This is a genomic window from Algibacter aquimarinus (assembly GCF_039543265.1).
GTDB classification, from domain to species: Bacteria; Bacteroidota; Bacteroidia; order Flavobacteriales; family Flavobacteriaceae; genus Algibacter_B; species Algibacter_B aquimarinus.
Genome location: NZ_BAABJK010000004.1, coordinates 922,143 through 1,152,828 on the forward strand (window position 1 = coordinate 922,143; position 230,686 = coordinate 1,152,828).

208 protein-coding genes and 1 tRNA gene (1 of these 209 running past the window's edge) are annotated in these 230,686 nt (G+C 31.9%); 89 read left to right on the forward strand and 120 right to left on the reverse strand.

Annotated features, from left to right (window positions below; all coding sequences use genetic code 11):
- On the reverse strand, positions 1-2,407 hold the 5' portion of the coding sequence (locus tag ABD939_RS06815; protein ID WP_345166121.1) for a leucine--tRNA ligase. The gene continues 644 nt to the left of window position 1, outside the view; 2,407 of the gene's 3,051 nt are visible here — the first part of the coding sequence; it begins with the start codon at positions 2,405-2,407; its stop codon lies beyond the left edge, outside the window.
- A gap of 140 nt (positions 2,408-2,547) precedes the next feature.
- Here ABD939_RS06815 and ABD939_RS06820 point away from each other — a divergent pair, with 140 nt between their 5' ends.
- The 7 genes from ABD939_RS06820 (at position 2,548) to ABD939_RS06850 (ending at position 7,676) form a co-directional block, all read left to right on the forward strand.
- Positions 2,548-3,462 carry a DMT family transporter gene (locus ABD939_RS06820; protein ID WP_345166124.1) on the forward strand — a complete coding sequence of 305 codons (915 nt, stop codon included), beginning with the start codon at positions 2,548-2,550 and terminating at the stop codon, positions 3,460-3,462.
- A gap of 86 nt (positions 3,463-3,548) precedes the next feature.
- Positions 3,549-4,427, forward strand: coding sequence for a cell division protein FtsX (locus ABD939_RS06825; RefSeq protein ID WP_345166127.1), 879 nt, complete (start codon positions 3,549-3,551; stop codon positions 4,425-4,427).
- A gap of 89 nt (positions 4,428-4,516) precedes the next feature.
- On the forward strand, positions 4,517-4,771 hold the full coding sequence (locus ABD939_RS06830; protein WP_345166130.1) for a DUF3098 domain-containing protein: 255 nt from the start codon (positions 4,517-4,519) through the stop codon (positions 4,769-4,771).
- A 56-nt stretch (positions 4,772-4,827) separates the two neighbouring features.
- Positions 4,828-5,622, forward strand: a complete 795-nt coding sequence (gene uppP, locus ABD939_RS06835; RefSeq protein ID WP_345166132.1) for an undecaprenyl-diphosphatase UppP — start codon at positions 4,828-4,830, stop codon at positions 5,620-5,622.
- Between the two features lie 3 nt (positions 5,623-5,625).
- Complete coding sequence (gene truB, locus ABD939_RS06840) at positions 5,626-6,321, forward strand: tRNA pseudouridine(55) synthase TruB (protein ID WP_345166135.1); 696 nt, start codon at positions 5,626-5,628, stop codon at positions 6,319-6,321.
- A gap of 35 nt (positions 6,322-6,356) precedes the next feature.
- Positions 6,357-6,896, forward strand: coding sequence for a hypothetical protein (locus ABD939_RS06845; protein ID WP_345166138.1), 540 nt, complete (start codon positions 6,357-6,359; stop codon positions 6,894-6,896).
- A 60-nt stretch (positions 6,897-6,956) separates the two neighbouring features.
- A complete protein-coding gene (locus tag ABD939_RS06850) occupies positions 6,957-7,676 on the forward strand; it encodes a hypothetical protein (protein ID WP_345166141.1) in 720 nt (239 codons plus the stop codon).
- On the opposite strand, the gene ABD939_RS06855 is transcribed toward ABD939_RS06850, so the two are convergent.
- Positions 7,660-8,277, reverse strand: coding sequence for a thioredoxin family protein (locus ABD939_RS06855; protein WP_345166143.1), 618 nt, complete (start codon positions 8,275-8,277; stop codon positions 7,660-7,662). The genes ABD939_RS06850 and ABD939_RS06855 overlap by 17 nt on opposite strands.
- A 218-nt stretch (positions 8,278-8,495) precedes the next feature.
- On the opposite strand from ABD939_RS06855, the gene ABD939_RS06860 reads away from it, so the two are divergent.
- The 4 genes from ABD939_RS06860 to ABD939_RS06875 all read left to right on the forward strand — a co-directional run bounded on the left by ABD939_RS06860 (position 8,496) and on the right by ABD939_RS06875 (position 12,817).
- A complete protein-coding gene (locus ABD939_RS06860; protein ID WP_345166146.1) occupies positions 8,496-11,015 on the forward strand; it encodes a PQQ-dependent sugar dehydrogenase in 2,520 nt (839 codons plus the stop codon).
- Positions 11,015-11,581: a DNA-3-methyladenine glycosylase I gene (locus tag ABD939_RS06865; protein WP_345166149.1), complete on the forward strand. Its 567-nt coding sequence runs from the start codon at positions 11,015-11,017 to the stop codon at positions 11,579-11,581. The genes ABD939_RS06860 and ABD939_RS06865 overlap by 1 nt, the downstream gene beginning before the upstream one ends.
- A complete protein-coding gene (locus ABD939_RS06870) occupies positions 11,571-12,059 on the forward strand; it encodes a hypothetical protein (protein WP_345166151.1) in 489 nt (162 codons plus the stop codon). The genes ABD939_RS06865 and ABD939_RS06870 overlap by 11 nt, the downstream gene beginning before the upstream one ends.
- A gap of 116 nt (positions 12,060-12,175) precedes the next feature.
- Complete coding sequence (locus ABD939_RS06875; protein WP_345166154.1) at positions 12,176-12,817, forward strand: DUF2490 domain-containing protein; 642 nt, start codon at positions 12,176-12,178, stop codon at positions 12,815-12,817.
- A gap of 11 nt (positions 12,818-12,828) precedes the next feature.
- Here ABD939_RS06875 and ABD939_RS06880 read toward each other — a convergent pair whose 3' ends face one another.
- The 4 genes from ABD939_RS06880 to ABD939_RS06895 all read right to left on the reverse strand — a co-directional run bounded on the left by ABD939_RS06880 (position 12,829) and on the right by ABD939_RS06895 (position 16,028).
- Positions 12,829-13,941: an adenylate/guanylate cyclase domain-containing protein gene (locus ABD939_RS06880; RefSeq protein ID WP_345166157.1), complete on the reverse strand. Its 1,113-nt coding sequence runs from the start codon at positions 13,939-13,941 to the stop codon at positions 12,829-12,831.
- An 82-nt stretch (positions 13,942-14,023) separates the two neighbouring features.
- On the reverse strand, positions 14,024-14,647 hold the full coding sequence (gene aat / locus ABD939_RS06885; protein WP_345166160.1) for a leucyl/phenylalanyl-tRNA--protein transferase: 624 nt from the start codon (positions 14,645-14,647) through the stop codon (positions 14,024-14,026).
- A gap of 88 nt (positions 14,648-14,735) precedes the next feature.
- On the reverse strand, positions 14,736-15,113 hold the full coding sequence (locus tag ABD939_RS06890; protein WP_345166163.1) for a DUF3127 domain-containing protein: 378 nt from the start codon (positions 15,111-15,113) through the stop codon (positions 14,736-14,738).
- 45 nt (positions 15,114-15,158) lie between these two features.
- A complete protein-coding gene (locus tag ABD939_RS06895; protein ID WP_345166165.1) occupies positions 15,159-16,028 on the reverse strand; it encodes a flavin reductase family protein in 870 nt (289 codons plus the stop codon).
- 122 nt (positions 16,029-16,150) lie between these two features.
- Here ABD939_RS06895 and ABD939_RS06900 point away from each other — a divergent pair, with 122 nt between their 5' ends.
- Complete coding sequence (locus ABD939_RS06900; protein WP_345166168.1) at positions 16,151-17,308, forward strand: sensor histidine kinase; 1,158 nt, start codon at positions 16,151-16,153, stop codon at positions 17,306-17,308.
- Positions 17,301-17,651: a hypothetical protein gene (locus tag ABD939_RS06905; RefSeq protein WP_345166170.1), complete on the forward strand. Its 351-nt coding sequence runs from the start codon at positions 17,301-17,303 to the stop codon at positions 17,649-17,651. The genes ABD939_RS06900 and ABD939_RS06905 overlap by 8 nt, the downstream gene beginning before the upstream one ends.
- Here ABD939_RS06905 and ABD939_RS06910 read toward each other — a convergent pair.
- Positions 17,646-18,035, reverse strand: coding sequence for an HIT family protein (locus ABD939_RS06910; RefSeq protein WP_345166172.1), 390 nt, complete (start codon positions 18,033-18,035; stop codon positions 17,646-17,648). The two genes, ABD939_RS06905 and ABD939_RS06910, sit on opposite strands and share 6 nt — an antisense overlap.
- Positions 18,036-18,083: 48 nt before the next feature.
- Entirely contained in the window at positions 18,084-18,557 is a 474-nt protein-coding gene (greA, locus tag ABD939_RS06915) for a transcription elongation factor GreA (protein ID WP_345166174.1), read from the reverse strand.
- Between the two features lie 223 nt (positions 18,558-18,780).
- Here greA and ABD939_RS06920 point away from each other — a divergent pair, with 223 nt between their 5' ends.
- On the forward strand, positions 18,781-19,209 hold the full coding sequence (locus tag ABD939_RS06920; RefSeq protein ID WP_345166176.1) for a Rieske (2Fe-2S) protein: 429 nt from the start codon (positions 18,781-18,783) through the stop codon (positions 19,207-19,209).
- 48 nt (positions 19,210-19,257) lie between these two features.
- Here the strand turns inward: ABD939_RS06920 and ABD939_RS06925 are convergent, their stop codons facing one another.
- From ABD939_RS06925 to ABD939_RS06960, 8 genes are all read right to left on the reverse strand, one after another.
- On the reverse strand, positions 19,258-21,504 hold the full coding sequence (locus ABD939_RS06925; protein ID WP_345166178.1) for a TonB-dependent receptor: 2,247 nt from the start codon (positions 21,502-21,504) through the stop codon (positions 19,258-19,260).
- Positions 21,505-21,839: 335 nt separating this feature from the next.
- Positions 21,840-22,247, reverse strand: coding sequence for an alternative ribosome rescue aminoacyl-tRNA hydrolase ArfB (arfB, locus tag ABD939_RS06930; RefSeq protein ID WP_345166180.1), 408 nt, complete (start codon positions 22,245-22,247; stop codon positions 21,840-21,842).
- Positions 22,247-23,794, reverse strand: coding sequence for a DUF4301 family protein (locus tag ABD939_RS06935; RefSeq protein ID WP_345166182.1), 1,548 nt, complete (start codon positions 23,792-23,794; stop codon positions 22,247-22,249). Before ABD939_RS06935 ends, arfB begins: the two co-directional genes overlap by 1 nt.
- Entirely contained in the window at positions 23,794-24,363 is a 570-nt protein-coding gene (locus ABD939_RS06940; RefSeq protein WP_345166185.1) for an AAA family ATPase, read from the reverse strand. Before ABD939_RS06940 ends, ABD939_RS06935 begins: the two co-directional genes overlap by 1 nt.
- Entirely contained in the window at positions 24,324-24,956 is a 633-nt protein-coding gene (gene pnuC / locus ABD939_RS06945) for a nicotinamide riboside transporter PnuC (protein ID WP_345166188.1), read from the reverse strand. Before pnuC ends, ABD939_RS06940 begins: the two co-directional genes overlap by 40 nt.
- Entirely contained in the window at positions 24,940-25,200 is a 261-nt protein-coding gene (locus ABD939_RS06950; RefSeq protein ID WP_345166190.1) for a thiamine-binding protein, read from the reverse strand. Before ABD939_RS06950 ends, pnuC begins: the two co-directional genes overlap by 17 nt.
- A gap of 4 nt (positions 25,201-25,204) precedes the next feature.
- Positions 25,205-25,930, reverse strand: a complete 726-nt coding sequence (locus ABD939_RS06955; protein ID WP_345166192.1) for a phosphoglycerol geranylgeranyltransferase — start codon at positions 25,928-25,930, stop codon at positions 25,205-25,207.
- Positions 25,931-26,557: a 4'-phosphopantetheinyl transferase family protein gene (locus ABD939_RS06960; protein ID WP_345166194.1), complete on the reverse strand. Its 627-nt coding sequence runs from the start codon at positions 26,555-26,557 to the stop codon at positions 25,931-25,933. It lies immediately after the preceding gene.
- A gap of 131 nt (positions 26,558-26,688) precedes the next feature.
- Here ABD939_RS06960 and ahcY point away from each other — a divergent pair, with 131 nt between their 5' ends.
- Positions 26,689-28,005, forward strand: coding sequence for an adenosylhomocysteinase (gene ahcY / locus ABD939_RS06965; protein WP_345166196.1), 1,317 nt, complete (start codon positions 26,689-26,691; stop codon positions 28,003-28,005).
- Positions 28,006-28,419: 414 nt separating this feature from the next.
- Here the strand turns inward: ahcY and ABD939_RS06970 are convergent, their stop codons facing one another.
- A complete protein-coding gene (locus ABD939_RS06970; RefSeq protein WP_345166198.1) occupies positions 28,420-28,689 on the reverse strand; it encodes a hypothetical protein in 270 nt (89 codons plus the stop codon).
- A 94-nt stretch (positions 28,690-28,783) separates the two neighbouring features.
- Here ABD939_RS06970 and ABD939_RS06975 point away from each other — a divergent pair, with 94 nt between their 5' ends.
- Positions 28,784-29,254: a DUF1569 domain-containing protein gene (locus ABD939_RS06975; RefSeq protein ID WP_345166200.1), complete on the forward strand. Its 471-nt coding sequence runs from the start codon at positions 28,784-28,786 to the stop codon at positions 29,252-29,254.
- Positions 29,255-29,261: 7 nt separating this feature from the next.
- Here ABD939_RS06975 and ABD939_RS06980 read toward each other — a convergent pair whose 3' ends face one another.
- The 5 genes from ABD939_RS06980 to ABD939_RS07000 form a co-directional block, all read right to left on the reverse strand.
- On the reverse strand, positions 29,262-30,266 hold the full coding sequence (locus ABD939_RS06980) for a phytase (RefSeq protein WP_345166203.1): 1,005 nt from the start codon (positions 30,264-30,266) through the stop codon (positions 29,262-29,264).
- A gap of 7 nt (positions 30,267-30,273) precedes the next feature.
- Complete coding sequence (locus ABD939_RS06985) at positions 30,274-33,126, reverse strand: TonB-dependent receptor (protein WP_345166205.1); 2,853 nt, start codon at positions 33,124-33,126, stop codon at positions 30,274-30,276.
- Between the two features lie 221 nt (positions 33,127-33,347).
- Positions 33,348-33,608 (reverse strand): 50S ribosomal protein L27, encoded by a 261-nt coding sequence (rpmA, locus tag ABD939_RS06990; protein WP_345166207.1) that lies wholly within the window; start codon positions 33,606-33,608, stop codon positions 33,348-33,350.
- A 39-nt stretch (positions 33,609-33,647) separates the two neighbouring features.
- Complete coding sequence (gene rplU, locus ABD939_RS06995) at positions 33,648-34,328, reverse strand: 50S ribosomal protein L21 (RefSeq protein WP_345166210.1); 681 nt, start codon at positions 34,326-34,328, stop codon at positions 33,648-33,650.
- Positions 34,329-34,405: 77 nt separating this feature from the next.
- Positions 34,406-34,858, reverse strand: coding sequence for a DUF4199 domain-containing protein (locus tag ABD939_RS07000; RefSeq protein WP_345166213.1), 453 nt, complete (start codon positions 34,856-34,858; stop codon positions 34,406-34,408).
- A 164-nt stretch (positions 34,859-35,022) separates the two neighbouring features.
- On the opposite strand from ABD939_RS07000, the gene ABD939_RS07005 reads away from it, so the two are divergent.
- Positions 35,023-35,517 (forward strand): heavy-metal-associated domain-containing protein, encoded by a 495-nt coding sequence (locus ABD939_RS07005; RefSeq protein WP_345166216.1) that lies wholly within the window; start codon positions 35,023-35,025, stop codon positions 35,515-35,517.
- Between the two features lie 48 nt (positions 35,518-35,565).
- On the opposite strand, the gene gldD is transcribed toward ABD939_RS07005, so the two are convergent.
- From gldD to mutY, 5 genes are all read right to left on the reverse strand, one after another.
- Positions 35,566-36,168 (reverse strand): gliding motility lipoprotein GldD, encoded by a 603-nt coding sequence (gene gldD / locus ABD939_RS07010; RefSeq protein ID WP_345166219.1) that lies wholly within the window; start codon positions 36,166-36,168, stop codon positions 35,566-35,568.
- A 17-nt stretch (positions 36,169-36,185) separates the two neighbouring features.
- Entirely contained in the window at positions 36,186-36,914 is a 729-nt protein-coding gene (locus ABD939_RS07015; RefSeq protein ID WP_345166221.1) for an FISUMP domain-containing protein, read from the reverse strand.
- A gap of 21 nt (positions 36,915-36,935) precedes the next feature.
- Complete coding sequence (locus tag ABD939_RS07020; RefSeq protein WP_345166226.1) at positions 36,936-38,240, reverse strand: gliding motility-associated protein GldE; 1,305 nt, start codon at positions 38,238-38,240, stop codon at positions 36,936-36,938.
- 53 nt (positions 38,241-38,293) lie between these two features.
- Positions 38,294-38,740, reverse strand: coding sequence for a single-stranded DNA-binding protein (locus ABD939_RS07025; protein WP_345166228.1), 447 nt, complete (start codon positions 38,738-38,740; stop codon positions 38,294-38,296).
- Between the two features lie 88 nt (positions 38,741-38,828).
- Positions 38,829-39,869, reverse strand: a complete 1,041-nt coding sequence (mutY, locus tag ABD939_RS07030; protein ID WP_345166230.1) for an A/G-specific adenine glycosylase — start codon at positions 39,867-39,869, stop codon at positions 38,829-38,831.
- 141 nt (positions 39,870-40,010) lie between these two features.
- Here mutY and ABD939_RS07035 point away from each other — a divergent pair, with 141 nt between their 5' ends.
- Both ABD939_RS07035 and ABD939_RS07040 read left to right on the forward strand, forming a co-directional pair.
- The gene (locus ABD939_RS07035; protein ID WP_345166235.1) at positions 40,011-40,301 is read left to right on the forward strand and encodes an HU family DNA-binding protein; all 291 of its coding nucleotides are present in this window, start codon (positions 40,011-40,013) and stop codon (positions 40,299-40,301) included.
- Between the two features lie 345 nt (positions 40,302-40,646).
- A complete protein-coding gene (locus tag ABD939_RS07040; RefSeq protein ID WP_345166238.1) occupies positions 40,647-42,194 on the forward strand; it encodes an Rne/Rng family ribonuclease in 1,548 nt (515 codons plus the stop codon).
- Positions 42,195-42,247: 53 nt separating this feature from the next.
- Here the strand turns inward: ABD939_RS07040 and ABD939_RS07045 are convergent, their stop codons facing one another.
- The 3 genes from ABD939_RS07045 to ABD939_RS07055 form a co-directional block, all read right to left on the reverse strand.
- Positions 42,248-43,279, reverse strand: coding sequence for an aldo/keto reductase (locus ABD939_RS07045; protein WP_345166239.1), 1,032 nt, complete (start codon positions 43,277-43,279; stop codon positions 42,248-42,250).
- Between the two features lie 117 nt (positions 43,280-43,396).
- Positions 43,397-44,356, reverse strand: coding sequence for an OmpA family protein (locus tag ABD939_RS07050; RefSeq protein ID WP_345166240.1), 960 nt, complete (start codon positions 44,354-44,356; stop codon positions 43,397-43,399).
- 24 nt (positions 44,357-44,380) lie between these two features.
- A complete protein-coding gene (locus ABD939_RS07055) occupies positions 44,381-45,142 on the reverse strand; it encodes an exodeoxyribonuclease III (RefSeq protein WP_345166243.1) in 762 nt (253 codons plus the stop codon).
- Between the two features lie 173 nt (positions 45,143-45,315).
- Between ABD939_RS07055 and ABD939_RS07060 the strand changes: the two genes are divergently transcribed.
- Positions 45,316-48,738 (forward strand): hypothetical protein, encoded by a 3,423-nt coding sequence (locus ABD939_RS07060; RefSeq protein WP_345166245.1) that lies wholly within the window; start codon positions 45,316-45,318, stop codon positions 48,736-48,738.
- On the opposite strand, the gene ABD939_RS07065 is transcribed toward ABD939_RS07060, so the two are convergent.
- The 7 genes from ABD939_RS07065 to ABD939_RS07095 all read right to left on the reverse strand — a co-directional run bounded on the left by ABD939_RS07065 (position 48,735) and on the right by ABD939_RS07095 (position 57,972).
- Entirely contained in the window at positions 48,735-49,661 is a 927-nt protein-coding gene (locus ABD939_RS07065; RefSeq protein ID WP_345166247.1) for a M28 family peptidase, read from the reverse strand. The genes ABD939_RS07060 and ABD939_RS07065 overlap by 4 nt on opposite strands.
- An 83-nt stretch (positions 49,662-49,744) precedes the next feature.
- Complete coding sequence (locus tag ABD939_RS07070; protein ID WP_345166250.1) at positions 49,745-50,485, reverse strand: succinate dehydrogenase/fumarate reductase iron-sulfur subunit; 741 nt, start codon at positions 50,483-50,485, stop codon at positions 49,745-49,747.
- Positions 50,486-50,495: 10 nt separating this feature from the next.
- Positions 50,496-52,496 carry a fumarate reductase/succinate dehydrogenase flavoprotein subunit gene (locus tag ABD939_RS07075; protein ID WP_345166253.1) on the reverse strand — a complete coding sequence of 667 codons (2,001 nt, stop codon included), beginning with the start codon at positions 52,494-52,496 and terminating at the stop codon, positions 50,496-50,498.
- A 2-nt stretch (positions 52,497-52,498) separates the two neighbouring features.
- On the reverse strand, positions 52,499-53,185 hold the full coding sequence (locus ABD939_RS07080; protein WP_345166256.1) for a succinate dehydrogenase cytochrome b subunit: 687 nt from the start codon (positions 53,183-53,185) through the stop codon (positions 52,499-52,501).
- Positions 53,186-53,289: 104 nt separating this feature from the next.
- On the reverse strand, positions 53,290-56,133 hold the full coding sequence (locus ABD939_RS07085) for a VPS10 domain-containing protein (protein ID WP_345166259.1): 2,844 nt from the start codon (positions 56,131-56,133) through the stop codon (positions 53,290-53,292).
- Positions 56,134-56,215: 82 nt separating this feature from the next.
- On the reverse strand, positions 56,216-56,926 hold the full coding sequence (locus tag ABD939_RS07090; RefSeq protein ID WP_345166262.1) for a LytR/AlgR family response regulator transcription factor: 711 nt from the start codon (positions 56,924-56,926) through the stop codon (positions 56,216-56,218).
- Complete coding sequence (locus tag ABD939_RS07095; protein ID WP_345166265.1) at positions 56,926-57,972, reverse strand: sensor histidine kinase; 1,047 nt, start codon at positions 57,970-57,972, stop codon at positions 56,926-56,928. Before ABD939_RS07095 ends, ABD939_RS07090 begins: the two co-directional genes overlap by 1 nt.
- Before the next feature lie 212 nt (positions 57,973-58,184).
- Here ABD939_RS07095 and ABD939_RS07100 point away from each other — a divergent pair, with 212 nt between their 5' ends.
- Complete coding sequence (locus tag ABD939_RS07100) at positions 58,185-59,453, forward strand: hypothetical protein (protein WP_345166268.1); 1,269 nt, start codon at positions 58,185-58,187, stop codon at positions 59,451-59,453.
- A gap of 50 nt (positions 59,454-59,503) precedes the next feature.
- Here ABD939_RS07100 and ABD939_RS07105 read toward each other — a convergent pair whose 3' ends face one another.
- Positions 59,504-61,423, reverse strand: a complete 1,920-nt coding sequence (locus ABD939_RS07105; RefSeq protein ID WP_345166271.1) for a T9SS type A sorting domain-containing protein — start codon at positions 61,421-61,423, stop codon at positions 59,504-59,506.
- A 105-nt stretch (positions 61,424-61,528) separates the two neighbouring features.
- Between ABD939_RS07105 and ABD939_RS07110 the strand changes: the two genes are divergently transcribed.
- The 10 genes from ABD939_RS07110 (at position 61,529) to ABD939_RS07155 (ending at position 68,518) form a co-directional block, all read left to right on the forward strand.
- Positions 61,529-62,821 carry an aminopeptidase P N-terminal domain-containing protein gene (locus ABD939_RS07110; protein WP_345166273.1) on the forward strand — a complete coding sequence of 431 codons (1,293 nt, stop codon included), beginning with the start codon at positions 61,529-61,531 and terminating at the stop codon, positions 62,819-62,821.
- 20 nt (positions 62,822-62,841) lie between these two features.
- Complete coding sequence (locus ABD939_RS07115) at positions 62,842-63,075, forward strand: hypothetical protein (protein ID WP_345166276.1); 234 nt, start codon at positions 62,842-62,844, stop codon at positions 63,073-63,075.
- A 221-nt stretch (positions 63,076-63,296) separates the two neighbouring features.
- Positions 63,297-64,253: an AraC family transcriptional regulator gene (locus ABD939_RS07120; protein ID WP_345166279.1), complete on the forward strand. Its 957-nt coding sequence runs from the start codon at positions 63,297-63,299 to the stop codon at positions 64,251-64,253.
- Positions 64,254-64,357: 104 nt separating this feature from the next.
- The gene (locus ABD939_RS07125; protein WP_345166282.1) at positions 64,358-64,729 is read left to right on the forward strand and encodes a hypothetical protein; all 372 of its coding nucleotides are present in this window, start codon (positions 64,358-64,360) and stop codon (positions 64,727-64,729) included.
- Positions 64,719-65,210, forward strand: coding sequence for an anthrone oxygenase family protein (locus tag ABD939_RS07130; protein ID WP_345166285.1), 492 nt, complete (start codon positions 64,719-64,721; stop codon positions 65,208-65,210). The genes ABD939_RS07125 and ABD939_RS07130 overlap by 11 nt, the downstream gene beginning before the upstream one ends.
- Before the next feature lie 30 nt (positions 65,211-65,240).
- Entirely contained in the window at positions 65,241-65,645 is a 405-nt protein-coding gene (locus ABD939_RS07135; protein ID WP_345166288.1) for a DUF5367 family protein, read from the forward strand.
- Between the two features lie 63 nt (positions 65,646-65,708).
- Positions 65,709-66,554, forward strand: coding sequence for an NmrA family NAD(P)-binding protein (locus ABD939_RS07140; RefSeq protein WP_345166290.1), 846 nt, complete (start codon positions 65,709-65,711; stop codon positions 66,552-66,554).
- A gap of 80 nt (positions 66,555-66,634) precedes the next feature.
- Entirely contained in the window at positions 66,635-66,838 is a 204-nt protein-coding gene (locus tag ABD939_RS07145) for a hypothetical protein (RefSeq protein ID WP_345166293.1), read from the forward strand.
- A gap of 309 nt (positions 66,839-67,147) precedes the next feature.
- Positions 67,148-67,576, forward strand: coding sequence for a DUF6624 domain-containing protein (locus ABD939_RS07150; protein ID WP_345166295.1), 429 nt, complete (start codon positions 67,148-67,150; stop codon positions 67,574-67,576).
- A 135-nt stretch (positions 67,577-67,711) separates the two neighbouring features.
- Positions 67,712-68,518: a DUF3179 domain-containing (seleno)protein gene (locus tag ABD939_RS07155; protein ID WP_345166297.1), complete on the forward strand. Its 807-nt coding sequence runs from the start codon at positions 67,712-67,714 to the stop codon at positions 68,516-68,518.
- Between the two features lie 102 nt (positions 68,519-68,620).
- Here the strand turns inward: ABD939_RS07155 and hflX are convergent, their stop codons facing one another.
- Positions 68,621-69,820, reverse strand: a complete 1,200-nt coding sequence (gene hflX / locus ABD939_RS07160) for a GTPase HflX (RefSeq protein ID WP_345166300.1) — start codon at positions 69,818-69,820, stop codon at positions 68,621-68,623.
- A 90-nt stretch (positions 69,821-69,910) separates the two neighbouring features.
- Between hflX and ABD939_RS07165 the strand changes: the two genes are divergently transcribed.
- Entirely contained in the window at positions 69,911-70,879 is a 969-nt protein-coding gene (locus ABD939_RS07165) for an endonuclease/exonuclease/phosphatase family protein (RefSeq protein WP_345166303.1), read from the forward strand.
- Here the strand turns inward: ABD939_RS07165 and ABD939_RS07170 are convergent, their stop codons facing one another.
- From ABD939_RS07170 to ABD939_RS07180, 3 genes are read right to left on the reverse strand one after another with little or no spacing between them, the layout of a single operon-like run.
- Positions 70,880-71,263, reverse strand: coding sequence for a hypothetical protein (locus ABD939_RS07170; protein WP_345166306.1), 384 nt, complete (start codon positions 71,261-71,263; stop codon positions 70,880-70,882). It lies immediately after the preceding gene.
- 42 nt (positions 71,264-71,305) lie between these two features.
- On the reverse strand, positions 71,306-72,742 hold the full coding sequence (locus tag ABD939_RS07175; protein WP_345166309.1) for a DUF5689 domain-containing protein: 1,437 nt from the start codon (positions 72,740-72,742) through the stop codon (positions 71,306-71,308).
- A gap of 12 nt (positions 72,743-72,754) precedes the next feature.
- Positions 72,755-75,568 (reverse strand): carboxypeptidase regulatory-like domain-containing protein, encoded by a 2,814-nt coding sequence (locus ABD939_RS07180; protein ID WP_345166312.1) that lies wholly within the window; start codon positions 75,566-75,568, stop codon positions 72,755-72,757.
- A gap of 105 nt (positions 75,569-75,673) precedes the next feature.
- On the opposite strand from ABD939_RS07180, the gene ABD939_RS07185 reads away from it, so the two are divergent.
- The gene (locus tag ABD939_RS07185) at positions 75,674-76,720 is read left to right on the forward strand and encodes an endonuclease/exonuclease/phosphatase family protein (RefSeq protein WP_345166314.1); all 1,047 of its coding nucleotides are present in this window, start codon (positions 75,674-75,676) and stop codon (positions 76,718-76,720) included.
- A gap of 6 nt (positions 76,721-76,726) precedes the next feature.
- On the opposite strand, the gene ABD939_RS07190 is transcribed toward ABD939_RS07185, so the two are convergent.
- The 12 genes from ABD939_RS07190 to uvrC all read right to left on the reverse strand — a co-directional run bounded on the left by ABD939_RS07190 (position 76,727) and on the right by uvrC (position 94,121).
- Positions 76,727-77,167: a hypothetical protein gene (locus tag ABD939_RS07190; protein ID WP_345166317.1), complete on the reverse strand. Its 441-nt coding sequence runs from the start codon at positions 77,165-77,167 to the stop codon at positions 76,727-76,729.
- A 93-nt stretch (positions 77,168-77,260) separates the two neighbouring features.
- Positions 77,261-78,607 carry an endonuclease gene (locus tag ABD939_RS07195; RefSeq protein ID WP_345166319.1) on the reverse strand — a complete coding sequence of 449 codons (1,347 nt, stop codon included), beginning with the start codon at positions 78,605-78,607 and terminating at the stop codon, positions 77,261-77,263.
- 80 nt (positions 78,608-78,687) lie between these two features.
- Entirely contained in the window at positions 78,688-79,857 is a 1,170-nt protein-coding gene (locus tag ABD939_RS07200; protein ID WP_345166320.1) for a hypothetical protein, read from the reverse strand.
- Positions 79,858-79,869: 12 nt separating this feature from the next.
- On the reverse strand, positions 79,870-82,419 hold the full coding sequence (locus tag ABD939_RS07205; protein WP_345166323.1) for a TonB-dependent receptor: 2,550 nt from the start codon (positions 82,417-82,419) through the stop codon (positions 79,870-79,872).
- A gap of 155 nt (positions 82,420-82,574) precedes the next feature.
- The gene (gene pgi / locus ABD939_RS07210; protein WP_345166326.1) at positions 82,575-84,197 is read right to left on the reverse strand and encodes a glucose-6-phosphate isomerase; all 1,623 of its coding nucleotides are present in this window, start codon (positions 84,195-84,197) and stop codon (positions 82,575-82,577) included.
- 1 nt (position 84,198) lies between these two features.
- The gene (locus ABD939_RS07215) at positions 84,199-85,521 is read right to left on the reverse strand and encodes a M23 family metallopeptidase (protein ID WP_425550280.1); all 1,323 of its coding nucleotides are present in this window, start codon (positions 85,519-85,521) and stop codon (positions 84,199-84,201) included.
- Positions 85,479-86,396 carry a tryptophan 2,3-dioxygenase family protein gene (locus tag ABD939_RS07220; protein ID WP_345166329.1) on the reverse strand — a complete coding sequence of 306 codons (918 nt, stop codon included), beginning with the start codon at positions 86,394-86,396 and terminating at the stop codon, positions 85,479-85,481. The genes ABD939_RS07215 and ABD939_RS07220 overlap by 43 nt, the downstream gene beginning before the upstream one ends.
- Positions 86,397-86,401: 5 nt before the next feature.
- Positions 86,402-87,187 (reverse strand): DUF3108 domain-containing protein, encoded by a 786-nt coding sequence (locus tag ABD939_RS07225; protein ID WP_345166331.1) that lies wholly within the window; start codon positions 87,185-87,187, stop codon positions 86,402-86,404.
- A 203-nt stretch (positions 87,188-87,390) separates the two neighbouring features.
- A complete protein-coding gene (hppD, locus tag ABD939_RS07230) occupies positions 87,391-88,551 on the reverse strand; it encodes a 4-hydroxyphenylpyruvate dioxygenase (RefSeq protein ID WP_345166333.1) in 1,161 nt (386 codons plus the stop codon).
- A gap of 155 nt (positions 88,552-88,706) precedes the next feature.
- Entirely contained in the window at positions 88,707-89,864 is a 1,158-nt protein-coding gene (locus ABD939_RS07235) for a homogentisate 1,2-dioxygenase (protein ID WP_345166336.1), read from the reverse strand.
- Positions 89,865-90,084: 220 nt separating this feature from the next.
- Positions 90,085-92,325 (reverse strand): patatin-like phospholipase family protein, encoded by a 2,241-nt coding sequence (locus ABD939_RS07240; RefSeq protein ID WP_345166338.1) that lies wholly within the window; start codon positions 92,323-92,325, stop codon positions 90,085-90,087.
- A gap of 2 nt (positions 92,326-92,327) precedes the next feature.
- Positions 92,328-94,121, reverse strand: coding sequence for an excinuclease ABC subunit UvrC (gene uvrC / locus ABD939_RS07245; protein ID WP_345166341.1), 1,794 nt, complete (start codon positions 94,119-94,121; stop codon positions 92,328-92,330).
- Between the two features lie 86 nt (positions 94,122-94,207).
- On the opposite strand from uvrC, the gene rimK reads away from it, so the two are divergent.
- From rimK to ABD939_RS07260, 3 genes are read left to right on the forward strand one after another with little or no spacing between them, the layout of a single operon-like run.
- Entirely contained in the window at positions 94,208-95,083 is an 876-nt protein-coding gene (gene rimK, locus ABD939_RS07250; protein ID WP_345166344.1) for a 30S ribosomal protein S6--L-glutamate ligase, read from the forward strand.
- On the forward strand, positions 95,084-96,058 hold the full coding sequence (locus tag ABD939_RS07255; RefSeq protein WP_345166346.1) for a succinylglutamate desuccinylase/aspartoacylase family protein: 975 nt from the start codon (positions 95,084-95,086) through the stop codon (positions 96,056-96,058).
- A complete protein-coding gene (locus tag ABD939_RS07260) occupies positions 96,058-96,621 on the forward strand; it encodes a 5-formyltetrahydrofolate cyclo-ligase (protein ID WP_345166349.1) in 564 nt (187 codons plus the stop codon). The genes ABD939_RS07255 and ABD939_RS07260 overlap by 1 nt, the downstream gene beginning before the upstream one ends.
- Here the strand turns inward: ABD939_RS07260 and ABD939_RS07265 are convergent.
- From ABD939_RS07265 to panC, 10 genes are all read right to left on the reverse strand, one after another.
- Positions 96,618-98,498 carry a hypothetical protein gene (locus ABD939_RS07265; protein ID WP_345166351.1) on the reverse strand — a complete coding sequence of 627 codons (1,881 nt, stop codon included), beginning with the start codon at positions 98,496-98,498 and terminating at the stop codon, positions 96,618-96,620. The genes ABD939_RS07260 and ABD939_RS07265 overlap by 4 nt on opposite strands.
- 89 nt (positions 98,499-98,587) lie before the next feature.
- Positions 98,588-99,208, reverse strand: coding sequence for a lipoprotein signal peptidase (locus ABD939_RS07270; protein ID WP_345166353.1), 621 nt, complete (start codon positions 99,206-99,208; stop codon positions 98,588-98,590).
- 101 nt (positions 99,209-99,309) lie between these two features.
- The gene (locus ABD939_RS07275) at positions 99,310-99,687 is read right to left on the reverse strand and encodes a TraR/DksA family transcriptional regulator (protein ID WP_345166355.1); all 378 of its coding nucleotides are present in this window, start codon (positions 99,685-99,687) and stop codon (positions 99,310-99,312) included.
- 4 nt (positions 99,688-99,691) lie between these two features.
- Entirely contained in the window at positions 99,692-103,096 is a 3,405-nt protein-coding gene (gene ileS / locus ABD939_RS07280; protein ID WP_345166357.1) for an isoleucine--tRNA ligase, read from the reverse strand.
- A 124-nt stretch (positions 103,097-103,220) separates the two neighbouring features.
- A complete protein-coding gene (locus ABD939_RS07285) occupies positions 103,221-108,296 on the reverse strand; it encodes a LamG domain-containing protein (protein ID WP_345166360.1) in 5,076 nt (1,691 codons plus the stop codon).
- Between the two features lie 431 nt (positions 108,297-108,727).
- Positions 108,728-110,086 (reverse strand): DNA repair protein RadA, encoded by a 1,359-nt coding sequence (radA, locus tag ABD939_RS07290; RefSeq protein ID WP_345166363.1) that lies wholly within the window; start codon positions 110,084-110,086, stop codon positions 108,728-108,730.
- A complete protein-coding gene (locus ABD939_RS07295; protein ID WP_345166366.1) occupies positions 110,086-111,237 on the reverse strand; it encodes an alpha/beta hydrolase in 1,152 nt (383 codons plus the stop codon). The genes radA and ABD939_RS07295 overlap by 1 nt, the downstream gene beginning before the upstream one ends.
- Positions 111,238-111,323: 86 nt before the next feature.
- Positions 111,324-112,283, reverse strand: coding sequence for a lysylphosphatidylglycerol synthase transmembrane domain-containing protein (locus ABD939_RS07300; RefSeq protein ID WP_345166368.1), 960 nt, complete (start codon positions 112,281-112,283; stop codon positions 111,324-111,326).
- 4 nt (positions 112,284-112,287) lie between these two features.
- Complete coding sequence (gene panD / locus ABD939_RS07305) at positions 112,288-112,638, reverse strand: aspartate 1-decarboxylase (RefSeq protein WP_345166370.1); 351 nt, start codon at positions 112,636-112,638, stop codon at positions 112,288-112,290.
- A gap of 13 nt (positions 112,639-112,651) precedes the next feature.
- Positions 112,652-113,503: a pantoate--beta-alanine ligase gene (gene panC / locus ABD939_RS07310; RefSeq protein ID WP_345166373.1), complete on the reverse strand. Its 852-nt coding sequence runs from the start codon at positions 113,501-113,503 to the stop codon at positions 112,652-112,654.
- Between the two features lie 197 nt (positions 113,504-113,700).
- On the opposite strand from panC, the gene ABD939_RS07315 reads away from it, so the two are divergent.
- The 7 genes from ABD939_RS07315 to ABD939_RS07345 all read left to right on the forward strand — a co-directional run bounded on the left by ABD939_RS07315 (position 113,701) and on the right by ABD939_RS07345 (position 124,624).
- Positions 113,701-114,510 (forward strand): glycogen/starch synthase, encoded by an 810-nt coding sequence (locus ABD939_RS07315; RefSeq protein WP_345166376.1) that lies wholly within the window; start codon positions 113,701-113,703, stop codon positions 114,508-114,510.
- 22 nt (positions 114,511-114,532) lie between these two features.
- Complete coding sequence (bamH, locus tag ABD939_RS07320; protein ID WP_345166379.1) at positions 114,533-116,221, forward strand: BamH family beta-barrel-assembly machinery protein; 1,689 nt, start codon at positions 114,533-114,535, stop codon at positions 116,219-116,221.
- Between the two features lie 11 nt (positions 116,222-116,232).
- The gene (gene glmS / locus ABD939_RS07325) at positions 116,233-118,086 is read left to right on the forward strand and encodes a glutamine--fructose-6-phosphate transaminase (isomerizing) (RefSeq protein ID WP_345166382.1); all 1,854 of its coding nucleotides are present in this window, start codon (positions 116,233-116,235) and stop codon (positions 118,084-118,086) included.
- Between the two features lie 181 nt (positions 118,087-118,267).
- Entirely contained in the window at positions 118,268-121,018 is a 2,751-nt protein-coding gene (locus ABD939_RS07330; RefSeq protein WP_345166385.1) for a TonB-dependent receptor, read from the forward strand.
- Between the two features lie 9 nt (positions 121,019-121,027).
- Positions 121,028-122,602: an SGNH/GDSL hydrolase family protein gene (locus tag ABD939_RS07335; RefSeq protein ID WP_345166388.1), complete on the forward strand. Its 1,575-nt coding sequence runs from the start codon at positions 121,028-121,030 to the stop codon at positions 122,600-122,602.
- A 167-nt stretch (positions 122,603-122,769) separates the two neighbouring features.
- Entirely contained in the window at positions 122,770-124,278 is a 1,509-nt protein-coding gene (gene atpD, locus ABD939_RS07340; RefSeq protein ID WP_345166391.1) for a F0F1 ATP synthase subunit beta, read from the forward strand.
- Between the two features lie 67 nt (positions 124,279-124,345).
- Positions 124,346-124,624 (forward strand): F0F1 ATP synthase subunit delta/epsilon, encoded by a 279-nt coding sequence (locus tag ABD939_RS07345; RefSeq protein WP_345166394.1) that lies wholly within the window; start codon positions 124,346-124,348, stop codon positions 124,622-124,624.
- A 77-nt stretch (positions 124,625-124,701) separates the two neighbouring features.
- On the opposite strand, the gene ABD939_RS07350 is transcribed toward ABD939_RS07345, so the two are convergent.
- The 3 genes from ABD939_RS07350 to ABD939_RS07360 all read right to left on the reverse strand — a co-directional run bounded on the left by ABD939_RS07350 (position 124,702) and on the right by ABD939_RS07360 (position 127,091).
- Positions 124,702-125,241: a GNAT family N-acetyltransferase gene (locus ABD939_RS07350; protein ID WP_345166397.1), complete on the reverse strand. Its 540-nt coding sequence runs from the start codon at positions 125,239-125,241 to the stop codon at positions 124,702-124,704.
- A gap of 67 nt (positions 125,242-125,308) precedes the next feature.
- A complete protein-coding gene (locus tag ABD939_RS07355; RefSeq protein WP_345166400.1) occupies positions 125,309-125,761 on the reverse strand; it encodes a LexA family protein in 453 nt (150 codons plus the stop codon).
- 73 nt (positions 125,762-125,834) lie between these two features.
- A complete protein-coding gene (locus ABD939_RS07360; RefSeq protein ID WP_345166404.1) occupies positions 125,835-127,091 on the reverse strand; it encodes a Y-family DNA polymerase in 1,257 nt (418 codons plus the stop codon).
- On the opposite strand from ABD939_RS07360, the gene ABD939_RS07365 reads away from it, so the two are divergent.
- Entirely contained in the window at positions 127,092-127,679 is a 588-nt protein-coding gene (locus ABD939_RS07365) for a hypothetical protein (RefSeq protein ID WP_345166407.1), read from the forward strand.
- A 9-nt stretch (positions 127,680-127,688) separates the two neighbouring features.
- Here the strand turns inward: ABD939_RS07365 and ABD939_RS07370 are convergent, their stop codons facing one another.
- The 6 genes from ABD939_RS07370 to ABD939_RS07395 form a co-directional block, all read right to left on the reverse strand.
- Positions 127,689-128,141, reverse strand: coding sequence for a DUF3157 family protein (locus tag ABD939_RS07370; RefSeq protein WP_345166410.1), 453 nt, complete (start codon positions 128,139-128,141; stop codon positions 127,689-127,691).
- A gap of 97 nt (positions 128,142-128,238) precedes the next feature.
- On the reverse strand, positions 128,239-131,064 hold the full coding sequence (locus ABD939_RS07375; RefSeq protein WP_345166413.1) for a lectin-like domain-containing protein: 2,826 nt from the start codon (positions 131,062-131,064) through the stop codon (positions 128,239-128,241).
- A 92-nt stretch (positions 131,065-131,156) separates the two neighbouring features.
- A complete protein-coding gene (locus tag ABD939_RS07380) occupies positions 131,157-131,363 on the reverse strand; it encodes a helix-turn-helix domain-containing protein (RefSeq protein ID WP_345166416.1) in 207 nt (68 codons plus the stop codon).
- Between the two features lie 3 nt (positions 131,364-131,366).
- On the reverse strand, positions 131,367-131,891 hold the full coding sequence (locus ABD939_RS07385) for a DUF2975 domain-containing protein (protein ID WP_345166419.1): 525 nt from the start codon (positions 131,889-131,891) through the stop codon (positions 131,367-131,369).
- A 2-nt stretch (positions 131,892-131,893) separates the two neighbouring features.
- A complete protein-coding gene (locus ABD939_RS07390; protein ID WP_345166421.1) occupies positions 131,894-132,394 on the reverse strand; it encodes a DUF2975 domain-containing protein in 501 nt (166 codons plus the stop codon).
- 143 nt (positions 132,395-132,537) lie between these two features.
- Complete coding sequence (locus tag ABD939_RS07395) at positions 132,538-134,322, reverse strand: M61 family metallopeptidase (protein WP_345166424.1); 1,785 nt, start codon at positions 134,320-134,322, stop codon at positions 132,538-132,540.
- A 71-nt stretch (positions 134,323-134,393) separates the two neighbouring features.
- Between ABD939_RS07395 and ABD939_RS07400 the strand changes: the two genes are divergently transcribed.
- Positions 134,394-134,807 carry a putative signal transducing protein gene (locus ABD939_RS07400; RefSeq protein WP_345166427.1) on the forward strand — a complete coding sequence of 138 codons (414 nt, stop codon included), beginning with the start codon at positions 134,394-134,396 and terminating at the stop codon, positions 134,805-134,807.
- On the opposite strand, the gene ABD939_RS07405 is transcribed toward ABD939_RS07400, so the two are convergent.
- Complete coding sequence (locus ABD939_RS07405) at positions 134,799-136,307, reverse strand: aminotransferase-like domain-containing protein (protein ID WP_345166430.1); 1,509 nt, start codon at positions 136,305-136,307, stop codon at positions 134,799-134,801. The two genes, ABD939_RS07400 and ABD939_RS07405, sit on opposite strands and share 9 nt — an antisense overlap.
- 72 nt (positions 136,308-136,379) lie before the next feature.
- Between ABD939_RS07405 and ABD939_RS07410 the strand changes: the two genes are divergently transcribed.
- From ABD939_RS07410 to ABD939_RS07430, 5 genes are all read left to right on the forward strand, one after another.
- Positions 136,380-138,188 (forward strand): TonB-dependent receptor plug domain-containing protein, encoded by a 1,809-nt coding sequence (locus ABD939_RS07410; RefSeq protein ID WP_345166433.1) that lies wholly within the window; start codon positions 136,380-136,382, stop codon positions 138,186-138,188.
- A gap of 282 nt (positions 138,189-138,470) precedes the next feature.
- Positions 138,471-139,109, forward strand: a complete 639-nt coding sequence (locus ABD939_RS07415) for a hypothetical protein (protein WP_345166435.1) — start codon at positions 138,471-138,473, stop codon at positions 139,107-139,109.
- 39 nt (positions 139,110-139,148) lie between these two features.
- A complete protein-coding gene (locus ABD939_RS07420) occupies positions 139,149-140,573 on the forward strand; it encodes a flotillin family protein (protein ID WP_345166437.1) in 1,425 nt (474 codons plus the stop codon).
- A 138-nt stretch (positions 140,574-140,711) separates the two neighbouring features.
- Positions 140,712-141,572: a cupin-like domain-containing protein gene (locus ABD939_RS07425; RefSeq protein WP_345166439.1), complete on the forward strand. Its 861-nt coding sequence runs from the start codon at positions 140,712-140,714 to the stop codon at positions 141,570-141,572.
- A 55-nt stretch (positions 141,573-141,627) separates the two neighbouring features.
- A complete protein-coding gene (locus tag ABD939_RS07430) occupies positions 141,628-142,143 on the forward strand; it encodes a DUF6646 family protein (RefSeq protein WP_345166442.1) in 516 nt (171 codons plus the stop codon).
- 67 nt (positions 142,144-142,210) lie between these two features.
- Here ABD939_RS07430 and ABD939_RS07435 read toward each other — a convergent pair whose 3' ends face one another.
- Positions 142,211-142,684 (reverse strand): regulatory protein RecX, encoded by a 474-nt coding sequence (locus ABD939_RS07435; RefSeq protein ID WP_345166445.1) that lies wholly within the window; start codon positions 142,682-142,684, stop codon positions 142,211-142,213.
- Positions 142,685-142,770: 86 nt separating this feature from the next.
- Between ABD939_RS07435 and ABD939_RS07440 the strand changes: the two genes are divergently transcribed.
- Positions 142,771-145,161: a T9SS type A sorting domain-containing protein gene (locus ABD939_RS07440; protein WP_345166448.1), complete on the forward strand. Its 2,391-nt coding sequence runs from the start codon at positions 142,771-142,773 to the stop codon at positions 145,159-145,161.
- Between the two features lie 582 nt (positions 145,162-145,743).
- On the opposite strand, the gene ABD939_RS07445 is transcribed toward ABD939_RS07440, so the two are convergent.
- Genes ABD939_RS07445 through porZ form a run of 3 tightly spaced genes read right to left on the reverse strand, consistent with a single transcriptional unit; the run spans position 145,744 to position 151,223 of the window.
- The gene (locus ABD939_RS07445) at positions 145,744-148,152 is read right to left on the reverse strand and encodes a TonB-dependent receptor plug domain-containing protein (protein ID WP_345166452.1); all 2,409 of its coding nucleotides are present in this window, start codon (positions 148,150-148,152) and stop codon (positions 145,744-145,746) included.
- Positions 148,153-148,155: 3 nt separating this feature from the next.
- Positions 148,156-148,875 carry a DNA repair protein RecO gene (recO, locus tag ABD939_RS07450; protein WP_345166455.1) on the reverse strand — a complete coding sequence of 240 codons (720 nt, stop codon included), beginning with the start codon at positions 148,873-148,875 and terminating at the stop codon, positions 148,156-148,158.
- Positions 148,875-151,223, reverse strand: coding sequence for a type IX secretion system anionic LPS delivery protein PorZ (porZ, locus tag ABD939_RS07455; protein WP_345166459.1), 2,349 nt, complete (start codon positions 151,221-151,223; stop codon positions 148,875-148,877). Before porZ ends, recO begins: the two co-directional genes overlap by 1 nt.
- Before the next feature lie 768 nt (positions 151,224-151,991).
- Between porZ and ABD939_RS07460 the strand changes: the two genes are divergently transcribed.
- Together ABD939_RS07460 and ABD939_RS07465 are read left to right on the forward strand one after the other, a co-directional pair.
- Positions 151,992-152,660, forward strand: coding sequence for a hypothetical protein (locus tag ABD939_RS07460; RefSeq protein ID WP_345166462.1), 669 nt, complete (start codon positions 151,992-151,994; stop codon positions 152,658-152,660).
- Complete coding sequence (locus tag ABD939_RS07465; protein WP_345166464.1) at positions 152,657-154,078, forward strand: FAD-dependent oxidoreductase; 1,422 nt, start codon at positions 152,657-152,659, stop codon at positions 154,076-154,078. The genes ABD939_RS07460 and ABD939_RS07465 overlap by 4 nt, the downstream gene beginning before the upstream one ends.
- A 55-nt stretch (positions 154,079-154,133) precedes the next feature.
- On the opposite strand, the gene gdhA is transcribed toward ABD939_RS07465, so the two are convergent.
- Positions 154,134-155,477 (reverse strand): NADP-specific glutamate dehydrogenase, encoded by a 1,344-nt coding sequence (gdhA, locus tag ABD939_RS07470; RefSeq protein ID WP_345166466.1) that lies wholly within the window; start codon positions 155,475-155,477, stop codon positions 154,134-154,136.
- Between the two features lie 201 nt (positions 155,478-155,678).
- On the opposite strand from gdhA, the gene ABD939_RS07475 reads away from it, so the two are divergent.
- Positions 155,679-156,491 (forward strand): THC0290_0291 family protein, encoded by an 813-nt coding sequence (locus ABD939_RS07475; RefSeq protein ID WP_345166468.1) that lies wholly within the window; start codon positions 155,679-155,681, stop codon positions 156,489-156,491.
- A gap of 72 nt (positions 156,492-156,563) precedes the next feature.
- On the opposite strand, the gene ABD939_RS07480 is transcribed toward ABD939_RS07475, so the two are convergent.
- Positions 156,564-157,703 carry a cystathionine gamma-synthase gene (locus tag ABD939_RS07480; protein WP_345166471.1) on the reverse strand — a complete coding sequence of 380 codons (1,140 nt, stop codon included), beginning with the start codon at positions 157,701-157,703 and terminating at the stop codon, positions 156,564-156,566.
- Between the two features lie 115 nt (positions 157,704-157,818).
- On the opposite strand from ABD939_RS07480, the gene ABD939_RS07485 reads away from it, so the two are divergent.
- Positions 157,819-158,508, forward strand: coding sequence for a DUF3298 and DUF4163 domain-containing protein (locus ABD939_RS07485; RefSeq protein ID WP_345166473.1), 690 nt, complete (start codon positions 157,819-157,821; stop codon positions 158,506-158,508).
- On the opposite strand, the gene ABD939_RS07490 is transcribed toward ABD939_RS07485, so the two are convergent.
- Entirely contained in the window at positions 158,485-158,949 is a 465-nt protein-coding gene (locus ABD939_RS07490) for a DinB family protein (RefSeq protein ID WP_345166475.1), read from the reverse strand. The genes ABD939_RS07485 and ABD939_RS07490 overlap by 24 nt on opposite strands.
- Before the next feature lie 74 nt (positions 158,950-159,023).
- On the opposite strand from ABD939_RS07490, the gene ABD939_RS07495 reads away from it, so the two are divergent.
- Positions 159,024-159,374, forward strand: coding sequence for an arsenate reductase family protein (locus ABD939_RS07495; protein ID WP_345166477.1), 351 nt, complete (start codon positions 159,024-159,026; stop codon positions 159,372-159,374).
- Positions 159,375-159,397: 23 nt separating this feature from the next.
- On the opposite strand, the gene ABD939_RS07500 is transcribed toward ABD939_RS07495, so the two are convergent.
- From ABD939_RS07500 to ABD939_RS07535, 8 genes are all read right to left on the reverse strand, one after another.
- Positions 159,398-160,300 carry a DUF5777 family beta-barrel protein gene (locus tag ABD939_RS07500; protein ID WP_345166480.1) on the reverse strand — a complete coding sequence of 301 codons (903 nt, stop codon included), beginning with the start codon at positions 160,298-160,300 and terminating at the stop codon, positions 159,398-159,400.
- Positions 160,290-160,835, reverse strand: a complete 546-nt coding sequence (locus ABD939_RS07505; protein WP_345166483.1) for a YceI family protein — start codon at positions 160,833-160,835, stop codon at positions 160,290-160,292. The genes ABD939_RS07500 and ABD939_RS07505 overlap by 11 nt, the downstream gene beginning before the upstream one ends.
- A gap of 9 nt (positions 160,836-160,844) precedes the next feature.
- Positions 160,845-161,270 carry an OB-fold protein gene (locus ABD939_RS07510; RefSeq protein WP_345166486.1) on the reverse strand — a complete coding sequence of 142 codons (426 nt, stop codon included), beginning with the start codon at positions 161,268-161,270 and terminating at the stop codon, positions 160,845-160,847.
- A gap of 216 nt (positions 161,271-161,486) precedes the next feature.
- Complete coding sequence (locus ABD939_RS07515) at positions 161,487-161,732, reverse strand: hypothetical protein (protein ID WP_345166489.1); 246 nt, start codon at positions 161,730-161,732, stop codon at positions 161,487-161,489.
- Between the two features lie 28 nt (positions 161,733-161,760).
- On the reverse strand, positions 161,761-162,606 hold the full coding sequence (locus ABD939_RS07520) for a DUF5777 family beta-barrel protein (protein WP_345166491.1): 846 nt from the start codon (positions 162,604-162,606) through the stop codon (positions 161,761-161,763).
- A 1-nt stretch (position 162,607) separates the two neighbouring features.
- Complete coding sequence (locus ABD939_RS07525; protein WP_345166494.1) at positions 162,608-163,012, reverse strand: OB-fold protein; 405 nt, start codon at positions 163,010-163,012, stop codon at positions 162,608-162,610.
- A complete protein-coding gene (locus ABD939_RS07530; protein ID WP_345166496.1) occupies positions 163,009-163,572 on the reverse strand; it encodes a YceI family protein in 564 nt (187 codons plus the stop codon). Before ABD939_RS07530 ends, ABD939_RS07525 begins: the two co-directional genes overlap by 4 nt.
- Before the next feature lie 50 nt (positions 163,573-163,622).
- Complete coding sequence (locus tag ABD939_RS07535) at positions 163,623-164,006, reverse strand: hypothetical protein (RefSeq protein ID WP_345166498.1); 384 nt, start codon at positions 164,004-164,006, stop codon at positions 163,623-163,625.
- Between the two features lie 237 nt (positions 164,007-164,243).
- Here ABD939_RS07535 and ABD939_RS07540 point away from each other — a divergent pair, with 237 nt between their 5' ends.
- Positions 164,244-165,356: a LytR/AlgR family response regulator transcription factor gene (locus ABD939_RS07540; RefSeq protein ID WP_345166500.1), complete on the forward strand. Its 1,113-nt coding sequence runs from the start codon at positions 164,244-164,246 to the stop codon at positions 165,354-165,356.
- Between the two features lie 85 nt (positions 165,357-165,441).
- Here ABD939_RS07540 and ABD939_RS07545 read toward each other — a convergent pair.
- A tRNA-Asn gene (locus tag ABD939_RS07545) sits at positions 165,442-165,515 on the reverse strand.
- Between the two features lie 69 nt (positions 165,516-165,584).
- Positions 165,585-166,946 carry an RIP metalloprotease RseP gene (rseP, locus tag ABD939_RS07550; protein ID WP_345167352.1) on the reverse strand — a complete coding sequence of 454 codons (1,362 nt, stop codon included), beginning with the start codon at positions 166,944-166,946 and terminating at the stop codon, positions 165,585-165,587.
- A gap of 170 nt (positions 166,947-167,116) precedes the next feature.
- Between rseP and ABD939_RS07555 the strand changes: the two genes are divergently transcribed.
- From ABD939_RS07555 to ABD939_RS07610, 12 genes are all read left to right on the forward strand, one after another.
- Positions 167,117-167,791 (forward strand): SCO family protein, encoded by a 675-nt coding sequence (locus ABD939_RS07555; RefSeq protein ID WP_345166503.1) that lies wholly within the window; start codon positions 167,117-167,119, stop codon positions 167,789-167,791.
- A 72-nt stretch (positions 167,792-167,863) separates the two neighbouring features.
- Positions 167,864-168,097 carry a FeoA family protein gene (locus ABD939_RS07560; RefSeq protein ID WP_345166506.1) on the forward strand — a complete coding sequence of 78 codons (234 nt, stop codon included), beginning with the start codon at positions 167,864-167,866 and terminating at the stop codon, positions 168,095-168,097.
- Positions 168,090-170,189, forward strand: a complete 2,100-nt coding sequence (gene feoB, locus ABD939_RS07565) for a ferrous iron transport protein B (RefSeq protein ID WP_345166510.1) — start codon at positions 168,090-168,092, stop codon at positions 170,187-170,189. The genes ABD939_RS07560 and feoB overlap by 8 nt, the downstream gene beginning before the upstream one ends.
- A gap of 1 nt (position 170,190) precedes the next feature.
- A complete protein-coding gene (locus ABD939_RS07570; protein WP_345166512.1) occupies positions 170,191-170,328 on the forward strand; it encodes a FeoB-associated Cys-rich membrane protein in 138 nt (45 codons plus the stop codon).
- A 46-nt stretch (positions 170,329-170,374) separates the two neighbouring features.
- Positions 170,375-171,262, forward strand: a complete 888-nt coding sequence (locus ABD939_RS07575; protein ID WP_345166515.1) for a 3-keto-alpha-glucoside-1,2-lyase-like domain-containing protein — start codon at positions 170,375-170,377, stop codon at positions 171,260-171,262.
- Between the two features lie 130 nt (positions 171,263-171,392).
- A complete protein-coding gene (locus ABD939_RS07580) occupies positions 171,393-172,052 on the forward strand; it encodes a metal-dependent transcriptional regulator (protein ID WP_345166518.1) in 660 nt (219 codons plus the stop codon).
- The gene (locus ABD939_RS07585; protein ID WP_345166521.1) at positions 172,039-172,836 is read left to right on the forward strand and encodes a transporter; all 798 of its coding nucleotides are present in this window, start codon (positions 172,039-172,041) and stop codon (positions 172,834-172,836) included. Before ABD939_RS07580 ends, ABD939_RS07585 begins: the two co-directional genes overlap by 14 nt.
- Before the next feature lie 6 nt (positions 172,837-172,842).
- On the forward strand, positions 172,843-173,745 hold the full coding sequence (locus ABD939_RS07590; protein ID WP_345166524.1) for a metal ABC transporter solute-binding protein, Zn/Mn family: 903 nt from the start codon (positions 172,843-172,845) through the stop codon (positions 173,743-173,745).
- Positions 173,746-173,750: 5 nt separating this feature from the next.
- Entirely contained in the window at positions 173,751-174,488 is a 738-nt protein-coding gene (locus tag ABD939_RS07595) for a metal ABC transporter ATP-binding protein (protein ID WP_345166527.1), read from the forward strand.
- A 3-nt stretch (positions 174,489-174,491) separates the two neighbouring features.
- Positions 174,492-175,619: an iron chelate uptake ABC transporter family permease subunit gene (locus ABD939_RS07600; RefSeq protein ID WP_345166530.1), complete on the forward strand. Its 1,128-nt coding sequence runs from the start codon at positions 174,492-174,494 to the stop codon at positions 175,617-175,619.
- Positions 175,612-176,772 carry a metal ABC transporter permease gene (locus ABD939_RS07605; protein WP_345166533.1) on the forward strand — a complete coding sequence of 387 codons (1,161 nt, stop codon included), beginning with the start codon at positions 175,612-175,614 and terminating at the stop codon, positions 176,770-176,772. The genes ABD939_RS07600 and ABD939_RS07605 overlap by 8 nt, the downstream gene beginning before the upstream one ends.
- Positions 176,773-176,774: 2 nt before the next feature.
- Positions 176,775-177,134 carry a YraN family protein gene (locus tag ABD939_RS07610; protein WP_345166536.1) on the forward strand — a complete coding sequence of 120 codons (360 nt, stop codon included), beginning with the start codon at positions 176,775-176,777 and terminating at the stop codon, positions 177,132-177,134.
- Positions 177,135-177,166: 32 nt separating this feature from the next.
- Here the strand turns inward: ABD939_RS07610 and ABD939_RS07615 are convergent, their stop codons facing one another.
- Both ABD939_RS07615 and mfd read right to left on the reverse strand, forming a co-directional pair.
- Positions 177,167-178,501 (reverse strand): TlpA family protein disulfide reductase, encoded by a 1,335-nt coding sequence (locus ABD939_RS07615; protein WP_345166539.1) that lies wholly within the window; start codon positions 178,499-178,501, stop codon positions 177,167-177,169.
- A 34-nt stretch (positions 178,502-178,535) separates the two neighbouring features.
- Positions 178,536-181,946 carry a transcription-repair coupling factor gene (gene mfd, locus ABD939_RS07620; protein ID WP_345166542.1) on the reverse strand — a complete coding sequence of 1,137 codons (3,411 nt, stop codon included), beginning with the start codon at positions 181,944-181,946 and terminating at the stop codon, positions 178,536-178,538.
- 215 nt (positions 181,947-182,161) lie between these two features.
- Between mfd and ABD939_RS07625 the strand changes: the two genes are divergently transcribed.
- The 4 genes from ABD939_RS07625 (at position 182,162) to ABD939_RS07640 (ending at position 185,608) form a co-directional block, all read left to right on the forward strand.
- Positions 182,162-182,593 carry a tellurite resistance TerB family protein gene (locus tag ABD939_RS07625; protein WP_345166545.1) on the forward strand — a complete coding sequence of 144 codons (432 nt, stop codon included), beginning with the start codon at positions 182,162-182,164 and terminating at the stop codon, positions 182,591-182,593.
- A 543-nt stretch (positions 182,594-183,136) separates the two neighbouring features.
- On the forward strand, positions 183,137-183,715 hold the full coding sequence (locus tag ABD939_RS07630) for a tetratricopeptide repeat protein (protein WP_345166547.1): 579 nt from the start codon (positions 183,137-183,139) through the stop codon (positions 183,713-183,715).
- Between the two features lie 117 nt (positions 183,716-183,832).
- Positions 183,833-184,780: an oxidoreductase family protein gene (locus ABD939_RS07635; protein ID WP_345166549.1), complete on the forward strand. Its 948-nt coding sequence runs from the start codon at positions 183,833-183,835 to the stop codon at positions 184,778-184,780.
- Positions 184,781-184,783: 3 nt separating this feature from the next.
- Positions 184,784-185,608: a 3'(2'),5'-bisphosphate nucleotidase CysQ family protein gene (locus ABD939_RS07640; RefSeq protein ID WP_345166552.1), complete on the forward strand. Its 825-nt coding sequence runs from the start codon at positions 184,784-184,786 to the stop codon at positions 185,606-185,608.
- Positions 185,609-185,611: 3 nt separating this feature from the next.
- Here the strand turns inward: ABD939_RS07640 and ABD939_RS07645 are convergent, their stop codons facing one another.
- Genes ABD939_RS07645 through ABD939_RS07655 form a run of 3 tightly spaced genes read right to left on the reverse strand, consistent with a single transcriptional unit; the run spans position 185,612 to position 189,668 of the window.
- Positions 185,612-186,514 (reverse strand): histone deacetylase family protein, encoded by a 903-nt coding sequence (locus ABD939_RS07645; protein ID WP_345166555.1) that lies wholly within the window; start codon positions 186,512-186,514, stop codon positions 185,612-185,614.
- Between the two features lie 2 nt (positions 186,515-186,516).
- On the reverse strand, positions 186,517-188,634 hold the full coding sequence (locus tag ABD939_RS07650; RefSeq protein WP_345166557.1) for a Tex family protein: 2,118 nt from the start codon (positions 188,632-188,634) through the stop codon (positions 186,517-186,519).
- Positions 188,635-188,657: 23 nt separating this feature from the next.
- Positions 188,658-189,668 carry a Gfo/Idh/MocA family oxidoreductase gene (locus ABD939_RS07655; RefSeq protein ID WP_345166560.1) on the reverse strand — a complete coding sequence of 337 codons (1,011 nt, stop codon included), beginning with the start codon at positions 189,666-189,668 and terminating at the stop codon, positions 188,658-188,660.
- A gap of 128 nt (positions 189,669-189,796) precedes the next feature.
- Here ABD939_RS07655 and ABD939_RS07660 point away from each other — a divergent pair, with 128 nt between their 5' ends.
- Entirely contained in the window at positions 189,797-190,267 is a 471-nt protein-coding gene (locus ABD939_RS07660; protein ID WP_345166563.1) for a nuclear transport factor 2 family protein, read from the forward strand.
- Positions 190,268-190,327: 60 nt separating this feature from the next.
- On the opposite strand, the gene ABD939_RS07665 is transcribed toward ABD939_RS07660, so the two are convergent.
- The 9 genes from ABD939_RS07665 to metG all read right to left on the reverse strand — a co-directional run bounded on the left by ABD939_RS07665 (position 190,328) and on the right by metG (position 199,553).
- Positions 190,328-191,032, reverse strand: a complete 705-nt coding sequence (locus tag ABD939_RS07665) for a YiaD family glycine zipper/OmpA-like lipoprotein (RefSeq protein WP_345166565.1) — start codon at positions 191,030-191,032, stop codon at positions 190,328-190,330.
- 34 nt (positions 191,033-191,066) lie between these two features.
- Positions 191,067-191,537, reverse strand: coding sequence for a lipocalin family protein (locus ABD939_RS07670; RefSeq protein WP_345166567.1), 471 nt, complete (start codon positions 191,535-191,537; stop codon positions 191,067-191,069).
- Between the two features lie 402 nt (positions 191,538-191,939).
- The gene (locus ABD939_RS07675; protein ID WP_345166569.1) at positions 191,940-192,458 is read right to left on the reverse strand and encodes a ferritin; all 519 of its coding nucleotides are present in this window, start codon (positions 192,456-192,458) and stop codon (positions 191,940-191,942) included.
- Between the two features lie 124 nt (positions 192,459-192,582).
- Positions 192,583-192,969 carry a cupredoxin domain-containing protein gene (locus tag ABD939_RS07680; protein ID WP_345166571.1) on the reverse strand — a complete coding sequence of 129 codons (387 nt, stop codon included), beginning with the start codon at positions 192,967-192,969 and terminating at the stop codon, positions 192,583-192,585.
- 61 nt (positions 192,970-193,030) lie between these two features.
- Entirely contained in the window at positions 193,031-193,579 is a 549-nt protein-coding gene (locus ABD939_RS07685) for a carboxymuconolactone decarboxylase family protein (protein ID WP_345166574.1), read from the reverse strand.
- 124 nt (positions 193,580-193,703) lie between these two features.
- Positions 193,704-193,880, reverse strand: coding sequence for a hypothetical protein (locus ABD939_RS07690; protein WP_345166577.1), 177 nt, complete (start codon positions 193,878-193,880; stop codon positions 193,704-193,706).
- 91 nt (positions 193,881-193,971) lie between these two features.
- Positions 193,972-194,814 (reverse strand): AraC family transcriptional regulator, encoded by an 843-nt coding sequence (locus ABD939_RS07695; protein WP_345166580.1) that lies wholly within the window; start codon positions 194,812-194,814, stop codon positions 193,972-193,974.
- A 76-nt stretch (positions 194,815-194,890) separates the two neighbouring features.
- The gene (locus ABD939_RS07700) at positions 194,891-197,302 is read right to left on the reverse strand and encodes a hypothetical protein (protein ID WP_345166582.1); all 2,412 of its coding nucleotides are present in this window, start codon (positions 197,300-197,302) and stop codon (positions 194,891-194,893) included.
- Positions 197,303-197,492: 190 nt separating this feature from the next.
- A complete protein-coding gene (gene metG, locus ABD939_RS07705; RefSeq protein WP_345166584.1) occupies positions 197,493-199,553 on the reverse strand; it encodes a methionine--tRNA ligase in 2,061 nt (686 codons plus the stop codon).
- A 72-nt stretch (positions 199,554-199,625) separates the two neighbouring features.
- Between metG and ABD939_RS07710 the strand changes: the two genes are divergently transcribed.
- Entirely contained in the window at positions 199,626-200,645 is a 1,020-nt protein-coding gene (locus ABD939_RS07710; RefSeq protein WP_345166586.1) for a S66 peptidase family protein, read from the forward strand.
- Here ABD939_RS07710 and ABD939_RS07715 read toward each other — a convergent pair.
- The 4 genes from ABD939_RS07715 to ABD939_RS07730 all read right to left on the reverse strand — a co-directional run bounded on the left by ABD939_RS07715 (position 200,642) and on the right by ABD939_RS07730 (position 205,494).
- Entirely contained in the window at positions 200,642-201,094 is a 453-nt protein-coding gene (locus ABD939_RS07715) for a DUF1569 domain-containing protein (protein ID WP_345166589.1), read from the reverse strand. The genes ABD939_RS07710 and ABD939_RS07715 overlap by 4 nt on opposite strands.
- A 212-nt stretch (positions 201,095-201,306) precedes the next feature.
- Complete coding sequence (locus tag ABD939_RS07720) at positions 201,307-203,418, reverse strand: serine hydrolase domain-containing protein (protein WP_345166592.1); 2,112 nt, start codon at positions 203,416-203,418, stop codon at positions 201,307-201,309.
- 79 nt (positions 203,419-203,497) lie between these two features.
- Positions 203,498-204,661, reverse strand: coding sequence for a helix-turn-helix domain-containing protein (locus ABD939_RS07725; protein WP_345166595.1), 1,164 nt, complete (start codon positions 204,659-204,661; stop codon positions 203,498-203,500).
- Between the two features lie 50 nt (positions 204,662-204,711).
- Positions 204,712-205,494: a TerB family tellurite resistance protein gene (locus tag ABD939_RS07730; protein WP_345166598.1), complete on the reverse strand. Its 783-nt coding sequence runs from the start codon at positions 205,492-205,494 to the stop codon at positions 204,712-204,714.
- Between the two features lie 120 nt (positions 205,495-205,614).
- Between ABD939_RS07730 and ABD939_RS07735 the strand changes: the two genes are divergently transcribed.
- The 5 genes from ABD939_RS07735 to ABD939_RS07755 all read left to right on the forward strand — a co-directional run bounded on the left by ABD939_RS07735 (position 205,615) and on the right by ABD939_RS07755 (position 208,884).
- Positions 205,615-206,025, forward strand: coding sequence for a BrxA/BrxB family bacilliredoxin (locus tag ABD939_RS07735; protein ID WP_345166600.1), 411 nt, complete (start codon positions 205,615-205,617; stop codon positions 206,023-206,025).
- A gap of 91 nt (positions 206,026-206,116) precedes the next feature.
- Positions 206,117-206,854: a lysophospholipid acyltransferase family protein gene (locus ABD939_RS07740; RefSeq protein WP_345166602.1), complete on the forward strand. Its 738-nt coding sequence runs from the start codon at positions 206,117-206,119 to the stop codon at positions 206,852-206,854.
- Between the two features lie 9 nt (positions 206,855-206,863).
- Positions 206,864-207,859, forward strand: coding sequence for an acyl-ACP desaturase (locus tag ABD939_RS07745; RefSeq protein WP_345166604.1), 996 nt, complete (start codon positions 206,864-206,866; stop codon positions 207,857-207,859).
- 66 nt (positions 207,860-207,925) lie between these two features.
- Complete coding sequence (locus tag ABD939_RS07750) at positions 207,926-208,579, forward strand: HD domain-containing protein (protein ID WP_345166607.1); 654 nt, start codon at positions 207,926-207,928, stop codon at positions 208,577-208,579.
- A gap of 164 nt (positions 208,580-208,743) precedes the next feature.
- Complete coding sequence (locus ABD939_RS07755) at positions 208,744-208,884, forward strand: hypothetical protein (RefSeq protein WP_345166609.1); 141 nt, start codon at positions 208,744-208,746, stop codon at positions 208,882-208,884.
- Positions 208,885-208,953: 69 nt separating this feature from the next.
- Here ABD939_RS07755 and ABD939_RS07760 read toward each other — a convergent pair whose 3' ends face one another.
- Both ABD939_RS07760 and ABD939_RS07765 read right to left on the reverse strand, forming a co-directional pair.
- Positions 208,954-209,130, reverse strand: coding sequence for a hypothetical protein (locus ABD939_RS07760; RefSeq protein ID WP_345166612.1), 177 nt, complete (start codon positions 209,128-209,130; stop codon positions 208,954-208,956).
- 16 nt (positions 209,131-209,146) lie between these two features.
- Positions 209,147-210,022, reverse strand: coding sequence for an AraC family transcriptional regulator (locus tag ABD939_RS07765; protein WP_345166619.1), 876 nt, complete (start codon positions 210,020-210,022; stop codon positions 209,147-209,149).
- Positions 210,023-210,595: 573 nt separating this feature from the next.
- On the opposite strand from ABD939_RS07765, the gene ABD939_RS07770 reads away from it, so the two are divergent.
- Complete coding sequence (locus ABD939_RS07770) at positions 210,596-211,186, forward strand: hypothetical protein (protein ID WP_345166622.1); 591 nt, start codon at positions 210,596-210,598, stop codon at positions 211,184-211,186.
- A 56-nt stretch (positions 211,187-211,242) separates the two neighbouring features.
- On the opposite strand, the gene ABD939_RS07775 is transcribed toward ABD939_RS07770, so the two are convergent.
- Positions 211,243-212,316: a PA0069 family radical SAM protein gene (locus ABD939_RS07775; RefSeq protein WP_345166626.1), complete on the reverse strand. Its 1,074-nt coding sequence runs from the start codon at positions 212,314-212,316 to the stop codon at positions 211,243-211,245.
- Positions 212,317-212,530: 214 nt separating this feature from the next.
- On the opposite strand from ABD939_RS07775, the gene ABD939_RS07780 reads away from it, so the two are divergent.
- Positions 212,531-213,004 carry an SRPBCC family protein gene (locus ABD939_RS07780; RefSeq protein WP_345166628.1) on the forward strand — a complete coding sequence of 158 codons (474 nt, stop codon included), beginning with the start codon at positions 212,531-212,533 and terminating at the stop codon, positions 213,002-213,004.
- 154 nt (positions 213,005-213,158) lie between these two features.
- Here ABD939_RS07780 and ABD939_RS07785 read toward each other — a convergent pair whose 3' ends face one another.
- From ABD939_RS07785 to ABD939_RS07820, 8 genes are all read right to left on the reverse strand, one after another.
- Positions 213,159-213,941 carry an enoyl-CoA hydratase/isomerase family protein gene (locus ABD939_RS07785; protein WP_345166630.1) on the reverse strand — a complete coding sequence of 261 codons (783 nt, stop codon included), beginning with the start codon at positions 213,939-213,941 and terminating at the stop codon, positions 213,159-213,161.
- A gap of 51 nt (positions 213,942-213,992) precedes the next feature.
- Complete coding sequence (locus ABD939_RS07790; RefSeq protein ID WP_345166633.1) at positions 213,993-215,456, reverse strand: sensor histidine kinase; 1,464 nt, start codon at positions 215,454-215,456, stop codon at positions 213,993-213,995.
- A gap of 97 nt (positions 215,457-215,553) precedes the next feature.
- Entirely contained in the window at positions 215,554-216,105 is a 552-nt protein-coding gene (locus ABD939_RS07795; protein ID WP_345166636.1) for a CopD family protein, read from the reverse strand.
- Positions 216,105-219,188: a WD40/YVTN/BNR-like repeat-containing protein gene (locus ABD939_RS07800; protein ID WP_345167354.1), complete on the reverse strand. Its 3,084-nt coding sequence runs from the start codon at positions 219,186-219,188 to the stop codon at positions 216,105-216,107. Before ABD939_RS07800 ends, ABD939_RS07795 begins: the two co-directional genes overlap by 1 nt.
- 57 nt (positions 219,189-219,245) lie before the next feature.
- On the reverse strand, positions 219,246-220,598 hold the full coding sequence (locus ABD939_RS07805; RefSeq protein ID WP_345166639.1) for an MATE family efflux transporter: 1,353 nt from the start codon (positions 220,596-220,598) through the stop codon (positions 219,246-219,248).
- Positions 220,598-221,638 (reverse strand): ferrochelatase, encoded by a 1,041-nt coding sequence (hemH, locus tag ABD939_RS07810; RefSeq protein ID WP_345166641.1) that lies wholly within the window; start codon positions 221,636-221,638, stop codon positions 220,598-220,600. Before hemH ends, ABD939_RS07805 begins: the two co-directional genes overlap by 1 nt.
- A 104-nt stretch (positions 221,639-221,742) precedes the next feature.
- Positions 221,743-221,889, reverse strand: coding sequence for a hypothetical protein (locus ABD939_RS07815; protein WP_345166643.1), 147 nt, complete (start codon positions 221,887-221,889; stop codon positions 221,743-221,745).
- Between the two features lie 52 nt (positions 221,890-221,941).
- Positions 221,942-222,841 (reverse strand): helix-turn-helix transcriptional regulator, encoded by a 900-nt coding sequence (locus tag ABD939_RS07820; RefSeq protein WP_345166644.1) that lies wholly within the window; start codon positions 222,839-222,841, stop codon positions 221,942-221,944.
- 189 nt (positions 222,842-223,030) lie between these two features.
- Between ABD939_RS07820 and hemA the strand changes: the two genes are divergently transcribed.
- From hemA to ABD939_RS07855, 7 genes are all read left to right on the forward strand, one after another.
- Positions 223,031-224,296 (forward strand): glutamyl-tRNA reductase, encoded by a 1,266-nt coding sequence (gene hemA / locus ABD939_RS07825; protein WP_345166645.1) that lies wholly within the window; start codon positions 223,031-223,033, stop codon positions 224,294-224,296.
- A complete protein-coding gene (gene hemC / locus ABD939_RS07830) occupies positions 224,289-225,863 on the forward strand; it encodes a hydroxymethylbilane synthase (protein WP_345166647.1) in 1,575 nt (524 codons plus the stop codon). The genes hemA and hemC overlap by 8 nt, the downstream gene beginning before the upstream one ends.
- Before the next feature lie 82 nt (positions 225,864-225,945).
- Complete coding sequence (locus ABD939_RS07835) at positions 225,946-226,302, forward strand: four helix bundle protein (protein ID WP_345166650.1); 357 nt, start codon at positions 225,946-225,948, stop codon at positions 226,300-226,302.
- Between the two features lie 44 nt (positions 226,303-226,346).
- Positions 226,347-227,372 carry a uroporphyrinogen decarboxylase gene (gene hemE / locus ABD939_RS07840; RefSeq protein WP_345166653.1) on the forward strand — a complete coding sequence of 342 codons (1,026 nt, stop codon included), beginning with the start codon at positions 226,347-226,349 and terminating at the stop codon, positions 227,370-227,372.
- A 77-nt stretch (positions 227,373-227,449) separates the two neighbouring features.
- On the forward strand, positions 227,450-228,805 hold the full coding sequence (locus ABD939_RS07845) for a TrkH family potassium uptake protein (protein WP_345166655.1): 1,356 nt from the start codon (positions 227,450-227,452) through the stop codon (positions 228,803-228,805).
- A 2-nt stretch (positions 228,806-228,807) separates the two neighbouring features.
- Entirely contained in the window at positions 228,808-229,566 is a 759-nt protein-coding gene (locus ABD939_RS07850; RefSeq protein WP_345166657.1) for an EI24 domain-containing protein, read from the forward strand.
- Positions 229,556-230,098: a GNAT family N-acetyltransferase gene (locus ABD939_RS07855; RefSeq protein ID WP_345166659.1), complete on the forward strand. Its 543-nt coding sequence runs from the start codon at positions 229,556-229,558 to the stop codon at positions 230,096-230,098. The genes ABD939_RS07850 and ABD939_RS07855 overlap by 11 nt, the downstream gene beginning before the upstream one ends.
- The last annotated feature ends 588 nt before the right edge of the window (positions 230,099-230,686 follow it).

Here is a 230,686-nt window from a genome sequence, read left to right on the forward strand (position 1 = left end):
CAGGATTTACAACATTATACCAACGTTTCGACATCTTTTCAACTTCTCTAGAAACTATAAAGTCGTTATCATTCTCATAGTGATAAATTGCCCATTTATGCTCTTTCCTCCATTCTAAAAATTTATCAATATTTAATTTATCATTACCATCAATCATATTAACATCAACATGTATTGAAATATGATTAAACACTAAATTACCTTTTAAAAATTTAATGATTTCCGGTTCTTGTTTTCCTTTTAATTGATTTGCAATTGGGTTATCTTTACCAAATATTTTATCAAAATTATCAGGAATATCTTTGAGAATCACATTGATAATTTCATTTTCAATTTTTTCGTCTTTAAACCAATCATTACTATCAGGCAATAAATTTTTGGAATAAAAACTCATTCTAGCCTTAATTGGGTGAATTTCAGGAACATTATTTTTATTATACGGAAGTCCAACTAATAAACTCTTAATTTTTGCACTATTACCCAAAATCATCCCTTGGTTAATCAGTTTTTTAGCATATTCATCTTTAGGCACAACGCCTTTATCAAACAAGAATTTTTGCCAAAAACGAGAGTATAATAAATGCCCTGTGGCATGTTCGCTTCCGCCAATGTATAAATCTACATCTTGCCAATAGTCCAACGCTTCTTTACTTGCAAATTCGTTTTCATTATTGGCATCCATATAGCGGTTAAAATACCAGGAGCTTCCTGCCCACCCAGGCATGGTGTTTAATTCTAATGGATGAATCGTTTCATTATCAATTAAGTAATTAGAAACAACTTCATTCTTTTCGGTATCCCAAGCCCAAACGGTTGCGTTTCCCAATGGTGGCTCGCCTGTTTCGGTTGGTAAGTACTTTTCAACTTCAGGGAGTTTTATTGGTAAATGCTCCACATCAATCATTTGTGGCATTCCATTTACATAATATACTGGAAAAGGTTCGCCCCAATAACGCTGACGGCTAAATACGGCATCACGCAAACGGTAGTTGGTTTTTCCTTCGCCTTGACCAATTTTCTCTAATTCGTAAATAGCACGCTTGGTCGCTTTTTTATAGTTGAGTCCGTTTAGGAAATCACTATTTCCAATAACGGTTTTTTCTTTATCTGAAAACGCCTCTTCTGAAATATCAACGCCTTCAAAAATGTTAGGAATCGGGATATTAAAATGTTTTGCAAAGGCATAATCACGTTCATCTCCACATGGCACGGACATTACTGCTCCTGTTCCGTAGCCCGCTAATACATAATCGCCAATCCAAATAGGAATTAATTTTTCTGTAAACGGATGTATGGCATAAGCACCTGTAAACACGCCCGAAATGGTTTTTACATCGGCCATTCTATCGCGCTCGCTGCGTTTTGCAGTCGCTTCAATATAAGCGTCAACCTCATCTTTTTGTTCTGGTGTTGTTATTTGTTGAACCAAATCGTGTTCTGGAGCAAGCGTCATAAAACTAACTCCAAAAATAGTATCAGGTCTTGTGGTAAATACTTCAATTTCTGCAGCTTCTTTTACTTCATTTGAAACCACTTTAAATTTTACTTGTGCACCAACTGATTTCCCAATCCAATTACGCTGACTTTCTTTTAAAGAATCTGTCCAATCTATAGTATCTAAACCTTGTAATAAACGTTCAGCATATGCAGAAATACGCATACTCCACTGTGTCATTTTTTTACGAATAACAGGATGACTACCACGTTCTGAAACACCATTTACAATTTCATCATTAGCTAAAACCGTTCCTAATGCTGGACACCAGTTTACTTCTGTCTCTGCTAAATAGGTAAGTCTGTATTGTAGCAATATTTCTTGTTGTTCTTCTGATGAAAAATTACGCCATTCTTCAGCAGTAAACGCCTCTGTATCATTATCACAAACCGCATTTATGTTGGCATTTCCAGATTCTTCAAAAACATTGATTAAATCCTTGATATCAAATGCTTTTTCATGGTCTTTACAATACCAAGAATTGAATAATTGAATAAAAATCCATTGTGTCCATTTATAATAATTTGGGTCTGAAGTACGAACCTCTCGAGACCAATCGAATGAAAACCCTATTTGATCTAATTGACGACGATATGTTTTAATATTTTCGGCAGTTGTAATTGCTGGATGTTGCCCTGTTTGAATTGCATATTGTTCGGCAGGCAAACCAAAACTATCATAACCTTGAGGATGTAATACATTAAACCCTTGATGGCGTTTGTAACGCGCATAAATATCAGAAGCAATATAACCTAACGGATGCCCAACATGTAAGCCCGCTCCACTTGGATAAGGAAACATATCTAAAACATAGTATTTTGGCTTATCGCTTTTATTTTCAGCTTTAAACGTTTGGTTCTCTGCCCAATACTTTTGCCATTTGGCTTCTATGTCGTTGAAATTGTATTTCATTGTAATGATTTCCGCTTAATAAGGCGCAAATTTACGTTTTATAAATCAACTTAAAAACCTTTTACTTAATAGTTTATTCAACAAAAAATAGTGCAATTTTAATATTATACATTTACTTTTGATGACTTAAAACTATTGTATTGAATTCAAATATTTTTAAAGCTCATCTTGCGCTTCTGGGGGCTAATTTAATTTATGGCGCCAATTATATTATTGCCAAAGGTATTATGCCTGAGAAAATTAACCCAAATGCGTTTGTTTTTATTCGTTTAGCTTGTTGTGTTGTTTTATTTTGGGCAATTAAATTCTTATTCTTTAAAGAAAAAGTAAAGCGCAAAGACTTTTTAAGATTAGCACTTTGTGGCTTACTAGGTGCTGCAATTAATATGCTGTTTTTCTTTCATGGTATTAACTTAACATCGCCGGTTGATGCATCAATAATCATGACAGTAACACCAGTTATTGTACTAATTTTTAGTTTTTTCATTTTAAAAGAACGTATAACAAAGAACAAATTAATTGGTATTACTATTGCGGGTATTGGCGCCGTATTTCTAATTATTTACGGAAGCAAAGCTACTGGTACTAGTTCATTTATTGGTAATTTATTAGTGTTTTTAAACGCCACTAGTTATGGGCTTTATCTGGTTTTTGTAAAAACCTTAATGAAAAAATACAATGCCATAACGGTTATAAGTTGGATGTTTTTGTTTGGATTAATTTTTGTTTCTCCATTTACTCTGCCTGATTTTATTAACACAAACTTTGAAGCTTTTACAACAAATACCTACTTAGTAATTGGATATGTTGTTTTATTTACTACATTTTTTGCTTATTTATTTAATATTTATGCACTTAACTATGTAATGCCATCTGTAACGAGTAGCTATATTTATTTACAGCCCGTAATTAGTTTTATTATGGTAAGTATTTATGCATATATGTTAATGAAAGACGAGTATGCACAAGACATTAATTTTATAAAAATTTTAAGTTGCTTAATGGTTATTGTTGGCGTGTATATTATTAGTAAATCGTCAAATAAAATGGCATAAATGCAACAATGTTGATATGTTTTAGTTTAAATAAATATAGATTGTTTTTACTTTATTATTTTTACACTATTAATCCAATTTTCTTTATGAGTTCATCTTTTGAAAAGCATCAAAAACGCAAACTAATTTCCTCATACTTTTCGGTTGTACTAAGTATAGCTTTAGTACTATTCTTATTGGGGTTGCTAGGTATGTTAATTTTAAATGCGAAAAAAGTTTCAGACCACTTTAAAGAACAAGTAGTTGTTACAATTTTCTTAAAAGATTCTGCTAAAGAAGTGGAAACTAAGCAGCTTGAAAAAAGTTTAGCTATGGCAGATTATGTAAAATCTACCGAATATGTTTCAAAAGAACAGGCTGCTGAATTTATGAAAGCTGAAAACGGCGAGGATTTTATGGATTTTGTGGGTTATAACCCCCTTCAAAACTCAATCGATGTCCATTTAAAAGCGGATTTTGTAACCTCGGAGCATCTTGAAAAGATTTCTGCAGAAGCAACAAGTAAAAACTTTGTAGAAGAAGTAACTTATGATAATGACTTAGTAAACCTGATGAACGATAATGTGAAGAAAATCAGTTTATGGGTATTGGTTATTAGTGCTGTATTTACTTTAATTGCCGTTTTATTGATAAACAGTTCTATTAGGTTAGCGGTATATTCTAAACGATTCACAATTAAAACCATGCAAATGGTAGGTGCTACGAAACAATTTATTCGTCGTCCATTTGTTTGGAAAAGTGTACGTTTAGGTATGATTGGTGCTTTCTTAGCATTAATAGGAATGGCTATTGTACTTTATTACTTAAACAAAACATTTACTGAATTAGAATTATTAAGTAATCCCGTTTTAGTATCGCTTTTATTTGTTTTAATATTTGCATTAGGAATAGTAATTACCTGGATAAGCACACATTTTGCAACGCAACGTTTCTTGAATTTAAAAACTGATGAGTTGTATTATTAGTTTTTGATGTTATAAATTACAAAACCATTAACAACTTAGTTTTAAATAAATCGTTTAATTTGCAGTAAATTATTCTACGTAAAAGAACCATGGGAGAAAAAAAACGTAAAGAAAACTCGAAACCAACATTTGTTTTTGGAAAGAAAAACTACAAATTCATGTTTATTGGTTTAGCTTGTATTGCATTTGGATTTATACTAATGGCAGGTGGAGGTAGTGACGACCCAAACGTTTTTAACCCTGAAATTTTTCATTGGAGACGTATCAGACTTGCCCCAACGCTTGTTCTTATTGGTTTTGGTATTCAAATTTATGCTATACTTTTAAATCCTGACAAGAAATAATTTAAATTTAAGCACTACTTTACTTTTTAATTACTCTATTTTAATATTTTTACGCCATGGATATTATCGACGCAATCATTCTTGGTGTAATTCAAGGTCTTACTGAATTTTTACCTGTTTCATCTAGTGGACATTTAGAATTAGGAAAAGCCATACTTGGTGACAATTCTGTGCCTGAAGAAAGCTTACTTTTTACAGTAGTACTTCACTTTGCTACAGCTTTAAGTACCATAGTTGTATTTAGAAAAGATATTTTAGAACTAATAAAAGGTGCTTTAAAGTTTAAATGGAATGATGATTTACAGTTTATAGCTAAAATTGCATTATCTATGATTCCTGCTGTATTAGTTGGGTTATTTTTTGAAGAACAATTAGAAGCTCTTTTTGGAGGTAATGTTCTATTGGTTGGTTGCATGCTTATTGTTACTGCTATTTTATTATACCTAGCTGACAAAGCAAAAGACACAAGTAAAAGAGTGTCCTTTAAAAATGCATTTGTAATTGGAATTTCTCAGGCTATTGCTATGCTTCCCGGAATTTCACGTTCTGGTGCTACAATATCAACATCAGTCTTATTAGGAAACGACAAAACTAAAGCAGCTCGATTTTCATTTCTAATGGTTGTCCCTTTAATTTTTGGTAAAATTGTTAAAGATATTTTTAGTGGTGATTTAAGTTATGATAGTGGAAATTTTACAACACTATCTATTGGGTTTGTAGCTGCGTTTGTATCTGGTTTATTTGCTTGCACTTGGATGATTAGATTAGTTAAAAAAAGTAAACTAACTTATTTTGCAATATACTGTGTTATTGTTGGGATTATAGCTATTGCTTTTTCATTGTTAAACTAGCATATGAAAACTGTTGAAGATTATCTTTCCGGACAAGTTTTACTAATAGACAAACCTCTTAACTGGACCTCTTTTCAAGTGGTTAACAAACTACGTTGGGAAATACGTCAAGCTTTCAATTTAAAGAAAATAAAAGTAGGTCATGCTGGCACACTAGACCCATTAGCAACTGGTTTGCTGGTAATTTGTACAGGTAAAATGACTAAACAAATAGACACTTTTCAAGGGCAAATAAAAGAATACACAGGCACATTTGTTTTAGGAAGCACAACGCCTTCATTTGATTTAGAAACTGAAATCAATAAAACCTTTACAACAGAGCACATCTCTGAAGATTTAATTCATATTACCACCAAGAAATTTATTGGTAAAACTCAGCAGTTTCCTCCTGTATTTTCTGCTTTAAAAAAAGATGGTAAACGATTGTATGAATTTGCTAGAGCAGGAGAATCTGTTGATATTCCTTCAAGAACTATACATATTTCTGAATTCGAAATTACCAATATTGATAATCTAAATATTGATTTTAGAGTCGTTTGTAGTAAAGGTACATACATACGCTCTTTGGCAAACGATTTCGGAAAAGCACTTAATTCTGGTGCACACTTATCAGTATTACGAAGAACAAAGATTGGCGATTTTAATATAGACAATAGCATTTCTATAGAAAGTTTTATTAAAAGTCTTACTTCGGAATAATTATTGATTAGCTTAATACAACTAATCAATAATCAATGAAACAACTCTTCTTTTGGTCAATTTTATTAATTGGTTTTTATTCTCAAGCCCAATACAAAAAAGAAAACTTTGAAGGCCTTTTCTATAAAATATCTTTTGCTACAACACTGCGTATTAATGAAGAATATCAGGCTTTTGATGATACCGACGAAACCTTAATTAATCCCAGTGCCTATTTCTTAGAAAACACTTTTGGGTACCAATTTGATATTAGAACTTCAATAGGATTTAACTTGGGTTATAACTGGCATTCTCAACAAGGTTTGCATTTTATTCCAGCTTATTTAACCTTAAGGCATAATTTTATTGTTGATGACACTAATATTTTTGCTCGAGTTGGATATGGTAAGCTTTTAAATTTAGGAAATAGTTTTGAAAACGGGAATCTTTACAAAGTTGGCCTTGGTATTCAATGCTATGGTGATAGCTATCATAATGACTTTTTATTTGGATTAGATTTTACCAGAAAACAATTTGGTTATCGAACTTTAGAGGGTTTATCTAGCATCTCTATCTTTTTTGAATTTATCCTTTAAAAAACTTTTCTGCACTTATTTACGTATATTTATTGTACAATTGCTATAAATTAAAACGGTTTGCACCTAACAAATCAACATAAAGCCCTACTTATCACCTTTCTTATTGCAGGAACGGTAGTTCTTTCTGTTTTTAATTTAAGCCTTCAAAAGCAAAGTGAATTTTCATCTGAAAGTTATTATGAAATAGAACCAGAAGAAGAACTAACCGAAGAGGAAATTAAAGTGCTTGAAGCTTTAGAAAAATTAAATGCCAGCAAAGCAGAAACCAATAACGCTTTTAATGAAACGTCTAAAACTAAGCATTTTGCCCAAGCATATAAGGCTATAGCTCCACCTGAAGATTACGTACCAAAACACAATAGTGACGCTGGGAATTTATCAGAAAGCTACACAAAAAAATATGAGCCTCAAGAAAGCTCGAAAGTAAATGAAAATGAATTATCTTCTTTTGATAAAGTAAACGATTTACTAAAAAAACAGCAAGAAGATAGCAATAACAACAAAAGTACTATTAGTTTTTCTTTAAAAAACAGGAAGAAAGTTTATATACCCATCCCTATTTACTTGTGTGAGGTTAACGGTAAAATAGTAGTAAATATATCTGTAAATGCTAAAGGCAGTGTAACAGATGCTTATTTGAATACATCTTCAAACTCTTCAAATGAGTGTTTAATTGAACACGCTATAGAATATGCTAAACAAGCACAATTTAATGCCGACGCATCAAAAACTTCTCAATTAGGCTCCATAACTTTCAATTTTATTGGTAAACAGTAGGTTTAAGTTCACCAAGTAATTCAATAACATCATCAATTATATTTTGCCCTTTGTCTTTATTATACCAATGCTGTAAGTCTTCTTTAAAATCTGGTGTTAATTTACCATGCATCGCTTTAAACCTGTTCACATAACTTGTTGCTTCGCTTGGTCTAGGTCCATAAGTATTTACAACCTCTCCAGATTCATTATCAATCATAATTAATTTAGGAATAGCTTCGCCTCCATTAGTAAGAAACATACTCATTAGCTCTCGGTTCTCATCACGAAACACAATCTTGATATCAATATTCGAATTTAACTCTGCAATTTTATTTAATACCGGTATTACATGTGCTGCATCTCCACACCAACTTTCAGTAATTATCAACCATGTAACGGAATTATTAAATTGTTTTATCCTATTTTCTGCTTCCTCAGATATGTTAATTTTTTTATCCCATCGTTTCATTCTTCTGAGATTAAGCTTAGTATAATTTGCTAAAGCTTCTGTTTTTTCAGCTCCTGTACTGGAGTTATTTTCAACTAGTTGCTTTACTAAATCTATGTAATTTTGATAAGATATAGAATTACGTAAACTACTATTAATCAAACTTTTCATAATATTTTTATTAAATTAGGACAATAATATAATAACACAAAATTAATGCTCTCATATTTTATTTAAGATGATATTTGTCATACTTTTACTTTAAAACTTACAATTAAAGTTTAAATGTTTTCGATTTAAAATTTCTATATAAATATTTGAGATTCCTTAATCTAGAAAAACACAATATATTCTATAACTTTACCAAAAAAACCTCAAAACATCAGATTATGAACTCGAAAAAAATTAATATACTTTACCTCTTTTTACTGTTATGCTTAACGATTAATGCGCAAATAACCTACGAATCTGCTTTCCCTAATATAGATTTTGAATTTCCTGTTGAAATACAATCACCTAATGATGGAACAGACCGCATTTTTGTAGTTGAGCAAGAAGGACGTATAAAAGTATTTCCCAGAAACTCTAGTGTTACTTCTGGAGATGTTAGCACATTTCTTGACATTACAAATAGAGTTAGTTTTGGTAATGGCCAAGAAATAGGCTTACTGGGTTTAGCTTTTCATCCAGATTTTACTAATAATGGGTTTGTTTATGTCTATTATACAGCTCCTACAACAGCACCAGGTGGGATTGACATAAAAATGGTCCTATCAAGGTTTACTGTAAATAATGGAAATATTAATCTGGCAGATTCAAATAGCGAACTTATTATTTTTGATTTTGATAAAAACATAGATTGGAGTAATCATAACGGCGGTAAAATTGCTTTTGGCACTGATGGTTATTTATATATTTCTATTGGTGATGGTGGTGGTGGTAGTGACCCTTTTGGAAATGGGCAAAACACTAATACTATTTTTGGAAATATTCTTAGAATTGATGTCGATATTGACGGAAGTAATCCTACAGAAACTAATCCTGCTTTGCCAAATGGAAATTATGAGATTCCTAGCGACAATCCATTTGTTAGTTTTAGTGGGCTTGACGAAATCTATGCATATGGCATCAGAAATACTTGGAAGTTTTCCATTGATTACGTAACAAATATAATTTGGGGAGCGGATGTTGGTCAAGGTACTTTTGAAGAAATAAACATTATTGAAAACGGTAATAATTATGGTTGGAGTACTCACGAAGGTTTTGATAACAATGATACTTCTACAACTGATCCTGTCTTCATTTACGACAGATCCGCTGACGACAAATCAATTACTGGTGGTTATGTTTACAGAGGATCTGAAATTACGAGTTTAAATCCTAATATTAATTCTAAATATATTTTCGGTGATTATATAAGTGGTCGTGTATGGGCTTTAGATTACAACCCAACTACAAAAACTGCCAGTAGCACATTACTTTTCAAAACAAATGGTGAAAATATATCTTCATTTGGAGTTGACAAGAATGGTGAATTATATTTTAGCGATTATGGAAGTAACGCTAAATTATACAAATTAGTAGATGGAACCACATTACCATCAGGTAATACCGTAAACGGAATTGGGCAATGGAGTAATTTAGATGAAGGTATTATTAATGGCTCAGTTGAAGCTATTGTTACAGCTCCAAATGGAAATGTATACCACGGTGGGAATTTCAGTAATGCGGGTAATATTAGTGCAAATAATATTGCCGTATGGAATAACACAAATGGTTGGCAAGCACTTGGAAATGGCTCAAACGGTACCATTAGAGCTTTAAAATTAGCCAGTAATGGAAATCTTTACGCTGCAGGTTCATTTTCAGAAATAGATGGTATTTCTGCAAATAACATTGCTGAATGGGATGGAAGTTCGTGGAGTACTTTGGGCTCTGGGGTTGATGGTCCCGTGGCAGCATTGGAAATTGATTCGTCTGGCAATCTATATGTTGCTGGTGTTTTTGAACAAGTAAATGGAACTACGGTTAGAAATATAGCATTGTGGAATGGGACTTTTTGGTCCGCTTTAACAGATGCTACTAACGCACAATCAGGAACAAATAATGAAATTAGATCTTTGGCAATAGATAATAATGATATATTATATGCTGGAGGGAATTTTGATGAAGCTGGAGGAAATACAGCAAACCGAATTGCTACTTGGGATGGCACAAATTGGGGCACATTAGGATCAGGTACCAGCGGTTTTGTAGAAGCCATTGCAACAACAGATACAGATGTGTACATTGGTGGTAACTTTGGATTAGCAGGCGGTATTACAGTAAATCGAATTGCTAGATGGAGTAAAACAAATAATAATTGGTCTACTTTAGGCAATGGCACAAACAACATTGTTAATAGTTTAATTCACGACGGTACTAATTTATATGCTGGAGGTTCTTTCAATAATTGCAATATTGATAGTAATAATAGTATCATAGTAAATAATATAGCACAATGGAGCGAATCAAATGGTTGGCAAGCATTAGGCACTAATACTAGTGTTGGTGTAGATATTAAAGTTAATGCATTATCATTTGCAAGTGATAGCGATGGTATAAATAGAGTATTTGCTGGCGGTAACTTTAATAATGCGGGTTTAGTTAGTGTTAATAATACAGCTCAATGGACTTCAAACTTTTTAAATGTAAATAAGTATAAAGATGAAACGAGCATTTATATTTATCCTAATCCAACTACTGGAATTATCAATCTAGATTCTGAGTACAAATGGACGCTTTTTAATACACTTGGTAAAATAATGAAAACAGGAGAAAGCAAAATACTTTCTGTTGACACCTATCCTGCCGGGTTATATTTTCTAAAAACAGAAAAAGGCTCGACAATAAAAATCATCAAAAAATAATGTCAAAAAAACACAGATGTGGCTGGTGTGAAGGTGATGATTTATATGAAGCATATCATGATAATGAATGGGGAGTTCCGGTTTATGATGACGACACTCTTTTTGAATTCTTGATTTTAGAAACTTTTCAAGCAGGATTAAGTTGGATTACTGTTTTACGTAAGCGCGAAAACTTCAGAAAAGCATTTGACAATTTCGATTATAAAAAAATAGCTAATTACAAGCAAAATAAAATAGAAAACTTACTTCAAGATGCTGGAATTATTAGAAACAAATTAAAAGTTAATGCCACAGTAACAAATGCGCAAGCTTTCATGAAAATTCAAGAGGAATTTGGAAGTTTTAACAAGTATATTTGGGCTTTTGTTGATGGCAAACCCATTAAAAATGCATTTAAAAATTATAAAGATGCACCAGCAAATACCCCTTTAAGCGATACTATAAGCAAAGACTTAAAAAAACGAGGTTTTAAGTTTGTTGGTACAACCGTTATTTACGCACATATGCAAGCCACTGGCATGGTTAACGACCATGAAATAAATTGTTTTAGATATAATGAAGTTTAATATTTTACTCCTTATATGTTGTTGCTCTGTTTCTTTTTCACAAACTAAAGATGAAAAAGAAGAACGTATTCAATTATCAGACTTTCCCGAGATAGCTAAAACATACTTCAACTTTATTTCACATGAAGCAAAATACTTGAAATTTTACAAAGAAACTGATGGTGAAAAACAAAGTTTTGAAGCTAAATTTAAAGTTGACAAACTTCACTATAGTGTTGAATTTGATACGCTTGGAAACCTTGAAGACATTGAAATAGTAATTAAAAAAAAGTATATTACTAAAGATATTTACAAAGCTATTGATAATTATTTTAATTCAACTTTCAAGAAAACCAGAATTATTAAAATTCAAAAGCAGTACGTAAATAACACAAACAAAAACGATAAACAATTCATTCAAAATATTATAGAAAACCCAAACAATAAACACACTCATTTTGAAATTATTGCTGAAATAAAAACGAAAAACAAACAATGAATTAAGAGAATTCACTTTTAATAAAGAAGGAGAATTTGAAAAATCAAGATTAGTAACCTCTTCCTCTTACGAGCATGCCTTATACTAAGTCTGTTATTATAATCATTTTGTGCTTTTTGAGTCTTAGTATTAAGGCTCAAGATGGTTTAAATGCGATAATAGGCGAATCTGCCATATCATTAAACCATAATGCTTCGAAGGAATATAGTATGAATTTTGCTTTTAGAAGTCGTTATTTTTTATACGATAATGAGAGGTTTCAATACCAACAACAGCAAGTAGATATTTATCACTTTTCTACATTTAAACTGAATTTTAATCACAAATTAAGTTTTGGAATATATTACAGAAACAGAGATTGGTTTGATACAGGTAGCGATGAATTGCGTTTTACAGAACAATTTAACTACACTAAACAAAAGCTAGGTGTGCGTTACGGCCATCGTTTTAGAACAGAACAACGCATTTTAAAGAATAAAACTATTTTCAGGCAACGTTATAGGTTTGCTGTTGATTTTCCACTTAATGGAGAAAAACTAGATATTGGAGAAGCATATTTAGTTAGCGCCACTGAAGGTTTATTGAGCTTAAGCAAACCCGACAAGCCTGAAACTGATCTTAGAATCTCTACTCAAATAGGATGGCAAATTACCGAAAGTTTAAAATTACAAACAGGCTTAGAGCACCGTTTGGAAGCCTTTAATTTAGTTGCTAAAAATAATTTATTTGTTTTAACTTCTGCGATTTTTAAGATTTAAATTTTATCCTCCTAAAGAACTTCGTTTTCTTTTATTTCATTAACACTTAACACTTCAATATTCATTGATTTTCCTTTCATTTTTTTTATTCCAAGAGGTTTTAAATGAAAATCAGATTTAAGATTTAAAAGTCTAGTTAAACTCTCACTAATTAATAAATCTTCGCCAAGTTCAGTACACATTGCCTGAATTCTTGCGGTTGTATTAAGAACATCTCCTGTAAAGAATATCTCCTTTTTTAAAGCTCCTATCTCACCCGTTGTAACTTCCCCAAAATGGAGTGCTGCTTTAAAATCCGGGAAAAAACCATATTCTTTCATGTAGTAATTTTTCCTTTTGAATAAATCAGATTTCATATTAAAGAAACATTTAATACAACTATTTTCTCTTATTCCTTTTTTAAGTGTCCATGAAATTACAATTTCGTCTCCTATGTATTGATAGACTTCACCATAATTTTTCAGTATAGCTTCAGATAAATCAAAATAATATGAACGCAAAAACTCAAAATATTTTATATGCCCAAGAGATTCTGCAATTGATGTGGAAGATTTCATATCAGCAAACATAAAAATACGTGTTTCAGAAACTGGTTTATGATATTTTCCAGTGAAAAAATTCAATAAAACATTTTGACCTAAATTCTCACTAATTTCTGCATATAATAAAGAAACAAAAAGTGAAAAGCTAAGCTGTACCATTGAACTTAAATTTGTAATACTAAAAAAAAATGTGAAATATTTATCCCAAACTTTTTTATTTAAAATTGAAGTATCAAGTTCAATACTAGCGGCTAAAGGGTAAGTTAATAGTATGACTAATAAAAAGAAAGCTATATAAATTATAAACTTCGAACTTATTTTAACAAGAAAAGCTTTCTTCTCAAATAATTTACTCAAGAACTTTAACTCTATAAAACCAACTATTAAACCAATAATTGTAATACCTGTAAGAGCAAAAAAAAGAATATTTAGTTCTATTTTTATAGCAGATTCAGGTGTATTTGTTTGGTCTCCAATTGCAGCATATTCAATCCATAAAAACAAACACCCAAAAACTAACCAAATAATTCCAAACGGGATTACTCTTATAATATTTCTCTTTGTAATTGCTGAGAGCTTCAAAATAAAATTATTGTATTTCTTATAAATGTAATTTACTATTTTTAATTAATCAAAATACTTTCACTTTTTTAGGAGCTCAAATTTATAAGTATTTTAAAAACATTTCTCTAGAAATATCCTCTGCCCCCAAACTATGTAAATGATTTGTATACACTTGGCAATCTATCAGTTTGTAATCTGAGTTCTGAATAAATGAGATAATACCTGCCTTACTAGCATTACTTTCTTTTGTAAACATGCTTTCACCACAAAATACACCATTGCCTAAATCTATACCATACAAACCTCCAACTAGAGTTTCTTGACTCCAAACCTCAACAGATTTTGCATAACCTAATTCATGTAATTCTGTATAAGCGTCAATCATGGTATTAGTTATCCAAGTTCCGCTTTGTTCTTTGCGTTTTGCTTTAGCGCACTCTGTAATTACCTCAGTAAAAGCTTTATTAATCGTTATTGTAAAATCTCTATTTCTTAATACTTGGCGCATACTTTTTGAGACTTTTAGTTTCTCTGGAAATAATACAAAACGTGGGTCTGGTGACCACCACAGAATAGGTTCGTTAACTTCAAACCACGGAAAAACCCCTGTTTTATAGGCTAGCAATAACCTACCAACAGATAAATCCCCTCCTACAGCCAACAATCCTTCAGGACTGGCCTTGTTTACATCAGGAAACCAAATATCTTCGTTTAAATATTGCATACTTGTAAATATAAAAAACCTCAATATTTGTTATAACATTGAGGTTTTTTGAAATTCTAAAATAACTCTTGACTACTTCAGTGGCTATTTAGAATGGTAAATCGTCGTGATCTTCTTCTTTTAAATCTCCTGCAGGCTCGAACGCATCAGCTGGTGGTACTGGCGGCATATTTTCGCCTGATGCTTCAGATTGTAAAGCTTCAATTCTCCAACCTTGTATTGAATTAAAATATTTAGTTTCTCCTTGTGGGTTTACCCATTCTCGACCACGTAAATTAATATTAATTTTTACTTGTTGCCCTTCTTTGTAGTTGTTTAATAAATCTGTTTTATCCTGAACAAACTCTACCATAATATGCTGAGGATATTGCTCTTCTGTAGTAACTACAATTTCTCTTTTTCTAAACCCATTACTACCAAAAGTTTGAGTTTCTCCAATCATTTTAATTCTTCCTTGAACTTCCATTTTTATATATAATTATTAAATATTCGTCTGATTTATAATTTATTGTTATGATAACAATATTTTCCAAGCACTTTCTATATCTCCAAAGCTTATGTAATTACGCGCTAATTTATGTTTTTCTCTGTGTGTTGCTGTTTTAATATTAGGGTAACGTTCGCCAACTTCTTCTAAAAAAGCATTCACACTTTCTTTACTTGGCAAAGCTTCTACGTTAGCCAACATCCCTAAATCATTCCCAGTTAATATCATACTATTTTTAACATGATCTGGAAAATTATCAACACCAATACCTAAAGTTGCAATTGGTTTTGGTATTTCAAAGAAACCTTTTTTAGCACGAGTATAAAAACTACCTCCAGCTCTTGATACTAAATCTAATTTCTGCTGATTTATAGTTGCATCAATATTTAAAACTTCATCATCAATATGAAATTTGACAACCTCACAAATAACTAAATTTCCAGCACCACCTTCTTTACCTAATTCAATAATATCATTTACTTTACACTCAAATTGCACTGGCGCTTCTGCAACTCTAAATGGTTTAACAATATCAGATTGTAACATAGTTAAACCTGCTTTTTCAAATTCATTAACACCTTTTTCGTACTCTGTACTAGTTAAAGACATTTGATGCACCATATTAAAACTTACCATATTAATTACAACTTCTTTTGTTGCTTTTACATTTTCTAAAGTATGTTTTACAGTATTATCTCTTACTCTTCTGGCAGGAGAAAATATTAAAATGGGTGGGTTTGCACTAAAAACATTGAAAAAACTATAAGGAGATAAATTAGGATTTCCATCAGCATCAACAGTACTTGCAAAAGCAATAGGTCTTGGCGCTATAGCACTTAATAAATACCCATGTAATTTGCTAGTTGATAAGCTTTTTGGATCTAATGAAGGCATTAAACTTGTTTTGATTTCAACAAATGTAACTAATCTAGTCTGCAACTAAAAACAGAATTACTAACAACTTAAACAATAATATTAACAGTTTTGCATTATATTACTGATTATTTAATTTAACCATGATTTTAACCAAAAATAGTAATGTGGCTAGGTGGATTATAGTCATCGCTTCTTTCATTATTGTGTCTTTAATTTTATGGAAAACTTATGAGTTTTTTCAACATTTTAAAAATGAAGAACGCACCAAGATGGAAAATTGGTCCTTCGCACAAAATGAAATTATAAATTCTAGTACTGAAACTAATTTAGAGCTTACACTACATATTTTAAATAGTAACAAAACAACACCAATGTTGGTTATTAATGAGGATGGTTCATTATATAGCTCTAATAATATTGATGAAACTAAACTTTCAGATTCAAAGTATTTACAAAAACTCATTTCGAAGTTTGAAAAGGAGAATAGACCCATTCCTGTAAAAATAGGAGATAGTATTGCAAGCACAATCTACTATGGTAATTCACCTTTATTGAACAAATTAAAATATTATCCTTTAGCACTTCTACTAATTATCGTTTTATTTGTGGCGGTAATTTTCTTTTTTTACAGCAGTAATAAAAATGCTACTCAAAATAAACTTTGGTCTGGTATGGCTAAAGAAACGGCACATCAAATAGGCACGCCTTTATCATCATTAATTGGCTGGACAGAGATTTTAAAAACCGAAAACATCAATCCAGATTACATTCTTGAAATTGAAAAAGATGTAGACCGTTTAAAAACCATAACTGAACGATTTAGTAAAATAGGATCGCTTCCAACACTAGAGGTTGCTGATATTGTTAAAGAAACTATTCACTCTTACGACTATTTAAAATCAAGATCATCCAAACTAATTGATTTTGAAATTATAGCTCCCAAAGAAGAGATTCCTGTAAACCTTAACAAACAACTTTATAGTTGGACTATAGAAAACCTTGTTAAAAATGCAATTGATGCTATGAAAGGTAGAGGTAAATTAATTGTTGAAATATCTCAATTAGAAAACAATGTAAAAGTTAGTGTATCTGATACAGGAAAAGGGATTTCAAAAAAGGATTTCAATAGAATTTTTGAACCTGGATATACCACAAAAAAACGAGGTTGGGGATTGGGGTTATCGCTTACAAAACGTATTATTGAAGATTTTCATAATGGAAAAATTAAAGTCTTAGAATCAGAAAAAGATAAAGGGAGCACTATACAAATAGCTTTAAAACGTGTTACAAATGCATGATAAATTTATCCCTATAAAAGAAGTTACTTTGAAAAATAATTGCCCTGAATGTTTCAATACCCAGGGTTTAAGATTAACTTTTAAACAACGCTTTATAGAAACCCAATTTTATAAATCTATAACAGCAGATATTAAGCAAGAAATTAATTGCAATATATGTCATAGCATAATTTATCCTGTACAATGGACAGACGACATTGAGCGTGTGGTAGAGTACCAAAAAAGAGCATTCACTCCAAAAAAGACATCACGTTACTTAAAAAAAGCATCTTGGATTATAATTGGACTAATTGGTTTGGTTTTTTTAGCTTTTGTAATTACAGTAATTTATCCTAAACTATAATTCAGCTTTAATAGCATTAGCTGTTTCTTCAAATTCTTCAACAGTAAGTTTTGTTTTTTGAATAAAACGTGCATCATCCATACTTTGCAACGGGATTAAATGTACATGTGCATGTGGCACTTCTAAACCAATCACAGAAACTCCTACACGTTTACACGGTATTGCTTTTTTAATAGCTAAAGCCACTTTTCGTGAAAAATGCATTAAACCATTATATGAATCTTCATCTAAATCGAAAAGCTTATCAACCTCTTTTTTAGGAATACATAATGTATGTCCTTTACTATTTGGATTAAGATCTAAAAACGCTAAAAACTCCTCAGTTTCGGCTACTTTATAACATGGAATTTCTCCGTTTACTATCTTAGTGAAAATACTTGCCATAATTTTGAGAGTTAATTTGAGAGGGTTCTACCTTTGTAGAAATGAAAATTATCTTGAAATTTCTATAATATCAAATTTCATGACACCATTCGGCACTTGAATTTCTGCAACATCGCCTACAGATTTACCTAACAAACCTTTACCTATAGGAGAATTCACTGAAATTTTACCTGAGGCCAAATCTGCTTCGCCATCAGCCACTAATGTATAGTTCATTTCCATTCCATTAGTTTGGTTCTTTATTTTTACTTTAGACAGTACTAATATTTTAGAATTATCTAACTGAGATTCATCAATAACACGAGCACCCGCTAAGGCATCTTCTAATTTAGCAATGCGCATTTCTAACATACCCTGCGCCTCCTTTGCTGCATCATATTCTGCATTTTCACTTAAATCACCTTTATCTCTTGCTTCGGCAATGGCTCTAGAAGCCTTTACACGCTCAACATCTTTAAGCTGTTTTAGTTCTTCTCTTAACTTTTTTAATCCTTCAGGTGTATAGTATGATACTTTACTCATAACTTCATCGTTTACTTAATAAAAATATTCCGAAATAGTTCGGAATAAAAAAATCCCGCTTACACGAGATTGTAATACAAAAGTACAAAATTTTTAGTTATTTAAACACTAAAAGTGCTTAAGCTAACATAGTTAATAGAAAAATAAAATAGACATAGTAAATATCAAAAAAATCTAACTGACTTTGCTTTTTGTTGTAAATTGCAAATCAACTTTTACAAATATGAAATCAACTTTTATTTTAATATTATTTTTCCTTTTTATCTCGTGTAGTAATAACTCAATTAATAACCCAAATTGTAGATTTTTATTAGATTTAGGAATTAATGAAGTTGTTAATTTAAACCTACCTCAATTTAATCAATTACAGTTTGCAGGTAATTCGGTTTATATAGAAAATGTAGGTAATGCTGGTATTATTATAGCAAGTACTGGAGTAGATTTTTTTGCTTGGGATGCTGCGGATCCAAATCACGCTCAAAGCCCATGTTCTGTGCTAGTTAATTCTGGATTAACAGCCATTTGTGGATGCGAAGACAAAAACGAATATAGTTTGGTTACTGGGCAAGCACTAGGTAACGGAGCCCTTGAATGTACTTTAAGAAATTATAGAGTTGAGAAAAGTGGAAATACACTTTTAATAACTAATTAAAAAGCCCCAGCGTAAATACTGAGGCTTTTAAAAAATTATACTTTTTACTTAAAACTTTAAAGTTGCACCAATTAAAAAATTAGTTGTGGCTTGTGGATAAAATCCAGCACCTTCAATAGTGGTTACTGTTCCTGGATTTGAAAAATCATCATCAAACGTAAAGAAGAAACCGTTAGATATGTATTTTTCGTTAAAAATATTATTTATCAATCCTGTTAGCGTAATAGATTTAAATATTGCTTTGGTTTTAATTTCATAAACTATATTTAAATCATTTACAAAATAACTATCTAACTTAGAAAAATCGGCATCAATATTTCCCATAAACTGCTCGCCAACAAATTTACTTAATAATGCAACTTGAAAATTTGAAGCAAAATTATAAGTTAAAGTATTGCCAACAACCAATTCAGGAGAAAAAGCAATATTTGTTTTTCCTAAGTTTTGTAAAATACCGTCTCTTTTAAAAAACGTTTCATTATTCTTATTAGAACTAATTGTAAAGTTTGGTTGTAAAACAAAATTATTCAACGCCACATTAGCTTCTACTTCCAAACCTAAACGATAACTTTCTCCTGTATTTGCTCTTATTTGCGCGCCAGAATTATCTAAAGCGCCAGTAGCTACCAACTGCTCATTGTATGCCATGTAATAAATATTTGCATTAATACTCGCCTTATTGTTTTGGTATCTCCAACCTAGTTCGAAGTCGTTTAATTCTTCTGGTTTTATATCTGGATTGTTTTCAAAATCACCCCTACTTGGTTCTCTATTAGCTCTTGCAAAAGAAGCATATAAACTATTGCTTTTATTAAGATTATAAGTAACACCCAGTTTAGGATTGAAAAAATTGTAGCTTTTATCTATTTCAAAAACATCTAAATCAGAATTTATTCCACTAGTATCATAATGCACGCCTCTGTATTGTAAGTCTCCATACAGACTTAATTTATCATTAAGTCTGTAGGTCATTTTAGCAAACGAGCTAAAATCATATTTATCACCATCACCATCATAATAACGATCGCCAAAATTATTGTTTTGTGCATATTGCTCCCATATAAGTTCGCCAAAATGGTCTCCGTGGTATGAACTATATGATAACCCTGAAATTAAGCTAAACTCATTATTTTTATAATTCACACTTGCATTCAACACATAAAAATCGTTATCTAACCAGCGCCTTCTAACATAATCTTGAGAAGTGATAGTTTCTCCGTTTACAACAATAGGCTCTTTTCCTAAAAAATCGAAACTAGCATCAGGCGCAAAAAAAACGTTTGAATAATAATAATTATCTACATATTCCTCAAAAAAACCGCGCCCATAAGTATAGTTTAAACCCAAATTTGTAGACCAATTATTATTCCATCTTTGGTTCCAATGCAGTTGGAAGTGGTCTTGTTTGTAATTATCAACTTGGTTCTCATAAAACCCAGTAAAATTACCATCATCATCTAACTGTATACCGCTAATATTATAAGTTCTATTGCTATCAATATTTGGATCTGCTCCTACCGCTGCAACATCAACTGGGTTAAAACCATACCAAGATTGATAGGTAATTTCATGCCCGCCAAAAGCTATTGCTTTAATCAACGTTCCATTATTTATATAACTACCTTGTAAAAAATAACTTTTTAAATCTGAAGTAGCTCGGTCTAGATAACCATCAGATTTAATTTGAGATAAACGGCCTGCTAATTCAAAATGATCGTTTAATAACCCCGTACTAAACTTAACATTATGCCTGCGCGTATTAAAACTACCAAAAGAATGCGATGTTTCACCAGAGCTTTGTTCTGAAGCCGCATCAGTAAGAATATTTACACTAGCTCCAAAAGCACCTGCTCCATTAGTTGATGTTCCTACACCTCTTTGAACTTGTAAATTTTCTATAGATGATGAAAAGTCTTGTAAGTTAACCCAAAATGTCCCTAAGCTTTCAGCATCATTATAAGGAATCCCGTTTATGGTAACATTTGTAGATCCTCCACTAATACCTCTAATACGAATACCTGTATAACCAATACCTGCTCCAGCATCACTTGTGGTTACTATTGATGGAAGAAAATTAAGTAATGTTGGCACATCTTGTCCTAAATTACGTTTAGCTAATTCTTCCTTACTTACATTTGAGTGTGTAATTGGAGAATCTGCATCCACACGGACTGCTTTTACTAAAACTTCGTCTAGTTTTTCTGTTTTAGTAGAATCCCGTTGTACTTGATTTTGTTGTGCATTTGCACTGACTGATAACACTAATAGTGTTAAAAAAAGAAAAATGTTTTTCATTACGATTATGTTTATAATCGAATAAAAAGAGGTAATTATTCTTTATTGTTAATAATTAAATTTTGAACGTTAGAAATATTCAGTTAAAATTTAGCTTAGTCATTAGTATCAAATAAGATGAACTAATCGCACTCACTAAAAATGTCTACTAGACATTTTCTAAACGTTCGCTTTCCTAAACAGCATTACCTGTTCTAGGTTCAATGGGTATGATCTCAGCCGATAATAGGCACCCCTTTTTTGAGAACGATGCAAATGTAATAACGAATTTTGAATTAATAACGATTTCTCAACACAATTTTGAAAAAGAAATCAATTTAAATCAATCTTTAAACTCAATCTAAATCTGGTTTTTTTCTATTAGCTTTTTTTTCAGATAAATTACGTTTGTTCTTTAAACGTTTCTTAACTACTGATTTTGGAATTTTAGTTTTAATACGTTTTTTTGGAATAACCAAAGCCGCATTAATTAAACTAAAAAAACGTTTAATAATAATGTCTTTGTTTTTGTGCTGACTTCTACTTTCACCACACTGTAAAATAAGCACCCCTTCTTTTGATAATCTATTTTGAAGTTTTATTAAAAGACGTTCTTTTTGAAGTTCCGAAAACACCAAAGAATTTGCTAAATCAAAATTTAACTCAATTTTTGAAGACACCTTATTTACATGCTGGCCACCACTGCCCGAACTCCGAATAGCTTTAAAATTCAATTCTCCTAATAAGGCACTTTTATCATACATTACGAGACTTGATGAACGGGTTTAAGTAAATCGTTTACTGTTTTAACAGGGTTAAAGGTTTCAACAGGTATTTCAACAAAAATAGAATTCCAAAATGCCATACTACCATTCCATAATCCAGGAAGTTCTAGGGCTTGAATATCTGTTCCATTTTGTGTTTTCATAGTAATAAAAGCCGCTTCAGGATCTACATAATTCATTAAATCAAACTTCTCGCCTTTATAATTTTTTATACCACAAACTAAATCTGTTGGATTAAAATGCGTAGCATTTTTAACAATATCAGCCTGCTTATTGTTATCAATATCTATTTGAGCAAACTCAACAATTTGTAATGAAATATCTCCATTATCATCTTTTACCCAAAAAGGTCCACCACCGGGTTCACCTTGATTTTTAACCATTCCGCAAGCACGAATAGGTCTGTTTAATTTATCTTTTAAATACGATTTCTTTTTCTCTAGCGAAAAATCATCAAACTCATCATGAATAGATACATTCATCTTTTTAGATAAAAACGCAGCCATGGTTAACATGTTAGCTTCAGAAACCGAAACATCATCTAATTGGTGTAAAAACGAAAATGCCTGTTCTTGCACTTCTAAAAGTACACCAGCTACTAGTTTTTTATAATCCGATACTTTTTTATTTCTATCAAAAACTACAATATTATCGATGTTTTTTATGAAAACAATATCGTTATTTAAATCGTTTAAATTTTCTAAAAGCGCACCATGTCCAGCTGGTCTGAATAATATTGAACCATCTTCATTTCTATAAATTTCATTTTCTGTAGTAAGCGCTAAGGTTTCTGTTTCTTCTTTTTGATATGAAAAAGATACATTAAAACTTGTTTTCGTTTTTTCCTCTAAACCTTCTTTAACAGCCTCTAGTTTAGAATTAAAATATTTATGATGTTTCTCTGAAACTGTAAAATGAAGATTTGCTTTTTTATTTGAAGATGCATAAAGTGTTGACTCCATTAAATGTTCTTGAAATGCCGTTATAGCGCCATCTTTATATTTATGAAATGGTAATAATCCTTTTGGAAAAAAGCTATAGTTTAAACCTTCTTCTGTAAGCATAGTTTTAACAAATTCTAAAACAACTTCATCTTCACTAAAACTATCAAAATTGGGGTTTATAACTTTTGCTTTTTCTAGTACCTCTTCATAAAATGGGAATTCTTTTAAGCCAGAAACAAAAGTTTTTATTAAACTATTTCCTGATTTTTCAGCATAGTCATTTATACTTTCGTTTGGATTATAGTTATTCAAAAACTGGAATAAAAACTTGAACATTCTTGATGCCGCACCAGAAGCTGGAACAAACTTTACAATATCTACATTGTTTTGTTTTGACTCATAAAGTGCTATATAATCTTTAACTTCTTTTTCATCATAACTCGCTATGCCTTTTCCAATTGTAGCAGCCGACACTAAATTAGAATACGACATCCCGTTTTTAATTCGGTTTACTTGCGCTTCAACTTGATTGAGGGTTATACCCTTACTTTTTATTTGTGCAATATCTTTTTCTGTAAACATTATGCTTTGGGGTTTAATAGTTTATTAATTTGATTAACGGCTGTTTTAAGGCGTTCTTTTTTATTTCCTCTTAACAGTACGTATGGTCTTTTGTATTTTATTAATTCATTTTCAAAAGCTTTAAACATAGCTTCTCTCTCCTCTGGTTTGTCTCTTAAATCGTCAGCTTCCCAAGGCGTATCTATGTAGGTTAGAAAATATAAATCATATGAATTTTCTAAAGCATGCTTTTCCAAAATAGGATCGCAACTACCTACATAATAAGCTTCGGAATACACTTTGGTTTCGAGCAAATCTGTATCACAAATAAGTACAGAATCTGTTTTTAATGCCAATTCATTTTCAAGCTTCATTTGCCCTTCAGCGATGGGTAATAAATCTTCTGGCTCACAGGTTTTACGCTCATTATTCCATTTATTTTGAAGATATTCTCGCGCATATTCTGGCACCCAAACTGAATTATAATACCTAGCTAATTGTCTAGACAAGGTAGTTTTTCCAGTAGATTCAGGACCAAATAGAACTACTTTTATGCAGTTTGCTGGTTGTTGTTTATACTTTTCTTCCATGCGATATAGCCAAAAATGGCAATGCCTGTAAATAGTAAATATTGAAAACTTGTTAATGTGAATCCTTTATAAAAATATAAAGGCACAGAAATAATGTCTCCAATAATCCAAAAAATCCAATTTTCGAGTTTACGTCTTGCCATAAGCCACATACCAACAAAAAATATTGCCGTGGTAATAGTATCTACATAAGCCACCCAACTCGTCCATTTATCAAAACTGATGTAAACTAAGTAAACAAATAAGAGTGTTGCTAAAAATATGGCTATACTTATCTTTTTTTCGTTGAAAGTTGTTCTGGAAATTGGTGTAACCCTCGAAATGTCAACTTTTTTCGTCCAAATGTACCATCCATAAACACTCATTATAAAATAATAAGCGTTAATCATCATATCTCCTAAAAGCTCCCATTTTAATAACAAATACACAAAAATAACGGTACTAATCATACCTGTTGGAAAGACCAAAACGTTGTTCTGTTTTGAAAACCAAACGGATAGAAAACCAAAAACAATTGCAACAGCTTCTAAAACAATATCAATGGTTTCGTACTCGGAATATTGGCCAAAGAAAAACTCAAAAATGGGGTTCATAATCGTGTCTATCTGATTTTACTATTTTCATATAGAGCAAACCGCGTTCTATAAGCTCAAAAGCTTCTTTTATCTCAGAAGTTAGTACTTGCATAACCTCATTGTAATCGCCATAAACTTGTGTGCTTAAAGGATTTTCAAGCACTTTTAACTTAGACGCTCTTAACTTTTTTATAAAATGAATAATGGCTGGTTCGAAATCGTCATGTAAAGGTGTAAGTGTTAACTCAACTGATATTTTCATTAATTTATTTTTTTAATTCGTCAAAAAACGATTCGTCATTCTCAAAAGCTGTACCAATAACTACCATATCTGCTCCTGAATTATACGCGTTTTCAATTTGTAATTTAGATTTTATTCCGCCCCCAACAATTAACGGAATTTGCAATTCACTTTTTACGTTTTCAATAATGGCAGAGGTTAATGGTTTTATTGCACCACTTCCGGCTTCCAAATATATTAGCTTCATACCTAAAAACTGTCCTGCTTTTGCTGTATCTACTATATTTTCAATATCTTTTCTCAATATAGGTTTAGTGTTTGTAACCTCTTCTACTGCTGTTATTTTACCGCTTTCAATTAAAATATACCCAGTTGGTATTACTTCCAAAGGTGAGGCTTTTAATTTAGAAATAGCCTTTACGTGTTTACCAATTAAATACTCTGGATTTCTACCCGAAAGCAAGGACAAAAACAACAAAGCATCTGCCTTATTAGTAATTTGTGTAATGTCTCCAGGGAATAAAACAATAGGTAAGTTAGTGTGTTTTTTAAGTTCTGAAACTAGAACATCTGTTACACCTTCATCAACGGTACTTCCACCAACAAATATATGAGTCGCAATAGATTGGTTTACTTTTTTAATGAATTTAAATGTGTTTTCAATTAAAAACTTATCAGGATCAATTAATATGGCTAATAATTTTTTGCCTGCTTTACTATTGCCTTGTATGTTTTTATAAATTGTATTCATTTAAACTAGGGCATATGCACAAGTAAAACCTTCAAACTCAAAAAAATGTATGTTGTAGCGGTGTTTTTTGTCTTCATAATCTATCCAAGCCACAGTTTCAGCATCTAATAAAGTAAATGGAATAACTAAACAGTGTTGCTTAAAGCTCAGTCCTGGTGTAGCAAAAAGCTTGTATAAGGATTCTTTTACACACCAAATAACAGTTAACTTTTTAACATAATCACCCTCCATTTTATTTAAATAATCAAACTCATAGTCGATAAACTTGTTTGCTATAACAGCAATTTTATCGCGCTGTTTTTCTATGTCAATTCCAACTATTAAATCGCTAACTATAACTGCTGAAAAATTAAATGAATGGGTAATCGATATATGTTTGCCATCTTTCAAATGGGGCTTCCCATTTTCATCATAAAATAAATCAGAATCTGTATATCCAAACTCTTGAAGTAAATGACGCACGCTTAAAAATCCACGTTGATGTAATTCACTTTTCATTCCCAAAACTCGCTCTAAAGCAACCGGTTTCAAATTAACTTTAGCCATTAAATCTTGGTAAGATTCGGTAATCTTCCAAATTTTAACAGTAGTTTGTGAATTTGGAGTTATGGTTTTATATAAAGGCATTTAATATTCTAAAAGTTAATAGTTATCTTTGCATCGCCTAAGCGGATTAAACATTTTGGTAAGCGAATTTAACCAAATTAAGCACTAATCCCAATCAAGTTTAGGTTTTTAAAACAAAAAGAAAAATTACTATGAGTACAAAAACGATTCCTTACGTAGCTAGCAAAGTAAAAGACATCTCCCTTGCTGATTGGGGACGAAAAGAAATAGAGTTAGCCGAAGCTGAAATGCCAGGTTTAATGAGTCTTCGTGAAGAATACAAAAACGAGCAACCTTTAAAAGGAGCACGTATAGCTGGATGTTTACATATGACGATTCAAACTGCGGTTTTAATAGAAACTTTACAAGCTTTAGGCGCAGAAGTAACTTGGAGTTCATGTAACATATTCTCAACACAAGACCAAGCTGCCGCTGCTATTGCTGCTGCCGGAACATCAGTTTATGCTTGGAAAGATATGACTGAAGAAGAATTTGATTGGTGTATAGAGCAAACTTTATTCTTTGGAGAAGATAGAAAACCATTAAATATGATTTTGGATGATGGTGGCGATTTAACCAATATGGTTTTAGACCAATACCCAGAATTAGCAGCTGGAATTAAAGGGCTTTCTGAAGAAACTACAACAGGTGTACACAGATTATACGAGCGTGTTAAAAACGGAACATTGCCAATGCCAGCTATAAACGTAAATGATTCTGTAACAAAATCTAAATTCGATAATAAATACGGATGTAAAGAAAGCGCAGTAGATGCAATTAGAAGAGCGACTGATACTATGCTAGCCGGAAAACGTGTAACTGTTTGTGGCTATGGCGATGTTGGAAAAGGTACTGCTGCATCATTTAAAGGCGCAGGAAGTATTGTTACAGTTACTGAAATTGATCCTATTTGTGCACTTCAAGCAGCTATGGATGGTTTTGAAGTTAAAAAACTTGAAACTGTTGTTAGCAATTCAGATATCGTTATTACAACAACTGGAAATAAAGATATTGTTCGTGCAGAACATTTCCAAGCTATGAAAGACAAAACCATAGTTTGTAATATTGGGCATTTTGATAACGAAATTCAAATGGCATGGTTAAATGATAACTATGGGCATACCAAAAACACCATCAAACCACAAGTTGATAAGTATACTGTTGATGGTAAAGACATCATCATACTTGCCGAAGGGCGTTTGGTAAACCTAGGCTGTGCAACAGGCCATCCTAGTTTTGTAATGAGTAACTCGTTTACTAATCAAACTCTAGCACAAATCGAGCTTTGGAATAATGCTGATGCTTATAAAAATGATGTATATATGCTACCAAAACATTTAGATGAAAAAGTAGCAAAACTACACCTTGAAAAAATTGGTGTGGAGCTTACAGAGCTTAAAGAAGATCAAGCTAAATATATTGGCGTAACGGTTGAAGGGCCTTACAAGCCTGAGCATTACAGGTACTAAAAAAACGTCATTGCGTGGAGTTTGCGAAGTGGCAATCTCTTTAATGGAATATAAAACACAAAATCCCGAGCAGAAATGTTTGGGATTTTTTTTGTTTTAAAAAAAGTTAGTAATCTCTATATATCTTTTATCCAAAGCTAAATAATGTAGATTACTAAATACTTAATGTTATTTAGAATAAATATAAATAATTTTGTATATTTGTTTATAACTTTAAAATGGTGCGACCAATTATGAAAGATTAAAAGATTTAAATGGCTAAAAAAGTGCAGTGTTAGAGCTGCTATTATTTACTATCACTCTAATGATTTAGTAAATCAACTTTCTTCAAATGAAACAAGTTACGTTTTAGTAATTTGTTTAATTATTTTCTTAATAGATGAAATATTTGAACCTCCATAAGTTAGGTTAATACTAATCCACCAAGTCCTCCTCAAAGTACCACCACAGACTAGAATCAATAGACTGTTTCATCTTATTTATATCTGCATCGTCTTTTAAAAAAACAGTAATACTTTCACAAGCTCTATTTCTAGCTATACCGTCACAAATCTCGATATCTTCTATTTCTTTAAAATGCTCTAAATGCTTTTTTATTCGAGTGTCTAAAGATTCGTCACTTAAAAAAATCTTAATGGTAGGTTGCGTTGGGGAGTTTCTAATTTCAGATCTAAATGGCAACATAATTAAATAGTTTTGAAGTTATATAACATAAAATTATTAACGCAATAGCTTAAAGTTAAGCATTTTATTAATACCTTTTAAGTAAATTTTTAAAATGAGTAAAAGGCGAATAGACATTTTAAATAGATTAATATCTAAAATAGAGTCGCATATACCTAAAAAAGATATTAAAAACAATGCGATTTCAAAAGCTGATATTGGTTGGCAATTAGACCATTCTTTAAAAGTTATAAATGGTGTTTGTAACATTATGTTAAAAACAAAACCTGAAAAGTATACAAGAGACTTTAATATGATGCGAAGTATTTTATTCCCATTATGTTATATCCCAAGAGGGAGAGCAAAAGCACCTAAAATAGTTATCCCACCAGATGTTATTTTAGAGGAGGAATTAACAAGTCAATTACAAGAGGCTAAAATTAATGTTGAAAAAACAAAATCGCTTCCAGAAAAATCTCATTTTAGGCATCATGTTTTTGGAATGCTTTCAAAAAAGCAAACGCTTCGTTTCCTTGAAATTCACACCAAACATCACTTAAAAATTGTTGATGATATTTTGAAGTAAATACTTTCTATTCTAGAAGCTTCAATTTAGCCAAATCATGAAAAAAGAAATTCTTTTCTTCATTCATTGAAACGAATAAACCATTAGGGTATTTATTGCCTAAAGCTTTAGTAGTAACTTCGCAACCATCTGTTCCTAAAGTGCCTAAATTAAGCTCTTTTATAAAAGTATTAGTTTCTAAATTAAAAATATTAAAAGTGCCTGCTTGTTGATTTGAAACAATTAAAAACGATTTATCATCATATTTAGCAATAGCTATTCCCTCAATATCTCGTTTAAAATATTGACCTCCAAAACAGAGAATTTCTTTATCGCCATCCGAGGGTTCTGCATGATATTTACGAATGCAATGCATCTCATCAGAATAATATATAATACCAGCTTCGTCATCAACAGCAATAGCTTCAATTTCTTTTTTACCGCTAAACTTCCCAAACTTTCTAACCAATTTAGAATGTATCCCTAAACTATCTGATTTAATCAAATACTGGTATAAGTAGTTATTTTCTGGACCTGTTTTTCTTCCAACAATAGCATATAAATTATTATCTTTTGGCGATTTATATATAGCAACACCCATTGGCAAATTTGCATCTAACTCCGTAGCATCAGAAAAAACTGGAAACCCTCCATTGTCTAATGGTTTCATATCTGGAACAGAAAATAACCTGATTTTTTGACGTTCTCGTTCTGTAAAAACAATAACATCCGTTTTACTAGAATCGTTGAGTTTAAAACCGTATTCCAAATCGATATTATTAGGACGTTTAAAACCTTTAATAGTCTTTTCCTGAATTATTTTCCCATCTAAATCGAAAGCATAAATTGCTCCTTCTGTATTTTTATCTGTACCGAAAATAATACTTTTTGAAGCATCTTTTGGATTAACCCAAATCGCTGGATCATCGGTATCATGTAACGTACTTTCTGTAATTACATCTGGCGAAATCTCGGGCAATTTCTTATTGCAAGATATCACCAGAAGAATTACAAAAATTAGCGAATTTTTCATTTAAATATTATTGCTTTGTCCTTTTAAATAAATCGTATTTTAAACCAAAAGTAATACGTCTTCCGTAAAACTCTACTTGCTGGGTTCTAGCTTTTACACCCTGAAAATAACGTAAAGGTTGGTCTGTAATATTATTCAAATCAAAATAAACACGAACTACATCACTTATTGCAAAAGACGCATTGAAGTCTAAGAAAAATTGCTCATCATAATATCTGTCTTCAAAAGCATTTCCACCAATTTCATCAATGTAAGCATTTGACAAATTAGCTGATAAACGTAAATTTAATTTTTTGCCTCCATAGGCCAAAGATCCGTTGAACATATTTGGTGCCGTTCCTGGTAAATCTAAATCTGTGCGTTCGTCTCCATCTTCATTTCTAATACCATCTGCACTAGATGTTAAATACGTATAGTTTAAAAATATGCTGAAGTTTTTAGCAAAACCTGGAAGGAAATCTAATTGACGTTGAAATGAAAACTCAGCACCTGTTACACTGGCGTTATCACCATTTTGGGGTTGAAAAGCATCAAAACCTGTTGCCGCATCTTGAAATTGGAATGTATAAATAAAATCTTCAATCCTTTTATGAAATACACCTCCTGAAATAATACCAACACTTTTAAAATAATGCTCTGCCATTAAATCGAAACCCATTGATTTTGTTGCACTTAATTCTGGGTTACCAAAACTAACTTCTTCATCCTCATTTGCTACGTTTCTAAATGGAACTAAATCTATATAGTTTGGTCTTGCTAGCGTGTTTGTCCATGCGAAACGTAACACCGTATTTGGATTAAAATTATATTTAAAATGAACACCTGGTAAAATATTCACATAAGAGTTATCTTCATTGATTTCGCCTGAAGCAGCCTCATCAAAATCGCCGTCGTCATCAAAAACAACAAGATTACCAGTAGTTTCTATTTCTGTATTTTCAACACGCACACCGGCAAGTAGAGATAACTTATCTGATAATTGTTGATTTATCATTGCATAACCTGCGTAAACATCTTCTTTTACAAGATAATTTCCAGGTAAAAATTCTTCAACTAACAGTTCATTTTCAAAAGAAGCTTCATTAAATAAATCTAACGTACCTAAATATTCAGGATCTACATATGCCCCAGCAATATATTTACTACCCGCTAAATAATCATTATCTGTTTTATCAACTAACGGTAAGTTAATCATGCTATCAAAAAAACTATTTGTAGGTTCAAACTCAAAAAAATCATTATCTCTATCCTTCTCTTTAAACCTTAAACGTCCACCAAACTTAACAAAACCCTCTCTATCGTTTACTAAACTTAAAGGCATTTTAAAATTAGCAAAAAAGTTATAGTCTTTTTCTTCAGTAAACTGGTTTTCCTCAGTAATTCCATTTAATGTATATCGACTTAAAAGGACATCGCTTGAGTTTGCTGGAATAATTAATGGAAATCTTTGATTTGCAAAATCGGTAGTGAATGGAATTGGATCTCCCCCAGCAGTTTCTTCCAATTCATATTCAATGTAGCGTTCATTTAAACGTTCTTCTGATGCGCTTGCAAAAGATGCTAACCAATCAAACTCCATATTCCCAAATAAGTGCTCGCCACCCAAACTATAGTTTTGCATGCGTTGGTCTTCCAAACGTGTGTTTTGATTTCTATTATTATCAATACCGCCTTTAGTTTGTCTTCTTATTTCACCTTGATAGCCAATAATATCCTCGGTACCATCTTCAAAAATAGGTTCTATAGAACGATAACGTAGTCTGAAACGGTTTTCGCGATCGTCTCTCCAGTTATACATTGTTTTTAAGAATAATTTATTATTAGCATTAAAAGTATAATCAAGATTTGCTGAAAAACTTCTTCTAATACGTTGTACTAAATATGTTCTAATATCCGATTCTTCAACAAACGGGTTAACATCAATATCATCTCCCGTAATCGGACTTTCAGCTTCATTTACCCATTCTGCTTCCACATTATCTGAACCAAAATCTGTATCGTTAAATGATGCAGCAACCATCCATCCAAATTTACCGTTTTTAGTTCTATCTCCCATTAAAAATGAACCGTTAACAATACGTTTGTTTGTAATGAAATTTACACCAGACCCCAGTGTTGTAGATATTCTAAATCCTTCTGGAGATGTTCTAGTTACCAAATTTACAGAGCCACCTAAAGCATCGGCATCCATATCTGGTGTTACAGCTTTGTTAACTTCAATAAGCTGAATCATATCCGCGGGGATTAAATCCATCTGTACATTTCTATTATCACCTTCTGCAGACGGTATACGACTTCCATTTAACGTTACCGAGTTTAACTGTGGTGCTAAACCACGAACGATGATATTTCGTGCTTCACCTTGATCTACCTGCATAGTTATACCTGGAATACGTTTAACAGCGTCTCCAATATTTGCATCTGGAAATTTACCTATTTGATCTGTAGATACTACATTTGTAATATTCTGTTTGTTTTTTTGAGTATTTAAGGCTTTTGCTTGCCCGCTATTATAACCATTAATAACTACACCATCAAGCTCTAACGCTTCTGGCATTATAATAATAGTTACAGATACTGTTTTATCTGGCTCTACTACCACATCCTTTGTAGTTGTTGCATAACCCAAGTAATTTACCTTTATTGTTTGTGTTCCAACAGGAACATCAACAATTAAAAAGTTTCCATCTTCATCAGAAATAGTTCCTTTATTTAAAGATTCAATTAAAATATTACTGAAAGGCACTTTTAATCCATTATCATCAATTATAACGCCTTGAATGTTTCCTTCTTGAGATAGTGCTATAAAAGAGAAAAGTAAAGTAAATAGTGTTGTTAAAACGTAATTTTTTTTCATCATTTTTGTTGGTTAATTAATTTATTCGAAATAACAAAAATGATTAAAGAAGTCTTTTAAGGGGTTTTTAAATTACCGTTATTAATACATAAAAAATACCCCTAATTGATAATTACTTAACATTAAATAAAACTTTGCTAAATATTGATTTTAAAATATGAAATAAAAAAAAAGCCCTTTCTGAAAAAACAGAAAGGGCCTTATTATTTTAAGAAATGTTTTTATTAAACCTCAAAAGGTACAACAGAAACATAAGATTTGTTATCCTTTTTCTTAGTAAATTTTACTACACCATCAACATAAGCGTGTAATGTGTGATCTTTTGAAGAATAAACATTTTCACCAGGGTGATGTGTATTTCCTCTTTGTCTAACGATAATGTTTCCAGCTAAAGCTGCTTGACCACCAAAAATCTTAACACCTAAGCGTTTCGATTCTGATTCTCTACCGTTTTTCGAACTTCCGACTCCTTTTTTATGTGCCATTGTCTTAAGTTTTTATATTGTTAAACTTAGTGTTAGCTATTAAGCTTTACCACCATCTAATTCGTCTTGCCATTTTTTAAGCTCATCCCATTTGCCATCAGCAGCTAATTTAGCTTGTGCTGGCCATGTATCTGTTACGTGGTTTCCACGAACACCTGCAATGATTTCTGAAATTTTAGCTGGTTTTGCTTTTGCTAAATCAGCAAATGTTGCAATTCCTGCTTCAACTAAAGTTGATGCTATTTTTGGACCAATACCTTCAATTTTCTTTAAATCGTCAGCTTTTCCTGTTGCTTTTTTAGGAGCAGCCTTTTTTGGTGCCGCTTCTACTTTAGGCGCAGTTACTTTTGCTTCTGCTTTTGGTTCAGCTTTTTTAGTTTCTTTCTTCGGAGCTGCTTTTTTAGCTCCAGAAGCAGCAATGCTCTCAATTACGATTTCTGTTAAAGATTGTCTGTGCCCGTTTTTTACACGGTAACCTTTACGTCTTTTCTTTTTGAAAACTATCACTTTATCACCTTTAAGGTGCTTTAAGACTTTTGCTCCTACTTGAGCTCCGTCTATAGCCGGGGCGCCTACAGTTACTTTGTCACCATCTCCAACTAAAAGAACATTATCGAAAGAAACTTTCTTACCTTCTTCAGTTTGTAAACGGTTAACAAAAACTCTTTGGTCTTTTTCAACTTTGAATTGATGCCCTGCTATCTCTACAATTGCGTACATAGCGTAACGTTTTTATTAATTAATCTGTTAAAAAAATGAGTGCAAATATACTCCTAATTAATTAATCTACAAACGTTTTATTTATTTTGAGGCATATTTCTGCTTATTTTAAAAAGTTGCATCACTGTTAATGTAGAGACTATTGTTGTTGCAAAACCCATAATAGCAACAATAAAGGTTATTAAGCCAGCATTAATATTAAAACCCCCATTCATAGAATTTAGTAATTCTGGAAGAAAAGCTGCGTTTAGTTCTGTAGAATAGACCAAGAAAAATAAGGTAAAAACTACCGTGGCAATACTACCTGTAATCATACCAGTTTTAAAACCATCTGCATATGAAAACGTGTCTGCGTATCTTAATTTATAAATGCGAATAACTTCGTAAATGCCAAAAGCGGTAATTACTGCATTAAAAAAACTAAATACTGGATTTGTATGTAAATTAAACAAAGCTAAAAGTAAAAAGTAAGCGATTAATACGGCGCTTGTAACAAGTCCAAATCGTATTGCCATTGTTATATTTTTCATGATAATTGAATTAATTTAGTTATAGTTTTAATCTTATTTGCTCCATTAAAATACTTAATAACTTCCAATTTTTTAACAAAAAAACCATAAAACTTATTTATGAAACTACTGTTAACAGTTATATTTTGTAATTTTGTTAGTATAAAACTGTAAAACATTTCAAAATGAAAATCATAAAAAATATCCTAAGTTTATTATTAATTGCTACTGTTATTTTCAGTTGCAAAAACGAAGTTAAACCTGAAGTTAAGACTGTTGAAGCAGAAGCAGTAAAAGAATTAGACCCAAACGCTACTTATGCGAAAGCAGAATTTACAATTGATGGAATGACTTGCGAAATTGGATGTGCTGCAACTATTCAAAAAAAGATTTCTAAAATGGAAGGTGTAAAATCTGCTAAAGTAAATTTTGATAAAAAATTAGCTATGGTAGAGTATGATGAGGCAAAAGTAACGCCTACTCTACTAACAGAAACAGTTACCAAAGTAGCAGATATATACTCTGTTTCTAACATGAAAACTGTAGACTCTTTTACAACTAAAAAAGCATGTGCTGCAGATTGTAACAAAGCATGTTGTGCAAATAAAACCGAAGCTGAAAAAAAAGCTTGTGCCGCAGATTGTAAAATGGCATGTTGCAGCAAAGAAAAAGAAGCTTAATTTAAATTATAAAAAATTATATAGCCTTTCAGTTTTGAAAGGCTTTTTTTATTTCCATTTTAAAGTTTCCATAATATGGATAATATCTTTTTGAAGATAGTTTGCTGCTGGTAAAATAGAATCGTAATTAGGTTTTGCTTTGAAATACACTGAACCTGTTAAAAAATGATTAACACTATCTGTTACATAAAACTGTGCTGGCGAAGCTACATCTCCTTTTACTTCAGATAGCACTCCATAAACTTTTCGCTCACTATTTTCATAAGGATAAGCTGGAATTTCATCAGCTTTCTTAGTATGTTCTAATGTAAATTTTTGAGCATCTCTTAAAAAATCTTTCAAATTCTTTTCATCACTACCTATAGCTTTATAAGTTAAAAAAATAGTCCCATTTAATAGTGGATACTCTAAATTAACTCCGTAGCTTTCTGTAGGCGCTTTTAAGTTTTTTGCCTGTACATTGGTTGCAAGTAGGTTTTTTTCAAAGGCAAAAGGTAATTCTAAATTTATGCTAGTATAAATAGCTTTAGGATAATCTAATCTTAATTCTGCCTTTGGCTTCGGCACATAGTCTTCATCTCCACATGAGAAAAACAAAAAAGCATATAAGAATAAAAAGCTTTTAAAGTAGTATGACAGGTTAGTTTTCAAAATTATCAAGTTTTACATTATTCTTTAATACATCTTATACCTACACCAAGTAAAATAGAATTGTCTGAATACATAATAGTTGGCTCATTAAAGAGTTGCACCCATCTTCTTGTTAAAGATGAATTAATTTCGCCATTACTAACATTAGATGTTCCTAAACTAGAAATTATTTCTGATGCAGTGGCTGTGCCTCCGGCAGCAACGTATCCATTTGGTAAAGCATTAAAATTAACAATATTTGTACCACTACTGGAAGAGTCTAACCAACCAATAGTTGATTTTAAAGCTGTAGCTTCTTCTCCAGAATTACCACTATTACTTAAATAATTTTCTAACTCAATAAAATCTTGTTCAGAAGGTATGCGCCATCCCTTAGGAGCTAATTTACCACTTTCAATAGCAAAGTGATTATACATGGCTCCGTAAAAATCAAAAGGTAATTCGTTCGTATAAACACCATTTAAATCTGATGTTTCAGCCCATTGATATAATGGCTTTTGGTCATTTAAACTGCCCCAATCCATACCAAAAGCCCACTCGGTTATTGGAGTGCCATCGTTTAACTTGGTGGTTTTTAAATTTTCAAGCATCCAAACTTGATGTCCAATGGTTATGGTGCTATATATATTTCCATCAATATCAGCAACAGTTTGGTCTACATTTTTTGTACCATTCTCATCATCATTGTTTGAGCAAGAAAAAAAGACTAATAAAAATAATAATGCAGAATATTTAACTTGCTTCATTTTAGAATTTCGAATTATAAATTACAATATGGTGAATTTTATCAACTTAATCCTTTTTTTATCCATTGCCTCAATAGTAAAAACGTAATTTTCGAAATTTATTTTGCTATTTAACTTAGGGAAGCTTCCTGAAATTTCTAAAACGAAACCTGCTATAGTTTCTGCTTCACCTTTGTTTTCTTCAAAAATTGCACCATCTTCTAGTTTAATAATTTTATAAAAATCTTTTAAAGCTGTTTTACCTTCAAAAACATAATTATTTTCATCTAATTTAGAATACGTTAAATCTTCATCATCAAACTCATCACTAATATCGCCTACAATTTCTTCAATAATATCTTCTAAAGAAATTAAACCAGAAGTTCCTCCGTACTCATCAACTACAACAGCTAAATGCACTTTCTTTTCTTGGAATTCTGCCATTAAATCGTCTAGCTTTTTATTTTCAGGTACAAAGAAAGGTTCACGTATTAGCTTCACCCAATTGAATTGCTTTCTATCTATGTACGGTAATAAATCTTTAACATAAAGAATCCCTTTTACCTTATCTATATTATCTTCATAAACAGGAATCCTGGAGTAGCCATTAGATACAATTTCTGATATAATTTCTGAATATTTTTGATCTACATTTAAGGCGAAAATATCAATTCTTGGGCGCATTACTTGTTTGGTATCCGTATTGCCAAACGATACAATTCCTTGTAAAATTTTATGTTCTTCTTTTGTAGTATCTTCCTCGCTTGTAAGCTCCAAAGCTTGGGATAGTTGATCGACACTTAAATTAGATTTTTGCCTACCTAATTTATTATGAATTGCCAAAGTTACACTTCGCATTGGCAAACTAATTGGCGACAAAACAACATCTAAAACACGTAATGGGTAAGCCATAAAACTAGCAAATTTCAAGTTGTTCCTACTGGCATAAATTTTAGGTAGTATTTCTCCAAAAAGTAAAATTAAAAAAGTAACAATTATAACTTCAATAGCAAACTGAAGTATTGGGTTGGTAATACTTTCAAATAAATCTGTACCCAAATAGGCAAACAAAATTACTATGGCTATATTTATAAAATTATTTGCAACTAAAATAGTGGCCAATAACTTTTTAGGACGCTCTAACAACTTTGATAATATTTGAATAGGTCTTGGTTGATCTTCTAAACCCTCTTCTATATCGGTTTTAGACAACGAGAAAAGAGCTACCTCTGCACCAGAAATAAGTGCCGAACATATTAAGAGAAAAAAAAGCAGTAAGTAACCAAAAGCAAATGAAAAATCAATTGCCAATAAAAAGGTTTTAAAACTGGAAGGGTCAGGATCCAAGTACTATGGTTTTAGTTAAACATAGTATTCTCGATTTAAAATCTAGAATAACATTAAAATGGGAGATCATCGTTATCATCTTTAACAGGTTCGGGGGCAACTTTTTTATTCTCTGCTGGTTTTTGAGCGCCTTGACTTATAGCTGCATTATTTTCACTTTCATTTTTAGTTGACAAAAAAGTAAAATCGTTACATTGAATCTCTGTTGAATACCTATCATTGCCTTTATCATCCGTCCACTTTCTGGTTTTCAATCTACCTTCAATATATACTTTGTCGCCTTTACTTAAATACTTCTCACAAATTTCAGCACCTTTATTTCTAACTACAATATTATGCCACTCGGTATTGGTAATACGCTCGTTAGTTTGTTTGCTTACATAAGTTTCGCTGGTAGCAATAGGAAAACGCCCAACACAGCCACCTCCCTCAAAATAATGCATTTTAACATCATCTCCTAAATTCCCAATAAGCATTACTTTATTTAATGTGCCTGACATAATGTGTTTTTTTAAGAAGGCAAAAATAAATAATTGCTCTTCATTTCTTTAAAATTAATAAAAAAATATGATTGTTAATACCAAACTATTAGAAATTAAATTCTTCAATAAAATTTCCTATTAAAATGGGCACCGCAAATTCTTGTGCTTTAGATACTGGCACACCTTCAATGGGAAGTTGTTTTGTATTGATAATCCAAAACTTAGTATATAAATGTTGGTGAGATAATTTGTGTACTAACAACTCCTTATTATATAAAGAATATTCAAAAGGCATATCATTCAACAATTTGTGATTCTCTACTGCTTTTTCAAAAGATTCTATTTTCAATTCATTTTTCGTTTCAATTAAAGGAAACTGATATAAGTTTTGCCAAATTCCTTTTCCCTCCCGCTTTTCTAAAATTGTTTTACCATCTTCAGAGACAAATACTAAAAAATTGAAATACTTCTTTTTTGCTTTTGCAGATTTGATTTTAACTGGTAATTCGTGAATTTTATTTTTATTGAAAGCAATACAACTATTGTTTAACGGACATATATGACAATATGGGTTTTTGGGCTTGCATTGAGTAGCACCAAACTCCATAATGGCTTGATTAAATTCAGCCGGATTATCTTTATCAATTAATTCTTGCGCTAGAGCTTTAAACTCTTTCGGCCCTTTTGTAGAGTTTATGGGAGTACATACACCAAAATAACGCGATAAAACTCTGTATACGTTACCATCAACAACAGCCGCTACTTCATTAAAACAAATAGATGCTATAGCACTTGCTGTATAGTCACCAACACCTTTTAACTTTAAAAGGTCTTTATAATTGTCAGGAAACGTTCCTTTAAGCTCTGAAGCAACATACTTAGCTGATGCATGTAAATTTCTAGCTCTAGAGTAATACCCTAAACCTTGCCAGAGTTTTAGCACGTCACTTTCATCTGCTTTAGCTAGATCAAAAACCGTTGGAAATTTGCCAACAAAAGCTTGGTAATATGGTAAGCCTTGTTTTACCTGAGTTTGTTGCAAAATAATTTCAGACAACCAAATACAATAAGGCTCTTGGGTTTCTCGCCACGGAAGATTTCGCTTATTATTTGAATACCAGTGTATTAAGGTTTTTGAAAATATCATCAATTCATTTAATCGAGGAAACAAAAATAAACGTTTATTATATTAAATTTTAGTGAATTAGGTTTGAAATATTGAATATTAAATGCATATATTTGCATCCCTTTTATAATTATATAGTAACAAAAAAATAAAATATTAAAAATGACGAAGGCTGATTTAGTAGCAAAAATTTCTGATAAATTAGGAATTGAAAAAGGAGATGTTCAAGCAACTGTTGAAACATTTATGGAAGAAGTAAAAACTTCTTTAGAAAGTGGAGATAATGTATACTTAAGAGGTTTTGGAAGCTTCATTATTAAAACTAGAGCTGAAAAAACCGGTAGAAATATTTCTAAAAATACGACTATAAAAATTCCAGCTCATAATATCCCTGCATTTAAACCTGCAAAAGTATTTGTTGAAGGTGTAAAAACGAATGTAGACGTTAAATAAAAACATAAAAAGAATTATTAATTAAAAAAAGACACTATTTATGCCAAGTGGTAAAAAACGTAAAAGACATAAGGTAGCGACGCATAAGCGTAAAAAACGTAGACGCGCTAACCGTCACAAAAAGAAAAAATAAATCGAAAAAGTAGTTAGACTAGCTACTTTTTTTGATTTTAAAAAGTAAACGTTCTTTGAAATGAGTTCACTAAAATTTCACACTTAAACAAGTGCTTTTTGAACTCCACGGATTTAAAAATCCTGTGAAGTCTATTAATAAATTATTTATAGACAAATAATGTATAATCCATCTGTTACACTTAACAATGTAATGGAATTAAAATTAACTAAATGGATAAAGAATTGATCATTAGATCTAGTTCCGAAGAAGTTGATTTTGCCTTATTAAAAGATGGAAAACTTATTGAATTACAGAAAGACGAAGATGGTAATAACTTTTCGGTTGGTGATGTGTTTATAGCCAAAATACGAAAAGCTGTTCCTGGACTAAATGCTGCATTTGTTAATGTAGGATATGAAAAAGATGCATTTTTGCATTATCATGATTTAGGGCCAAAACTTCCTTCTCTTTTAAAATTCACAAAACGTGTAAGCACAGGTAAACTAAAAGATTTTTCTTTAAAAAATTTCCCATTTGAAAAAGACATTGATAAAAACGGCAAAATTGCCGATGTCTTAAAATCAAATCAGTCGCTATTAGTACAAATAGTAAAAGAACCTATATCAACCAAAGGGCCTAGAATTAGCTCTGAGCTTTCTATTGCCGGAAGATATATAGTTTTAGTTCCTTTTTCTAGTCGTATTTCTATTTCTCAAAAAATAGAAGATCGTGAAGAAAAAGACCGATTAAAACGGTTGGTTAAAAGTATCACACCTCAAGGGTTTGGTATTATTGTTCGTACTGTAGCACAAGGCAAAAAAGTAGCTGAACTAGATAAAGATTTACAAAATTTGCTTAGTCGTTGGACGGCAATGTGTAAAAAGCTACACAGAGCGCATCATCCTACCAAAGTTTTAGGAGAAATGAATAAAGCCTCGTCAATTTTACGAGACATATTTAATGATACCTTTACTGGAATTACAGTAGACGATGAAACGCTTTATTATCAAATTAAAGATTACGTGCAAGAAATTGCGCCAGAAAAAGAATCAATAGTTAAATTGTATCAGTCTAAAAATCCAATTTTTGAAAAATTTGGAATTGAAAGACAAATAAAAACCTCATTTGGAAAAACTGTTTCTATGGCTAAAGGTGCCTATTTGGTAATTGAACATACCGAAGCATTGCATGTTATAGATGTAAACAGTGGCAACAGATCTAACAAAGCCAATAACCAAGAGGATACAGCATTAGAAGTTAACTTAATCGCAGCTACAGAAATGGCTCGTCAATTACGCTTGCGTGATATGGGCGGTATTATTGTAGTAGATTTTATAGACATGACCAATGCTGCCAATAGGCAAAAGCTCTTTAATCATCTTCGTGATGAAATGAAAGATGATAGAGCAAAACATAAAATATTGCCGCCAAGTAAATTTGGATTGATACAAATTACAAGACAACGTGTTAGACCAGAAATGGAGATTAAAACGCGCGAGGAAAATCCAGACGCTATTATCAATGGTTCTGAAATTGAAGCACCAATAGGTTTGGTGCAAAAAATAACACAAGACTTAGAGAGACTATTAAAAAAAGACTACAAAAAGATGACTTTAAACACACATCCTTTTATAGCTGCCTTTTTAACTAAAGGTATTCCATCTGTTCGTTCTAAATGGTTTTTAGAACATAAAAAATGGGTAAAAATTTTACCAAGAGATGCTTACACATACTTAGAATATCATTTTTTTGATAAAGATGGTAATCAAATTAAATAATTAAAAAACCCGCTACTTTTTTAAAGTTAGCGGGTTTTTGTTTTATAATACAATTAAGGCGCAGGATTAGGAATGACCTGATGTACTGCATCAATCTGTTTTAAAACTTCATCAGTTAAAAAAATATCAATACTAGCAATATTTTCTTTCAGCTGTTCTAACTTAGTAGCCCCAATGATTGTGCTAGTAACAAAGGGGCGCTGACTAACAAAAGCTAAACTCATTTGTGCTAAACTCATGTTGTTATCTTTAGCAATTTTTAAATATTTATTTGCAGCTTCAGTAGCTTTATCACCACTATATCTCGCAAATCGTGGAAACAATTTAAGACGTGCATTATCCTCTGCTGTACCTTTTATATATTTTCCAGATAGCACACCAAATGCCATTGGCGAATATGCTAGTAAACCAACATTTTCTCTTAAAGATACTTCTGCTAAATCGGTTTCAAAAGTTCTGGTTAACATTGAATAAGCATTTTGTATAGTTGCTACTCTTGGTAAATTATGGTGTTTTGATTCTTCTAAATAACGCATAGTTCCCCAGGAGTTTTCATTAGAAATACCAATGTTTCTAATTCTTCCTGCTTTTATTTCAAGATCTAAACTGTGAAGAATTTCATTAAAATTATCTTTCCACTCATTGTCTAGTTTAAAATTTCTAACGCCAAATCGATTAGTATCACGTTCTGGCCAATGCAGTTGGTATAAATCTATATAATCGGTTTGAAGTCTTTTTAGCTCTAAATCGATAGCTTCTTTAATTGCACTTGGTCTAAACCCAGTGGTTCTGATATGTGCTGTATAATCGCCACCTCCAGCAATTTTAGACGCTATAACAACTTTATCTCTATTACCAGATTTCTTTAACCATGTTCCAATAATTTCACTGGTTCTTCCACTAGTTTCAGCTGTTGCTGGTACTGGATATAACTCTGCAGTATCAATAAAGTTAACACCTTTATCAAATGCATAATCCATTTGCTGGTGTCCTTCGGCTTCGGTATTTTGGTTTCCCCAAGTCATTGAGCCTAAACATATTTTACTAACTTTTATATCGGTATTTGGTAAGGTTGTATATTTCATGTAATTTTTTGAACAAATTTAAAAGATAAAAACCTTTTAAAGAATAATTCTCTAAAAGGTTTTTATGATTACACTATCAAATAAAACGATAGGTGAATTTTAGGGTATTTTTGATATTTAATTTTCGTTTAAGAGTTTAGAAAGTTCATCTAATTTTGGTGTTAAAATAACCTCAATACGTCTGTTTTTAGCTTTACCTTCCGGAGTATCATTAGTAGCAACTGGTGCAAATTCTCCTCGTCCTGCAGCTGTTAAATTCTCAGCATTTATATTCGCATTTTCTCTTAAAATATTTACAATGGAAGTGGCTCGTTTTGTAGACAAATCCCAGTTACTTGTTAAAGTTCCATTACCTTTATATGGCACATTATCTGTATGACCCTCTATTAAAACTGCAATGTCTGGATTATCTCCTAATACATTTCCTAGCTGCTGCACAGCTCTTCTTCCCTCATTTCCTACTGCCCAACTACCCGAACCGAATAATAACTTATTCTCCATAGATACATATACTTTACCATCACGTTGTTCTACAGTTAATCCTTTACCTTCAAAATCTGTTAAGGCTCTTGAAATTGCATTTTTTAATGCTGTCATTGCAGCATCTTTTGAAGCGATAACACTTTCTAATTCTGCTACGCGGTTAGAACGATCTTCTAATTCTTTTTTAAGTTTTTCTAGTCTTGCGTTTTCTGTAGCTAAAGCTTGTTCTTTTGCTTCTAATTGCGCTAATAATTCTCTATTTTTTTGAGAATTAGCAGCTATAGCAGCAGAACTGTTTTTCTCTAAGGCATCATAAGATGCTTTTAAATTATCATAATTTGATTTGGTTGCATTATAGTCGGCCTGTAACTTATCACGCTCTAAAACAGCTTCTTCGTATGCAGATTTCAATTGTTTTAATTCGTTCTGTGCTGCCGTTTTGGCTTTAGACAATACATCGTTTTCATCAGAGAGTTTTCTGTTTTCTTGTTTTAAATTAGCATATTTATCCTCTAATTCTTTATACACTTTTGGGGACACACAAGAGGTTATTAAAACCAATGTTATTAATAAAAATGAAATGTTTTTAATCATGTTAGGTTTATTTATATTCAAGTTCTATTTATTTATTTCTACTAGTATTGGACAGTGATCGCTATGTACAGCGTCCGAGAGTATAACGGCTCTTTTTATGTTTTCTTGTAAAGGTTCTGAAACCATTGCATAATCTAATCGCCAACCTTTGTTATTTGCTCTAGAATTAGCACGATAACTCCACCAGCTATATTGTTGTTTTTCAGGGTTTAAATATCTAAATGAATCTATAAAACCATTGTCTATAAAACGCCCTATCCATTCTCTTTCAATAGGTAAAAACCCAGAGACACCTTTCATTTTTGGATTGTGAATATCAATTTCTTCGTGACATATATTATAATCTCCACAAATAATAAGATTTGGAATATCCTTTTTTAAGTTATTTATATACTCCTGAAACATATCCATATATTCCAATTTATGATTTAAACGGGCATCATTTGTACCTGAGGGCAAATACAAACTCATAACGGAAAAACCATCAAAATCCACTCGGATATTACGTCCTTCAAAATCCATCGATTCAATACCTGTGCCATATTCCACATGATTAGGTTCAATTTTACTTAAAACAGCAACACCACTATATCCCTTTTTTTGCGCACTAAACCAGTAATTATAGTTATAGCCTGCTTCCTCAAACAAACTTAAATCTAGTTGCTCTTTCATTGCCTTAATTTCTTGCAAACAAACCACATCTGGATTTGCTGCTTTTAGCCAATCTATAAACCCTTTGTTTAGAGCTGCTCGGATACCATTTACATTATAGGATATAATTTTCATGCTTCTTTTTATAATTATAAGATCTTATCTGTCTAGAGATTATAAGTTTTTTAAAAAACTATATTCATTTTAGCTAAAATAAATAATGCGTTACTTTTACACTATTATTTTAAACCTCTTTTAACGAAAAGTATTAACAAAATATTTTAAGCTTTTTGTAGTTTAATTACCTGATGAAGTATATTATTACTTTTACGCTTTTCTTTATTGGTTTTTGTGGGTTTTCGCAAAACCAAACATCTAACTACAAAACTATAAAAGTTGCTGTAAACGATACCATTCTTATAGATAGTGTGAGTATTAACTCAAGTTGGTTTTCAATTAAAAAAAAGAATAATATTACTATTGATTCTACTTTTTACAAGGTTGATTTTGGTAAAGCTCTTTTAACGTTTAAGAAGCCTATTGAAACAGATTCTGTAATAATAAATTATTTAAAATTTCCAGACTTTCTAACCAAAACTTACAAGCAATTAGATGATAATATTATAGTTAAGAATACAGATAATATTCAAAAACTATATCAATTATCTCAAGCTAATGACAAAAAAAACTTTATCCCTTTTGATGGCTTAACAACATCAGGAAGTATTTCGCGTGGTGTAACTATTGGCAATAATCAAAACTCAGTTTTAAACAGTGAATTAGACCTTCAAATTACTGGAAAACTGAATGATAAAGTTTCTTTGAGAGCATCCATTCAAGATGCTAATATTCCGCTGCAAGAAAGTGGCTATTCACAACGATTAGATGAGTTCGACCAAGTTTTTATTGAGCTATTCAGCGACAAATGGAATATTCGTGCCGGAGATATCGATTTACAAAATAACCACTCCTATTTTGCTCAATTCTCTAAACGCGTACAAGGGTTGTTAGTTAATGTAAACTTAGGTGAAGAAAGCACTAAAACTAATTTATTTGCTGCTGGAGCTTTGGTTCGTGGGCAGTTTACCACAAGCCAGTTTATTGCTCAAGAAGGCAACCAAGGCCCTTATAAATTACAAGGACCAAACGGCGAGTTATTTGTTTTAATCGTTTCTGGTAGTGAAACAGTTTATGTTAACGGTGTTGCAGTAAAACGAGGAGAAGACCAAGATTATATAATTGATTATAATGCGGGAGAAATCATTTTTAATTCCACGTATCCTATAACTTCAGAAATGCGTATTACTGTAGATTATCAATTTAGTGAACGAAATTATTCTAGATTAGTTGCTTATGGGGGGACACGTATTGAAAGTGATAAGCTAAATATTGGAGTTTCAATATACTCTGAGAATGATGCTAAAAATCAACCTTTACAACAAAATCTATCAGAAGAACAAGTTGCAATTTTAGCCAATGCTGGAGATGACAGAGCGCAAATGGTGGCTCCATCAGAAGTTCAAGAATCTTTAAACGAAAACAGAATTTTATACAGAAAAGAACTTATTGGCGGCATTGAGGCTTTTGTTTTTTCAAATAATCCAGATGATGAATTATTTAGAGTCACCTTTACAAGAGTTGGACCAAATCAAGGAGATTATAATTTAAGTAACATCAATGCCATTAACAATATATATGAGTTTGCCGGTTTAAACCAAGGTGAATATGCTCCAGTTGTGCAGCTTGTTGCACCAACTAAACTTCAACTTGCTGTTATAAATGGAACTTATAAACCTTCTGAGAAAACAAATATTAATTTTGAGGCTGCTGCCAGTAAAAATGATTTAAACTTATTTTCTAATTTAAATGATGATGATAATAATGGTTTTGCCGGTAAATTAAATATCAAACAACTTATTGTTAAAAATGATAGTCTTTGGAATATTAATGCTGTTTTTGATAGCGATTATATTAGTGATGACTATAGAAACATTGAAGGCTTATATAACCCAGAATTTAATCGTGATTGGAATCTGGATTTGAATAACTTAAACGGCATTGGGAACAACCTTGGAAACCAATTACTTTTAAATTCAGGATTTCAAATTTTTCATCCTAAAAAAGGGGTTATTAATTATCGATTTGAACATCTAAATTTTTCTGATGGTTTTAATGGAAATAGGCATGTTACGAGGGCAAATCTTCAATTCAATAATTTAAGTATCATCTCAAATTCTAGTTTTTTAAATGCTAACTCTACAGTAAATAATTCAACTTTTATAAGATCGCATAACACTGTTGCCTATGGCATGAAAAATAGTTGGTTAGGAACAAAAATAGCTATTGAGGACAATGAACAAAGAGAAATAGCCACTCAAGAATTAACACCTTTAAGTCAGAAATTTAAATCTTACGAACTGTTTTTGGGAGTTGGAGATAGCACCAAAATATTTGCTGAAATAGGTTATAAAAACAGAGTAAATGATAGTATTAGAAATAACGAATTACAAAAAGTAAATACTTCAAACACCTTTTATTTAAATGCTAAACTGGTTCAAAATAAAAATACCAATTTATCTATTTATGCTAATTATAGAACACTTGACAATGAAGACGATACGGTTGATGATGAGCGTTCTATAAATTCCAGAATACAATACAACCAAAAACTGTTTAAACAAATTATACTTTGGAATACTATTTTTGAAACTAACTCGGGTACACTACCACAACAGGATTTCACCTATGTTGAAGTAGAAGCAGGCCAAGGTACTTACACTTGGAATGATTACAACGAAAATGGGATTCAAGAACTCGAAGAGTTTGAAATTGCACAATTTCAAGATGAAGGTAAATATATTAGAGTACTATTACCTAATCGAGTTTTTGTTAAAACGCATCAAAATAGGTTAAGCCAAACGTTAACTTTAAATCCATCTCAATGGTCTGTGAGCGAAAAAAAATCACAGAAATTCTGGTCACACTTTTACAACCAAACCACATATTTAATTGATAGAAAAATAAGGCGAGAGGATAATAGTTTTAACCTAAATCCTTTTGAAAGTAGTTCTGAAAACCAATTAGGGTTACAATTAAATTTTAGAAATGTCTTGTTTTTTAATCGTGGTAAACAAAACTATACAACCTCTTATACGTATTTATCCAACACATCTAGAAACACCTTATCAATTGGATTTATTGAAAATAGTTTGCAAAGTCATCAAATAAACTTTAATCATAAAATTGCTGAAAACTGGCTTATTAATCTCCTTTCAGCTTTTGATAACAATGAAAGTATTAGTGAAAATTTTACAAGTAGAAATTTTAATTTTGATGAAACCCGATTAAATCCAAAAGTATCTTATTTGTTTAATGATAATTCTCGTTTTGATGTGTTTTATCAATATGCGAGTAAAGACAATACTATTGGTAATTTAGAATCTCTAAATCAACAAAAATACGGTGCCTCTTTCACCCTAACAAATCAAGAAAAAGGAGCTATAAATGGAGAGTTTAATTTTTTTTCAAATACGTTTACAGGAAATGCAAATACGCCTGTAGCATACCAAATGTTAGAAGGTTTACAACCAGGAAAAAACTTTACTTGGAGTTTATTAGCTCAAAAAAAACTAACTAATTTCTTAGACTTAAATTTAAGCTATTTTGGAAGAAAAACAGAAACAAGTAGAACCATACACACGGGTTCTATCCAACTAAAAGCTTATTTTTAAAAGTTAGAATTATCAATTTTATTTAAAATTAATATGATAGATTTTACTGCTTCTACGTAAAATTTTGGATTAATGTTTTCGAAATCATCTGTTGGCTCATGATAATCTTTGTGGTCCTCAACTCCAAAATATAAAAACGGAATCTCTTTCTTATGAAAGTTAGCATGGTCTGATGCGTAAGTCCAATTATCTAAGCCATCGTAACCATCATGTCCGGGTAAAACAGAAATTTTTTTTGATTTTTTAGAATTTGACAAAACATATTTAAGCGACTTATTATATGCCGTCCCAGCAACATATAATTGATTTTTATCGCTTCTACTTATCATATCTAAATTAACATTAAGACTTATAGTTTTTAAATTTAAGCTAGTGTTGTTTACGAAATATTTAGAGCCTCGAAGCCCTAATTCTTCAGCATCAAAAGCTGCTAAAATAATAGAATGTTTTGGTGGGTATTTTTTATAATATTCTGCAAAGGCAAATAGTGCAGATACACCAGAAGCGTTATCATCTGCCCCATTATAAATTTCTCCTTGCTTTATACCTTCATGGTCATAATGCGCACTAATAACTATATGTTTTTTTGATAAAGATGTTCCTTTTATAAAACCCAAGACATTTACACCATCATAATATTGCCCACGATGGTAAAACCTAAAAGGTTGCTCGTAGCTTTTACCCTTTTTTAACACACCTAACTTATAAAACTGATTTATGATATACTTTTTTGCACGTTTAGCACCCACAGTACCAGTTCGTCTTCCTTCGTAAAAATCTGAAGATAATGTTTTTAAGTTCTTTAAAAGATTCGTTTCATTGAATAAACAAACATTGTTAACCTCAATATTTTGTGCATTAACACCAAAAAAAGAAATAAGAAATAAAAGGAAAAAAGAGAAAGAAATAGATTTAAAATTCATTTATCGAAATTAGTTCTTAAATCTAAACAAAAAATCCCACACGAAAAGTATGGGATTATAATTTTATGAAAATGATAACTATTTTATATACTGGCTTTCAATAATTCTCGATTCATTCTTGCAATAGTATCCAATGAAATTCCTTTAGGGCATTCTACTTCGCAAGCACCTGTATTTGTACAATTACCAAAACCTTCTAAATCCATTTGAGCTACCATGTTTTTAACACGGTCTGCTGCTTCTACTTGTCCTTGAGGTAATAATGCATATTGTGATACTTTAGCACCTACAAATAACATAGCACTGGAATTTTTACAAGTCGCCACACAAGCTCCACAACCAATACATGTTGCTGCGTCCATGGCAGTATCTGCTGATTCTTTAGCAATAGGTATAGCATTTGCGTCTTGAGTATTTCCTGATGTATTTACAGAAATAAACCCTCCTGCTTGTTGTATACGGTCAAAAGCACTTCTATCTACGATTAAGTCTTTAATTACAGGAAATGCAGTTGCACGCCAAGGCTCGATATAAATAGTATCTCCATCATTAAAGCTCCTCATATGTAATTGACAAACCGTTATTGCTCTATCTGGACCATGTGCACGACCATTTATGTACATAGAGCACATACCACAAATACCTTCACGACAGTCATGATCGAAAGCTATAGGCTCTTCATTCTTATCTATCAAATCTTGATTTAAAACATCAAGCATTTCTAAGAAGGACATATCTGGTGATACATCGTCCAACTTATAGTCAACAATTTTTCCTTTATCGTTGGCGCTTTTTTGACGCCATATTTTCAATGTTAATTTCATAGCTATTCTCTTATTTATAACTTCTTTCCTTAACTTCTATATTTTCGTAAACTAAGTCTTCTTTATGTAACACAGCATCTTTAGGTTCTCCTTTGTATTCCCAAGCTGACACATATTGAAACTCTTTTCTTCGCATAGCTTCGCCTTCTGGTGTTTGGTACTCCTCTCTAAAATGCCCTCCTGCTGATTCTTCTCTTTGCAGTGCATCTTTAGCAAATAGCTCTCCTAACTCTAAGAAGTCTGCAACACGACCTGCTTTTGCCAATTCTTCATTATACTCATTTGCAGTACCTGGAACTTTAACATCTTTGTAGAACTCTGCTCTTAATTCAGCAATTTCTGAAATGGCTGATTTTAAATCTTTTGCATTTCTAGCCATTCCACATTTATTCCACATTATTTTTCCTAATTTCTTGTGGAAATAATCTACAGAATGTGTTCCGTTATTATTGACTAATTTTTCAAGATTTGCTTTTACAAGACTTTCAGCATCTTCAAATTCTTTAGTATCTGTTGATATTGGACCAGTTCTAATATCATCTGCTAAATAATCGCCAATAGTGTAAGGCAACACAAAATAACCATCAGCTAAACCTTGCATAAGTGCAGAAGCACCAAGTCTATTAGCACCATGATCAGAGAAGTTTGCTTCACCAATTGCATATAAACCAGGAACTGTTGTCATCAAGTTGTAATCTACCCAAATACCACCCATTGTGTAATGCACTGCTGGATAAATCATCATTGGTGTTTCGTATGGGTTTTGATCTACAATTTTCTCGTACATCTGAAATAGGTTACCATACTTAGCCTTTACTATCTCTTTTCCTAATTTAGTAACAAGTGCTTTGTCATCTTCATTAAGACCTTTAACGTGTGCTTGCTCTTTACCGTAACGCTCTATGGCTGCCGCAAAATCTAAATAAACAGCTTCACCTGTTTTATTAACACCGTAACCTGCATCGCAACGCTCTTTAGCTGCTCTGGAAGCAACGTCTCTTGGTACTAAATTTCCAAAAGCTGGATATCTACGTTCTAAGTAATAGTCTCTATTTTCTTCAGAAATATCAGTCGGTTTTAATTTCCCTTCTCGAATCGCCAAAACATCATCCATGTTTTTTGGAACCCATATACGTCCGTCATTTCTTAAAGACTCAGACATCAATGTTAATTTAGACTGATGATCTCCAGAAACTGGAATACATGTTGGGTGAATTTGAGTGTAGCATGGGTTTGCAAAAAAAGCACCACGTTTATGAGCTTTCCAAGCTGCTGTAACATTACTTCCCATGGCGTAAGTGGATAGGTAAAATGCATTGCCATAACCTCCTGTTCCTAATACAACCGCATGAGCAGAATGACGCTCAATTTCTCCTGTAACCAAATTACGGGCTATAATACCTCTAGCTTTTCCATCCACAATAACCACATCTAACATTTCATGGCGACTGTACATTTTTATCTTACCACGACCTATTTGACGGTTCATTGCAGAATAAGCACCTAATAATAATTGCTGCCCTGTTTGTCCTTTAGCATAAAATGTTCTAGAAACCAATACACCCCCAAACGAACGATTATCTAAAAGACCTCCATAATCACGGGCAAAAGGAACACCTTGTGCCACACATTGGTCAATAATATTAGTTGAAACCTCGGCCAAACGATGTACGTTTGATTCTCGAGAACGATAATCACCACCTTTTACTGTGTCGTAAAATAATCTATATGTTGAATCTCCATCACCTTGGTAATTCTTAGCTGCGTTAATTCCACCTTGAGCTGCAATGGAATGCGCTCGTCTTGGAGAATCTTGAAAACAGAAAGATTTTACGTTATATCCCAATTCTGCTAAAGTTGCAGCAGCAGAACCTCCTGCTAAACCTGTGCCAACTATAATAATGTCAATAAGACGCTTATTTGCAGGATTTACTAGGTTGATCTTATTTTTATGATTAGTCCACTTATCCGCTAATGGACCTTCTGGTACTTTTGAGTTTAACGTTTTCATAACTATGATAATACGTATTTAAAATGATGATAAAGCGCCACAAATATAAATCCTAAGGGAATTAGAATCGAATAGGCTTTTCCTATATTTTTCAGTGCTGTCTTTCTGCCTGCTGTACCTCCCATTGATTGAAAAGCAGATGTAAAACCATGTGCCAAATGCAAGCCTAAAAGAACAAAAGAAATTACGTAAGCAATGGTTCTTATGTGACTGTGAAACTTATGTTGTAGTTCTTCAAAATATCTAAACTCTTGTGTGCCTTCTAGCAAACCAGACATATCGCCTTGGATATATTTTACGTTTAATTCTGGAATCCAGAAATCTATAAAGTGTAACACAAAAAAAGCAAGAACAACTAAACCGCTGTAAATCATATTCCTACTAGCCCATGATGAATTTGCGCTTCCATTATTCTTTGCATAAGTAACTCCAACAGCTCTTCTGTTTTTTAATTCTAAAATAAAACCCATTACAAAATGAAAAACAACAGCGAAAATTAAAACGGGTTGTAATGCAAATTGAACGACAGGATTAGTTCCCATAAAATGAGAAACTTCATTAAACATTTCTGGACTAAAAACTGATAAACTATTAATTGCTAAATGTTGTAATAAGAAAAACATAAGGAAAAAAGCAGAAAGCGCCATAGCTACCTTTCTTCCTATTGAAGATTTAAAAAATCCGCCCATTATTTTGTAGTTAATTTATTAGTTTAACAAAGGTACGTTAGTATTGAATTTTAGACAACTAACTATTGTCATGTTTTTGTTATTTAGAATGGTTTTTAATTAACCTATTTTACTTGAAAACCTGAAGATTCTGACCCCAGTTTAACAGTGTATTTACCAACTGGTAAGTAGTATTTCCCGTTTTTAGCTTTTTCAATTTCTAAACCTTCTTTTTCTTTCTGTAAATGTTTTAAAACTGATTCTGATATTTCTAAATTATATTTTGTGTAATTAAATCCTTTATCGGCATTAAAAGCTATTGATTTTAATTCTTTTCCACCTTCAGAAAAAATATTCAAATTCACGTTTTTTTCTGAACTACTGTAAAAATTAAAAACCACAGAAGGCTCTATAGTTGAACTCCAAGTATTTCTCGGATTACCCCATTGGTTTGAAAATTTTACAGATGGCACATCAAAAAGTAAAAGTGATTTATCCATTTTTGAAGTATTCATTTTTTGAAGTGCTTCAATATTGGTTTTATAAATACTTCTCCCGTGGGTTCCTAAAATTAAATCTTTAGCTTCTGTTTGAATGACTAAATCGTGAATAGCAACATTTGGTAAACCTTCATTAAAAACCTCCCAAGTTTTACCTCTATTAAATGAAACATAGGCACCATTATCCGTTCCTAAATAAAGTAAATTTTCATTTTCTGGATCTTCTTTAATGACGTTTACTGGAGACAATGAAATATTAGAGTTAATGGACTTCCATGTGTTTCCATAATCCTCACTTAAGTAAACATAAACATTAAAATCATCCCATCTATAACCGTTTAATGTTACATATACGCGTTCTTTTTTATGTTTAGAAGCAATTACTCTACTTACCCATAAATCTTGTGGTAATCCTCCCGTAATGTTTGTCCAGCTACTTCCTCCATTTTTTGTTACTTGAACTAAACCATCATCACTACCTGTGTAAATTAAACCAAATTGCAGTGGGCTCTCGCTAATTGTTGCCAAAGTACCATAAGCCACATTACCTTTTTTTCCACCTTTAGTTAAATCATCACTAATAGCCTCCCAATTGTCCCCTTGATTCATAGAACGCATTAATTTATTACCACCTAAATACAAAATATCTTGATTGTGTGGTGATAATAAAATAGGAGTTTGCCAATTAAAACGATACGGATTTTCGCCTAATTCATGTTTAGGTTGAATATATTTTCGCCTTCCATTTTCTAGATTTAATCTATAATAATTCCCAAATTGAAATCCTGTATAAACTACATTTGAATTACGATTATCAATTTGAATTTGCATCCCATCGCCTCCCATAATCGATTTCCAAGGATATTGTCCCCGCTGATGCCAACTTTTATTTTCACGAGCATTATTTGAACCTTTCCAAACACCATTATCTTGCAAACCACCATAAACATTATAGGGTTTTTCGTTGTCTACATTTACGGCATAAAACTGACCTACAGCAGGCGCATTATTTTTAATCCAATTCTCACCATCGTCATAGGTAATATTTACACCACCATCATTACCATTTACCAAATGGTTTGGGTCTTTAGGGTTTATCCAAAGTGCATGGTGGTCTGCGTGAACATTTTCAGCATTAATAGATTTAAATGTTTTACCTCCATCTTTAGATTTTACTATTGGCACACCATAAATATAAATATCATTTTCGTTAACAGGAGATACATGTATGTGTCCAAAATAATATCCGTAACTAAAATAAATACCATCTAAATAATCATCATGTGTTTTCTTCCAATTCTTTCCGCCATCAATACTTTTGTAAACTTCAGCCCCAATTACTGGAGTGTCAAATAACATAGAATTTGCATCCTCAAGATATTTTGCCAAATCAATTGGTTTTACATTTCCAGAGCGCACCATCTGCTTCACGTTTTCCGCTCTATATTTTTCCTGAAATCCATTTGTTTTTAAAAATGCATTTAAGCTTTTATCTTCTAGATTTAAAAACTCTGAATTAGACATGGTTTTAAAATCAGCTTTAACCAATTTACTTTTCTCTTTTGTTTTTTTCTTTTGCGGTCGTCTAAATTGGTTATCATGTACTACATAAACTACATTGTCATTAAAAACAGCAATACCAATTCTACCAACACCTTCTCCTGTTGGAAAACCACTTGTTTTCGTAGATATTTTTGTCCATGATTCTCCAGCGTCAACACTTTTATAAATTGCTGAGTTTTCTCCGCTACCCTCAAAGTTCCATGCTTTTCTATCCTTGGTCCAAGAGGTAGCAAACATAATATTATAGTTTTTTGGGCTTCGTTGTAAGTCTATAATCCCACTATTATCATCAATAAACAATGTTTGTTTCCATGATTCTCCTCCATCTGTGGTTTTATAAACTCCGCGTTCATCATTGGAAGAATATAAATGCCCCGTTACGCCAACCACAACAACATCTGGATTTTTTGGGTGAATTAATATTGTCGCAAAATGATGAGCATCTAAAAGCCCCATATTTCTCCATGATTTGCCATTATCAGTAGATTTTAAAATACCAATTCCTGCATAAGAAGACCGTGATGCATTATTTTCGCCTGTACCAACATATATAGTTTTTGTTGGCCAATGTACAGCAATATCACCAACATTTTGCGTATTTGATGAGTCAAGAATTGGCAAAAATGTAGTTCCATTATTTGTTGTATGCCAAACGCCACCAGATGCATAACCTACATAAAACTCGGAAGGTTTTTCTGGGTTAACCTCCAAATCAACCACGCGCCCACTCATAATTGTTGGACCAATATTTTCAAATGGAACTTTTTTAACTAATGATGTTTTTTGGAGCTCTTCTTTGTTCTGAAGTGCTTTTTGAACTAATTCTGAAGAAGTTGCTAATTGTTGGGCATTATTAATAAACGTACTTAGTAAAATTATGAGAATAATAAATCTTGAAAATAACATATTGGTTAGAGTTTTAGTGGCATTAAATTACTGCTTTTTTCAAAACCAAAGATTAATTGCATCTGTATTTTAAACAAAAAAATTATAATTGCCTTTTATTAATCACTTCAAAAAAGTTTTTACGATAAGTATTACCTATGGGAAGCTGTTTTATACCAACCCAAACAGAATCATTATCAATTTTATTAATATGAGACAAAGCCACTATATATGATTTATGAATTTGTATAAAAAGTGTTTCAGGAAGTCTGTCAGATAAATACTTAAGCGTATTGTAAGTAATTATTTGTTCTTCTCTTAATTCTACAGAAACGTAATTTTTTAAGCCTTCAATAAATAGTATATCGTTTATAAAAACGCGATTAAAATTATGCTTACCATCAGTTTTAATAAAAATATAATCTTCGTTATCATCTTGTTTATTAACATCTGGCGAAAATTTTATTTGTGCTTTAAGTGCTGCTTTATAAAAACGCTCAAAAGCAAATGGCTTCAATAAATAATCAACAGCAGCGACTTCGTAGCTGTCTAGAGCAAATTCTGAATACGCTGTCGTGAAGATAATTTGAGTATCTGGTTTTATAATTTTTGAAAGCTGAATACCTGTAATTTGTGGCATTTGAACATCAAGAAAAACCAAGTCTACCTGATTAGTATCCAAAAAAGCAAGTGCTTCTAGCGGCTTAGTAAAGGCCCCTTGTAGTTTTAAAAAAGCTACATCCGAAACATATCGCTCAAGTAATCTTACAGCAGCAGGTTCATCATCAATAATAATACAATTAAGCTCTTGCATTACAATGGTATTTTTAAATAAGCTACGTAAGTACTATTTCTGTTTTCAGAAATTAGGGTGTAGTCTTTTTTAAATAGTAACTCTAGCCTTCTTTTAATGTTTTTTGCACCAATACCTTTATCCATATAGTTTTCTGAAGGATTCACTTCATTTTTGGTTTCAATTTCTAAATGTTTATCATTAACAGATATTTTTATTGTGGCTGGCTTTTTAGAATCGTTAAGAATGCCATGTTTACACAAATTTTCTACAAAGTGAATAAGCATCAAAGAAGGCACATTTTCATCACTTATATGTCCTTCTACAGATAGGGTTACATAAAATTCATCTTCATACCTTCTTTTGTAAAAATACAGATAATCTTTAATGAAATTGATTTCTTTAGTTAAAGGCATGTAGTTTTCTTTAGCAACATAGGTTACATACCTTAACAAGTTAGAGAGCTTTAAAATATCTTCGGCAGTTTCTGGTTGCTTATCATAAAGATCGGAATAGAATCCATTTAATGTGTTGAATAAAAAGTGCGGACTTATTTGAGACTTCAGCATCGACATTTGAGCTTCTTGATGCTGCAATTCCAGTTCATGTATCCTAGATTTATTTTGGGTAAACCTAAAAAACAAAAACATTAAACTACTAAATAAGCAAGGTTTAAATGCATAGAAAACACTATCTGTCAAGTAAATAAGAACAATATCTGGTCTTTCTAAGTTATAATTATGAAAATCTAATAACTGTAAGATTAAAATTTCTTCAAGAAAAAAGCGAACTGCTGCAAAACATAAAACCATTAAAAAAAAGGAAATTATGTATTGTATAATTTTGTTTGGTTTTAAAAAACGTGGAGCAAATACCAAATAGTTTATTGCATAAACTGAGAAATATGCAATATTAAAAGTTGTAAACAATATAATACCTGCTGGTTTAAACCAAGCTTCTCTGGCTTTGTTAAAAATAAGTTCGTTTGAATATTCCCAAGTTCCTCCTATAAACATGAGCAACAAACAAAATATAATGTTGTATTTAAGTTCTTTTGATAATCGCATGAAACGAATTTAGCATCATTATATCTATTTACTAGTATAATTATATAAAAACACTGTTTTCTTATATGAACACGCATTACTAAACGACAAATGTATAAATAAGGCAAAATGCAGTGTTTGTAGAATTTACAACTAGGTATATCAGGTTTTCAAGAAATTGAAAAACATAAAATATAATTTCACCTAGAATTTAATTTTAAAAATCTTTTTTTATGAAAAAATCATTAATATTTCTATTTACGACATTCCTTTTTATCACTACAAATGCACAAAACAAAAAACAAGTTTTAGATAGCGATTTCCTAAAAACTCACACGTCATACTTTTCAATTAATAATAATATTATATCTGGAGAAGGTAGAAAAACTTTAGAAACTATAGCAAAAAACTCGCAATTTGTTGTTTATGGAGAAATGCATGGCTCTGAACAAACTTCAGTATTCAATAAAGCTTTTATTCCTTTACTTGCCGATTCTAACTTTAAATATTTTGCAATTGAAGTTGGACCCCATTCCGCACAAAAACTTACTGATTTAACTACTCCTGCAAATAAAACCGTTGAAAACCTAAATACATTTAACACAACCTATACCGTAGCTCAAGGTGGCGAAGTTGCTGTACCAATTCCATTTTTTGAAAGTATAACTGATGCAGAATTTTTAAAAGAAGCTCGTACAAGAAACATGCAGCTTTGGGGTATAGATCAAGAATTCTATTTTTCAGCTTTCTTTCTGATGGATGAATTAACTAAAACCACAAAGGGAAGTTTTAATTATGATAACATAGTAAATCTCCAAAACCAAGCAAAAGGTATAATGTACAAACATTTTATTGATGAGCTTAAAGGCGAAAATGAAGGTGCATATGCTGTAATAAAAGAAGAAGAAGAAGCTGTTAAAAACTATTTTAATGCTTTTGATATTAGTAACAAAAAGGCTCAAGCCATTATAAAAGATTTAAAAATTAGTTGGGACATATATATAAATTGGAGAAATGATTCTCATGTAGATAGAATTAGTTATATGCGTAATAACTTTATGAAACATTATAACGAAGTCGCAAAAACAGAAAAGTTCCCAAAAGTATTTACTAAAATTGGAAGCCTTCATGCAAAGAAAACCTATTCAAATGGTGCTTTTGATATTGGCGAGCTAACTACATCTTTAGCAAAAAAGAATGGCACTATTTCAACTAGCATTGGCTCATGGCAACCTTACGCAAAAGATAAAGATGGCACAATTATAAATAATTTCGAAAAATATAAAAGAAGTTATAAACGCTATCAGACCTTTATTCCTTTAGCTAAAGAAAATGCTTTTGCTATAATTAACCTAAAAGCAGTTAGAGACGCTATTGAAAACAACGAAATTGAATTACCAAACACTGGAGACTACCATAAATTAAGAAATCTTATTTACGGGTACGATTACCAATTGTTATTACCGATTGATGAAGAACCCACTCCAAATAGAAGAGAATAAATTATAGAAAAATACCTGTATCTATATAAAATAGGTACAGGTAACTATTTTTAATCTAACATTAACTTTTTGCTAGTCTTAGCATTGTCTGAATGAATATTAATAATATAAACGCCCCCTGATAAACCTTGAACATTTATATTTTTAATTCTTGATGCCTCAGATAAATCGTACTCAGATATTTGTCTTCCACTAACATCATAAATAATAGCTTTACTCAAGTTAATAAACGACTCATTTTTGATAAAAAATTCTGTGGTTGCTGGGTTAGGGTAAATGCTTATTGCATTTGCTAACTCAGATTCCTCAATACTTAAATTACATGTAGAAGAATCTATCATAACAGATGTAGGAAACTTGGGATCAGGAGGATTTACAGAAACTGGACAAGGGTTCATTGTTGTACTCCTATCTTGGATACTATTTCCACCAGCAATATTATCTGAACTTAAGTTTCGTTGCTGCTCTTGGTTTGATAATGAAAAATTCATTACATCATCGCTATTATTACCATCAAAAGCAACATCTATAACATGTGCTAATTGATGACCGTGTCCTGCTTCATGAAGCGCTACGCTTTCAAAATCGAATTGAGATCCAGTAGGAAGTCCTGAACCAAAATACCAATTTCTACCATCATCAAAAACAATATCCATTTCGCTTACAAACCATCTAATATCACCATTTCCAAGATTACAACCAGAATACCAGGATGTACAGCGACCAAGTACGCCGCTTTCTAGTTCATTCCCATTATCGAATCTTACAACATTTGTACCATCTGGTTCATCTGCTTCACCATCCATATTGCCATCATCCATGGTATCATTTCCTGTAACATCTATAGTTGTAGCTGTACTACTTATGTCCCAATTAATATTAGTTTCGCATCGCCAAACATCTATTACTCTCTCAAAAGCTGCTCTTGCGCCTGGAAACTCTGTGTCATTAAAAAAGTCAGTAAACATCTCCCAAGTATAACCTCCAGACCCATTATCGTTTACATGCTGAACTTGATATGCATTACCTCCAGATATAACATTTATTTCTGCGTGAGTAACTGTTAGCGTTTGGCTTGATTCTGCCATTGTAGTATCGGAATTATGAAAAACAGTAACAGTCCCTGTTCCAGCATTTGATGGCACTTCAACAATAATTGTGTTATCATCCCATTGAATTATTTGAGATGGTAAAGGCGTTGGACTTCTTGGAGCCATAATTTCACTTGTAAGAGTAGCTCCACCATCATCAGCGTTTTTAAAACCTATTGTGCCAGGTGTTGCACCAAAGCCTGAGCCCGTAATTGTTAATTGAGCACCTTCTCCAGCAACAATAGATGTTGGAGAAATGTTGGTAATTGCTACAGCCAGTAAGCTTTTACTATTCGTGGTTTTATTATCACTATTTTGAGATAAAAGTATATTATCTTTTAACTCAAGCATTTTTTCTTGAGATATATTTTCAATTTGCTTATAAAATTCGCCACCTGAATTTTTATAGGATTTAAAAACATTTTTGGAAGAATTAGAAAAACCATCATATCCATAAAAACCTTGAATACCACTGTAAGCCTCAAAAGATTTTATGCCACCTTTGTTTGTTTCAATATCCTCTTTTTTAGATTCTTCTAAAACAAAAACACCGTACTTTCCATTAAATAATTGTAAGCTATGTGAAGAAATTTGAGCTTGAAGACCCACAACCCCCCCAAGAGTAATTACATCTACATATTCTATTTTTTGTCCTTTAAAAACTTTATAAACTTCAACAGTATTTCTTGTGTAAATATTTCTGTGATCTTTACTCCAAAAAGATTCTTGAGCCACTACTTTTCCCTCAACAATTAAACTAGATTTTTCAATCTGTTCTTCTAGAGAAACTTCTACCAAACTTTGGGCTGATAGATGACATGTTGGTATTAAACAAAATAAAACTGCAAAAGCATAACTAAGGAAGGTAGTTTTTTTCATGATAAGTGTATAATATCTATTTAGAGGGTATTTCAAATATAGGAAATTAAAACATATTTTAGTTTATTAAGTTTTAGTACTTTTATGATCGTAATAAAAATAAATATGAAATATCTACCTATAAACAATCAACTTTTTGTAAAAAACAGAAAGAATTTTATGTCTAATATGAGGCCTAAAAGCTTAGCCGTTTTTAACTCTAACGACATATATCCTATAAGTGCAGATAGCACAATGCCATTTGAACAACATAGAGATATTTTTTATTTAAGTGGCGTAGACCAAGAAGAAAGTATTCTTGTTTTATTTCCAGATTGTCCAAAAGAAAAACATCGTGAAATTTTGTTTTTAAGAGAAACCAACGAGCATATTGCTGTTTGGGAAGGCGAAAAACTAACCAAAGAAAAAGCATATGAAACTAGTGGTATTAAAACGGTGTATTGGTTACAAGATTTGGAAAAAGTGATGTTTGAAATCATGACCCAATGCGAAACTTTTTATGTAAACACAAACGAACATTATCGCGCTAATGTTGAAACTGAAACTCGCGAAGACCGTTTTACAAAATGGTTAAAAGAAAAATACCCTGCCCACAGCGTAACTAAAAGTAATCCTATTTTACAGCGTTTACGCTCGGTAAAAGACCCAATCGAGATTGATTTAATTCAGCAAGCTTGTAATATTACAGAAAAAGGCTTTAAGCGAATTTTAAACTTTGTAAAACCAGGAGTTTGGGAGTACGAAATTGAGGCAGAATTTATCCATGAGTTTTTAAAAAACCGCTCAAAAAAGTTTGCTTACACGCCTATTGTTGCTTCCGGCAATAATGCCAATGTACTACACTATATCGAAAACAATCAACAATGTAAATCTGGCGATTTAATTTTAATGGATGTTGGCGCAGAATACGCAAATTACTCTAGCGATATGACTCGCACAATTCCTGTCTCCGGAAAATTTACTGACAGACAAAAAAAGGTTTATAATGCAGTAAATAAAGTAAAAAATGAAGCAACAAAACTACTAATTCCTGGTACAGATTGGGCAGAATACCATGTTGAAGTTGGTAAAATGATGACTTCAGAATTATTAGATTTAAAACTTCTAGATAAGGCTGATGTACAAAATGAAAATCCAGATTGGCCAGCTTATAAAAAATATTTTATGCATGGTACAAGTCACCATATGGGTTTAGACACTCACGATTATGGGATTTTAACAGAACCTATGCAAGCAAATATGGTATTTACTGTTGAACCCGGAATTTATATACCAGATGAAGGTTTTGGTATCCGTTTAGAAGATGATGTTGTTATTCAAGAATCTGGAGAACCTTTTAATTTGATGCAAAACATACCGATTGATGCTGATGAGATTGAGGATATTATGAATAGTTAAAATTCTATAAGATTGAAAATATGAATAAAAACACAAAAGTTAGAATTTTATGGTATTTGTCCTTTTTGGTTATTTTCTTAATCGTTTGGACAATTTTACATTATACATTTGAAAATTTAGTAAGCCCATATAAAGGAATGATTAGTGGTGGAATTGCTGGTTTACTATCACCAAGAATAACGCAATATGAAACTCAATCAGGGAAACAAACCCAATTGAAATGGGTTTTTTTGAAAAAAGCAATTACAATATAAAATGCTTATTAAAAAATGATAACTGAATTGCTAACTCCATCTGAACTAAAAAAGTTTGTAAATTAAAACTAATAAAAATTCACAAAAAATTTAAAAAACGTACATTAATTAATAACTAAAAGTTACACTAGATCGCAGTAATAATTTTAGAAAAATAAAAATACTTCAATTATTAGTTCCTTATAAAAATGAAATACTTTTCTATAAATCTATATCTAAAAATGCTTAATTGTGCGATGGCTGAGGGCATGTCTAGAAATGATTTTATGGAATTGCCTACATCAATTGATGAAGCAGAACATTTACAGGTTATCGCTGCAGAGGAATTTCTGTATTTACATGAATTACTCGATGATAAATTAGGTCCTGGATTTGGAGTTCGTGTAGGTCAACAAATGCTTATTGAGGATTATGGTGTTTTAGGACTTTCGTGGCGCACCTGCTCTAGAGTAGGCGAAATTTTTGAAAGGAGTGAACGCTACTTCAAATTATTATCCAATACTTTTGTTTGGCAAATTCAAAAAGAAGGAAATATCTCTCATGTTATTCTCAACAGGGAGGCGCTTAGAAGAGGTATGGAACTATCCACAGAAGCAAGTTTATCTGCAACAGTTGTGGTTTTGCAAGCTATGTCTGAAAAGAATATTTCACCAACTAAAGTCAGTTTTAAACACAAACCACCAACAGATTTAACTAGCTTCCATACTGCCTTTAATTGTCCTATATTATTTAATCAACCACAATACGCAATAAGCTATAAAACTGAAGACCTTAATTTAAGAACAGCCAAAGCCGATGCCAATATTAACAGTTACCTCTTACAACAAGTCGATGAAAAAACTAAGGGTATTAAAATTCCGGGGGCAAAATTTGCACGTGATGTCGAATCTCTAATTAAAGATGCCCTACCAACAGGAATTCCGAGTATACATCATATTGCCGACCTTACTGCTATGAGTAACCGAACGCTAACAAGGAGACTATCTGAAGCTGGTGTTACTTATCGCGACCTCATAAAAAAGACTCAAGAAAATATTGCAAAAAATATGCTACGTAATACTACACAAAGCGTGGGCGAAATTGCATTCTTAACAGGTTTTTCCGAACAAAGTGCATTCAATCGCGCTTTTAAGAAATGGACAAACCAAACACCTTCAGAATTTAGAAAATCCATTTAAAATTTACGATTTGGCGCAAAATGTCAAAAGGTTGTCTTTAAGTGTCAAAAATCCCTTTTGAACACTTCGCACCTTTGTATCATCAAATTAATTAACACAATTTAATGATGGTAACAATAGTAAAACTTCTAATAGGAATTATTTCAACGCTTTTAGTTAATTCAAAAAATAGCTACGAGCCATTTCAAGACTATAATGAATTGAGGACGGTACATGTTTCAAGCAATACTGCAAGAGATACTAAAGCAGAAGCCTTTCAAATTTTAGACAATAAATGTAACGTTTGTCATCTTAAACGAAACAAAAGACGCGTATTCACAACAGAAAATATGAATTCTTGGGCTAATGATATTTATAAGCAAGTCTATGTTAAAAAACGAATGCCTAAAGGCAAAAAAATAAAGCTCACTTCTCAAGAATATCAAAATTTACTAACCTGGATATCATCCACTAAAACTTCAACCAATGGAATTTAAACTAAAATTTATAGTATTAATACTAGGCATATTATTTACAGGGCTTACCGCTGGCTTATGCTTTACTTGGTCTAATGCTGTTACACCTGGAATTGGCCGACAAGACAACTTAACTTTCTTAAAGTCTTTTCAGTCAATGAATAGAGTTATCATAAATGTCAAGTTTATAGTGGTATTTTTTGGTCCTGTATTATTGCTTTTTCTTACTAGTTATTTATTCAAAAGTAACACCACGAGTTTTTGGCTATTTCTAATTGCGGCAATACTCTTTTTTATAGGAATTGGCTTGGTAACTGTATTTGGCAACGTTCCTTTAAATGAAATTTTGGACAAGTCCAATCTTGAAACACTTTCAAAAACCGAATTACAAGAGCTTCGAAACAAATTTGAGCAACCTTGGAATAACTGGCATACCATAAGAACAGTATCCTCATTTAGTGCTTTTGCACTTTTAATTATAGGCACCCTTTACATCAAATAAGAAAAATTATCAATTAAAAAACGAACAATCATGAAACATTTAAGAACTATTAGTTTTGGAATAATTATCTGGATTCTTGGAGTAAGTGTTTATTCAGTTTCCTTCTATATTCCAATTTTAGAAGACCTAGAACTTCAGGCAAATATTTTACTGTCTTTAGGAATCCTGCCTATAGTATGGTTTGCGTCAAAACTGTACTACACAAAAAAAAGTACCACGAAAGGATACTGGTTAGGGTTATTTTTCTTTTTAACCGCAACCGTTTTAGACGCTTTAATCACCGTTCCTTTATTAATAATTCCAAACGGTGGAACGTATTACGATTTCTTCACAGCTCCTGGTTTTTGGCTGATTGGATTGGAATTTATCGCAGCAACGACCTTGTATTGGTACGCCAATGTTTTTAACAAAAGAAATGCCGCAAATTATTTATAGAAGAATCATCAAAAGCTTCAAATAACTGAAGTACAATTAATATAAATTTAAAATCAAATAGAAATGAAAACAGAAAACATTTTAGTTATCGGAGGGAACGGTAAAACCGGTCGCAGAGTTGCAGAAAATTTAACTCAATTAGGGCACAACGTACGCGTTGTAGGAAGGAAAACAAACCCAGCATTTGATTGGGAAAACACAGACACATATGACACCGCTTTAAAAGATATGGATCGAGCCTACATCGTATATTACCCTGATTTGGCAGTGCCTGGTTCTAGAGACGCTATTACAACACTGACTAAAAAAGCTCTAGATGCTGGCTTAGAAAAAGTAGTATTACTCTCCGGCAAAGGTGAGACAGAAGCTGAAGCCTGCGAGGAAATCGTAGCAAACTCTGGGTTAAACTATACATTAGTTAGAGCATCTTGGTTTAATCAAAATTTTAGTGAAGGTGCTTTCCTAGAGTTTATTCTAAACGGCACTGTTGCGTTACCAATGCCAAATGCAGAAATTCCATTTGTAGATGTAAATGATATAGCAGATGTTGTTTCAAAAGTAATAGTGGATGACACTTATAATGGACAAACCATAACCGTTACTGGACCTCAAAAAAGAACCTTTAAGGAAGTTGTTGAAATTATGGCAGAATCTATAGGTAAACACATTCAATTTATACCAATTTCTATTGACGAATTTAAGCAAGGTATGAAACAAGCAGGACTACCAGATTCTTATGTATGGCTGTTCGGTTATTTATTCCAAGAAGTATTAGGAAATCCAAATAATCAGGAAGTATCAGATGACGTAGCCACAGTTTTGGGTAGGCCAGCTATAGATTTTGAAACATTTGCGAAGAAAACCGCTACAACTGGCATTTGGAATCAAAGTGTAGCTACAACATTATAAAATTAAAGTAGAAAACACAAATACAACAGGATCTTTAAGCAATTAATAGGTCCTGTTGTTATTTACAAAAATCAATACTAATGAACACAAGCAAAACATACAGTACCAAAAGTAATTATCTTAAACTGGGATCAATTTTTGGAGCAGGAATTGGACTTGACAATGGAGTCTTAACCAAAAGTATCGCAATTGTTTTGTCTTTAGGCGCGGGAGTTGATTTATTGAATTATAATTCCCAAAAATTAATTACTTTTAGTCTAGCGGAAGGTATAAAACTTAACTAGTCATTGACTAGACCTTTAGCATTCATTTGTATAATAATATAAAAACAATATTACATGATAATGAAATATATTTTATTATTCAGTTTGCTAATATTAACGAGTTGCTCTAATAAATCCAAGTCGGAAATAGTATCAACAAAAACGGATAATCCAGAAAATTTGATTGCAGTTCTTGATACTATTTGGCAAAGAGAACAGCTTCCAATTAGATCAAGGGACTCACTAATAAAGATATATGGTACTAATTCGGAATTAGTTAAAGAACAACAGGCAATTTATAAGAAGAATCATATCATCAATGAAAGAAAAGTGAAGAATATTCTGGATTCATATGGGTGGCCCACCAAAGAAATGATAGGTGAACAAGGAAATTGGACCATATGTAATGTTATTCAACATTCAGATAATGAGGTTCGAATACAATATCTTCCAATGATGAGGCAAGCTGTAAAAGATAAAAAATTAGAACCACGTTTTTTGGTTAGAGCTGAAGATAGAATTGCAACAGAAAGAGGAGATTTACAAATCTATGGTGGGCAAATGAAGTACTACCCAGAAACAAAAAGTTTCAATTTATGGCCAGTACTAGATCCAAAAAACATTGATAAGAGAAGAGCTGAAATTGGACTTGAGCCAATTGCAGTATTTCTAAAGAATAGATTTGACTTTGAATGGAATCTCAATGAACAAATAAAGCGAACAGAAGAGTTTAAGGATAAGAATAATAAATCAAAATAGCGAAATCCTAACATCAAGCATATACAATAAATTAAATTATCACCGTAAAAAGAAACTAACTGAAAAATATAAATCAACAATCTTACAAGAACCAAAGATTAAGCGCAAATACTTTGAAATATTAAACAAAGAATCATGAAAAACATTATTTTAATAAGCCTAATTATTCTTTTTACAGGATGTAAAGAGCACACAAAAAAAGAAGAAATAAAGTCAGTTGACAAAAAAGAAACCAAAAAAAAGAAACGACCAGTTGCTCTAGAAAATGGGAAATTCTTTGAAGTTAACGGAAAGAAAATGTTGTATGGTGGAGAAAATAAAAATCAACACTTTAACATAACTGATTATATACTTGAAGATGAGCAGTTTCATTATGGAATTGGTCGCGAAAAATTTCCTGCTTTATTAAAACCAGAATTTATTTCGGTTAATGAAGCAAGCAAAGTTTGGGCAGATAGTACAAGGTTTTTGTTAGCTAAATCTGGAAAAGAGGTCAAAGCCTATTCTGTAAAAGACTTAACAAAACATGAAATTGTTAATGACGTTTTAGACGGGCAACCTATTATGGCTGCTTATTGTATATTAGCTGATTTAGGTGCCATTTATGATCGAAACTATGGAGATAAAGAACTAACCTTTGCCTTAAGTGGATATACCTACTATGACAAAGATGTATGGAATGGATTAGACGGATTTGTATTTTGGGATAGGGAAACAGAAAGCCTTTGGTGGCCATTAATTGGGAAAGCTGTTTCTGGACCTTTGAAGAACGTAAAACTTATAGAAATGGATAAAAGCAAATGGAGCGATACTACATGGCAATATATACGAGAAAGTTATCCTGATGCGAAAGTTTTAAAATCAGGACAAGACTTTGAAAGACCAACCGAATGGAAAAAAATAGATGATGTAACTTCAATATTAGAAAATTACTCTATTTAAAAAATTAAACTTTTCCCACCAAACTTAGGTTTTGTATTTAATATCAGTTTTAATAAATTTCAACCCTCAACCATTTTTATAAAACAGATAATCTAAATAAAATTAATTCATATCCTCATAATTATAATCAGGATACAAGAAATGGTTATAAGGAAAACGTGTTATATGGATTTCTCGAACCTCATCATAAACCCGTTTCTTAAAATCTTCAAGATTTTGCTTATTTAAAGCCGAAATAAACAAAGCGTTATTACCAACTTTGCTCATCCACGTACTTTTCCATTCTTCTAAAGAATAATGTTTTTGTGTACGTTCAGTTTCTAAATCATCATCATCCAAAGGTTCAGCTTGGTAAGCATCAATTTTATTAAAAACCATAATAGTTGGTTTATCTCCACTTTGTATTTCTCCTAAAATTTTCTCTACAGATGCTATATGTTCCTCAAAATTTGGATGCGAAATATCTACAACATGCAACAATAAATCAGCTTCTCTTACCTCATCAAGCGTACTTTTAAAACTATCAACCAGTTGCGTTGGTAACTTGCGAATAAAACCAACCGTATCACTTAATAAAAATGGTAAATTCTGAATCACCACTTTTCTAACGGTAGTATCTAGGGTTGCAAACAACTTGTTTTCGGCAAAAACTTCACTTTTACTGATGGTATTCATAAGTGTAGATTTACCAACATTGGTGTAACCAACCAAAGCTACGCGAACCATTTTTCCACGATTACCACGTTGCACTGCCATTTGTTTATCTATAGTTTTTATTCTTGCTTTAAGTAGCGAAATTTTATCGCGTACAATACGCCTATCTGTTTCTATTTCAGTTTCACCAGGTCCACGCATTCCAATTCCCCCTTTTTGGCGTTCAAGGTGTGTCCACATACCTCTTAATCGAGGTAATAAATATTCACATTGAGCTAATTCAACTTGCGTTCTGGCATAACTTGTTTGAGCCCGTTGTGCAAAAATATCTAGTATTAAATTGGTTCTGTCTAAAACTTTTACATTAAGTATTTTACTAATATTACGCTCTTGAGCAGCAGAAAGCTCATCATCAAAAATGGCTGTGTCAATGTCGTTTTCTTTAATAAAATTATTGACATCTTCCATTTTACCTGATCCTATAAAGGTTTTAGCATTGGGCATATCCATTTTTTGCGTAAATCGTTTTACGGCATAACCTCCTGCGGTAAAGGTTAAAAACTCCAACTCGTCTAAATACTCTTTAAGTTTAGCTTCGTCTTGATCTTTAGTTATAATGCCTATTAAGACTGCCTTTTCTAATCCCATAAATGCCCTCCAATTATAAAAATATTATATTGCAAAGTTACGTAATTGTAGGCATTTTAATATTTATATTTTAAAACCTATTTTTGACTCATGACAGAACCTTTTGAAGACATTCCCGTTCGCCACAACATGCAAACTGTGGCATTTTACAATATTGAAAATTTATTTGATTTAAGAGATAGTCGGTTTACGAATGATGGCGATTTCTTGCCTGAATCTGTAAAACGATGGACACCCAAACGATACAAAAATAAGCTTCGTAAAATTGGTTTTGCTGTTTCAAATATTGGAAAAGAAGAAACTGGGAAACACCCAGCTATTGTTGGTTTAGCTGAAGTTGAAAATGCTAAAGTGCTTAAAGATTTAATATCATCAAAACATTTAGAAGATTGTAATTATGATTATGTTCATTTTGATTCTTTAGATGAACGAGGTATTGATGTAGCCATGTTATACGACACTACTGTTTTTAAACCTTTACATACTGAAACATTTTCAGTGAGTCTGACAGATGAAGATAACACACCCGATTATACTCGAGATATTTTGCTAGTTGGAGGAGCTTTGGATGGTGAATATATATACTTTATTGTCAATCATTGGTCGTCTAGACGTGAAGGTCAAAAAGAAACTGAATTTAAACGTATAGCTGCATCTGAAAAAGTAAGTGAAATTATTTCATCATTAACTCAAGACGATGAACATGTAAAAATTATGATTTTAGGAGATTTTAATGATGACCCTTACAACGAAAGCATAAAACTCTTAATTGATAATCATGCCCTTTTTAACCCAATGGAAACCTTGCGATCTTTTACAAGAGGCACTGTTAAACATAGGCGTCAATGGTTTTTATTTGACCAAATTCTAATATCGACTAACTTTTTTAAAAACTCGAAAGATGAATTTGAATTCTTTAAAGCCAACATTTTTGATGCTGATTTTTTAAAACAGTTTAAAGGGCTTTTTAAGGGCGCACCGTTTAGAACTTATGTTGGAAAAAAATACAAAGGAGGGTACAGCGATCACTTTCCTGTTTATACCATTTTAAAGAAGTAATTAAGTTGCTTGAAAAACTACATAGGTTAAGCCTAAAACAGCAATTGGTAATAACCAAAGTAAATATATATTGTAAGATGTACTTTTAGATTTCTTCTTGTTCATTTTGGCATTAATCATCATTCGTTTTTTACCTGTGTACTGCATCCAGTTTTTGAAATAAATAAAAATTATTGTTAATGCAAATAGTGTCCATGCATTAGATGAAGACATAGTAACCATATTCATATTCCTAAAAAATCCAGCAAAAAACACACCCAATAATAATATCAATGATATTTGTAATATTGTTATATATAGTATTGCAATACTGTTTGCTTTTTGTTTTAGCTTTGGTTTGTAAAAGGTAAAAGTATTATAAAATAGGCTGTCAAATAAGTTCATTTTAAAACTCTTTTTATTCAGTTTTTAGTAACTGTTTTTATTTTAAGGCACATAATCCACACTAATATCATCTAATTCGTAAACACCATCAAACGTATCTATTCCACCACCTGTGTATTTAAATGCGATATGAATAGTTCCTGTAGCACAGGATAAATCTACGATTCCTGAATCAAACCACTGAACAAAAGAATCAGAATCTTTAACCACATAAGCAGCAGATAAAACACCCCAAGTTGCACTCTCAATATTTGCTTCAGTTCCATCCCAATCTAAAGAAAACAATACTTCCATAAAACTGCTATCGGCTAAACTATTGGAAGTTTTAAAACGTAAGGTTGCATTTTGATTACTATCTAAATCTATAGCTGGCGTTATTAACCAAGTAATATTGCTTACATCTCCAGAACTTGCTGGCTGAACTCTTGCCGAACGCCCCAATGATGCGTTTGATGATGTTGAAGAATAGCCTTCCCATGCCTCTGTTCCTGCCTCAATATAATTGGTCCACCCTTCAATTTCAATAGGTCTATTATTACGTTGCGGTTCAAAATCTTCAAAAAACAAATTGCTTGAGCCTATGGTTTGGGCTAATCCGCAATCAAGTTCCATAGGATCACATCTATCTGTACTATCAAAATTTATATCGGTAGCACTATTCATAACCAAAACATTAAAATCGTCTCCAAAATCACGACTAAAAATACCCGTAACCGTTCCTTGACCTTGAGGCACAATTAACGACTTAAAATCTGCAAACGTGCTTGTTTGTAATATTATAGAAACGCCACTATCGCAACTTTCTAAGGTTCTTAAACCATCAAATTCGTCAATAGCCTCACTTGCAAAAGAGGCTCCAAGTTCAAAACGATTTAATTGCATATTCTCTAAACTAATAAGCGTATTTCTATCAGCTTCAGTTAAATTTATTAATGATGTTGTTTTAGGTGTAATGGTTGCAACAACTTCGGTACGGATAATAATATCCCGATATTCAAACTCTTGTATCTGCTCTAATCGTTGTCCTTCTCCTTTTGCAAGGGTTAAAACCCCATTAGATTCACCAATTGTTAACCCACTTAATTTTATATATATTTTTCTACCAAACTCATATGTATCAGATAAACTTCCAACATTCACATCAACTCGTATTCCTAACCTAGGATCATTATCTGGGTTACTATCATCTGTTTTATTTTGAATAATTAGTTCTTCAAAAAAATTACCAGCAACGTCACTAGACACCACATAGCCTTCTATATATAAATCTTCATCTGCATCAATAGTAGCTATTAAGTTTCCACTATTTATGGCTTGCTCGTACCTTTGAAATAGAGTTCTAAATGTTGTTATTTTCTCTGCGGGAATAATTATGTTTTCCGTTTCTCCTGGTATTGGGATACCATAATCATCATCATTTACACATGATACGATTATTAAAATTCCCAAAAGACTTAAAAGTTTATTTATATGTTTCATAGCATAATACTTTTAAAATTTAACATAAAGATTTAAGAAATACGTTGCTCCTCTACCGTACCAATATTTTGAACCAAATACAGGTCTATCTAATGCCTTATCATCTCTTAATTGTCTATAGTTTGCATTTCTTCCTTGTTCAAAACCACCTGTTCTATAAACCGCATCTAAAAGATTGTTCACGCTTGCAAAAAAACCAATGTAATATTGATTTACTTTCCATGATTTCCCACCAATAAGATTTACAGACATATAATCATCAAATTTTTCTTGTTTAAGTATTTCTCTGGCAATACTTTCATCGTAATCAATAAACGTTTGTCCATCAATATCTTTAAAAAAATTATCGGTTCTTGTTAAAGGACTAACATCAATATAAGTGTTTTTAAAAAAATTAGCCGTAGCACCAAACCACCAAAAATCTGGATCTCGATATTCAAAACCAACAGAGTATGCTTGATGAGGTCCTGCTGCTACTTTGTAATCTTTAAGTTTTGAAGTTCCTAAATATACGTTTTCAAATCTATCTGAAGACAAATACAAATCTGGATTATTAGCATAAGTAAATTGCCCAACAGAAGCAACACCTTTTAATTTTATAGTTGATGTTACTTGAGCTTCAACTCCTAACTCAACCCCTAAATGGTTTTTATCAATTCCTGTGAGGATTTCTTGTATAAACTCGGTGTCATCACTTCCTGATGTTTGAGTATTTGTATCTGCAATAACATTTCCTATGCCGTCTGCAAAGAAAAATGAGATTTCATTCGCATCTTTTAAACCATTATAATACCCCGTGAGTTTTGCATTTACTATGGAAGTTCTAAAAATATAACTCGCATCAAAGGACATAATTTTTTCCTCTGTTATATTAGGAACAATATTATGGTTAGATCTTGAATTGGTATAACTATTCCTTATTGATGGAGCCCTGGAAATATACCCTGCGTTAATATCAAAAAGATGAGACCCTGATAATTTATAGGTTAAGCCTGCCTTTGCTCCAAACCCTGTAAAAGCTATTTTTTTCCCTTTACCAAAAGAATTTGATTGAAAGTTTTCATTTTGATAAAGACCTTCTCTTTGATATTGTGTATTAGTTAAACTACCTGACAAGTAAAAATCTACTTTTCTGTATTTAAAAATGGCTTGTGCATAACCCGAAATAACATTTGCAAATATGTTGTAGTTGTAACTAAATCTGTCGCCTTCTTGTGCTATTATGTTGGGGTTTCTTAAATCGAATTGAATCCCATCAAAAGCATCTACGTTTAAAAAGCCTGTTCCGCCTAATAAATCTTGAACTTGCGCATAATTTTCAGACTTTAAGTTTTTAAAATTTACGGCAGCATTGAATAATATATTATCGTTTATCTCGCTCGTTATAATAGAATTTGCAGTAAACTGAGTATCATCAACCACATCTTCATAAACCATATATGTTGCATTTTTACCCTGTGAAGTATTAATTGCATTGGCTTCATATAAACTATTCCAGTTTATTTGTCCGTTGTTTAAAAACTCTTGCTGTGCACCGTATGCAAATTCTAAATCATCTGGAAAATTACGTTCAAAATAACTTGGTAATTTTTGATAATATGATGGACTTGGGTTACGCCCGCCACCTTCAAAAGTTTCTTGCTCATCTGGAGTTACAACTCTATTTGTGCCAGTAAATGCTAATCTACTGTTCCCTAATGTTCCGAACTGATATCCTAAATTTGTATTTAAAATAGTTTTACTGTTAATATTCCAATAATGGTTTAGCATAAACACCGGTTCCTCCACTTCTTTTATTCGAGAATTTCTTTTTTCTCCGTCTTGAAATCCCCAATATTCATTGTACTTTATTCCTTTTAAATCGTAAACTTCTTGTGTATTTGGTGATGATTTCCCTCGTCTATTAGGTGCATAAATACCTGTAAAATTCAAACTGTGCTTATCGTTAAACCTTTTTTCGGCAGAAACAAAAAACGAGTTAGATTCATACAATGTAGCATCTTGATAACCTTCGTTTCCCCAACGCCTTCCCAAAGATAGTGTATATGCCCAGCCATTTTGCATTAAGCCAGAAGCATAAGAAAACATCAATCTATTGGTATAACTCCTATTGGATGATGAATAGGTTAATCGGCCACCTTCCTTCATTTCTGAAGCTCTTGTATTAATATTTGTTGCCCCCAAAACGCCTCCAAAACTATAATTTGAAGGGGTTAATCCTGCTGATAATTCTTGACTCCGCATAACATCATTCAAACCTCCCCAATTGCTCCATTGTGGTCTTCCGTTGTAGAGTTTATTCATTTCAATACCATTAATTAGTATTGTGCCATTATCAGAATCTAATCCTCTCAATCTATAAAACGAGGAACTAAATTCGAAAGCTGCGGTTCGTTGAAACAAGTCTAGAGATGATGATAATAACCCAGAGATATTATCAGAACCAACAACATCATTATCCAACTCATCATCAGAAAGTGTAATGGTAAATAAATCTTGACTTTTGGAAATATCCCTATCTAAAGTTATATCAGAAATATTTATAACTTGATTCTCATTAACAACAATAGGAAAACGTTTTGTAGTAAAACCCGTTTTAGAAATTTTTAAAACTTGCTCTCCTAAAGGTACATTATCAGAAAAAACAAATTCGCCTAAAGCATCTGTAATTATGGTTTGATTCGAACCTTCAATAGTAACAGTAACTCCAGAAATTAATTGAAAAGAAACTCCATCGCGCACACTACCTTTTATAAGTGTTTCTTGAGCGAGGGATGATAAAATGGTTAAAATGGTTACTAAAAACGTTAGTAAACTTCTCTTCATGTACGAGTTAAATTACTATCAAAAAACTTAAATTTAACTCATTTATATTAAATATTTACTTTTGGCTTGTATTTTGCACTAAATAAACACTTTAGTTTATTATTAATGAAACATATAATTCTTTCCCTTTATGCTTTATGCTTTTGTCTGTCATTAAATGGACAAGAGAAAAAAACCTATAAAATACATACTGTTGCTTTTTATAATCTTGAAAATTTATTCGATACTATAAACGACCCTACTAAGTTTGATGAAGCTAGCCCTATGATGGAAATAAAGGCTAATCGAGATGATATTTATAAAAAGAAAATTAAAAATATGGCTCGGGTTATTTCTGAAATAGGAAAAGATGTTACCAACAATTCGCCTGTGATTATAGGAGTTTCTGAAGTTGAAAATAGAGGTGTTTTAGAAGATTTGGTTAAAGACCCTGCGTTAATTGAAAAAGACTACGGTATAATTCATTATGAATCGCCAGATATTCGAGGTATTGATGTAGCGTTGTTATATCAAAAACAAGTGTTCACTCCCATAGCATCTAGTAGTCATGAATTAAAAATTTATGATGACACCTCGCTAAAACGAGTTTATACAAGAGATCAATTGTTAGTTACTGGAAACTTGGATAATGAGGAAATCAACATAATAGTTAATCATTGGCCTTCAAGAAGTGGTGGCGAAACAAGAAGCAGACCAAAACGTATCGCAGCTGCAAAATTAACTAAACGCCTAGTAGATTCTTTACAAACTACAGACCCTTATACTAAAGTTCTAATTTTAGGTGATTTAAACGACAACCCAAACAATGCTAGTGTAAAAGACATTTTAAAAACTATAAGAAACAAAAATCGTATTGGCTTAAAAGGTATTTACAATCCTTTTGATAATTACTTTAAAAAGGGTATTGGTACAACAGCCTACAGAGATTCTTGGAGTTTATTTGATCAAATACTAATTACAAAACCACTTTTAGAAAAAGACTATTCGTCATTTAGATTTTACAAAGCAGGCATATTTAATAGACAGTATTTAACAACCTCAACAGGACAATACAAAGGTTACCCCTTTAGAAGTTGGTCTAATGGAGGGTTTAGCAATGGTTTTAGCGACCATTTCCCTGTTTACATATATCTTATAAAAGGTGTTGATTAGTTTTTTTTAAGCTAACCAAGCGCTCCAAGGAATTCTAGATAAGAATAACAATAAAGCTATTGTATAAAATATAGCAATTAACTTAAGCTTTGGTTTAGAGGTTAATTTCTTTTTATGCTTAGAATAACCTATAGTTATTAAAGCCACAGCTATAATATTAATGAGTGGATGCTCAACTAAGTAAAGTCTATTAACCGAATCTTTCATAATTTCACCCATTCCTAATTCGCTAAATAGTTTTAAACGAGGCGACACAAAATACAACAACAACCCTATTAGTAATTGTATATGCGATACTATTAAAGTAAACAACGATATTCTGAAATCTTTGGCACTATATTCCTTTCCTGAAATCGATTTAAACAAAGCATTTCCAGTAGCTAGTATTAATATTAAAAGCACTAAATATGCCCAATATGAGTGTAATATTTGAATAGTTTCGTACATAATAGTTTCTTGAAAAAATTATTTTAACAAATGTAATAATTAAAATCATAAAAAAACCGCTTCAGTTTGAAGCGGTTTTTTAAATTATAAATTCTATTGCCATTTATTTTCTGCTGGTTCTCCTCCCCAAATAATAGTTGCTAAATAAGGGTTATCTATAAAAGAATTTCTATTACCCTGAGCAGCATAAATTACTTGATTACGTTGCTCTTCAAAAGCAGAAACCGGATCCTCCGCATTCCATTTTAAAAATAATTCAATACTTCCAACTTTAGTAAATGTTTCACCGTATCTTACATTTAGATACATCATCATTCTTGCTACATCACCTTTCCATTCATCTCCTGGGAACCAAGTCTCACCAATTAATTTATAAGTCCCACTAGAGTCTGTAAAAGGATAATTTAATCTATCACTATTTACAGTTGCATCACAAGATCTTAAATGATGTAAGTCTGTTATAGCATCAGCTGCAGCTAATCTAGATTGCGGATAAACATGCTCTGTATTAAATGTTTGAGGAGAATATGCGTTACTTCCAGAGGTATACTCTTCCCAATATCTGCTTTCTCCTGAATACATTAAAATAACGTTATTATCACGACTTAAGTCTTCATCAGCATTGTAAAGAAATTGGTGCCTTTGCCCATACGATAATATTGTGGTATGGTTTGTTACTGTATGTGTTTCTAAATTATCAAACATGATATCCGAGACATCAGTAAAAGTTAGTCCATTATAATAAGGTTGTAATTCTGAAGGAATATTAAAGCTTAAAGCTTCAACAACAGTAATTGTAACCGTTGCTGTAGAGCATGAGTTATCTGGAGTATCATCATCACAAATGGTATAGGTAAAAGAATCTTGCCCAGTAAAACCTCCTGATGGTGTATAGGATACTGTTTTGTCATCATTCAGTAAAACGATTCCTTGAGTTCCAGAATTATTAATAGAAATTAAAACCGCATCATCTGTGGTATCGTCATTTACCAAAAGCTCATCAAATATTGTTGTTGAACTTTCTACAACACTGTACGTATCGGGATTTGCAATTGGATTACCTTCATCTGTAACCGTAATTGTTACTGTGGCCGTTGAACAATTTGCAGGACTATCATTATCACAAAGGGTATATGTAAATGTATCATTACCAACAAACCCTGTTTTAGGCGTATACACATATCTTGTACGTTCATCTTCTACGGTTCCTCCTTGTGTTGTAGTTGAATCAAAACTATCTATTCGGGCATTATCTAGAACTGTATCGTTATTCAATAATGTGGTTATAAAAAGTTCTGTATCTTCTGAAGTGTTAAAATCGTCATTAACAGCAACTGGCACTCCGTCATCTTTTGGTTCTTCTTTTGTCGGCGAATCATCTCCTCCAGAGCTGCAACCAAAAAGTATCACAGCACTAAATAGCATAATAAGTTTTTTCATAACAACTATAAAGATATTGAATTTTGAGGAAAAAAAACCACCTCTTTATTAAGGTGGTTTTTTTATTTGTTAAATAATTTTTATTGATATACCCAAACACCGCCTTCTTTAATAACGGCTTTCGTTTCATTTCCAGTGGAACCAGTGAAAACTACAAAAGTTAAAATATATTTTTGTCCTTCTACAGCATTCGGGTCCCTTGTATCTAAAAGAACATTAAAAGCTTCTAGCAGCATATCGTCAGTCCAGTAATTACCACTACTAGATCTTCTATCAAAACTTCCAAAGAAACCAACATTATCAGCTGGACCTTCATAAATAGAAGCAAATTCACTAGAGATTAAAGCAATATCATCTCCTGTTAGCGTGTATTTAATTGTATTATCTGGTACCCAAGTAGTTCCATCATGACCAAACTGCAATTGTTGACTAATAACATTGTTATACTCAGTCCAAACACCTCCATTAAGAATAAAGTACTTAACATAACTATATGTAGTTCTGTCATCTGTACGACCATCTCCGTCAACATCGTCAACATCTGTTACAAATAGCTTATACATTGTACCAACTATATCTCCTTCTGATTTATTTTCGAGTTTAAATTTTTCATTCAATAATGCAGGGATTTTTTCTACGGCTTCATCTTCACTAGAAAAATTAGCAAATCTAAATCCTAAAGATCTATACTCATCATCTGAAAAACCAAACATCATTTCCCACTCTCCATTAACAAATAAATACCCATTGTTAAATGTATCTGTTTGACCTACTGCAAAATAATCATAAGTTAAAGACACTAAAACTCTATCTTCAGGATCTGGGTATTTGAATTCTAAAAATTCAAATATTTCTGAAGGACTATCAAAGTTTGAAAACCTGTGACCTAAGTCATCATAATCTTGATCCGATACTTCATAAACAATTAAACTTCTCTCGTCTCTTTTAGGGAAAAACAAATCATACGTAACTAAAGCACTAGAATTATCTTTTAATGCTGGAAACTTATCAGTAAGTAAACCTGGAATTAATTCTTTTGCTTGGTCTTCTGAACCAAAATTAGGAAAACGTAATCCTAAACCACCGTCTTCAATATCATCTGTATAATCATCTTCGGTTAAAACGTATTCTATATCACCAGAAATAGGCACTTTATTTGCGTCTATCTCTTCGTTAAGGTCTTCTAATGGATTACATCCTACAAATGCAACCGCTAGAGTTAATGTAATTGAATAAATTATTTTTTTCATTTTCAAAGTTTTTTAAAAATTAAGCTTAGCACCAATGTTAAATGTTCTTCCGAAACCAAACCAAACTAAAGCTGTATCAGCTGTAGATCCTGCTCCATCTTGCGCATCAGGTATATATTGTGTATCGAAAACATTGTTCATTCTTGCTGTTAAAGTAGCATCAAATGGCCCAAACTTAAAGCCGTGTTGCATTGCTACATCGAATAACCCGAATGCTGGCATTTTCCATGCATCAGGTCCAGGTTCATTTCTATCACTTGGATCGAAATCTGCATAAATATCTGCATTGTATACATAATCAACCACGAGTCTGGTGTCAAATGCAAATTTATAGTTAGCTCCTAAACCAAATGTAGTTTGAGCAGCATCAGAGACATGCACATCTTTAATAAACAAATTTACAGTATCTACAAGATTTTGTTCCTCATCAAATACCTGAACATCTGTAACGTTGCTATCCCATCTCCAATCTCCTATGGAAGCCATACCAGTAATATCTAGTTTATCTGTTGCTTTATAAACAAAATCTAACTCAATACCTTGGTGGATTGCGTTAACACCTAAAATGTTTGCAGAAGCTCTTGTTCCGTCAGGTTGCTGGAATGTAGCAATCTCTGTTCTATCATTCCACATAGTTCTATATAAATTAACATTTGCAGCTAATTTTTCACTTCTGTAACCATATCCTAATTCAAAACTTGTAATCTTTTGGTTTGGTGCATCAGCATTAATATTATCATTGCTAAAGTTTAGAAAAACCGCATCAAAATCTGCGGCTCTTTCAAAGTAACCTAGGTTAGCAAATACATTATGATTTCCGTCTATTCTGTAGTTAGCACCACCTTTAATACTTCCCCCTAGGAAGTTATAAGTATCTGTTTCTTGTAGCGGATCTGAGTTCAAGTAGTTAAATCTATCTACTCTTCTATAAGATGTATTTGATACTGCTGCAGCAACAAATGCATTGAAGTTTTCAGTAATATCATATTCCAACTGACCAAAAGCTCCAATCCATCCTACATGACCGTCGTTGTCATAATTTATTTTATCACCAACTCTTGCCGCATTATTTGGATTATTAGCATCATTGTTATCTAGGAAGTACTGTCCTCCCAATAAATCAGTAACTTCTTGAAAATGTATACCTGTATAAGACCTATAATCTAAACCAACTTGTAAAACCATATCATCATTTAAATTGGTTTTTAAATTTGAAAGTAATCCGTACCAGTTGTGGTCGTTACGAGATGCTCTTAAAATAGTTTCTGAACCTAAAGCACCTAGTTCTTCGTTTTCATCAGCTATTTTATCAAAGTTAATTGGCCCGTATAAACCATCTCTGTAGTCACTACTCCCATCAGCATTAAAAGTGAATTTATTAACACCTCTAATACCACCTCCACCACCTGTTCCGAAGGAAACGTATGCAGAAGAGTTAATAGAAGTATTATCATTCAAATTCCAATAGTGATTTAATGATATTTGTGGTTTGTGGTAAAAGTTATCTTCTTGAAAAGTTACTTGTCCATTTCTGTAACCCCAATCTGCATTAAACTTTCTACCTCTTTCACTATTTCTATAAGTCTCTATTAGCTGTCTGTTTTGTCTTTGACCATGTTGTTGTTTAGCGCCAAAAGCAGAAAATGCCAATTTATGAGCATCGTTAAATTCTTTTGAAATATTAACAAAATAAGAGACACCAGAAAATTGTGTTCCATCCACATAACCTTCTCCAGTAGTGCTTGCAGCAGATACTGTAGCAGCAAAACCATTATCCATCAAACCAGTAGAGTATGTTACACCATATTTAGTATATCCATCATTACCTACTGATGTTATTACATTACCACCTTCTTCAACATCTGTAGTTTTGGTAATAATATTTATGGTACCTCCAATTGAAGGTACTGCTATTTTAGCAGCTCCTAAACCTCTTTGGGTTTGCATTGTACTTGTAACATCACCAAGGCCTGCCCAGTTACTCCAGAATACACGACCATTTTCCATGTCGTTTACAGGAATACCATTAATCATTACTGCAACGTTTACAGAGCCAAAACCTCTCATTCTAACTTGTCCATCACCAAATCCACCACCTGCTTTAGTAACATAAATACCTGGTGTTGATTTTAAAATTTCAGGAAATTCTTGAGATCCTAGTTTTAATTCAATATCTGCGGCTTTTACAGTAGACACAGCAACTGGTGTTTTTCTATCTACCGCCACAGATGCAATAATTTGAATTTCCTCAAGGCCTACTTGGCTCGATTCCATTTCAATTTTACCTAAAGTAGCATTTCCTGTAAAAGCTATGGTTTTAGAATTATAACCTACGTAGGTTATCACTATTTCACCAGCTGAAGCTTGTGTAGTGATTGAAAAGTTACCATCAAAATCGGTAGTAACACCGTTTGTAGTTCCCTTTTCAATAACGTTTGCACCTGGTAGTGGAATATTAGTCCCCGCTTCCATGATAGTACCCGTTAGCGTACTTTGTGCCATCATAGCAGAAGTAAATAACAGTACTAAAGCCATGAATAAAAATTGAGTTGTTTTTTTCATAATTAATTATTTGAAATTAGTCAAGGCAAAAATACGCATAATTAATTGTTACATATTAACAATATGTTAACAAATTTAACATGCTTTAAAAACTGAAAAGACATAAATAAATTAATATTTATGTCTTTTTTATGAAATTGATAAAAATCTGTTATTTATTCAGCAGCCTTTTTGTAATAATTCAATAAATTAACAGTTGAAGAGTCATGTTCATTATTTGAATTATTTTTAAATTCTTGTAAAATTTTTGTTGCTAATTGCTTACCAAGCTCTACTCCAAACTGATCGTAACTAAAAATATTCCAAATAATGCCTTGTACAAATATTTTATGCTCGTACATAGCTATTAATTTACCCAAACTTTCAGGTGTAAGTTTATTTATAAAAATTGTATTTGTTGGTTTATTTCCTTCAAATACTTTAAACGGAATAATTTTCTCGTCTGTTCCTTCTGCAATAACTTCCTCTTTAGTTTTTCCGTTTAAAAGCGCTTCTGTCTGAGCTAAAAAATTTGAGATAAGTTTATCTTGATGATCCTCATTACCATATAAAGATGTAGTAAAGCCAATAAAATCAGCAGGGATTAATTTTGTGCCTTGATGTATTAACTGAAAAAAAGCATGTTGCGAATTTGTCCCTGGTTCTCCCCAAATAATGGTTCCTGTTTGATAATCAATAGTGTTTCCATTTCTATCTATACTTTTCCCATTACTTTCCATAATACCTTGTTGCAAATACGTTGCAAACTGATTTAGATACTGTGAATAAGGAATCACCGCTTCACTTTCAGCCTTAAAAAAGTTGTTGTACCAAATACTTATAAGCGCCAAAACAGCAGGAATATTTGATGAGAAATCTTCACTCTTAAAATGTTCATCCATTTTATTAGCACCCTTCAAAAGGGCATCAAAATTCTTATATCCAATAGCTAAACTAATGCTTAAACCAACGGCACTCCATAAAGAAAAACGACCTCCAACCCAATCCCACATCGGAAAAACATTATTCTCATCTACACCAAAGGCTTTTACCTTTGAAATATTAGTAGATACAGCAACAAAATGTTTTGCAATATCTTTTTCTTCAGCCGATTTTAAAAACCACTCTTTTATAGTATTTGCATTTGACAATGTTTCTTGAGTTGTAAATGTTTTTGAAACAATAACAAAAAGCGTAGTTTCAGGATTTAAATTTTTAATAATTCCATTTACATGATCGCCATCTACATTGCTAACAAAATGTGTAGTTAATCTATTTTTGTAATATTTTAAAGAATCTACAACCATGGCTGGTCCTAGGTCTGACCCACCTATTCCTATATTTACAATATCGGTAAATGCTTGCCCTGTAAATCCTTTTCTATAACCATTTACTACCTCATTAGTAAACGACTCTATTTTTTGTTTTACTTTAAATACTTCCGGAATTACATTTATCCCATCAACTTTAAAACTTGCATCTTCTGGAGCTCTTAAAGCAGCGTGTAATACAGCTCTTCCTTCAGTTTTATTTATTATTTCTCCAGAAAACTGACTTTTAATAGCTTCTTTTAATTTAACCTCGTCAGCTAATTGTAATAAGTACTTAAAAGTTTCTTCTGTAATTCTATTTTTTGAAAAATCAACATAAAAATCCTCCCACTTAATGGTAAACTTATTTGCTCTATTTGAGTCTTTGGCAAATAAATCTTTCATGTGAACATCTTTAAACGTTTTAAAGTGTTCTTCCAAAGATTTCCATGATTTGGTGGTTGTTGGGTTTATATTTGGTAACGACATATTATGAGTTTGCTTGTTTAATTATAGTTTGTTCTGGCAAGTCTTCATCAAGAATAACTGGTTTGAATAAGATATTATCTAGCTCGTACTTTATCGGCTTTATAAAATCTAAATATTTAACTTTTAAAGAATCTGAAATTGGCTTTGCTTCTGGCAATTTTTGCTTGAAGGGATCTACTTGTTTACCGTTTTTCCAAAAACGATAACACACATGCGGACCTCCTGTATTACCCGTCATTCCTACCCAACCTATTACGTCTCCTTGTTTTACAAACTGCCCAACTTTTACGTTTCGCTTTTTCATATGCAGATATTGTGTTTCGTAAGTAGCATTATGTCTAATTTTTACATAATTACCATTACCTCCCGTGTAACTAGATTTTGTTACTGTACCGTTTGCTGTGGCCATAATTGGTGTTCCAATACTTGCCGCAAAATCGGTACCTCTATGAGGTCGGACTTTATAACCGTAAACTGCTATGCGTCTTTTTAAATTATATCTTGAAGAAATACGCTTAAATTTTACTGGTGCTTTTAAAAACGCTCTACGTAGGTTTTTTGCTTCTTCGTTAAAATAGTCTATGATTCCTTTTACAGAATCTGTTTCAAACTCAAAAGCATAAAAGGGTTCATGATTATGCTCAAAGTAAGCTGCTTTTATGTTATGAACTCCTGTATAAATAGTATCATCTATATATTTATCTGTATAAATAACCTTAAAACGGTCGCCCTTTTGAAGACGCCTAAAGTCTATGGTCCAAGCATAAATTTCATCGGCCATTTTGTAAGCTAATCTTGGACTTAAACCCTGTTCATCTAAAGTTTCAGATATATTATTTGTTATAACACCTGTAGCCGTTTTTTCAACATACTTAATTGGTTTTCGGCTTTTATAAGCTTGTATAGAGTCTTGAAAATTAATAACAACGTACTCTTCTAAATTTGGCTGATAAATAAAACACTTTGCAGTTTCTAACGAATCTTTAGCACACAAAAGTGTATAAGGTTTACCTACTTGCAGGCTTCTTCTAATGTCAAAAGTATCTTTAGCTTTTTCTGCAATATTAAAAATTTTAGGATAACCAACGTGATTGCGATCTAGAATAACTCCAAAAGTATCGCCCTTTCTTATAGTATCTCTTTTTACAATGTAGTCTTCTAATTTAAAACCAAACTCGTAGGTTTCAATAGGTTCCTCAAGTACCGCAATTTCTTCTTCAATGACTTCAGGTTTGGGGTCATCTTTACACCCCATAAAAATAATAGCAACTATTAATACTATTAAATATCTGTTCCCCAATTTGCTATTTCTTGTTTTGTCCATAAATCTGGAAAAAATATTCTTTTTTGATATTTAGGATGCATGTACTTCACCCATTCACTTCCTCCTGTTGCTTCAGCTGTTTCACCACCAATATTTAAATAGTGATTTGCTGTATTATAATGCGCCATAACCCATTTTATGTTTACAGTATAATCGTAATGGCGCATGGCTTTTACTAAATCCTTATTCTTTTGGTCATCCTTTGGTAAGGATTTAAATTTTGACCATAAATTGTTTTTTTGATAAAACTTGGTAAATCTAATAAATTCGTCTTTATATCGAGCCTCAAAAGCAGACAAAGTATATGTTTTTTTGCCAGTTTTATAGTCTTTCCCTGCTGATTGCCAATACAAATGCTCAAAAGCGTTTTCGTAAGATGAACTTCTATCTATGGTATCTCTAAATCTATTGTCTATAAGATTAATTAACTCTGTTGAAGAAAATTCTATCTTTCTATATTGTGCACTTTGGAAACCACTTGCTGGTGTTAATGTTGTTCTAAACTTATTATATTGCTCGATATCCATCCCATCTTTCATGATACTAAAAGATGATGTAAGCACATCAAAATAACGACTAACACGCATTATCTTATCTGTAAAAACCTCTGTATTTAAACTATTATTTTCTGCAACTTGTTCAATTTCGCTAAGAATCATTTTAAACAATAATTCCGAAATTTGATGATACATTATAAAGACTTTCTCATCTGGAAAAACAGTACGTTGTATTTGAAGATTTAATAAAGCATCTGTTTGAATATAATCCCAATAATTAATTGGCTTACTGTGTAATAAACCTTCCATGTGTATTTCCACATCTTGGTTAATATTGTCGTATTTATCCTTTAGTTGGTTGGTTATTTTTGAGTTCAATTTTTTTAATGATTATTAACAACAATTTTGAAAGGATGTTTAAGACCCTTAAAAGCTTCAAGGTCTGCTCTCAGTGAACCTACAGCCAAATCAGCTTTGATGCGTAAAGGTACTTTATTTTTGTCTTTAGACACCCATAGAGTTAAACTTTCTTCTTCCTTAAAAACTCGTCCAGCCATAACATAAGGTCTAAATTTTAACGATTCTATTTTACCAAAATCTGTTTTAATAGTTTCTTCCCCTAAATACTGTAATTTAAAACCGTAGTTTTCTTCATCAAAAAACATATCTATTTTAACCTCATCACCAATTTTAAGACTATCGGTATCTAAATTATTACGCAGGTAATAAAATGTTGATACCATATCTTGAATATTTGGCTTGGTGTCTATTACAGATTTCTTTTTATGCTTTTTGTCGTTAACGTATGCTTTATTGTTTTTTTGATCAAATTCTATTTCTAAATCCTTGGTATGCCCTCCTTCATCTATGTTTCTTACAAATTTGTAAGGCATAATAGTTTTTTTGTCAAAATAGCTTTCGTACCTATCTTTAACTTTAAAAAACCACTTTATCATTCCAGTAGTCCAGCCTTTACCTACTACATGGTAAACATCTTTGTTATTTAATTTTGAATCTTTTACTGTAAGCGTTGCATTTCCAGCTTTTAACCAATTACTATAACTCATTTTAAATTTAAACCATTCGCCATCTCCAAATGCAGATTCTTTCTGAGCAAAAGATGTTTGCAGAGTTAATAATAAGGTTAATATAAGTAGTATTCTTTTCATTTTATTGGGTCATATCATAATGTAACTTTTTTAGCTCACATTTATTGTTATGTGTAAGAAATTACAATTACTGTTCCAAAAATAGAAAAATTCTTTATACCTCATGTTAATAAAAGAGGCTGATCGTGTTAATTATTATATAAAACACAAAACTCTGCACTAATTAAAGCAACAGAGTTTAGATATAAATTTTAACAAAAAACTTAAAGTGTTCCTCGTTTTGCTTGTTCACGCTCAATAGACTCAAAAAGCGCCTTAAAGTTTCCTGCTCCAAAGCCTCTAGCTCCCATTCGCTGAATAATCTCAAAGAATAACGTTGGTCTATCTTCAACTGGTTTAGTAAAAATTTGTAATAAGTAGCCTTCCTCATCTGCATCAATCATAATACCTAATTTTTTTAAGGCTTCAATATCTTCACGTAGTTCATGACTATGCTCTTCTAATCTTCCAGGAACTGCTCTATAATATTCCTCTGGAGGAATTGATAAAAATTCAACACCTCTAGCTCTTAATTGGCTAACTGTATTAATTATATCATCAGTAGCCACTGCAATATGCTGCACACCAGAACCTTCATAAAAATCTAGATATTCTTCTATCTGAGAACGCTTTTTCCCTTTTGCTGGTTCGTTTATTGGGAATTTTATTCTACCATTACCATTACTCATTACTTTACTCATTAAAGCTGAATACTCTGTATGGATTTGTTTATCATCAAAAGATAAAAAGTTTTCAAATCCCATAACATCTTCATACCATTTTACCCATGTATTCATTTGCCCCCAACCTACATTACCAACCATATGGTCTATAAATTTTAATCCTGTTGGCTCTGGGTTGTAATCAGATTCCCAAGATTCAAATCCTGGCAAAAAAGCACCTTTATAATTTTTACGCTCTACAAACATATGCACAGTTTCTCCGTAGGTGTAAATACCTGCTCTAATTACTTCACCATGCTCGTCTTTTTCAACAGTTGGCTCCATGTATGATTTAGCACCTCTATTTGTGGTTTCTTGATATGCTTTTCTAGCATCATCAACCCAAAGTGCAATTACTTTTACACCATCACCATGTTTAACTATATGTTCATTTATTGGCGATTTACTAGTTAATGGTGTTGTTAATACCAATTTAATTTTATCTTGTGTTAGCACATAACTTACCGAATCTTTGGCTCCTGTTTCCAAACCTCTGTAGGCATACGATTGAAACCCAAATGCTGTTTTGTAAAAATGTGCAGATTGTTTTGCATTACCTACGTAGAATTCTACATAGTCTGTTCCTAGAAGTGGCAAGAAGTCTTGTGCCCCTTCAAATATTTTTTCTAAACCGTAGTTTACTGATTTTATGTCTTTACTCATTGTCTTAAAATTTATTAGTTGTATGAGTTTAATTGTTAATTCTTAAAGTTTAATTTTTACCTCTACACCCCTAGCCCTGATTGAAACGGCATCCTTTTTTAATTTTTCTTCAAAAAAGATATAGTGGAAAGCAGGAAATAGCTTCTAATAAAAAATTACTCCAACCAAGATTTATGGTAACTATCATCGGCTATTTTCATCCCTTCTTCTGTTATCATTAGTGGCTTAAAAGTATCTACCATAACAGCAAGCTCTTCGGTTTTTGTTTTTCCAATACTTCGCTCGGTAGCACCAGGATGTGGCCCGTGCGGAATACCTGCTGGGTGTAAAGAAATATGACCAGCCTCGATATCGTTTCTACTCATAAAATCCCCATCAACATAATACAACACCTCATCACTGTCTATATTGCTGTGATTGTAAGGTGCTGGGATGGATTGCGGATGATAATCATACAATCGAGGTACAAAACTACATACTACAAAAGCATCGGTTTCAAAAGTTTGATGTACTGGTGGTGGTTGATGAATACGACCCGTAATAGGCTCAAAATCATGAATTGAAAACGCGTATGGATAATTGTAGCCATCATATCCAACAACGTCAAACGGATGCGATGCGTAAACCATTTCTATGATATCATCTTGTTTTTTTACTTTAATTAAAAAATCACCAGACTCATTGTAAGTTTCCAATTCTTCCGGTCTACGGATATCACGCTCACAAAATGGTGAGTGTTCTAATAACTGCCCAAACCAGTTTCTATACCGTTTTGGCGTGTAAATGGGTCTGCGAGATTCTACTATAAAAAGTCTGTTGTCTTCGGTATCAAAATCTATTTTATAAATAATCCCTCTTGGAATCAATAGATAATCACCATATTTAAAATCAAGATTTCCTAACATGGTTCTCAATTTTCCTGTGCCTTTGTGAACGAAGATTAATTCGTCTGCATCGGTGTTTTTATAAAAATAATCTTGGGTAGATTGTTTTGGAGCTGCTAAAATAATGGCACAATCGCTATTTATTAAAACTGTTTTTCTACTGTTTAGAAAATCGTTTTCGGGTTTTACTTGAAATCCTTTTAAACGATACGATTTTATATTATTAGCTTTCGCAATTTTTGGTGCCACACTGTATTGGTTTTTTATTTCCTTAACCTGTGTGGGGCGCTGTTCATGGTAACTGTTGGTAGACATACCATCAAAACCAATAGTTCCAAATAGTTGCTCGTAATATAAACTCCCGTCTGGTTTCCTAAATTGGATATGTCGCTTATGTGGAATACTCCCTAATTTGTGATAAAAAGGCATGCTTTTAAAATTTAAAAATGAATATTAAATGTGTTTTAAGCTTAACTTAAACAACTAAATAACTCGTATTTATAAAGATACAAAAAGTATGCTCATTCAGGGTTTCTCTTGATGAGGTAGTGAAGGTGCGCTAATAAGTCTTTCCAAAAAGGCTTCATACTTTCACAAATATCGGGAAAAATATTGATAAAACAGATTACGTGTTTTGCTTGAAAATTTATTAAAACCAAAACCCTAAATTGAAAAACCAAATACCTTTATTTTGTTCTGGTGAAAAACTATATTTAACTTGAATAGGGCCTACAAATGTTTCAACTGCATAACCTATACCATAGCCTCTATAATCTGGTAATGTAAACCATTCTCCTGTTTCAAAAATATCATCTTCAATGTTTGCCCAATTGGCTTCAAACGTTAAATGGTGTTTTTTTAAAACCTCATAATCTGCAATTACGTTGGCTTTTACATAACTATTCCCTGTGAGTGAAATAAAATCGTATCCTATAAATGGTATAAAATTATTAATGAAATTATTACCATAACCGCCTAAAGCAAAATCAAGGGTTTGAGTAGATTTATCGCCTAGTTTAAATCCGCCGCTAGTTTGCAAATTAAACCCTAATTTATTTGTTACACTAAATGCGTAACCCATGTTAGCTTGTGCTATTGAAAAATCTTCAAAAGTCTCATTGAACCTAGACCCGTAAAAATAAATATGTATGTCACCATTAAAAAAAATACCTTTTTTTGGAAAATATTTATTGTCGTAAGTGTCTAATTTTAATGTACCGAAAACACTCAAATAATCAGTATTTTCAAAAACAAAATCATCATCAGGATTTGCAGATGATATTGTTTCAGATTTTACTTCAAGTCTTTTATGTTCTGCTCCAATACTTAATGAAAAATCTTTTCTAAAGAGTGTTTGTAAATAAAACTGATTGGTTTGATCTTGTAACTCAGCATCTATTTTATTAACTCCCGTTGCACTTATTTCACTTTCATCAAGTAATAATTGTGCATTAATGTTCCTATTAAATGTATTGAATCTAGATCGCAAACCTACACTCCAGTAAAATCCTTTATCTATTAAATATTCAAAATTATAACGAACATGGTCTCCTAAAACAAAATCTAACGAAGCCATATCGTTATTAAACAGCAAACGCTTTTTGGTGAGGTTAATTAGTGCTGCACTTTTGTATAAATCGTCATAATGAACACCTAATTTTAAAAAAGTAGTGGTTTTAGATTCTCTTATATCGGCTACTAAATCGTAACCTCCTGCATTGTTATTTTTATTTAATTCATATTGAAATGAGTCGAAATTATTTGTAGCCACTAAATTATTTACACCTTTTTCAAAATCTTTATAAAGTATTTTCTTATTAGGTTTTAACTTTAATTTTCCTAACAAATAAGCTCTCGAATAATTATTCTTTCCCTTAAAAGTAAATGAGTTTATTGTAAGACTATCTTGAAAACTAACCTTTTTAATTTGTTTTTTAATATTTGTGTTACTTTTTGGTAAACCGTTTAGTTTATTTGTTTTTAAAAGTGCTGCCTGTTTACCATTATCAATAATTTTTGTGCCGTCATCAAAAGAGACAACACTAAAATCTTTAATATTTGGCTTAATATAAATATCTGTTTTATCAGTTTTAGTCTCCATCGCTTTAATAGTTCTGAAGTTATTTATCTGAATTAAAACATCGGGCGCAGATGTAAGTTCATCCCTAATTAGTAAATCGTCTTGAACATCAACACCTATAATTATATCCATGCCTTTGGCGCGTAACTCATCTATAGGATAATTATTTACAACACCCCCATCTATTAACACATCGCCATTTATAACTACAGGCTGAAAAAGTGTTGGAAGCGCACCACTTGCCATAATAGATTGCGTTAAATTCCCTTTTTCTAAAATGACTTGCTTTCCAGTTTCTATATTTGTAGCAATGCAAAAAAACGGAATTGGTAACTGATCAAATTGTTTAACATCGCTAACATGTAATGTTAACCTTGACAATAAACTGAAGGTATTTTGACCTCTTGAAAGTGCTGAAGGCAATTTAATTTTTAAATTATCGAATGGTAATGTTACAGCATATTTCTCAGAGTTATCACGCTCATAAAACGCTTTTGATTCTCTTGGCAAATCGTCATTAATAATTTTATCAAAATCAATTTTCTGAAAAATAGAATCGAGTTGACTACCAGAATACCCCGACGCATATAACGCTCCAATTATAGACCCCATGCTGGTTCCTGCAACATAATCTATTTTTACACCCAAACTATCAATAACTTTTAAAACACCTATATGTGCTAAGCCTTTTGCCCCGCCACCACTTAACACCAAACCTACTTTTGGTCTGTTTTCTCCTGTTTCATTTTGCGCTTTTGCGGAAAATGAAACCAGTACAAATAGGGTTAATATGATAATTTTAATTTTCAAATCTATTTTTCATGATAATAATTATAAACCTTTTCAGCTCTAGACACACCAACCACAGCTTCCAACTCATCTATCTTTGCGTTGGCCACTCGTTTTGCAGATTTAAAATGCCTTAGCAATTCAACTACTGTTTTTTCACCAACACCAGAAATCGTTTCTAATTCTGTATTTAATGCTGTTTTACTTCGTTTATTTCTATGATGCTCAATACCAAAACGGTGCGCTTCGTTTCTTAACTGTTGAATAATTTTTAGAGTTTCGCTTTTTTTATCTAAGTATAGCGGTATTGGGTCGTTTGGATAAAACAATTCTTCCAAACGTTTTGCAATACCGATAATGGCTATTTTACCTCTCAAATCCAACGCATCTAAACTTTTTAATGCCGATGATAATTGTCCCTTCCCTCCATCAATGATGATTAAATGTGGTAAAGGTTGCGCCTCATCAAGCAATCTTTTATATCTACGATATACCACTTCTTCCATAGATGCAAAATCGTCTGGTCCTTCAACTGTTTTTATATTAAAATGACGATAATCTTTTTTGCTAGGTTTTCCATTTTTAAACACAACACATGCAGCAACAGGATGCGTTCCTTGAATGTTTGAATTATCAAAACACTCAATATGTCTTGGCTCTTCAGAAAGCCTTAAATCAGCTTTCATCTGTGCCATAATTCTATTAGCATGTCTATCTGGATCTACTATTTTCATTTGTTTAAAACGCTCCATTCTAAAGTACTTAGCATTACGGAGCGATAAATCCAAAATATGTTTCTTATCGCCTAATTTGGGTATAGTTACTTTTATATCCTCTCCTAAATCAACTTTAAAGGGGACATAAATTTCTTTAGATCTGGAATTGAATCGTTGTCTAATTTCTGTAATCGCTAGTTCTAATAATTCTAAGTCAGTTTCGTCTAATTTCTTTTTTATCTCTAAGGTATGCGAACGAATAATAGAACCGTACGACAATTGTAAAAAATTAACATAACCATAACTTTCATCACTCATTATCGAGAAGACATCAACATTGCTTATTTTAGGATTTACAATAGTAGATTTAGCTTGATAATTTTCTAAAATTTCTACTTTTTCTTTTATTTTTTGTGCCTCCTCAAACTGCATATTTTCTGCAAACTGTTTCATTTGATTTTTAAACTGCGACAGCGAATCTTTAAAATTCCCTTTTAAAATTTCTTTAATGGCCTTTATGTTTTTATTGTATGCCTCTTCCGTTTCCAAGTTTTCACAAGCCCCTTTACAATTTCCTAAATGATATTCTAAACAAACTTTATATTTTCCTGCTTCTACTTTTTCTTCAGATAAATTATAGTTACAAGTGCGTAAACTATACAAGCCTTTTATTAAATCTAGTAGCGTATAAACTGTTTTTACACTGGTATATGGGCCAAAATACTCGCCACTACCTTTGAAAACTCTACGGGTTGAAAATACTCTAGGAAAGCGTTCTTTTTTTATACAAATCCATGGGTAAGACTTATCGTCTTTCAACAACACATTATAGCGTGGTTTATGCTTTTTTATAAGGTTGTTCTCAAGTAATAAAGCATCTGTTTCAGTTTCAACAACAATGTGCTTTATGTTGGTTATTTTTTTTACAAGCACTCTGGTTTTACCATTATCATGCGTTTTTGTAAAATATGAACTTACTCGTTTCTTTAAATTTTTGGCTTTCCCAACGTATATTATTGTGCCTTCTTTATCGTAGTATTGATAAACTCCCGGTTGGTTTGGTAGGGTTTTTAACTGTATCTCTAAATCAGGGGTATCCATTAATGTAAAGGTATATTAAATTCTAGATAATGTAAAAAATCACTTCCCTTTTTTAGTATATTGCATTAATAGATAACCCACTTTTAATGAACATAGTTGTACTGTCTAGAAATCCTAATCTTTATTCTACTGAGCGTTTGGTAGAAGAAGGTGAAAAAAGAGGCCATAAAGTTGAAGTAATAGATCCGCTTAAATGCGATATTATAATTGAAAAAGAAAAACCAACTATATATTACAAAGATCGATATTTAGATTATGTAGATGCCATTATTCCTAGAATTGGTGCTTCAGTAACTTTTTACGGTTGTGCAGTAGTAAGACAGTTTGAAATGATGGGTGTTTTTACCATTGTAACATCAGATGCCATACAACGTTCAAGAGATAAATTACGAAGTTTACAGCGCTTAAGTAAAGCAGGTATTGGCATGCCAAAAACCGTTTTTACAAACTATTCTCGTGATGTTGAAGAAGTTATTGAGCATGTTGGAGGAACTCCAGTAATCATAAAACTATTAGAAGGCACCCAAGGTTTAGGAGTGGTTTTAGCTGAAACTAAAAATGCAGCCGAATCTGTTTTAGAAGCCTTTAATGGTTTACAAGCCAGAGTAATTGTTCAAGAATTTATAAAGGAAGCAGGCGGAGCAGATTTGCGTGCTTTAGTTGTTGATGGGCATGTGGTTGGCGCCATGAAACGCCAAGGGAAAGATGGTGAGTTCCGTTCTAATTTGCATCGAGGTGGAGCAGCTAAAATTATAAAATTAGATCATGATGAATTGAAACTAGCCATGAATGCTTCTCGAGCATTAAAATTACCTGTTTGCGGAGTTGATATGTTGCAATCTTCTAGAGGACCATTACTATTAGAAGTCAATTCCACCCCTGGTTTAGAAGGTATTGAAACAGCCACAGGGCGCAATATTGCTAAAGCAATTATTTCTTTCATTGAAAAAAATAAACGATAAATGACTCAAGTGAATGATGGTGTTTTAACCATTCTGGGGGAATCTATAAACCCCGGAGAAAGTAAAGAAGTTAATTTTGATGTGGCTAATTTGCATACCTCATCGCCAGTAAATATACCTGTTATTATCGAGCGTTCTAAAAAACCCGGACCAACAGTTTTTTTTACTGCTGGCATACATGGTGATGAAGTTAATGGCGTAGAAATAGTAAGACAGCTTATAGCCAAAGGTATTAATAAACCTAAATGTGGTACTATTATTTGTATGCCCGTTATTAATGTTTTTGGATTCATCAATTTGAAGCGTGAATTTCCTGATGGCCGCGATTTAAACCGTGTTTTTCCTGGCAGCAAATCTGGCTCTTTAGCAGGACGTGTTGCTTATAAATTAATTCATGATATTATTCCGCATGTTGATTTAATAATCGATTTTCACACTGGTGGTTCAGGCCGATTTAATGCTCCACAATTAAGATATTCAAAAGAAAATAAAGAACTAAACGACTTAGCCAAATTATTTGGAGCTCCTTTTGTGTTGTACTCTAAAAACTTATCTAAATCGTTTAGAACCACTTGCTATAAACTAGGGAAACCTCTGTTGCTTTTTGAAGGTGGCAAATCATTTCATATTGATGATATTGTAACCAATTCTGGAGTAAATGGTTCTAAACGTATTTTAAAACATTTAGGTATGTTAAAAACGGTTTTTAAGGCTTCTAAACCTAAAAAAGATTGTGTTTTTATTGATAATAGCAAATGGCTTCGGGCCAGATATTCAGGCATGTTTAAAGCTTCTATTACTATTGGATCTTATGTTGAAGAAGATGATATAATGGGCAATATTACAGACCCTTATGGTAAGTTTAATTATTTTGTAAGAGCTTCAAATACGGGTTATATTATTAATGTAAATGAGTCTCCAATTGTATATCAAGGAGATGCTTTATTTCATATTTCAACACAACTTAAAACCTGATGAATAAAGCAGAATTACGGAAAAAATACAAGGCACTTCGTGAAAATCTGTCTGAAAATCAGATTGATAATTTAAGTTTAACCATTTCAAATCAACTTTTAAAATTACCCATTTGGACGTATTCTTTTTATCATATTTTTCTAGCTATTGAAGAACAAAAAGAAGTTAATACCGATTATATTTTAAATATTTTATCAGGAAAAGATAAAAATATTCTCATATCAAAAAGTGATTTTAAAACAGGAGAGATGATGCATTTTTTGTTAACTGATAATACAGTTATTAAAAAGAATAGTTATAACATCCCAGAACCTGTTGATGGCATAGAAATTACTAACAACAAAATTGAAGTCGTTTTTATACCGCTTTTAGGATTTGATAAAAAAGGGAATCGTGTAGGTTATGGCAAAGGGTTTTATGACCGTTTTTTAACAAATTGTAAACCAGGAACCATAAAAATTGGATTGTCTTTTTTTGAGGCTGAAGATGAGATTAGTGATGTTTTTGATGGGGATATTGGGTTGGATTATTGTGTGACGCCCAACAATTCTTATGCCTTTTAATTTTTACACTCCTCGCAATACGTTTGTCTTAAATAATCATTTTCTAGTAATTGAAAAGTAACACCTCCGTTTTCAACTGAATTAAATAATTTACAAAACCGTTCTTTATTCATATTAATGGCATTTAACATTATAGTCCTATAATTGCTATCGCTTGTTAAGTCTCTATCCACCAAAGTTAGATTTAAATAATAGAACAGTAAATTTTCATCAATATCAATACTTTTAGCTTTATCCTCAAGAAGTTTTACAGACAAATCTGTGTTTGCATAATAACTAAAAAACTGAGCCAAACTTAAATAATCGTAATCTGATAATGGGAAATTTTTATAATTTGAATTAACATATTTAACAGCAATATCTTTGTTTTGATAATCTCTTTTTCTCATTAAATTTTCAGCCTTTATTATATGAAAATTTACTAACATTCTTGAAATAAGTGATTTATCTATGCCATAGTTCTTCAAGGCATTTATTTGATTTTTCAATTTAGTTTCATCAATGTCTTGCCATTTGTAGTGCCATAGTTTTATTTTAATAGCAGCAATATTATACTTTATTCTAGGTTCTTTAGGAGCTAATTTTTCCAACTCTAACAATTCATTATACACAATAACAGCTTCTCTAACATTTTGCATGTATCTATATGCAGAATTTTTATTGAAAATTTTAGCAAACTTTGACTGTTTAGGAATATCCATTTTTCTTAAAAATTCTGGAGATATTTCTTTTTCTTTCATTTTTTCGAAAATAGAATTCTGAAGCTCATTTGCCTCATCTAAGTTTTCAGACAGAATAGCCTTATTAAACTTAGATACTAATTCATCAGCCTGCATGTTTTTATATTTATCTTTCTTCTCTAATTCTAATTCTAAAATTGCTTTTCTGTGGTTTTTTAAAACTGGCTCCAACTCTTTTGATAGCGTACCAACCAATTTAGATTTTACTTGATTTTTATTAAGTGTAATAAGCGCTTCATATTTTGTGCCCTCAATATCATTTAAAAACTCAACCCAATTTTCTGATGAAGAAATTTTTGTTTTTATAGTTGGTTTTTGAAAAGATTGCAGTGCTTTTACTATACTATTTGCTCTCTGTTCTTGTAACTCTACATTACGCTCTAAACTTCCTTCTATAGACGAATAGGCTTTAATATTTATGGTTTTAATATTAAAATCTGTTAGTCTTAGAGAATCGTAAATAGGTCTTATGTCCTCTTGAGAGTATTCTGCTTTATTCTTTTCAAAAGGTATTTTAAATTTTAAGGTTTTATGCCTTAATAAATAACCCTCTTCTCCTACAGGTTTTATTTGTTTTGAATTATAGGTTAAAGAGTCTAAGTACATACCCATGTCTAATAGTTCCCAAGGGTAAGACTCTAAATCGTATATCCAATAATAGTTACACAGGTTTTTATTGCTTAAAAACAAGATATTAAACTCTAATTCGTCATTAATAAAAGCGTCAGGAACTCGACCAACATGTACTCTAAAATTATTTTCTCCGCTTGGTTTTAACCCGCTTTTTAATTTTTTTGAATACGATGGCTTTAGCAATAGTCCTCTTATTTGTGCATCCTTTACGGATTCGTATTCACAGTCATACCTGTCTTTTACAACAACATCAATGGCAATACCGTCACCTGCATTTTTAAATAAAAGATTAAACCATTTTTTATCATTTATTTCAAAATATAGATTCGTTTTTTCTCTTTTTATTGAAAACCGAACTTCTTTAGGTTTCTGACTAAATATTTGAAAACATTGCTTGCATTTTAGGTTTCTGTCATATTCCGGAAAAACAATATCAAAAGTGTTTTGAGAAAACCCAAAGTTTATTGCAAATAGCGAAAAAAGGACTAGTAAATTAATTTTCATCAAAAGAAAAATTATATGAATATTACATGAAAATCTAAATTAGTAAATATCATTAATAGATATTATACTTACATGCTGGTATTTTATTTTTATTTTTTTGCAAATGCTTTCTTATTAAACACAATAAGCATAATAAAACCAGTACTTATTGCCATATCTGCAACATTAAAAACAGGTTCAAAAAAATTAAAACGTTTACCACCATAAAAAGGAAGCCATTGAGGTAAGTCTATTTCAAATAATGGAAAGTATAGCATGTCTACAACTCGCCCATGTAAAAGAGAATCGTAACCAGACGTTGCTGGTAAAAAAGTGGCGACTTGATTAAAACTATGGTCAAATAAAACACCATAAAAAACAGAGTCAATAATATTACCTAATGCTCCTGAAAATATTAGGGTTATAGCTATAATTAATATTTTAGAACTTTGTTTCTTTGTAACATCATAAAGCCAGTACCCTATACCAATAATAGCTACTATTCTAAATATTGTAAGTGCTACTTTTGCTGTTCTGTCTGAAATAAATGAAACGAAATCGCTAATTTTTGTTCCCCAAGCCATTCCATCATTTTCTATAAAATAAATTTTAAACCAACTAAAAACTTCAACACTTTCATTGAGTGCAAAATGTGTTTTTATATAAATTTTACTTATTTGGTCGATAAGTAAAATGATGATGATTAGTATGATTGATTTTTTTAGTGACATTAAATTAGTTTAAACCTTACGACTGCTATCAAGGTGACAAAAAAATTGAAATAAAAAACGTCTCAAGATTTTGAGACGTTCAAATATAATTTAAACAAGGTTTACTGCATGTTTTTAGCCTCAATACTTAAAGTAGCATGTGGCACAAGCTCTAACCGTTTTTTATTAATAAGTTTTCCAGTTACGCGACAAACACCGTAGGTTTTATTTTCAATTCTAATTAGTGCATTTTTTAAATCGCGAATAAATTTTTCCTGACGAATGGCCAAAGCAGAATTAGATTCTTTACTCATTACTTCACTTCCTTCATCAAAAGCTTTAAAAGTAGGAGATGTATCATCTGTACCATTGTTGTGGTCGTTCATATAAGCACTTTTAATAAGCTCTAAATCGTGCTGCGCTTTTCTTATTTTCTCTTGTATTAATTCTTTAAATTCAGCTAAATCTTTGTCTGAATATCTTACGGTATTTTGTGCCATAATATTAATGTTTTTGAATAGACAATTTGGTATTTACATCATCAAAAGCAATTTCTATACCATCAATTATTTCGTCTTTAATTTCTAATGCTTCGGTTAAGGTTTCTGTTTTTATATATTCTATGTTCGTTTCAATAGCATTTACAATTTTTTCATCATTTTGAAGTAAAACGTCTATTTTATCTGTTACCTCAAAACCTGAATCTTTACGCAAATTTTGAATACGGTTTACCAATTCTCTTGCTATACCTTCTCTTTTTAAATCTTCAGTTAATGTTACATCTAAAGCTACTGTAAGCGACCCTTCATTTGCAACCAACCAACCTTCTATATCTTGAGATGATATTTCTACATCTGTGCGTTCTAAAGTAATATTTTTTCCATTAATAGCAACTTCTATATTGCCATTTTGTTCTATTTTGTTAATATCTTCTGCTGTAAAGTTAATTACTTCATTCGCTATGGCTTTCATGTCCTTTCCAAAACGCGGTCCAAGAACTTTAAAGTTTGGCTTTATTTGCTTTACTAAAATGTCTGAGGCATCATCTAAAAGCTCAATTTCTTTAATATTTACTTCATGTTTTATTAAATCTGAAACCGCCAAAATTTCTTCCTTTTGCTGATCATTATCAATAGGAATCATTATTTTTTGAAGCGGCTGACGCACCTTAATCTTCTCCTTAGCTCTTAACGATAAAACTAATGACGATATTGTTTGCGCATTTTCCATTTTACGCTCTAAACCTTTATCTACAAAATTTTGATTAAAAGCTGGAAAATTAGCTAAATGAACACTTTCAAACGATTCTTTTTTACTAACCAAGTTTAAATCTAAATACAACCTATCCATAAAAAATGGTGCAATTGGCGCTCCAAGTTTAGCAATAGTTTCCATACAAGTATAAAGTGTTTGGTAAGCCGAAATTTTGTCTTGTTGGTAATCGCCTTTCCAGAAACGTCTTCTACTTAAACGCACGTACCAATTACTTAAATAATCTTGAGTGAAATCTGAAATGGCTCTTGCGGCTTTTGTAGGCTCATAATCGGCATAATACTCATCAACTTTTTGAATTAAAGTATGTAATTCAGATAATATCCAGCGGTCCAATTCTGGTCTTTCTTCAATTAGAATATCAGCCTCTGAATAACTAAAATTATCTAAGTTAGTATATAAACTAAAGAACGAATAGGTATTATAAAGGGTTCCGAAAAACTTACGTTTTACCTCTTCAATTCCATCAATATCAAATTTTAAATTGTCCCATGGGTTTGCATTAGAAATCATGTACCAACGCGTTGCATCTGCTCCATAATTTCCTAAAGTTTCGAAAGGATCTGCAGCATTTCCTAAACGTTTGGACATTTTTTGCCCGTTTTTATCTAATACTAATCCGTTAGATACTACATTTTTATAAGCTACTGAATCGAAAACCATCGTCCCGATTGCATGAAGCGTATAAAACCAACCTCGAGTTTGGTCTACACCTTCTGCAATAAAGTTTGCAGGGAAAGTTGTGCCTTTATCAATTAAATCATTATTCTCAAACGGGTAATGCCATTGTGCATATGGCATTGAACCAGAGTCGAACCATACATCAATCAAATCGCTCTCACGGAACATTTTTTGCCCTGTTGAGGACACTAAAACTATCTCGTCGACAATATTTTTGTGCAAATCTATTTTCGCATAATTAGCTTCTGAATTATTTCCAACTTCAAAATCTGCAAAAATATCTTCTGCTAAAACTCCAGCTTCAATAGCCTTTTGCATTTCAACTTTTAATTCTTCTACTGAGCCTATACAAATTTCTTCTTTACCATCTTCAGTTCTCCAAATTGGTAACGGAATTCCCCAATAGCGCGATCGCGATAAATTCCAGTCATTTGCGTTTGCTAACCAATTACCAAAACGACCTGTTCCTGTAGATTTTGGTTTCCAATTTATAGTTTCGTTAAGCTCAAACATTCTATCCTTAACATCGGTAACTTTTATAAACCAAGAATCTAGTGGATAGTATAAAATTGGTTTATCAGTTCGCCAACAATTTGGATAACTGTGCTTATATTTTTCTACCTTAAAAGCTTTATTTTCTTCTTTTAATTTAATAGCAAGTTCAACATCTATAGAACGTTCTGGTGCCTCACCTTCATTGTAATATTCATTTTTTACATACTTGCCAGCAAACTCATCCATTTCTGGTCTAAAACGCCCTTGTAAATCTACTAATGGCACTAAGTTTCCATGATCATCTTTTACCAACATTGGCGGCACTTCTGGAGTTGCTTGTTTTGCAACTAAAGCATCATCTGCTCCAAAAGTTGGTGCGGTGTGTACAATTCCTGTTCCATCTTCAGTGGTTACAAAATCTCCAGAAATAACTCTAAAGGCATCTTGAGGATTATCATTTGGTAAAGCGTATTGTAAAAGTTGTTCGTATTTTATACCTACCAAATCTTTTCCTATAAATTCTTTTACAACATAAAAAGGAATCTTTTTATCTCCAGATTTATAGGCTAATAATTCTGATTTGCCTTCAACTTTGTTAAACTTTCCTGAGAATTGATAATTAACTAGCTTCTTAGCTAATACAACATTTATAGGTTCAAATGTATATTGGTTGTAGGTTTCAACTAAAACATATTCAATTTTTGGCCCGACGGTTAATGCTGTATTACTTGGCAATGTCCAAGGTGTGGTTGTCCAAGCTAAAAAATAAATATCACCTTCATTTTGTAAAAAGTCTGGAAGTGAATTTTCAATAGCTTTAAACTGAGCAACAACAGTTGTATCTGTAACATCTTGGTACGTTCCTGGTTGGTTTAACTCATGCGAACTTAAACCTGTTCCCGCTTTTGGTGAATAAGGCTGAATAGTATAGCCTTTATACAGCAAACTTTTGTTATAAATCTGCTTTAATAACCACCATACAGATTCCATATATTTAGGTTCGTAGGTAATATATGGATCGTCCATATCTACCCAATATCCCATTTTCTGAGTTAAATCGTTCCAAACATCTGTATAACGCATTACGGCTTTTCGACAAGCTGCATTATAATCTTCAACAGATATAGTTTTTCCAATATCTTCTTTAGTAATACCTAATTCTTTTTCAACTCCTAACTCAATTGGCAAACCATGAGTATCCCATCCGGCTTTTCGCTTAACTTGGTAACCTTTCATGGTTTTGTATCGCGGAAAAATATCTTTAATAGCACGTGCTAAAACATGGTGTACTCCCGGAAGTCCATTTGCTGAAGGTGGCCCTTCAAAAAATATAAATGGTTCATTACCTTCTCTTGTTGATACACTTTTTTCAAAAATGTTGTTTTCTTGCCAATATTGTAGTATTTCGTTTGCTACATTTGGTAAGTCAAGTCCTTTATATTCAGGAAATTTAGCGCTCATTTACTGTTGATTCTTATAAGTTCGCGAATTTAAGAATTTATCCTGAAATGGCTGATTTTTATAACAAAAAAAGCCAAAACAAAAGTTTTGGCTTTTTCTCGACTAACTCAAATAATTATCAAACTTAATTTGCAATTATCTTTTTGGTTAATACCGCATCGGTATCTGTTCTTAATACTACAACATATGCACCTGTGGCTATATTGTTAAATTGTAATCCGTTTTGTAAAGTGTCTCTAGACACATCATCAAGCTCTAATATGGTTTGACCTCGCATGTTTACTAAGGCTAGCTTTTTTACCTCGCCTGTTAACTTCTTAGCATAAAAGGTATTTGTTTTATTTTGATAGTAAATAAAGTTCTCATCAAATACGGCCTCTTCTGAACTTAACGATTGTTGTTCTGATTGAAATACTATCTCAAATCGCTCATTAAACTTTCCTTGGGCTGATGTAAATTGATAAGGGGTATTATGTGATAAATCAAAATACGCACCTATTAGATTATCTTTTAAATAAATTTCTTGTGTCGGGTCTATGTTTTCTAATGCCGTTACTTTAATCTCAAAGGTGTTATTACCAGAAGATTTAAAGTTAAGTGGCACAACCTTATCCGATGTAATATCTGCATATGCTTGAATATTCATATCCTTGCCTTCTAAATTTAAATGTAAATCGTTGTTATTTATATCTACATTTTCGGCATCGTATCCATAATCGTAAGCGTCACTTGTTATGGAGCTGAATCCTAAAAGCAACTCGCGTCTTGTTTCTGGCCCTGTTACTGAATTAAATTCTAATCGAATCTTTTTCATCGCATTTGGGTCTTTACCTTCTGTAGTGCTTTTATTTTCTGATTTGCTGCTACTGCTTTTTGAGAATACAGACCCTGTGTTATAGGTTCCATCTGCATCTGCTTCCTTAATAAATATGCGTTGTGAGTTATTAAACTCTACTTGCCCATTTGCAATGATTTCCGTGATAAAACCTTGTCCTACTGGTAAGTATCTTGAGGGTACTATGACACCATCTTGTGAGCCATTATTTGCGCCAAAGAAGCCTTCAAATTGGTATGCGCGTATAGAGCCTGTTTTATTTACTTGTGCATAACCTCCGTTATACTCGTCAAGGTTATGTGAGGTTCCACTCCATTGTTGCCATAACTGTAATGTGCCGTCTATAACACCTGCATTATCATCTATAAATTTATGTACATCTAATGCTGAAGCATATGGGTTTCCTAATAAATAACCTGTTTCTGATACCGATGGTACAGATCCTGGACCGCCTACATCGGTAACATCTATGAGTATGGTTCCATTATTAGGTTTACCTTCAAATATATATTGTTGTTCTATAGTGGGTACACCTGTTCCTTTTTGGGTATAGCCTACTCCAGGTTTTATAGCTGTGCCGGGAGAAAGGTTTGCCCAATCCCAATACGTAACTCCATTTATAAAGGTATACAACCAATAGGTACTTATGTTTCCATTTGAAGTATAATCTGATGTGAATTGTGTATTAAAGCCGGTATCGTCTTTTAATAAATTTAAACTAAAATTAGTGTTATTGGTATTATTGGTTGCTGCATTATTATCTGTTAGACTTGTTGCTGCTCTTGCGCCTACTGGTGATGACCAGTAATTATACCAATATGCACTTGGGGTACCTTCTTGTCGTCTTAATAACTTACCATCGGCAGAGGTTACTAAATCACTATTTACAGTTTGTATTAGTTGAGAATCTGACAGTAAATCTAAAGTACCATCTAATTCTAAATACCAGGTATTTTCTACTAAATGATCGCCTTGTACAGTTAATGTTGCACCAGAATCTATCACTAAACCTAGTTGTTTTATATCATCATTTACCGTTACATCACTAGATATTTTTACAATAGCATGTTCGCTTACATTAGCAATATCTTCTATATCCCATACATCACCATGCATCCATGTGGATTCTGAGGTCCATGAACCATTGCCTGTAGACTCATATGGCATCGGAGCTGTTTGATCCTGTATTGTTGTTATATAGTTGATATACAACCAATTATCGTAACTTGAATAATCATTGGTTCTTCCCATTAATATGTTAGTCATTGGGTAGTAAGCCACTAAATTTGACCATAATATGGTATCTCCTGATGTTCTGTCTTTAATATCTTTTGACACTATTTTACCACCTACGTTACCTGCATTGTTATCAATCTCTTGGTAGGCTAATTGTTGAATCTGATCATCGGTTAGTACAACATCAAATACACGTACTTCATCTATATCGCCTTTGAAATACTGATTAGCTCCTGATTCGTTTGAAAATCTTCCTATTTCAAAAGCATTATTAGTATCTTCACTTTGTGCTAAGGTTGTGCCAGAAATACTTGCAGAAGCTTCTAGTTTACCATCTATATATAGTTTTATTTCTCCTGAACCAGAAGAATAAACACCTGCTATATGATGCCACTCATCAAAATTAATCTCTGCATTGCTTACACCTCCTACATGTTGCTGAGTACTGCCATTTGTTGATACACTAAAAGCAGGATGATGACCAGCTTCTAACCATAACTCAAGCGCAATATCCTCAGTAGCTATTACCATATTGCCTGTATTTCCAGAGTCTGTCTTTACCCAAGCCATTATTGTAACGTCTGTTAAACCTGTTACAAATGATGTCCTAGATAAATAATCATCTATCCCATCAAAATCTATTGAGGCTATGGTGGGTGGATTGATATCGAATAAATCTCTATAATCTAAATCTCCTCCTATGGTTAAATCAAAATCTATATCTGGAAGAATCGATAAATCTGTTGGATCTTCGATATCTTCATTTACATCTAAATTGACATCATTAGTGTTTGTCGTTTCAAAAGTGTCATCTAATCCATCATTATCTGTATCTATTCCTGAAATTGTATTAGCCATACCGTTTTCTTCTATGTCTGGAGTACCATCGTTATCGGAATCACTATCAAACATATCTATCAAGTTATCACCATCGGTATCAACAGGAATTATTCCAGTACCATAGTTTGTATAAATCCCTGTACTGGAATCTATGCTTCCAGAAGGAGGTAAATAACCCAATGTTGTTTGCCCTTCTACATTATCTGGGATTCCATCATTATCACTATCTATATCCAAAGTATTCAAATAACCATCTCTATCGCTATCACATACAGAATCTACACCTAACTGCGTAAGCCTCAAAGAAGTAGAAGCATAAGAACCTGTAGTGCCAAAAATTAAATCCACATGAGAAAAAATATCAAACTCCAAATACAACCAGTGAGCAGTATCAGTATTTACTGAAGCTCCCTCGTCTGTCCAATTAGTTATATCACCAACTAATGTAGGGTCTAATCTATATAATGTATAACCTGATGGGTCTGGCCCATTTACAAATCCTCCTTGTTCCAACTCAGTTGTAGGAGCTAAATAAGGGGTAATAGTACCTGTAGCTGTGGTTGGATTAAAGCCATTAATTTCTGTGTAATCATGAGAATAAGAAGTATCATTATCTCTAAGCTGCAATATTAAGTCGTACAGTACTGCAGATTCACCATTAGGGTTTAACGGTGTCGCTGTTCCTGAATATACTAAATCTAAGGAGTAACCTACATAAGTGTCGTTTATAGGTTCAGTAGAAGACATATTCAAATTACCGTTACATCGTACATTAAATGTTCCGTTAATACTTTGAATAGTTAAAACTATATCATAATAGACTCCTTGATAGAACAAGGCATTTGTATATAAAACTTTTTCTCCTACAAGAACATTGTTGAGGTCTGTTGCTGTTAGTAATGAGGGGGTATTAAAATTAATAGCAGCCGAACACTCGTAAGTATCAATAATACCGTCATTATCATCATCTAAATCGCAAATATCACTTACGCCATCACCATCAAAATCTGGATTTCCTGAAGTAACAGCATCACAAGGGTAAGTTAAAGTTAAAGTTGCTGAATACACTTCAGAAAAACATAGTAAATCATCATGTGTAACAACTACAAAGTATTCGTTGCCATCTAACCCTGTTACATCACTTATATTAAGGTCAAATCCGGTTACATTGCTATATACACCTGTATTTGTTAACGCTGTTCCTCCTGAATTTGGATCTCCTAAATACCACTGTATATTAACTCCAAAAGATGCGATAAACGATGGAAACATGTAAATTGGATTTCCTGAACCATCAAAGTTAGTTGTTTGGTAAACATCTACATCTGTATCAAAAGTGACAGAAGTACCTTCATCTGCAGTTTGGTTTGATGGCGGTGTAAAATCAACTCGTGTAGCTTCAATCTCATTACCATTTAGGCCATTATAACCACCGCTACCACCTGTTACTTGCCCATTTATATCAATACCTGTACCGTCCAGAATACCATCATTATTAGCATCTATACCTCCAGATTCAACAACATCGTAACAACCATCATTATCGCTATCTAAATCTAGATAATCGGGTGTTCCGTCTCCATCCGTATCTAAATCACAAATAGTTTCATCAAAACTAACTCCTATTCCGTCTATTTCTGCCTCAATACCACCAGCATCATAAAAAATAAATCTTATGTAATAAATAGTATTTTGGGTTAAAGCATAATTGTCTAATATATTTAAATCGTTGTATCTGTATGGGCTGGTATCAGAATCTGGTGTTGTTCCATCATCTAAAACTGTATACGTAGCAAAAGTTGGATCTGTAGATATTATTAAACCTATTTTAAGTGTAGAGGGATTAAATGTATTAGTTACTTTTTTATCTATATGCAATAAAGCATTTAAAGTTCCAACTTGAAACTCCATATAATCATTTCCTGTTATGGCTGCTGCAAAAGATGTTTCATCTGCTCCCGTAAAAAAATAGTTATTTGCTCTTGATGTATCAACAATTCCGGCACCAAAAGTAGGAGATGCATAAGAAGTAGTATTTGGGTCGTCGTATAATGATGTTGATAAATTATGATAATCATTATTACCATCCCATACTAAACGATAATCTTCATCATCTCTAGAATAGTAAATACATCCTGCAGACTCTTCAGTATCTAAAATACCATCATTATCACTATCAAAATCAGATGAATTTACTACCAAATCACCATCGGTGTCTTGGGCATACATATTACTTGAGGCTAAAAGTATAACTACAAATAAAAAGCTTAAACGTAGAAATTTCTTCATAGGTTAAAATTTTATAGTTTGGGACTAATTAAATTTTTTAACTACTTAACTAATTTCTAGAACAATGGATTGTAATAAATCTTTGAGGGAAGATGTTTTGATTCTCGAGAACTGTAATCGCCTCGAAATCATTTATGTATACAAAATTAAATCATAATACACTTTATTTTTAAATATGTACTCTTTTTCGACAAAACAAGCAAAACACCAGTGCAATCAACCTATTACGGCATGAAATACACAAAAAACAGTTGAATTACATATTTGTATTTCAAATTAAAAACTGTTAAACTATTAATGATTAACTGTTTAAATACAGGCAATATTAATTTAAAAAATCGATAAAACCTAATAAAAATCAGATAAAATGATATTTTTTATCGATGAAATACATTTTGTAGAAAAATTTAGATTTTATTAAAAACTAAAGTCTATGTTAAAATGGCTACTAAATCTTCAATTTTGGATATAAGCTGAATTTTGATAGTAGTATTTTTAAGTGAAATTTTATTGTATTTGGATACAAAAATTGTTGAAAACCCAAGTTTTTCAGCCTCTAAAATACGTTGCTCAACCCTTTGAACAGGGCGTATTTCTCCAGACAATCCTACCTCAGCGGCAAAACAAAAATCTTTTTGTAAAGCAAAATCTTCATTTGAAGATAAAATGGATGCAACAACAGCTAAATCAATAGCTGGGTCATCTACTGTAATACCTCCAGTTATATTTAGAAACACATCTTTAGCACCTAGTCTAAATCCTGCACGTTTTTCTAAAACAGCCAAAAGCATATTAAGCCTTTTAGCGTTAAAACCTGTAGCGCTTCGTTGTGGTGTTCCATAAACTGCAGTACTTACTAAGGCTTGAACTTCAATCATTAATGGACGCATACCTTCTAAAGTAGCTGCTATAGCATTACCTGAAAGCTCTTCATCTTTTTTAGAAATTAAAATCTCTGAGGGATTAGAAACCTCTCGTAAACCCGAACCTTGCATTTCGTAAATTCCTAATTCATTTGTTGAACCAAAACGGTTTTTATGAGCACGTAAAATTCTAAATACATGGTTTCGGTCGCCTTCAAACTGCAAAACCGTATCAACCATATGCTCTAATATTTTAGGTCCAGCAATATTACCGTCTTTGGTAATATGACCAATTAACAAAACTGGTGTAGCGGTTTCCTTTGCAAATTTTATGAGCTCTGTTGTACACTCTTTGATTTGTGATATACTTCCTGAAGACGATTCAATATAATCACTGTGTAATGTTTGAATGGAGTCTATAACCACAATATCAGGCTCTAAAGACTCAATTTGTTTAAATATATTTTGAGTTTTAGTTTCTGTTAAAATGTAACAATTATTATTATCTGAATTAATGCGTTCTGCACGCATTCTTATTTGTTTCTGACTTTCTTCTCCAGAAACATAAAGCGTTTTATAAGGTAATTTTAACGAAATTTGAAGTAGTAAAGTACTTTTTCCTATTCCAGGTTCGCCGCCTAATAGTGTTAAAGATCCTGGTACAATTCCGCCTCCTAAAACACGATTAAACTCACCATCAAAAGTATTTAAACGAGGTTCTTTTGCAACATCAATATCTTTTATTCTTAATGGTACAGAAGCTCTTTTTACTGAAGCAGTTGGTGTTTTCCAGTCGCTTTTTTCTTGTTTTTGAATAATTTCTTCAACAATCGTATTCCATTCTTTACAGGCGTTACATTGCCCTTGCCATTTAGCAAATTGAGTGCCGCAGTTCTGACAAAAAAAAGTAGTTTTTACTTTTGCCATTAATACCCAAAATCTTCTTTAATTAAATCGGCTTTTTCTAAAACTAAGTCTTTAGTAATACCTGCTATTTCCTTTAAAGTATATGCCGATTGGTAAGTTCTCATAGCTTTTTTAGGCTCTCCAGTTTCTTCGTAAAAACGTGCTATATAGTAAAGCCCTAATAGTGTTTCTGGGTACTGCTTTCTTGCTATCTTCCCAAGGTGCTCATAATATTCAAAAGCTTCATTTTTTTCTATGGCTGCAGAAATGGCTTTAAAATCGTTTATTAAAATCTGTTTATCAATACCGAATAAATCATAAATAGTTTGATACTTTTCTTCAAGATAAACCACTGGAGAAATCTCTAATTCTAATATAGTTTCTTTGTATTCTTTTTTTGATATTGGTTGAAATACTTGAAAAATACCTTCTATAGCATTAGGTATTGCATGTGTGGGTACTGAGTAATGCGAAGGCCCTTCAAAACTATCGAAATCGTAAAATAAATTTTCGTTTTCTATACTAGACGCATCTGCATTTAAAGCAGTTGTCATCTTTTTAATTGATGATGGATCGTTATTAGTATTTGCTAGATAATAGAAGAGCTTAGATTGCGTGTTGGTAAGTTGTTCGGGAATATAATCTAACATATTTGGTGCTAATTCTGGACTTATAACCACATAGCTTTTAAACAATGGATTTGATTTTAACATAAAATAATTTATGAAATTTGCTGTTTCACCATGCCCAACTGCAACTCTAAAATCAACAGTTCTGTAAGTTCTTTCTAAATACGGAATAAGCTCCATACCAATAAACTCGAAAAATGCCGCACCAGTTTCGATTGGCAAAGAATTTTGCTCTGAATACATACAATCGTCAAACCTAGTATCAATTTGATTAATGCCAACTACAATAGATTCTGGCATGTCTTCCCAATACGAGTAGTAATCAACATTTCCAGCAACGGCCTCAAATAAATAATCGCCATCAAAAACTATAAAAAGTGGGTAACTTTTATCCTCATTAGTATTATAACCTCTTGGTAATTGTATTTTAATTTGCCGTTCTTCACCAAGTTTTGAGGATTGAATAGTTTCATATTTAACTTGAGCTTGAAATATGCTTGTAGCCAAGAAAAACAATATTAAAAAAACGATTGGTTTCTTCATTTTAAATTGATTTGAGATTTAATAATGGCAAGTTAATAAATTAACACACACATAAAAAGCAAAGTTTAAGATGCTATTAAAAACTTTTAAACCGTTTTCTTACGATTAAAAATAGGTAGATAGATAAGAGATAAACCTCCTAAAATTATTATCATAATAGTCTGAGATGACCACATAATCCAACCAAAAGCGCGACTTGGGTCTTCCGGCAAATTAAATAGTGTAAATGCCAAAACAATAGCTTCAGGGTACGATCCTATACCTCCATTTGTTGCTGCAATACTAAAACTAGCTGCGATAAAGCCTATTAAAATGGCTGCAAAAGGAATATTTTGAGTTTGAGGTAATGAAAAAGAGGTTACGTAAAACATAAGCACATACATTGACCATATAAACAACGTATGAAAAATAAATGCCCATTTCTTTTTCATTTTAAAAATACTCAGTGCCCCTTCTACTAATCCGCTTATAAAAGTTTTTATTTTTAATGCTAATTTTGATTTCCCTTTTTTTATAAAACGAATAGTAACAATTATTAAAACTATTGCTATTAGAGCTGCAATGATGAGTTTTGTTGGATTAAATTTTTCAATTAAAAAACCATAAATAAAATCGAATTGAAGAAAGAGTGTAACAGTTATAATACCTAGCATCACTATTAAATCTGCAATTCTTTCGGCTACAATTGTACCAATACCTTTCTCAAAAGGTACGTCTTCATAATTTGTTAGTATTGATGCTCTTGCAACTTCACCTGCCCTAGGAATTGTGTAATTTATTAAATAGGTTGCAAATACAGCCATAATGCTGTTTCCCAGTTTAATATTATAGCCCATAGGCTCTAACTGAAAGCGCCAACGATATGCACGAGATAAATGACTTAAAAGGCCTAAAAATATTCCTAGTACAATCCAAGTATAGTCTGCTTTTTTAAAATATTCTAATAACTCATCAATAGAAATTTGTGACAGTGAATACCAGACCAAAAAAACTCCCAATAATAATGGGAGTGAAATTTTTAATATCTGTTTTGTATTTAGTTTCAAAAGTCTATTTTAATAGATTAGTGGCCTCATCTGGAAACACCAAAGATGGTTTGAAAACTTTAGCGTCTTCTATATCCATAAACGCATAAGTAATTAAAATAAGTGTATCGCCAACTGAAACTTTTCTTGCTGCTGCTCCGTTTAATGTTATTTCTCCACTTTTTCGTGGTCCGGGAATACAATACGTTTCTAAACGTTCACCGTTATCATTATTTACAATCTGAACTTTTTCACCTTGTATAATGTTGGCAGCTTCCATTAAATCTTCGTCTATGGTTATACTTCCAATATAATTGAGTTCTGCACCTGTGCATTTTACTCTATGAATTTTCGATTTTACAACTTGAATTTGCATGCGGCAAAGATAATTAATTTAGTGCGATATTATCAATAAGTCTAATATCATCTGCATATACAGCAATAAAGCCTCTGTATGCTTTTTTGTTTGATTTTCGTTTAACAGGTTTTAAGGTTTTAGCATCTGCTACAATAAAATATTCTAACTCTAATAGATGGTGTTTAGCAAACTGTTTCTCAACCCATTCCGTAATTTTATTAGCACTTTTTGTGCCAAATTTTACTTTGGCAGTTTTTAAAGTTTCATAGATAAAAGGCGCTGCTTCTTTATATTCTGGTTTTAAACGTGTATTACGAGAACTCATAGCTAGACCAGTGGTTTCACGATGAATTTTACAACCTACAACAACAACTGGAATATTATGCTTTTCAACCAACTTTTTTATTATAGCTAATTGCTGATAATCTTTTTCACCAAAATAAGCTTTGTGAGGTTTTACAATTTCAAAAAAACGTTTCACTATAGTACCAACACCATCAAAATGTCCGTGACGAAATTTGCCTTCCATTTCAAATTCTAAACCGTCAAAATCGAAAGATTCTGAAACGGTTTTACCTTCATAAATATCATCAACAGTAGGCGCATAAACCAAAATATTATTTGCACTAACTGTTTTTAATAATTCTATATCACGTTCAAGTGTTCTTGGGTATTTTATAAGGTCATTTTTATTATCAAACTGCGTTGGGTTTACAAAAATACTAACAACAACTTTATCGTTTTCACTAAGTGCTCTTTTAACAAGTTGCAAATGGCCTCTGTGTAATGCACCCATGGTAGGAACCAAGCCTAATGTTTGCTTTTTCGATTTAAGATTACCGATTGCATCTATAATTTGTTGTTTTTCTGAGTAAACTTCCACTTTTTAATAAAAAATTAACGCGTGCAAACTTAAGATTTTACAGTGAATCTGCATAAATTTTTGTACTTTTGCGTGTTTTTTATTTTGATTTAGTCAAATGATTAAGCATTTTAAATAACAACCTTAATATTTATTTTCTCCCTGTAAAATAAATTATTACATATTATACATGACTCTAAGTCAACAAAAACAAACATATGAAAGATAAGAGGATATTATACGTATCATCTGAAGTAGTTCCTTATTTACCAGAAACAGAAATTTCATCCATGTCCTTTGAAGCACCAAGATTGGTAAATCAACAAGGTGGTCAAATAAGAATCTTCATGCCTAGATACGGGAATATTAATGAACGTAGACATCAATTACATGAAGTTATAAGGCTTTCTGGTATTAATCTAGTGATTAACGATTTAGACATGCCGTTAATTATTAAAGTAGCTTCAATTCCAAAAGAAAGAATTCAAGTATATTTTATAGATAACGATGAATATTTTAAAAGAAAAGCGACTTTAACCGATGAAGCTGGTGAGCTGTTTTCTGATAACGATGAACGTGCTATTTTTTTTGCAAAAGGTGTTATAGAGACAGTTAAGAAGTTAAATTGGTCTCCAGACGTTATACATGTTCATGGCTGGTTAGCATCGTTATTACCTGTTTACTTAAAAGAATACTATAAAGACGAACCTTTATTTAACGAAAGTAAAATAGTAACCTCTATTTACAATCAAAGTTTTAACAATACGTTAAATAAAGATATGATTAATAAGGTTAAATTTGACAATATAAATGATGAAGCTATTAGTAAGCTTGAAGAACCATCATACAATAACCTTATGAAAGTGGCTATAGATTATTCAGACGCATTAATTGTAGGCTCTGAAGACATTAAAGATGAACTTAATGATTACATGAAATCATCTGACAAGCCCGTTTTAGAATACAAAAGCAAAGATGAATTTGGTGAAGCTTATACAGAATTTATTAATTCTACCGTTTTAAGCTAAACTTAGTATTCATTAATTATTTATGAAAAAGACAATTAACGCCCTTAAATTTCCTTGCATCTTTTTATTAATGATTATTTCTTTTATTGCTTGCGATAAAGAATTTAGTGAAATAGATAGTGATGTTTTAGGAAAAGATAATTCTAATTTTGATACTAATAACAACGATTTTCCTATTGTTTCATACAACAAAAAGTTAGATTCACTTCAAATAAATGGACTAGCATCAAATTTACTAGGTGTTTTTAACGATCCTGCATATGGAAAAACTACAGCTAGTATAGTTACACAAATTACACCTACTACTTTTGATCCAAGTTTTGGAACTAATGCTGTAATAGATTCTGTTGTTTTAAGAATACCATATTTTAGCAGAATTGCCAGTATTGAAGGCGAGGTTACAACATATACTATTCAAGATTCTCTATATGGTGAAAATCAAGAAGGGAATATTGATCCAATAAAGTTATCTATTTATCAAAATAATTATTTCCTAAGAGATTTCGATCCTTTTAATGTTGGTGATAACAATTTTCAAAATTATTTTTCTAATGCCGACTTTGCAGTAAACGGCGGTGCCAATAGAGTTCTTAACGGAACAAGTGTGATAGATTTTGAAACTCAAAAAGGGCAGTTAATATATGAAGATATTAATTTCGAACCAAGTGCAGAAGCCATAAGACTAGACGAAACTGTTGATGGTACTGTTGTTTCACAATTTATTGCCCCAGCACTAAGAATTAACATGGACACTGCATTTTGGACATCAATGATTTTTGATGAATATACTGTAAACCCCACTATACTAAGTAACACAAATAATTTTAGAAATTATTTTAGAGGTCTTTTTATAAAAGCAGAAGCTATTAATGATAGTGGAAGTATGGTTTTGTTAAATTTAGCATCTCAAGAATCAAGTATTATTATATATTATTCAAGAGATTCCAGTATTGCCGGAGAAAGAACTCAATCAACATATACGTTCAATTTTACTGGCAATAGACTTAACACTTTTGTAAATGAACTTAACTCTGGAATAAATTTAACAAATGGAGATAGAGTAAATGGAGATGAAAAGCTTTATTTAAAAGGAGGAAACTCTATGGCAGTTGTTGATTTATTTGGAACAGACGAACTTCAAGATTTTATTGATGAGTATCGAATTTCTGATGGAAATGGAGGTTATTTAAAAGAAAATGGAACAGGAGATTTCCTTCTCAAAAAACTTATTAATGAAGCCCAACTTATCATTTATGAAGATGAAATCATGCAAACATTTCCTGAAGACCAAAACGGAAATGATTACAGCGCTTTTGATAGAATATACGTATACGATGCTACAAACAATGGCCCTACAATTGATTATTTTTTAGACCCCACAGAAAACACAACGCAATCATTCAATTCTAGAATAATAAGTTTAGGACAGCGTTTTGAAGATGACAATGGAGGTTTTAAATACAAAATAAGACTTACAGAACATTTAAATAATATTTTACAAAAAGATTCTACTAATACTAGACTAGGCCTGGTACTATCAACCAATGTAAATTACAACAATAATGCTGAAATTTTAAATAGTGATGACACGATAGATGGTATACCTGCAGCTTCATTGTTAACTCCAAGAGGAACAATCCTATATGGCTCAAATACTACAGACCAAAAAAAGATGACTTTAAAAATTTACTCTACAGAACCTCGTAACTAAAAACTAAATTTATGTGCGGAATTGTTGGCTATATTGGATATAGAGAAGCTTATCCTATAATAATAGAAGGATTAAAACGTCTAGAATATAGAGGTTACGATAGTGCAGGAATTGCACTTTTTGATGGTTCTGATCTAAAAGTTTCCAAAACTAAAGGTAAAGTAGCCGATTTAGAAACCCGTTCTCAAGAAGAAAACACTAAAAATGGAAGTGTAGGCATTGGTCATACACGTTGGGCAACTCATGGTGTACCTAATGATGTTAACTCACATCCACATCTTTCTAATTCCGGAGAACTCGTAATCATTCATAATGGTATTATCGAGAATTATGAGTCTCTGAAACAAGAACTAGTTACCAGAGGATATGTTTTTAAATCTGATACAGATACTGAAGTTCTTATCAATTTAATAGAAGATGTCAAAAAAAAGGAAAAAGTTAAACTTGGTAAAGCTGTACAAATAGCTTTAAATCAAGTTATTGGAGCTTATGCTATTGCAGTTTTCGATAAGAATAAACCTGAAGAAGTAGTAGTTGCTCGCTTAGGAAGTCCTTTAGCTATAGGTATTGGTAATAATGAAGATGAATTTTTTATTGCAAGTGATGCATCCCCTTTTTTAGAATACACTAAAAATGCTATTTATTTAGAAGATGAAGAAATGGCTATAATTAGATCTAAAAAAGGTATCAAAATTAGAAAAATAAAGGATGACTCTTTAGTTGATAATTATGTTCAAGAACTTCAAATAAATTTAGAACAAATTGAAAAAGGTGGCTATGACCACTTTATGCTCAAAGAAATCCATGAGCAACCAAAAGCCATAAGGGACACATACAGAGGAAGATTATTAAGAAATGAGGCCATTATTAAAATGGCTGGCGTTGAGGATAACATGAAGAAATTCCTAAACGCCAACCGTATTATAATAGTTGCTTGTGGAACTTCTTGGCATGCTGGATTAGTAGCCGAATACATTTTTGAAGACTTAGCAAGAATACCTGTTGAAGTTGAGTACGCCTCTGAATTTAGATATAGAAACCCGGTAATAACGGAGAATGATGTGTTGATTGCCATTTCACAATCGGGCGAAACAGCTGACACATTAGCAGCTATTAAACTAGCAAAATCTAAAGGAGCATTCGTTTTTGGTGTCTGTAATGTTGTAGGATCTTCAATTGCAAGAGAATCTGATGCTGGTGCTTACACACATGCGGGTCCAGAAATAGGTGTAGCCTCAACAAAAGCATTTACTACTCAAATTACAGTTCTTTCTTTAATAGCATTAAGACTATCAAGAGCCAAAGGAACCATTAGTAGTTCCGATTTTCGTCATCACCTACTAGAATTAGAAATGATTCCAAAAAAAGTAGAGCAAGCTTTAAAATCTGACGCACATATTAAAAAGATTGCAGACATCTATAAAAACGTAAGTAATTTTCTTTATTTGGGGAGAGGTTATAATTTTCCTGTTGCTTTAGAAGGTGCTCTAAAATTAAAAGAAATTTCATATATCCACGCAGAGGGTTATCCAGCTGCAGAAATGAAACATGGCCCTATAGCCTTGATTGACGAGAATATGCCTATTGTAGTAATTGCCACCAAAAAAGGCCATTATGAAAAAGTAGTAAGTAATATTCAAGAAATTAAATCTAGAAAAGGAAAAATTATAGGCATTGTTACAGAAGGAGACATTCAGGTAAGAGATTTAGCAGATCATGTTATTGAAGTTCCTGAAAGTTTAGATTCGCTTTCTCCTTTGTTAACTACAATTCCACTTCAATTATTATCTTATCATATTGCTGTCTTATTAAATAAAAATGTAGATCAACCAAGAAATTTGGCAAAATCTGTTACTGTAGAATAGATTAAAAGAAGAATAACTCTAAATGTAATTTTGCTAATTTTTAGTACTTATTTTATCAAAAACACAATAAAACATCCTCTTTTTTGTTAAAAATTACTATGCGCGCATAATTTTTTTATATTTTTATGCACTAGTAATATTTTATATACATATATTGCTATTCTAAAACTAATTCAAATAGATGAAAACAATTATCCCTTTTTTACTATTGTTGTTTTGTGGTATCTCATATTCTCAAACAACAATAACAGGTTCTGTTGTTGATGATAACAGTCAACCCATCCCAGGAGCAAATATTATTGTTATGGGAACTTCAACGGGAACAGTTACCGACTTTGATGGTAATTTTACCCTAACTTACAACCAAAACCCACCTTTTTCATTACAAGCTAGTAGTGTTGGTTTTGAAAGTATGACCATTGAAATAACCCAAAACAATCAAGTAGCATCTTTTATATTAAAAGAAGGTACTGCCTTAGATGAAGTTGTTATTTCTGCATCAAGAACACCCGAACGAATTTTTGAATCTCCAGTAACCGTAGAACGTTTTGGACTAAAAGAAATTAAAAACACAGCATCGGCTGATTTTTACGATGGCTTAGAAAATCTAAAAGGTGTTGATGTAAACACTAACAGTTTAACTTTTAAATCTGTAAATACTAGAGGTTTTGCCACTTTTGCTAATAACAGGTTTATGCAGTTAGTTGATGGCATGGATAACTCCACTCCTGCATTAAATTTCCCAATAGGAAATTTAGTGGGTATGACAGAAACAGATGTTCAAAGTGTTGAACTATTACCAGGTGCATCTTCTGCACTATACGGGGCCAACGCATTTAATGGTATTTTGTTTATGCGAAGTAAAAGCCCTTTTGACCATTCTGGAATAAGCGTTTCTTACAAAGCAGGAATTACATCACAAGAAGCTGCTGGGGACAACCAATATATAGATTACAGTATTAGAGTAGCTCATAAGTTTAGCGAAAAATTTGCTGCTAAAGTTAATTTTGGTTACTTAAAAGGAACCGATTGGGCAGCTACTAATTATGATGATTTAAACTCAGATGGTGGCACAAGAGAATCAAACATAAACTACAATGGTGTAAACGTTTATGGCGATGTAGTTGCTGCAAACATTCGAGCAGAGTCTGGTGGACTTGGAATTGTTCCAGATGTATTTGTAAGTAGAACAGGATACGAAGAACGCGATCTTACAAATTATGAAGCCAAAAGTGTTAAAGCGGATTGGGGTTTGTATTTTAGACCATGGGAAAATGATTTCGAAATTCAGTATGTTGGAAAAGTAGGTACAGGTACAACAATTTATCAAGGAAGTAATAGATATAACATTAATAATTTCTTCCAGCAACAACATAAAATAGAAATTAAAAATGATAATTTCTTTTTAAGAGGTTATGTTGTAGGAGACAATGCAGGGGACTCTTATGATATGCTATTAACTGCTGTACAGATTAACAGATCATGGAAAAGTGATACCGAATGGTTTGGAGATTACATCAGAACATATGTTGGTGCAACATTAAGTGGAGCAACAGATACACAAGCGCATGCTGCAGCTAGAACTCAAGCTGAAACGGGACGTATTTTACCAGGTACTCCAGAGTTTCAAGCGGCATTGAATAGGAGTATTAATGACCCTAGTCTTCTAACTGGATCAAAATTTCAAGATGCATCTAAATATTATCATGCAGATGCAAACTATAATTTAAGCCATTTAATAGATTTTGCTGAAATACAAGTTGGAGGTTCATTTAGACAATACAATCTTAACTCATCTGGAAGTATCTACACAGATCTAGATGGCCCAATAGATTATTCTGAATTTGGTGTATACACACAAATACAGAAAGACCTTGAATTAAATGAAAACTTAAAGTTAAAGTTAACAGGTTCTATGAGATATGATAAATCAGAATTTTTTGATGGTTTTGTTTCTCCCAGAATTTCTGCAGGTTTAACTGTAAATAAAAATCATAATATTAGGGCTTCTGTGCAAACTGGATTTAGAAATCCAACCACACAAGATTTATTTATTGGTTTAGATACAGGGCAAGAGGTTTTAATTGGTTCTGCACCTGATAACCTAAGTCGTTATTCAAGACCTTATGATGTAAGTCTATCTGGGCAACTATTAGGGCAACCAGCAGTAATAAACCAAGAAGGTGGCGCAGGATACACTAATTCTTACACCATAAGTTCTGTTAATGCATACAGAGCTACAGGTGATGCCAATGTTTTAGAAGTAGCAAACCCAGATATTATACAGCCAGAACAGGTAACTTCGGCAGAAATTGGATATAGAGGCAAGGTAGAAGGTTTTATTATAGACTTTAGTGCTTACTACAATAGCTATCAAGATTTCATATCCCAGGCTGATGTCGTATCGCCTTTGTATGGAACAGTGGGAGACAACGGATTATCTGTATCTGCTTTAGATAATGATGACACTCAAAGATATAATATTTATACAAATTCTGAAGCTGAAGTTAACTCTTACGGTGCTTCTTTAGGTATTTCAACAAAAGTGTTTGGCGATTTTGATTTAAGTGGAAGCTATACTTATGCGAAATTAGATTTCGACCAACAAAGATTCCCAGACTTTGTTACAAACTTTAATACGCCTGAACATAAATTTAAAGCCACATTTGGAAATACTGACTTATTTAAAAATTTTGGCTTTAATATATCTTACAGGTTTAGTGATGACTACTATTGGGAAAACACCTTTGCCGATGGTTTAATTCCTGAATACCATGTCGTTGATGCTCAAATAAACTTAAGAGTACCAAGTTTTAAATCTACTTTAAAAGTTGGAGCTACTAATTTACTGGGTGATGAATATTTCCAAGCTATTGGTACTGGCTTTATAGGATCAATGTACTATGTATCATGGACAATTAATAACTTATAATTTAAAAAAATGAAAAATATTAAATACTTATCAATATTATTAAGTCTTTCATTACTTATAGGTTGTAATGAACCAGAAGATGTTTTAGAAGATTTTAATGCCCTTCCAGAAGAAACTGTTGATTTACCTGCTTTAACTGCTGGGTCTGCAGATTTTTCAACTTACGTATCGCTCGGTAATTCATTAACCGCTGGATTTTCTGATGGAACAGTTTTTAGAGCTGCGCAAGAAAATTCATACCCAAGTATTATGGCGCAACAATTTGCTTTAGTTGGCGGAGGAACATTTACACAACCTTTAGTTAATGATAATTTTGGCGGATTAGCCGCTGGAGGCAACCGAATAGCAGGCCCTCGTCTTATTACTACAGGTGGCGCTCCACAACCATTAGAATCGGTTATAGGACCCGTTACCGTAACAACTGATATAGTTCTAAACAAGCCTACAGGACCATTTAATAATATGGGAGTTTCAGGAGCGAATAGTTTTCATCTTTTAGATTTAGGAATTCCAGGATCAGGATATGGTGATATTAACGGTTTAGGTGTTTACGCAAATCCATACTTTATAAGAATGGCATCAGCACCTGATGCAACAATTATTGGTGATGCGATGGCCCAAAATCCAACATTCTTTTCTCTATGGATAGGTGCTAATGATGTTTTAGGTTATGCCACCTCAGGTGGAGATGGCTCTATAACTATTACTGATCAAACAACTTTTGATTTAGCTTATGGCGCTCTAATATCTTCATTAACATCTGGTGGTGCTAAAGGCGTAATTGCAAATGTACCAAATGTTGAATCGGCACCTTTTTTCAATACTGTTCCAAATAATGCGTTAGTTATTGATGCTGCAACTGCAGGTCAATTAACAGGATTTTTTCAAGCAGTTGCCGGAATATTTACGCAAGTACTCATTGCGCAAATGGTTCCTCCAGCTAACGCTCAACAATTAGCCTCTCAATACGCTATTACATTTGAAGAAGGTGCTAATAGATTTCTTATAGATGTACCCGTTACGGCTACAAACCCACTAGGATTTAGACAAATGACAGAGGAAGAAAAATTATTACTTCCTATAGATCAAGGGGCTTTAGCACAAGGTTATGGTTCTGTTGCATTAACTCCAGAAGTATTACAAGTACTTGGTATATTACAAGCTGGCGGAACACCAACACCAGAACAAGGCGCTTTAGTTATTGGAGCTGTTAATGGTATAGATGACGGCGACGCTTTAGATAGTGATGAACTTCAGGCAATTAGAACAGCAACAAATGGATATAATGCCACAATTTCTGCAGCAGCTACAGCCAACGGACTTGCTTTTGTTGATTCTTTTAGCATAACAACACAAATTGCTACTTCTGGTTATAGCTCTAATGGATTTACCATTACTGGCGGCTTAGTAACTGGTGGAGGATTTGGTTTAGATGGTATTCATGGTACTTCAAGAGGATATGCATTGTTTGCAAATGAATTTTTAAAGGCTATTGATGTTGCTTATGGTTCTAATTTTGAAGCCTCAGGAAACTTAGTAAATCTTGGAGATTACCCAACAAACTATTCACCTTTATTACAATAATATATAATCAAAATATAATTTTTAAACACCTTCTTAATGAAGGTGTTTTTTTATTCCAAAAAACCTACAAAAACGACTTTCATTTTAAATTAAAAAATATATCTTTGCACGCGAAAACTTGAAGTGTTTTCATAGAATTAAAACGCATAATATTAAACATATAAGTAATGTCTAAAGTTACAGGTAAAGTTGCACAAATAGTAGGTCCAGTTATCGATGTTGAATTCGGTGCAGGTTCAGAACTCCCAAAAATTTACGATTCATTAGAAATTAAAAATGCCGATGGCTCTATATTAGTACTAGAAGTACAGTCTCACATTGGTGAAGATACTGTACGTACAATTGCGATGGATTCTTCTGATGGTTTAAGTAGAGGAACTGAAGTTACTGCTACAGGTGCTCCTATACAAATGCCAATTGGAGACGATGTTTACGGGCGTTTATTTAATGTAATTGGAGATGCTATTGATGGGCTTGGAGATTTACCTAAAGCTGGAGAAGCTGGGTTACCAATTCACCGTACAGCTCCTAAATTTGAAGACTTATCAACGTCTACTGAAGTTTTATTTACAGGTATTAAAGTAATCGATTTAATTGAGCCATATGCAAAAGGTGGTAAAATTGGTTTATTTGGTGGTGCTGGTGTTGGTAAAACAGTATTGATTCAGGAGTTGATTAACAATATAGCAAAAGGACACGGTGGACTTTCAGTATTCGCAGGAGTAGGAGAAAGAACTCGTGAAGGAAATGACCTTTTAAGAGAAATGTTAGAATCTGGAATTATCCGTTACGGTGATGACTTTATGCATTCTATGGAAGACGGTGGATGGGATTTATCGAAAGTAGATAAATCTGCTATGAAAGATTCCAAAGCAACGTTCGTATTCGGACAAATGAATGAGCCTCCAGGAGCACGTGCTCGTGTTGCACTATCTGGTTTAACTATTGCAGAATATTTCCGTGATGGTGCTGGTGAAGGACAAGGAAAAGATGTACTTTTCTTCGTAGATAACATTTTCCGTTTTACACAAGCTGGTTCAGAGGTATCTGCACTACTTGGTCGTATGCCTTCTGCGGTAGGTTACCAACCAACATTGGCAACAGAGATGGGCGCGATGCAAGAGCGTATTACATCTACTAAAAGAGGTTCTATTACTTCTGTACAAGCGGTATACGTGCCTGCGGATGATTTAACGGATCCTGCACCTGCTACAACCTTTGCTCACTTAGATGCAACAACAGTACTTTCAAGAAAAATTGCCGAGTTAGGTATTTACCCTGCGGTAGATCCATTAGATTCTACTTCAAGAATTTTAACTGCTGATATTTTAGGTGATGAGCACTATAACTGTGCGCAACGTGTAAAAGAGTTATTACAGCGTTATAAAGAATTACAAGATATTATTGCTATTCTTGGTATGGAGGAATTATCAGAAGAAGACAAATTAGCAGTAGGTAGAGCAAGACGTGTGCAACGTTTCTTATCTCAACCATTCCATGTAGCAGAGCAATTTACTGGTATCCCTGGTGTTTTAGTTGACATTAAAGAAACTATTAAAGGCTTTAATATGATTATGGATGGCGAATTAGACAAGTATCCAGAAGCAGCTTTTAACCTTAAAGGAACTATTGAGGAAGCTATTGAAGCTGGAGATAAAATGCTTGCTGAGGCTTAAAAACTTGTCATAGTTTACAGTCCATTCAGTGACTAATAACTATTGACTACAACTAAAGACTAAGAATATGTATTTAGAAATTGTATCACCAGAAGCAACTTTATTTAGTGGAGAAGTAACTAGTGTTTCTGTTCCCGGAGTAAATGGTGAATTTGAAATGTTAAATAATCACGCCGCTATAGTATCTATATTAAAAGAAGGTACTGTTAAAATTTCAGGGAATATTGAATTAGAAGAAGAGGTGCAAGATAAATTCACAAAAGGGGATAAAGGCACAACTTTACTAAATATAAAATCTGGAACTATTGAAATGAAGGACAATAAAGTTATTGTTTTAGCTGATTAAATTAGACTTATTTTATCTTTTATATAATAAAAAACGCGAAGCAAAAGCTTCGCGTTTTTTTTATCCTTTAAATATTATTACCACTTCCAAAATAATAGAGCCCATTCTTGATTAGTACAAGTGTATCTTTTTAATAAATTAAATCCAATAGCATAATGCGCATTTAAAGATCTTGTATTTTTAATATCAACCTCTGTTATAATAATATCAAAAACTGTGTTCAGCTCAGATTTCATAAAGTTATAAAGTCCTTTAAAAACACCTTGTTTTCTATAATTTTTGTCAACACAAATTTGCCCCATAATTATATAACTAACATTTGGGCTAATGCAAGTTTCAATTTCTTTAAACATAGGTTTTAAGACTGCAATAGTATTTTTAAAACTGTCAAGCATACTTAATGCATAACCAACTATTGTATTGTTGTGAATAGCAATTACATGTGCACAAGCGTCATTCATCATTTTTAGTGTTTCTAAATCGTGCTGTACAGTTACAAATCCTTCATTTAATTGTTCTTCTATTGAAATTGAAGCAGTTATATTACGCTTTTGAAGTTTGATGATTTCAAATAATTCATCATCTGATACAACTCGTCTATAAACAATTGTATTCATTAGTTTGATACTTAAGTTTTAAGAAATCTATATACTTAATAAGTAGTTTTAAGAAAAAATAGTACTGTTAGTATACTCTTTTTATAACATTAGTAACTATGCCCCAAATAACAAAATCATTATCTTCTGTTATTTTTATATTAGGATAATCGGGATTTTCAGGCTGCAACCAAAGCCCTTCTTTATTCATTTTTAGGCGTTTCACAGTAAACTCGCCATCTAAAAAACAAACCGCAATTTTATTATCGGCTGGTTCCAAACTTCTGTCTATTACTAATAAATCATTATCATCAAGTCCAGCACCAATCATAGATTGCCCGCTTACACGTGCATAGAACGTAGCTTCTTTATTTTTTACTAGCTCACTATCTAAAGAAATGCGTTCTTCTTTAAAATCTTCAGCAGGTGAAGGAAATCCAGCAGAAATCCCAGTGTCTAAAAAAATAGCACCTAACCCTTCAGAAGATTTTGGAGTAAAAAAAGTCAAACTTTTAGATTTATATAATAGGTTTTTATTCATTTTTTGAGTCTAACAAAAAATATCTTTTGCATAAAGTTAATAAAGATTCTTCATGATACGTGAAATGGTGCCATTATTTTACAAAAATAATATCGTTAATATTAGTTGTATACCTTGGTGTTAGCCTTTCTTGACGCATTTTCCATGTACGTTTTAAATCTTGATTTGCTAATTTAATCTTGTAATTAGTATACTTAGCATTAAGATTATCTATAGTACGCATTAAAGGTTTGTGTTTAGGATTTTCGTTATCAAACATTTGTAATTGATAATTATTTGTAGATACTAAACCCATTACAACCACTCCAGCTCGCTTATACTTAATACCTTTTTTAAAAATACTTGCACCCGCTAAAACGGCTTTACTGCTAATAATTAAACTAGAATCTGTAGGATATGATAAACTAATAATCCTACTTCCTCTGTGTTGTTCTAGTTCTTTTTTATGTTTATCACTACTCAAAGACACATAAATCATGTGACAACTAGATCCTTGTTTTCTTAATTTTTCGGCACAACTTGTTGCAAAGGTTGAGATGCGTTCTTTTATATCATCAATATTTGAATAGGTATACTCAAAACTTCGTGTTGTAGCTATAGCTCGTTTTGTTTTTACTTCATCCAATTTTATTTTAGAAATCCCTTCTAAATCTTTTTTAAGTCTCCATTCTACTATCGAGAAACTTTTACGTACCCAATCATCTGTAAGCTGTGTAAAATCGAATGCTGTTTTACAACCTTTTGCTTTTAACCGTTTTTGTAAACTCCTCCCAATACCCCAAACGTCTTCTATTTTTATCCATTTTAATGCTTTAATACGCTTTTCCTCGGAGTCTATAACATATACACCTTTTGTTTCATTTGGGAATTTCCTAGCAATTTTATTAGCTACCTTACTTAATGTCTTTGTTGGCGCTACACCCACACAGGTTGGAATACCTGTCCATTTCAAAATTCGTTGTCGCATTTGGTTGCCATAATCTTGAAAATCGTAATTATCAAACCCTTTAAATTCTAAAAAAGCTTCGTCTATGCTATACACTTCAACATCTGGAGTAAATTGTTCGAGTATTTTCATTACTCTAGTACTCATATCACCATATAATGGATAATTTGAAGAAAAAATTTGAATATTATTAAGCTTGCAGAATCCTTCCCACTTAAAAATAGGAGCGCCCATAGGTAACTTTAAAGCCTTTGCTTCGTCACTACGCGAAATAACACAACCATCATTATTACTTAAAATAGCAATGGGTTTATGGCGTAAATTTGGGTTAAAAACACGTTCGCAAGACGCATAAAAGTTATTACAATCTACTAAGGCATACATATGATAAAATTACAGATTTCTTTAGTTATATTTGGCTCTATGGAGCAAAATATAATTGTATCTGAAAAACAACGCCCTTTATGGCAACGTATACTTGCAGCTTTATTTTTTACTGCTGCTATTGCTTTTTTAGCATATACTTTATTTACAGCAAATTGGAATGATGATAGTTTAATATACATTGGACATAATATAAAATCTTTTATTTACTTAGTTGGATTTGGTGTGGTATTTTCATTCCATAAAAGCGTCTATATTGATATTAAAAATTCAAAATTCAGATCAACTATTGAAATTGGACCGATTAAGTTAGGGCAATGGAAAATCATTTCTAACTACGAATATGTTTCTATATTTCATCAGCCTATAAGTAATGGAGATAAAATATTTGAGGTAAATTTATGGTACGACAGAAATAAGCATTGGGAATTATATGAAAAACATGATTACAAAGAAGCTTTTTTAATTGGTTATAAAATTGCAGAACTCTTGAAAATCGATATTTTAGACGCTACAATACCTAACGACTATAAATGGGTAGACAAAGAAGCCTCAATAAAAGCGGGTAAAATGATATATTTATATTAATTATTAATTCTAAAAAAACTTTCCGTTTTCTATAATAGAATTTCCAACACGTTTATAGGTAACGCGTTTGCCATTAGCACAAAATTTATAAATACCTGAAGACTTTTTTTCTGAAGCTGACAGCAACGTAATATCTTCAACAGTACAATCGTAATCTTTTGCTACTTTCTTTTTTATATGACTAATAGTAGCTCGCCCTTTTTTTAATTGATTTTGAATTTTTTTATCCAATTTAGGTTCTTCAAAATCTGAAGCGATTTTACAACTATTTTCTTTTGAAACCTTAGATACTTCTTTTTTTATACTCCTTATTTCTGGGGTTGTTGTTAAGTCAATATACTCCCACGTAAAATCTGCTTTAAGTAAAACACGACGTCCATCTTCAGTTTTTACAATATGGTTATTTTGAGCGAAACCAATACTAGAGATAAAAAATAAGACAATAAAAAAAGAGGCTTTCATAGCAAGAAATATTTTATATAACTCCAAAAATACAAAACTAATCTTTTACATATTCTAAAATATTGTTTGTAACGTATTTAAAACTTCTCTAATTATTTTAACGTTTCAATGTAAAATGCGAAGTAAACGTTCTTGAACTTCCATCATTACCTAAATAATCTACTCTAAACCAATAATCACTACTAGGCATTATTTCACCATTATAAGTTCCATTCCAACCCAACCCATTGGGGCTTATAGTTTTTAATAATTTACCAAACCTATCGAATATATATATTCGAGCAGCAGTTTGATTAATTAGGCATTCAATATTCCATAAGTCATTAAACCCATCTTCGTTAGGTGTGAAAAATTTTGGATAGTTTAAAACACGAAATATTTCTATGGCATCTATACTACAATTATTGATTTGACGAGCCCTAATAACATTCTCATCACAACCTCTAATATTTGAAAACGTATTTTGAGTTGTCCAAATATCATTATTCAATTGATATTCATACATACCGTCTCCACCGGTTGCAACAGCTACTACAATTTGATTATCACTAAATGGTTCTGAAATCAATTCAATAGAAAGTTCCAATTCGTTTACTGGCAAAACCTCTATTTCTATCTCAATTACAGAAGCACATTGATTTGGATTTGGAGTAAAAATATATTCTGTAGTTATTTGATTATTTATGGGCTCAGACCAACTACCCGTAATACCTTCATCAGAAGCAGAGGGCAATATAACTGTTGTATCTCCTTGACAAATAAAGTCTGGCAAACTAAATGATGGTATTGTAGGCTGAAGCACTTCAATTATTAACAAGCTACTTGCTACACAACCTTGTCCAGCATCTGGAGTAAAGGTATACTCAGTGGTGTTTTGATTGTCTAATGCTGGCAACCATGTACCGGTAATTCCATTATTTGAAACGAGAGGTAATTCTTGTAAAAACTCACCTGGACATATAGGATTGACGGAGTCAAATTCTGGAATAATATTAGGAATAACCGTAATTGTTAAATCTGTATTATTAGCACATTCGTCTGCATTTGGAGTAAAAGTATACGTGGTTGTAATTGTATTATTTAGAGCTGGTGCCCATGTTCCTGTAATTCCGTTATAGGATGTTGTGGGTAATGGTGCTAATGTATCACCTTCACAAATAGGGTTAATTGCATCAAAAATTGGTAATACAGGTATTTCAACTACTATATCTAGTGTGGTTGCTATCGCACATTCTCCAATATTTGGTGTAAAAGTATAAGTGGTTGTAATCGTATTATTTGGAGCTGGAGACCAAGTTCCTGTAATTCCGTTATTGGATGTTGTGGGCAATGGTGCTAATGTATCACCTTCACAAATAGGGTCAATGGTATCAAAAATTGGTAATACAGGTATTTCAATTACTATATCTAGCGTGGTTGCTATCGCGCATTCTCCAGTATTTGGCGTAAAAGTATACGTAGTTGTAATCGTATTATTTAGAGCTGGAGACCATGTTCCTGTAATTCCGTTATTGGATGTTGTGGGTAATGGTGCCAAAGTATCACCTTCACAAATAGGGTCAACGGAATCAAAACTGGGAACAATTGGAGCTATAACATCAATTTGTAGTGTGGCTGTATCTACACAACCTTGTCCAGTATCTGGTGTAAATGTATATGTGGTTGTACTTGTATTATTTAAAGCTGGCGACCATGTTCCGGTAATTCCATTACTAGAAGTCGTGGGTAATGGTGCAAGTGTTTCTCCCTCACAAATGGGAGCCACAACATTAAATGTGGGTAATGTGAGAGGAATAACAACAATATCTAAAGTAGTAGAGTTTGCACAACCACTATTTGGTGTAAATGTATAGGTTGTAGTTTGTGTATTATTTAAAGCTGGCGACCAAGTTCCTGTTACCCCTTCAAGGGAGGTTGTTGGTAATGATGTTAATGAGCCACCTTCACAAATTGGAAGAAAAGCATTAAATGTAGGTGTCTGGTTTGGTAAAACCGTTAGTATAAAATCATCTACTGTTGTATCTCCGCAAACATCACTAATTGTTACTGTATACGTTGTAGTGCTATTTGGAGAAAATGTTGGATTAGCAATATTGGGGTTACTTACACCATTAGTTGGTGTCCATGAGTAGGTTACACCACTTGGAATAGTAGCATCAACTTGGATGTCATCATTTGCGCAAATGGTTTCGTCTTGAAGTTGTAAATTATCTACGAAAGAAATACTATTAAAACATACTTGATGCAAATTAGACAGTCCTCCTGTTGACCCTACAAATCCAAAAAAGACACTATCATCACCTGAAAAAATAGTATTCTTTACGTCTTGATTTAAACTCAGCCTCAGCACGCAATCAAAATATACATTAAACATGGTTGTTGAAGCAATCCATTCAATTTTTATTTCATGTGTATTACCATCTTCAATATTATTAGACATATTACTAGCTTGTACTGGGCCAGCCAAATTATCAGCACTATTGTGATTTGGATTACCATTACGCATTATAGCAATATGGTCAAAAAAAGGATCTGCTAAAAGGCCTTCCTGAGCTGTATTATTTAAATAGGTATCAAACTCAACAACTAATGAAGGTGATATTCCTTGATAACCCAATCCTCCTCCAAGAGCTCCAATAAGCGGTGTAGAATTACGCTTAAATACTAAAGCCATACCGTCTGCACCATTTGCATTTTTACTACCAAAATTATTTTGATAATTAATAGTAAAGTCATTATCAAAATCTATTGCATTATCATACCACACACCACCTTGTTGGTTAAGAAGGTCTCGAGTGATAATAAAACAATTATTTCCTTGCCCTTCTGCATCTCCTACTGTTGTAGCATTGAGTTGTGCATGTATTACAGAACATGAAAAATATAAGAATATTAAGACTATATAATCTTTTGCGCTCAACATTTAAAGTTTAATGTATGAAGATATTAAACAATATACTTTTGCACAATAGAATTATGACGTTGTATGGTTTTTATATAGTTTATAAATGGAAACTAAACCTCAACATACTCTAAAATATCACTGGGTTGACAGTTTAAAGCTTTACAAATGGCTTCTAAAGTTGAGAAACGAATCGCCTTTGCTTTTCCCGACTTTAAAATGGAAAGATTTGCTGTGGTGATATTAATAATTTCAGCTAACTCCTTACTTTTCATATTTCGTTTAGCAAGCATCACATCAAGATTTACAATTATTGGCATAAATTAAATAGTTAAATCGTTTTCTTCTTGTGTTTTCTTTGCTCTACTGAATACTTCTGCGAGAATATAAAATGCTAATCCTGCTGGTATTAAAAACACGAATTCGTTTTTCAATTCGCTTAAAAAATGAAATGAAGACTTGTTAATACTCACCAACAAAAACCTAAACACCAATACACTAATGGTATAGGTTATAAAAATATTACCAATTCTTTTAAAGGAATTAATATTCTTATCTGTGAAATAATACTCTTTTTCAATTTCTTTTAGAATGGATAGAAAATACGAAATACCATAAATAAGGTAACCTCGCATAAAAAACAACCCTGCGCTAATTGCATAGTAACTCCATTCTATTGCGTTTTTTGAGGTAAACCAAGGAGTTTCCTTGTTTGCTGTTTTTGCCCAATTTTGAAATTCTTTAAACTGATTAAAATCAAACTCACGCATATCGTTTAGTAATACTGAAATTGAAGATAGCAGAATTGCCCAAGTAACTATGGTTAATATGTTAGTATTGTCTTTCATTGTTATATGGTTAAATCGTTTTCTTCTTTTGTTTTTCTGGCCTTTGCAAAAACCTCACTTAAAAACATAAAAAATAAACCTAATATTATGGATACTATTAAACCATTATCTATCCCAGGTTTTATTTCACTTAAAAGCAACAAACGCAATATGAATCTATATAAAGAAAATGATATACCACACGCTAGAATTAGCTTACCTATTGTTTTGAAATTTGTAATCACCAATTCAGAAAAATAATTGCCTTCTGATAAGTCCTTTAAAGTAGATTTCAGTAAATAAATGGCTCTTACAAACAAATAATAGATACAAACCAAAACTAATATTATTAGAGAAAATTCGAATAGCTCTAACCTATTAAAATCATATCCTTCAACTAGGTTAAAGGATTTAACCATTCCATTTGTAAATAGGATAGGCAAGATGATGAAAATTATAAAGCCTGTAAGTAAGAAGTAATAATAAAATTTAATAAGCTTTTTTAAAGTTTTTAGTGTTTTCATAATAAATAAATTATTGTTTAACAATAACAAATATATGAAAATTATTGATAAACAATAATTTTTATCAGAAAAAAGATATAGGTTTGACTAAAGGAAGAATTAAATCCTTTAAGCTGTTGAATAAATTTAAAATGAACTAAAAATTATTTGGCCTGCAACCAATCCTCTCTTTGTGCCTTTTGTTTGTCGCTTAAATTTAAACTGTTAGTTTCAAAAAGGGCTAATGTATAATTTTTACTCGCTAAGAGTTTTACAATAGTTTCTTTTACCTCTCCAAAGCGTTTATAGACAACTTTAATTTCATCGTTGGGTTTAAATGTATTTATGAGATAATTAAAATCGGTAGATTCATTAATTGTAACGTCGTTAAACTTAATAATTTTATCGCCGTTTTCTAATCCTGCATTGTATGCAGAGCCTCCCATAGTTGTATTTTGAGTTATTAAACCGTTTTTAACCGATGCCCCAAAATCAACCATGTTTTTTTCTTGAGTTAACGAAACACCTACGTTATTTAATAAGCGTTCCATTGCAGGCATATCACTTTTGTAAATATAATTTGTAAAAAAAGTATTTCCGAAATCTACACCTGCATAATCATTTAAAATGTTATTTAAATTTTCAATTGTATACGGTTTTTCCTGTTCCCCATAGGTTATCCAAACTAATTTCATGTAATCATCAAGGTTTAATCCTTTTTCACGAAGCGATAAATCTAAAGCCAAACCAAGCATATTTCCATAAGAATAGTAAGATATAAAGGTGTTGCTCCTATTTACAGGATCTACCGAACGTGCTGCATCAACAAAAGGTGCCTGATAACTCATTTCAATAGGGTTAAAGAACTGTCGCCCCGGAGAGTTCCAAACATAATTAAAACTTCCCGTTATACCTTCTATATATTGTTCCCTGCTTATTATACCTGCTCTACATAAAATTAAAGAGGTGAAGTAACTTGTAAAACCTTCGGCAAACCATAGCTCACCACTCATATTAGCCTCATCAAACTTAAAAGGCTCTAAACTTTTTGGACGAATCCGTTCCACATTCCATGCATGAAAAAACTCATGAGACACGGTCCCAATATTACGTTCCATACCACCTTCAGCTAAACTTCTGGTAGATGTTAAAATAGTTGAATTTCTGTGCTCCATACCATCGCCGGAAGCATTAGGTATATAGCATGCTAAAAAGGTATAATTATCATAATCAAACTTTGGGAGCTCGCCAAAAACAGCTTTTTCTTGTAATACAATTTTCTTTACTTTTTCAAAATAAGTATCTAATTCAGCTTCGGTCCCGTTGTGATGTAATACAAAATTTATGGTTTGACCATCCACATTAAAAGCCCGATTACTGAAATTACTAATTTCCGTTGGGCTATCCATAAAATATTGTAAATCATATGCGTAATAAGTATTTCCAGAAACTGGTTTTAACTGTGTAGCTACTTTCCAATTTAAATCTTCACGAACGTTAAATGTGACTTCAATACCATCCTTTGCTTTACTTGGCATATAAATAAAGGTTGCAGGAATGTTAAGGTGTGCATGCGTTTCATCAATTTGGGCATATGTTCCTCCTCCTCTATTAGCAAATAAAATATAACTAACTTTTATAGTGCCATCATGCCCTTTTACGCTCCATGAATATGGGTCTGGTCTGTTGGTTTTAAGCGCATTGCCTTTGCTATCGGTTACATTAACAGCATATACATTTTTCATAAACTCATGTAGAGCATAACGCCCTGGTGATGTTCTACTCATTCTAAATTCAACCTCATCTGTTCTTAAATTTGTAAAAACTGCTTCAATATTGGCTTCATGATGTACAGCGTTTTCAAAAGAAATAGTGTATTTTGATGATACTTGTGAAAAAACTGAAAAATAAGATGCAAAAAAGAAGACGTAAAAAAGAAATTTATTCATGAGCTTAACTTTAAATATCTAAGATAGTATTTTTGTAATATGAATGGTTTACCAAAAGACATTAATTTTACATGAGCGATACTTTTAAAACTATTGCTAGATTTCAATATTCAACCGAAGCACAAATTATAAAAGGGCGGTTGGAGGCCGATGGTATTAAAGTTTTTTTGTTTGACAACCTCACTATAGACACAGACCCGCTTGTAAGTAACGCTATTGGAGGTGTTAAACTTAAAGTATTATCTACTGATGCTTTAAAAGCACAACATATCCTAAATTCTATTGAAAAATTCTCTTTAGATGATGATGGAAACCCAATAAATTGTCCTAATTGTAATAGTAAAGACGTTATTTTATTTTCTACTATTAAAGATTTTAAATCATTTATAGCTTTCATTTTTGGGTTTATTTCTGGAACACTTCCTTTCTATTCCAAAAACAAGTATAGGTGTGATAAATGTAATACCAAATTTGATTTAAAATAAATCATTATTAGAAGATACAATCTGGAAGGCTCCTTTTAACTTTTTAATTACAGCCTCAATTTCTTGCTCATTTAAATGCCCAAATCCAAAACGAATAGCACATGTTTCTTTATCTTGATAGAGAATAGTTTTTGGAAGAAATAAACCATTCTTTTCAGCTTCTTCTGCTAGTTTAACCAACGAGATATTAAACTTAAACTGTAACCATATTGCTAGTCCTCCTGATGGTATTTCGAATGATAAAATACCATCAAAATACGTTTTTAAATACATACATAAACAATCTCGTCTTTGTTTGTAAACCACAATATTCTTTTTCATGAAGCGGTAAATTTCCCCTTCATAAATTAACTCAGAAAGTATTTGTTCTTGTAATATATCACCTTGTTTATCTAATAATTGTAAATAATTTTTTGCTTCAGATATTAAACTTTCTGGCGCTACTACAAAACCTGTTTGAAAACTTGGAAATAACGATTGACCCAGTTTTCCTAAATAAATAACCATACCATTTGCATCTGCACTAGCCATTGGTAGCATAGTGGAGCCTTCAAACTGAAAATCGTAATCGTAATCATCTTCAATTATTGCAAACTGATATGCTTTTGCCAGTTCTAATAACTTTAAACGTCTTTCTGCACTTAGTGTTGTTGTTGTTGGGTAATCTCTGTGGCTACAAATGTAAACACAACGTATACTGCCTTTTACAAAATGCGTTTTTATATAATCAATATCTAAACCTTTTTTGTCTACAGGAATGGTTTTAATATTAGCTCCAGCTTGCTGAAAAATCATGTTTGACGCATAATTACTTAAACGCCCAACTAAAACAACATCGTTTTGTTTTATTAAAAGCTGCGAAACAATATATAAACTCATTTCTGTACTTCTAGTACTAATTAAGTTACTTGGTTTTATATGGAACCCTCTTGTGGCATTTAAATAATTACAAAGTTGAGTTTCGAATGCCGAATGAGATGATTGTGATGTTCTATCCCATTTAGGAATTAAAGTTTTTCGCTTCATTGCTGCACTATACCATCTAGAAAATTGATACACAGGATGCAATCTTAAATCTGGACTACCATCATTAATACTATACTTTGCCTTAGTAACTTGTAAGGTTGAGGCTAAATTAAAAGATGATTGAAAAGGGAAACCTGTTATTTTCGAATATTCATAAACCTGGTCTATTTGTTGTGCACTTGCCTTAATAGCAGCTGTAGTCTGTTCTGGCATTAAAACAAATGTACCTTTATTGGGTATTATTTCCACCCAACCTTGAGATGCTAACTCATCATAAACTGCAACAACTGTATTTCTATGAATTTTTAACATTCCGCTTAAAACACGGGTTCCCGGTAATACAGTTCCTTTAGATAAATAACCGCGTTGAATTGCGTTTATAACTTGCTGAGCTATTTGAATATATACAGGTTGCGAGTTACATTTGTCAAAATGTATTAACTGTTTTAAAAGATCATTAACCGGACTATTCATTGTTTTAAAACTGGACTACTTTACTCGTCCGGAAAGTTACGACTTTTGCAGCATTATTAAACTAACTGTTTTATGAAGACTAAATTCGCTTTTACCTTATTTATTTTATCTGCTTTATTTACTCAAGCACAGAAAGGAAAACAAACATTAGATTCTGTAATTGTTACGTCAACAAGAATAGATCTTCCTTTTAAGGAAAACTCTCGTACTATCGATATTATTTCTTCTGAAGATATTAAAAATAGCGCTACCAATAATATTGCAGACTTATTACAACAAGTAGCAGGTGTAGATATTAGAAGACGAGGAACGGCCGGTAGTCAAGCCGATTTATATATAAGGGGCGGTAGTTTTGATCAAACACTTCTACTTATTGATGGTATAAAAATGGACGATGCGCAAACCGGACACCATACCATGAATGCAGCTTTACCCATTGAAGTTATTGAGCGTATTGAAATTATAAAAGGTCCTGCAGCTCGTGTTTTTGGGCAAAATGCATTTACTGGCGCCATAAATATTGTTACTAAAAAGAACTTAAATAATTCTGTTTCTCTCAATATGGAAACGGGTTCTTTCGGTCAATTAAATGGCTCTGTTACTGTTGGTACTGAATTAGAGAATTCATCACATATTATTCACATTGGAAAATTAACTTCGGAAGGTTACAGGAATAATTCAGATTATGATAATTCTAATTATTTCATTAAAAGTGTTTTCAATAAAAAAGAGCAACCTATAGAAATGATTGCTACTTTTTTCGATCGTAATTTTGGTGCTGAAAACTTCTATACAACCAACCCTACTTTTAATGAATATGAAGAAACACAAAATAGTTTAATTGCGTTTACAACTACATTTAACAATAATAAGTTAAAAATAAAACCAAGAGTATACTGGAAGCGTAACCAAGATATGTTTTTATTAAGACGAGACGAGCCTAGTTTTTTTAGAAATTTTCACGTTACAGACAAAATGGGTGCCGAGGTTAATGCCTCATACACTTCAAAAGCAGGTGTAACAGGTTTTGGAGTTGATGTTTCTAAAATATATATAAGAAGTAATAATTTAGGAAATAGAAACCGTTTTATGGCTAATATGTTTTTAGAACATAGATTTAAATTATTAAATGATAAATTAGATGTTACCCCTGGAATTGCAGTAACATATTTCTCAGATTTTAAATTTCACGCATTTCCAGGAATTGATGTTGGGTATAAGTTAACTAACAACTTTAAACTTTACGGAAATGCAGGATACACCTATCGTATTCCAACATATACCGATTTATTTTACAGCGACCCAGCAACAATTGGAAACGCTAATTTAGAACCTGAAGAAGCACTATCTGGAGAACTAGGAGCAAAATATATAACACCTAAATTTACTGGTGGTTTTGCATTTTTCTACAGAGATGCGAGCAAATTAATTGACTATGTAAAAGAGGTTGATACCGACCCTTTTATGGCAACAAACTTAAGAGATTTATATACAAAAGGCTTTGAGGTTAATACAAGCTATAACTTTAAAATCAATAATTTAAATCAAAACCTTAGCGTTGGTTATGTGTTTCTAGAAGATGAGGTAGCCGATTTAAATTTAAACTTTTCTAGGTACAGCATAAACTCATTAAAACATCATTTTACTTCGCGTTTGAGCACACAATTGGTAAAAAATATAAACTTTAATGTAATTTACAAACATGCAGAACGTACCGAAGGGTTAAGCTATAATGTTTGGGATACATCGATAGTTTTAACCTCAAAACTGTTTGAATTTACAGCAATGGCTAGTAATATTTTTGATGCAGAATATATTGAAACTGGTTTTGTACCTATGCCTCCAAGCAATGTTTTGTTTGGTTTGAGGTATAATTTTTAAATTTTTTGTAACAAAATACATTATTAACCTACTTATTTATTGAAAGTAGGTTATAGTTTTGAAACTTCAGTAGTAAACAAACGACCACACTTCTTGACTAACCATCAAATCTTTATTGATATTCCTTTATTTTAGGAATAATCATGTCTACTAAAATGTCAAAAACACAATTTATGCCTTTGTTTTTGATGGTTAACAATTAGTCTTTTACTTTCAAAAATAAGATAGATTAATCTTACATTAGTTGTATATTTATTAATTGAAAATTAAACGTTTAAACTTATGGCTGAATGGTTCTCAAATTTAGAATTTATATCGAAAATTTACTGGTTAATTGCCATTATAGGCTCTTTGATATTCACCATAGTTATGATATTAGCTTTTACAGGTGGTGATGCTGATGATATTGGAGATTTAGATTCTGATATTGATGCAGGAGCTGGTTTTCAATTTATCACTTTTAAAAACTTAGTTGGCTTTTTTACCATTTTTGGTTGGAGTGGAATCGCTTGTATTGATGCTGGTCTTTCAACACCATTGACCATAATTGTATCTATTATCTCTGGACTTTTAATGATGGTAATAATGGCAGCATTATTCTACTTTATTAGCGGATTAACCGATAGCGGAACATTAAACTATAAAAATGCTATTGATGCTATTGGCGAAGTCTATTTAACCATTGGAGCAGATCGCTCTAAAATGGGGAAAGTAAGTGTGAAAATACAAGGCAGTATGCGTGAATTAGATGCTTTAACAGATTCCCTTACCGTACTAAAATCGGGAACCATTATTAAAGTTCTCGACGTTACACCTAACGGTATTCTTATCGTTGACAAAACTAGAAAACCTATTGAGCCTTCACAATCTAAAAATGAACAGTTGCAGCAAGGTGAAAATCGTTTACTTGACAAAAATTAAATTATAAAATCTAAATACTAACCCTTAAAAATTTACAATATGAAATTACTGGCAATACAAGAGACTATTATGGACGGCATTGGTGCACCAATGCTATTAATATTCGTAGCCCTGTTTATTGTTTTAACCTTAATTATTTTAATTAAACGTTATAAACGTTGTCCATCAGATCGCATTTTGGTGGTCTATGGAAAAGTTGGTGGCGGACAATCGGCCAAATGTATTCATGGTGGAGCGGCATTTATAATGCCTGTTATTCAAGATTACGAATTCCTAGATTTAACGCCAATTTCTATTGAAGTTAATCTTGTAAATGCATTATCGAAACAAAATATTCGTGTAAACGTACCATCTCGATTTACCATTGGTATTTCTACAGAACCTGGTATTATGCAAAATGCTGCTGAACGTTTATTAGGTTTAGGCCAAAATGAAATTCAAGAATTAGCACAAGAAATTATTTTCGGACAATTGCGTTTAGTTGTCGCCTCTATGGATATTGAAGAAATTAATAACGACCGTGATAAGTTTTTAACTAATATTTCTGCAAGTGTAGAATCAGAATTAAAGAAAGTTGGTCTTAAATTAATCAACGTAAACATAACAGATATTGTTGATGAATCTGGCTACATTGAAGCACTTGGTAAAGAAGCAGCTGCACATGCAATTAACGCAGCTCGAAAATCGGTAGCAGAGAAAACTAGAGATGGTTCTATTGGTGAAGCAAACGCTGTACAAGATGAAAGAACTCAAGTAGCAGCAGCAAATGCACAAGCCGTTGAAGGTGAAAATGCTGCAAAAATATCGGTTGCTAATTCAGATTCTTTACGTCGTCAAAGAGAAGCGGAAGCTGAGCGTGTAGCAATTGCTGCCGAAAAAGTACAATCGGCAAAAGCTTTAGAAGAGTCTTATGCTGCTGAGCAACAAGCGGAAGCTGCTAGAGCAGAACGCGAACGTTCATCTCAAATGGCTGATGTTATTGTACCTGCAGAAATTGATAAACGCAAAGTAGAAATTGATGCTGAAGCGGAAGCTGAGCGTATACGAAGACGTGCAAAAGGTGAAGCAGACGCTATACTATTCAAAGCGGAAGCTGAAGCAAAAGGATTATACGAAGTCTTAACCAAGCAAGCTGCTGGTTTAGATGAAATTGTAAAAGCTGCTGGAAATAATAGTAGAGATGCCGTATTATTACTTATTGCAGATAAATTACCTGAATTAGTAAAAACTCAAGCAGATGCGATTAAGAATATTAAAATCGATAAAGTTACTGTTTGGGATAATGGGGGAAATAGTGAAGATGGTAAATCATCTACAGCAAATTTCTTATCAGGAATGTATAAATCTGTTCCACCTTTACAAGAAATGTTTAATATGGCTGGTATGGATTTGCCTGAGTATCTAAAAGGTAAAGACAAAAAAGCTATTGAAGCTGAAATAAATAAACAAGATGATAAATCTTAAATATACAAAACCCGCTTTAATGGCGGGTTTTATTTTTCTTGTAAGTCAAACCTATCTTCTAAATACTAATGATTAAAAAAACAATTATTAAATTTTAATTACGTTTTATTAACTTTGGTTTACTAAACTAAATGCACATTGTCACTAAATCTTCAAGATATTCCGCGTGTAAAAAATATTAGTAAAGCGGATTTTTTAAAACACTATTTTAAACCACAAAAACCTGTGGTTATCGAGCAATTTATTGATAGTTGGCCGGCTTACAACAAGTGGAGTTTAGATTATATGAAATCTGTTGGAGGGCATTTAACCGTTCCGTTATATGATGACAGACCTGTAGATTATAAGGAAGGATTCAATGAGCCACATGCCAAAATGAAACTTGCCGATTATGTAGATTTATTAAAACGCGAGCCTACTAAATACCGTATATTTCTTTGGAATGCTTTAAAAGAAATTCCTGAATTACAAAACGATTTCACATTTCCCGATTTTGGCTTAAGATTAATGAAAGGGCTACCCATGTTGTTTTTTGGTGGCAGGAATTCGCACACATTCATGCACTATGATATTGATTTAGCCAACATTTTTCATTTTCATTTTGAGGGCACAAAACAATGCATTTTATTCGATCAAAAACAAAACGATTATTTGTACAAAATACCGCACTCGTTAATTACCCGAGAAGATATCGATTTTAATAACCCCGATTTTAAAAAATGGCCTGCTTTAAAAAAGGCAAAAGGTTATAAAACTGAATTAAACCATGGTGAGGTATTATACATGCCAGAAGGCTACTGGCACTATATGCGCTACATAACACCTGGGTTTTCTATGAGTTTACGGGCCATAACCAGAAACCCAAAAAACTTTAGTAAAGCTATTTACAATTTAGTACTTATGCGTAGTTATGATAATTTAATGAGGCGTATTAAGGGGCAAAAATGGATTGATTGGAAGAATGAACAAGCCGTTTTTCGAACGCATAAGCATTTATAAACAAAGCTTTGGTATTAAAAAACTTATGATATATTTGCCGACTTAAATTTAAGCCATGAAAAAAATAATTTTATTATTATCAATATTCAGTATTTCACTTGTAAACTCACAAGCATTTATTGGTAAAAACGACAACAAATTTCAAGTAGGAGCCAACTTTCAAGATAATGGAACTGGTTTAAATATTAGTTACGACTTCGGAATTGGAGAAAATATTTCAATCGGATTATCTTCAACATACCTTTTAGGTGTTGATGATGCTTTAAAAAATAATATGATTGATGACCTAAATGCCACTTTTGACAACCGTTTTGATGTTAGAGCACGCTTTAATGCCAATCTTGGTAACGTTATAAGTTCAGATGAAAATTTTGATGTGTACCCTGGCCTAAGCTTAGGACTTAAAAATTTTGGAGGTCATTTAGGCGCACGTTATTTCTTTACTAGTGGTTTTGGTATTTATACAGAACTAAACGTGCCTTTAGCAAAATACAAAACAGGTACTTTAACGCCTGCAGAAACATTGCACAACCAATTTACATTAAATTTCGGGGCATCATTTAATTTATAAAACTTAGGTTTTAACTTAAAAAATTTAAGGCAGATAAAGTTTAATACTTATCTGCCTTTTATGGTTTTTAACCAATAAGTTCATTTGCCTTTTCGTACACTAAATGCGATTCCCAGCCTCTATATAGCAGATAATCGATTAATTTTTTCTTTTTCTTAAACTTGTTAGTTTCTTTAATTGTTTGTAGTCTTTTTTCGGCTAAATCATGTAAAACCTCGATGTATTCCGTGTTTTCTATTTCTGCAAGTGCTTGATTTATATTAACTTTGCTGATGTCTTTTTTCTTTAATTCAAAAGTTAATCGACGGCGGCCCCAACGCTTAATTTTAAACTTACCACTTACAAATGTTTTGGCAAAACGTTCTTCGTTAAGAAAATTTTGATCCAAAAGGTGAACTATAATCACATCGATAGCTTCGGGTATCATGCGCATAGTTTCCAATTTTTGTCTAACTTCTTGATGACACCGTTCTTGATACGCACAATAATGCTCCAATTTTTTGGTGGCTTCTTGTACAGTATATGTTTTTTTTGATTGCATGGTTTGGTCAAAAATAACAATAGAAAAATTAAAATAGTTTATAAAAATTTATAAAAGCCAAATCTAAATTTAAAGACTTAACAATTATGAGAAAAATTACTCCATTAAAATCCCTTACTTTTTTAATTGCCTTTTTATCGGTGGTTACTTTTGGGTTTGGGCAAAGTATATTTGACAACCCTATCCCTACAATCCCCGGAACAAACCCTGGACAAAGTAATCCTTATACATTTGGACAAAATGTAAATGCAAATATTACTGTTTCAGGAATTGGAAGAGGTTCTGGTGTTACTGGAAGAGTTGCAACTGGGCGATACAATACTAGCAGCTGGAACACTACTACATTAGACAACACAGCATATTTAGAATTCACTTTAACACCCAATACCGCTTATGAAATTGATTTTGTTAGTTTTGAATATAATTCACAAGCAAGTAACGCAAGTATTTCAAATTTTGCTTTTAGAAGTAGTTTAGATGGATACACTACTGATATTGGAACTCCAACAGTAACAGGAACAACAATAGACTTATCTGGAGCAACTTACCAAAATATCACAAGTGCTATTACCTTTAGATTTTATGTTTGGGGAGCTAGTAGTGTTTTAAATGCGTTTAGCATAAATGACTTTACTTTTAACGGTGTAGTATCTCCTGCATCATGTACTTCATCAATAACTTGGGATGGTGCTGTATGGAGTAATGGTACTGGACCAGATTTAACAACTTTGGCAACCCTAAACGCTAGTTATAATACAACTACAGACGGAGGTAGTATTAGTGCTTGTAGTTTAATTGTTGCAAACGGCGCTACTTTAAATATTGCTGACAATGATTATGTGGAAGTTGATAACAATTTATTTGTAAACACAGGTGGAATTATTACAGTTCAGCCTTATGGTGCTTTTATTCAAAATAACGATTCTGGTACAGTAACCAATAATGGCTTAATTGAAGTAGCAAAAGAAACCGCTCCATTAAGTAATTGGTACGAATATACATATTGGAGTTCTCCTGTTTCTGGTGCTTTGGTACAAGATGCTTTATCAGATTCTGATGCTAGCAGACGCTTTACATTCACTGCACAAAACTTTTTAGATGCTACAGCAGAAACTGCAAATAACAATGCTGTTATTGCTGGACAAGATGATATTGATGACAATGGAGATGATTGGCAGTCAATTGCTGGCACAACAGTCATGCAAGCCGGTATTGGTTATGCTGCAACACATTCTGAAGCTGCATTTATTGTTCCTCCTGGGCCCTTTACACCACCACAATTTAGGTATACCTTTCAAGGAGATTTTAATAATGGAATAATAAATGTTCCTGTTTATAGAAATGATGGAAGTGCTTTAGATAATAATTGGAATTTCCTAGGAAACCCTTACCCATCAGCAATTGAAATTGATGCTTTTATGACAGAAAATATGTATAATGCTGCTACAAATCCAACAGGAACTTTGGAAGGAGCAATATATTTTTGGTCTCAAAATACCGATTTTGCAGATACTGCTAACGGTAATCAAGCCTTAAATTTTGATACTACAGATTATGCAACTCATAACGGAACAGGTGGAACAACCGGAGGAGACGGTGTTACACCTAATGGTTTTATACCTTCTGGACAAGGCTTTTTTGTTTCATTCGCTGAAAGTGCTCCTTCAAATACCGGAACAGTTGTTTTTAACAATGCGATGCGAAGTTTAAGTTTATCTCCAGATAATAGTCAATTCTTTAAAAGTTCAAATACTAAAAAGAGTTCTAGTGATAATGCAAATAAATTATGGCTTGATTTAACATCAGACAATGGTGTGTTCAATCAAATTTTAGTAGGTTATGTAGACGGAGCTACTGATGGTGAAGACGGTGCTTATTATGATGCTAGAAAAGTTGTTGCTCCAAAAGCTTTTGCTGCACTTTACTCATCTATCGAGGGTTCTGCTAACAAATTTGTAATACAAGGGAAATCACCAAATACCCTAGATACAGATGAAGTTATAAATCTTGGATTTAGCACAACTATAGATGTTCCTACCTTGTACAAATTATCTATAGCTAATTTACAAGGCGACTTTTTAACAAATAATACGGTTTACTTAAAAGATAATTTATTAGATAAACTTCATGATTTATCGGCTAGCGATTATACGTTTACTTCTGCTGTTGGTGAATTTAATTCACGTTTTGAAATTGTATTTAGTGCTAGTTCTCTATCAACTGATAATACCGATTTAGACCTAAAAGCACTTACTATAGTGCAATTAGACAATAACAATGTTAGGTTTAAAATGTCGGACAACAGAAGTATACAATCTGTAAATATTTATGATGTTTTAGGCAGACAATTATATAATTTAAAAGGTGATAGCAATTCTGAAACTTATAACCTTTCCAACTTAAATGATGCTGTTTATCTTGCTAAAGTGGAGTTATCTGATGGTAGCGTAATTACTAAAAAAGCTATTAAAAGATAAACGGATTTAAAATTTAAATTCCCAAAGCCGCAATCTGTAGATTGTGGCTTTTTTTATGTAATTTCTAACCAAGCGTATATCATCCAATAAACACTGCCTCTTATCTATTTTTAAGTTATTCATCAAAAATATTTTCCTTTGAACAAGTTTTTTAGAGGGAAATGAGACATCAATGTATATTTGTTAAGTAATTGATTTACAGTATTTTAAAATGATAAAAAAACACGACAAACTGTAAAACATTGCAAAAAACATGGATAAACAGAAAGACCATGTAAAAAATATCGATAAAGTAATATTAATTTAAAAAATAATAAAAATGGAAAAAATTACTCAAAAGATTAAAGCGTTTATGAAAGCTTTAAAAGAGATTGCTATTGCTGCATCATATGCAACAAGTAGATAAAAAAGAATCTTGTTTAATTAATTGGTTTAACTCAAGAACGAGTTCACTTTTAATTAAGCGTAATAATTTCACGAGGTAATAACACTTCTGTTTTTACCATTATTAACAACTCCTAGCAATCTGTTTAACTTAAGTTAAACAGATTGCTTTTTTTGGTTCTTACCTCTAACTATACTTTATAAACTATATTTTAAAGACAGAATAAAATTTCTTCCGGGAGCAGCAATCCCCGATGAATACGTTTTATAACGCTGGTCTGTAATATTTTCTAACCCAGCTGTAATTGTGGTAGTATTATTTATTTGATATTGAGTTCTAAAATTAATGGTATACCAAGATGGGCTAAAAGGATTTCCATTTTCATCGATGGCATAAATAAAATCTTTCTCAATTTCTGATGGAGCTAGCTGATTAAATGACAATTCATTATTGTAAACTGCAAAGAAATCAAACTTAAAACTTTCGTTACTCCAAACTAAATGTGTGTTTCCAAAATTTGGTGCTACATGCCTTATGGGAACTTCAATATCGCCCTCCTCCTCAGTACCACCTATAACACTGTATTGAGATGTTAATTTCAACTGGTTTGAAATAGCTATTTTTAAACCAACTTCAAATCCATAAATCCAAGCTTTTGACGCATTTTGTATGGCTTGTACATTACTTAACTCCCCATCGTAAATAATTTCTCTTTCGCCATTTAAACTAAAATCTCGCCTAACTAATGCATTATCTAAATACGTATAATACGTATTTAAATCTAAAATAACTTTATCGTTAAAATCTAATTTTAAACCTAACTCACCACCATAAGCATATTCTGGTCTTAAGGTTTCATTTGGAACAACTACAGACCCTGGCTCTGAATCGAAAACTTTTCCAATATCATCAATATTTGGTGCCCTAAAAGCTGAAGATGCATTTAATTTCCATTGTATTATATCATTTGGCGACCAACTAATTCCTGCTGTTCCTGTTAAGGCTCCTGCATTATTATTTGATGAATTAAAAGGTAAGCCTAAGTATACATTATTCTCTGTAAAATCAGCCTTAGAACTTACGTGGTTAAACCTTAAACCTGACTGAAAAACAAACTTGGTATTAGGTTTATATTTTATACTAGAATAAATAGCTGCAGATTGCCAAGTAGCACCATTTGGGTACCTTGATATGGTTGGAAATGCTGTGTTATTTGAAATATTTTCTTCGGTACCATTTGATGCTACTTTATTAAAAACATACTCTGCACCGTAAAAAAATTGTGTTTTCGTTGAAAATCTTTTCTCTAAATCTAAATTAAAAGAATAGGCATCTACAGCCTCTTTTCTAATATCTCTAATATCTGACTGAAAGCTCCTATCCATCCTACTTTCCTTAAAGTTTTGATAGGCTATTGTGGCTTTTATTTTATCATACAAATTAGAACTACTACTTAATTTAGTAACTTGTAAGTTAGACATAAACCACTGTTGTGGACCATACTCCCATTCTGTAGATCGCAATATATCATCTCGATATCTTATTAAACGATCGTATCTTGGAATATCTGAAGTGGTTGTATAATACACGCCTAAATCAAAACTTAAGTTTTCTAAAGGTTCGTATCGGGCTTTTTGCATTAAATTAAGTTGATTATATCCAGAAAACTTTTGAATTCGAGGATTGTTATTCTCAATTATAACATCTCCATTAGCAGTTGCTATAGCAAACTCTGGACGTAAATATGCATCTGGTCCGTGTTTACCCATTCTTAAGTCATCAAAACTAGTATAACTTGCATTGGTGACAAAAGCCCATTTTTTATATCCTAAATTAAAATCTATGTGTCCTGTTTTTTCATTACTTGCAGTAGAGTATCTTGTAACAACATTAGCTTTTAAAAGCAACGAATCTGTAAAAGATAATTCTGGTTTTTGCGTATAAAAACTCATAACTCCACCAATAGCGTCACTTCCATAAATAACAGATCCTGAACCTAAAGTAACCTCTGTATTCTGTATAGAAAAAGGATCGATAGCTATTACATTTTGCAAATTACCGCCTCTAAAAATAGCATTATTCATTCGTACACCATCAACTGTAATTAACAACCTATTGGTTGAAAAACCTCTAATCATAGGGCTTCCACCTCCTAATTGACTTTTCTGCACATAAACTTGCCCCGAATTTTCTAACAAATCTGCACTAGTTTGCGGATTAGAAAATGCAATACTTTTTGAGTTAATACTTACTATTTTTTGAGAAATATCCTTTTTATTCTGTTCAAATTTTGAAGCTGAAATAACAATTTCCTGTAAGCCTTCCCTATTAGATTCTAAGTAAACTCTATTTGAAGTTCCTAATTCTAATTTAGTGATTTGTTTTAGGGTATGAGATATATGTTTAAAATAAATAATCTCTGTTTGCGAAAACTCATCTAAATTAGCTTCACCAATAAAGTTAGTAACTACACTTTTTGTTTTATCTACGTTATAAATTGCCACACCAAAAATAGGCTCTTGTGTTACCTTATTAAGAACTTTTATAGTTTGAGCCTGAATAGATAAAGAGAATAAAAAGAAAAAAAATAAGTAAAAACCCTTCATGGATTAACTAAAAACTTGATTAAATATCTGTAAAGATTTTGGTGTTTTAAAACTTCCCAAATGTAGTTCAAAATACAGCAAAATCATACTTAAAAACGATTGCCTTTGTTTGGCATTAATTTTAACTGAAGATAATGCATCAAATGTTGTGCCTAAAAGCTGTTTTAAGAGCAATAGATTTTCACCTGATATTGAGTATTTATCTGATTTTTTATTTTCAAATTTCCCATCACTCAAGTTAAAAAAAGGGTATTCTGTATTATTTAAATCGGGGTAAAATCCTAAATATTTGGTAAAATTAAGCAGAAAAAGTAAATGAAAATTTGAATATTCTGAATGGTTATCAAGCCACAGTAAGGTGGTTTCAATATAACTAAAAAGTGTTTCGTTTTGCTCTTCTTCTTTTAAAGTATTAGTTAATACTTCAGCTAAAAACATAACTATTGCGCTTTTTAAAACATGAGTATGTAAGCTACTATAGAGATGATTTAATTTAGTTTCTTTAATAGTGTGAAGAGTCCTATTATTCTTGTGATCAATTACCAATTGCAGTTGAGAGAATAATTGAAAATATGCCGTTTTAGCACTTCCTTTTTTACTCTTTAAAACACCTCTTAAAAGAAAGCTTACAACACCTAATTGTTGTGTGTAACACTTTACAATAAGGTCGTTATCTTTATATTTTAACTTTGAAAGAACAATGGCATTAGTAGTTATTAACATTATCTAACAACCATTAATTTTAAAACTTTAGTTTCGAAAGTATCTAGATCTGAAAGCATAACTAAATAAACTCCTGAAGCAACTATATTATTTGCTAAGTTTTTACCATTCCAGAAAGCTGTTCCTCCATCTATTTCAAGATTAAATCCTCGGAATCTTTGGTTTGTTCTAGATTGTGCCTCTGCTACTAAATTACCTTCAATATCAGTAATTTTAATATTTACATTTTCTGATATATCTTTAATCTTTACTTTTTGCTCTACTATATCGAAAGATGGTCTAACAGGGTTTGGATAAGCATAAGCGCTTTGCAAGTCGTTTAATGGGCTAGACCCGCCAGCTTTAAAAGATACTAATCCCCTATCAGTTGCTATAAAAACCTCTCCATTAGATTCATTTATTGATATGTCATTAACATTATTAGAAGGTAAAGGAGAATTACTTGTGGTAAAATGAAATATAGTTTGTTGACCATCTGATGACAAATAAAATATGCCAGAACCTATTGTTGCTATCCATTTATTATTAGACCCATCAACTTTAATATCTGATATAAATTGATCTGCCAAAAGTTCTTTAGCCACGCCTCCCTCTTCTATTATAATTTCATCCACACTAATATTTTCTTCCCTAAAAAAGTTAGATGTATTAAATAGTACCCTGAGACCTTCATGAGTTCCTATCCATAATTGGTTTCTTTTATCTAAAGCTAATGACCTTACTGATTTTACAGGAAAATTTTCTTCATCACTGCTTATGGATTTTAATAATGGACTTCCACTATTTTCATTAAAGCCAATAACTCCTTTTGAAAAGGATGCAATGAATTTAGTATTAGATACTGGATCAATAATTACTTCATGATACCCAACATTATCTTCTACCTTGGGCACTATCTCGGTGAAATCATAACTAACCCATTGACCAGAACTAGGATTATAGGCTTTTAATGGATTTATAACTAAACTTGTTATTGTCCACAACAGCCCTTGACTATCAAACGTTGAAGCACCAACTCTAATATCTTTATAATTTGGATTATCTGGTAAAATTAAAGACTCTAATCCGCTATTAGATTCATCATACAAAACCGTAGGGATACTTTCATTAACTTCTAATAGTCCACTAAAAAAAGAACTTATAAAAACTTGATTATTGTTAAACGGATTCACAGAAATCCCATTTAAACATTTAGCTTCAAAAATATCATTATATGGTATATTAATCCATTCCTCATCTATAAAATGACTAAAACCTCGATTGTTTAATGGATAAGGATTATAAAATCTAGTATACTCTCCAAATGTAACCCAAAGACTCCCATTATTAAACTCAATTGAAAAAGGATTATTCAATAAAGGTCCTTCAGGTCGGACTTCTTCATACTCAATTGAACTATTTATTAATGTTTTTAAAACTCCAAAATCTTTTGTACCAATGTAAATATAATTTAAATCAAGCGTTGCTGAACTAAATCGAGTATCAAAATTAATATCAACTGAAGCCTGAGAAATTAAACTAAAGTTATTATCGTAAACAAAAATATTATTACTTGTTGAAATTAATAAATTACCATCTTGAGATTTCATTTCTACTGGTGCTTCTGCAAATAAAAATAATTCAGAGAGAACATCGTTTACTACCTGATAAATCCTTCTATTCGTTCTAATCGTATATAAATTATCTTCATTAGTCTCTATTGAAATAAAATCTCCTGTTGAAATTGTCTGCCAATTTTGAAAATCGACCAAATTAGGATTAGATAAAGGTGCTTTTCTTAAACCATTATTATTAAAACAAGCAGCATAAATAAATTCATTAAAAATTGTGGTTTGCTTTACCTGAATTTGAGAACCGCCATCACCTATAAAATAAGTATCTCCAAACTCTAAGCGTTCCAAATTAAAAACAGAAATCCCATAATTAGTAGATATGTAAACTAAGTTTTCATAAGCTTCAAAATGATTTATTCTTTTGTTTGTTGGTGGAATAGTAGATTTGTCTATTATATCCACCACAGTTAAAATATCATCATTATTGTCAAAAGCTATTTCAATAAGCCCATTTTCATATCCTATAATTAGTAGTTCATAAAAAGGACTATAAAAAATAGTTGAGATTGATTCTCCAGACAATCCATTAATAGTTGTAATTTCTTTTAATTCGTTAGTTTGAGTGTCTAAAACAAAAACTGCATTTTCTGACGCCGCGTATACTCTATCATTACCCTTTACCACACTCTTAATGCTATTGTAAGAAAAATGGCCTTCCCAAAGTGCTGAAAAATCTTGAGCGAAATGCAATAATGGAAACAAGAAAATAATTATAATTGAAATTCTCTTAATCATACTAATTTTTTAATATTCAAATATATTTATAATAACGCTAAATATTTAAAATAATATATCCTTAAAGTTTCTTATTTACTTAAATTTGTGAAAACATTTATTCTGCTTAATAAATTTACAGTGAACTATATTATAGAGTTTTTAAAAAGAAAAAAACTCTTTTTATTACTTCTTATTATTCATTCCTTATTTTTTTGTATTAAATTATTTCTAGGAGATTTCTTTTTGAAAGATTCTTATGAATATTACAATTTAGCTGAAAATATAAAGAATAATTTTTCTTTTTATTGTGGTGACTTAGACTTAACTATTTATGCTGAAAACTACTCTAAAAGACCGCCTTTATATGCTATTTTTATACTTATCTCCTCTTTTTTATTACATTCTAAAGTAAGTGTGTTAATTATTCAAAATGCAATTTCTATTTTAAGTATAATATTGTGTTTAAACATTTTTAAAAATTATTATACTCAAATAAATAATAAAATACTGACGATTTTTTTAGTAACATCAATAAGTCAGTTTATTTATTCCAACTACTTAATGAGTGAAATTTTATTTCAATTTTTAATTGTTATACTATGCTACTTATTTCATAAAATAGTTACAGAAAAAAAAATATTCTATCTGATTTTTTTTCAATTGATTATAGTTCTCCTTTTTTTAACAAAACCTGTTTTTTATCTATTCATATTTCCTAATATTTTTTTATGTTTTTGGTTTTCAAAACATATTAAAAAAGCTTATTTTTTTTCATTAATACCAATTATGGTAGTTCTTTTGTATATGAATTGGAACTACAATAGAACTGGAAGTTTTGAGTATTCAAGTATTCAAAACATCAATTTAAAAAGTTATAATTTGTATTATTTCAATGTTAGTAAATACGGTGTGGATTACGCGCAAAAGACAGATTCAATAATTACTAAAGAAGCCCAAAATCAAAAAACTTATAAAGAAAAACAAAACAAAATTAAAACCCTCAGTCTTCAATATCTTCAAAAAGATTGGTTAAGTTATTCTATAGCTCATGCAAAAGGTTCTTTTAGAATGCTTATTGACCCAGGAAGATTTGATGTTTATAACTTTTTTGAGTTTAAAAATAAGTCACAAGTTGGGTTTTTAAAACACCTAAATTCAGATGGTGTTTCTGGGGCATATAATTACTTTATAAAACAACCATTAATTATTCTTATTCTAATACCTATTGTACTTTTATTAAATGTATTTAAATTAATAGGGTTTGTTCTTTTTTGGTTAAAAAACTACAACAAAACCTCTCCTACTTGTTGGTTTATGCTAGCATTAATAGTTTATATATTTCTTTTAACTGGCATAATTGGGGCATCAAGATTTATGATACCTGTGTTGCCATTATATTTACTATTCTCAACATTGGGATTTTCTAAAAAACACATCAAAGGGTTTACAATATGAAAAAAGTTATAATAATAGGCGCTGGTCCAGCGGGGTTATCTTGTGCTTATCAATTGAGTAAAGAAAACTTTGAAGTTATTGTTTTTGAAGCTAGTAATAACATTGGAGGAATGTCTAGAAGTTTTCAATTGTGGGGACAAATTGTTGATTTAGGACCTCATCGATTTTTTTCTAAACAACCTGATGTAAATCGGTTTTTTAATGAACTAATAAAAGAAGATTTTACCTTAGTTAATAGACAAACACGCATATTTTATAATGGGAAATATTTTCAGTATCCGCTTAAAATAGGAAATGTTCTAAAAAACCTATCCTTTATTACCATTTTTCAAATCCTTTGGGATTACTTTATAAAAATAGTCTTCCCTCTAAAGAATACAAAGAACTTAGAGGAATGGATTAGCAATAGGTTCGGAAAAAAGCTCTACACTATTTTTTTTAAACATTACAGCGAAAAACTTTGGGGTATAAAATGTACACAAATTGATGCTGACTGGGCTGCTCAAAGAATAAAAACATTATCCTTAGCACAGGCAGTAATATCTGCCTTTTTAAGTAATAAAGGCAATAAGCACAAAACCCTTGTAGATCAATTTGCATATCCCAACAATGGTACCGGAACCTTGTATGAAAGAGCAGCAGAAGCAATCAAAAAGCAAAATAGTAATATTCATTTTAACTCAAAAATAAAAAGAGTTTTACTTGATGAAAGCAACAAAATAGCTTTAGGGGTTGAATTATTGAATGGAGATATTATTGAATCTGATTATGTAATATCAACAATGCCTTTAACAAGCCTATTAAAAGGTTTTAATAATACTCCTAAAAAAGTTATTGACTCAATTAATACTTTATACTTTAGAAATACAATTTTAGTTTATTTAGAAATAGACAAGGAAAATCTATTCTCTGATAATTGGCTTTACATTCATTCTCCTGATGTAAAATTAGGTAGAATAACTAACTTTAGGAATTGGTGCCCTTCTTTAAATAAAGGCAAATCTTCAACAATAATTGCTTTAGAATATTGGTGTTTCGAAAGTGACACTATATGGAGTGAGAAAGATAAAAATATAATTGAAATGGCAGTAAAAGAACTACATATTATAGATTTATTAGACAAAAATGTTACTCCTATTAACTCGAAAATCATCCGAGTTCCTAACTGTTATCCAGTATACGAAACAGGATATCAGCAAAATTTAGACATAGTTATAAAACATTTAAAAAAGATTGAAAATTTATTACCAATAGGACGTTATGGTTCTTTTAAATATAATAATCAAGATCATTCGATATTGATGGGATTACTTGCAGCAAAGAAAATAACTAATAATGACACTATAGATCTATGGTCAGTAAATACTGATACTGAATATCAAGAAGATGCTAAAGTAAAAGATGTCCTAATTTATTAAAACAAAAAAAGCCTCCTGTAAAACAGGAAGCTTTTAATATAAACTTATACTAATATTAGACAATTCCTTGGGCCAACATAGCATCAGCTACTTTTACAAAGCCTGCTATGTTAGCACCTTTAACATAATCAATATAACCATCTTCATCTTCTCCATATTCTAAACAAGATTTATGTATATCAGACATGATATCTTTAAGCTTATTATCTACTTCTTCTCTAGTCCATTTGTATCTCAACGAGTTTTGAGTCATTTCTAAACCAGATGTTGCCACACCTCCTGCATTTGATGCTTTTCCAGGTGCAAATAGTATTTTTGCTTTATGAAAAGCAGCTATAGCTTCTTTTGTTGATGGCATATTAGCCCCTTCACTAACGCAAATACATCCATTTTCTAATAGCTTATTAGCTGCATTTTCATCTAATTCATTTTGCGTTGCGCATGGTAATGCAACATCACATTTTACTTCCCAAGGAGTTTTCCCTTTATGATACTCTGCATTTGGATATTCATCTAAATACTCACTAATTCTTCCTCGTTTTTCATTTTTCAACTGCATAACAAACGCTAACTTTTCTTCATCAATACCAGCAGAATCATAAATATATCCTCCTGAATCTGATAATGTAAGCACTTTACCTCCTAGTTGTATAACCTTTTCAGCTGCATATTGAGCCACATTTCCAGAACCAGAAACTACTACAGATTTACCTTCAAAACCATCACCTTTGGTTTCTAGCATTTTTTGTGCGAAGTAAACATTACCATATCCGGTTGCTTCTGGTCTAATTAAAGAACCACCCCAAGACATTCCTTTTCCTGTTAAAACACCAGTAAATTCATTTTGCAATTTTTTATACATACCGAATAAAAACCCAATTTCTCTTGTTCCAACACCTATATCTCCAGCAGGAATATCTGTATTCGGGCCAATATATCTAAACAATTCACTCATAAAAGCATGGCAGAAACGCATGATTTCGTTATCACTTTTACCTTTAGGATCGAAATCACTTCCACCTTTTCCACCACCCATAGGTAGTGTGGTAAGACTGTTTTTAAATACTTGTTCGAAGGCCAAAAACTTTAAGATACTAGCGTTTACAGTTGGGTGAAAACGCAAACCACCTTTGTAAGGCCCTATGGCTGAATTCATTTGAACTCGATAACCTCTATTTACCTGAATTTCTCCACTATCATCTACCCAAGAAACTCGGAAGGAAATTAAACGTTCTGGCTCAACCATTCTTAATAGAATATTTTTACCATAATAAATATCATGTTTAACAATGTAAGGAATAACTGTTTCAGCTACTTCCTCCACGGCTTGTAAGAATTCTGGCTCATGACCATTTCTCTCCTTAACAAGGTCTAAAAATGCTTCAATGCTACTTTTCATTTAATTTAAAAATGTATTAAAATTAAAAATTATACAATTATAGACTGCAAATATACGTTATCTTTAAAAATAACTGCATTTTTTTTTGAAATTCGCAATGGTTATTTTCCCTTTTAAACAGCCATAACTATTAATATTTGTTTGTTAAGTGAGTTTTTATATATTTGTTGTTATTAATGCCTCAAAAACAGAATCTTAATTATGCTTAACTTGAAACGTTTAGCTACTTTTTTTTGCTTGTTTGTAATTTGTCAAACAGCTACCTCTCAATTAGGCTTTTCTCATGAAATAGGCGTTATTGCTGGTCCAGTTCAGTTTCGCTCAGATTTTGGAAGTAGAAACGAAACGAGAACCAACTTTGGAAATTCAGGTTTTGGTGTTGGCTTAATCCATTATATAAACTTTTCTTATAGAGCTGACTGTAATTGTTACACTACCGATACTTATTTCAATGATCATTTTAAATTAAGAAATGAAATTTCTTATAACAAAACAAACCTTGAGCATTTAGGCTTTTGGGTAGAATCTGATAAAATAAGTGTTCAAGCAGACCAACTTAGAGGCCATAAAGGTGTAGCCCAGAATTTTGATATTGGTACACAATTAGAGTTTTTCCCAAGAAGCATCCGTGATTTTCAAGGGTACGCATACAGAATTGCTCCTTTTGCAAGTTTAGGGGTTCATTACACAACATTTAGCCCTAAAGCTAGTACAACTTTTGGTAATGGTGATGTATTTGATAGAGATAATATTTACACCTTTTGGTTTGATAATTTTCCTCCTGGAAGCGACGATTACCCTATAAACACAGACGGAGGCAGTACATGGTCTGTGGTTTCTAGTGTTGGATTTCGTTATAAGTTAACTAAATTGACTGACTTAATGTTAGACTTAAGGGCCCAATATTATTTTAATGACCTAGTTGATGGACTAGACCATAATTGGAGAGACTATGATAGAAATAACGATTGGTTAGTTTGGTTAAATGTTGGATATATAGTATATCTGGACTAATAAACAAATACAAACTCATAAAAAAAGCATCTGTAGTACTACAGATGCTTTTTTTATGAGAGTATAAATAACTTATTTTAATGCTTGCTCCAAATCTGCAATTAAGTCTTCAATGGCTTCAATACCAACACTCAACCTAATTAAAGAATCAACAACTCCTGTTTTTTCGCGTTCTTCTTTAGGTATACTAGCATGTGTCATACTAGCTGGATGGCCTGCTAAAGATTCAACTCCACCAAGAGACTCAGCCAGAGTAAATACTTTTAAATTTTCAATAGTTTTAATGGCTTCTTTATAGTTATTACCTTTAGTAGTGAACGAAATCATACCGCCAAAATCTTTCATTTGAGTTTTAGCAATATCATGGTTTGGGTGGTTTTCAAAACCTGGCCAGTATACTTTTTCTATTTTAGGATGTTTTACTAAATACTCTGCTACAGCTTTTCCGTTTTCACAATGGCGTTGCATTCTAACATGTAAGGTTTTTATGCCTCGTAAAACCAGAAAACTATCTTGAGGTCCGCATACTGCTCCGCTTGCATTCTGAATAAAATATAACTTATCAGCCAAATTTTTATCTTTAACTACTAGAGCTCCCATTACCACATCACTGTGTCCTCCAAGATATTTGGTTGCAGAATGCATAACGATGTCTGCTCCCAAATCTAGCGGTAATTGTAAATATGGCGTTGCAAAGGTATTATCTACAGCCAATGTAATGTTATGTTTTTTTGCGACTTTTGAAACAGCAACAATGTCTATAATATTCATCATAGGGTTTGTTGGAGTTTCTACCCAAATAAGTTTAGTGTTTGTATTTACACAAGCCTCTATATTCGAGATGCTTTCCATTCCAACAAAGTGAAACTTAATTCCAAAATCTTGGAAAATCTTAGTGAATAATCTGAAAGACCCTCCATATAAATCGTTAGTAGAAATAACTTCATCACCGGGTTTTAATAATTTAATTACAGCGTCAATTGCTGCTAAACCAGAACCAAATGCTAAACCAAAATTACCATTCTCTATGCTTGCAAAAGCACTTTCTAAAGCATGCCTTGTTGGGTTGTGAGTTCTTGAATATTCATAGCCTTTATGGCCTCCTGGAGTAGATTGTGCATACGTAGATGTTTGATATATTGGTGGCATCACAGCGCCGTAAGCTTTATCATGTTCCTGTCCGCCGTGAATTGCTTTTGTGTTAAATTTCATTTTTTACAAGTATTTTTACAAATGTAGTTTTTAATTCGTTGTATTCAAACGCATTAATTACCTTTAACTTTACTTTATCAAATCGCCTATGTTTACCAAATTTCGCCTTCTAATTTTGTCTTTCTCAATACTTCTTTTTAGTTGTGTTGAAGACGTAAACATCTCTTTTGAAGAAGTTTATATTTCATCTGAGAACCGTATTGAAATAAATATTCCAAAAGCTAAAGGCAATAAAACTATAGTAGAAGTTATAAATACTGACATTGAAACTGCTGTTGCAAGAGAGTTATATATTGGTAGTGCTGATAGTGAATCGCCAAAAACAATTAATGAAAGTATTAATTTGTTTAATGAGGAATTCCATGTTTTCAAAACAGACTTTCCTGAAAGCGAACAAATTTGGGAAGCACAAATTGACGGAGAGGTTCTATTTCAATCACCAGAAATTATAAGTGTTTCTATAACTTCATACGTTAATACGGGTGGTGCTCATGGTATTTTAAACATTACTTTTTTAAACTTTGAAAGCACAACCGGAAAACAAATTCCAAATAAAAATCTTTTTACTGATAGTGATAGTTTAAAAGAAATAGTTAAAAAACATGTTATTGAAGCCACCAGAAAAAAAGATATTGTTTTTGAACCAGAAAACTTCCAATTACCTCAAAATATTGGATACACAGAAGATGGTGTTATTTTTTTATATAACACATTTCAAATAGGACCCTACTCATCAGGAATTATAGAATTTACTATTCCTTTTGAAGAAATTAAGTCTTATCTAGTTTTTAACAGCACGAACTAAAGCTAAAACATACCCTAAATGCATAGCTTCATGAAATAAAATAAACTGTAACGCTTCATCAATATTATTTAAAGTATTTCCCGTTGTAGATACGGTGTAAGCATTGTATTCTTTAAAAACATTATTTTTATAATCGCTTTCTAATTTTTCAGCAGTAGAAAAAAGTAACGCTTTAATTTCATCTACTTCATCTTGAGAAACAGGTCCTTCTGGCTTAGTATCTTTCCTATATTTATTTACAATTTCATCACTTACTGCCATAGGCAAACCAGACAATTTATAAGCTAATAATTGTGCTGTAACTACTATATGACCTATATTCCAAATGATATTATTGTTATATCCATTCGGAATTTTATTTAAATCTTCTAAAGAGTTATTTTCAATATGGTTTTTGAAAAATGGACGAATATTATGTAATACTTCAAACGTAAATTGCATGATTTTAATTTTTGGCTAAATATACTTCTAAAAGTGAAAATTAGCTTTATTTTGCTGTAAATTTAAGTATAATAATGAAAAAAGTATATTATTTAAAAACGTGTAATACGTGTGTTAGAATTTTAAAAGAATTAAATCTTTCATCTGATTATATTCTTCAGGACATTAAAAATGAAGAAATTACTGTGAAGCAATTAGAGGAAATGAAAGCACTCTCGGGCTCCTATGAGTCACTTTTTAGTAAGCGTGCTAAACTTTACAAAGAAATGGATTTGAAAAATCAAGATTTAACCGAGCGCGACTACAAACAATACATTTTAGAACATTACACCTTCTTAAGCAGACCTGTTATTATTTCTGATAATCAGATTTTTATTGGAAACTCTAAAAAAACTATTGAATTAGCTAAAAAAAGTATACACTAAACGTAGATAATATTTATTTTAAATCACTTTTTCTTTAACCTATTACTAAAGTGAATAACATAAGTTGCATTGAAACCAAAATTGAGATTAGGGTTTCTGAAATTAAAATTATTCCGTGTTTGGGTAATAAAAGTGTCTTCAACCATATTTCTTGTATTAGTAAGCATAAATTGTAAAAGTACATCTCCAACTTCCCAATTTACGCCCAGTGCAAAAGGCCCATAAGTGTCAAATGACTTAATAGGATTAAAGGTTTTATAGTATTCAGATACAATTGAAAGGTGAGGCCCTATTTTGTAACGTGCACCAAAGCCCATTGCAAAAAAGTTTTGATCATCTGCTTCGGAAGCTGCAAAACCTCTATGAATAAATGTAGGGGAAATTTGAAATGAAAAATCTGATGATATTTTTCTAGAAATTAGTAATTGTGTTGTAAACGATAATCTTCCAGAAAAATCATTTACTACCAAAGAATATGGTCTTGAACTACTATTATAGCTACCGCTTTGTAAAAGTGTTATGTTGAATGGTGTTGCCTTTTCTCCTTTCTTTTGTGTTACTAAATTATATTTCAGATAACTATCCCAAAGCCTATCAAAAGTTGTAGCTCCAACCCCAAAAGATAAACGGTCTGAAATGCCATATTCAAGCGCAAATCTTGTACTCATTCTATCTGCACCAAAACTTTGTGATTGTTCTGAGGGTAAATCCCAAAACCTGTTGGCTACAAATACTTCTAAAATATTTTTACTCCTTACTTCGGTTGAATGTCCAAAAGTAATTCGGGTCATTTTAAATGCTGGCGTTATGTAACCTAAAGTATCTTTTTGTTCATTCTCTAGTATTTCTAATAAATTTTGGGATATGGAAAAATGAAAACATCCCATAAAAATAATACCTGTAAATAATATTTTTTTAATTTTCATAAGGCTCATATTCAAATTTAAAGTTTACCTCAATACTTTTAGCAATATTACCAGCCAGTAATGGTGGTATATTTATGTTATAATCTTTTACTAAAGTTTCAAAAGTACCAGACAAAATATATTTCCCATCGTTATTTTCAATCTTACTTTTTATTTCCAGTTCGTTAGAAACACCATGCATAAGAAGGGTCCCTTTAATAATTCGTGTTTGTTCTCCTTTTATACTAGAATCAAATTTTAATATTCTCCCTTCAAAAGTGGCTTTTGGATAAATATCAGATTCTATATAACTTTCGTTAAAATGCTCTTTCATTAGAGCTTTCTCAAAAACAAACGTGTTCATTAGCATACTTACAGCTATACTTCCATCCTCAAGGTTTATTATACTTAATGCTTGATTGTTTTCTGCCTTAATATTTTCGACTGATGTATATGAAAAAAAAGAAACTTTTCCTTGTCTACTAATTACTTGCTCTGGTTTTTCGTTAAAACCAAAATTAATAATTAACAACAGAGTTAAAAGAAATTTATTCATTCGCATTGTTTAGTTAGTTATTAAGCAATTTAAAAGAATTACATCTTTTAACGAGCCTTTTAGAATGCCTTTAATTTTAATTACCTGTCCTTGTTTTAAATTTTCCAATAAAAGAGATTGATTTTCTTGAATGTCGCAAATAGCTAAAACGTCTGTTTGTCCTTTTTCACTTAAAATAATTGTGCTTCTATTATTTAAGTAATTAACATCTTCAACAACGCCCTGTACCTCAACAACAGTTTCTTTTAAGTTCGAATTATTTAAATTAAGCGCTTCCAATAACTCAGCTAATTTAAACTGTTTAGTTGTAGTTGTTCTCTGTACAATTTGGTCTGAGTTATCTTTATAACAGCTACTAAAAATAATTAATGCAGTTAAACACATCAATAAATAACTGATTATAAATTGTGTCCTCTTTTTTATTGAAAATCGCATAAGAGCATAAATTTACTGACTATTTTCTATTCTTTTTTGATTTAAATAAAAAATTAATCCCCAAGATGTTTTATTTTCCTGGGGAATAAGATAATTAACAAACCAAAAACTAATCCCTTAACAAATTATTGATATAATTAACCTCCTTTAAAAACTTTCTTCTTAAGAGAAATAAACTTCCTAACCTTAGCAATCTAGATTAGCAATAAATCTTTTTTAGCAACCGCAAACCGAATTAGAAAATTGAGCTTCTAATAATCGTTCTCCCTTTTCTGGATACCCAATTTTTGATAATCTATTTAATACTTCCGAAAGCTTATTGGCTTTCATAAAATTAAATGTTATTAATGATTCTTTTGGGTAGAGTCTCACATTCTTAACATCATCTATTTCTTGTAATTCTTCCTTAATACACACTGAACAATTTTTGCAAAATCGTTGTTGTACTTCTATTCTAGCCATGGAGGCAATACATCTTTCTTCTATCATATTAAAAAACTCTTGATAAATTAAACCCAAAGAAGATATCTCCATCACCCCAATCTCCTGTTCCTTGGCCTAAAAAGCCATTAGTATTCATAGGTTGTGCGTTAGTAAAGTGTAGTTGAAATACATGACCTCCCGTTTCTAAATCAAAACCAATAGAAAGAGGGTTGTTAAACGGTGAGGTTTCAGCTCTATTTAAATGCAGTCCGTAATCAAAGTTTACCGACCACCTTTTAGTCAGTTTATGTCGTCCTCCAAAACCAATAACGTATTGAGAGTTATCTTGTTCATCAACATCTACATAATTATCATGAAAAAACGTAGGCATTAATTGAAAAGAAAAGTTAGTATTAACCTTTTTTGATATTAGCAATTGTGTTGTATAACCTAACCTATTTTTAAATTTTAAAAGCGGTAATATTTCTTCATCTAGTGAGGTATTAATTAATATATTACTTGAACTTACTACTGTAAAAGGAAAGCCTCCTTTTTTTTCGCGTAATAATCTCATTTTAAGTGAAGATTCATAAATTTTTCGGAATGAGCTTCTGGAAAATCCAATATTAATTCCGTCTGAAATACCATAAATAAGGTTAAGTCTGGTAACGGCTTGATCTAGGCCAAAGAAATCTTTAAATCCGGTTTCTACAGATCCAAATCTGTGAGATACCACAAAATAAAGCTCCTTTTTTGATACCATTTTTGTAGATTCAAAATTGACAATCTTCAGACCTTTAAAAGCAGCTGTTTTAAAATCTGTTTCTGTTTCATTATCTATTTCAGATAATAAATCGTCTTGGGCAAAAAATATCGTTGGTATTAAAAAAATTAATAAGTATAAAAATTTCATTTTAGTTCTGTTTGTTTATTACTGTTGCTTGGTCAATTTTAACTACTTCAAGTAGTTCATCGTAGCCCACACATCTACCTTTAATAGTTAATAAAATTTGTTCTGCTACTTTTGGCATTTTATCAATATTAAAACTTACTTGTATTTTATCATTTAAAATGATTTCATTGTTTTCAACTGAAGTTATTTTTCCTTCAATCTCAATTACTTTATCTAAATACTTGGTTGTAGCAAGCTTCTCATTGTTATAAAAATGATTGTATAAATTTTCTGCAGACATAGAGACGGTGGCTTCTTCAACACTAATATTTCTATGCTTAGTGTTAAAGGTGTAATTATAAACTAAGCCACCTACAACAAAAACAAGAATGATTAGAGTAAGAATTATGATTTTATTTCTCTTCATTTTTTGGTGAGTTTAAAATCTAAGGTCACTACTATCTCTTTTGCTATTTTATTTTTTACAATACTTGGTATTTCTATATCAAAATCAGCAGGAGTCACAGTAAATGACCCCTGGATGATTATAGAATCATTGGATTTTTTTGTATTTAACGTTGTTCGAATTTGTTTTTCTTTTCCACGCAATTCTATTTTCCCATCAACGATAACCTCTGTGATGTTTTCCGTTAAATCCGAAAAATTAAAATCCAATAATTTACCTTTAAACGTAGCTTTTGGATACGTTTCTGATTCTATATAATTTTCATTAAAATGCTCTTCCATAAGAGAATTTTTAAAACGAAAACTCTTAATAAGTGCCAGTGAAGCAATGTCATTAGTTTCTGTATTTAATATTACAGTTACTGATGCGTTTGTAGCTTTAACAGGTTCAAAAAGTTCTTCAGAGGCTTCAAATGTTAGGTTCCCCTTTTTATCAATATACTTTGTTTGTGCTCCTAACGTATTTACTATAAATGTTGTGATAATGAGAAGCAGTGCTAAAAGACTTTTTGTGTTTTTCATGATTACAGTTGTTTGATTCTTTATTATTCTTAGTTTTAGTTAATCAAAAGCTAGTTCTGTAATTTTCCGTCAGTTATCCACTGTTGTATTAGATCTATAGTTGCTTGTGGCAATCTTCCAGATGGAGGCATTGCTCCAGGTGAGCCACTTTGTAAACTCATTCTGTTTAAAACACCGTTAGCTCTTTGGTTTACTTGACTAAAATTTATCAAAGAAAAAGGCGCACCATTTACAGGTGGACTTGCATGACAACTAACGCAACTGCTCTGCATTATTGGAGCAATATCATCACTATAAGTAATTTTATTATCGTTAGGATTGTTAGGATTCTCTATAACATCAGGTTCATCTATTAAATCGTTTTCGCTATCGTTGCTACAACTACATAATAAAAGTGCTAATAATGCCGAAGTAATTAATCTGTTTGCTTTCATTTTGTTTCTGTTTTTTTGGGTTTTAGTGCCAAATCTGTTGCACAAATTTTTAGGTTTATTTTCAATACAAAGCAACTGTATTTAAAGGGGTTACAGACTACAAAACTTAGTGAGAGGGAAGAATTAATCTTAAAAAGGGAAAATTTAGTCTTGAAACGTATTAACAAAATGCTTAATTTATTTCAATTTAAATAGCCCTACTTAAATTATTTATATTTGCAAGTATTAATAAAAAATATGCGTAAAGACAGACTTTATTTGTTAACCTTTTTATCGCTCTCGATAATTTTTCTAGTTATCTCTAGTGTAGCCATACGTTATTTTGTTAATGCCGCAGCGGATGAGGTTCTTGAAACTCAACTGGAGTTTAGTAAACGTGAGGCAAGGCAAATTGCGTTATTAATTGGTAATCAATTAGAGGATGGCGTTTCAATGGAAAAAGCTAAGTCAAGTACTCAACAAAGCATTGAAAATTCAAATTTAGATGCTGGATTTGTGAGTGTTTTTGATTGGTCTGGTAAAATTATATGTCACCCTGATATTAAACAACTTGGACAAAACATAAGTTCTAGAAAATCTTTTGTAACCTCTGTTTCAGATGACCTTACTTCTGAGGATTTCTACAATTTGCTCAAAAAAAATGAAGAGATTAATGATACACTTGCTTTAAGCGATACAAAATCAAAGTCTGAAGTAGTATATCTTTACCCAGTTAAAAATTCAGATTGGATAGTTGGTGCGCATGCCAACACACAAATAGTTTCTCAGCAAATTAACACCCTAAGGAAGAATTTTCAGAATATTTTATTGGTTATGGGGATTTTATTCATTCTTTCCTCAGTGTTAATAGTAAGATTGATTGGTAGCAGGTATGAGAAAAATTTAGAAATTAAAAATGAAAAGCTTTCAGATGAAATTATTAACCTCTCTAAATTAAATAGAGCCGTTGACACCTACCAACAAAAAGTCATTGATAAGCCACTAAACAATATAAGTGATGAGGAAAGTATGGCAAAAAAGAGAATTCTAACCTATATAAGACATGAACTTTTATCTGTATCTACTGATGATATTGCTTACATTTATACCGAAAGCACAATTACCTATGTGGTTTGTTTTGATGGCAAACGGTCTACCTCAAACTCAAGTTTAGATGAGTTATTTGCTAACTTAGATAATACTTACTTTTTTAGAGCAAATCGTCAGTTTATAATTGCCATATCTGCTATTGATAAGATAGTTAGGTATGGAAATAATCAACTTAAAATACTTATTAATCCAAACTCTGAAGTCGACATAATAATAAGTAAAAATAAGGCCTCTGAATTTAAAAAGTGGTTGAATCTATAAGACTTAAAATAAATAATACTAAATAAACTTATTAGAAAGTATTTTTAAAACAAAAAAGTCTAACATTTCTGTTAGACTTTTTTTGCTCCTTCTCTTGGGCTCGAACCAAGGACCCTCTGATTAACAGTCAGATGCTCTAACCAACTGAGCTAAGAAGGAATATACTTTTTTATATAAGCGAGTGCAAATATATATTGTTTTTTAATTTCTGCAAACCTTTTTTTAAATTTATTTAGAATTTAATAACTCCGTTATCCATTTATAAACATCATTCCCGTTTGCGAATAAAACTAAAGCGATTAAGATAAAGAAACCAACCATTTGCGCATATTCCATAAACTTGTCTCCTGGTTTTCTTCCAGACACCATTTCATATAATAAAAACATAACGTGTCCACCATCTAATGCAGGAATTGGTAACAGGTTTAAAACCCCTAACATAATTGATAAAAAGGCTGTTATATTCCAAAAATATTGCCAACTCCAAACACTAGGAAAAATATCATAAATAGCTTTAAAACCACCAACACCTTTGTATGCACCTGTACTTGGTGTAAAAATAGCGCCTAATTGCTTCCAATATGAAGCTAGTTTTGCTTTTGCTTTATTTATTCCTACAGGAAAAGCTTCAAGAAAGGTATATTCTTTTGTTTCAAATTTATAGTAACCCAAAGCTTCTAAAGTTTTGGGAGTAGAACCAGAAGCATAAACCAAACCTAATTTGCCCTCATCACTAATTTTTAAAGGAATAGTTGTTTCAACCTTGTCTCTTAATAATTTAGCCGTAACTTCTTGACCTTTTAGGTTTCCTAAAACTGCCTTTACTTCATCAGCATATTTAGTACTAACGTTATTTAAACCAATAATAATATCTCCTGTTTTTATTCCACTATTTTTATTGTAAGATGAGTCAGGAACTTCTACTATAATAAAAGGTTCTCTTAAATCTATAAAGTCTTTTTCTTTAGAATCTATAAGCTGAGATAAAATATCTTCTGGAAAAGTAATTGTTGATTGTTCTCCCTTTCTTTCAATGGTAATATCTTTTCCAAACAAAACCTTTTCTGATATTTCCGAGAAATTCTCAATCTTATCTCCATCAACAGCAATAATTTTATCGCCAGTTAAAAGCCCCGCTTGATTAGCAACGGTATTTTCGATTAATAGACCGTCTTTAATATTATCATTTGGCAAAAATGTATCGCCATAAAAATAACTCATCCCTATGTAAATAAGAATGGCTAGAATAAAATTAACAGTAACACCACCCAACATAATAATTAAACGCTGCCATGCTGGTTTAGATCGAAATTCCCATGGTTTAGGCTCTTCTTTCATAGCCTCAGTATCCATACTCTCGTCAATCATTCCAGAAATTTTCACGTAACCCCCTAGTGGCAACCATCCAATACCATAAACCGTATCTCCTATTTTCTTTTTAAACAATGAAAATTTTACATCAAAAAACAAGTAAAATTTTTCAACTCTAGTTTTAAAAGCTTTTGCTGGAATGAAATGCCCTAATTCGTGCAGCACAATAAGCAATGATAAGCTTAATAAAAACTGAGATATTTTTATAACAAACTCCATAGAATCTTCAATCAATTTTTTATAATCGCACAAAAGTAAGCTTTTAAACCAACTTTAAAAAGACTATTTGACGAACGGCTAGCTTTTAACAAGAATTTATGTTTCAATAAAATTCTGTTTCAACAAATTTCATTGTAATTTTGTAGAAATCTATTTTTCAAGTTTATAAAATGCTGTCATTTTTTAAGGAATACAAGAAGTTTGCTGTGGTTTTTGGTATCATATCAATCATTATAGTTGTTATAATTTATAATACTTTAAACACCTATAAACCATTAGATATTTATGCCCCAGCTCGAGTAAGTACAGAGTTGGTTGATAGTACAATTCAATACAAAAAGAAATATCATAAAATTGCCAATTTTGCCCTTACAAACCAAAATGGAAAAACCATTACCCAAAACGATTACAAGGATAAAATTTATGTTGCCGATTTCTTTTTTACAACCTGCCAAACCATTTGCCCGATTATGACAAAAAACATGGTAGACATACAAAAAGAAATTTTAAATGATGATGATGTTATGCTACTCTCACATTCTGTAACTCCTGAAATAGACACTGTTGCCCAACTAAAACGTTATGCTAAAAAAAAAGGTGTTAACGATAAAAAATGGAATTTGGTTACTGGCGATAAAAAACAAATTTACCAACTAGCCAGAAAGAGTTATTTGGCTGTTAAAGACAACCCAAACGCAGGACCATTTGATATGGTACATACAGAAAACTTTATGCTTATTGACAAAAAAAGACAGATTAGAGGGTTTTACGATGGTACTAATAAAGAAGATATCGAGAAGCTTTTAAAAGACATTAAACATCTAAAAAAAGAATACGACCAATAGTTTTCTCTTTACAATTTTTTTACACTAAAATTTTACCTTATTTTTGCTTCTTTAAAATCAATCTAAATAAGCTTGCAAGACACTTTAGCACATTTAAAACGAGGCGAAACAGCTACTATTATTGATGTTTCATCAATTCACATTCCTTTAAAATTACTAGAAATGGGTTGCCTACCCGGGAATTCTGTTAAACTTGTGCAATTGGCTCCTTTTCAAGATCCCATGTATTTAAATATTAATGGATCGCATTTAGCTATTAGAAAAGAAACGGCTTCTCATATTTTAATTAAAAAGAATAATGAGTAAGCAAATTAATGTCGCTTTAATAGGAAACCCCAATACAGGCAAAACTTCAGTGTTTAATGCTTTAACAGGATTAAACCAAAAAGTTGGAAATTATCCAGGAATTACGGTTGAAAAAAAGGAAGGAGTTTGCAAACTTCCGCGTGGGATTAAAGCACATATTATTGATTTACCTGGAACTTACAGTTTGAATGCTTCATCACTTGATGAAAATGTAGTTATTGAGCTTTTGCTAAATAAAAATGATAAAGATTTCCCAGATATTGCTGTAGTTGTAACAGATGTTGAAAATCTAAAACGTAACCTTTTACTATTTACACAAATTAAAGATTTAGAAATACCCACGGTTTTGGTTATAAACATGTCAGACCGCATGAGTTACAAAGGTATTTCTTTAGATATTGATTATTTAGAAGAAAAGCTACACACCAAAATTGCGCTTATTAGTACTAGAAAAAATGAAGGAATTGACAACCTTAAAAGTTTAATTACAAATTACAAAGAGGTTTCTGTTAACCCTTGTATTGATTCTACAACTATAGACCCAGCGTATTTTGGAAACTTAAAAAAAGCATTCCCTAATCAGCTTTTGTATAAGCTCTGGTTAGTTATTACACAAGATGTAAATTTTGGAAAAACAGATAGAAAAGAAATTGATGCCGTTGCCGATTTTAAAACTAAAAGTAAAGCAGATTTAAAACGCTTGCAACAAAAAGAAACAATAAAACGATATCAATACATAAACAACGTTCTAAAAAAAGGACAAACTATTGATGTTACACAAGCAAAAGATTTACGCTCTAAACTTGATCGAATATTAACACACAAAGTTTGGGGGTATGTTATTTTTGGACTCATTTTACTTACTATTTTTCAAGCTATTTATGATTGGTCTAGTTTACCAATGGATTTTATAGATGGTGTTTTTGCATCTCTAAGCGAATGGGTGAAAGATATTTTACCAAGTGGAGCTTTTACTAGTTTAATAGCAGAAGGTATAATTCCTGGGCTTGGGGGCATTGTTATTTTTATACCACAAATTGCCTTTTTGTTCCTATTTATTGCGATACTTGAAGAAAGTGGTTATATGAGTCGTGTAGTATTTTTAATGGACCGAATTATGCGGCGTTTCGGACTTAGTGGAAAAAGTGTTGTTCCATTAATTTCTGGAACCGCCTGTGCTATTCCTGCAATTATGGCAACTCGAAACATTGAAAGTTGGAAAGAACGCTTAATCACTATTTTAGTAACGCCCTTTACAACATGTTCTGCTAGACTGCCTGTTTATCTCATTATAATTGCTTTAGTAATACCTGAAGGACGTTTTTTTGGCTTAGGATATCAAGCTCTTACATTAATGCTTTTGTATCTTATAGGCTTTGCAACAGCTGTATTTTCTGCTTATATTTTAAATAGAATACTAAAAATAAAAAGCAAAACTTTTTTTGTTGTAGAAATGCCAAATTACAAATTACCACTTTTTAAAAACGTAGTTTTAACGGTTATTGAAAAAACAAAATCATTCGTTTTTGGTGCTGGTAAAATAATTTTAGCCATTTCTATTATATTATGGTTTTTAGCATCTTACGGCCCTGGAGAAAAATTTAATAATGCTGAAAATATTGTTAAATCAGATGTTGCTTCTCAGAATTTAAGTGATGAAGAATTACAACAAAAAATAGCATCTCATAAATTAGAGCATTCATTCATAGGTATTGCTGGTCATGCTATTGAACCTGTAATAAGACCTCTAGGTTACGATTGGAAAATTGGTATTGCCATAGTAAGTAGTTTTGCCGCTCGCGAAGTTTTCGTAGGAACCCTAGCTACAATTTACAGTGTTGGAAACGATGATGAAGACACCATAAAAAACCGAATGGCAGGCGAAGTGAATCCTATTTTAGGCGGTCCATTATTTACTTTTGCTTCCGGGATTTCATTATTACTATTTTATGCCTTTGCCATGCAATGCATGAGTACTTTAGCCATTGTAAAACGTGAAACTAATAGTTGGAAGTGGCCAATTTTACAATTGGTGATTATGACAGCAATTGCTTATATTACAGCTTTAATAGCCTTTCAATTTTTAAAGTAAAATGAATACTATAATTCAAAATATATTAGTTTTTTCTTCAATAGTTTTGGCTATTTCTTTTTTGGTTAAAAAATTCTTCTGGAAAAAAACGAAGCCCAAAAAAGCTTGTGGAGGAGATGATGGTTGTGGTTGTCATTAAAATCTATTACTTTAGTTTATAAGTACACATGATAAACCTTTTTAGAATGAATAAGAGACCTTTACTGTTATTATTGTTTTTAGTATTAGTTTTTGGTGCATTTTCGCAACAAAATGATAAAACCCTAGAATTATTAGATGCCAACTTAACATATTTCAACACGTTTATTGGTGTACCTCATAATACAATAGTTGGTTTACCAGAAGGCACGTTTCAATCAACTGATGTTACAAAAGGGAAACCACTAGGACTAAATAATGATATTAAACATGTTTTTACCACTACCAACAGAAACGGTGAAACCATATTAAATATTAGCGGCGAAATCTACGGATCTATTACCACAAAAGAAAATTACAGCAATTACCATTTTAGTACAATGTTTAGATGGGGTAACAAAAAATGGGAACCTAGACTCCTTAGAAAAAAAGATACAGGAATTTTGTATCACAGTTATGGTGATTATGGTCGATTTTGGAACACCTGGAAAACATGTTTAGAATTTCAGGTACAAGAAACAGACCTTGGTGATTTCATTTCTTTACCAGGCAATAGTGCTAAACCAAAAGTTGGTGGTCCAAAAGTAGACATTAGAGGAGATAATAAAGCTGAAACTAAACAATATAATCCAAATTTTGATACGTATTTTGAAGGTAAAGGCTATATACATGCCTATTTAGAACCTCAGAATCCTCATGGTAACTGGAATCATTTAGAACTCTATGTAATTGGTAATGATGCAGTACATGTTGTAAATGGTAAAGTTGTAATGGTAGTAGAGAACGCCATTAACCCTGAAACTAATAAACCTCTAACTGAAGGACAAATACAAATTCAATCTGAAGCTGCAGAATGTTATTATAAAGACATGACGATAACACCGATTACTGAATTTCCTGAATTCATTAAAAAAGCTGTTAAGTTCAAGCCATAGCCTTTATTTTATTAAAATAATTTTACATTAAAAGTTGACTTTTCTAACAATGAAAAGTCAACTTTTATTTTTTTTAACTACATTTGAAAAAATATTTAAGCTTACTTAAAAAATTAATTAAAGCAACCTAATGTCTGTAGCCATTGAAAATTTTGTAAAAGCTATTTACAAAAACGGAAAACGAAATCAAAACGATACCAAACCAGGTAATATCGCTAAAGAACTAGGTATATCTAATGCCGCGGCTACCGATATGGCTAAAAAATTAGCCCTTAAAAACCTTATTGACTATGAAAAATATCAAGAGCTAAAACTTACAGATAAAGGCACTAAAATGGCTTTAAATGTTGTACGGAAACACCGTCTTTGGGAAGCACTTTTATTCAAACTCTTTGATTTATCATTACACGACATACATAGAGAAGCCGAATTGTTAGAACATCAAACCTCTGATTTGCTTGCCAATACAATAAGCGAATATCTTGGTAACCCAAAATTTGATCCGCATGGCGACCCTATTCCAAACGCTAAGGGAGAAATAACTACAATTGATACATCTATTGCATTATCAAATACACAAGAAGGGCAGACTTACACTATTTCGAGATTAATGAGCGATGATAAAGAATTCTTTGACTTTTGTGCGCAAAACGGTTTAAAGTATGGTAATACAGTTTTAGTTACCAAACAATTCAGTAAAAATAAAATGACTCAAATTTTAATAAATAACAATACCATTCTTCTTAACGAAGATTTTACATCAATTATATATGTTAATGAAAAGATTTAAGCACACAGCATCAATTCTGCTCCTGGCAACAGTATCAATAACTTTTGCACAAGAAAACAACGAAACTTTAGGTGCTCTAGTAACTGATAGACCCGATGCTACTGAAGCTTCTTCAACCGTAGGCAAAGGTGTTTTACAATTTGAAACTGGAGGTTTATATGAATCTTTTGAAGCAAATTCTGTAAAATCAGAAAATTACACATTCAATACCATGCTTATTCGCTATGGGCTATTAGATAATTTAGAACTTCGATTAGGCTGGGATTTTGTTGAGGGTATAACCAAAGTAAATGGTAACAAACTCGATAATGTTATAAGCGGGTTATCGCCTCTTTTATTAGGAATGAAAATTGATATTTCAGAAGAAAACGGAGCAATGCCGGAAATTGCATTGATAGGGCATGTGTTTCCCATATTTAGTGCGTCTGCAGATTACAGACCAGAATTTACAGGCGTAGATTTTAGGTTATCGCTATCGCATACATTAAGCGAAAAATCAAGTTTAGGTTATAATATTGGTGCACAATGGGGTGATGATTCTGCCGAAGCATCAGCTATTTACACTTTAGCTTATGGGTATAGTATAAGCGAAAAAATTGGCGCTTATGCAGAGTTGTATGGCGATTTTCCGGAGGATAATTCTGCAAACCATTATTGGGATGCCGGTTTCACCTATTTAGCTAATAATGATTTACAATTTGATATCTATTTTGGAACAAGTATTACTGAAGGGCAGGACCTTTTAGTTGGTTTAGGGTTAAGTTATAGAGTCAGAAAAAAATAATTAAAAATGAAAAAAACACTAATATTCTTACTTCTCGTAATAACCTTTAGTTGTAAAAACGAAAAAGAGACTAACGAAAAATTAAACGTAGTTACGACAACAACTATGATAACCGATTTGGTTAAAAACATAGGTAGCGAACATATTAACCTCAAAGGTTTAATGGGAAGTGGTGTAGACCCGCATCTGTACAAAGCTAGCGAGGGTGATGTTACCAAACTATCAAGTGCCGATATTATTTTTTACAACGGTTTGCATTTAGAAGGTAAATTGGTTGAAGTTTTTGAGAAAATGAAAAACAAAAAAACTGTTGCTGTGGCTGAAGCTTTAGATAAAAGTACATTGATAGGCTCTGAGTATTTTGCTTCAAATTATGATCCACATATTTGGTTTGATATTGATTATTGGAAACTAGCCACCAACTTTGTTGTAAAAACACTCTCTGAGGCTATTCCTGAAAAGAAAACCGATTTTGAAACCAACGGTAAAACATACCTCCAAAAACTAGATTCATTAAGCGATAAACTAAAAAAAACAATAGCAACTTTACCAAAAGAACAACGCATTTTAGTAACCGCACATGATGCATTTAATTATTTTGGAAAAGCTTTTGATTTTGAAGTTGTGGGACTACAAGGACTCTCTACAGCTACAGAAGCTGGAGTTCAAGATGTTCAAAAGTTATCAGCTTTTATCATAGAAAATAAAGTAAAAGCTATTTTCGTGGAAAGTTCAGTACCTAAACGTACTATTGAAGCACTTCAAGCATCAGTTAAATCAAAAGGTCACGAAGTTACTATTGGCGGAACACTTTTTTCTGATGCACTTGGAAATGCAGGAACCGTTGAAGGTACTTACATAGGAATGTTTGAATACAATGTGAATACCATTGTAAATGCATTAAAATAAATGAGATGAGTAAAAAAATAGCTGTAAAAGTTGATGATTTAACCGTAGCCTACAACTACAAACCTGTACTTTGGGATATTGATTTAGAAATTCCGGAAGGTGTACTTATGGCTATAGTTGGACCTAACGGAGCTGGAAAATCTACACTTATAAAATCCATATTAGGTATTTTAAAACCCATAGCTGGTAGTGTAAATATTTTTGGCAAGAGCTATGAAAAACAACGTCATTTGGTTGCGTACGTGCCACAAAAAGGAAGTGTAGATTGGGATTTTCCAACTACTGCTTTAGATGTAGTAATGATGGGGACTTACGGGAGTTTAGGCTGGATAAAACGCCCTGGACAAAAACAAAAAAAAGCAGCATTAGAGGCATTAGAAAAAGTTGGCATGTTGCCTTTTAAAAACAGGCAAATAAGTCAGCTTTCTGGCGGGCAACAACAACGTATATTTTTAGCACGTGCATTGGTGCAAAACGCATCTATTTATTTTATGGATGAACCTTTTCAAGGTGTTGATGCAACCACCGAAATAGCTATAATTAATATTTTAAAAGAGCTTCGGAAATCTGGAAAAACAGTTATTGTTGTACATCATGATTTACAAACTGTTCCTGAATATTTTGATTGGGTAACCTTTTTAAATGTGAAAAAAATTGCTACTGGGCCTGTAAAAGATATTTTTAATGATGATAACCTAACCAAAACTTATGGTATTAATTACAAAGTAAGTATCCAAGAATAAAAAATGGATATAACAGAATACATAAAACTTGTCTTTTCTGATTACACACTCAGAACGATTACCTTAGGAACCGCCATATTAGGTGCAGTTTGTGGGATGCTTGGCAGTTTTGCTGTTTTACGAAAACAAAGTCTTTTAGGTGATGCCATCTCTCATGCAGCCCTCCCCGGAATAGCTATTGCGTTTTTAATTACAGGCACGAAAGATAGTAACACATTATTATTAGGCGCTTTAGTTAGCGGCTTAATTGGTACATTCTGGATTCGTGGAATTATTAAAAAAACACATTTAAAATCTGATACTGCTTTAGGTTTAATTTTATCATTGTTTTTTGGTTTCGGGATGTTATTACTCACTTTTATTCAAAAACAACCCAATGCCAATCAAGCAGGTTTAGACAAGTATTTATTCGGACAAGCCGCTACATTATTAGAGAGTGACGTATGGATGATGGCTACAGTAACTGGAATTTGTTTATTTGTTTTACTATTATTTTGGAAAGAATTTAAAATCCTTCTTTTTGATGCCGATTACACAAAAACATTAGGGTTTAACACAAAGTTTATTGATATTTTAATTACTTCGTTTATTGTACTAGCTATTGTTTTAGGCCTTCAAACCGTTGGTGTAGTACTTATGAGCGCTATGTTATTAGCACCTGCTGCCGCCGCTCGCCAATGGACTAATAGTTTAGGAAAAATGGTGATGATTGCATCTGTTTTTGGTGCATTTTCTGGAGTTTTTGGTACTGCAATAAGTGCTAGTCAAAATAACCTATCAACAGGTCCTGTTATCGTTATTGTTGCTGGTGTTTTTGTGTTATTTTCATTTGTATTTTCACCAAGTAGAGGTTTACTTTTTAAGCAAATTAGATTTATTAAAAACCGTCGCGACTTACAATTACATAAAACTTTAGCATTCATGTATAACATTGTTGAAAGTCATGATAACATTTCACACCCTCATGCCATCAAAATATTAAACAATTTTCAAGGATACACTAAAAACACATTAAAGAAATTAGTAGACAAAAATTATGTAATACTTAATGGAAGCGATTGGAGTTTAACAGACGAAGGGTTTAAAATAGCTTCAAATTTATACAACCAACAAACGGAGAATAATGAGTAGTGCACAAATAGAAATACAACTTATTGCCAGTTTAGTTGCTGTGGCTTGTGCTATTCCAGGTACATTTTTAGTGCTCAGAAAAATGGCCATGATTAGTGATGCGATAAGTCATTCCATTCTTCCTGGAATTGTAATTGGTTTTTTTATCACACAAGATTTAAACTCACCATTACTCATTTTTCTTGCAGCTTTAACCGGTATTATTACTGTTGTTTTGGTAGAATATATCCAAAAAACAGGCCTTGTAAAAGAAGACACCGCTATTGGATTAGTTTTCCCAACCCTATTCAGTATTGGGGTTATTCTAATCGCTAAAAATGCTAATGATGTTCACCTTGATGTGGATGCCGTTTTATTAGGTGAATTAGCTTTTGCTCCGTTTGACAGATTAATAATTTCTGGAGCAGATGTTGGCCCAAAATCTTTATGGATTATAGGAACTATTTTAATAATTACCATTGGGCTGCTATTTGCATTTTTCAAAGAATTAAAAATAAGCACTTTTGATGCAGGTTTAGCGGCATCATTAGGGTTTTCACCTGCTGTTATTCATTACGGACTTATGACAGTTTCATCTGTTACAACCGTAGGTGCTTTTGACGCTGTTGGAGCAATTCTTGTAGTTGCTTTAATGATTGCGCCTGCTGCCACTGCCTATTTATTAACTACCAATTTAAAACGCATGTTAATTTACTCCATAATTTTTGGGGTTTTTAGTGCTATTTCTGGGTATTGGTTAGCGCATTGGTTAGATGCTTCTATTGCAGGATCTATTACAACCGTGTTGGGTTTACTCTTTTTAGTTGTTTATTTATTTGCACCTAGTAAAGGTATTATTGCTGTTTATTACAGAGAAAAACAACAACGTACAGAAGTATCTTTACTCACTTTTTTATTGCATTTAAAAAATCATACGGAAGAAACTGAACGCCATGTAAATCATCTTAATGAACATATTAATTGGCAAAAAGTACGCTCTAAAACTGTTTTAGATTTGGCATTGAAAAACAATATGATTCAATTTGATAAAAACATTGTATCGTTAACTGAAAAGGGTGAAGATTTTACCTCTCAAGCTATCGATTATATTATAACAAATGAAGACAGCAAGATTGAACATATGAAAGATGATTTCTTTTTGTTTAGGGGGTAATTATGGCACAACACAACGAACTCGGTAAAAAAGGTGAGCAACTTGCAGTAGATTTTCTACAAAAAAATAACTACAATATCATAGAACGCAATTACCGTTTCGATAAAGCGGAAGTAGATATTATTGCTCAAAAAAAAGACATTCTTGCTATTATTGAGGTAAAAACACGATCTACTACCGATTTTGGAAATCCAGAAGATTTTGTAAAGCCTAAACAAATTCAACGCTTGGTAAAGGCTGTTGATGAATATGTAACCGTAAACAACTTAAATGTAGAAGTTAGGTTTGATATTATTGCTATTGTAAAAGAAGGTAAAGGTTTTAATATTGAGCATTTAGAAAATGCCTTTTATCACTTTTAAAACACTAAAATAAGTTCAGCTTGAAAACAAACTTATTCAGTAACTTCAAAAAATGATTTCAACACTTCAAAATCCTCTGGTTTAGAGATAATTTGCTTCTCTTTATTTAAAATAAAATAAGTTGGGGTAGCTGTTACACCGTAAGTGTTTCCTATTTCGTTATCCCATTTTCCTTCACCATAAACATGAATAAATTCTGGATATGTATAGGTTAAATCTTTCCATCGATAAGGTTCATCTTCCAAACCAATAGCAACCACCTGAACTAACCCTTTTTCTTTATTTTTTATAAAGCTTTGTAACTGCGGAATTTCATCTAAACAATGTGAACATGAACTGCTCCAAAAGACTAAAATATAATTATTATTACCTTCTAAGTCGCTTAAATTTTTAGTGACTAGCTTTTCATTTTCTTTAATTTCTATTGAAAAATCTGGTGCGGTTTCTCCAATTGCAGTATTTATAAGTAGCATCAATCCTTTAACTAATTCTTGATCGTTTAATGATATAGCAATGTCAAGTAAATACGTTTCAGATATATAGTTAGCAACACTTTCAAAATTCAAATCCCGCATTTGTTCCCATAAATCTATCAATAAAATTCGCTTTACTTCATTGGATACATCTTTCATAGCCTTACAAAACACATCAATATTGTTTTTGTAATTCTGTACTTCATCAACACCATCTGCTTTTGTTCCAAAAACATAATTTAACATGCGTTCTTCTAAAAAACTAGAACTTTGTAGTGTGGTATTGTTAAAATCTACATAATCAAAATAATGCGTTTTTAAACTATTAATGTAAGTATTAACATCTTTAAATTTTTCAGGAATATAAGGCTTATTTGCTTTTATAAATTCCAACGCAATCATACCTTTTGCAGCTTTCTCAAAGTTTAATTGAGTTTCTTTCTGCGTTTTAAAAATGGTTTTTAACGCCGTTGTATCATTACTCTTTTGTCTAAAATAACTACCTATACTTTGAGTAATCATAGACATACTATTTGTGTACGACGCAATTAATTTATTCTCATTTGATGATAAAAATTCAACTCCTGTTTCAGCGTTAAATTTGAGTTCTATATCTTCTTCTGTATTATAAATAACATCAAAATTATAATCTTCTTGAGGCACGGCGTAAACAACGCGGTACATACCTTTTGTAGCTGTAGAGTCTAATTTAAATTCAAAAGTGCCATCTGCTTTCACTTCAGAATTGGTGATGTATTCTGATAATGTTGGAGTTACTTTATAAAGCAAAGCCACATTATAATCTTCAGCTGGAGAAAAGGTTCCTTTAATAGTGTTTTGCCCTAAAAGTATGGATGGTAATAAGAGGGATAAAACAATAATTCTGTTTAACATGGATTAATATCTTTATTTATTTGATAGACAACAATCAAGCCATAATGGGTTGTAAAGCTTCTAAAGCTTGTTTTACCGATTTTATAGATTCAAAAGTAAGCAATAATCGTAAACCGTTTCGTGTTTGCTTCTCTTTCATTTTACATACTCCAGGGTTTTTTTGTACAAATTGAAGCACTTTTGTAAAATATACACTTTGGTAAAAATTACTTTGCTGATCGTTTATAAAATAACCTATCAACTTTCCTTGCTTCATAATTACTTTTTCAAAACCTATTTTGGTTGCTATCCACTTTATTTGGACACTATTTAATAAATCGGTCACTTGTTGTGGCAATTCTCCAAAACGATCTATTAATTCTTTTTCAAATTTTTGTAATTCTTCTTCCGTTTTTAAGCTGTTTAGTTGCGTGTACAAGCTTAACCTTTCAGCAATATTATTAATGTAATCATCTGGGAAAAGCAATTCAAAATCCGAGTCTATTGTTACATCTTTCACATAAACTTTATCAGCTTCATCTTCGTTATACAAATCCTTAAATTCGTTTTCTTTAAGCTCTTCAATAGCTTCATTTAGGATTTTTTGATAGGTATCAAAACCTATTTCGTTGATGAATCCACTTTGTTCGCCACCAAGTAAATCGCCTGCACCTCTAATTTCCAAATCTTTCATAGCGATGTTAAAACCGCTTCCTAACTCTGTAAATTGTTCTAGGGCTGTAATGCGTTTTCTAGCATCATCTGTCATTGCAGAATATTCTGGTGTGATGAAATAACAGAACGCTTTTTTATTACTTCGCCCAACACGACCACGCATTTGATGTAAATCGCTCAACCCAAAATTATTGGCATTATTTATAAAAATAGTATTTGCATTGGGCACATCTAAACCACTTTCCACAATGGTGGTACTAACCAAAACATCAAAAGCACCATCCATAAACTGTAACATAAGTTGTTCCAATTTTTTGCCATCCATTTGCCCATGACCAATACCTATTTTAGCATCTGGCACCAAACGTTGTATCATTCCTGCAACCTCTTTTATGTTTTCAATCCGATTATGAATAAAGAAAATTTGTCCACCACGTTGAATTTCATAACTCACCGCATCACGAATAGTTTCTTCATTAAAACGGATAACATGACTTTCAATAGGATATCGATTCGGAGGTGGTGTGGTAATTACAGACAAATCTCTTGCAGCCATTAAACTAAACTGCAACGTTCTTGGTATTGGCGTTGCTGTTAACGTAAGTACATCAACATTATCTTTTAGCGTTTTAAGTTTTTCCTTTACTGATACGCCAAATTTTTGCTCTTCATCAACTATAAGTAAGCCTAAATCTTTAAATTTTACGTTTTTATTTACGAGCTGATGTGTGCCAATAATAATATCGACTTTTCCCTGTTCTAAACCCTCTAAGGTTTCCCGTTTTTCTTTAGCAGTTCTAAATCTATTAACATAATCAACAGTTACAGGGAATTCTTTTAAACGGGCTGCAAAAGTTCTAGAGTGTTGATACGCTAAAATGGTTGTAGGCACTAAAACAGCAACTTGTTTACCATTATCTACTGCTTTAAAAGCGGCACGAATAGCGACTTCGGTTTTACCAAAACCAACATCACCACAAATAAGTCTGTCCATGGGACGCTCGCTTTCCATATCGGCTTTAATATCAGCAGTGGCAGTACTTTGGTCTGGTGTGTCTTCGTAAATAAAAGAAGCTTCCAACTCATGTTGCATATAACTATCTGGATTGTATTGATAGCCTTTTTCTGTTTTACGTTTTGCGTAAAGTTTTATAAGGTTGAAAGCAACATGTTTTACACGCGCTTTTGTTTTTTGTTTTAAGGTTTTCCAAGCGGTGCTTCCTAATTTATAAATTTTAGGTGGTTTACCGTCTTTACCATTAAACTTGGTGATTTTATGCAAGGAGTGAATACTTAAATAAAGCACATCACGCTCTCCATAAATCAGTTTTATAGCCTCTTGTTTTTTGCCTTCTACATCTATTTTTTGAAGTCCTCCAAAGCGCCCAATACCATGATCGATATGGGTTACATAATCACCAATATCTAAATTGGTTAGCTCTTTTAATGTGATGGCCTGCTTTTTCGCATAACCATTCTTTAATTGAAATTTATGATAACGCTCAAAAATTTGATGATCGGTATAACAGACTATTTTATTATCATGGTCAATAAAACCTTGGTGCAATGAGAGAATTACGGTTTGATATTCGTTTACTTCGAGTTTTGCATCATCAAAAATATCATGAAAACGTTTAGCTTGTTGCTCACTTACACAAGCTATATAATTGGTATATCCGTTTTCTTGATTTGTGTTTAAATCTTCAATTAAGAGATTAAATTGCTTATTAAAAGCAGGCTGTGGGGTAGTGTTAAAAACGATTTCGTCATTACGAGGAGCTTGCGACGCGGTAATCTCATCCAATGAAACAGATTGCGACGTTTCACTCGCAATGACGTTCGTATTAAAAATAGAAGTACTCCCAAATTCAATAATTGAAAAATCGAGTAATTGTTTTTTTAATAATACTGAATTACAAAATAACTCATGAGGTTCAGCATGTTTAATATCTTCAGAAAGGCCTTTAAAAGCCTCTTGAGCTTTTGAATAAAAATCGTCTATTCTTGAAAAAAGTAAATCGGCATTTTTTAAACACACTACTGTTTTTTGTGCAATATATTTAAGGAAACTTTGTCGCTTTTCTTCTAACAATTTATTGGCAACATTGGGAATAATATTGATTTTCTTAATTTGTTCTATTGAAAGCTGTGTTTCTACATCAAAGGTTCTAATGCTATCAACCTCATCTCCAAAAAATTCAATTCTGTAGGGCTCATCATGAGAAAATGAAAATACATCTACAATACCACCACGTACTGAAAATTCTCCAGGTTCTGTAACAAAATCTACCCGTTTAAATTGGTATTCAAATAAAACTTCGTTTATAAAATCGATAGACACCTTATCGTTTACACCTACTTTTAGCGTATGGCGCTCTAATTCTTTTCTGGTAACCACTTGCTCAAAAAGGGCATCAGGATAGGTTACAATTATTGCCGGCTTTTTTTGAGAGTTTATGCGGTTTAAAACCTCGGCACGTAATAATACGTTTGCATTATCGGTTTCTTCTATTTCATAAGGTCTTCTATAACTACCTGGATAGAACAAAACATCTTTATCACTTAATAATTGCTCTAAATCGTTTAAGTAGTGCGCCGCTTCTTCTTTGTCGTTAAAAACGAGTAGGAAAGGTTTATCAACGGTTTTAAAAACACTTGAAATTACAAAGGAAAATGATGACCCTACTAGTCCTTTTACATGTGTTTTACTTTCAGTTTGGGCAATAGCATTTTGAAGATTTTGCGTTTGCAAAGCCTTTAAATAGGTTTGAGAGATTGCAGGTTTACTCACCTAATTTTGTTTTGAGGTGCAAATATAAGGCTTAGATATGTTTTATTATGCCACGAATTCACAAATATTTCTAACGAAATAAAAATAGTTTCACATAAAGTTAAAGAATTTCGTTATGGGATACCTACCCATATAATACCGTCTAAAAAATTAAAATTTTCAGTTTAAAATCTTAAAAAAAATATGTAGGTTTGCAGCACTAAAAAGAAGTATATATGTCGTTTTCAGATTTATTTGATAGTGGTTTTAAAAAGCGTAATGAGAGTCATTTTGCTGCTATAGTTCGTGTAGCCATGGCTGATGGTGTTATTACTGATGATGAAAAGGAATTTTTGGATCGATTAGCGCAGCGTTTGGAGATTGGTGATAATGATTATAAATCTATATTAAAAGATTATAATTCTCACCCAATTAACCCACCTGTGTCTTACGATCTTCGTTTAGAGCGTTTATACGATTTAGTACGCATGATTCATGTAGATACGATTACTGGAGAATCTGAAATGTTACTTTTAAAGAAAATTGCTGTTGGACTTGGATTTCATGCAGTGAACGTAAAATACATTATAGATAAAGCATTAACACTTGTAAGTAATGGTGCTGATTTGGATGATTTTGTGGACCAAATTAAGAATATGAATAGGTAAAGAATTAAAAATCTATAAATATTTAAAAGCGTCCAACATGTTGGACGCTTTTTTTATGAAAAAAAATAAAATAATTTGAATATAAATTTAAAAAACTAAAATATTAAGTATTGAAGAATAAGCAACTGGTAAACAGACTTTTGCCATTAGTCTTTATAATCTGCAAAAATGCGGACAGGAATCTCTTTGTTTAAACTTTAATTTAACTATTTGATTATCAATAAATTAAATTAAAACTTTATTTGTTTATTTAAAAAAAGTTTTCATCTTTGCACCGCAGTTTTAAATAACTACTGCACAAAAAATAATAATTAAAAAACAAGAAGACATGTTAAAACATAGTATACCCTTTCAGAGTGTATATAGTGATTTTGAATCACTCATGAGACTTCGGTATTTTCTGTAGATTAACTTTCCTCAGAAAAAATCCGAAGCAAATAAACTGTTTCGGATTTTTTTTATTTCAACAAATTGAAACAGTGTAACGTCAGCAAAACGTTTGCTTACGCTTAAAATAGTAACGAATTAATTAGAAAGGAGGTCATGGAAAATAATTTAAACAACAATTACCTATTTAGAGCAATTGAGACTTATCCGTATCAATTGGAGGAAGCCGTGGAAGCTTTAAACTATGCTTTAGCTTACGAACCAAACAATGTTAAAGCCTTGTGTTTAATGGCTAAAGTACAATATGAACAATTAAGCAATTACGAATTGGCTAAAGAGTATTATAATCTCGCCATAGCAAGCGATATGTATAACCCAGATATTTATCCCGATTATATTCGACTGTTAACTAACAATGGAGATTATGCCGAAGCGGAAAAGTTAATTGACTTTGCTCTAGAATTTAAAGGGACAAAAAAGGCAAATGTTTTGTTGGCTCTAGCATCTTTATTAGAAGCTACAAAAGCTTATGAAAAAGCTGAAACTGTTCTGGAGGAAGCAAAAATAATTGCCTTAAATAACGAATTTATAAACTATGTTGACGCTGAAATTGCCAGAGTAGTAAAAAAGCGTAAAACAGCGCATAATAAAAATCAAGTTAAAGAACCTGCTGAAAAAACGGAAGACAAACCAAAAACTAGCTGGTTTCAAAACCGATTGAATAATTTGTTGTAATACCATTTCTAGGAAATGCGTAGGTGTTTTTGGGCGTAACCCCGCTAAAAAAGGCGGGGTCGCTCTTAACACTATATCCTTTTTAGAAAAACTACATTTCCCTACCTTTGACTCCTTATGAACGATTATTTTAAATCCATTATTCTCCAAAAAACTGGCGCATCTTCTTTAGTTGAAAAAGAAATCATTCAGGAATTATGGAGCGGTTATGGTAAAATTATACGCGTTCAATTAGAAAATTCTACTTTAGAAAGCGTTGTTATTAAACATGTGCAATTACCTAAACGAAATAATCACCCAAGAGGATGGCATACTGATATTGGGCACCAAAGAAAACTAAAATCTTACAAAGTAGAAACCATCTGGTATCAAACTTATAGTAAACATAGTAAGGCGCGTTTGCCAAAGTGTTTTGGTGTCGAAAACTACCAAGACGAAACCCTTATTATTCTCGAAGATTTGGATACAGCAGGTTTTCCATTACGAAAACAAAACGTGGAATGGGAAGATATCGACAGGTGTTTAGAATGGTTGGCGCAATTTCATGCGAGTTTTTTGGAAAAAACACCTAACGGACTTTGGGATGTTGGCACCTATTGGCATTTAGATACTAGACCTCAAGAATTAGAAGTTTTGGACGATACAGCACTAAAAAACTCAGCTATCGCAATTGACAAAAAATTGAACGACTGTACTTTTAAAACCTTTGTACATGGTGATGCTAAATTAGCTAACTTTTGTTTTTCTAAAAACGGTGAAGTTGCTGGTGTAGATTTTCAATATGTAGGCGGTGGTTGCGGTATGAAAGATGTTGCTTATTTTATAGGCAGTTGCCTTAATGAAAGTGATTGCGAACGTTTAGAATCTAAAATACTAGACACATATTTTACGCATTTGCATAAAGCTTTGGGGAAAACCAATGAAGCTCTTGAAAACGAATGGCGAGCATTATACCGAGTAACTTGGGCAGATTTTCATAGGTTTTTAAAAGGCTGGAGCCCTGGCCATTGGAAAATTAATAGTTATAGTGAGCGCATCACTGCTGAAGTTATCAAAAAGTTATAGTTAATGGACTTACAACATTTAGCAAATATTGCCATTGAAGCAGCACTTTCAGCTGGAAAAATCATTCAGAAATATATGGATGATAATATTATTGTCGAGCAAAAAGAAGGAGGTTCTACCTATGCCTCTCAGATCGTCACAAAAGTAGACCGAGAATGTGAAACTATTATTTTATCACATTTAAAACCGACATGCAGAACCTTTGATATTGGTTTATTATCCGAAGAAACAGAAGATGATAAAAGCAGATTTGAAAAAGATGCCTTTTGGTGTATAGACCCTTTGGATGGCACTCTAGCTTTTATAAATAAACAACCTGGGTTTTCGGTTTCTATTGCTTTAATTGCCAAAGATGGTAAGCCTGTTATTGGCGTTGTTTTTAATCCTAGTACCGAAACATTATACTACGCTATAAAAGGACAAGGTGCTTTTAAAAACAGAATCCCTTGGGATATCAAAAACACCAACGACTATTTAACTTATGTAACAGATAAAACATTAAAAGACACACCTAGTCATACCGAAATACGACACATACTCAATAAACAAAAAACTGATTTAGGCCTATATATTATAAAAGAAATATCGGGTGCTGGCGCAGTAATGTGTGCCATTTTAGTTTTAGAAAATGGTCCCGCATGTTTTTTAAAACTTCCTAAAAAAGCCATTGGAGGCGGTAGTATTTGGGATTATGCAGCTACAGCTTGTATTTATAATGAACTCGCTTTACCTGCAACTACTTTTAATGGTAAAATACTAAATTTAAACAAAAAAGACAGCACTTTTATGAATAGTGAAGGGGTTTATTATTCTAACCTAATGCTGTAAATTTTAAAAGAAAATCTCCTGAGCTAATCTAAAGGTATTGGCATGTGCCTCGATAATAATTTTAATATCTGGCGAATAGCCTCCACCCATAGAACACATTACTGGAATTTGATGTGTTTTACAGGTTTGTAACACAAAACGGTCACGATCTTTGCATCCTTCAATGGTCATTCCTAATTTCCCTAGTTTATCTGATGCCACAACATCAACACCACATAAATAATAAATGAAATCTGGTTTTTCATCATTTATTAATTTTGGTAAAATATCCTTTAGAATAGATAAATATGTACCATCATCTGTGTTATTTTCAAGCGGAATATCTAAATCACTTTCTTCTTTCTTAAACGGATAATTCCCTTTCCCATGCATTGAAAAGGTAAAAACATTATCATCATTTTGAAAAATTTCGGCGGTACCGTTTCCTTGATGCACATCTAAATCAACAATTAAAACCTTTGAAGCTAGGTTTTTATCCAATATATACCGTGCGCCAATGGCTTGGTCGTTAAGTAAACAAAAAGCTTCTCCTCTATTAGAATATGCATGGTGTGTGCCTCCAGCAATATTCATTGCAATACCATATTTCAAAGCAAATTCTGTTGCCTTAATTGTACCATCTGCGATTATTACTTCGCGCTTTACTAATACTTCACTTAATGGAAAACCTATTTTTCTAGCTGCTCTTACATCTAAAGTTAAATGTTGCAAATCTTGATAATACCTTTCTGTATGCACTCTTAAAATATGAATGTCCTCCGGAATATTGGGTTCAAAAAAATTATTTGAAGTACAGGTTCCCTCATATATTAATTGTTGAGGCAATAGCTCATATTTAATCATTGGAAACCGATGGCCTTCAGGAAGTGGATGTTTGTAAATATCGTGGTAAGCTATTTTTAGCATTTTTATTTATGCAATTTTAACTGAATACGCTTTCGCGGAACATCAACCTCCAACACTTTTACTATAATTTGTTGATGTAAGTGCACATGCTCATTCACATCTTTCACAAAACTATCAGTCAGGTTTGATACATGAATTAATCCACTCTCTTTAATACCTACATCTACAAAACAACCAAAATTGGTAATATTATTGACGATTCCTGGGAGTAATTGTCCTTCTCGCAAATCATTAATCGTTTTTATGTTTTGATTGAAAGTAAATACTTTGGCTTGCTCTCGAATATCTAAACCTGGTTTTTCTAATTCTTTAATGATGTCTTCTAGGGTTAATAAACCAACAGAATCCGTACAATACGTTTTCAAGTTTAATTTTTGAAGTAGGTCTTTATTTCCAATTAAATCTTCGACTGATTTTCCTAAGTCTTTTGCCATTTTAGTAACAATCGAGTAACTTTCTGGGTGAACCGCAGAATCATCCAACGGGTTTTTAGCATCATTAATTCTTAAAAAAGCAGCACCTTGTTCAAAAGCTTTTCCACCTAAACGGGGTACTTTTTTTATGTCGCTTCTATTTTTAAAAACACCATTTTCATTTCTATAATTAAAAATATTTTCTGCAAGTTTGGGACCAATACCAGATACATAACTCAAAAGCGATTTACTTGCCGTATTAATATTTACGCCAACAGCATTTACGCAATTTTCAACCACAACATCCAATTGTTTTTGAAGTTTGGTTTGGTCTACATCATGCTGATATTGTCCAACACCTATAGACTTAGCATCAATTTTTACGAGTTCAGCCAACGGGTCTTGTAATCGGCGACCAATAGATACCGAGCCACGAACTGTAACATCATAATCTGGAAATTCTTCTCTAGCTATTTTAGATGCCGAATAAATACTTGCACCCGCTTCACTTACCACAAAAACCTGCACATCATTTTTAAAATGTACTTTTCTAATTAAAGCTTCGGTTTCTCTGGATGCTGTACCGTTTCCAATAGCGATAGCTTCAATTTTATAGGCATCACAAAGTGAACTTATCTTTTTCATTGCGCCAACAGCATCGCTTTTTGGCGGATGTGGATATATGGTTTCGTTATACTTTAATAGCCCTTGAGCATCAAGGCACACCACTTTACAACCTGTTCTAAATCCGGGGTCGATAGCTAAAACGCGTTTTTCCCCCAAAGGCGAACCTAATAATAATTGCTTTAAGTTTTTAGCGAATACAATTATGGCAGATTCATCAGCTTTATCTTTTGCTAGTTGCAATGCTTCATTGCTTAATGATGGCAGTAATAAGCGTTTGTAAGCATCTTTAGTAGCAATTTCAATTTGTTCCGCGCAAGCGTTATTACTTTTTATGATACGTCTTTCAATATTATCTAGCGCTCTATCATCATCAATTTCAATTTTTACACGAATAAATCCTTCTTTTTCAGCCCTTAAAATAGCTAAGAGTCGGTGTGAAGGAATTCTACTTAAAGATTCTTCCCAATCAAAATAATCTCTAAATTTTTGTGCGTTCTCCTCTTCAGCTTTTGATTTTATCACTTTTGTGGAAATCATCGCAAAACGCTCCAACTGCCTTCGGATATTATTTCGAATATCGGTACGTTCATTTATCCATTCTGCAATAATATGCCTTCCGCCTTCTAAAGCATCTTCAACAGAAAGCACGTCTCCTTTTACATATTTAAACGCAATAGATTCTAAATCATTTGCATTTTGAGACATCATTATTTTCGCCAAAGGCTCCAATCCGTTTTGTCTCGCTTTTTCAGCTTTTGTTTTTCGGCTTTTTTTATAGGGTAAGTAGATGTCTTCAAGGGTTGTTACATCTTGAATCGACTCAATTTTTTGTTTTAATTCTGAAGTTAAAACATCCTGTTCTTCTAAAGCTTTTAAAATGGCTTTTTTACGTTTTTCTAAAGCTTCAAACTGTTCTTTAAACTTTACAATATCACCTATTTGAACCTCATCTAAATTCCCAGTACGCTCTTTTCTATACCGCGAAATAAATGGAATGGTACAATCTTCATTAAGTAATGCTATGGTATTTTTTACAGATTGTTCTGGAAGTTGCGTTTGGGAGGTAATAAATTTTATCATCTAATTTAAAAAACCATGATTTATTAATCTTCTAAAATTTCAATTTGTTTAATAACCTGTGCTTCGGTTACTGGATAAGGCACCTTATTTCGAATGGTTTGATAAACGGCCTCAAAAACATTTAAATACGATGCTTTAATAAGTCCTATTTTCTCCTGAGTTTTAACACCATCTTTAATAATAGTTAAAACCCCTTCTTTACCAGGCGGTTCAATACCAAATAATGGATTATTAGGTTTTATCCCTGCATTTAATTGCGTTTCCTGAACATCGGTGCGTTCCTTCATGTACGACCCTTTTGCACCATGCAAAACAAAGGCAGGAGGTGCATCGGCAACTAAAAGATTTGCCGTAAGAAACACTTGCAAACCGTTTGAATATTTTAAATGTATATGTGCATAATCATCAATTTGTGTTTCGGCACGATTCCCATGAAGTGTCTTGTTCCACGATTCTGGAATTCCAAATAAAGCTATCGCAGCATCTAAGGTATGCGGCATTAAATTATATAAAACGCCATTGCCAGGAATAGGCAATTCTTTACTTGCGGTTTGGTTCATGGCAGGCTTATACCTATCGTAACGAAAATGAACTTCTACTAAATCGCCTAACTTACCAGATTCTACAACACTTTTAACGGATAGAAAATCACTATCATAACGCCTATTTTGAAAAGGCATTATGAAACAATTGTTTTTTTTAGCTTCTTGATAAAGTATCTTGGCTTCTGTTGATGTAACAGTAAATGGCTTTTCTACAAGGATGTGTTTATTTAATTGGATTGCTTTTAAAGCAAATTCGAAATGTGTTGCACTTGGTGTATTTATAATCACTAATTCAATAGAGGCATCATTAAGTAGTGCGTCAACAGTATCATAACTCTTAATGTTTGCATATTCTTGCTGCGCTTTCTTTTTACTCCTTTCTACTATAGCGGTTAATTCAAAACCTTTATGTAATTCTAAAAAAGGACAATGAAACAAAGTCCCTGACATTCCAAAAGATAAAACCCCTGTTTTTATTGTATTTTTCATATATCAAAAAAAGCGCTAAGAAAAAATCTTTATAATTAAATATAAATGTATTTTAGTTGTATCGGTATTAAAATTATAATGCTAAAATAAGACTTACAACTGACTTAAATTTGAAAAATACAAATACCATGAAACATATAACTAAAATACTTTTTGTTTTTATTTTAATACTAACTAGTTGCAAAAAAGAAAAAGAAGCTGCCTCTAATTCAAATGAAGATTTTAAAGCTGTTAAACAAGTTGTTCAAGGTGTTTTTGATGATATTTGGAGTGATAAGAAAGCTGAATTACTCACCAAATATCATACGGATGATTTTATTCTTTTAGAACACGGTGAGGTTTGGACTAATGATACTATTACCAATTGGTGTATTCGAGCTAAAAAAAGAGATATAGGCGTAAAACGCATTAATAGTTTTGATTTTTTTGAAGCTAAAAAAGAAGGTAACCGTATTTGGATGGCTTATCATAATTACGCTACCATAAAAAAGGATACTTTAGAGCGTAAATTACAATGGCTTGAAAGTATTGTTGCTATAAAACAAGACTCTATTTGGAAATTAGAATTAATGCATTCCACGAGAGTTAATAGAAGATGACAAATAAAAAGGGTTGTATATTTTATATACAACCCTTTTCATTAGCCTTACTTAGGTTTTTTAGTTCCCTGCTTGCATTTTTGCTTCTTCTATCATTTTCTCATTTGGTAGAATAGCAATATTTACACGTCTATTTTTTGCTCTTCCTGTACTTGTAGAATTATCGTGTAATGGTTGTGTTTCGCCAAACCAATTGGTAGTAAATCTACTAGAATTAAGTCCTTTATTTGTTAGGTACCTAGTAACAGAATATGCTCTGTTTTTTGATAATTCCATATTATAAATAGCATCTCCTGTGCTGTCTGTATGACCAACTACAAGAATATTTGTATCAGAGTACTCTTTAAATACACCGGCTAATTTATTTAAAGTTTCTTGAGATTTGCTATTAATATCAGATTTGTTAGTAGCAAAATAAACACCACTACCTTCATCAAAAGTTACAACAATACCATCATCAACACGCTCTACCTCAACACCCGGAATTTCTTCTTCTATCTTTTGGGCTTGTTTATCCATTTTATTTCCAATAAGTACACCGGCTGTTCCACCAATTACACCACCAATCACAGCACCCAATTCTCCGTTGCCTCCTTTACCCACATTATTGCCAATAATAGCTCCTAAAACTGCTCCACCTGTTGCTCCAATTACAGCTCCTTTTTGCTTGTTATTTGCATTTTGCACAGCTTTACAATTAAATAATGTAAAAATTATAGCTAAACTTAAAAAGGTTGTTATTACTTTATTCTTATATTTTATCATGTTGTTATATTTTAAAATTTATATTTATTAGAATTTAAAGCTTAATAAAATTCATGTTAATAGTAAACGGACTTCCATCTAAAGATACCGTTTGTTGCCATTGCATAGTAGCGTCAGATAACTCACTAAGTTGTATTCTAAAACCCTTATTTGTTTCAGATTTTCCTTTTTCGTTAGTTGGTTTTAATAGAAAATCATAAAGTCCTGTTTCTGCATCTACTTCTTGAACTGTAAAATTGAAATACCTTTCACCAGCTTCACAGTTTGCATTTAAAATTGAATAAATTCCAGTATTATTGTTAGGTATAAACTGCCAAGTGCTACCTTGAAAACATTCTTTAGTAGTATCATCCAATAATTTTATTTTATAAGTTCCTGCTTTATCATAAGTTATTGAATTTAAAGCCCAATTGCCTTTTATTGTTTTTTTTGCAACTCTTACTACTTTTGAAGATCCGCAGGATACTAAACCTATTGCAAACAAAGTCAATACTAATTTCTTCATACTTTTTTGGTTTAATTAAAATTAATTTAAATGGTTATTTTACTTTAATCATATTCATTAAAATATTAACCTGTTTGAATAAACAAGTCTTTATATTTACCAAAGGAATATCTGTTTTGGATTTAATTTAACAAAGACTTAACGTCTGAAAAAAGATGAAGATTTTGTTTAAGCTACTTTTTTTGCTAAATCGTAGCAAGGGCATTTTTTACAGCGTTTGTTTTCGCCTTTTTTGAACTTTTTACAGCAATTACTTTTAACTTTATCAGGAAGTTCAAACCCCAATTTTCGTAATTTTTTAATTGCCTTTTTTTGTTTCTTTTTTTTGCCACAGGATAATATAAAAATCTGTGAGCAAAAATAAGTTATTTTTATTAAATCTAAATAAGGATAAGTGTTAAATTATTCTGGAGTATTGGTTGCTGCAGTTGTAACGGTTAAATTTTCAATATCTCTGTCGAATAAATACAGCCCGCCTTTGTCATCTCCAATCATATTAATTTTGTCAAGGATGGTTCTTGCAACTGCCTCTTCTTCAATTTGTTCTGCAACATACCACTGTAAAAAATTGTGTGTCGCATAGTCTTTTTCTTGGAGGCTAATATGTACTAACTCATTGATACTTTGAGATACGTATACCTCATGCTCAAAAAGTTTTTCAAACATTTCTTTAAACGATTTAAACGTAACGTTTGGTGCTTTTAATTGTGAAATTTTTGCGTGTCCTCCACGTTCATTTACAAACTTTACTAGTTTTAGCATGTGCTCGCGTTCCTCATCACTTTGCGCATACATAAAATTTGAAACTCCTTCTAACCCTTTAACTTCTGCCCAACATGCCATAGCTAAATATATTTGAGAAGATTCGGCTTCAATTCGGATTTGATTATTAAGTGCTTCTTGTATAGTTTTTGATAACATAATATTCTGTTTTTTTGTAAAGTTACAGATTTACTTTACTTCTTTCAAGATGGTTCAATAAAAAAAGGCTATTCTTTTATAGAATAACCTTTTTTAACTATTAACCAATCTTAATTTGATATTCTTACTGAACTGTAAGTGTATATTGCGGTGTTGGATTTAGCGGACAGAAATAAACATATTCTCCTTTTGCTAAAGTTGTAGCATTTGTTTTTTGCGTTTCACCATCTTTAACAACTTGAGTTACATAAGCCGTTTGTATATGATTTTCTGGTTTGCTGGCATCAGCACCTTTTTTTACCAAAACTAAACCTACTTTTTCTGCAGCATGGTTGTTTGATACTTCAAATATGTATGTGCCTTCGCTTACTGTTAATGCTTTTTGAACAAATTCTCCTTTAGTTTGCTCTAAAGAAATTGTTTTTACAGCTTTATCCATCATTTTATCCTGTGCATTTGAACTGAATGTAAATGCTAATACTACTACTAAAATTGTTACTACTTTTTTCATTGTTTTAAATTTTGAGAGCCTTTTGCTCTGGTTTATTAATTTGATTATTACTTGTTATTTATTATATTGTTGCAACCTCTAAAGGTTGTGCTACTGGAAAATCTACTGGTACTTGTGTTGTGCTGTGTACGTAGTTAGAAATTGTTTTATCACCTACTAAAGAAATAGTATCGATTAAATTTCCTTTTGAGTATCCTGCATTAAAATAGTTTTCTAATACAGCTTCATCTGTTCTCCCTCTGTTTTCGGTAATGTTTCTAGCTAATCTTGCTAAAGCATCTAATTTATTATCGAAAGATGCCTCTCCTGCTCTTAATTCTAAAATTTGTTCATCTGTAAAACCATTCATTTTACCTATTGCAGTATGTGCAGACAAACAATAAATACAATTATTTACTTGACTAACTGCTAAGTTTACAACCTCTTTTTCTTTAGCTGATAATGATGTTTTTGCATTGGCAAAGTTTAAATAGTTTTCTAAAGCTGTATTGCTATTTGCATATGTTGCATATAGGTTAGGAACAAATCCTAAAGCTTTGTTTAAATTATCAAAAATAGCTTGGTTATTTTCGCTTACTTCTTCTCTTGTTGGTACATTAAATGTGCTCATAATTTTAATTTTTAAATTCTTGTTATTATTATTTATTTCTTGTTTTATTTTGTTGGTACAAAGGTGCAACCGTTTTAAAGGGTACACCATGTAGTTTATTCCTTATAGCTTGTCAATTTTTCCCTTATTGACTTAAACCTATACTATTGGATGAAATATGTGGTCTTTCAGCATCACAATAAAAATCTGAAATATGATTTTGCTCGCAATGTGTTTTTGGCGAAATAGTATGTAATACGTCTTTTCTTTTTCCTCTGAATATTTCAATTAAATTGAAAATAGATATGTGTTTTAAATTCATGACTTTGTTGTTTTAATTATACAGTGCAAAGATGAATAGAAAGAGAGTGCATTAAAATAGCAGTATTGCCTAAGGACTTGTCGATTTTTCCCTAATATGCTTTTTTAAGTTGTTTTTTAAAGTCTGAAGGTGATAATAAGGTATGTTTTTTGAATAAGCGGCTTAAATGCGACGCATCTTCAAAGCCTACTTCGTAAGCAATTTCTTTTGCGGTTTTATCAGTATAAATTAGCAAACGCTTTGCTTCTAGAACAACTCGCTCGTGAATAATTTGTAACGGACTTGTATTTAATTTAGCAAAAGTATTAGATAATGTTTTAGGAGATTTAAATAGCTTATCGGCATAAAAAGATACGCTGTGTTCGGTTTTAAAATAAGATTCAACCAATATATTAAACTCGCGTAATAAATCTACTTTGGTGTTTTTTGTAGTTTCAATAAACCCTTCTTTAGACTTTAATAGTCTTGTGCTTATTATAATGAAACGCGCCATGAGCATACGTAACATTTCAGCTTGAATTGTATCTTTAGTATCAAATTCATCCAAAAACACTTCGTGAAGAATGCTTAATTTTCGGTTTTCTTTTTCATCCAACTCCATAATTGGGATATGCACATTCCCGAAAAATAACAACCCAGCACAACTTACTTCTTGGTCATGGTCTTTTATGCAATAAAACTCTCTGTTAAATTGATAAACTACTAAATTCCTACCAGAAACAAATTGAAAATATTGAGCAACTGTTAATGCTAAAATACTATTTGGCTCAATAGTATACGGGATACTATCTACAACTATCTCTGCCTTGAAACTACTCGTTCTAATAAAGGTATATAAATCTGGCTGCTTAGCTGTTTTATAGGACTCTAAAAGATGTTCATCTCCTATTTTTAAAATGGCATTTGTAGAAAACTCTGTAAATGTTTTTTGCATTTTATATAGGTCTACAACACAGGCTATACATTACAAAATAAAAAGAGATTTTCTAAATTCAGCATATTAATCGTCATTAATTAACAGTATTCAAATTTAGAACTTTAGTCTCTGATATGAATTCTCCATTACTGGTTACACCTTCAATAAAAAGTTTAATATTATTATTGGCGGGGTTGAAAACAGTAAAACTTAAATTTCCGTTATTATCTATTTTAGCGTCAGGAATCCAATCTATTACACCATATCCTTTATAAAAATTATCGTTATATAAATCATATTTTGGAACGTAGAACTTTTTGTCTTTAGCAAATGTTAATGGAAACTTATACTCCCCTACCGAATTTTTAACACCTGTATTCTGTCTTATCAAATCTGGGTTTGTAACTATATTTATAACACCTCCACCTCCTCTTAAACCATAACCAATACCTGTTTTATTTATTTCTATATAATCAACTGTTTGTAATGAAAAATTTGATAAAAACCCGAAATTTGTTAGCATCACCCCATCTAAAATAACTAAGGGAATAGCGTTATTGGGGGAGTTTGGATTAGGGTTCACAATACTTAAAATACCGCTCGTATCATTGGTAATGAAACCTCTCGAGCTCAGATAAATGGCTAAAGTCAATCCTCCTCTACGCTTTCTATCATCAAAAAAATCAATTCTCCCATAAGGTAATTTATTCTTTATTGATCTAATTCTTGTAGCTTCTTTATCTACTTCAATTAATACTTCATCTAGATTTTGAATTTCGCTCCTTTTTGAAAAAAATGGACTTATTACAGTCTTATTATCTGATTTAAATAAACTATTGTCTCCTGAGGGTAATTTATAAAAACTAGTTTTAAGATTTGGCACTTCAAATGGATAAAATTGAACGTATAATCCTGGTTTTTCCATCTTATCATTTGCTTTCATCATACCAACCCTATACGTCTCTCCTTCTTCAGGAAAAAGGTTTGTCTGTTTAAATGCTGACTCAGCTTGATTGACAGTAAAAATTTCTGAAACATTGTTTTTTAAAGGGTACACCAAGTATTCGGCGCGCTCTTTCTTGTTAATGTTCGCAAGTGTATTTATTCCTGTTTCAAAATTATTTGTAAGGTTTGGTTTTTCAAAAATATTATTCCAATCATAACTGCTCCACCCTTGGGTCATTAATAAATTATCTAACTCATATTTCTTTTTACTATTAACCTTTGTAAAATAATAAGCTGAATTTTCAACGTAACCATTTAAGTAAGGTTGTAAATATGAAGACGAAATTATATTGCTATGCTTTGAATACGATTTTGTTGCTTCTGGAAGAACGGATATACTAATATTATTTGTTGATGATGTTAGTGTCTCATCAAATGGAATAGCTATTCTTAGAGAATCTTGTAATTTACTAATTATTGGGGTTTTAGACTTGGCAACTTTAATACCTTCATAATTAAAGAACATACGTTCTGAAATGGGTTTATTGTTTTCATTAAAAAGCGTAAAAATATTAATTCCAGGGTATAATTCTTCTTGATCTATAATCTTAACTGAATTAACTGATTTAAATTGTATACCAGTAGCTTTAATAGAACTTCCATTATGAACTACAATTTTATATGGTTTACCCTTAATATCTTCTAATGTACTTTGATTGGTTTTGAGTTCTATAACAAGCTTCCCATTTGAATTGATTAATCCTATTGAAATACCCTTTTGCTTTATATCATCAATAGTAAATTCAAAAAGTTTATCTGAATGATTAATTCTAACTGTATATTTTTGATACTTTTTTGGGAACAATAAAAACTTTCCAATTCCTAAAACATTAGTTTTAAATGAAGTAACATAGTTGTTATCTTTATCAAACACATCACCATTTGTATCTGGTATTCCATACCCATTAGCATTTTTTATTACTACTCCAATAGAAGATTTTACGTTGTCTACATAATGACCTCCTTCTGGAAGAAATTGCGCATCTATATCGCCTTTTGATTCTTTAAGCTTTATTGTACTTTCTATATCTGGATCAATAACCCTGAAGTTTTCTACAAATGCATTTGGTTCATTAAAATTATTCATCCAATTTGTATACGCTTTGAAAGTGTAATACCCTGATGTAAACGTACTATCAATATTGAACACATTGCTAGCATATCCCTTATTTACTTTTAGCAACTTACTTTTTATAACCTTGTTCGTACTATCAGTTATAACACAGTATAAGTTTTTTGTTGGTTTAGATGGGTTTTTTAGACTTTTATCTATAACATAACTACTAAAACCTAAACTTTCTCCTTTTATATAAATACTTTTATTTAAATGACAATAAGCTACCTCTCTATAAGCTGAAGTATATTCTTGAAAAGAAGTAGTTATATTATTTTCAAGACTTTCTTTTTGAGCTAAGAGCGGCTCTGCGAAAGAACCAAAAAAGGTGACTATTAATAATAATACTAATGAAGTTTTAACTTCTAAAAATCTTGATGCTATCATAACAATATAACTTTAAACGTTTTTGTTTAAATTTAACTAAAATTAATAAAACAACACTTATTAAAAAGTTAAATGTTCCTATAATGAAATAGTATTAATCTATTGATATGTTTAAGATTAGCTTGTGAATTATGTGTTATAAATAACTTGCCAGAAGATTAATGTTTGCAAATTTTTGATAATACTTTAGTTAACTTATCTGCAATCCATTCCCAACCTCAGCATCATCAGGATTTACAAATACCAACTTACCCTCAGGAGTTTCTGTCATTAAAATCATACCTTGACTTTCAACACTTCTTAATGCTCTTGGAACTAAGTTTACTAAAACGGTTACACGTTTTCCAATAACTTCCTCGGCAGAAAAACTTTCAGCAATACCAGAAACAATCGTTCTGGTGTCAATACCTGTATCCACTTTTAGCTTTAGTAGCTTTTTGGTTTTAGGCATTTTTTCAGCTTCTAAAATAGTCCCTACTCGGATATCTAATTTGGTAAAATCTTCAAAAGTAATCGTGTCTTTTTGAGGTTCTACAGTTGCATTGGCTACTTCGTTGGCTTTTTTACTTGCTTCTAACTTGTCTAGTTGTTTTTGGATGGTTTCGTCTTCAATTTTCGAGAATAATAATTCTGCTTTCCCTATTTTATGATTTGCAGGAAGTAATTCTTTTTTTGTTGAAACCTCTTTCCAAGAGGTATCAACTTTATCAGTTGTAATATTTAATATGTTTTTCAACTTATTAGACGTAAATGGTAAAAACGGCTCGCTTAAAGTTGCTAAAGCTGAAGCTATTTGAAGCGCTACAAACATGATTGTTTTTGTGCGATCTGCATCTACTTTAATCACTTTCCAAGGTTCTGCATCAGCTAGATACTTATTCCCTAAACGTGCTAAATTCATAAGTTCTTGACCCGCTTCTCTAAAACGGTAACGCTCAATAGAACTTGCAATAACATCTGGATAAGCTTTGATTGCGGCTAAAGTTTCTTCATCAACATCATTAAAATCAGAAGGTTCTGGAACAATACCTTCATAATATTTGTTTGTTAAAACTACTACACGGTTTATAAAGTTTCCGAAAATAGCAACTAACTCATTATTATTTCTTGCTTGAAAATCTTTCCAAGTAAAATCGTTATCCTTAGTTTCTGGTGCATTAGCATTTAGTGCGTAACGCAATACATCTTGTTGCCCAGGGAATTCTTCTAAATATTCTGGCAGCCATACTGCCCAATTTTTAGAGGTTGATAGCTTATTGCCTTCTAAATTTAAAAACTCATTTGCTGGAACGTTTTCAGGAAGAATGTAACTCCCTTCAGCTTTTAACATGGCTGGAAATATAATGCAATGAAATACAATATTATCTTTTCCTATAAAGTGTACAAGCTTGGTATCTTTATCTTTCCAATATGGCTCCCAATCTTTTCCTTCTCTTGCTGCCCATTCTTTGGTAGATGAGATATAACCAATTGGCGCATCAAACCAAACATAAAGTACTTTACCTTCTCCACCTTCTGCAGGAACAGGGATTCCCCAATCTAAATCTCTGGTAACCGCTCTTGGTCGTAACCCATCATCAATCCACGATTTACATTGCCCATAAACATTAGGTTTCCAATCTTTTTTATGACCTTCTAAAATCCATTCTTTTAAAAAAGCTTCATGTTTATCTAACGGTAAAAACCAGTGTTTAGTTTCTTTTAAAGTAGGCACATTACCCGTTATAGCTGATTTCGGATTTATTAAATCAGTTGCATTATGGCTCGTTCCGCAGTTTTCACATTGGTCTCCATAACTTTCTTCATTTCCACATTTTGGACAAGTTCCTATTACAAAACGGTCTGCTAAAAACTGATTAGCTTCAGCATCATACAACTGTTCTGAAGTTTCTTCAATAAATTCACCTTTTTCATTTAAAGTCTTGAAAAACTCTGATGCTGTTTCATGATGAATTGGTGCCGACGTTCTCGAATAATTATCATAAGTAATACCAAAATCTTCAAATGATTTTTTAATAATTACATGATATTTATCTACAATATCTTGAGGAGAAACCCCTTCGTTTTTCGCTTTTATGGTAATAGGTACACCATGTTCATCACTTCCTCCAATAAAAATAACGTCATTCCCAGTTAATCTTAAATAACGCGCATAAATATCTGCTGGCACATAAACACCTGCTAAATGCCCAATATGTATAGGCCCGTTTGTATAAGGAAGTGCTGTGGTAATGGTATATCTTTTCGGCATTGTTTTATCTTTTTGAAGCCGTAAAAGTACACATTTAAAGCCCTTTTTGAAAAAAAAATGTACATTTACATTATGCAGAAAAACCTACTCATTCTAAGTCTGTTTTGTGTTACTTTTTTATTAGAAACAAAAAGTATATCAGCACAAAACACAGACATTGAAAAACAAAATAACACTTTGAAACAACCGCCATACTTAAAAGCAGGAGATACCGTTGCCATTGTTGCGCCATCTGGTATTTTAAAAAATAGAAATGATGAAGTTAAACAAGCTCAAGCGCTTTTAAAACGTTGGGGATTATTTTCGGTTGTAGGAAAACATGTTTTTAGTAATGCAAATCATTTTGCTGGAACGGACGATGAGCGATGTGAAGATTTTCAAAATGCTCTTGACGACCCAAAAATCAGCGCCATCTGGTGTGCTCGTGGTGGCTATGGCACTGTTAGAATTTTAGATAAGTTAGATTACTCAAAATTTAATGAAAACCCCAAATGGGTTATTGGATATTCTGATATTACGGCTCTTCATAATCAAATACATAACCAAGGTGTTGAAAGTTTACATGCTATAATGTGTGTTAGTTTACCTAAGGATGAATCTGAAATTGAAGCTAGTATTTCGACATTTAAAAATACTATTTTCGGAAAACCTTTAAGTTACAGTTTAGAAGGTTCAAACTATAATAAAACAGGAACTACCTCTGGACAATTAGTAGGTGGTAATTTAACCATGCTTCACACCATGTTAGGTTCTAAAACCAGTATTGATACTTCCGGGAAAATATTATTTATTGAAGAAATTGGCGAATATAAATATCATATTGACCGTATGTTGCAAAGTTTAAAGCGCGCAGGGTATTTTGAAAACTGCCAAGGGCTTATTGTAGGCGACATGACAAAACTGAGGAAAAACACAACACTCTGGGGAACTTCTCTAGAACAACTTATTTTGGATGCTTTGGAGGATTACGATTTTCCTATTGCTTTTAATATGCCTGCGGGACATGAACCTGATAACAGAGCTTTGATTTTGGGTAGAACTGTTCAGTTAGTTGTTAGTAAAAATAAGTCTTCGGTTATTTTTAAAAACTAAACCTCAAACTGACTTAAATGATGGTCTAAATGTTTATAAAACATCGTATTCCATTGTTGTTTTGTTAGTTTTCCAAACGAATGCGATTCTTTTCCATCAAAATAATCCTCACCCAAGCTTTGAGCTTTTTTCAAATAGTCTGTTAACCTCGCTTTTTCTTCAACAAAATTTCTAGCATTAGTAATTAAAAACTGAGGTACAGTTTTGCTGTTTTTCTTATAAGGTTTATCGCCTACAACCATGTTTTTAACAAATAGTTTTAAAATAAATTTTGTAAACCCATTTGGTTTTTTGTGTTTATCTTCAAAAGTCATTTCGTAAGTAACATTGCAATGCGCCAACATTTGGTCTGAACTCATTTTCCCCCAAAGTGGTCTTGTTGTTGGCGAGAGTTTATTTATTCTATCTATTACTACTTCAGTTTCTTTAGTGTCGAAGATATTTTTCATGATTTTAGATTGATGAATTTTACTTCTCGCAATTTATTTCTTTTATTTTTACTTTAAAAATTTTACTGATGGGTTTTACGATTTACCTAAGGAAAACAAAGATTTAGTTCAAAAAGCTTTAGATGAAATTGTTGATGTTTATAATCGTTATAAAAAGTTTGCTGTATTGACACAATAGGAGGCTATTAGTTATATAGATGAGAACTATGAGTCTATTTAATCTCCTCTAAAATTTCATTTGACAATTCTTTACCATTCTCATCAATAGTTACAAACCAAGTATTAGTTGTACAAGTCCTATTGAAAACATCTGTATTAGAAGAGCATTTCTGAATAGTCCCTTTAATTAGATAACCGTTTTCTATCTTCTCTGCAGAATAACCATATTCATTGTAAAAATCTCCATAAGTGTTTTGCCAGATTATATCACCTTCTTTATCTGTTTCAATAACAAAAATATCGTAGTTACCTTTTCCATAAGAGCTTGTAGACCCTATTATCAAATATCCGTTTTCAGTTTCTAAAATAGAGCTTGCTTTGTCGTAACTATTTCCTCCAAGTCTTTTATACCAAACTTCGTTTCCGTTAGGTAAGTTTTTTGTTAATAGAATATCAGAAGTATCACCATTTCTAGAATCAATAGTGGTTACCTGAATTGTTCCATTTTCGGTCCCTATTTTAGGTTGAAACTTAAGATTTGTTTTCTTTTTAAATCTAATATTTTTAGCTCTTGCCAAACTTAATAATACCTCAGTAACTCTGTCGAATTGATCTCTTTCGGCTTTTAATATAAAATTACGAGATATCATTTCATTTTTATTAAGTACTTCTATATCGCGCACATTGTTACGATTCGAGAACTGTATTTTTAATTGATTTTTTTTAGTCAAAAAGATTTCAAAACTCATTTCTAGTTCACTGCTGTAATAGGTACCAATAAAACTTTCTGAATCTTCAAAGGAAGCCGGTAACACATTACTTCGTTTGTAAATAGACATCTCTCCCGATGGCTGAAATAAAACCATTTCATTTTCATAAAAAACCAGCTTCGATTTCGCGTCATACTCAAGATGAAATTTTTTATAAGTTTCTGGAATTAGCTCTATGCTAAGGTTTCTTCCTTGTTTAAAATAAGTCTTTCCGTCTTCTTTTACAATTCTTGTTAAATAACCACTTTTACTATGATATTGCCCTAATACTTTTGGTTTTTCAATACTACTTATAGCTTCATATAACCTATTGTTGTATTGCTCTTTTTGCTTCATTTCAGGCAGAAGAACTCTTGCAACCTCTTTAGTAATTGTAAAGGTTGAGATATTTCCATTATTACTCATAGCAAAAATGCTTAGTTTCTCTTCAGGAAATCTAATCATTTGAGAATGATATCCGCTAGTCGCACCACTATGGTATACGGCTTTTCTATTTAAAAAATTATTGAGTTCCAATCCAAAACCATAAGAGTTAATTTCACTATTAGGAATAGGTTGCTGACTTCTAATTAATAGAACATTATTATTCTTAGTTGCATTTTGAACAGCTTGTTCATAGATAAGTTGGTCTTTTAAAGTTGTGTATAAAAAACCCTCTCCTGCAGTTTTTGTTACCGTTGGTGTTTGTAACCATACGCCATCTCCCCAATCACTATAAGGTTCTGCTCTATTAGGAATAACACCAGCGTATCGTTCAACAAATAATGTTTCCTTCATACCTAAATTACGAAAGAATTGTTTTGAGTAATCTGTAAATTTTTCTCCAGATACTTTTTCTATAATTTCAGCCAATACAATATATCCTGAATTACTGTAAGTGTATTGAGAACCTGGTTTAAAAGCTAAATCTTCTTGTTTTTCTAGCAGTGCAATAACATCATCATTTTTTAAACCTATTTTTTTCCACCAAATATCGTTTTGTATACTCATCAAATCACAATAGTCTCTTATTCCACTGGTGTGATTAAGAACATGCCTGATTTTTATTTTATGCTCAACTTTCTTATAAAGCGAAGGAAGATATTTTCTAATATCATCCTCTAAACTAAGTTTTTCTTTTAAAGCTAAATCTAAAATTATGAGTGCAGTATACTGTTTTGCAGTAGATGCAATATTAGATTTTGTTTTTTCATTCATTTTTATCTGGAATTGTAGATAGGACAATCCAAGATATTTCTCGTAAATAATATTTCCGTTTTTTACAATGCCTAGCATTAATCCAGGGTCGTTTTTTGTGATTTTAGAATTAATTATAGAATCAATCTTTTCTATTTTGTTTTGAGCAAAAGATGAAACTGAGATAAGGATAACAAGAAATGTGATTATTTTTTTCATGATGAATTAATTATGATTTGAAGCAAAAATCAAGAGAAAATTGACATTAAACGCTTCAAATCAAGATTTGATACCTTTTTTAAGATATTTTTTCGATGAAACCTTTTGGAGATAAGCCTGTGCTCTTTTTAAAAGCTCTATTAAATGTTGCCTTACTATTAAAACCGCAGTCGTAGGCAATTCCTAGTAATGTAATTTTATGATGTTCTCCTGAAATCAACTTCTCTTTTACAGCTTCAATACGGTAATAATTAATAAAATCATTAAAATTCATTTGAAACCCTAAATTGATAACTGAAGATATAGTTCTAGTATTTGTATCTAACAATTGTGCAACATCAGATAATATGATTTTAGGGTTTTCATATATTTTTTCTACTTCTAGTAATACAACAATTTTTTGCTTCCAATCTTCAATATCATCACTAAGAGGCAATTCTTGATTAGTTTTTTCTTGTGTTTCTTCCGAAAAAACATTTACAGATTGGGTATTTACGTCATTAAAAATGGAGATTTTTACCGCATTAGCATATCCGTTAATTGAGATATAAAAAATTAAAAATGAAAATACAATATAATACCAAAATTGACTTCCAAACTCTCCCCATTCAGGATTCAATATAAAAAATAATACCCGTAATACTAAAACACCAAGAAAGGCTATCATAAAGTTTTGAATCCACTTAAACAATATGGTTTCTGCATAACTCACGCTATCAAAAACTAATTTTTTGTATTTAGAATAGTACCGTAAACTAGAAATCAAGTAGTAAGCCATAGAAATTAATCCTGCAATTTGATACCAATTTGACAAATCTTTATCTCTTCCGTCGGCATAAAAATAGAACTCATCTAAAATTACTTTATCAGTTATAAAAATGAGCAAACTGTAAAGCAAGTATAGCGCTGCTGGAACAAAATGAATCCAATCTTTTTTTTCCAATGAAAATGAGCTATTAAGTAAACTTTTAGTGTAAAAATATACTACTGGCCCTATTAATAAAACCTGCATAAAAGGAACAAAAAATAATATTTCTTGTGTAATTCCTTTTTTATACCAACCAGCATACCCCAGCATATGAGGCGTAATATACATAGCACATAAAAACAATAATAAGCTTAACCATTTGCTTGATTTATTATTAAAAATAATCCCTTTTCTTAATAGAAGAAAAGAAAAAACAATACCATGAAAAAAAAAGATAAGTAATAAAGAACTTTTTTGCCCAAAACTAAATAACATCTATGCTCTTTTTAGATATAATTTATTAAGATAAGTATTTTACATCTTACTTAAAAACCACGCTCTTTTTGCAACTGCTCGTAGGCGGCTTGAACTTGCCTAAATTTTTCTTCAGCACCTTTTTGATGTTCTTTACCTAAATGAATCACTTTATCTGGGTGATACTTTTTAGCCATTTTTCGGTAAGCTTTCTTAACCTCATCATCTGTAGCAGATTTATCAATCTCTAAAACTTTATAAGCATTATCGCTACTGTTATAAAACATAGCTTTAATACTCTCGTAATCTCTAGAGCTTATACCTAAATAACCAGCCATGGTATAAATTTGCTTTTCTTCATCATTTGTAACCGTACCATCGGCTTTTGCAATACCAAATAAAAAGTGCATAAGCTGTAAACGTGATGGATGGTCCATCATTCGTTTAATTTGCAAGCAAACCTGCCTTGTAGAAATATTTTTTTGCTTATTTATATTTTTAAATAAAGTAAAAGCATGATTAGCACGCTCTTTACCATACATATTTACAAATTGTTGACGTACAAAATCTAATTCGCGTTGGTCTTGCACACCGTCAGCTTTAATAACTATAGATGCAAGAATAAGTAAACTAACTTCAAAATCGCCCGATTGGGTTTGCGGGCGTTGTCTTGGTTGGTTTCTGTAAGTTGTTCTTCCTCGTCTTTGCTGCTTTTGCCCTTCTCCAAGAAATGGGCTGTTTTTACCATCAACCAAAGTGTCTAAAATACTGCCTATAGCCAGACCAAATATGGCGCCTATTGGACCGCCAAACGACCAACCTAGAGCACCTCCTATCCATTTTGAAAAACTCATGTAAGTTATAGATTTTAATTATGACCAAATATAATATTAGTTAGTTGATAATTACGCCATATTGTTACACAATTGGTATCTTTGCAACTCTAAAAAATGTTAATTTTTAAAATTTAAAATATGTATCCAGCAGAATTAGTAAAACCAATGCGTGAGGATTTAACCAAAGTTGGTTTTGAAGAATTACATACTGCCGAGGCTGTTGATGCTGCTATTGCAAAAGAAGGAACAACTTTAGTAGTTGTTAATTCGGTTTGTGGTTGTGCAGCAGCAAATGCACGTCCAGGTGCTAGAATGAGTTTACAAAATGTGAAGAAACCTGATTATATTACAACTGTATTTGCAGGTGTAGATAGAGAAGCTGTTGATGCTGCTCGTGGTTATATGATTCCGTTTCCTCCAAGTTCGCCAAGTATGGCTTTATTTAAAGATGGTGAATTAGTGCACATGTTAGAGCGTCATCATATTGAAGGGCGCCCAGCAGAATTAATTGCAGAAAACCTAGTTGATGCTTATAACGAGCATTGTTAAGCTTTCAATTAAACTGTGTGAATAAAATTCAAACCACGATTTACTCGTGGTTTTTTTATGCTATTAATATTCATTATACTAATTTTGAAACATGGTAAAACTCTTGTCCTACCCTTTATCTCTTATTTATTATTTGTTTTTCATTTTAACATTGATAATATTTCATCCTATACAATGGTTTTGTTTTAATGTTTTTGGGTATAAAGCACATAAATTAAGTGTTGACGTTTTACAGTTTTGTTTAATGCGATGTGCTAATATTTTAGGCACACACTTTTCTTTTACTAACCCTTACGAAATAGATTCTAATCGCCCTTTGATTATTGTTGTAAATCATCAAAGTTTGCACGATATATATCCACTTACGTGGTATATGCGAAAACACCATCCTAAATTTATTAGTAAAATAGAATTAGGAAAAGGTATACCCAGTGTGTCTTACAATTTACGTCATGGCGGTGCTGCATTAATAGATAGAAAAAACCCAAGACAATCGTTGCCTGCACTTATGAAATTTGGCGAGTATATTGAAAAAACAAAACGCGCTGCAGTTATTTTTCCAGAAGGCACACGAAGTAAAGACGGTACGCCTAAACCATTTCAAACCAAAGGTTTAGAAATTTTATTTAAAAAAATACCATCTGCAATTATTGTTCCTGTAACTATAAACAACTCTTGGAAAATGTTTAGATATGGCAAATTCCCGTTAGGATTAGGTAATCATCTTAAATTTACTGTACATAAGCCTCTAGAATTAGCTACCTTTACCGACAGAGAAAACCTAATAAATAGTATTGAAACCACTATTAAAAAACAAATTCACTCTTAAATATAAATTATGTCGTTGAAAAATGTAAGACTGGAAGTTATGCAGTTTTTAGAAAAAGATGTTGAATCCCTAATACAAAAATATCTTATACCTATAGAAAATATTTGGCAGCCAACAGATTTTTTGCCAAACTCTGAGGGTGATAATTTCTTTGAAGAGGTTCGTGAAATAAGAGAATTATCAAAAGAATTACCTTATGACTTTTGGGTGGTTTTGGTAGGCGATATGATTACTGAAGAAGCTTTACCAACTTACGAATCGTGGTTAATGGATGTTGAAGGTGTTGACCAAGTAAAAGACGGTGGTAATAGTTGGGGTAAATGGGTTCGCCATTGGACTGGTGAAGAAAACCGCCATGGCGATGTACTTAACAAATACCTTTATTTATCTGGTAGAGTTAACATGCGTGAAATTGAAAAAACAACACAATATTTAATAGCTGATGGTTTTGATATTGGTACCGATAGGGACCCTTATAAAAACTTTGTTTACACTAGTTTTCAAGAATTAGCAACTTATATTTCTCATAATCGAGTGGCAAAAATTGCTAAAAAAAGTGGCAATAAGCAATTGGGTAAAATGTGTCAGATTATTTCTGGAGATGAAATGCGTCATCATAACGCATATTCAGAATTTGTTGATCGTATTTTTAAAGTAGACCCAAGCCAAATGATGATGGCTTTTCATGATATGATGAAAAAGAAAATAACCATGCCAGCTCATTTTTTACGTGAATCTGGAAACCAAATAAGTACTGCTTTTGAGGAATTCTCGAATACTGCACAACGTATAGGTGTTTATACCTCAACAGATTATGTAGATATTCTAGATAAACTTATAAAACGTTGGGAAATTGATAAAATTACAAACTTAACAGATGAAGCTGAAAAGGCACGTGATTATTTAATGAAACTACCAGCACGAATGTATCGTTTATCTGAACGTATAAAAATACCCGAAAACTCTTTTCAATTTAAATGGGTTGAACCAGCAGTTATTAAGTAAAAATAAATACACATATAAAAAAAATTCCTTTCCATTCCAGAAAGGAATTTTTACTTTTATAGCGCTATGACACAAAAAAACATAATAAATCAAACCATTGCTTTTGTTAAAAAAACACTTGAAAATGCTGAAGGTGGTCATGATTGGTTTCATATTGAACGTGTTTATAAAAACACACTATTAATTTCAAAAAATGAACCTGTTGATGTTTTTATAGCATCTTTGGGCGCTTTACTTCATGATATTGCCGATAGTAAATTTCATGATGGTGATGAAACTGTTGGCCCAAAAATAGCACGTGAATTTCTATTTAAAAACAATGTTGATTCTACTATTATTGAGCATGTTGTAAACATAATAGAAAACATATCGTTTAAGGGTGGAAATGAGGCTCAAAAATTTACTTCGCCCGAATTAAATGTAGTTCAAGATGCCGATAGGCTAGATGCTATAGGCGCCATTGGTATTGCACGTTGTTTTAGTTATGGAGGTTTTAAAAACAGACAACTTTACAACCCCGATATAAAACCAAATCTTAAGATGACTAAGGCTGAATATAAATCCTCAACTGCGCCAACAATAAATCATTTTTATGAAAAGCTATTGCTTTTAAAAGATAAAATGAATACTAAAACTGGAAAACGAATTGCTAAAGAAAGACATGATTTTATGGAACTTTACTTAAAACAGTTTTATAATGAATGGAATGGAAAACTTTAGTTTAACTACCTATTAAAATAATTTATAAATATGCTATTTTAACATTTAATGATTTGAAATTAGCATTTTTGGTTAATATTGAATACTTATTGATTAAAATAGATGTTTTTCTCAGCTTAAACTTAATATAATTTTGATATGTTGAACGTTTAAAAACTTTAAGCATGAAAAACACAACAAAAGAAATAAATAACATAACTGGCAATACTTCTAGTATAGGTAAGCCACTTTTATTTATTGCAGGCTTATTATTAGCCTTACCATTAATTACGGCAATATTATTAATTTGCCTTAAAGCATTCTAAAATAATTGAAACTAAAAAACCCTTCATTTTTAATGAAGGGTTTTAAATTATAATATATTCTTTAAATTCTTAATTCTCTTTTGCAACTTCTAAAGCTGTTAGCTTATAGTCTAGTACAGTAAGTTGTTCTCCTCTCTCAATTATTTCTTCAATTGTTAAACTGGTATTATTATTAATAAAATCAACTATTCCATTAATTTTTACCTTGTAATATTCTATCGCTTTATCGATTTTATCTTCATCCATAATTTACTTAATATAACTATTGAATAATCTGCTTTATTTCCTTTCTATACTGCGAAGCACTTTTGCCAACTACATCATTAAATTGCTTATTGAAATGGGAAAAGTTATTAAATCCACACTCAAAACAAACATCAGCAATACTTAATTGACTTTTTTCTGTCAATAATTTTGTGGCGTGTACTACTCTATATTCATTTACTAATTGGGTAAAGGTTTTACCAGTAGTTTTTCTAAAATATCTGCAAAATGCAGGTACCGTCATACTTACTTTATCTGCAATTTCATCTAAAGTAATATGCTGTTTAAAATTTGTATTAACGTATTTATATATGGCACTAATTTTATCACTGTCTTGCGGGTTTGCTTCTAAAGCTATTCCATCAGCATTTAACAGTGTATAATCTTCTGTTTTTGCTAAATAGTTTAAAATTTCTAGAAACTTTAAAACACGCTCTAATCCAGTATAATCAATTAAACTATTAATTTTTGGACCTATATATAGTTTAGTTTCAACATTAAATTTAATACCTTTTTTTGCGCGATCAAATAAAGAAACAACATTAGCCATTTCAGGTATTTTAATAAAATCATTACCTAAAAAATCCGATTTGAATTGTACTGTAGTTTCAGTACCATTAGCTGTAAGTCTATCTGCAAAACCATTATGAGGCAAATTTGCACCTATTAATATAAGCTGGCTGTTGTTAAAATATGATAAGTGATTACCAATATGCGTTTTACCCTGCCCTTTATTTACGTAAACAAGTTCTAATTCTGGATGAAAATGCCAAAAGGCATTATTCTTATCTACCTTTTCAGCATGTTGCTTTACCAGTATAGAACTTCCAAAACTTGGGGTAAGCTTTTCTAAAGTAGGTTTTTTAATAATCATGGGAAGCGATTTTTATGCAAATTTACTGTTTATTATGCAAACATTGTATATCTAATTGCCCTAATTATATGTTATTTTAACTTAACATTATCTTAACATTGACATTGAGGTTAAAATAGCATATAATTAAGATAAAATTGATGTTTTATATCCTTTAATAGCGACTTATATTTGTATCAAATTATTATGATAATGCTTAGTAAATCAAAAAATTACATGCAATTTCATAATAAAGAATAAAAATTCGCATATTAAAAAGTTAACTCTTAAAAAGAGTATATAATATTCATTATAATTAGTTTAATGTCTTATTTAGTTTAGTTGGTAAAGTGAGCTGTGGTGGCTCACTTTTTTTTTGCTTAATATGCAAAATAGCAATACAAGTAAATTTTATTTTTCTTCAAAACCTGTATGTGTTAAAAATTTACCTAATTATATGCTATTTTAACTTAACAAAGACTTAACGTTAAATTAACAGATAAAATAGCATACAAAATAGCCAAAATTGATGTTTTCCTACATGCAGTTCCAATATACCTTTGTCCTGTTGAACGTTATTAAAAAAACCAAATCATGAAAAACGTAATCAAAACACTTAAAAAGAGCCTACTAGTGGTAACCGTATTTACTGCTATGCTAGGTAACGCAAATGAAATTTTTACTGACAAAGTAAATCTTAAAAAAACTGCATTAATTTTAAAAGATGTAAAAGCAGGTAATCAATTAACAATTAAAGATTCTAACGGAATTATCCTTTATAAGGAATTAATTAATTTCTCAGGAACCTACAAAAAAGGATTCGATTTAACTGCTCTTCCTGACGGAAACTATTTTTTTGTAGTAGACAAAGACTTAGAAATTAAAACAATTCCTTTTACGGTTAAGTTAAACGATGTTGTTTTTGACAAAACCAAAGAGGCTGTCGTTTATAAGCCTTTTGTTAGACAAAAAGATGGATTAACCTACATTTCAAAATTAGCTCTTGAATCTGAGCCTCTAGAAATTAAAATTTATGCTGTTGTAAATGGCTTTTACGAATTAGCTTACACGGAAAAAATAGAAGGAAAGCAAACTATAAACCGTGTTTTCAAATTAAAAAAAGGAAATTATAAAATAGAGCTTAATTCAAATAATCAAGATTTTACAAAATTCATTAATAATTAGTTTAATGTCTTATTTAGTTTAGTTGGTAAAGTGGGCTGTGGTGGCCCACTTTTTTATTAAAATAATTTTAATTGTCCGGCTTTGTATGGCTCGTGCAAATCGCAATTAAGTTTTGGCATACCTTTATCTTTAAAATATTGTTGTCTAGCCAATTTAATCAAGTTATTTATTTGTTCAGCAATTTTTCCTTCACCTCGCATTCTTGTACCATAACGACTGTCGTTTAACTGTCCGCCATGACAACTTTCTATTTGATGTAATACTTTTTCAGCACGATCTGGCATTGCCTTTTTTATCCAATCTGAAAACACTTCTCCTATAGCGCCATTTAGCCTTACAATGGTATGAGCAATCGATAAAGCACCAGAATCTGAAGCTGCTTTGGCCATTAATAAAATTTCATGACTATTTATTGATGGAATTATAGGAGCAATCATAACATTTACAGGAATGCCGTTATCGCTTAAAACCTTTACCGTTTCTAATCGCTTTTTTATGGTTGTTGTTCTAGGTTCTAGAACACGACGAGTCTCTTCTGATAGTGACGTAATAGAAATATTTACTCCAATTAAATTATCTTTTGCTAAATCTTTTAGAATATCTAAATCATCCAAAATCCTTGAGTTTTTGGTTATAATACCAACCGGATGTTTATATTTTAAAAAAACCTCTAAACATTGTCTTGTAATTCTGAACTTTTGTTCAGCTGGCTGATAACAATCTGTATTGCCAGACATAACTATGGGGTAAGCTTTCCAACTTTTCTTTTTTAATTGTGCTTCCAAAAGTTTTGCAGCATCTTTTTTTACTAAAATGCGTCGTTCAAAATCTAAACCCGCACTATAACCCCAAAACTCATGTGTATTTCTGGCATAACAATAAATACAACCGTGTTCGCAGCCTTGATAAGCATTCATAGAATAGGCCATCCCTACATCTGGACTTTTTACCTTATTAACTATAGTTTTAGGAAATACTTCCAGATATTGTGTTTTATTTTTATCAACTTGTTCGCCTTCTTTTTGGCAATATTCTAAAAAATCATCACGCATTTCATGACTTAATTCAAAAAAGCGATTGTGCACATTAAGTTGTGCACCACGGCCTTTTATGATAGATTTTGGGTTCATTACAGTAAAATTAAAGGTTGAATGCTTTATATGAAGCTCTTTAAAATTAGCTATAATTTGTTTTGAAAACTGTTAAAGGATTGATGTATTATTAACAAATGTGTCTTTCTATTTTGAGTTGATTTTGTCAGAAAAAAACGATAACTTCGTTTAACGTTAAATATAAAACATTAAAACGATTTCATATCAAGTCGTTACCATACATACCCAAACAATGCCGAGAATTGAACTTCAAACAGAAATAAAAGCCGATAGAAAGATCGTGTTTGACCTATCTCGAAGTATCGATTTGCATAAAATATCGACCGAACACACGAATGAGGAAGCAATTGCTGGAAAAACGAGTGGATTAATCGAATTGAACGAAAGTGTAACATGGAGAGCAAAACACTTTGGAATCTATCAAAATCTGACTTCCAAAATCACAGAATATAAACGACCGAAATACTTTGCGGACGAAATGATTAAAGGAGCGTTTGCTGAATTTAAACATGAACATCACTTTATAGAATCGGATGGAGGAACTTTGATGACCGACTTTTTTGATTATAAATCGCCCTTTGGAATTTTAGGAAAGTTAATGGACAAATTATTTCTAAAAAAATATATGACTGCATTACTAACCGAAAGAAACCGAATTGTAAAAGAGTTTGCGGAATCTGATAAGTGGATGGAAATAATAAAATAATAAATTACGTATGGTAACACCGTATAAAAATTGCTAGTTTTACCCTAAACCAATGTGAGTTGCTTTGTTTGCTAGCTTCTGATTTTCCTTCGGAAAATCCTCGCACACAAACACGCAACTTTCCATATACAACAACGTTAAACGAACCAATACATTAATTTCCAGGAAAATCAGCTTTTCGCTTTTCTAAAAAAGCAGTAGTACCTTCCTCAAAATCTTCGGTGCCAAAACATTTTCCAAACTCATTTACCTCAACATTATATCCATTTACACCATCTTTAAAGTTTGCATTTATAGCTCTAATAGCAGCACTAATAGCTATTGAGGAATTGGTGGAAATTTTAGTAGAAATTTTTTGGCAAAAGGTTAATAATTCTTCTTGTTTTGTAACATGGTTTACCAAACCATAACTAAGCGCTTTATTAGCATCTATCATACTTGCTGTCATTATCATTTCCATGGCAAGACCCTTTCCAACGAGTTGAGGTAAACGCTGTGTACCACCATAACCAGGTATAACACCTAACGATACTTCAGGCAAGCCCATTTTGGCATTATCACTCGCTATTCTAAAATGACAAGCCATGGCCAACTCAAGTCCGCCACCAAGAGCAAAACCATTTACTGCTGCTATAACAGGTGTTGGTAGGTTTTCAACAAAATCAAACAACAACTCTTGCCCTTTAGCAGCAAGCGCAGTGCCTTCATTAACATCAAAATCTGCAAATTCACTAATATCTGCTCCAGCCACAAAAGCTTTTTCACCACTACCAGTTAAAATAATAACTTTAGTATTAGTGTCTTCATTTGCATCATGAAATGCTTCATGTAACTCCTCAATGGTTTCCCTATTTAAAGCATTCAGTTTTTTTGGGCGGTTAATGGTAATGGTTGTGATGCCATTGTTTTCCTCGGAAATGATATTTTTATAACTCATAACTTTTTAATGTTTATGGTGGATGACATTCCTAATTATATCTAATAGGAATTACAGTTGTTCTCTTGGAAAAGTAACTTTAAACGTAGTTCCTTTATCTTTTTCTGATACAAACGTGATGGAACCTTTATAGGTTTCTACAATATTTTTTACCATGGCCAATCCAAGTCCCATACCACTAGTTTTAGTAGTGAATTTTGGTTCAAAAATCTTTGCTTTATTTTCTTCTGAAACTCCAGAGCCATTATCTGCCACCGTTATAACTACCTCGCCGTTATTTGTACCAACATTAATTACAATTTTTGGTGTTTGGTTTTCTGGCATTGCTTGTATACCATTTTTAACTAAATTAGTAACCACCCTAATTAATTGTGTTCTATCAAACTTTGCTATAATCTCTTCTTTCTCAAATGTAAAAAAGATATAGTCTTCACTGAAAATATCTAAAGCTAACCTAACGATATTAACCACATTAAGTGTTTCGTTTTGTTGTGCAGGCATTTTAGCAAAGTTTGAAAATGCCGAGGCAATAGAACTCATGGTGTCTATTTGCTGAATAAGTGTTTTACTGTATTCATCAAGTTTTGAATGTATATTTTCATCTTCGGGGTTAAACTTACGTTGAAAACTCTGAACGGTTAAACGCATTGGTGTTAGTGGGTTTTTAATTTCGTGTGCTACTTGTTTTGCCATTTCTCTCCAAGCTTGTTCTCTTTCACTTCTTGCCAATTGCACTGCGCTTTCTTCCAACTCGTCAATCATACTATTATACGAGTTTACCAAAGTAAAAATCTCTTCACTAGTTTCATCAATCTCTATTCTTTTATTTCTCTTTTCTAAACGGGTAGTATTAATTTTATCGCTTATGGTTTTCAACGATTTTGTAATGTATTTAGATAGTAAAAATGCAATACCAATTGCCATTAGCAATACAAATAAATACGCATAACTAATACGTTCTAAAAATTCGTTGAGTTCTTTTGAAAGAAAATCATCATTCTCTAAATAAGGAATATTTAAAATAGCAATTACCTTAGATTTATTATTAGTTATATGAGTAAACGAAGACTGAAAAGTCTCTCCATTTTCTCGAAGTTTATCTACAAAACGATGCTGAGCTGTATTTGAAAGCGCGTTTAAAATTTCGGCATCTAAACATTCATTTAAATCGTCTGGTCTTAATCCAGCCCTTGAAGAAATTAATAATCCACCTTCTAAATCGTAAAGGTTTATTGTGAGCTTATGGATATCTGCAATGTTATAAATTTCTTCCTTAAAAATATATGGGATGTTTTCAGTTTTTACTTCCCAAGTATTTTGTCTGCTATTTAAAACACGCTTTATATGGGTTTGAACGCTAATCTCTTTTCGCTGTAAACGCTCTTCATGATAATCTTTGGTTTCCTCTTTATATTGATAAATAGCTACTGCAGAAATAAGTATAGATGCTAACACGACAAGCAATATCATTGCTAGAAAAATTCGAGTACGAAGTGAGAGTCTTTTTAAGTTCATCTATGTTATTAATTCAATAAATATAGCAATAATCGAACCAAAGCAGCTAAGGCTGATTTAAAATTAAGGTTCACTAATAAAAGCTCTCATTATAAATTTAGGCATCTGGGTTTTTATCTCTGAAATTTTTATAAAGTTTAAAGCCTAACATAATTAAAATTCCTAAAACAAGAATTCCAACAACTCCCCAAACCCAATTAATGGCACTTTTTAAAATAACGAGAAATACCACCGCAAATAAAATAAATGTAGCGCCCTCGTTCCAAATACGCATAAAACTTGATGTTTTTTTAACCACATCATTTTGTAGTTGTCTGTAGTACTGATGCGTTTTTAGATGATAAATAAACAATAAAGCTACAAAGCCTAATTTAACATGCATCCATGGTTGCTGTAACCAACCTGGAGCTAATACTAGCAACCAAATAGCAAATAGTGTTGATAAAATAGCGGATGGCCATGTGATAATAAACCACAACCGTTTAGCCATGAGCTTGAGCTGTTTCCCTAAAATTTCTTTGTCGGGAGATGGTTTGTGAAATGCCTCAATTTGATATACAAATAACCTTGGAATATAAAACAACCCTGCAAACCAGGTAATTACAAAAATAAGATGAAACGATTTTATATATTGGTAATATTCTCCCATTAATCTTCTACAAATAAATAGTTTAATCGTTTACTATTAAAAGCATTATTGAATGCACTTATCTCCTCACTAATCAATTTATTAAAAGCATCCAATTGAATTTTAATTTGATTTGATAATTCGTTTTTAACAGCAACATCTTGATCTGTTGGTGCAAAATCTCCCATACCAACTAAAGCGTTTAAATGCCCTAACTTATTAGTTAATCTAATTGGGAAGTTTAGAGGATCTTGCCCACTTCTATTTTTGGTTTGATATAAAGCCTCTTCTATTTTGGTAAAATCTTCTTTTAGTTTCTCAGATTTTTCTAAAAGTTCTTTTACATTATCATCGCCCTTATATTGAGTTTCAAAAGCAGTAAGTTGCTTTTTAATTTTTCTTATTTTCTTTATGGATTTATGTGCGTCATCCATAGTTTTATTTACATCCTTTATAAAATCAAATTGTTTTTGCATATCGGCCTGAGTACTTTCTGCTCTTGGGTCTGCTATAATATTAAAAGATTGTGGTGTTGCTGTTCCATTAACATTTAAATGCACTTTATAGGTTCCAGGAATGGCTTGCGGTCCGTTTAAACTTGCCCACCACAAAATCATACCTTCTAACTTTTCGGCGCCATCGTAAGTCATATTCCAAACAAACTGATTCATGCCTTTTTTAACTTCCAACTTATCTTTCTTCTTATTTTTTGTTGAAAACGTTTTAATAGTATCTCCTTTTTGATCAAAATAAGTTAAAGAAATTTCATCATTTTCTTTGTCGTATGTTTTCAAATTAAAATATGTGATAACACCATTTGGATGATTTGTTCCTGAGGTTTTACTTTCTTTTGTATAACCTCCATCCATTCTGTAAGTATCTTTTGGTTTAAAGAGTCTGTTTTCTTTTGATGACGTTTCATATAATTGATGTAAAACGGTTAAGTCGTCAATCATCCAAAGACTACGCCCTTGAGTAGCAACAATGAGGTTATTGTCTTTTAAAGCCAAATCTGTGATAGGTACAATTGGTAAATTTAACTGAAACGGTTTCCAGTTTTTCCCATCATTAAAAGAAATGTACATACCTGTTTCTGTACCAGCATAAAGTAATCCCTTTTTCTTTGGGTCTTCTCTTAATACTCGAGTAAAGTGTTCTGGGTTAATACCATCTGTGATTTTCTTCCAGGTCTTTCCGTAATCTGTTGTTTTATATAAATATGGCGTAAAATCTCCTGTTTTATATTTTGTTCCTGCAACATAACAGGTTCCAGCATCAAAAGCACTAGGTTCTATACTGTTAATCATCATCCATTCGGGCATGCCTTTTGGGGTGACATTTTCCCAGTTTTGCCCACCATCTTTAGTAACGTGTATTAATCCATCATCACTACCAACCCAAAGTAAACCTTCTGTTATTGGCGATTCTTGGGCAGCAAAAATGGTACAATAATATTCTACTGAAGTATTATCTTGTGTAATTGGTCCACCTGAAGATTTTAGTTTTTCAGGGTCATTTCTAGTTAAATCTGGACTTATAATTTTCCAGGATTGTCCTTCATTTTCAGTAACATGAACATGTTGCGAAAACGTATATAATCGATCTGGATTATGTTTAGAAAATATAATTGGAAAATTCCATTGAAAACGATACTTCATTCCCTCAGCTCCATGTCCCATTGGGTTATCTGGCCAAACGTTAATGGCTCTAACCGTTCCACGTTTGTGATTTACTCTTGTTAAAAAACCATCATAACTTCCTCCGTAAACGATATCATTATCTTCAGGGTCTACAGCAATATGTGCCGATTCTCCGCCTGCAGTACTTTCCCAATCATCCTCAGTAATGGAACGACCATCCGTTCTATGAGGAATTCTAATGGTTGAATTATCTTGTTGTGCCACATAAATGCGATATGGAAAATCATTATCTGTAGTTACACGATAAAATTGTGATGTAGGTTGATTGTAATATGTACTCCAAGTTTCGCCTCCATCGTAGGTAACTTGAGCGCCACCATCATCTCCAATAATCATACGGTTAGGGTTTTCTGGTGCGATCCATAAATCGTGATGATCCCCATGAGGTGCATTATATGTATTGAACGATTTACCACCATCTGTACTTTTATGGTAGCGCACATTTAAAACATAAACAACATCGGCATCTTTGGTATCTGCGTAAACTCTTGTATAGTACCAAGCACGTTGACGTAATTTACGCTCACTGTTAACTTGTTTCCATGTATCTCCACCGTCATCACTTCTGTATAACCCACCTTTATCTTTATTTTCAACAATAGCCCAAACCCGTTGGTTATTTACTGGAGAAACTGTAACACCAATTATACCTAAAGTACCTTCTGGAAATCCTTTTTTTGTTGAAATCTCAGTCCATGTTTCACCTTTATCAGTACTTTTCCAAAGTGCTGAACCTTCACCACCAGAGCTTAAACTGTAAGGCGTACGCTGAACACGCCAAGTAGAAGCATATAAAATTCTAGGGTTGGTTGGGTCAATTAATAAATCAACAACACCAGCATGCTCATTAGCAAACAAAGTTTTTTTCCAAGTCTTCCCACCATCGGTGCTCTTATAAATACCGCGCTCTTGAGTTGGTTTATATATATTGCCCAAAACACCTGCATAAACAATATTGTGATCAGTAGGGTCTACGGCAATTCTTGGAACATGGCGCGAATTTTTTAATCCAGCTGAAACCCATGTTTTACCTGCGTCAACACTTTTCCAAATTCCATAACCAGAAGACACATTACCACGAACAGTTTTTTCGCCTCCTCCAACATACATAACGTTAGGGTCACTTTTAGAAACAGTTATTGCGCCTATGCTGCCTCCAAAAAAACCATCAGAAATATTATCCCAACTTCTTCCTCCATCTAAAGTTTTCCAAATTCCGCCACCGGTTGAACCAAAATAATAAAGATTTGGTTGGTTTGGAACTCCGGTTACCGCAGCACTTCGGCCGCCTCTAAAAGGACCAAGAAGTCGATATTCAAGAGCATTGTATTCAGATTCATCAAAAGATTGGGCTTGTAATTGTGCAAAATTCCCGAATAGGAAAAGGCACAAAATGGTAGTCATTAATTTCATTCTGTTGGTGGTTTTATTACTAGCTTTAAAAATAAGCATAAAAAAATATTATGCCATCGTCTTATTCAATTTTAACTTCACTTCACGGTGTAAAAAGAATGCAGTAACTATAGTTGATAGCACATCTGCAATGGGGAATGACATCCAAACACCTAATTCTCCATAAAATTTAGGCAAAATAAAAATTAATGGAATAAAGAAAATTCCTTGTCTTGTTAAGGTTAATAATAATGCGGGAATAGCTTTTCCAACAGCTTGAAAATATGCTGCGCCTATTAGCTGTATAGCTATGATTGGTGTTGCAGCGAAAACCCAACGCATTGCTGAAGGTGTTTCTTTAATTACATCTACATCAGATGTAAATAACTTCGTGATTACTTCTGGAAAAATCATCAGAATTACAAATACCAATGCTGCTAATCCTATGGCATATTTTAAAGCTGTTGCAATGGTTTTCTTAACACGGTCATAATGCTGAGCGCCATAATTAAATCCTGCAATGGGTAAAAACCCTTGAGTAATTCCGTATACTGGAAATAAAGCAAACATAAGCATACGACCAACAATGGCATAAGCTGTAACTGATGTTTCACCTCCAAGGTCGAATAAAATATTATTCATAAACAAGTATGTAATACTCACTACAGCTTGCCTTGAAAGCGTTACAAAACCTAAAGACCCTATTTCTTTTACTATTGGTAGTCTTAGTTTAAAATAGCAATTAGTTAGTTTTAATTCTGAATTTTTAGAAAGAAAAAACCATAAAATAAAACCAAAACAAAGCAAATAAGATCCTGTTGTTGCCCAAGCAGCACCTTCCATTCCTAAATCTAGAAGATTGATGAAGATGTAATCTAAAATCAAATTTCCAATAGATGGAATCATCATGGCATACATAGCGAATTTTGGTTTACCTTCTGCCCTAATAACGGTATTACCCATCATACAAAACGCTAAAAAAGGTACGCCGTAAAGCACTATTTTATAATAGATTTTGGCAGGCTCAAAAATGTTTCCTTTGCCGCCAAAAGCAGGAATAATATCGTTAATAAAATACAATCCAGGTATTACTAATGATATAGTAAGTAGTAGTGTTAATGTAATTTGGTTTCCAAAGGTTTGTAAAGCCTTAGTTTCATTATTTGCACCTAGCGCGCGCGAAATAATTGAGGACCCTCCAATACCAATACTCATACCAAGGGCGGCTATAAAAAAAGATACGGGAAGTACAACGTTTATTGCAGCAATAGCCGTAGAACCAATCCATTGTCCCACAAAAATAGTGTCCACTAGAATATTAAGCGACATAACTAAAATACCAATAGATGCAGGAACAGCTTGTTTAATAAGGAGTTTACCTATAGGTTCTGTGCCTAAATCTTGCGATGATACTTTTGCCATTAAACAGTTAAAGGTTTTTCAACTGTTGTCCACTCTTCAGAAATATTAGCAATAACTTGGGCAAAATCTTCTCTGTCATTCAAGCAAGGAATTACTGTAAATTCCTTTCCTCCTACTTCATGAAAAATTTCTTCACCTTCCATGGCAATTTCTTCTAAAGTCTCCAAACAATCACTCACAAAGGCTGGAGTTACTATTGCCATTTTTTTTATGCCCACTTTCCCCATGCGTTCTATAGTTCTATCTGTATAAGGTTGCAACCATGGATCAAAACCTAGCCTAGATTGAAATGTTGTAGAATATGTGCCGTTTTTTAAACCTAACTTTTTTGCCACATTTACTGTTGTGATTTCACATTGATGGCGGTAACAAAATTCGTGTTGCGGACTTCCCTTTTTAAAACAACATTTACCATCCATTTTACAATTACCATTGGTAACATCGCTTTTACGTATATGTCTTTCTGGAACGCCATGATAGCTAAAAAGAATATGTTCGTAATCTAAATTATCAAGTTTTTCTGCAATACTTTTTGAAAGCACTTTTATATAATCTTCTCTTCCATAAAACGCTGGAGTTCGAGTAATTTTTACCTGCGGAAAATATTTAGCAACCAATTCATCTACTTTTACATCAATGGTCTCTGTAGTGGCCATTGCAAATTGTGGATATAATGGTATGGTTTTTATTTCAGTACAGCCTTTATCAACCAGTTCTTGGAGCCCTTTTTTAATAGTCATACTTCCATATCGCATAGCTAAAGCTACAGGAAACTTAAGCTTTTCCTGTACTTTTTCTTGAAGTCTTTCAGAAAGTACAATTAAAGGCGAACCCTCATCCCACCATATTTTTTGATAAGCCTTTGCAGAAGCTTTTGGTCGTGTATTTAAAATAATACCTTTAACAAGTAAATTTCTTGCCCACAGCGGAACGTCTATAACACGTTCGTCCATTAAAAACTCACCTAAATATTTTTTTACATCTTTTGGTTTTGGGCTATCTGGAGAACCAAGATTTACGAGTAAGATTCCTTTTTTCATGTTGCAAAAATACGACACAATTTGCAATGAAAAAATTAAACAAGATTTTACCTATTAAATATCGCTTGCACGATTCTTGAATTTGTAAACTAACTGCTAAAGTTTTAAAACTTTTTTTGATAATAAAGCTTAGGGCGTTCTTCGTTATAATCGCAATCTTGGAATATACCACATGAGATATTTGTTCTAGCTAACGATTTACCTTGAATATCTTTAGACAAAGCTTCAATTTCTGGGGTTAAGAATTTCATAATATTAGATTTTGAGGTTTAGTCAAAAATAATTAAAAAAACTTACATAGCCCTAATTCAGTGACATTACATATTTTTTAGGTGTTGTGCCATACTTCTTTTTAAAAGCCGCAATAAAATGACTCGATGTACTGTAACCTACTTTATGACCTACTTCATTAACATTGTCATCACCTGCTTCTAATAATTTTCTGGCTACTTCCATTTTATAATCAAACAAAAAACTATAAACGGAATCGCCGTAAATTTGTTTAAAACCTTCTTTTAACTTTTTAAGGCTTAACCCTATTTCGTCTGCTAACTCTTGTAAACTTGGAGGTTCTGCCATACGATTAACAATAATATCTTTGGCTTTTCTAATTTTAATAACATTAGCTTCATCAACTAAAAAAGGGCACTGCTCTATATTTGCGTCTTCACTTCTATTAAAATATAAGCTTAACAACTCATAAGCTTTACCTTTAAAATATAACGGTTTAATAGACTGATTAAGATTGTAATTTAGTAACTGATTTAAAACAATAGCCATGGATGGTGAAATAATTCCATCCTTATAATATTTTTTATCTTTATTATCATCACTAAGGAACGTGATATAATCGGCTTCTTGCGAAAACAAACCATGAAATTTTTTAATGGAAATTAGCACAGAAACAATCCATGAATTAGGTTCTGCTTGAAGATCAATTGGTAATTCTCGTTGTGGGTTATAAAGCAACAATGAATTTTCTTCATGAATATCTAACATATAGCGCCCTTGATTAAAAACAAATTTACTAGCCCCTTTAACACAAAAATGAAATTGTAAAAATGTGCTATTTATTTCTTTTGCAACACTTTGAATGAAACTTTCATCATTCTTAAACATTAAGATAATAAATCCATTTTCAATTTTAGTTTCTTCAAAAGAACTTTTAGCGATACTTTTTTTTGTATTTAATTCTTGATTCATATTCTTTTTATTTAGATTCGTTCTAAATTAAAGCAATTAAAAGTGCCTTATACACTGCAAAAGTATGACATTTATCATATTTTCTGAAAAAACAACGCTAAAAAACCACAAACGATATTAAAAGTTCTTCAAGCGTTATTTTTTTATAAATCATCCCTATATTTTTGCTTCACATTTTCAGGTATAGCAATGCAGAAATACAACATTAGTAAAAGTAGTTCATTTTATGCCATTGGTTTAAGTTATAAAAAAGCCGATGCAGATATAAGAGGACGTTTTAGTTTAGACAGCGATTCTAAGCTAGCATTACTAAATCAAGCTAATGAAAATGGTATTGAAAGTTTGGTTGTTACTTCTACATGCAACCGAACTGAAATTTATGGGTTTGCCCAACACCCTTTCCAGCTTATTCAATTACTTTGCGACAACACCAGAGGTACTGTTGAAGAATTTCAAAAAGTAGCCTATGTTTATAAAAACAAAGATGCGATTTCACATATGTTTCGTGTGGGTTCTGGTTTAGATAGTCAAATACTTGGAGATTTTGAAATTATAAGTCAGTTAAAAATTAGCGCAAAATTATCTAGAAAACACGGTTTACTAAACCATTTTACTGAGCGTTTGGTTAATGCAGTTATTCAAGCAAGCAAGCGTATAAAAACAGAAACTGATATTTCTTCGGGTGCAACATCTGTATCTTTTGCATCGGTTCAATACATTTTCAAGAACATTGAAAACGTTTCAGATAAAAATATTTTACTCTTCGGAACAGGTAAAATAGGCAGAAATACTTGCGAAAATTTGGTGAAACATACCAAAAATGAGCATATAACCTTGATTAACAGAACAAAAGATAAGGCCGAAAAAATTGCTGGAAAATTTAATTTGTTGGTTAAGGATTATTCTAATTTACAAGAAGAAGTAAGCGATTCTGATATTTTAATAGTGGCAACAGGTGCCCAACGTCCTACAATCGATAAGCATATCATTCAAACCAAAAAACCACTTTTAATTTTAGATTTATCTATTCCTAAGAATGTAAATGAAAATGTTGAGGAATTGGAAAATGTATCATTAGTTCATCTAGATCATTTATCTCAAATTACTGATGAGACATTAGAAGCTAGAAAAGCACATATTCCTTCTGCAGAGGTAATTATAGAAGAGGTTAAAGCAGAATTTAATAGCTGGTTAGAAACCAGAAAATTTGCACCAACAATTAAAGCTTTAAAGCATAAATTGGCTGATTTTGCTACTGCGGAATTGGATACACAACGAAAGAAAAATGCCGATTTTAATGAAGCTCAAGCCGAATTAATTAGTAATAATATTATTCAAAAAATCACTAATCATTTTGCGCATCATTTAAAAGATGATGATGTATCTACAGATGATAGTCTGGAACTTATTAAAAAAGTTTTTCAGTTAGAAGAACCTCAAAAAACTAATGTCTAAAACCATAAGAATTGGCACGCGCGATAGTGAATTAGCACTATGGCAGGCCAACATAGTAAAAAAATTACTCGAAGAAGCTGGACATAAAACAGAACTCGTTCCCGTAAAATCTACAGGCGATTTAGTTTTAGACAAACCCCTTTACGAATTAGGGATTACTGGTATTTTTACAAGAACTTTAGATATCGCGATGCTAAATCATGACATCGATATTGCGGTACATTCTTTAAAAGATGTACCAACAGTTTTACCAAAAGGCATTGTACAAGCAGCCGTTTTAAAACGTGGAAACGTTAACGACACACTTGTTTTTAAAAACAATGAAGAGTTTTTGGGGGCTAAAGATGCTGTTATTGCAACAGGGAGTTTACGCCGTAAAGCACAATGGCTAAACCGATTTCCAACACATACCATTACAGATTTGCGTGGTAATGTAAATTCTCGCTTACAAAAGTTAGAAGACAACGATTGGAACGGTGCTATTTTTGCAGCTGCTGGAATTGGTAGAATAGGAATACGACCAGAGGAAGCTATTAATCTAGATTGGATGATTCCTGCTCCTGCACAAGGCGCTATTATGATTACTGCTCTTGACGAAGATGACTTTGTAAAAGAAGCGTGCACAGCATTAAACCACGAAGAGACCGAAATTTGTACCACAATAGAACGCCAATTTCTTAATAAACTAGAAGGCGGTTGTACAGCACCAATAGGTGCTTTGGCTTACATTAAAGACGAAGAAATTAACTTTAAAGGCGTACTATTAAGCCCTGATGGAACCAAAAGAATAGATGTTACTCGAGTTAAAAAACTAGGAGAACATAATGATATGGCACAGTTTTGTGCCGACTTTGTTATAGAACGTGGTGGAAAACGTTTAATGGATACCATTAAACATTCAAATAAAAAGACTAATGTGTTTTCTACAAAATCTCTTACTGAAGACCAACGTTTGCTGTTTCATGAAAAAGTAGTAGCAGAAAGTTTAGATTTCATCAAAATAAGTTTGAATAGAATTCATCCTCGTTTCTTAAAAAATGAAATCCAAAATGTTGTGATTACCAGTAAAAATGCTGTGGAATCTTTAACAACCAATTATTCAGCAACAGAGCTTCAGTTTAAAAATATTTACTGCGTTGGCAGAAGGACAAAACGTTTGGTAGAACAAAAAATAGGTAAAGTAAAGCATACCGAAAAAAATGCAAAAAAACTAGCGGAGCATTTAGTAGAATACCTTGAAGGCACTGAAGTTACGTATTTTTGTAGCGATATAAGACTGGATGCCTTACCAACTATTTTAACCGAAAACAATATTAAGGTAAACGAAGTAGAAGCTTACCAAACTAAATATGATGGGGTTAAAGTTGACGATAATGTTGAAGTTGCAATGTTTTATAGTCCATCAACCGTTGAAAGTTTTGTTAGAGTTAATAAAGCTGAAGTGATTGCTTTTTGCATTGGAGAAACAACTGCTAAAGAAGCAAAAAAACATTTCAAAGATGTTAGAATTGCAAAAGTGCCAACTGTAGAAAGTGTGATTGAGTTGGTGAATGAACATTATATTTAGCTCTTAGCCTCTGGCTATTAGCTATTGGCTTCCACTGTTGTGAATAATAAAAGCTAAAGGCAAATAGCCAAAGGCTAAAAACATGAGAGATTTTAGAAAACTTGACATTTGGAAAAACGGAATTGATCTTGTAAAACGTGTTTATCAATTATCTGACAAACTGCCTTCTGAAGAAAAGTTTGGTTTAAGAAGTCAAATAACAAGAGCATCAGTTTCTGTTCCGTCAAACATTGCAGAAGGTTGTAGCAGAAATAGTGAAGTTGAATTCAAACGCTTTTTAGAAATTGCAATAGGATCTCTATTTGAAGTTGAAACGCAATTAATTATCGCAAAAGAATTAAATTTTATAAAAGAAGATGAACTTGAATCCATTTTTAGCTTAATTCAAAAAGAAGCAAGAATGATAAATAGTTTAATAAATAAAATAAAAAATAGTTAATACTTTTTAGCTAACAGCTAAAAGCCAAAAGCCAAAAGCTAGACATGAAAAACGATTTATTTTTAAGAGCATTAAAAGGAGAAACGGTAGATCGTCCGCCAGTTTGGATGATGCGTCAAGCAGGACGTTACTTGCCAGAATTCATGGAAATTAAAGCAAAGTACGATTTCTTTACCCGTTGCCAAACACCAGAACTAGCTAGTGAAATTACCGTACAACCCATTCGCAGATACGGTATGGATGCCGCTATTTTGTTCAGTGATATTCTAGTGATTCCGCAGGCTATGAATATTGAGGTACAAATGAAACCTAATTTTGGACCCTATTTACCAAACCCAGTACGCTCTCAAAAAGATGTCGATAACGTTATTGTTCCAGACGTAAAAGATGCTTTAAATTACGTGTATCAAGCCATAAAAGCAACCAAAGAAAAACTTAACGACGAAATTCCGTTAATAGGATTTGCTGGTTCTCCGTGGACTATTTTATGCTATTGCGTGCAAGGACAAGGCAGTAAAAACTTTGATAAAGCCAAAGAATTTTGCTTTACAAACCCCGTAGCTGCACACCAATTATTACAAAAAATTACAGACACCACTATTGCTTATTTAAAAGAAAAAGTAAAAGCCGGCTGTAACGCAGTGCAAGTGTTCGATTCTTGGGGCGGTATGCTCTCACCAGTTGATTATCAAGAATTTTCGTGGCAGTATATCCAACAAATCATTGATGCATTAAAAGACGACGCACCCGTTATCGCTTTCGGAAAAGGCTGTTGGTTTGCGCTAGGAGAAATGGCAAAATCTGGTGCTTCGGCATTAGGTGTAGACTGGACCTGTTCTGCCAGAAACGCGCGTTATTTAACGGGAGGTAACATTACGCTACAAGGTAATTTCGATCCTACACGCTTGTTCTCTCCACCTGCGGAAATTAAAAAAATGGTACACCAAATGATTGACGATTTTGGTAAAGACAAATACATCGTAAACCTTGGCCACGGCATTTTACCAAACATTGGCTTAGACAATGCAAAAGCATTTATTGATGCCGTAAAAGAGTATAAGCCTTCTTAAATTCATGTATGAGGAAATAAATTTACGATAGTCATTAAAAAGGATTATTTTTAATGGGATCGAAAAAGTATTAAATTATGCCTAATAAATTTCAAGAATTAGCTAAAAAATACGCCTTATTAAAAAAAGGTTGGACGCCTCAACAAAATTTATTCTACGGATTTTTTACATATATAATTCTAGGCTTCTTATTATTGTGCTTACCTATTTTTCAAAAAGGGAGTGCTACTATTTTAGATCATTTGTTCATTTCCACCTCAGCTGTATCAACAACGGGTTTAGTTACAGTTTCCATTTTCGATACCTATAATATTTTTGGTCAGTTTATCATCATGGTATTAATTCAGCTTGGTGGTATTGGTTACTTAACCTTTACAACATTTATGCTGTTATCTACCACCAGAAAAATGACGCTTTGGCACAAAAAAATATTATCTACAGAATTTACACTACCAAAAACTATAAAAATTAAAGACTTTTTAAAGTCTGTAATTCTGTTTACATTAATTATGGAATTAATTGGGGCAGTATTATTCTTCATTGCTTTTACAGTTGATGGTATGGCAATTGGCGAAGCCATTTGGTCATCGGTTTTCCATAGTATAAGTACATTTTGTACAGCTGGCTTTAGTCTATTCAACAACGGTTTCGCAGATTATATTGATGACAGTTTTATTAACTTCATCATATCCATGCTTGCCATCTGCGGTTCTTTAGGGTTTATAGTTATTACTGATTTTGGTTTGTGGATAAAACATAAAACACACAAATTAAGTTTTACTACAAAAATCATTTTTTACGGGTTTTTAATTTTATTAACCTTTGGCACTGTATTCTTCTACTTCTTTGAACCTTCAATAGCAATATTACCAAGTAATTCTCGTTTTTTAGCGTCGTTTTTTCAAACCATGACAGCCATGACAACCGTTGGGTTTAATACTGTAGACTTTGGAGCATTTTCTCAAGCTATGATGCTTATTTGTATCTTTTTAATGTACATTGGTGCGTCTCCATCGGGTACTGCTGGTGGTATAAAAATAACCACCTTAACAGCTGTATTCGCTATCATGAAAAGCCAGTTAACAGGTAGTAAACACATTACTTTTTTAGGACGTATTATTCCTTTTGAAAGGTTATATACAGCCATGTCTGCATTTATTTTTTACACTATAATCATTTTATTAGGCACATTTTTAATTACTATTACTAACGACCTGAAATTTGAAAATATCCTTTTTGAAGTCGCTTCTGCATTAGGAACGGTAGGAATTAGTACAGGTATAACAGCAGACATCAATACATTTGGAAAAATAGTTGTTATCTTTCTTATGTTTATTGGGCGCTTAGGTGTGCTTACTTTTGGTTTAGCGCTTTGGTCTAGAAACCTAAAAGAAGAAAATGAGTCTTTTCTCAAAGAAGATATAGCAGTTTAATTATGATTAAAAACATCATTTCAGGAATTAAAGCGTACTTCGGTGCTTTCAGATTAATTTCAAAATTAAAACTTTGGAAATATTTTGCAATTCCCATGCTAATTAGTTTTATTACTGCAATTATCATTTTTGTGTCTGCTTATGGATTATCAGATAATATTGGGGGTTTCATTTCTAAAATTTGGATTTGGGATTGGGGAAAAGATACCTTCTCTACAATCAGTAATTTTATTGGTGGTTTAATCATTGTAGTTATCGGACTCATTCTGTTCAAACACATCATAATGGCACTATCTGCACCATTTATGAGTCCCGTTTCAGAGAAAATAGAAGCTTATTTTACGGGCAATCCGCCACATTCTCATAGAGATACTACATTTATGCAACAATTGATGCGTGGTATAAAAATAAATGGTAGAAACTTATTTATGGAATTGTTACTTACAATTCCTATTCTGCTTTTAAAATTCATTCCTATAGTCAATATATTTTCTACCATATTACTCTTTATGGTGCAGGCCTATTATGCTGGCTTTGGTAATATGGATTATACTTTAGAACGCCATTATCAATATAAAGAAAGCTTACAATTTGTGCGTAAACACCGTGGATTAGCCATAGGCAACGGTATTGTTTTTATTCTGTTTTTATTAATCCCAGTAATTGGTGTTATTTTAGTATTGCCATTATCGGTTACAGCTGCGTCTACTAGAACAGTGGAAGCTCTGCAACTTAAAAATAATCCATTAAATGCAGCTTAAACTAGGTAAATATCATATAACACCTATTCAAGCAAAAGACGGATGGAATATCTGCAACTTTGCCGTGGCTAATGAAGACAGTTTAAAACGCTATTTTCCAAAAACATTAGAGCAAAATTTAACGCCCGATTTATCGAACATCTTCGTTGAAAAAAAAGTAAATCAATTTCAAGCTAAAGAAGAATATTTATTTACTGTAAGAGAAAATGAATCCCATAAATTAGTTGGATTAGTTTACATCAAAGAAGTAGATTGGACTAAAAAACAAGGCGAGTTTGCCTATTGTATTGATTATAATTTTGAAGGTAAAGGTATCATGACGGAGGCTATTCAGCAACTATCAGAATATGCTTTTGAAAATTTAGGCATAGAAACACTTCAAATTATTGTACACAAAAGTAATATAGGCAGTGTGAAAGTTGCCGACAATTGTAATTTCACATACATTAAAACATTAAAAAATGAACATACACCTCCAGGAGAAGCGCCTCTAAACATGGAGTTGTACGAATTGTATAAAGAGATTAAGTAAATATTTAACCTATAAGCTTAATAAGACCTGCGAGGTTTTAAAAACCTTGTAGGTCTAAATCTAAAGATTAAAATGAAACTCGAAATATTAGAAAAAGATCATTATTATCATATTTTTAATCGAGGAATTAATAGCGATATTATTTTTCAGAATGAAGATAATATGTTTTATTTTTTGAAATTGATTGAAAAACATTTAAATAATAAAGTTGATATTATTGCATATTGTTTGATGAACAATCATTTTCATCTAGTTGTAAAAATTATTTCGGAAGAATCATTAGCAACGCAATCATTTTCAAATATCTTTAATGCTTACGCTAAAGCTTATAATAAACAACAAAATAGAACTGGAAGCCTCTTTGAAAAACACTTCAAAAGAAAAAAAATACAAGATGAAAATTACCTGAAAAATTTAATTATCTATGTTCATAAAAACCCCGAAAATCATGGATTAGTTGAAAATTTTGAACACTATGAATTCACTTCTTTTCATTCTTATTTAGAAAACACATTAGCTAAAGAAAAAGAATATATCCTAGGCTTATTTGAAGATATTGATAATTTTCAATACGCGCACAAAGAAGAC

What these genes read in the sequence shown, in the direction of transcription:
- ABD939_RS07580 (WP_345166518.1), top strand. Translation starts at nt 171,393, where the DNA reads ATGTCTGTAGCCATTGAAAATTTTGTAAAAGCTATTTACAAAAACGGA.
- ABD939_RS06860 (WP_345166146.1), top strand. Translation starts at nt 8,496, where the DNA reads ATGAACTCGAAAAAAATTAATATACTTTACCTCTTTTTACTGTTATGC.
- feoB (WP_345166510.1), top strand. Translation starts at nt 168,090, where the DNA reads ATGAGTAAGCAAATTAATGTCGCTTTAATAGGAAACCCCAATACAGGC.
- ABD939_RS07165 (WP_345166303.1), top strand. Translation starts at nt 69,911, where the DNA reads ATGACAGAACCTTTTGAAGACATTCCCGTTCGCCACAACATGCAAACT.
- ABD939_RS06975 (WP_345166200.1), top strand. Translation starts at nt 28,784, where the DNA reads ATGAGTAAAAGGCGAATAGACATTTTAAATAGATTAATATCTAAAATA.
- ABD939_RS07555 (WP_345166503.1), top strand. Translation starts at nt 167,117, where the DNA reads ATGCTGTCATTTTTTAAGGAATACAAGAAGTTTGCTGTGGTTTTTGGT.
- ABD939_RS06960 (WP_345166194.1), bottom strand. Translation starts at nt 26,557, where the DNA reads ATGCCTTTATATAAAACCATAACTCCAAATTCACAAACTACTGTTAAA.
- ABD939_RS07790 (WP_345166633.1), bottom strand. Translation starts at nt 215,456, where the DNA reads ATGAACTTAAAAAGACTCTCACTTCGTACTCGAATTTTTCTAGCAATG.
- ABD939_RS06940 (WP_345166185.1), bottom strand. Translation starts at nt 24,363, where the DNA reads ATGGAAGAAAAGTATAAACAACAACCAGCAAACTGCATAAAAGTAGTT.
- rpmA (WP_345166207.1), bottom strand. Translation starts at nt 33,608, where the DNA reads ATGGCACATAAAAAAGGAGTCGGAAGTTCGAAAAACGGTAGAGAATCA.
- ABD939_RS07380 (WP_345166416.1), bottom strand. Translation starts at nt 131,363, where the DNA reads ATGCCAATAATTGTAAATCTTGATGTGATGCTTGCTAAACGAAATATG.
- ABD939_RS07415 (WP_345166435.1), top strand. Translation starts at nt 138,471, where the DNA reads ATGGCTGAATGGTTCTCAAATTTAGAATTTATATCGAAAATTTACTGG.
- ABD939_RS06970 (WP_345166198.1), bottom strand. Translation starts at nt 28,689, where the DNA reads ATGTTGCCATTTAGATCTGAAATTAGAAACTCCCCAACGCAACCTACC.
- ABD939_RS07770 (WP_345166622.1), top strand. Translation starts at nt 210,596, where the DNA reads ATGAAAAACGTAATCAAAACACTTAAAAAGAGCCTACTAGTGGTAACC.
- panD (WP_345166370.1), bottom strand. Translation starts at nt 112,638, where the DNA reads ATGCAAATTCAAGTTGTAAAATCGAAAATTCATAGAGTAAAATGCACA.
- ABD939_RS07665 (WP_345166565.1), bottom strand. Translation starts at nt 191,032, where the DNA reads ATGATAAAATATAAGAATAAAGTAATAACAACCTTTTTAAGTTTAGCT.
- ABD939_RS07690 (WP_345166577.1), bottom strand. Translation starts at nt 193,880, where the DNA reads ATGAATTTAAAACACATATCTATTTTCAATTTAATTGAAATATTCAGA.
- ABD939_RS07180 (WP_345166312.1), bottom strand. Translation starts at nt 75,568, where the DNA reads ATGAAGAGAAGTTTACTAACGTTTTTAGTAACCATTTTAACCATTTTA.
- ABD939_RS07815 (WP_345166643.1), bottom strand. Translation starts at nt 221,889, where the DNA reads ATGAAATTCTTAACCCCAGAAATTGAAGCTTTGTCTAAAGATATTCAA.
- ABD939_RS07050 (WP_345166240.1), bottom strand. Translation starts at nt 44,356, where the DNA reads ATGATTAAAAACATTTCATTTTTATTAATAACATTGGTTTTAATAACC.
- ABD939_RS07400 (WP_345166427.1), top strand. Translation starts at nt 134,394, where the DNA reads ATGAGCGATACTTTTAAAACTATTGCTAGATTTCAATATTCAACCGAA.
- ABD939_RS06900 (WP_345166168.1), top strand. Translation starts at nt 16,151, where the DNA reads ATGATTTTAACCAAAAATAGTAATGTGGCTAGGTGGATTATAGTCATC.
- greA (WP_345166174.1), bottom strand. Translation starts at nt 18,557, where the DNA reads ATGAGTAAAGTATCATACTATACACCTGAAGGATTAAAAAAGTTAAGA.
- ABD939_RS07490 (WP_345166475.1), bottom strand. Translation starts at nt 158,949, where the DNA reads ATGCAATTTACGTTTGAAGTATTACATAATATTCGTCCATTTTTCAAA.
- ABD939_RS07235 (WP_345166336.1), bottom strand. Translation starts at nt 89,864, where the DNA reads ATGCCTTTTTATCACAAATTAGGGAGTATTCCACATAAGCGACATATC.
- ABD939_RS07600 (WP_345166530.1), top strand. Translation starts at nt 174,492, where the DNA reads ATGGATATAACAGAATACATAAAACTTGTCTTTTCTGATTACACACTC.
- ABD939_RS06955 (WP_345166192.1), bottom strand. Translation starts at nt 25,930, where the DNA reads ATGAATACAATTTATAAAAACATACAAGGCAATAGTAAAGCAGGCAAA.
- ABD939_RS07655 (WP_345166560.1), bottom strand. Translation starts at nt 189,668, where the DNA reads ATGAAAAATACAATAAAAACAGGGGTTTTATCTTTTGGAATGTCAGGG.
- ABD939_RS07855 (WP_345166659.1), top strand. Translation starts at nt 229,556, where the DNA reads ATGCAGCTTAAACTAGGTAAATATCATATAACACCTATTCAAGCAAAA.
- radA (WP_345166363.1), bottom strand. Translation starts at nt 110,086, where the DNA reads ATGGCAAAAGTAAAAACTACTTTTTTTTGTCAGAACTGCGGCACTCAA.
- ABD939_RS07475 (WP_345166468.1), top strand. Translation starts at nt 155,679, where the DNA reads ATGCTTAACTTGAAACGTTTAGCTACTTTTTTTTGCTTGTTTGTAATT.
- ABD939_RS06920 (WP_345166176.1), top strand. Translation starts at nt 18,781, where the DNA reads ATGAAATCAACTTTTATTTTAATATTATTTTTCCTTTTTATCTCGTGT.
- ABD939_RS07045 (WP_345166239.1), bottom strand. Translation starts at nt 43,279, where the DNA reads ATGAAATATACAACCTTACCAAATACCGATATAAAAGTTAGTAAAATA.
- ABD939_RS07675 (WP_345166569.1), bottom strand. Translation starts at nt 192,458, where the DNA reads ATGTTATCAAAAACTATACAAGAAGCACTTAATAATCAAATCCGAATT.
- ABD939_RS07390 (WP_345166421.1), bottom strand. Translation starts at nt 132,394, where the DNA reads ATGAAAACACTAAAAACTTTAAAAAAGCTTATTAAATTTTATTATTAC.
- hemA (WP_345166645.1), top strand. Translation starts at nt 223,031, where the DNA reads ATGCAGAAATACAACATTAGTAAAAGTAGTTCATTTTATGCCATTGGT.
- ABD939_RS07585 (WP_345166521.1), top strand. Translation starts at nt 172,039, where the DNA reads ATGAAAAGATTTAAGCACACAGCATCAATTCTGCTCCTGGCAACAGTA.
- ABD939_RS07065 (WP_345166247.1), bottom strand. Translation starts at nt 49,661, where the DNA reads ATGAATTTTAAATCTATTTCTTTCTCTTTTTTCCTTTTATTTCTTATT.
- ABD939_RS07295 (WP_345166366.1), bottom strand. Translation starts at nt 111,237, where the DNA reads ATGAAGAAACCAATCGTTTTTTTAATATTGTTTTTCTTGGCTACAAGC.
- ABD939_RS06890 (WP_345166163.1), bottom strand. Translation starts at nt 15,113, where the DNA reads ATGGAAGTTCAAGGAAGAATTAAAATGATTGGAGAAACTCAAACTTTT.
- ABD939_RS07595 (WP_345166527.1), top strand. Translation starts at nt 173,751, where the DNA reads ATGAGTAAAAAAATAGCTGTAAAAGTTGATGATTTAACCGTAGCCTAC.
- ABD939_RS06870 (WP_345166151.1), top strand. Translation starts at nt 11,571, where the DNA reads ATGAAGTTTAATATTTTACTCCTTATATGTTGTTGCTCTGTTTCTTTT.
- ABD939_RS07685 (WP_345166574.1), bottom strand. Translation starts at nt 193,579, where the DNA reads ATGAGCACATTTAATGTACCAACAAGAGAAGAAGTAAGCGAAAATAAC.
- bamH (WP_345166379.1), top strand. Translation starts at nt 114,533, where the DNA reads ATGAAAAAGACAATTAACGCCCTTAAATTTCCTTGCATCTTTTTATTA.
- ABD939_RS07420 (WP_345166437.1), top strand. Translation starts at nt 139,149, where the DNA reads ATGAAATTACTGGCAATACAAGAGACTATTATGGACGGCATTGGTGCA.
- ABD939_RS07130 (WP_345166285.1), top strand. Translation starts at nt 64,719, where the DNA reads ATGGAATTTAAACTAAAATTTATAGTATTAATACTAGGCATATTATTT.
- rseP (WP_345167352.1), bottom strand. Translation starts at nt 166,946, where the DNA reads ATGGAGTTTGTTATAAAAATATCTCAGTTTTTATTAAGCTTATCATTG.
- ABD939_RS07800 (WP_345167354.1), bottom strand. Translation starts at nt 219,188, where the DNA reads ATGACTACCATTTTGTGCCTTTTCCTATTCGGGAATTTTGCACAATTA.
- ABD939_RS07785 (WP_345166630.1), bottom strand. Translation starts at nt 213,941, where the DNA reads ATGAGTTATAAAAATATCATTTCCGAGGAAAACAATGGCATCACAACC.
- ABD939_RS07755 (WP_345166609.1), top strand. Translation starts at nt 208,744, where the DNA reads ATGAAAAACACAACAAAAGAAATAAATAACATAACTGGCAATACTTCT.
- ABD939_RS07745 (WP_345166604.1), top strand. Translation starts at nt 206,864, where the DNA reads ATGTCGTTGAAAAATGTAAGACTGGAAGTTATGCAGTTTTTAGAAAAA.
- glmS (WP_345166382.1), top strand. Translation starts at nt 116,233, where the DNA reads ATGTGCGGAATTGTTGGCTATATTGGATATAGAGAAGCTTATCCTATA.
- ABD939_RS07465 (WP_345166464.1), top strand. Translation starts at nt 152,657, where the DNA reads ATGAAAAAAGTTATAATAATAGGCGCTGGTCCAGCGGGGTTATCTTGT.
- ABD939_RS07025 (WP_345166228.1), bottom strand. Translation starts at nt 38,740, where the DNA reads ATGTCAGGCACATTAAATAAAGTAATGCTTATTGGGAATTTAGGAGAT.
- aat (WP_345166160.1), bottom strand. Translation starts at nt 14,647, where the DNA reads ATGCAATATTTAAACGAAGATATTTGGTTTCCTGATGTAAACAAGGCC.
- ABD939_RS07410 (WP_345166433.1), top strand. Translation starts at nt 136,380, where the DNA reads ATGAAGACTAAATTCGCTTTTACCTTATTTATTTTATCTGCTTTATTT.
- ABD939_RS07345 (WP_345166394.1), top strand. Translation starts at nt 124,346, where the DNA reads ATGTATTTAGAAATTGTATCACCAGAAGCAACTTTATTTAGTGGAGAA.
- ABD939_RS07205 (WP_345166323.1), bottom strand. Translation starts at nt 82,419, where the DNA reads ATGAAAAAAACAACTCAATTTTTATTCATGGCTTTAGTACTGTTATTT.
- ABD939_RS06910 (WP_345166172.1), bottom strand. Translation starts at nt 18,035, where the DNA reads ATGGCAAGTATTTTCACTAAGATAGTAAACGGAGAAATTCCATGTTAT.
- porZ (WP_345166459.1), bottom strand. Translation starts at nt 151,223, where the DNA reads ATGATTAAGAGAATTTCAATTATAATTATTTTCTTGTTTCCATTATTG.
- ABD939_RS07710 (WP_345166586.1), top strand. Translation starts at nt 199,626, where the DNA reads ATGCAGAAAAACCTACTCATTCTAAGTCTGTTTTGTGTTACTTTTTTA.
- metG (WP_345166584.1), bottom strand. Translation starts at nt 199,553, where the DNA reads ATGCCGAAAAGATATACCATTACCACAGCACTTCCTTATACAAACGGG.
- gdhA (WP_345166466.1), bottom strand. Translation starts at nt 155,477, where the DNA reads ATGAAAAGTAGCATTGAAGCATTTTTAGACCTTGTTAAGGAGAGAAAT.
- ABD939_RS07075 (WP_345166253.1), bottom strand. Translation starts at nt 52,496, where the DNA reads ATGAAAACGTTAAACTCAAAAGTACCAGAAGGTCCATTAGCGGATAAG.
- ABD939_RS07820 (WP_345166644.1), bottom strand. Translation starts at nt 222,841, where the DNA reads ATGAATCAAGAATTAAATACAAAAAAAAGTATCGCTAAAAGTTCTTTT.
- ABD939_RS07480 (WP_345166471.1), bottom strand. Translation starts at nt 157,703, where the DNA reads ATGAAATTTAACACAAAAGCAATTCACGGCGGACAGGAACATGATAAA.
- ABD939_RS07795 (WP_345166636.1), bottom strand. Translation starts at nt 216,105, where the DNA reads ATGGGAGAATATTACCAATATATAAAATCGTTTCATCTTATTTTTGTA.
- ABD939_RS07440 (WP_345166448.1), top strand. Translation starts at nt 142,771, where the DNA reads ATGAGAAAAATTACTCCATTAAAATCCCTTACTTTTTTAATTGCCTTT.
- ABD939_RS07005 (WP_345166216.1), top strand. Translation starts at nt 35,023, where the DNA reads ATGAAAATCATAAAAAATATCCTAAGTTTATTATTAATTGCTACTGTT.
- ABD939_RS07270 (WP_345166353.1), bottom strand. Translation starts at nt 99,208, where the DNA reads ATGTCACTAAAAAAATCAATCATACTAATCATCATCATTTTACTTATC.
- ABD939_RS06985 (WP_345166205.1), bottom strand. Translation starts at nt 33,126, where the DNA reads ATGATGAAAAAAAATTACGTTTTAACAACACTATTTACTTTACTTTTC.
- ABD939_RS07170 (WP_345166306.1), bottom strand. Translation starts at nt 71,263, where the DNA reads ATGAACTTATTTGACAGCCTATTTTATAATACTTTTACCTTTTACAAA.
- ABD939_RS07215 (WP_425550280.1), bottom strand. Translation starts at nt 85,521, where the DNA reads ATGGACAAAACAAGAAATAGCAAATTGGGGAACAGATATTTAATAGTA.
- ABD939_RS07520 (WP_345166491.1), bottom strand. Translation starts at nt 162,606, where the DNA reads ATGAAATTTTTATACTTATTAATTTTTTTAATACCAACGATATTTTTT.
- truB (WP_345166135.1), top strand. Translation starts at nt 5,626, where the DNA reads ATGAAAACTGTTGAAGATTATCTTTCCGGACAAGTTTTACTAATAGAC.
- ABD939_RS06845 (WP_345166138.1), top strand. Translation starts at nt 6,357, where the DNA reads ATGAAACAACTCTTCTTTTGGTCAATTTTATTAATTGGTTTTTATTCT.
- ABD939_RS06925 (WP_345166178.1), bottom strand. Translation starts at nt 21,504, where the DNA reads ATGAAAAACATTTTTCTTTTTTTAACACTATTAGTGTTATCAGTCAGT.
- pnuC (WP_345166188.1), bottom strand. Translation starts at nt 24,956, where the DNA reads ATGAACCCCATTTTTGAGTTTTTCTTTGGCCAATATTCCGAGTACGAA.
- ABD939_RS07385 (WP_345166419.1), bottom strand. Translation starts at nt 131,891, where the DNA reads ATGAAAGACAATACTAACATATTAACCATAGTTACTTGGGCAATTCTG.
- mutY (WP_345166230.1), bottom strand. Translation starts at nt 39,869, where the DNA reads ATGATATTTTCAAAAACCTTAATACACTGGTATTCAAATAATAAGCGA.
- ABD939_RS07140 (WP_345166290.1), top strand. Translation starts at nt 65,709, where the DNA reads ATGAAAACAGAAAACATTTTAGTTATCGGAGGGAACGGTAAAACCGGT.
- ABD939_RS07185 (WP_345166314.1), top strand. Translation starts at nt 75,674, where the DNA reads ATGAAACATATAATTCTTTCCCTTTATGCTTTATGCTTTTGTCTGTCA.
- ABD939_RS07540 (WP_345166500.1), top strand. Translation starts at nt 164,244, where the DNA reads ATGCGTAAAGACAGACTTTATTTGTTAACCTTTTTATCGCTCTCGATA.
- ABD939_RS07175 (WP_345166309.1), bottom strand. Translation starts at nt 72,742, where the DNA reads ATGAAACATATAAATAAACTTTTAAGTCTTTTGGGAATTTTAATAATC.
- rplU (WP_345166210.1), bottom strand. Translation starts at nt 34,328, where the DNA reads ATGTACGCAATTGTAGAGATAGCAGGGCATCAATTCAAAGTTGAAAAA.
- ABD939_RS07405 (WP_345166430.1), bottom strand. Translation starts at nt 136,307, where the DNA reads ATGAATAGTCCGGTTAATGATCTTTTAAAACAGTTAATACATTTTGAC.
- ABD939_RS07725 (WP_345166595.1), bottom strand. Translation starts at nt 204,661, where the DNA reads ATGTTATTTAGTTTTGGGCAAAAAAGTTCTTTATTACTTATCTTTTTT.
- ABD939_RS07765 (WP_345166619.1), bottom strand. Translation starts at nt 210,022, where the DNA reads ATGATTATTAAAAAACCTACTTTAGAAAAGCTTACCCCAAGTTTTGGA.
- ABD939_RS07505 (WP_345166483.1), bottom strand. Translation starts at nt 160,835, where the DNA reads ATGAATAAATTTCTTTTAACTCTGTTGTTAATTATTAATTTTGGTTTT.
- ABD939_RS06895 (WP_345166165.1), bottom strand. Translation starts at nt 16,028, where the DNA reads ATGCCTTCATTAGATCCAAAAAGCTTATCAACTAGCAAATTACATGGG.
- ileS (WP_345166357.1), bottom strand. Translation starts at nt 103,096, where the DNA reads ATGAGCGCTAAATTTCCTGAATATAAAGGACTTGACTTACCAAATGTA.
- atpD (WP_345166391.1), top strand. Translation starts at nt 122,770, where the DNA reads ATGTCTAAAGTTACAGGTAAAGTTGCACAAATAGTAGGTCCAGTTATC.
- ABD939_RS07040 (WP_345166238.1), top strand. Translation starts at nt 40,647, where the DNA reads ATGGATAAAGAATTGATCATTAGATCTAGTTCCGAAGAAGTTGATTTT.
- pgi (WP_345166326.1), bottom strand. Translation starts at nt 84,197, where the DNA reads ATGTCGTTACCAAATATAAACCCAACAACCACCAAATCATGGAAATCT.
- ABD939_RS07750 (WP_345166607.1), top strand. Translation starts at nt 207,926, where the DNA reads ATGACACAAAAAAACATAATAAATCAAACCATTGCTTTTGTTAAAAAA.
- ABD939_RS07260 (WP_345166349.1), top strand. Translation starts at nt 96,058, where the DNA reads ATGAATAAAGCAGAATTACGGAAAAAATACAAGGCACTTCGTGAAAAT.
- ABD939_RS07775 (WP_345166626.1), bottom strand. Translation starts at nt 212,316, where the DNA reads ATGAACCCAAAATCTATCATAAAAGGCCGTGGTGCACAACTTAATGTG.
- ABD939_RS07590 (WP_345166524.1), top strand. Translation starts at nt 172,843, where the DNA reads ATGAAAAAAACACTAATATTCTTACTTCTCGTAATAACCTTTAGTTGT.
- ABD939_RS07780 (WP_345166628.1), top strand. Translation starts at nt 212,531, where the DNA reads ATGCCGAGAATTGAACTTCAAACAGAAATAAAAGCCGATAGAAAGATC.
- ABD939_RS07635 (WP_345166549.1), top strand. Translation starts at nt 183,833, where the DNA reads ATGAACGATTATTTTAAATCCATTATTCTCCAAAAAACTGGCGCATCT.
- ABD939_RS07200 (WP_345166320.1), bottom strand. Translation starts at nt 79,857, where the DNA reads ATGAAAAAAATAATTTATTCAATTACATTAACTCTAGCGGTTGCATTT.
- ABD939_RS07015 (WP_345166221.1), bottom strand. Translation starts at nt 36,914, where the DNA reads ATGAAGCAAGTTAAATATTCTGCATTATTATTTTTATTAGTCTTTTTT.
- ABD939_RS07650 (WP_345166557.1), bottom strand. Translation starts at nt 188,634, where the DNA reads ATGATAAAATTTATTACCTCCCAAACGCAACTTCCAGAACAATCTGTA.
- ABD939_RS07145 (WP_345166293.1), top strand. Translation starts at nt 66,635, where the DNA reads ATGAACACAAGCAAAACATACAGTACCAAAAGTAATTATCTTAAACTG.
- ABD939_RS07495 (WP_345166477.1), top strand. Translation starts at nt 159,024, where the DNA reads ATGAAAAAAGTATATTATTTAAAAACGTGTAATACGTGTGTTAGAATT.
- ABD939_RS07355 (WP_345166400.1), bottom strand. Translation starts at nt 125,761, where the DNA reads ATGAATAAAAACCTATTATATAAATCTAAAAGTTTGACTTTTTTTACT.
- ABD939_RS07135 (WP_345166288.1), top strand. Translation starts at nt 65,241, where the DNA reads ATGAAACATTTAAGAACTATTAGTTTTGGAATAATTATCTGGATTCTT.
- uppP (WP_345166132.1), top strand. Translation starts at nt 4,828, where the DNA reads ATGGATATTATCGACGCAATCATTCTTGGTGTAATTCAAGGTCTTACT.
- ABD939_RS07645 (WP_345166555.1), bottom strand. Translation starts at nt 186,514, where the DNA reads ATGCTAAAAATAGCTTACCACGATATTTACAAACATCCACTTCCTGAA.
- ABD939_RS07370 (WP_345166410.1), bottom strand. Translation starts at nt 128,141, where the DNA reads ATGAAAGCCTCTTTTTTTATTGTCTTATTTTTTATCTCTAGTATTGGT.
- ABD939_RS07350 (WP_345166397.1), bottom strand. Translation starts at nt 125,241, where the DNA reads ATGAATACAATTGTTTATAGACGAGTTGTATCAGATGATGAATTATTT.
- ABD939_RS07695 (WP_345166580.1), bottom strand. Translation starts at nt 194,814, where the DNA reads ATGCAAAAAACATTTACAGAGTTTTCTACAAATGCCATTTTAAAAATA.
- ABD939_RS07360 (WP_345166404.1), bottom strand. Translation starts at nt 127,091, where the DNA reads ATGTATGCCTTAGTAGATTGTAATAACTTTTATGCGTCTTGCGAACGT.
- ABD939_RS06865 (WP_345166149.1), top strand. Translation starts at nt 11,015, where the DNA reads ATGTCAAAAAAACACAGATGTGGCTGGTGTGAAGGTGATGATTTATAT.
- ABD939_RS07095 (WP_345166265.1), bottom strand. Translation starts at nt 57,972, where the DNA reads ATGCGATTATCAAAAGAACTTAAATACAACATTATATTTTGTTTGTTG.
- ABD939_RS07845 (WP_345166655.1), top strand. Translation starts at nt 227,450, where the DNA reads ATGCCTAATAAATTTCAAGAATTAGCTAAAAAATACGCCTTATTAAAA.
- ABD939_RS07265 (WP_345166351.1), bottom strand. Translation starts at nt 98,498, where the DNA reads ATGAAAATTAATTTACTAGTCCTTTTTTCGCTATTTGCAATAAACTTT.
- ABD939_RS07335 (WP_345166388.1), top strand. Translation starts at nt 121,028, where the DNA reads ATGAAAAATATTAAATACTTATCAATATTATTAAGTCTTTCATTACTT.
- ABD939_RS07055 (WP_345166243.1), bottom strand. Translation starts at nt 45,142, where the DNA reads ATGAAAATTATATCCTATAATGTAAATGGTATCCGAGCAGCTCTAAAC.
- ABD939_RS07640 (WP_345166552.1), top strand. Translation starts at nt 184,784, where the DNA reads ATGGACTTACAACATTTAGCAAATATTGCCATTGAAGCAGCACTTTCA.
- ABD939_RS07085 (WP_345166259.1), bottom strand. Translation starts at nt 56,133, where the DNA reads ATGTTATTTTCAAGATTTATTATTCTCATAATTTTACTAAGTACGTTT.
- ABD939_RS07365 (WP_345166407.1), top strand. Translation starts at nt 127,092, where the DNA reads ATGATAAAATTACAGATTTCTTTAGTTATATTTGGCTCTATGGAGCAA.
- ABD939_RS07435 (WP_345166445.1), bottom strand. Translation starts at nt 142,684, where the DNA reads ATGCAATCAAAAAAAACATATACTGTACAAGAAGCCACCAAAAAATTG.
- ABD939_RS07195 (WP_345166319.1), bottom strand. Translation starts at nt 78,607, where the DNA reads ATGAAAAAACTTATTATGCTATTTAGTGCTGTGATACTTTTTGGTTGC.
- ABD939_RS07835 (WP_345166650.1), top strand. Translation starts at nt 225,946, where the DNA reads ATGAGAGATTTTAGAAAACTTGACATTTGGAAAAACGGAATTGATCTT.
- ABD939_RS06980 (WP_345166203.1), bottom strand. Translation starts at nt 30,266, where the DNA reads ATGAAAAATTCGCTAATTTTTGTAATTCTTCTGGTGATATCTTGCAAT.
- hflX (WP_345166300.1), bottom strand. Translation starts at nt 69,820, where the DNA reads ATGGGATTAGAAAAGGCAGTCTTAATAGGCATTATAACTAAAGATCAA.
- ABD939_RS06950 (WP_345166190.1), bottom strand. Translation starts at nt 25,200, where the DNA reads ATGAAAATATCAGTTGAGTTAACACTTACACCTTTACATGACGATTTC.
- ABD939_RS07510 (WP_345166486.1), bottom strand. Translation starts at nt 161,270, where the DNA reads ATGCGATTTTCAATAAAAAAGAGGACACAATTTATAATCAGTTATTTA.
- ABD939_RS07190 (WP_345166317.1), bottom strand. Translation starts at nt 77,167, where the DNA reads ATGTACGAAACTATTCAAATATTACACTCATATTGGGCATATTTAGTG.
- ABD939_RS07395 (WP_345166424.1), bottom strand. Translation starts at nt 134,322, where the DNA reads ATGAATAAATTTCTTTTTTACGTCTTCTTTTTTGCATCTTATTTTTCA.
- ABD939_RS07625 (WP_345166545.1), top strand. Translation starts at nt 182,162, where the DNA reads ATGTCGTTTTCAGATTTATTTGATAGTGGTTTTAAAAAGCGTAATGAG.
- ABD939_RS06830 (WP_345166130.1), top strand. Translation starts at nt 4,517, where the DNA reads ATGGGAGAAAAAAAACGTAAAGAAAACTCGAAACCAACATTTGTTTTT.
- ABD939_RS07630 (WP_345166547.1), top strand. Translation starts at nt 183,137, where the DNA reads ATGGAAAATAATTTAAACAACAATTACCTATTTAGAGCAATTGAGACT.
- ABD939_RS07035 (WP_345166235.1), top strand. Translation starts at nt 40,011, where the DNA reads ATGACGAAGGCTGATTTAGTAGCAAAAATTTCTGATAAATTAGGAATT.
- ABD939_RS07515 (WP_345166489.1), bottom strand. Translation starts at nt 161,732, where the DNA reads ATGGCTAGAATAGAAGTACAACAACGATTTTGCAAAAATTGTTCAGTG.
- ABD939_RS07090 (WP_345166262.1), bottom strand. Translation starts at nt 56,926, where the DNA reads ATGCAAGAGCTTAATTGTATTATTATTGATGATGAACCTGCTGCTGTA.
- uvrC (WP_345166341.1), bottom strand. Translation starts at nt 94,121, where the DNA reads ATGGATACCCCTGATTTAGAGATACAGTTAAAAACCCTACCAAACCAA.
- ABD939_RS07530 (WP_345166496.1), bottom strand. Translation starts at nt 163,572, where the DNA reads ATGAAAAACACAAAAAGTCTTTTAGCACTGCTTCTCATTATCACAACA.
- arfB (WP_345166180.1), bottom strand. Translation starts at nt 22,247, where the DNA reads ATGTATGATAAAAGTGCCTTATTAGGAGAATTGAATTTTAAAGCTATT.
- ABD939_RS07605 (WP_345166533.1), top strand. Translation starts at nt 175,612, where the DNA reads ATGAGTAGTGCACAAATAGAAATACAACTTATTGCCAGTTTAGTTGCT.
- hppD (WP_345166333.1), bottom strand. Translation starts at nt 88,551, where the DNA reads ATGAGTAAAGACATAAAATCAGTAAACTACGGTTTAGAAAAAATATTT.
- ABD939_RS07115 (WP_345166276.1), top strand. Translation starts at nt 62,842, where the DNA reads ATGAATAAAAACACAAAAGTTAGAATTTTATGGTATTTGTCCTTTTTG.
- ABD939_RS07110 (WP_345166273.1), top strand. Translation starts at nt 61,529, where the DNA reads ATGAAATATCTACCTATAAACAATCAACTTTTTGTAAAAAACAGAAAG.
- ABD939_RS07100 (WP_345166268.1), top strand. Translation starts at nt 58,185, where the DNA reads ATGAAAAAATCATTAATATTTCTATTTACGACATTCCTTTTTATCACT.
- ABD939_RS06905 (WP_345166170.1), top strand. Translation starts at nt 17,301, where the DNA reads ATGCATGATAAATTTATCCCTATAAAAGAAGTTACTTTGAAAAATAAT.
- ABD939_RS07105 (WP_345166271.1), bottom strand. Translation starts at nt 61,423, where the DNA reads ATGAAAAAAACTACCTTCCTTAGTTATGCTTTTGCAGTTTTATTTTGT.
- ABD939_RS07720 (WP_345166592.1), bottom strand. Translation starts at nt 203,418, where the DNA reads ATGAAAAAAATAATCACATTTCTTGTTATCCTTATCTCAGTTTCATCT.
- ABD939_RS07445 (WP_345166452.1), bottom strand. Translation starts at nt 148,152, where the DNA reads ATGAAGGGTTTTTACTTATTTTTTTTCTTTTTATTCTCTTTATCTATT.
- ABD939_RS07850 (WP_345166657.1), top strand. Translation starts at nt 228,808, where the DNA reads ATGATTAAAAACATCATTTCAGGAATTAAAGCGTACTTCGGTGCTTTC.
- ABD939_RS07460 (WP_345166462.1), top strand. Translation starts at nt 151,992, where the DNA reads ATGGTAGTTCTTTTGTATATGAATTGGAACTACAATAGAACTGGAAGT.
- ABD939_RS07330 (WP_345166385.1), top strand. Translation starts at nt 118,268, where the DNA reads ATGAAAACAATTATCCCTTTTTTACTATTGTTGTTTTGTGGTATCTCA.
- ABD939_RS06855 (WP_345166143.1), bottom strand. Translation starts at nt 8,277, where the DNA reads ATGAAAAGTTTGATTAATAGTAGTTTACGTAATTCTATATCTTATCAA.
- ABD939_RS07570 (WP_345166512.1), top strand. Translation starts at nt 170,191, where the DNA reads ATGAATACTATAATTCAAAATATATTAGTTTTTTCTTCAATAGTTTTG.
- ABD939_RS07155 (WP_345166297.1), top strand. Translation starts at nt 67,712, where the DNA reads ATGAAAAACATTATTTTAATAAGCCTAATTATTCTTTTTACAGGATGT.
- ABD939_RS07735 (WP_345166600.1), top strand. Translation starts at nt 205,615, where the DNA reads ATGTATCCAGCAGAATTAGTAAAACCAATGCGTGAGGATTTAACCAAA.
- hemE (WP_345166653.1), top strand. Translation starts at nt 226,347, where the DNA reads ATGAAAAACGATTTATTTTTAAGAGCATTAAAAGGAGAAACGGTAGAT.
- ABD939_RS07285 (WP_345166360.1), bottom strand. Translation starts at nt 108,296, where the DNA reads ATGAAGAAATTTCTACGTTTAAGCTTTTTATTTGTAGTTATACTTTTA.
- ABD939_RS07700 (WP_345166582.1), bottom strand. Translation starts at nt 197,302, where the DNA reads ATGATAGCATCAAGATTTTTAGAAGTTAAAACTTCATTAGTATTATTA.
- ABD939_RS07255 (WP_345166346.1), top strand. Translation starts at nt 95,084, where the DNA reads ATGACTCAAGTGAATGATGGTGTTTTAACCATTCTGGGGGAATCTATA.
- ahcY (WP_345166196.1), top strand. Translation starts at nt 26,689, where the DNA reads ATGAGTACAAAAACGATTCCTTACGTAGCTAGCAAAGTAAAAGACATC.
- ABD939_RS07315 (WP_345166376.1), top strand. Translation starts at nt 113,701, where the DNA reads ATGAAAGATAAGAGGATATTATACGTATCATCTGAAGTAGTTCCTTAT.
- ABD939_RS07740 (WP_345166602.1), top strand. Translation starts at nt 206,117, where the DNA reads ATGGTAAAACTCTTGTCCTACCCTTTATCTCTTATTTATTATTTGTTT.
- ABD939_RS07535 (WP_345166498.1), bottom strand. Translation starts at nt 164,006, where the DNA reads ATGAAAGCAAACAGATTAATTACTTCGGCATTATTAGCACTTTTATTA.
- ABD939_RS07060 (WP_345166245.1), top strand. Translation starts at nt 45,316, where the DNA reads ATGAAGTATATTATTACTTTTACGCTTTTCTTTATTGGTTTTTGTGGG.
- ABD939_RS07615 (WP_345166539.1), bottom strand. Translation starts at nt 178,501, where the DNA reads ATGTTAAACAGAATTATTGTTTTATCCCTCTTATTACCATCCATACTT.
- ABD939_RS07730 (WP_345166598.1), bottom strand. Translation starts at nt 205,494, where the DNA reads ATGAGTTTTTCAAAATGGATAGGAGGTGCTCTAGGTTGGTCGTTTGGC.
- ABD939_RS07070 (WP_345166250.1), bottom strand. Translation starts at nt 50,485, where the DNA reads ATGAAATTAACATTGAAAATATGGCGTCAAAAAAGCGCCAACGATAAA.
- ABD939_RS07275 (WP_345166355.1), bottom strand. Translation starts at nt 99,687, where the DNA reads ATGGCACAAAATACCGTAAGATATTCAGACAAAGATTTAGCTGAATTT.
- recO (WP_345166455.1), bottom strand. Translation starts at nt 148,875, where the DNA reads ATGTTAATAACTACTAATGCCATTGTTCTTTCAAAGTTAAAATATAAA.
- ABD939_RS07575 (WP_345166515.1), top strand. Translation starts at nt 170,375, where the DNA reads ATGAATAAGAGACCTTTACTGTTATTATTGTTTTTAGTATTAGTTTTT.
- ABD939_RS07430 (WP_345166442.1), top strand. Translation starts at nt 141,628, where the DNA reads ATGAAAAAAATAATTTTATTATTATCAATATTCAGTATTTCACTTGTA.
- hemH (WP_345166641.1), bottom strand. Translation starts at nt 221,638, where the DNA reads ATGAAAAAAGGAATCTTACTCGTAAATCTTGGTTCTCCAGATAGCCCA.
- ABD939_RS07525 (WP_345166494.1), bottom strand. Translation starts at nt 163,012, where the DNA reads ATGAAGAGAAATAAAATCATAATTCTTACTCTAATCATTCTTGTTTTT.
- ABD939_RS07670 (WP_345166567.1), bottom strand. Translation starts at nt 191,537, where the DNA reads ATGAAGAAATTAGTATTGACTTTGTTTGCAATAGGTTTAGTATCCTGC.
- ABD939_RS07120 (WP_345166279.1), top strand. Translation starts at nt 63,297, where the DNA reads ATGCTTAATTGTGCGATGGCTGAGGGCATGTCTAGAAATGATTTTATG.
- ABD939_RS07715 (WP_345166589.1), bottom strand. Translation starts at nt 201,094, where the DNA reads ATGAAAAATATCTTCGACACTAAAGAAACTGAAGTAGTAATAGATAGA.
- ABD939_RS07000 (WP_345166213.1), bottom strand. Translation starts at nt 34,858, where the DNA reads ATGAAAAATATAACAATGGCAATACGATTTGGACTTGTTACAAGCGCC.
- ABD939_RS07680 (WP_345166571.1), bottom strand. Translation starts at nt 192,969, where the DNA reads ATGAAAAAAGTAGTAACAATTTTAGTAGTAGTATTAGCATTTACATTC.
- ABD939_RS07375 (WP_345166413.1), bottom strand. Translation starts at nt 131,064, where the DNA reads ATGTTGAGCGCAAAAGATTATATAGTCTTAATATTCTTATATTTTTCA.
- hemC (WP_345166647.1), top strand. Translation starts at nt 224,289, where the DNA reads ATGTCTAAAACCATAAGAATTGGCACGCGCGATAGTGAATTAGCACTA.
- ABD939_RS07805 (WP_345166639.1), bottom strand. Translation starts at nt 220,598, where the DNA reads ATGGCAAAAGTATCATCGCAAGATTTAGGCACAGAACCTATAGGTAAA.
- ABD939_RS07660 (WP_345166563.1), top strand. Translation starts at nt 189,797, where the DNA reads ATGAAACATATAACTAAAATACTTTTTGTTTTTATTTTAATACTAACT.
- ABD939_RS07125 (WP_345166282.1), top strand. Translation starts at nt 64,358, where the DNA reads ATGATGGTAACAATAGTAAAACTTCTAATAGGAATTATTTCAACGCTT.
- ABD939_RS06825 (WP_345166127.1), top strand. Translation starts at nt 3,549, where the DNA reads ATGAGTTCATCTTTTGAAAAGCATCAAAAACGCAAACTAATTTCCTCA.
- ABD939_RS07760 (WP_345166612.1), bottom strand. Translation starts at nt 209,130, where the DNA reads ATGGATGAAGATAAAATCGATAAAGCGATAGAATATTACAAGGTAAAA.
- ABD939_RS06935 (WP_345166182.1), bottom strand. Translation starts at nt 23,794, where the DNA reads ATGTTTACAGAAAAAGATATTGCACAAATAAAAAGTAAGGGTATAACC.
- ABD939_RS07500 (WP_345166480.1), bottom strand. Translation starts at nt 160,300, where the DNA reads ATGAAAATTAAAAAAATATTATTTACAGGTATTATTTTTATGGGATGT.
- rimK (WP_345166344.1), top strand. Translation starts at nt 94,208, where the DNA reads ATGAACATAGTTGTACTGTCTAGAAATCCTAATCTTTATTCTACTGAG.
- ABD939_RS07080 (WP_345166256.1), bottom strand. Translation starts at nt 53,185, where the DNA reads ATGGGCGGATTTTTTAAATCTTCAATAGGAAGAAAGGTAGCTATGGCG.
- ABD939_RS07610 (WP_345166536.1), top strand. Translation starts at nt 176,775, where the DNA reads ATGGCACAACACAACGAACTCGGTAAAAAAGGTGAGCAACTTGCAGTA.
- ABD939_RS07225 (WP_345166331.1), bottom strand. Translation starts at nt 87,187, where the DNA reads ATGAAAAGAATACTACTTATATTAACCTTATTATTAACTCTGCAAACA.